The organism is Pseudomonas sp. FME51 (genome assembly GCF_014897305.1).
Genome location: NZ_JABUYN010000001.1, coordinates 1 through 230,686 on the forward strand (window position 1 = coordinate 1; position 230,686 = coordinate 230,686).

Here is a 230,686-nt window from a genome sequence, read left to right on the forward strand (position 1 = left end):
CTCCTAGCGACTCATTCATTTGTCGCCTAGCTACATCTTGAATTATTTAGAGTATAGAGAGTTAGTTATAGAGAAAGAAAAAAAGAGAAATGAAAAGCAAAAGGGAAGAATAAGAGAAGATGAATAAGTGATGGAGAGGGCTAAATAAAAAAGAGCAGGATAATTTCTACTCTTTAAATTGATTGCTACTCATTTTGTTGATGAGAGAATTATTTTTCTTGTTCTTTTAATGCAGAGACCATTTGAATTTTACATGCGGCAACAATTTGTGTTAGGCCTTCTTGAAATTCAGCACGAGAGCCAATTTCAGCTTTTGCATCACGTAAAGAATTAACAACTTCGATGGTGCCTTCAGTAAATTGTGCTTCAGTTGCTTCTAATTTTGCAAAATCAAATTTCTTTGCATTTAATGATGCGACAGCTTCTTTTGCAATTTTCTCAGCAGGTTCTTTAGTGTCATAAGCTTTGATTGAGATATCTTTAAACGTATCGCAGTAGTCGTCTGCCATTTTAGTTGGGTTAGCAAATGCAACAGCAGGTAATAACAGCAGAGATAAGAGAAGTGGTTTCATTATAAAGCCTCATGGTTTATTTTTTAGTGCGTACGGATTGAGTGTAACATACAAACACTAATGACGATAAATCAGAATAAGTGTAAAAATATAAATAATTAATATTATTAACCTTAATAAGCGCGATCTTATTGTTCTTATTGTCTTTAAAGATAATAATCTAGAGTTCTACAACCTAATAACGTCGAATAATATGCAATAAAGAGAACGTCTTTTAAGAAAGAATATTAGGATTTATCTTTATTTACATTTTATGATACTTATATTTATTTGCATTAAAAATGAGAAAATAAAAGTTTAAATATAAAAATAAGAATATAAAATAGCAAAGCTATATTTTATTAACATTTAAATAACTTTAATGTATTGTATTATATAGGTTATTTTATAATCATTATGTATATGATAGTGTATTTTTTATTTTTATAGATTTGAACTGATTAACATTAAAAATACTTAACAAAAAGAGTGTTCTATACCTTTCATACAATGAAAATAGTGTGTCAGAGAAAAAATTATCATTAATACGACAAGAAAATAATTTAATGAGGAAAATGAAAAGAAGAGAAAAAAATCCCCTCTATAAGGGTAGAGGGGTAGCTAAATGAATAAAGAATGGTTTATTTCGAGATTGAGTATATAGAAATTTAAAACTAAATTTTGTTTATTTGTGCAGCACAAAAAGTTTAGAAAATAGATTGAAAATATGTGCTAGTACTCAATATCAAAAATCAATTAATTATTGACGGTAAGCTGTCTTAATTTGGCTAATTGTATTGCGGAATGTCTCAGCGTGTTTTTCGTCATCAACTTCATTAATAGCACGTTCAATATTTAAAATAATACGGCCAGCATCGGCTTGACCTAATGCCTTTAACATATAAGTGACTAAGGTTTTTAGGCATGCCACTTCTTCGGCTAAGGTCTCAACATCTGCTTGTGTTTTAAATTTCTCGTTCATTATCTACTTTCCTTTGTCTTTAATTACGTATCATATCAAATTAGGTCAATAGAATAGCAAAGTCTTGGTGAGGTATGAATAGCTATAACTAAAGCATTTTATAAGATTGAAATTGTTAGTATAACAATTAGACAAATAATACGCCGTCCCGTTTATTCGTTGAAATCACGCTATACTTTAAAGATTGAGTGTAACAGAGCATGGAAAATCCATCACGATTAGCAATAAGAAAAAATGCAGGAAATGGTGAAGGAAAAAGTAAGATGAAAAAAGAACAACTATTATATGCAATAACGCAATATCCTGCACTTTGTCAGCGTAAAACGGGAAATACACATAAAGGAACGTTTGGTACATTAGGCGTTATTGGGAGTGCCGAGGGAATGAGCGGCGCTATTGTATTAGCAGGAAAAAGTGCATTAAAAGCAGGGTGTGGAAAAGTATTTCTTGGTTTTGCACAATCGCAATTACCTCTTCCTTTTATTGATAGCGCGCCAGAATTAATGCTAAAAACAGCATTTGCATTGATCAATCAGCAAGCGATTTCCGCATGGGCAATCGGCTGTGGTTTAGGATTATCGACAGACTCTGAATGTATTTTATCAACGATTTTAGCACAACGTATTGACGATAAACCTTATGTTTTTGATGCCGATGCATTGGTACTGATGGCGAAATTAAAATCCCCCATATCGCTTAATCAATACTGTGTGCTAACGCCACATCCCAAAGAAGCGGCTATTTTACTTAATTGCACATTGCGAGATATTCAAAATGATCGAGAAGGTTCAGCGAAAGAAATTGCAACGCTTTACCATTGTTGGGCCATTATAAAAGGGCAAAATACGGTTATTACTTCTCCAACTGGGGAGATAACAATCAATACAACAGGTAATAGCGGTTTATCAACGGCAGGAAGTGGTGATGTATTAACGGGTGTTATGGGGAGTTTTTTAGCGCAAGGAATGACGATGTCAGATGCGGTAAAAAGTGCTGTTTGGATACATGGGATGGCGGCTGATATTTTAGTTGAAAAGGGTATTGGGCCAATAGGATTAACGGCATCAGAATTAATTGATACTATCCGCAATATTCGTAACCAACTCCACTCATTAACATAGCGACACAATATACACTATTTTGAATAAGATCTTTTACTTTTTAGCTTAACGTATTAATAATTAAAGTAGGTTTATAATGAGATTCGGCGTTTTTAGTTAATTCACTCACAGTAATCTTTAGGTTATTGCGATAGGATTAAGGCAAATGGAGAGTTGAGAGGAGTTATTATGTATAAAACGATTTTAGTGCCTATTGATATTGTTGAAGAAGAGTTAACCAGTAAAGCGGTACGACATGCTGTGTATTTAGCAAAAGAAACCGGAGCTAATTTACATTTAATTCATGTTCTTCCTATCTCTTCGGCAATCATTAATGCTTATTCACTGGGTTATCCAGAAATTAAAGACAAAGCGACGGTGAAAGCAGAAAATGATATGCAAATGTTGGTAGATTCGGTGGATTTACCTGCTGAAAAGGTCGCTTATACGGTTACTTTTGGCTCACCGCGTGATGAAATTTTAGTAACAGCAAAAGAGATCCAATCAGATTTAATTGTGATTGGTTCACGCCGACCGAATATCAGTACTCACCTATTAGGCTCAACAGCCGCGGGTGTGGTTCGTTATGCTGAAATTTCAGTTTTAGTTGTTCGTTAAGCTATTCATTAATATGCTATGAGTTTTCCTCGTAGCATATTTTTTACTTTTTTTTGCGTAGTTTATCTTATTTATTCAATAAGCAGTTGATTGAGTAAACAGTCTATAGAGTGAATAAGAATGGAAAAATTTACCCAAGAACTTTTAAGGCTCGATCATTTTATTCTACGCATCTTACGCTATTATGTAATTGGCTCTATTTTCTTTTTTTTAGGGTTATTACCTGGTGTATTAGGGTTTTATTTAATTGAAGGACATAGTTTTATGGAGTCCTCGTTAAATGCAATATCCATGTTAAGTGGGCAACCAGTAGAGCCAGCACCTGCAACCCCAACAGGGCGCTTTTTTATTGCGATTTATGGATTATTTCTTCAGTGTGTTTTTATTTTATCAATTGGGTTAGTTGTGACACCTTTTATTCATCGACAATTGCATAAATGGCATCTTGAGGAAGATTAAATAAGCAAGCTGTGGGTTTAACGCTACAATAATAAACAGACAATAATCTGATAATGAGGAGTTGCTATGTACAAGACAATTCTAGTACCTGTTGATATTTCAGAAGATGAGTTAACCACTAAAGCGTTACAACACGCTGTTTATATTGCTAAATTAGAAGGCGCAAAACTGCATCTTTTCCATGCTATTCCTGATATTTCACGTTTCTCTATTAGCTATAGCTACCATTATGACATGCTAAGTTCTTTTGCAAATAAAGCACTAGAGCGTGTACAAGAACAACTGCAAGAATTAGCTGATAGTATTGATTTGCCTAATGAGCAAGTTGAGTATTCTGCTGTTTTTGGATCTGCAAGAGATAAAGTTTTAGAGCTGGCTGAAAAAATTAATGCTGATTTGATTGTGATTGGCTCACGCCGTCCAAGTATTTCAACACATCTATTAGGTTCAAATGCATCAGGTATTGTTGCTTATGCAAAACAATCTGTATTAGTTGTCCGCTAAAATTTCTCATAAAAGTAAAAAAATAGCTAAAGCCCCTAAGTTATTTAGGGGCTTTTTCACCTTGGTTTATAAAAAATTATTTATCATTTCGGATATACATTTTCATCTCAATACTAGATAAAAAAAGATAGATAGGGCGCAATTGTTTATTAATGCGGTTTTTATGTAAACATAAGGAACTTCATTGATTGAGAATGATAGGCATTCTAAAGTGGAGCTTGTTATTTTTTAATGAGAGATAAGTGTTATGTTGAATAACCAAAATTTTATTGTCATGGATGTTGAGAAATTTCCTGTTATTACCATGAAAATATTTCCAGAAACGCTGGATGATGCCAATAACTGGACTTCTGAAATGGATGTTGTACTAAGTGAAAAACAAAAATTTGTATTGATTTACCCATCCATTAATAAAAAAGAGAAAGAGCATAAAAAAGAAGATATGGACGGTATGAAAGCCGTAAGGCGTTGGCTAAAAGAGGGTAAGGCACTGCTTAGTGAAAATTGTGCTGGTATGATAATGACAGCAGATCCACAAAAAAATGATAAAGAGCAACTGGTGCAACTCTCGACTGTTATTTCTGCTGTTTACGGTGTTCCCGTATTTGTTGCAGAAACGCTGGATGAATCGTATGTTAAAGCTAATGAATTGGTTGAGTAATTAACTTCTACGATAAAATGACGTAATACATTATTTTGGGCGCCAAATACGTTGTCGCCTTTATTATTTTATATATTATTTAACTGTTTTTTCTAAAAAAAGCAGATTTTACTAATAAGTGAGTGAGTAAACAAAAATTGATCTACCTACAGCCTTAAATATTTTATTTGTTCATAATAGTCTTGAAAGATGATAGAGCGAAAAACAGACTATGCTGATAAACTTTATATTAGCAATAGCTCGTTTTTGATTAAAACTAAGGCATGGTATGGACAATGAGATAATGGCTGACTGCTCAGCCATTTCACAAGATAAACAGCGTGAAATTACCAAATTATGTATTCAAACTGCCTTGTTGTTATTGCAACATGGTGCAGAAAGTATGCTAGTTGAGCAACTTTCAACCCGTCTCGGTTTAGCGTTAGGTGTACATCAAGTTGAAAGTGCAATTTCTGCTAATGCAGTGGTATTAACAACGATCGTTAATGGGCATTGTCAAACATCCACACGAAAGATTGTTGATCGTGGTATTAATATGCATGTTGTGACAGAAGTTCAGCATATTGTGATTTTGGTGGAGCATCACCTCGCGGATATTCACGAAGCAAGAAAGCGCTTTGAACATATAAAACCATTACGTTACCCACGTTGGGCGATTATTTTTATGGTTGCCTTATCTTGCGGTTGTTTCTCAAAATTAAATGGGGGCAATTGGGATGGTTTTTTAGTCTCTTCTATTGGCGGTGGATTAGGGATGTTTGTACGACAAGCATTAACGCATCGTCAAATAAATCCATTAATTAATTTCTGTATTACCGCTTTTGTTGCTACGTCTGTTTCAGGTTTATTATTAAAACTTTCCTACTTTCAAACAACCGCAACTATTTCAATGGCCGCCAGTGTCTTATTGCTTGTTCCCGGATTTCCTTTAATTAATGCGGTTGCTGATATGTTTAAAGGGCATGTTAATACAGGATTAGCCCGTTGGGCGATGGCAACAATGTTGACGTTAGCGACGTGTTTAGGGGTTATTTTAGCGATGGCGGTATGGGAGTTAAGAGATTGGGCATAATAACGATTATCCTTACCCTTATTGAAGACATGATTTTAGCAGCTATTCCAGCAGTGGGTTTTGCAATGGTATTTAATGTCCCTTTGCGGGCACTAAAATATTGTGCGTTATTAGGGGCAATAGGGCATGGTTCACGCACAATCTTAATGATGAGTGGAATGAACATTGAATGGGCCAGTTTCTGTGCTGCCATTTTAGTGGGCTGTATTGGTATTCAATGGTCACGCTGGTGGCTTGCACATCCTAAAGTCTTTACTGTTGCGGCGGTTATTCCTATGTTTCCTGGGATTAATGCTTATATCGCGATGATCTCGGTGGTGAAGTTAACACAAATTGGCTATAGCGAGGAGATTTTTGAAGCTTTAGTTACGAACTTCCTTAAAGCTTCATTTATTGTCGGAGCGCTTTCTATCGGGCTATCCTTGCCGGGATTATGGTTATATCGCAAGCGTCCGAGTGTATAATTGTTTACATGGCGTGTTGTAGTGAATTTAATGTAATATCTAGTTCGTTTTTGTCAGAAATAATAATCTGGATCCGTAATTTATTTTCAGACTCCAAACTTGCATGCGCTTTAACATCTTCGTTATTCGCATGCTTTTTTGTTATTTCAACTAATTCATCCATTAAATTCAGCATATTCTCATTCATTTTTTTAATCTCTCTAAATCAGTGATGGACAAACCATAGCAAATCCCGTTTACGTTAATGTGGAGAATAACGGCTTTTTCTATCACCATTCACGCTTATTGTTTTATTTTTCATATAAAAAATAGTAAGAAAGATTGCCCAAAATAAATCAAAAAAAGGTAATATTAGATAAAATAAAAATAAGATTATCAGTTGGTTATTAAAGATAATTTTTATTTGGTTTAATAAAATAAAGCGTAAGGCAGATACCACTTTGAGAAAAATATTACACTATACCGCGGTTGTGTTGAGTTTATTTATTATTACATTACATGTTCAAGCACAAGCCCCTACAAATTTCACGAAAGCGAAAGAGATAGCAAAAGAACGTATTTATTATGATCAAAATCAAAAATCACAAGGAACGATTTATTGTGGTTGTGATTGGGAATGGGTAGGTAAATCGGGAGGGCGTGTTGATTTAGCCAGTTGCGGATATCAAGTGAGAACGCAACAAACAAGAGCAGCGCGTATTGAATGGGAGCATATTGTTCCCGCATGGGTGTTTGGGCATCAGCGTCAATGTTGGCAAAATGGAGGTCGAACTCAATGTGTAAAAAGCGATCCTATTTTTGGCAAAATCGAAGCAGACTTACATAATTTAGCGCCCTCTATTGGTGAAGTTAACGGTGATCGTAGCAATTTTAGCTTTGGACAATTACCTGCACAAGCACCTTATCAATATGGGCAATGTCGCAGCCGTGTCGATTTTGCTTCGCGTACGTTTGAGCCACGCAATGAAGTGAAAGGCCAAGTCGCCAGGGTCTATTTCTATTTACATGACCGCTATAATCTCTCGATGTCACGTCAGCAACAACAATTATTAATGGCTTGGGATAATGCCTATCCACCAACGGCATGGGAAAAAGAGCGTGATAATCGTATAGCACGTGTTGTTGGTTATCATAATCCCTTTGTTACAGGCGAAATGAAATGGCAATTAGGGCATAAAAATAGCGGAATCGGATTATCTGCATCAAATACTACGCCAGTAACTAAAGCTAAAGTTGAAACACCAAAGCAAACTAGCGCAGTACAGCCCGTAGATATTAAAGGCAATATTAATAGCAAGATTTATCATTTTGCCCATTGTTCGGGTTATAAAACCATGTCAGATAAAAATGCGGTCTATTTCAAAACAGAAAATGAAGCCACGAAAGCGGGCTATCGTTTAGCCAACAATTGTAAACAACCTTAGTTTTTTGACTAACGAGTAACTACATCCACCGACGAACGTGGCGACAATATTGTTGCCACGCTTGTGGAAATAATTCACTTAATATTTTTTCTTCACGTACGATGGTATAGCGGTCAGTAATCAAGAAGAAGGCAATCGCAGCACCTAAAAATCCCCAATTACCAAAAATAAAAAATAATCCAATACTGATATCTAAAAATCCTAAATACATTGGGTTACGGCTAATTTTATAAGGGCCGCTGGTGACTAATTCTTTAGGTATATGATTTGGATTCGGGGAGGTTTTCTGTTTAATAAAAAAGGAGAGACAATAAAAAAGCCAGATCCCAGATGTGGTGACGGTGAGTAAACCTAAATAGAAAAAGAAACCCATCTTTAGCGTACCTGAATGAAGCTCAAAACCAATAAATGGAATAAGATTCAGTAGTAACCAATAAACAAAGGGTAATCGTAAGAAATTCATTTATTTCCCCTTAAATAATGTGCATTGTTAGATTAATATTCACTTTGTCTTGTTATCAACTTCAATCATATTGAAAATATTTTTATTTTGTCATTATACTGTCACAAAGCTTCGTTAATTTTCACTCTAACTCCATGATGGGGAATATGAATGACAGAAGCAACGGAAATATCACGTTACCCACAGAAAACCGGCAACAATCGCTCATTGATAGTTAATGTTCAGAATTGTGACCGGTTTTTTTGTTTTCTACAGTTAGATAAAGTCTAAAGGGGACTTATAGATAAGTAACAGGGATACAAATAAGAGATATCGATGACTTTTTGAAGACTAACAAGGGTAAATACCATTATGAGTAGACAAAAAGCAGCAACACGTTTACGCCGAGAAAATAAACGCACTTCACGTAAAGAACAACGTAACGGAGCACATCGAGATAATGTTATGGTTTTACCAGGATTTGGCGATATCAATACCATAGGTATGGCGAGAGAAAAGCGTGATGAAAGAGTACTTTCTCCTCGCAATGAAATACAACGCCAATATATGAATGCCATTAAACATCAAAATCTTATTTTTGCGACAGGAGAAGCCGGATGCGGCAAAACGTTTTTGAGTACTGCAATGGCGGCTGATGCCTTAATTAATAAAGAAATAGAACGGATTATTGTTACGCGGCCTGTTTTACAAGCAGATGAAGATTTAGGTTTTTTACCGGGAGATATTGCAGAGAAATTTGCACCTTACTTTCGTCCTGTTTACGATGTATTAGTCAAACGTTTAGGCGCTTCATTCTTACAATATTGTTTACGCCCCGAAATCGGTAAAGTCGAAATAGCGCCTTTTGCCTATATGCGAGGGCGTACCTTTGAAAATGCATTTGTTATTTTAGATGAAGCGCAAAACGTTACTGTAAATCAAATGAAATTATTTCTAACCAGAATGGGGGAAAATGTCACTGTTGTTGTGAATGGAGATATTACACAGTGTGATTTACCTTCTAGTGTGCATTCTGGATTAGCTGATGCGCTTGCTCGATTTGAAGCCAATAATCGAGTGGGTGTGATTAAGTTTATGCAAGAAGATTGTGTCCGTTCTACATTATGCCAGCATGTACTCGCTGCTTATAATGACTAAGAGAATGTAGGAATTTCTGTATAAATAAAAAAGGCTGCATATTATTGAGGGAGTTAATATGCAGCCTGTATAGCCAACGTTTAATCTTTAATTTATCACTTAACTTACATCTTCATTATCCATAACATGATGACGTTCAGCATGATAGCCTTCTTCATCATAACCAAAGCGCCAGTAAGGAATGGCATAAATCAAACTGCGATCATAACCATTATCACGGCGAATATGGCGTCTTAATGCGCGAATAATTTTATCTTCACCGGCAATCCAAAATGCAACATCTTCAGCGGGTAATTTCCACGACATAAATTCATTGATTAAGTGTTGAGTCTGTTCTTCAACAGAGCCAATCAACCAAATAATGTCTAAGCCATTAGGGTGTTTAATTTCTTGGCGATGTGCTTCATTTTCTACACGTATAACAACTTTACCTTGAACATCGGGTTTCATGGTTTCAATTAAAGCCATTAGTGCGGGTAATGAGCTTGGATCTGCGGCCATATAATAATGTGAAGCTGGTGCTAATAAGGGATCTGGACCACCTGGATTCGTGATACCAATATAATCACCTTCTTTAGCATTTAACGCAAAATGAATAGCAGGGCCGGCATCATCATGAACAGCAAATTCAATATCTAGCTCTTTTTGCTCAGGACGAATTGCACGAACACTATAAGTACGAACAATCGATCTTGGTTCGCCTTCAGGCCATTTGGGCCCTTTTTCAGAAAATCCAGGTACAGTGGGTTTAACTTGACCTTCTAAAGGCAAAAATATTTTCAGATGTGCGCCAGCCGTATCTGCTGGGTAAGTATCTAAATCATCACTGGTAAAAGTGATGCAGCGCATTCCTGGTGTAACGTCAGTAATACGTTTCACTTGAACTAGACGAGGAGGCGCGGGTTTATAAATGTTTTTTTCTTGAGGTGTATTTGGATTACTCACGTTTTTTTACCTGACTCATTTAATTGTTTTATCGATGTAGATATTATCATTTTCAATTAATAATGATAGTCATTATCAACACTAACATTGATTTAGTAAAGTGAAGTGAAGTCTTTACTCATCATTGTGTGATTGAGTTCAAACTCTCAAAAAAGAAAAAACTTAAAAATCAGTATAATAAAGAGAATTAACAGGTGGTAATGTCATGTTGATACTTAAATAGACAGTATTAGATAAGTGAACCACAAAAAAATAAAATAGAACAGTGGGAAAATAACAGAGAAGGGGAAATTAAAAGAGAAAAAATAGGATTAAAAAAAGAGAGGGAGTCATAAAGAAAAAACGGAATAAATACAGTGAGTAAACTGATAAAATAGGGTACTCACTGTATATCATATTATATCAACAGTAGATTAAGCTTTAGGATCTGGGCCAAATCTGTTGTCGCCTTTAGTTCCTTCAAGGCACATAAAGACAAAAACGATTAATCCACCAACAAATGGGATAAAGGCAAGTAAGAACATCCAACCTGATTTATCTTGATCGTGGAAACGGCGAATAGTGACCGCAAGGCTAGGCACAATAATTGCTAAAGAATAAATACCTAGAATAATACTGATAATTGAACCTAATCCGCCCATTTCACCTGTATTCATGTCTATTGATGAAAACATGATTGCATACAGGATAGTAATAATGATGGTGTTTATCAGTGTAAACATCCAATATTCTTTTCTGCGAGCGCGTCCAGAAAAGTTAGCGTAATTATTTTTAATAACTTCTAAATACCAATTCATGACTTCATCCTTAAATTTAGTAGCAACAAAATGTAAGCCTAGTTTAGGTCATCTTTCTTAGCAATTAAGATAATTCTAAATTATCAAAATATGTATATTGGAAAGATATTAGCGTCTACCACACAATATTTAATAAGGAGATGGACTCAATTTTTTAGTTAATCATATGGGTAACATCTAAATGAGACACTAACATGTCTTTATAAAATAATACTGATATGAACCTCTAGGCGGCGGTATCATAATTACTTTAGTAATCTAATTCAACACCCATTCTATTTTATTTTTAGAGAGGATGACTTTTTATAGGATTGTTTATATCTTTAATTATTGCATTAAATGAATAAAAAAGAGTTTATCACTTATCGTTAATCAAAAATGATGTATTTGTGATTATTTTATCAAGGAGTTTGGTTTAAATTTAGTTAATCATAGAAAAGTAAAAGTATTTATTTCTATCATTCTTTTATGTAAGCATAAATCAATCACTATAAGATGAGATATTAAAAGTACACTCTCTAATAAGTGTTACATCAAATGTAACAACACATCGGTTATAGCGTAATAAAAGGATTGTTATCATTAAATATAAAAAGGGCTGAAAATAATCTCAGCCCTTTTTCCGCTTTTATAGCTCGCCATATCGTGCGGTGCTATTTTATTGTATTGCTGTGTATGCTTTGCTTTTACTTCACTTTCATTCCTGCAAGCGTCATTAAAAACCGGAAAAGAGAAGAAACTGCAAATAAGGCTAAAACACTACAAAACCAAATAGTAATTAGCCAGCCCCATTTTTTTAATAATGAGGGTTTGCTTTGTATTTGTGGATCAGTGATAACCTTCTTCATAATTGGTTTTTCCTCTGAAAACGTAGTAACTCCAGAATGTATAGACAAGAATAATTGGAATAATAAATAGGGCACCAACAAGCATAAATCCTTGGCTTTCTGGTGGTGCAGATGCTTCTACAAAACTCACGGCAGGCGGAATAATATTAGGCCAAATACTGATACCTAATCCGGCAAAACCTAATAAAATTAAGGCCAGTGCACCAAAGAAAGGCAGATAGTGTCCTTGTTTTTTTACTGAGCGCAAAATCAACCAAGTGCTGTACAACACCAAAAGAGGAACAGGTAAAAAGAAGAATAGGTTAGGTAAAGAGAACCAACGTTCAGCAATGGTAGGTTGTGCTAACGGTGTCCATGCACTCACAACCGCAATAACAGCAAGCATGACCAATGTTAGAGGTTTAGCAACTTTATACAGGCTTTGTTGTAAATGGCCTTCAGTTTTCATAATCAACCAGCCACACCCTAATAATGAATAGGCGATAACTAAGCCAAAACCGCAAAAGAGTGCAAAGGGAGATAACCAATCAAAATAGCTGCCTGCAAACGTGCGATTCACAACCGGTAAACCTTGAACAACACTCCCAACGACAATGCCTTGTGTAAAAGTGGCTAGAATAGAACCAAAGATAAAGGCTTTATCCCAAAATCCTTTGTGATTGTCATCGGCTTTAAAACGAAATTCGAAAGCGACACCACGAAAAATTAGTGCAACAAGCATTAAGGTTAATGGCATTGCTAATGCGTCAAGAATAACGGCGTAAGCAAGTGGAAAAGCACCAAATAATGCTGCACCACCCAAAACTAACCATGTTTCATTACCGTCCCACACGGGGGCAACGGTATTCATCATTAAGTCACGATCTTGGTTACTTTTAATGAAAGGATAAAGCATACCTATTCCAAGATCGAAACCATCCATAACAATGTACATTAATGTACTAAATACAATGATGATGAACCAAATGACTGGCAAATCAATTCCCATGATGCACCTCCGGTGTACCTTTGCGGATCAGTCTTAACATATAGGCATATCCAATACCGAACACGGAGCCATAAACTACAAAGAAGACCAGCAAGCTTATACTCATGTGCATCTCGCCATGAGCAGATACGGCATCTCGTGTTCGCTGAATGCCATAAACAACCCAAGGTTGACGTCCTACTTCGGTGGTAAACCAACCGGCAAGAATAGCGATAAGTCCTGAAGGTGCCATTAAGAAAGTTAAGCGTAAGAAAGCTTTAGATTCATAAAGTTTATTCTTATAACGTAACCATGTTCCCCAAACGCCGACTAAAATCATTAACATGCCAAGGCCAACCATAATGCGGAATGACCAGAAAACAATGAGTGAGTTAGGTCTGTCTTCTTTAGGAAATTCTTTTAGTGCTGGAACTTGTTTTTCTAAGCTATGAGTAAGGATCATGCTGCCAAGATAAGGGATCTCTATTTTATATTTCGTCTCTTCAGCATCCATATCAGGCATACCAAAAAGAATTAAAGGGGTGGCTTCACCGGGTTTATTTTCCCAATGGCCTTCAATGGCTGCAATTTTAGCAGGTTGATGTTTTAAGGTATTTAAACCATGAACATCCCCAATGAGTGCTTGAATTGGTGCTAGAATTAAGATCATCCACAACGACATTGAAAGCATCTTTTTCATTGCTGATGTCTTATTACCTTTCAGTAAATGCCATGCTGCAGAGGCGGCAATAAAGAAAGCGGAAGCAAGGAACGCAGCAACCCCCATATGGGCAAGGCGATAAGGAAAAGAGGGATTAAAAATGACGGCAATCCAGTCTACCGGCACCACTTGATTGTTAATAATTTCAAACCCTTGTGGGGTCTGCATCCAGCTATTTGAAGCCAAGATCCAAAAAGTAGACATTAAGGTGCCTAATGCCACCATGCAGGTTGCAAAAAAGTGGAGTTTTTCGCCCACTTTATTCCAACCAAATAGCATGACACCTAAGAACCCAGCTTCTAAGAAAAAGGCGGTGAGGACTTCATAAGTTAGTAAAGGGCCTGTAATGGAGCCCGCAAAGTCAGAGAAAAAGCTCCAGTTGGTTCCGAATTGGTAAGCCATGACCAAACCAGAGACCACGCCCATAGCAAAGTTAACAGCGAATATTTTTGACCAAAAATGAAATAACGCTAAATAATCCTTATTGCGCGTTTTTAACCATAAACCTTCCAATACAGCTAAGAAGCTAGCCAGTCCGATAGTAATTGCGGGGAAGATAATATGGAAAGAAACTGTGAACGCAAATTGGATACGCGCCAAATCAAAGGCACTTAACCCAAGCATAAAAACCTCGTTTTATTGATATATAAATGTAAATTGCAGGTAAATCGTGTGGATTAGTAGACCATATGACAGTAAGCTATAATAGTGACAATAAGTTTAAAAATGACTATAACAGTTTTGAGGTGAACAGTTTTATATGACTCGATATGAACAGCTTGCAGCGCAAATACGCCAACAGATTGAAGATAATATCTGGCAATCGGGCGACCGTTTACCTTCATTACGGGATACGGTGAAACAATCAGGTTTAAGTTTAATGACAGTTTTACAATCGTATCAGTTATTAGAAAGCCAAGGGTGGATAACGGCGCGACCACAATCGGGTTATTACGTTGCGCATCGTAACACGCGTTTTGGTCAAGTGACGGCCAGTAAAGGGCTGCACATGAGTGAAAATGTAGAAATCAGCACTTCTATTTTTAATGTACTTCAAGCATGTAAAGATCCCGATATTATTCCTTTTGGTTCGGCATTTCCTGATCCAAGTTTATTTATTCAGCCTAAATTGAGTAGTGCATTAGCGTCAGCAGCAAGACATTTAGCGCCTCAAAGTTCCGTCATTAATTTGCCACCAGGGAATGAAAAGTTACGCCGTAACATTGCGCAACGTTATGCTTTACAAGGTATTCATGTCTCTCCTGATGAAATTGTCATCACTGCGGGTGCAATGGAGTCATTAAGTTTTAGCTTGCAAGCAGTTACTGAGCCGGGCGATTGGGTCGTTATTGAATCCCCTGCATTTTATGGCGCATTACAAGCTATTGAACGTTTACGTTTAAAAGCGATTGCGATCAGAACAGATCCCGTGACAGGGATTTGTTTAGATGAACTTGAAAAAGTAGTTGAGCAGTATGATATTAAAGCCTGTTGGTTAATGAGCCATTGCCAAAATCCATTAGGTGGAACAATACCTGATGAAAATAAAGTTAAGCTGGTGGATATATTAGCGAAAAAGCAGATAACCCTTATTGAAGATGATGTGTATGGTGAGTTGTATAACAGCCAGAAAGCACCAATGCCAGTAAAAGGTTTTGATAAAACGAATAGCGTATTACATTGTGCTTCGTTTTCTAAATGTCTTGCACCAGGATTTCGCGTTGGTTGGGTTGCAGCTGGAAAACATGCAACAAAAATACAGCAGCTACAGATGATGAGCACGGTATCAGCCAGTATGCCAACGCAACAAGCGATTGCCGATTATTTATCGCAAGGCGGTTATGACACGCATCTTCGTCGTTTAAGATTATTGTTAGAACAAAGACGTTATCGCATGTTGCAAGCTATACAAACTCATCTACCTGAAGATGTGAAAGTTAATATTCCAATTGGCGGTTATTTTTTATGGCTAGAATTTGAATCTGAATTCGATGCTAATAAACTTTATCACTTTGCTTTGGAAAGGGGCGTCAGTATTGCACCGGGATCAATGTTTTCTACCAGTTCCCAATTTAACCATGCCTTTCGTTTAAATTCCTCCTTTCAGTGGAATAGTCGGACAGAAAAAGGAATGGAAATTATCGGTGAAGGATGCAGAAAATTACGGCGTAAATAGCAGATGTTAGCGCACATTTTTAAAAGTTAGCTATTGATTTATGAACGGTAATCTCCAATGATTAAATCTTAACCTCATTATCAGACTAACTAGCCAGATATTGCAGGAGGATACAATGAAGCTACGTTGTTTTGATCAGCAAGAGTTACCGTTTATTCAATGGAATAATCAAAAAGGCACAACACAAGAAATCGTTTGTTGGCCTGTTAGTAAAGACTTTTCATGGCGTGCGTGTCTAACCTCGATTGAAGATAATGGCTCATTAGGGCAGTTTCCTGATATTGATCGGCAAATGGTATTATTAGAAGGTAATGGTCTTAATTTAAATAGCCCAGGATTTTTAAGTCATTCTGTCACAAACACTTATCAATCCTTTGATTTTTCAGGTGATATACATGTTAAATCTGAATTAATTAAAGGTGGCGTAAAATGTTTAAATATTATGGTTCGTAGAACATGTTGGAAAGCCGAAACAACGCTAGTGACACAACCACGAATATTGCCAAGTTCTCATGCAGGCTTAATTTATGTGACGAAAGGTGAATGGACATTAACGGGTGCAACTTGCCAGCGTTTATCGAAAGGACAGGGAGCTTGGTGGTTACCGGATATTCGTGAAGGCGAAATAAGACCATTAACTGCCAATTGCCAATTATTATGGGCAGATATTCGACCACTAAAATAAGGGCACTTTTGTGGTCAAATACTGACTAGAATAATTAATAGTGTTTAGGATTATGGCTAATTTAAAGCCAGATTAACGGCAGCAAAGGTGAGTAATCCACCTGCAATACCCTCATTATAACGACGGCGTTTATCACTCAATCCACCTTTTAAGCCAATATACGCAAAAAAGGTACCAAGAAGACCATAAATAATTAAGCAAGTCGTGATAAATATCGCAGATAACAGTAATGATTGTGTTGCTACATCATTATGATTATCAATAAAGTTTGGTAAAATAGCGAGATAAACTAATAAACCTTTAGGATTAAGAAAACTGGTTAAAAAACCTTTACGAAATAACGATGAGATTTTTGTGGCATCAAGGACTAATTGTCCTTTTTTGCAGGCAGATATTAACATTTTAACGGCAAGATAACTGATATAGGCAACACCAACCCATTTAAGTAAATGAAATAAAAGGGGGGATGTTGATACTAAAGTAGCAAGCCCTAATGCACTCAGTACTGCATGGGTTAAATAGCCAGAAATGACGCCTGCATTCGCAATCCACGCTGATTTCATTCCCCCTGATAGCCCTTGGGATGAAATAAAAAGGATATCAGGGCCAGGTGTACATATAAGCGGTAGTACAGTCAGTGCGAATAATAATAAAGTGTTAAATTCCATCTTTTCACCTGATAGAGATAGATTGAGGAAAACATCGTTTTTGCTGTGAAATCTAGCGGAAAGATTATATGATGATTCCGAAAAAATCGGGTTGCTTTGTTGCTAACAAAAAGAATTAATTGGCAATAAAATTCCACAAATAGAATTAAGGTTAATCTTTGATGTCAATAAAATTAGATAAGATAGATAAACATATTTTACAGGTTCTTCAACGTGATGGTAAAATCCAGAACATTGAGCTGGCAAAAGAGGTTGGACTTTCACCTTCTCCTTGTCTTCGTCGAGTGCGTTTACTTGAAGAGTCAGGTGTGATCACGCGCTATGTTGCTGTATTAGATGGCAGTAAGATTGATGCAGGGTTATCTTTATTTGCCAGGATCTGGTTTAGAGCTCAGGATGCTGACACTATCGAGGAATTTGTAAAGGCTATCAAAGTATTACCTGAAGTTGTTGAATGCCATTTAATGGCTGGCGAGTGTGATGCGTTAATTCGTATAGTGACAAAAGATTTAGCAACCTATCGCCGTTTTCATGCTGACTATTTAACACAAATTCCTAGTATTCAAAGTATAAAAACGGAAGTGCCAATGGAGACGGTTAAAGTCAGTTTTTCTTTACCGCTTTAATTAAAGGGTAAATATTTTATTTACAATGATTTAACACACATCACATAACTGAATTAAAGTAAAACGATAATAAAAAATAAAAAAAGCTGAGACAAATAAAATTGTACTCAGCTTTTTTATTGTTACTTGTAATTATAAAACTTGTTATTAATGCTTTGTTAATGATGAAGTAAAAGACTTTGTCACGATTTCCGTGGCTTTCACAATAATATCCTTACGATATTTAGCATTCTGATCTTGTTGGGTAAAATAGACGACTAAAACTAATGGCGCATGATCTTCTGGCCAAATAACAGCAATATCATTAGTTGTACCATAATCGCCACTGCCTGTTTTATCGCCGACAATCCAGTGTGTTGGCAAACCTGCTTTAATACTTTGGTTCCCTGTAGTGTTACCTTTTAACCACGTGACGAGTTGTTGGCGTTGAGATTGTCCTAACGCATCACCTAGCGTTAACGTTTGTAGGCTTTTTGCCATTGCAATTGGAGAGGTGGTATCACGAGGATCGCCGTGAATGGCTGTATTTAATTCAGGTTCTTTGCGATCTAAGCGATAGGTAACATCATTAATTGAGCGTGCAAATTCAGTCACTTTTGCAGGGCTACCTAAATAGTCTATTATTTTATTCATCGCTGTATTATCACTGTATTGCAAGGTCGCAGCACTTAATTGAGCCAGTGTCATTCCTGTTGCTAAATGTTTTTCTGTAATAGGGCTGTAAGCGACCAAATCAGATTTTGTTATTACGATATTTTTATCAAGTAATCCAGCTTGTTTTTCACTCTCTTTTAAAACCGCCGCAACAGCCATGACTTTACTGGTACTTGCCATTGCAAAGCGCTCATCACCACGGTAGGTAATGAGTGAATTGTTTTCAGTATTAATTAAGGCAATCCCTAAACGGCCTTGGCTATTTTTTTCAAGCACACTTAATTGTTCTTCAATAGTACTATTTGTTTTAGCCCATAGCAGAGGAGAAGCAAATAGAGATATTAATGAAACTACGATCACGGCGGTCTGACGAAATGTTATTTTAAACATATAAATTGATGCTCATATTAATTTAGTAAAGAAAATCTCAATATAAATAGTCAGTTATTGTATAAATAAAAAGCTGTATATTTATCATCTGCAATATCCTATTTAATTAGTTTATTGACAATCGATAATAAATCGCCTTAGCTTATAGAAAATCTAATGGCTAAGAATATTATGCGAACACATCTTCCTCTTAATGCACTACGCGCTTTTGAAGCATCAGCAAGGCACCTTAATTTTACCAAAGCAGCATTAGAGCTTTATGTTACTCAAGGTGCGGTCAGTCAGCAGGTAAGAATGCTAGAAGAGCGTCTTGGGGTGATACTTTTTAAGCGCTTACCCCGTGGCCTAGAGATGACAGATGATGCACATATTTTATTTTCTGTATTAACAACGGCTTTTAGCAACATTGAACGTGTATTTAAGCAATTTGAACGGGGTGAGTACCGTGATGTTGTTTCAATTGCCACTGTAGGGACATTTGCCGTGGGTTGGTTATTACCCCGATTGGCTGAATTTAAACAACAATATCCAAGAATAGAAGTGAATTTAAGAACAAATAATAATGTGGTTAATTTGGCAACAGAAGGGCTTGATTTTGCCATTCGATTTGGCGAAGGGCTGTGGCCACTAACTCACAATAAGGCGTTATTTTCAGCGCCATTAACGGTGTTATGCTCACCAAAAACAGCCGTACGTTTACAATATCCATCTGATTTAATAAATGAAAATTTATATCGTTCTTATCGAGAAGATGAATGGCTGCAATGGTTTGAAAAAGCAAATATGGCCCCAATAAAAGTAACAGGCTCTATTTTTGATTCTTCACGTTTAATGGTCGAAAGCGCGATTTATGAAGGCGGCGTTGCATTAGCGCCCGCAAAGATGTTTTCAAGAGAAATTGAACGTGGTCAGTTAGTGCAACCGTTTAAAATAGACGTTGAAATAGGGAAATATTGGTTAACATCTTTAAAATCAAAGCCAATGACAGCATCAATGGAAATATTTCAGCAGTGGTTAATGGGGGAAGCATTAAAAGAGAGTTAGATTGAAGTGAAAATAAAAAGCACTGATTAACGCCAGTGCTATTATTTAATTTTTAATAAAGATGTTTTTTAATCGTTACAATAAAAAATGTTCTCTGACTATTTCACGGCCTATTTCAATTGAAGCGGTTGCTGCCGGAGAGGGAGCATTACACACATGCAATGAGCGTTTGCCTTTGACAAAATGGAAATCATCGACGAGTTTACCGTCATTGGTTAAAGCCTGAGCACGAACACCTGCGGGACCAGGATGAATATCGGCTTCACGTAAATCAGGGATTAATTTCTGTGCATTTTGAGTAAAGAGTTTACGTGAATATGAGCGACGAAGCTCTGCCAATCCTTCACCTAAATAATTTCCAGCAATTTTCCAAAATCCTTTGTAAGTGAGAACTTCAGCGAGATCTTTTAAGTTAATATCGCTTTTTTTATAGCCCTCACGCTTAAACGCTAATACTGCGTTAGGCCCAACATCACGGTGTCCGTTATACATACGTGTAAAATGGACACCTAAAAACGGAAAATCAGGGTTAGGAACAGGATAAATAAGGTGATTGACTAAGTGGTTTTTATTGGCATTAAGCATAAAGTATTCGCCACGGAATGGAACTATCTTCATGCCTGTATCATAACCTGCCATTTTAGCAATACGGTCGCTAAATAATCCTGCACAATTAATCAACCACCTACCTGTAAATTGGTTGTTAGATGTCGTTACTGTTACATGTTCATCTGTTTCATTAATAGCTGTTACCGTTTGACCAAACGTAAATTCACCGCCACGAGATTGAATAATTTCAACGTGTTTTGCTGCAATTTCAGAGTAATTCACAATACCTGCATCAGGAACTAATAATGCAGCAATGCCATTAACATAAGGTTCTCTGGCTTTCAGTTCACTTTCGGTCATTTTGATCACTTCAAGCCCATTATCAATGCCACGTTGATAAATGTTTTCTAACGCATTTAGCTCTTTTTCATTAGTCGCGACAATCACTTTGCCACAACGATCGTAATAAAGATTGTGTTGTTGGCAAAACGCATAAGTGGTGATATTGCCTTGTTTTGCTAGCCTTGCTTTAAGGCTCCCAGGTGTGTAATAAATACCTGAATGAACAACATTACTATTATGTCCACTTTGATGAACCGCAGGGCCAGATTCTTTATCAATCACCAATAATTTAAGCTCAGGCTGGCTTTCTTGTAGCGCACTTGCAACGCCTAATCCGACTAATCCCGCCCCGATGATAATTACGTCATAAGTCATAGTCTTATCCACTTTACAAATAGAGAGTTAACGTTTTTTTTGCTGTAAGCGTTTTAATTTTCCACGTACATTCGTCAAATGAAGTCGCATTTTGTGGCTTGTTTCATCGTGATCTTGTTGGCGAATCGCCTCAACAATAGCGTCGTGTTCTGCGATAACGCGCTTTGTTTCAGCATCCCGACCTTTGTTCTGGCTTAATGAATACATTAATACACCCAGATAAAGCTCATGTAAGTTATCTAAGATCCTAACAAAAAAAGGATTATGAGAAGCGACCATAATCGCGCGATGGAACTGATAATCTTCTTCATGACCAATATTTTTATTTTGCTGAGTTGCTAGAATAAAAGCTTGATGTGCATTTTCAATCGCAAGTAATTCTTCAGGTGTACGACGTAAAGCGGCAATTGCTGCCGCTTCATGTTCAATGACCTCACGCATTTCAAGCAGCGAATCTATTTCTTGAGGACGAGCAATCTCCATAACAATAGGTTCATATTTACTGAGTATCGAATGGTCTATAACGCATCGACCACCACCTTGGCGTGAAGTAACAATTCCGCTGGCTTCCAATACACCTAATGCTTCTCTGATGGGGACTCGACTGACACCAAAGGCGTCAGCGAGTACGTTTTCAGAGGGTAACTTTTCCCCTACAGGGTACGTTCCGTTATGAATATTTTTCTTAATCTGCTCAAGAATTTGATGCGATGCTTTTTGGCGTGAGATCTTTTGTATCATCTAGTTTTCCCCTGACACATGTCCCATATGGGCGAGTTGTTTTTTAGACCGTAACATGTGGAATGCACCCGTTAATATGATCAAACTTACGCCCAGAAGGTCGGTATATAATCCGGGTTTAATCATTAAAATTGCGGCGGCTGCAAAAGCAATACGTTCAAACCATGTTGTTTTTACAATCCAGAAATTTGCTGTTGCAATACTCAGTGCATAAATTCCGATTAATGCAGTAATAATCATTAATCCAATAGAGAATACACCTAAATTATCACCTTGCATCAATAAAGCAGGGTTATAAACCAGAATAAATGGAATGATAAAACCGGGAAGTGCTAAACGTACAGCATCCCACGATGTTTGCATTGGGTCCGCTCGTGCAATACTGGCTGCTGTATAACTGGCTAATGCAACAGGTGGCGTAATATTGGATAATGCACCAAACCAAAATACAAAAAAATGGGCAGCTAAAGGCATAACTCCCGCTTTAATTAAGATAGGTGACACTGTAACGGCAACGACGATATATAAAGCGGTTGAAGGTAAACCCATACTTAAAACAATGCACACCAGCATAACAACTAATAAGATCATCCATAATGTATTATCCGTCATTGAGACAATGTTAAAGGCCAATGTCGCACCAATACCTGTCATCGTCACGACACAGATGATGACCCCAATTGCCGCACACGCCACGGTGACTTGAACTGAACCACGTGCCGCTTCTGCTAACGCCTCAGCGACTTTTTTTAAGGTCATACGAACTGTTTTATCGGGTGTTATCCAGCTGGCGACAATAATAGTTAGAATACCTAAAAATCCAGCATAAATAGGGGTTTTACCGACTAATAAAGTGCCAATAACAATGACCAGTGGTAATAATAATAAACCACGCGCTTTTAATACTGCTTTAACTTGTGGGATATTCTCTTTGCTTAATCCTTTTAACCCTTGCTTTTTGGCTTCAATATCAATAGCCATAATTAATGCAGCGTAATACAGCAGTGCAGGAATAATGGCGGCAATGACGATGGTGGTATACGAAATCCCTAAAAAGCCCGCCATAATGAATGCGGCAGCACCCATTATTGGAGGCATAATCATTCCACCGGTTGATGCTGTTGCTTCGACGGCACCTGCAAAACGGGGAGTTAGCCCAATACTTTTCATTAAGGGGATCGTAAATGTTCCTGTGGTTGCTACGTTAGCGACGGCGCTTCCACTTAAAGAGCCTGTCAATGCAGAGGAAATAACTGCAACTTGCGCAGGACCACCGCGACGACGTCCTGCGATAGCAAGGGCTAAATCATTAAATAATGCAGTGGCACCACTCACACTTAAGAAAGAACCAAAAAGAATAAAGACCACAATAGCGGTTGATGCGGTTGAAAGAGTAATTCCAAAAATGCCTTCACTGGTCATAAATAAACGGTATAACAACCGTTCTACGGAAAATCCGGCATGACCGAAAATACCCATAAAATATTGACCAAATAAAGCATAAATAATGGCGAAAGTTGCAAGTCCTGGAATGAAATAACCCGTCGTTCTTCTTGCAGCTTCAAAAAGGACAATAATACCCAATATCGCCATAACATAATCTGTGGTATTTGGAATACTCTTTCTCACTACATGAAGATCGACATAATTTAAGAAAAAATAACCATAACTAACTAATGTTAAAATAATAAAAAGATAATCCCATCCATTAAATTTTGGCGTTGAAAAACGCTTAGAGAATGGGAATAGAATAAACCCTAAAATTAAAATACCACTCAGGAATATAGTATTACGATAAAATTCTTGGGTATTTGATAACGCGTTAGAATAAATGGCATAAAGCGAGATTAATATTGCAAGGGTTGTGGTCATTTTCAGGTAGATACCTGCAAGTTGGCGACTGCCAGAACTTGCCTCTTTATCTAATGCGGGTGGCTCTACCGGAGTTAGATGGTCATTATTAGTCATAACTCACTCCTATTATTTATTATTAGTCTGCGTTTGAGCTTCTGGTGGAATAAGATAATCAGGGATCTCTAATCCAATCTCTTGGTAATAGCGGTAGGCCCCTAGGTGTAGTGGCACAGAAACACCTTTTAATGCATTTTCTGTGGTGATGTATTTAGCTGCACTATGAACTTGATGAACCTCGGGAAGATTTTCAAACATTGATTTAGTGAGTTCATACACTAAATCATTATCAATACTGGTTGTGGTCATTAAGATATTGGGTTGAGCAATAGTATTGACCCTTTCGGTTTGACGAGGATATGTGTTCGCGGGTATTTCAAAGCGAAACCAAGAATTTGCTACATTATTGATGTCATCCAGTTGCTTATCTGTGACTTCTAATAATGTTGCACTGACACCACTGGCATACATATCGGTGACTGCCGAAGCTGGAACACCTGCAGGCAATGCTCCGCCATCTAAGCGTCCATCTCGCATAGCAGAAACAGTATCGCCATACCCTAAATATTCAGGGGTGATCTCTTTTTTGGTTAAATTAACGCCTTTAAGAATAATGATTGTAGATTGCTCAGTACCACTGGCCTGTGGGCCAACAGAAAAGCGTGTAGATCGAATATCGTCTAATGTGCTTGTCTTAATTTTGTTATTCATTAAAACAAAGTGTTCAACATTAGGCCATAACATAGAAATTGAACGCAGCTCTTTTACTGGTTTACCTTCAAAGTTGCGTACACCGTCGTAAGCTTCTACGGCTAAAAGACTTTGTAAAATAGAAAGTTGAGCTTCATTTTTCTGCATCAAGTAAATATTTTCTATTGATCCCGCAGAGGATTGTCCAGTAACTTGAACGCCTCTATCCTTAAGGTGTGTACTCCATACATTCGCTAATCCAACCCCCATCGGATAATACGTTCCTCCTGTTGAGGCTGTTGCTACAGAGAGAAATTGTTTATTCGCATTCTCCTTTTTGCCAGCTATTGCTAATGAGATAACAGCAATAACAGCAACAATACCGATGGCAAGCTTTGTTTTTCTTATTCTCATGATGTTGTTCCTGTACATAAAAACGCAGGTGAATGTTTCACATCAACTTGTATACAACATGACAAGTTTTATAGAAATACAAGATGTTAAAAAATTGTGAGGTGACATGGTGAAATTAAAACAAGAAGATAACAAAGTGTGATCGGCATAATAATTATGCGATTTTTAATCATAATTAGGGTGATATGCACGAAATGCAAAAGAAAATATCAGTAATTTACTAAATAAATAACAAAATAAGCTAAAAAATAGCCAATTTATCGATAATAAAAAATAAAATGAAAAAATGGGTGGTTAGGCAATATTTAAATAATATTGCTGAGTAAAAAGAAAGTAGGGTATTTTTTACATTAAGTGAATGGCTAAAAGGATGTATTAATGAGAATGCTTACAAAACAATGGAAAGCACACCTGTCGCAATTAAAACAAACATAGCCGACCAAACTAAGGCAGAAATAGTACTGGTAATATAAATACCACGCGCCGGTAATTTTAATAAGCCCGCACTAAAAGGAGTTAAATAGCGAAATACAGCTAAAAATCGAGAAATAAACAGAATATAGTGAGTTTTATTTTTTAATAATTGTTGAACTCGATTAATTTTTGATTGATAACGCTTAACCCATGCGTTAAGGCGAGGAAAGTGGTAAATAGAACGACCTAATTCATAGCTAACAATTGAACCTAGTAAAGCCCCACAGCTGGTGGCTAACCAAAGAAATATTGGAGAATAAAAGGGTAAACAAGCGCCAAAAATAAAGATAAGCATTAAGGATGCCGGGGGTAAAAAAGAAGAGATCCCTATAGTCGATTTTCCCGCAGTAATTAAGATAATAGACAAGAATAATGTAATAGGTGATAAATGGCCCAATGAGTCTAATAAGGTGTGAATGATTTCCATTTTATTCTCTCCAGCAATAAAATAAACAACAGCGAACACGAATAATAGGTAGGCCTTAAGATTATTATGAATTAATTTTATGATTTTTATTCATTTCAACTAGCATTTTAGCCCATTCTATTGGGTTATTTTTAATGGGAAGTTTTAGTTTTTGGCTTAATGAGTATAACGTAGGTGCGGGGATATCAGAAAGAGATTGTAATGTTGAATTCATTAGTACTTTTTCAGGAGAATCATCAGCAATTAATTTGCCTGATGATAAATGAATAACACGCTCAAAATGACGAGCAGTAAAATCAAGATCATGACTAATAGCAAGGACCGTTGTCCCTAATTTTTTTTGTACATGAAGCCAGTGTTCAAAACAAGACAGCCAATGGGCATCAAAATCACGTGTTGGCTCATCAAGCAGTAATATTTTTGGTGACAAAATACTTAGACTTGCCACAGCAACCATTCTTCGTTGACCTGCATGCAAATCTAACGGATGAACATCAATAACCTCACTTAAGCCACAAAGCGCTAATGTTTCATCTAAACGTTTTTTTATTTCGGCTTTAGGAAACTGGCGCTGTTTTAGGCCAAATGTGATCTCTTTTTCAACGGTATTATGAAAAATTTGTCGTTCAGGTTCTTGAAATAAAACACCGATATAGTGTGCCCGTTGTTGTGCTTTCATCTGGGATAGCGGGGTGTTATTTAAATTGACTTCACCTTCATTTGGCGTTAATAACCCTGCGATTAAACGTAATAAGGTTGATTTACCTGCGCCATTATCCCCCACTAGGGTTATCCATTCTCCTTGATTTAACGTCAAGGATAACTGAGCAATACAAGGTGGAACATCATCGCTCCAACGATAAGTCACTTTATCAAGTTGTAGCATAAAATTCCTTAAAAGCTTTAAGTAAGGCTTTATCATTATTTACAATATTTTTATTCCAATGATGATTTTCAATTAACCAATGTAACGCTTGCCATGAATCAGGTGCATTAATTGTTGAAAATAAGAAAGGGAAAATAGAGTCTAAGGTACCTGCTGCTTTCATTTTCCCTGCTTCTAACAATAAAAATTGTTCACTTAGCATCATTGCAGGTAATAAATTACGTTCAAGGATCACCACACTACAGTTATGCTCTTTAGCATAATGTTTTATGCGTAGTTGTAATTGCTGTGTTGCATTAGGTGTTAAACGGCTAAAGGCTTCATCAAGCAATAGTAATTTAGGGTGCATAGCAAGCGCACTAGCAATGACGATACGCTGTGCTTCACCGCCTGAAAGAGTTGCAGGGTGGCGAAAACGTAAACTGTCGCATTGTGTTAACGTCAGAGCCTCTTTTACTCGAAATCGAATTTCATTGGCACTTAAGCCTAAATTTTCAGGGCCAAAGGCAATTTCTTGTTCTACGGTAAACGCACACCCTGAAAGTTGTAATTGAGGCGATTGTTGAACGAGTTGGCGACCAGGAGCGAGTGATACTAAGCGATTTTTATCTAGTTCAGTATTTTGTACAATTCCCAAGCCTTGCACAGTGCCTGTTAATATATCAGGAAACCAGCCCGCTAATAATTGAGCAAGAAGGCTTTTACCACTCCCATTTCCCCCAAGGATAACAAGCCACTCCCCTTGTTTTAATTGGAGATCAATAGGCCCAAGGATGGGGTGATCGTCGCCTTTAGGGGTAAAACTAAATTGTTGAAGATTTACCACCATAGCCAAAAACCTCCTTCAATCAAGATAAGCAGCCCAATAGAGTAACGGAGTATTTTTTGAAGTGATGTATCGATAGGGGGATATAGCGTTGTTCGTTTTGCAATAATACGAAAACCCCTCATATCTAATGCTGCACTGCGAATGGTTAAATCACTTAATATATGGCTAATAAGAGGCAGAATAATGGCGGGTAACGTAGTTAAACGTTGCCAAAATGAGCCATCAAGAGGAACGCCTCGTGCTAATTGTGCCTCTCTTATATTGTGTAATTGTTGGCGTAATTGTTCTACTAGCAATAAAGGCCCCGCTAATAAATAGGAAAGGCTCATCGGTAAACGGCTTGCAAATAGCGCTCTAATGAAGTGTTCTGTCGAGGTATATTGTAGCCACAATTGTGCACCACATATTATGGCTAATAATCTTAACCATAAAGCTATTGCCATGGCTTGTTTACTTTTATCTAACGGTGATCCCGTTAACCAATAAGCCAACCAGCCACTATGGACTAACCATAATCCTATTGCCATAGGGATCATTAGCCATGCAATAAAACGCCAACGCCAGCGAGAGGCTTTCCAAATCAATAAGCTAATAAAAGTGCCACTGCTGATTATCAGCAGTGGCAAGCTTAATGATAAAAAAAGCACACTGGCACTTAACCAAAGCCATAATGCCAATGAGGTAAAGGGATGCATGTTAGCGAACCTTGGCGATCGCTGGAAAATTACGTTGTGTTCGTTGAGGTAATTGACGCACTAATAGCCAGGCAATAATCGCAGACAATATTTTATCAGCAAGATTTGCACCTAATACAGTAATGGCAACAGATTCGATTAAACCTTCACCAATAGCATGAAAATAAGCGACAAAGAAATCAGCGCCACTGCCTGTTGCGCCACCAAATAAATAAGTTCGAATAGGCACAGCAACAATCATTAATGCTAATGTAATAATAACACCAGAACCAATGACTCTGATTAAAGAACGAAAGCCACCTGCTCGAGCCAATAAACCTGCACTTAATCCTATCATCATGGCAACAGGAGCAAATGCGGCTGCCATCGGGCCACTAATTAATCCCCATAATAGATTGGTTAATAATCCAGTCAATAATGCGACCCATGGGCCACCTAATAATGCGCAAATAAGCGTACCAATAGAATCTAAAAAGATAGGAAGTTTGACCATTGAGGTGATTTGACCACCGATCATATTTATTGCAATAGAAACAACAATAAGCACGAGTGTACGACTCGAAATCAGAGGAGTTGTAGACATAGTTTAAAAACCTTAGCAAAAAGAATTGTTATTATTGGTTTTATTATTTTGCATAAATAGCGATTTTTTATAAAAAACTATTTACGCGGCGTGATGACCAACTCTTCATAACCAGAGTGTTTACAAGGCTGACGGCTAAAAGTCACTTGCTCTAACTCACCAATAACGAGCTCTAGCGTTGTGCGCACTGTACAACCTGGCATCATATGTCCACCACACATTAATCCATTTTCATCTGAAACTGCTAAATGCAAATGCTCACCTTGGTCATCTAATGTTCCAATCAGTGAAACAATTTCAAATTTACCTGTAAGATAGCGATTTTCTTCGCGTCCTGCAAAACGTAATACCACATCTGTTAAACTCCCCACACAACCTGCAATAAATGCTGATTTCAGGTTTTGTTCCTTCATTATTTGTCGTAATGCCATAATGACATCTTCATTAGGGAGAAGGCGTAGAGCAATAAATCGAGCATGAGAAGAAAGTAATGAGATATGAGACATATGTATTTTATCCTAAATATCAATATAACAGGAGGAACGGCATCATCTATCAAAATAGCTAATTTGATAAGTGAAAATTAGCATTAATGAGTATCAACAAAGTGTAAAAGTCATTTTTGTTATTATTCATGGAAAAGCGTTGATAGGGAATAGACAGTAAGTATTTTAAGCAAAAAAGTGTTAATGATGTAAAAATTACCCAATGATAAATTTATCCTTAATTTATCAAGAGGGTAAAGAAGGTATTCAAAAAGATGTCGCAAAAGCACAAGAGTATGAAAAACGTATTAGTATTGATTTATCTAACCCAGAATTAGAATTGTACGAAATAGTGACAAGAACTCGTGAGGGAAGAAATTATGATCTTAGTCGTTTAATGAAACAAGAAGATAATGATAAGAAACTACTTGAACTAGCAAGGTTTTACTCTTATGAAGATCGCCAAAAAAGTTTTGTTTATGCAGAAAAAGCGTATAATTTAGGAAATAAAAAAGCGAGTGAATACCTTTATAAATATTATATGGAGAATATTTGTGAAGATAAAGATAATATCAATAAAGTAGCGAATTACTTTAAAAAATGGATAGAAACAGAAAAACCTCGTAGTAACGAATTTACCTATAATAGCACTATAACTATTGCTGATTATTATTTAGAAGCACCTTGTTTAGTTGAGAAAGATTTAGATAAAGCAATTGAGTGGTATCAATTATCTTTAGATTATCCATTTGGTATAGATAGTCGTATATACACTGAATTAAATAAAATGTACTCCAATGGGCTGGATAACGTAAATCAGGATCCTGCAGTAAATATGTATATTTCTACTTTAAAAAATCATAATGACTATATTGTAGAGATGAATATTCGATTAGGAAAAATGAATTTTGCAGAGCCTTCTTTTTCAAAACTCTATGAAGTTTATCTGTTAAAAGGTGATGTGAAAAATACTTATTATTACGGTTTATTACTGAATGTCGATGTCAATAATGTCGCTATGTTTTATTCTTTGTCAGAGAGTGAGCGTAAAAGTATTGAAGCTCGTGTCGCTGAATATTTAAGTCAAAATAAACAGTAGCGCTCTATTAGAAAGCCCCCAGTAGTATTTTATATTATTGGGGGCTTTTATGTGATTAGTTTAGAATACACTAAATAATCAGATTATAATCAATATGTTCCATTAATTTAGCGTTATCTCGATAATCGACAGGAATAGCAAGAACCGCAGGGCCATCAACGGCCATTGCTTCATGTAAAACAGTACGTAATTGAGATGCACACTCAACAGAAAACCCTTTAGCGCCAAAGGATTCAGCGTAACGTTTAAAATCAATTGCTCCAAATTTTACGCCAGAATAACGGTCATATTTTTTTTGCTCTTGCATTTCTACCATATTATAAGCGTTATCCACCCAGATAATATGCAAGATATTGGTATTTAAACGAACCGCAGTTTCTAACTCCATGGACGATTGCATAAAGCCACCATCACCAGAAACAGAAATAATTTTATCAGAAGGCCGAACAAAAGAAGCGCCAATTCCCCAAGGCAATGCAACACCCATGGTTTGTTGTCCATTAGAAATTAACATTTGTCTTGCCCTAAAACTATAAAGATAACGAGCAAGCCAAATATGAAAGCTTCCCATATCAATACAGAGTGTTACATCGTTATCAATAATATTTTGCATCTCATGAATAATAGTTAAAGGGTGAATAGGAGAACCATGTCGAAAATAACTATTTTGTTGCAGAATTTCTCTTTGGCGACGAATTTTTTCTAAAACCTGTCGAGTATTATTTGAGAGTATAATTTGAGATGTGGCTTGTTTAGCAAAATGCTGAGTTAAATTATCAATTGTTAATTTGATATTACCTGTTAATTCTAAATCAGGGCAGTAAGCTAAATCAATCTCAGCTGGAATTTCATCAACATGAATAATATTGGCATTATTATGATTCCATAATGACGGCTCATATTCGATAGGGCTATAACCTAAAGTAATGACTAAATCTGCATGAGAAAGTAATTTATCACCCGGTTGATTATTAAACAAACCAATACGACCAGCAAATAAAGGAAAATGGCGTTGAGCGATTGCTCCTGCTGATTGATAAGTGCCTACAATTGGGAGCGGACAAATATCAAGTAGCTTTTGTAATGCTAATGCATTTTCAGGGTAACTCGCCTGTAGCCCTAATAAAATAACAGGGCTTTTAGCATTCTGCAGTAATTTAACGGCCTCTTGGATAGCCTCATTATTTGCGCTACCAATATTGGATTTTGATTTAGGCACTAATATTGGACTATTAACTTCGTTATTTAAAATATCCATGGGGAAAGTTAAAAAAGCCGAGCCTGGTCTTCCTGATTCTGCATGACGAAAGGCGTTAGCCATAGTTTCAGAGATTGATTTTGAGGAATCAATTTCGGCACAAAATTTAGTGATAGGATTAAACATGGTAACGGTATCCATGCTTTGATGAACCAGTTTTAATCTATCTGAGGATTTTACTGATCCTCCCAATGCAACTAAGGGATCGCCTTCAGACGTTGCTGTTGCTATGCCTGTCGCAAGATTAGAGCATCCCGGCCCTGATGTTGCGATAGCCACACCCGCTTTACCCGTTAAACGACCAACCGCTGCAGCCATAAAGGCCGCATTAGCCTCATGACGAACCACCACTGTTTTAATAGTTGAATCGAGAAGAGAATCAAATACACGATCTATTTTTGCACCCGGAATACCAAACACTTGTTTAATGCCATGTTGTTCTAATTGTTTGACAACTAAATCTGCACCACATTTCCAATGAGGAGTATTCATATAACCTTCTTTGATTTTGCAAGTGAATAAAAAATGAGATTAAGAATAAAGTTAGTGATTTTTGGAATTAATTTTCGGCTTGTTCTATTGCTTGATGGAGATTGTCTGGCATTAAATTAGCTTGTAAAAAAGCGGATTGGCTGGGTAAATCAATGGTAAGGCGGGAAATTATACCGATTTGTAAGGTGCCTTGTTTTAAATAATAATCAAGGACGTGACCACCGCCTTGACGTTGTTGATTAATATAATGTTCATGAAACCCTGCAACATTTATTCCTTGAGTAAATTGTGGGGATCGAAAACCTGCAATAGTCCCTGTTTCATTGTGAAAGGTGAAAGTAGGCTGATTTTCGATAGCTTCTAACATTGGGCGATAGGGAGGCTCTTGACGAGGAACTGTGCGTGTTTTAACTAATTCAAATTCGCCTTCAATTCTGATTGCACAAAATAGATTGTCGGAAGGAACATACTGATTAATGACATGGTGTATTTCTTTTTGCGATGCACCATAAGAAAAGTGATGTTCAATATCACAATTAAAAAATGTCATTACAGCAAAAGGGGATTTTTGAGAATGTAATACCTTACGTGCGTTACCATCAGAGCGTAATTGAAAAACATTATTGTCGAATGCAACTAGCTCGCCATCAAGTTGTTCAAAAGTTCCTAAACCAAAATCACCGTGCTTTAATAAATCAGCAATAGTGACATCGCTGTCATATACACCTGCAATTAAGCTACTCATTAATGAATTTTGATAAATAGTATATTCAGGATGATTGTTAATATAATTATTTAAGTTGGTTATTATTTTCTGTCCATATTGGCTACTATTATTTTCATTCTTTTTGATGTCACTATTATCTCGCACATTAGGTTGAAAATTATTATTCATGGTAAAGCCATTCCTTTATTTAATAAGTAACAATCATTAATCGATTATCCAATTAAGTATTATCCCAATTTATAAGTATTTCAAATGTTTTAATTGTTATTGAATAGTGTATGATAGTTGTGTATTTAATAATTAACTGAATGTTATTTTTTATACTTAGAATTAAATAATTTAACTTAGTTATTTATACTTATCAATAACTGGTTGTGACACTCGTTATGGGTATAATTTTATTGAGTTTATCTTTATTTCTCCAAGGCTATTAAAGGTGATTTTTATACACCCTTGATCATTTTTATTAATATAAGATATATTTGGATATGGTTTGCAAAATTAAAATTACGAGTAAACATTTTAATATAGAAAATATTTTTTTATATCATTATTTTTCACATTACTATTAAATAACATCAGATGTTTAATAGAAAAATAATTATAAATATTATTTTTCTAGTATAGAATTGGCTAATTATTATTTTTATTTTTTATAATATTAATAAATATCTCTAGTATAATTTTAAGTTAATTATAAAAAAGCCTTATGAAAACATAAGGCTTTTAGAAAATAGCGAATATTTTATTTAATCTTACACATTAAATAAGAAGTTCATTACATCGCCGTCTTGAACGATATATTCTTTACCTTCTGCACGCATTTTACCAGCTTCTTTCGCGCCTTGTTCACCACCGTACGTGATAAAATCGTTATAAGCGATAGTTTGAGCACGGATAAAACCTTTTTCAAAGTCAGTGTGGATTTTGCCTGCGGCTTGTGGTGCGGTTGCACCCACAGGGATTGTCCATGCACGAACTTCTTTTACACCGGCAGTGAAGTAAGTTTGTAAGTTCAGTAATGAATAACCTGCACGAATAACACGATTTAAGCCTGGTTCTTCAATGCCTAAATCTTGCATAAACTCTTCACGTTCAGCATCTTCTAGCTCAGCAATATCTGATTCAATTGCAGCACAAACAGGGACAACAACGGAGCCTTCTGCTTCTGCAATTTTACGTACAGTTTCAAGATATGGATTATTTTCAAAACCATCTTCATTAACGTTTGCAATATACATTGTTGGCTTTAACGTTAAGAAACTTAAATAACGAATAGTCGCTTTTTCTTCTTCCGTTAAGTCCAGAGAACGTAACATGCTGGCATTTTCTAAGTGTGGTAAGCATTTTTCTAATACTTCCATCTCAGCTTTAGCAATTTTATCGCCACCTTTTGCTTTTTTCTGATTACGGTGCATTGCACGCTCACACGTATCTAAGTCAGAAAGGGCTAATTCAGTATTGATGATTTCGATATCGTCAGCAGGATCAACTTTACCTGAAACGTGAATGATATTGTCATTTTCAAAACAACGAACGACATGGCCAATTGCTTCAGTTTCACGAATATTCGTTAGGAATTGGTTACCTAAACCTTCACCTTTAGAGGCACCTTTTACTAAACCCGCGATATCAACAAATTCCATTGTTGTGGGTAAAATACGCTGTGGTTTAACAATTTCAGCCAGCTTATCTAAGCGAGGATCAGGCATTGGAACAACACCTGTGTTTGGTTCAATAGTACAGAATGGGAAGTTGGCTGCCTCAATACCGGCCTTAGTTAAGGCATTAAACAGTGTAGATTTTCCTACGTTAGGCAGACCGACGATACCACATTTAAATCCCATAAACGTTCACCTTGTCACATAAAAACAACAGGAGGGAGTGTTCCTGTTGTGTGCTGTTAAAAAAATTTGGCGCCATTATAGAACAAATCCCTGTTTGATTAAATCATCAGGGATTAATAGCACAAAAGAAGAGGGGAACTAGGCCCTCAGAATAATGAAAATTGTTTAATTTATTAACACAACAATTACGCTTTAAAGCTATGTAAGCGATTTATTGCTTTTTCATAACCATCACGCATTAAAATATCTGTACACGAAAGGGCTTCATCAATAGCGTCATCAATTAATTTTTGTTCACTCATTGGTGGTTTGCCTAATACAAAGCCAACAACTTTATTTTTATCACCAGGATGACCAATACCAATACGTAAACGATAAAAATTTGGGTTATTCGCAAATTTACTTTGAATGTCTTTTAATCCGTTATGACCGCCATTACCACCACCTAATTTCATTTTGGCAACACCAGGAGGTAAATCAAGTTCATCGTGCGCCACTAAAATTTCATCAAGCTCAATACGATAGAAATTAGCCATCGCCTGCACGGCTTTACCACTTAAGTTCATAAAGGTGGTCGGGACTAATAATCGAACATCATTACCATTCAAATTAATGCGTGCGGTGTAACCAAAGAATTTACTCTCTTCTTTTAGAGATTGTTGATGACGTTGAGCCAATAAATCTACATACCAAGCACCCGCATTATGACGAGTCTGGGCATAATCTGCACCGGGGTTTGCTAACCCGACGATAAGTTTAATTTTACTCACAATAGCCTTTCATTGTTATCGTCTAAAAAGAAAGCCCATAGTTTACCTGTCTACGCGCCGAAGCACAAAATAGATTGCATTGAACGTTTTTAGAAGCCATTAGTGAACGAAATGTTGACGTTTTGATTTAACAAAAAGAGCGAAAGCGTTAAAAATAACGTTATTTTCTTTTTAAAAGAAATAAAAACACATTTTTTGTGAAGATTTGTCAGTGAATTTCAGAACGATGTGATCGCTTCGACAATACCTTCTTAGTATTTATGGCTATAATAACTGCAATGAATAAAAGGTTATTCGAAGTGTTTTGGTGTTGAATCGTCAGATGACGCGCTTGTGGAGGTGTAACATGAAATATAAACATGCATTTGCGGTTGGTAATTTATGTATGGCTACGGGGATGGTTGTGATGCTCAGTAGCTTGGGTTATACACTTTTTAGCCATATCTTCCCATTAGGACTTCCTGAATTTTTAGCCGATATCTCTTTAATGGGGATCTTTATTGGTGCTCTAGTTTGGTTAGCGGGCGCCCGTATTGGTGGTAGAGAAACAATAGCAGAAAGGTATTGGTGGTTACGTAATCATGATGAACGTTATCGTCGCCATGATAATCATCGTTATCCATAATGTTGTTATTATAAATAAATATCAGAATAGATAAAATAAAAATAATAACGGAATTTAAAATAAACTGATATTACGTGAATAACTGTTGTCATTATGCATTGTAATACACACCTATAAACCCGTTTATATTTTGTGACGGGTTTTTTATTCACTAAAATTTAATCTCTCAATAAAATTAAATGACAAAAAACCCGCTACAGCAAATGCTATAGCGGGTTTAGTTATCTCAAATTGCAATGAGTGTTTATAACAAATTAATGTTCAAACATTGCAGAGATTGACTCTTCATTACTAATACGGCGAATGGCTTCAGCCAACATGCCTGAAAGCGTCAATGAACGGACTTTATTTAATGCTTTGATTTCTGCTGACAATGGAATTGTATCGCAAACAATCACTTCATCAATAACAGAGCTTTTGATGTTCTCAACAGCATTACCAGAGAAGATTGGGTGAGTTGCATAAGCAAATACACGTTTAGCACCACGTTCTTTCAGTGCTTCAGCCGCTTTACATAATGTACCACCTGTGTCGATCATATCGTCAACAAGGATACAGTCGCGATTCGCAACATCACCAATAATATGCATAACTTGAGAAACGTTAGCACGAGGGCGACGTTTATCAATGATAGCCATATCGGTGTCATTTAGCAGTTTTGCGATAGCACGAGCGCGAACAACACCGCCAATATCTGGAGAAACAACAATAGGGTTGTCCAAATCTTTTTGAAGCATATCTTCTAAAAGAATTGGGCTGCCGAAGACATTGTCAACCGGTACATCAAAGAACCCTTGGATTTGTTCTGCGTGTAAGTCGCAGGTTAAAACGCGGTCTACGCCTACACTAGATAAGAAATCCGCAACAACTTTTGCCGTAATAGGAACACGGGCTGAACGAACACGGCGATCCTGACGGGCATAACCGAAGTAAGGAATAACAGCAGTGATACGACCAGCGGAAGCTCGACGTAATGCGTCAACCATGACCACTAATTCCATTAAATTATCATTAGTAGGTGCACAGGTTGATTGAATGATAAATACATCACCACCACGTACGTTTTCGTTGATTTGCACACTGACTTCACCGTCGCTAAAACGACCTACAGCCGCGTCTCCTAGGCTAGTGTAGAGTCGGTTGGCAACACGTTGAGCCAGTTCCGGGGTTGCGTTACCAGCAAAAAGCTTCATATCGGGCACGAGAAAAACCTCAGGCTTGCGTCCAGAGAGAGATATTGTTGACCTGTAAAGAACGTGTTTATGAACATAGGGTTTGTAAACATCATCTTACGGGTGCAATAACACAGGTATCCTTGAGCGGAATAAATGCAGAGGAGAAATGTTGACGCCTTGCGCTACAAATCCATGCACCCACTCAGGGGCGTTAATTAACACTTCACTAGCGGCAACTTGTGATTCGAACTCACCGAACACACAGGCACCTGTCCCAGTTAAGCGTGACGGAGCATATTCTAACAGCCACGAAAGCAGATATTCAACCTCACGAAAACGTTTTCTTGCGATCATTTCACAGTCATTCTCGAACGGAGCCTTTAATAATGCGCCAAGAGAGCGAATAGGAGAATTACGTTTTAATTCTGGATCTGTGAAGATTGTCGGTGTTGGAATGGAAATTCCGGGGTGTGCAACTAAATACCATTGCTCTTTCGGGTCAGCAAAGGTCAAAATTTCACCAACACCTTCGGCGAACGCTGCATGACCTTTTACAAAAACGGGAACATCAGCGCCTAAACTCATCCCTAATTCGGCTAAGGTTTCATCACTTAGACCCGCCTGCCAATGGTAATTAAGTGCAATGAGTGTCGTTGCGGCGTTCGATGAACCTCCACCTAAGCCACCTCCCATTGGGAGCTTTTTATCAACACGAATATCTGCGCCGTAAAATTGCAAAGCAATATTATGTTGTTGGCAATAATCACGCAGTAATTTAGCAGCTTTAATAATTAAATTATCTTCATCTTTTACACCCTCTATAGGCGTTAAGATAGTTAATTGAGTATCATCACGAGGTGTAATGGTTAATGTATCGCCATAATCTAAAAATTGAAATAGGGTTTGCAGATTGTGATAACCATCGGGACGCTTTCCCGTAATATAGAGAAAAAGGTTTAATTTGGCAGGAGATGGCCAATTTAGTGTCATTGCTGTATATCCCAATTATCCATTTTTAATTTGATAATGCGTTCACCTTGTTTTAACTCGAGGCGTTGTGGCAAGTTGGGAGTCGTGCTTGAATCATAAGCTTGATAAGTGACGACCCATTCACCTTCAGGTGCAGGTAGGGTGACCGATTTTAATAAATGATTTGCATCTAACTCGAAATCAGTTGCATCTCCGGGTAAACCTACCAGCCATGCTCGTAAATTTTTTAGTGGAATAACCATTCCTGTGAGCTGATAGATCATTTCAGCAGGGTTATCGCTATAATATTTTTGACCTTTATTATCCGTAACTTCAATCACACCAGGCATAACATTTAAATCAAGTTCTGTGGTGCCTAATGGATTGGTTAACAATAAACGATAACGCTCATCTGCTTTGTCTTGCCAATAGAAACGGGCATAGGTTTTGCTGGTATCTTCCATATAAGCAAAAGCGCCTCGCGTTTCATATTGTGAAATATTCTTTAATACTTGTTGGCGAGCTTGCCATTGAACATCATTATCAGAAGCTGAACCCTGCGTTTTTATCTGATTTAGATTACAGGCACTCAGCAATAGCGCCGTTAGCGGGATGAGGCGCAGGAGATGTTTAGTTGAAAAAAAGCGTGAACGCATAGCTGAGACATTCCTTTAATTCGTTATTAGTTGAAAAAAAGAGTATCATAAACCTTATGATTTAACGATATTTCGTTAAATTGTGTATAGAAATCCCCTATCACTCAAGTAAGCTCTTTTATTGAATCTGTTCATCAAGTAGAATGGCGGAAATAAAGAGTCCATACTAAATGCGCTGTTTTAGGTTTACACTAAGTCAAGTCGCGAGGCAGTATTTATTCATAACTCGATATAGTTGATATGACGTTATTAGCATTAGGTATTAATCATAAAACAGCCCCCGTTGCTTTACGTGAGAAAGTCTCTTTTTCTCCCGATACCATGGGTGATGCCTTAAATAACCTCTTACAGCAACCCGCTGTCAGAGGCGGTGTTGTGCTGTCTACCTGTAACCGTACTGAGCTCTATCTTAGTATGGAAGACAAAGAAAATAGCCATGAGCAATTGATCCGCTGGTTATGTCAATATCACCAAATAGAGCCAAATGAACTGCAAAGCAGTATTTATTGGCATCAAGATAATCAAGCTGTTAGCCATTTAATGCGAGTGGCAAGCGGTTTGGACTCTTTGGTATTAGGTGAGCCTCAAATTTTAGGGCAAGTAAAAAAAGCCTTTGCCGATTCTCAAAATTACGACTCGCTCTCTTCAGAGCTGGAACGTTTGTTTCAGAAATCTTTTTCAGTTGCGAAAAGAGTGAGAACAGAAACACAAATCGGTGCCAATGCGGTTTCTGTCGCTTTTGCAGCATGTACCTTAGCGCGTCAAATCTTTGAATCGTTATCCTCTCTGACCATTTTATTAGTGGGAGCAGGTGAGACGATAGAGTTAGTGGCTCGTCACTTACGTGAACATCAAGTCAAAAAAATCATTATTGCTAACCGTACTAAAGAGCGTGCTCAGCGTTTAGCGAGTGAAGTTGATGCGGAGGTCATTACGTTATCTGAGATTGATGAATGCCTAGCACAAGCTGATATTGTCATTAGTTCTACCGCAAGTCCTTTACCCATTATTGGGAAAGGAATGGTTGAAAGGGCGCTTAAAAAACGTCGTAATCAACCCATGTTGCTGGTGGATATTGCAGTACCTCGTGATATTGAGCAGGATGTTGAAAAGCTGAATAACGTCTATCTTTATAGCGTTGATGATTTAGAAGCAATTATTCAACATAATCGTGAACAGCGCCAAGCGGCTGCTGTTCAGGCTGAACATATTGTCCAACAAGAAAGTGGACAATTTATGGATTGGCTGCGTGCTCAAGGTGCTGTTGGCGCAATTCGAGAATATCGAGACAGCGCAGAGACGTTACGTGCAGAAATGACAGAAAAAGCCATCACGTTGATACAAAATGGAGCTGATGCGGAAAAAGTCATTCAACAGCTCTCTCATCAATTGATGAATCGTCTTATTCACACACCAACGAAATCTCTTCAACAGGCCGCCAGTGATGGTGATATCGAACGCCTGAATCTATTACGTGAAAGTTTGGGTATTACCCATAATTAACTTTGTCTAACAGGATCTTAATCTACGAATGAAGCCTTCTATTGTCGCTAAGTTGGAAGCTCTACAAGAGCGTTATGAAGAAATTCAGGCACTTCTGTCAGAAGCCGATGTGATTGCCTCTCAGGAGCGTTTTCGTGCGCTTTCAAAAGAATACTCTCAATTAACCGACGTCACGGCTTGTTTTAGTCAATGGCGAAAAGTGCAAGACGACATCGAAGCAGCAGAAATGATGCTTGATGATCCTGAAATGAAAGAGATGGCGCAAGAAGAGCTGAAAGAAGCACAAACATTAAATGATAATTTAGAGCAACAGCTACAAGTACTGTTATTGCCTAAAGATCCTGATGATGAATTTAACTGTTTTCTTGAAATTCGTGCAGGAACAGGAGGCGATGAAGCTGCGCTATTTGCGGGTGACTTATTCCGCATGTATAGCCGTTATGCAGAATCGCGACGCTGGCGTATTGAAGTCATGAATGCGAACGAAGGTGAGCATGGTGGCTATAAAGAGGTCATTGCAAAAGTAATTGGTGATGGTGCCTATGGGGTATTGAAGTTTGAATCCGGTGGCCACCGTGTTCAGCGCGTACCTGAAACAGAATCTCAAGGTCGTATTCATACCTCGGCTTGTACGGTTGCGGTATTAGCTGAAGTGCCAGAAGCCGAATTACCTGACATTAGCCCAAGTGATTTGCGTATTGATACATTTCGTTCATCGGGTGCCGGTGGTCAGCACGTTAATACCACCGATTCGGCAATTCGTATTACGCATATTCCAACAGGGATTGTGGTGGAGTGTCAGGATGAACGTTCACAACATAAAAATAAAGCGAAAGCAATGTCTGTATTAGGGGCGCGTATTCGTGCAGCTGAAATGCAAAAGCGTCATGAAGCTGAGGCTTCTGAGCGTCGCAACTTATTAGGCTCAGGCGATCGTTCTGATCGTATACGGACGTATAACTTTCCACAAGGTCGCGTCACAGATCACCGGATTAACCTCACATTTTATCGCTTAGATGAAGTGATGGAAGGAAAGTTAGATCCACTTATTCAACCTATTGTCACTGAATACCAAGCAGATCAGCTTTCTGCACTTTCTGAGTTAAATTAATGAATTATGAACAATGGCTGCATCAAGCAGCCTTGCAATTAATTGAAAGTGATAGTCCTAAACGAGATGCTGAAATTATTCTTGGGCATGTAACACAACGTGCCCGAACGTATTTAATTGCTTTTAATGAAACGTTACTTTCACAAGATGAGTTAGCGCAATTATCACAATTACTCGCTCGGCGTATTAAAGGCGAGCCTATCGCCTATTTAGTGGGCGAAAGAGAGTTTTGGTCACTGCCTTTAAAAGTCTCACCAACCACATTAATTCCCCGCCCTGATACTGAATGCCTTGTTGAGCAAGCGTTAGAAAAACTTCCCACAGTACCAACAAATATTCTTGATTTGGGTACAGGAACAGGTGCAATAGCCCTAGCTATGGCATCAGAACGTCCTGATTGCCATATTATCGGCGTGGACTTTCAAACTGAGGCAGTTGCGCTAGCCCAAGAGAATGCGACCCACTTAGCATTAAACAACACTGAATTTATGGAAAGTTGTTGGTTTAGTTCACTCTCAGGGTATCAATTTGGTATGATAATTAGTAATCCTCCTTACATAGATGAAAATGATGAGCATATTCATCAAGGAGATGTTCGTTTTGAACCTTTAACCGCATTAGTTTCTGGTAAAAATGGTTTTGCTGATATCGAAATTATCATTGAAACTGCACGTCAGTTTTTAACTGATAAAGGCTGGGTATTACTAGAACACGGCTGGCAGCAAGGTGAAGGTGTACGCAAAATTTTTACTGATAAGGGTTACTGCTGTGTGGAAACTTTCCGTGATTATGGCGGTAATGAGCGAGTGACAGTAGGTCGTTGGAATTATGATAGAAACCATAGCTGATTACGAATTTAATAAAGCCCCTTTAGTAAAGGGCATGATCCTTATCTCTCAGGCCATTCGACCTGATTTTCCGACTCCTTCGGTGAGTTATCAGCTAGCTCAATTAGTTGAGCAAGCAGAAGCTGAAATTCCCCAGCAAGGAAACACCAAAGAGAAAATAGAAGCCTTGTTAAAACTGTTTTATAAACAGTGGCATTTTAGTGGTGCGAGTGGCAAATATTGCCTTTCTGATACTCTATGGTTAGATAAAGTATTGGCGACCCACATAGGTTCTCCTGTCTCACTGGGGTCGATTCTTATTTATATTGCACAAGCCTTAAACCTACCATTAGCGCCTGTTATTTATCCTACACAACTCATTATTAGAATAGATATTCCTAATGAACAAACGCTATTTTTAAACCCAATAAATGGTGAATATTTATCACAACATACCCTAGAAATTTGGTTAAAAGGGAATGTAGGAAATAATGCTGTGTTATTAGACGCTGATTTAGAAGAATCAGAATACAGCTCCATTATTCGTAAGCTTTTAGATACGTTGAAAGTTTCTTTAATGGAAGAAAAAAATATGGAGCAAGCATTAAAAGCAAGTGAAACTGTTTTAATGTTTGATCCCGAAGATCCTTATGAGATAAGAGATCGCGGGCTGATTTTTGCTCAGTTAGAGTGTCATCATGTGGCTATTTCTGACTTAAACTATTTTGTTGAGCAATGCCCAGAAGATCCCATTTCAGAGATGATCAAAATTCAAATTCATTCGATAGAACAGCATGCTATTGTTCTACATTAAAAATTTAAATACGTACTATTAAAATAGTATTTACAAACAGTATAGGAATAAATATGCAACATAAAGTGGTGAATATTGGTGATATCAAGGTAGCAAATGATCTACCCTTTGTGCTTTTTGGTGGCATGAATGTATTAGAATCGCGCGATTTAGCCATGCGTATTTGTGAACACTACGTCACTGTTACTCAAAAGCTGAATATTCCTTATGTATTTAAAGCTTCTTTTGATAAAGCAAACCGTTCTTCTATCCACTCTTATCGTGGTCCTGGTTTAGAAGAAGGAATGAAAATTTTCCAAGAGTTAAAAGAGACTTTTGGCGTTAAAATTATTACAGATGTTCATGAAGCCTCACAAGCACAGCCAGTATCAGAAGTGGTTGATGTGATTCAATTACCGGCATTTTTAGCACGTCAAACAGATCTTGTTGAAGCAATGGCGAAAACAGGTGCTGTGATCAACGTAAAAAAACCTCAGTTTGTTAGTCCTGGTCAAATGGGGAATATCGTTGATAAGTTTAAAGAAGGCGGCAATGACCAAGTTATTCTATGTGATCGTGGGAGTAACTTTGGTTACGATAACTTGGTTGTTGATATGCTAGGTTTCCATGTCATGATGCAGGCTTCTCAAGGCGCCCCCGTTATTTTTGACGTAACACATTCACTGCAATGCCGTGACCCGTTTGGTGCTGCATCGGGTGGGCGCCGTGCACAAGTTGCAGAGTTAGCGCGAGCAGGTATGGCAGTGGGTCTTGCAGGCTTATTTCTGGAAGCTCATCCAGATCCAGAAAATGCACGTTGTGACGGCCCATCTGCATTACCACTTGCTAAGTTAGAGCCATTCTTAGCTCAAATTAAAGCAATTGATGATGTGGTAAAAAACTTTCCTGAGTTAGATACCAGCAAATAAATTACGTTATGCAACTGCATACAGTCGTGAATATGTTCGGCGCTGATCTTCAGCGCCGTTATCACGAAAAAATTCATAAAATCACCCTCCATGGCGGTTTCAATTGTCCTAATCGAGATGGCACATTAGGGCGTGGTGGCTGCACTTTTTGTAATGTCTCTTCGTTTGCAAATGAGCAAACACAATTCAGTTCTATTGAAGAACAAATCACACAACAAGCTAAACGTATTGATCGTGCTCGCCGTTATCTGGCCTATTTTCAAGCCTATACCAGTACTTATGCAGAAGTAGAGTATTTGCGAATAATGTACGAAACGGCATTATTACAAGCGAATATTGTGGGATTGTGCGTCGGAACACGCCCTGATTGCGTGCCTGTTAGCGTATTGGATTTATTACAAGGCTACCATGACCAAGGTTATGAAGTGTGGTTAGAATTAGGGTTACAAACTGCGCATAATAAAATACTTAAACATATTAACCGTGGACATGATTTTCAGTGCTACCAAGCGACGACACGCGAAGCCCGTCGTCGAGGTTTAAAAGTGTGTACGCACCTTATTGTAGGATTACCCCGAGAAGACCATTTACTTAATATGCAAACCTTAACGCGTGTTGTCGAAACAGGTACTGATGGGCTTAAATTACACCCTTTGCATATTGTTGAAGGCAGTACGATAGCGAAAGCATGGAAAGCAGGGCGTATTAACGCATTGACACAAGAGCAATATGTGTATACCGCGGGTGAGATGATCCGATATACACCTCCTGACATTATTTATCATCGCGTAAGCGCCAGTGCCAGAAAACCGACTTTATTAGCCCCTGAATGGTGTGAAAATCACTGGCTGGGAATGAATGCACTTTATCAAGATTTATTAAAAAAGGGTGTGCAAGGAAGTGGGATAAATAAACCATTTCAATCTTATTTAAATAAGTAATTTGGTTTTGATGACTCATTAAAAGTTTATTTAAATTTGATTTGTATTTTTTTGAATTAAAAATTATTTGGATTTCAGCCTTTAATCATTAATAAATAAGTGATTAAAGGCTGAGTTATTCTCGGGTATTTTAGAAAGCTATTACTGAATTAACTCCAAATCATCCAATGCTTTTTGTAATGAAGGATAAAAATTCAGTTCTCCTTCAATGGGAGTGACTCGCGCTCTTGCTAAGGTTTTTAAAGGTTGAAAAGGAATATCACAAACAATTACATGCGTGTCATGTTTTACATCAGTCACAAAATGTTGGAATGCATGTAAGCCCCCAGCATCTAAGACTGGCACGGCATCCCACTGCATAATAACGGTCTTATAACCCTTACTACGCTCACGTAATTCATTAAAAATACGCTCTGCCGCAGCAAAGAATAATGGGCCATTAATACGCACAACTAATAATTGTTTATCATCATCGGTATAAGGGGATTCGGTTATTTTGGTCATATTCGCGATACGACGCATAAATAATAATGAAGCCAATACAATACCGATAGTAATTGCAATCACCATATCAAAGAGAACGGTGAGCGATAAACATAATACTAAGACAATAATATCGTCTTTAGGGGCGTGACGAATAAGGTCAATAACTTTACGCGCTTCACTCATATTCCATGCAACAATTAATAACAATGCTGACATCGCTGCTAAAGGTAGATAAGAAAGAAAGGGCGCTAATACAAGTAAGGTGAGTAATACTAATAATGAGTGAACAATAGCAGAAACCGGTGATGTCGCACCTGCACGCACGTTAGCCGCTGAACGAGCAATTGCTGCTGTGGCAGTAATACCACCAAAGAAGGGGGCGACAATATTACCGACACCTTGACCCACTAATTCACCATTAGAGTGGTGCTTTTTACCTGTCATACCATCAAGAACAACTGCACATAATAGCGATTCAATTGCTCCCAACATTGCCATTGAGAAAGCTGCTGGTAATAAAGCAGAAACAGTACTCCAATTTAATTCCAAAGAAGCACCAGTGCTTGGTAAATTCCAAGGTAAGACAAACTGAGGCAGAATGGGCGGAATGCCTTGCCCGGTAGAACCATTTGGAAGCATATAACTAAATTGAGAGCCAATAGTCGCAACATCATGACCTAATAAATTAACAACACCCATTACTGCAGTACCCGCAATTAAAGCGGGCAAATGGCCAGGTAAACGCAAATTCAATTTAGGCCAATATATTAAAACAAATAGGGTTGTCAGGCCTATAAGTGTATCACCAAGATGAATTGTAGGTAATGCTGCACCCAAGGCAATAATTTTATCAATATAGGTTTCTGGCACATGTGCCATTTCAAGACCGAAAAAGTCTTTTATTTGCATGGTGGCTATAGTGATGGCAATCCCTGAGGTAAACCCGAGTGTGACAGAAACAGGTATATACTCAATGAGCTTGCCAAAGCGAGCCAATCCCATAACGACTAAAATGATACCAGACATTAGCGTAGCGATTAGCAAACCACTTAAGCCAAATTGTTGCGAGACAGGATAAAGTATGACGACAAATGCGGCGGTGGGGCCTGAAACACTGTAGCGAGAGCCACCAGAAACAGCAATGACTATACCGGCAATAGCTGCGGTATAAAGACCGTATTGCGGAGGAACACCGCTACCTATTGCCAATGCCATAGCTAAAGGTATCGCGATAATTCCGACGGTGATCCCTGCAATAATATCTTTTAATAAACGCGCAAAAGAGTAAGGCTCTTTTACACATGCATCAATAAATGCACTAAAGGGGCGAACCCGGTTAACTTTATGAGTTTTCATTTAGGCTTAAACCAAAATAAGAAGTCAGATGCCGAATAACGGCGATAAGGAAAAGAGAGAATATCGCTTTTATTCGCTGATAATAATGTGATACATCAAATTATTAATGTATATCTTAAAGCTTAGTGAAAATTAAATCAATTAAACTAATAAGTTAAGGTAAAGAGATAATACAATGTATCTTATTGTATTTATTCTGTTGCCTACATGAAAATAAAGTTTAAATTTATTTTTAAATTATAAAAAGCGTTTTATTTTAGAATAAATGTCGTTTATTCATAAAAAGAAAAATTTAAAGATAATAAAAAGTCCTTTTATCATAAAAATACGATAGGGTTAAATAACAATGACATAACTTATAATAATGCTTTAAAAATCAATTATCAGATTTTGTTGAAATATTAGAAATTATTAAATAAAACGATTAAGCAAAAATAAAATAAAGCGAATGTTGTATACTTATGAAAATGGCATCGAAAAATGAAATAAAGTTGGCTCTGTATGATAGAAAGGATAACAAGATTAAGGAATGTGTATTTTTCGAATAAAAAAATAGAGCCTCGTTAAAAAACGAGGCTCTATCTTAGAATATGGCGGTGAGAGAGGGGTTCGAACCCTCGATACGTTGCCGTATACACACTTTCCAGGCGTGCTCCTTCAGCCACTCGGACACCTCACCATATTGTTGTTGGAGATATGCTTAACATCTCTCAACGGGGCGCTACTATAGGGAAAACGAGCATAAGCGTCAACTGCTAAATGCGTTTTTCTTTTAACTTTAGTATCAAGCAGTCAAATAAAAAACAATATGCACAAATGCTAGACAAATTATGCAGTAAACCAATGTGAATGTGGATGACTGTATTGAAAATAGAATTAAGTTTTTCGTTAACTGGTTAACATTCTCAACATTTTTATTAACAACTTATTCAAAGAGACTTGAAATCAGAACGTAACCCTCGCACCCTATGGTAAAAATGCTGGAGGAAGGCAAAATGAATATAATTTATTATCATCCTTTTTTTGATGCAGAGACATGGATTAATGGTATGAAGGCGCGTCTGCCTAATGCCAATATACGGACTTGGAAACCTGGCGATAATGAACCCGCAGATTATGCCATGGTCTGGCTTCCTCCCTATGAGATGTTAGCAAGCCGTAGCCACCTTAAAGGTATTTTTGCCTTAGGGGCCGGTGTTGATGCCATTTTAAAACAAGAGCAACAAAAACCGGGTACCTTACCAACAGGCGTACCCGTTATGCGTTTAGAAGACACCGGAATGGGACTTCAAATGCAAGAATATGCGATTGCTAAAGTGATGTATTACTTCCGCCGTATGGATGACTATAAACGTCAACAATCACAACGGTTATGGAAGCAACTGCCTTCCCACTCTTATAATAACTTTGTTATCGGTGTTTTAGGAGCAGGGGCCTTAGGGGGAAGTGTTGCGACTAAGCTCGCAGAACTGGGTTTTAATGTTCGTTGCTGGAGTCGTAGTAAAAAACAGATTAAAAATGTTGAAAGTTTTTATGGTAAAGAGCAGCTCAGTGATTTTCTAAAAGAGTGTAATCTACTGATTAATTTATTGCCTTATACACCAGAGACACATGGTATCTTGAATTTTTCCCTCTTTGAACAACTTAAGCCCTCTTCTTATTTAATTAATCTTGCACGTGGTGCTCATTTAGTTGATCAAGATTTATTAGAAGCAATAGAACAAGGACATATTGCTGATGCGACTTTGGATGTTTTTGCTCAAGAACCTTTAGCGGGAATGCATCCATTTTGGACGCATCCTCGCGTTTCTATTACGCCACATATTGCCGCTTTTACAATTCCAAATATTGCAATGGATACTATTGTTGAGAATATTCAACGAATTGAAAAAGGGGAGGCCCCTTTTGGTGTAGTCGATATGAGTAGTGGTTATTAAATATCTAGTATTCATATTCATATTTTAATTTTAGAAAATAGGCGATAATTTTTAGATTATTGCCTATTTTTTTATCATTACTTTCAAATAATATCACTTTTATTTTTTTTTATATAATGTAATAAAAATCTGGTTGTAAACAGATATCTCTTATCGTTTATCTTATTAATTATTACCTCATGCTTTCAATATGATGAGGTATACAATGATTAATGAAGTAAAAACTACAGTCAACAAATTAACGCCTATCGGTATTTTTAATGGGCGGAAAGAAAAAAATAAAGTAATATCTGTTGATAATAGTGATATTAAATACACTAAAAATAGTGATAAACAAAAAAAAGAAAAGTATTTTAGCTTAAATAGTGCTAATAATTATGTATACTTAGGTTCAACTAATATGCCCTTGCTTAATAATATGGGTGTCACACTTTCAGATGATGGGGACTTAATATTAATAAAGGGAAAAACACACGATTTGTTTACTGGATTATATCAAAAGTATATGAAGGGTGGGTTTAAATATAATGTTTTTAATATAGATTCTAAAAATAGTAATAACATTAAATTTAAAGAGCTTTATGTTAATTCAGAAGGCTTTTTAATTGGAAATAAAAGAACTAAAAATGAATTGGATAATGTAGAAGGAAATAATTGTGAACTCTATAAAATAAAATTCAAACAAATTGAAAAAGAATATAATTTAAACGATGACACATCAAATAATGTTGATAGTAAATTTATTGTTGAGTATGAAAAGTATATAGTTGAAGAGCACTTAAAACAAGATTTATCAAGTATTAATAATGTTATTGAATTGAAGGAGAATAATGTATTAAAAGTAAATAGAAAAGGGTTGGATATTATAATGGAAATTAAAGATAACCAGCTTTTTACAACAGGATTACCCGCTACACTAGAGTCTTATAATGATGAAGTTGACAGTAATGCTATCATTAAAAAGCATAAAGTTAAGCTTCCATTAAAAGAAACAGATAAAATATTAGCAATTAAACCAATATTAAATCAGATTCAACTCGTTGTTGATAAAGGTAATAAAATAAAAATATATTACCTTGATCCTTTAAATATTTTTGCTATTAAGAATTATCAATATGAAGTGACTCGTTTAAAACAGGAGCCTCCTTTATCTTTCTATTCAATGATTGGTGAAAATAATTATAAAAATTATCATTCAGGACAACCTTTTTCTACTCAAACAATTGGAAATTTTAGTAGCCAACATATTCCTTTTTTTTCTTCTATCATTGATAATGCTAGGGTCCATATTGATAAGGCAAAACAACAGTATGCATTAAAAAAATATACTGCAATGGCGGTAAATATAGCTAAAAGTATTGATCCTGGATTTAGGGGGTTATTCTCTAATATTAAAGCATTAATAAATTCATCAATATTACCTCATAAAAATAAAAATATAGCTTTATATGGAGTAAGAAAAAATATAAGTAAAGATTATGCTGTGCTTAATAAAGTTATTAAAGGGATAAATAATGGAAAAACACAAGGTGAAATTATTTATTCTTTAGTCAATGAATTAAAAGAACAAGAGCGTATTATCATTAACCATGCCAATGATATCCGTGCATTCTTTGGTATCAATGCTTTCTATTTACCAGGTAATATTGGCGTAAATGCTTTTGTATTAGCTCATTATGCAAAAACACACTCCTTGATGCTTTCAAAAAATGAAAAAGAGGAAGTTATATTTTCATTTATTAATACGATGAATACAGATATCACTGCTGGTTTATCAGCAGGTGTTGGGGGATTTAATCAACGATGGAAGAATAACAATATTGATTATGGCGTTGTAACTCCTATAATGGCAAGCACATTACTTAATGTAAATTATGATAAGCAATCTAATTTTTCATTTAAAATTGGTTTAGAGAATGTTAGTGAATTTATTAATCAAGGGCTCGATATCTCAGAAGATCTGCTTAAATATAATTCAACATTGGAAGGAAATGAAAAATTAACACTTTTATTTGGAAATGAAATAAGGAGTGAAATGAGTTTTAATGTTGATGTCAGTGTTAACCCCAATACCGGGGTTACTATTCCTAGAAATGCAATAGGTGCCAATATAGTATTGAATTTTCTTAAGCTTGATTTAAATATAAATAAATTTATTGGTTATGGTGAGATAGAAAGTAAGACATCAGACAAAAATATTAATCTTAATTTTTTTGATCTTGGTTTTGAATTTTATCGAGACTTAAAATTTACACCATCCACAACAAGTTCTACTAATAGTATCCAATGGTATCCTTTAGCTACAATTAAAAACTTTGAGATAATGGCACAGAAAAAAATTAATTCTTTATTCAATATGGTTATTTTTGATAGTAGAAATAAACAAGATAAAAAAGAATTTGAAAAAAATAAAAAAGAGCTAAAAGGAATATATAAACGAGTACTTAAAATAAATAAATTATTTGATACATACCCTAATCAATATGATGTTTCTAATAAAATTAATAAACTGGATGATATTAGCTTAGCGTTGTCATCTGATAAGAAATCAAAAAATAAGCTCAGTTATAGACTAAGTGAAACGAAATTTGATTTTATAAATCAGATTATCAAAAAACCGATAAGTTTAGTTAGTGAAAATAAAAAAATAAAACAATTTTTATTAGATTTAAAAGAGAGAAAAGAAACGCTTTCTTCACAAGAGAAAGATAATATGAATGAAAAATTTAAACCTTATGTAATTTCTAAATATAAATTAGATCATAAAAGTGTGGATATTTATATTAAGAATAAAATAAAAATTAAAAATATTCTTGAAGAAGTTAAAAATAATGAAAATATCACCCTTTATGATATAAAAAATAAATTGGATGAGTTATATAATGAATGTAAAAAAGAATTAGATAAAATTGAGTATCAGCTTGATTCTGTAGAGGTTATGTCTGTAAGTGAATTAGCAGAGAAAACAAAGTCGTTACCTCTGTTTTTTTTACGTTTAGGAAGCAGAAAAACAATTATTCATCATCAAGTAAAAGGAGAAATTAAATTTTTCTATGATAAGAATAAAGAACAACTAGAAAACATATCAGCTAAGTATTATTTTTAAATTAATCATTTGTTTTTCTTATGAGTTTGGTGGGTTTAGTCGTAAGTGACTCTTATAAAAAGATATTTTATATAAAATTTATTTGTGAACCTTAAAAGATAAAATTTTATTTATCTTGTTATTTTTTACTTTTATAGTATTTATCTCTGATAAATTGCTATTATCGAAAAGATAAATTTATTATATTGTAATTTTACTTAACTTGGTGATATAAAGTAGTTTCCCATGTTTATCAGACAGTATACTTAATGAATATAGCAGAACTTCTTGAGCAAATTGCAGAGAAAGGATGGTGTGTGTGGGATAATTTCCTCACGCCAGAGGCTGTTCAGCAACTACGTGCTTGTTTTGGCGATAATGCACAGCAAGCCCGTATTGGCCGTCATGAGAATAGACAAGCAGAAACAACAATACGTAGCGATAAAATAAGTTGGTTAGAACCTGAAATGGGAATGCCTGTCCAACATTATTTAATGCAAATGGAATCTATTCAACGTGCTGTTAATCGTGAGTTTTTTTTAGGCCTTTTTGAATATGAAGCGCATTTTGCGTGTTATGAGAAAGGGGCTTTTTATAAAAAACATCTTGATGCTTTTAAGGAAAATATCACTCGACGCCTCACTACGGTGTTATATCTTAATGAGGATTGGACAAAAGAAGATGGTGGAGAATTAGTGATTTATGATTTAGACGATAATCCACTTGCGACAGTTGCTCCCAAAGGAGGGCGCTTAGTTGTTTTTCTTTCTGAACAATTCCCTCATGAAGTGCTTCCTACTTATAAAGAGAGGATCAGTATTGCAGGATGGTTTCGTGTAAATGGTGTAAGAGATAATTTTCTTGATATCGCAAGTTAACTAATACAATAAAAATGCTGTTGTCATAAAAGAGTTTTAATGTCGTTATGATAAAACTGTTTTAAAAGATAAGTGGCATGGGATTAGGCGCGTTTCTTATATTAAGTAATAGACTTAATGATAAGAGCGCGCTTTTTCTGTTTTAAGAGATTAAATACCGTAAAATTTATATTAATAATAAAGAGTAAATGAAGAAAAAAAGTTGATTTTCTTACTATTAGACGCACAATAATGCGAAACTTTATAGGAAAAGAATACAATGAATGAATTTTCAATCGTTTGCCGGCTTTTAGGTTCATTATTTCAACGTGACCCAAGTGATCCTATTTTAGCGCCTATTATTAAAATGATTGGTGAAGGGAAACTAAGTCAATTATGGCCATTAGAACAAGATGAGCTATTTAATACATTAAAAGAGAGTGTAAAAGATTTAGCGATAGTTAAAGCAGATTATCAATCACTTTTTGGTCATGAAACACCCGCCGTTTCTATTTATGCTCATGATTATGAAGAAATTAAAGAAGAAGATGTTCGTCAATTTTTAGTGGCAAGAGGCATGCCGGTAACGGAAAGTGCAACGGATAGCTTTGGTGCTTTATTGCTTGCAGCCTCATGGCTTGAAGATAATTCAACCGAGGATGAAGTTTTAGCTCAAATACAATTATTTGATGAATACTTATTACCTTGGGCAGGTACATTTTTAGGTAAGGTTGAAGCTCACGCAACCAGCCATTTTTATCGTACATTGGCAGCAATTTCACGTGGTGCGTTATCTGCATTACGAGAAGAGCTTTCAGATGATGAAGAAGGTGAAGATACCGATACAGAGTGATGCAATATTTTCTTTGTTAAAGTATTTTACGACTCATAAAAAAGGCAAACCATTAGGTTTGCCTTTCTCAGTAATGACGATAAATATTTTTAATCAACTCGTGTAACTATTAGAGTTGGATGACGAATTTACCCGGTTTAACCTCAATTCCTTTAGCCAGCTTAAACGCAGCAGCTTGAGCACTGTTTTTTTCAGGGTTTAGTACATAAACAGGATGGTTATCAAAGTAAGTTGTGATTGTTGTATCTAGGTAAGGTTTTAGTGCCACAATCACAGCATCCATTTTTTCAGGTGATACTTTATAGCTATCAATAGCCATTGATTTTATGTAGATGGCCCCTTTATCGGCTTGGTAAAAAGGCTGACCTGATAATGTAAGATCAATCTTTGCACTCGTTTTACCAAAAAATGAATTAATATTCAGGTCGGCTGTACCAGAAAGATTAATTTTACCCGGCTCACTACGACCAATCTGTATTGAAAGATTGCTTAATTTAATATCAGCAGATACAACATCATCTTCTCCAATATGTTTTTGAAGATTTATTTTCTGGCTAATATAGTCATTAATAAGGTTTTCACTCACATCAAATTGTTTTAGCTGATCACAGCCTGTGGCCAAACAGGTTAATACTAATGTGATTGTTAGAAAAATAGCTTTCATAAACACTCCTTGATCATTGATAAGTAAGAGTTTACCTGATAACTAAGGAGTAAGCATGGCTGATTCTATTTTTTTACGATTAAATTGGCGATGCAGTGCGTAAAGTGTTATTAACCCGACTGTTCCTAACAAAAACCAAGGCAATTCTGGCATATCAAATTGTTTGCCTAAATCATACATCCATCCACCACCTGTATAGCCAATGACACCACCAAAAGCTAATCCTAAGCGACTAAATCCCATGTAACTACCACGAGCGCGAGGATCGGCAAGTGATGCACTTAAGGTTTCACGGGCTGGCTCTGCAGTAATGGTGCCAAGGTAAAATAAGCCAATAATCAAGAAAATACCTTGTAATGAATGGATCATTCCAACAGGAAACATACTGATACTCATCAAAAATAAGCCAGCCATTAAACGCTGTTCTAACTTAAAACGCTTTTCACTCCAGCGTGCAATTGGGTACAGCAAGGTTAAAGAGAGCAGCGCTTCAATAGCATACATCCATTTTACTGCTGTAGGTGTACCTGCAATATCATTGACGATGATAGGAAACATCAACATGACTTGAACGGATAAGACAAAATAGCCAGTGAGCGTTAAAACATAGCGGACAAAACGCTTATCCAGTATTACGCGGTTTAAACCTTCTTTAATCGGGGTTCTAGTTGTTGATATCCGGTAAGCAGGTAATAACCAAGCATTAAATAAGGCGGCTATAACAAAGACGCCAGCACCTACCCAGCACACTAAATGAAAATCATACAGTAATAACCAACTGCCGATAAGTGCACCAATAACAGCTCCCGCACTATCTTGCATCAATAGCAAAGAATAAAAACGACCCCGCTCATAAGGACGCGTTAACTTAATAACCAGTGCAGTACGGGGAGGATCAAATAACGTGCCGCCTAATGCAGATAAAATGCAAGATAACCACAGTATCCACGGTTGATCTGCCATTGCCATTAAAGCAAAACCTAACGCACGTAATAACATCCCCGTTATTATCATGGGTTTTGCACCAAAACGGTCTGCAATCGCGCCGCCAAAAATACCAAGGCCTTGCTGTACGAGCTGTCTAAGACCTAATGCAAAACCAACAACAACACCAGCCCAACCTAATTGTTCGACGAAACGAATAGATATAAGTGGAAAAACAACGAAAAAACCTAAGACAACTAACATATTGTCAACTAGGAGAAAGTATTTACCCAAAGTACGGGCTTGTGTTACCAGGGCCATTACTCACCATCAATTAGTAAATAATTTAAATAAAATAAGGGGGGAATGAAATAATTTATTTCTTCGTCTATTCTGTCTTTTATTATGTGTAATTCCTAGTAAATTAAAGATGATATTTTTTTATTAAGGTTAGTGGCAGAATAAGAAGAGTTGCTTCAGAATTAGACTATTTATATCAAAGGATAATGGGATCGTAATGTTTGGCTATCGTGGTGGAATTCCTAAAATTCGTTTTGAAACGGAAAGAATGATAATTCGTTTAGCTTATGAAAGAGATGCTGAAAGGTTGGCTGATTATTATACATTAAATCGTCGTTTTTTAATTCCATGGGAACCATTAAGAGATAAAACACATTATTTACCTTCTGGTTGGGAACATCGTTTACAATTTATGAATGAGTTACATCGCCAAGAAAGTGCTTTTCATTTTTTGTTGTTAACGCCTAAAGAAGATGAAATTATTGGTGTGGCAAATTATAGCAATGTCATGCGTGGCGCTTTTAATGCCTGCTTTTTAGGGTATTCTGTGGGTGAGAAATGGCAAGGTAAAGGCTATATGTCTGAAGCATTAACAGAGACACTCCGTTATATGCAACGTCAACAAGGTATGCACCGTATTATGGCAAATTATATGCCTCATAATTTACGCAGTGGCAATTTATTAGCTAAACATGGTTTTGAGCGAGAAGGTTATGCAAAAAATTATCTACAAATTAATCAAGAGTGGCGAGATCATGTGCTAACCGCGTTGACAACACGAACTTATGTTAAACGTTAATCCTTATTATTGAAAATAAAGCACTGTTTATAATAAGATTGAACATGTTCTTATAACAGTGCTTTTAGTTACCTTTTAATCGATCTTTTTCAACATATAATACCAATGTTGAATGTGAAAAATAGAGAGTGTTAAGCGTGATGACTCTTCTCTTTCAATATTAAATCCATTCTTTTTATATAAATAAAGCGCACCCTCATGATTAACATCTACATAAAGTGATAAATACGCTTTTTTCAGTATGTTTTGGCTATATTGGGTTATCCATTGAAGTATTGCATAAGCAATGCCATGCCCTTGGTAGGATGATAAAACAGCAATATGTGCTAAATAAACTTCATTATCATTTGGCGTGTAGTCAAATAAAGAAAAGAAAATTTTTTGCTTAATATACTGTGTAATACCAAAGCGCCAATAATAAAAAAATGGCGTTTTTATAAAGGAATTTAAAGTAAAATTAGCTTCTTTTATCACTAAACAAAAGGTAGCAATTATTTTCTCATTGTCAGTAACAACAAATTGTTGGCTATTCTTTTTACAGGCGAGTGTATTCCATATAGCTTCTAATTGCTGACGTTGCTTAGGAATAGTGCTATCAATATTAAAAGCGTGTAATTTAAAACAAAATGCTTGTGCAAATAATTGAATAATTTCAGGAATATCTGAAGGTGTTGCAAGACGAAGCTTATAGTGTTCATGAAATAATTGCATGATATCGTTACTCTGCAATAATAGGGTTAACTTTTAGACTGTTTGGTCTATCTTTTTTATAGACTAATCAGTCTAATTTATTTTGTCCAGAGATTTTTAACCGATATGAATAAGACCGTGACAGAAAAACAGAAAGCGAAAATGAAGCATATTATTGATGCCGCGATACGTTGCTTTGCTGTAAAAGGTTTTCACTCCACTTCAACAGCAGAAATCTGCCGTGAAGCAAGTATGAGCCCAGGAAATGTATTCCATTATTTTCCTAATAAAAATGCCATTATTGAAGCTATTGCAGTAGAAGATGCGCAACTCTTTGATGATATTTTTTGTCGTTATGAAGCCCAAGAAGAGAGTATTCAAGCAATTATTCATGTAATGAAGGAAATCATAGAGCTCTATAATCATCCGCAATATGCACGTATCAGCATTGAGATTTTTGCTGAAGCTTCACGTAATGCGAGCATTCACGAAATTTTTATTGAAAATGAAAGAAACAATAAACAACGTTTGATTGCAATGCTAGAGAGCGGTATTAAAAAAGAGCAAATTGATCCGACGTTAGAACCAGAGAAAATTGCGGCTTGGCTATTAGTCATTGCGGATGGCTCAATGGGAAGAAATCTTATCGACCCTGAGTTTAATGAAAGTGAGAACCAAAATATGCTGGAATTAATGTTGAGAAAGATATTGGCTAGGCCATAAATAACATGTGTTTTTCTCTTATTGGAATTAGCTAAACGTCAGTTGAAACTGCTTATTTTTAGCCAATTGAGGATTGATTTTTCGATGTTAGAGACGGAGTATAGTCCCTTTCTTTTTATTCCATTCAACAAAAATTAGAATGACTTTATGAATTTACTTAAATCACTTGCCGCTGTGAGCTCCATGACTATGTTTTCACGAGTCTTAGGGTTCATTCGTGATGCAATCATTGCGCGTATTTTTGGCGCAGGTATGGCAACCGATGCTTTTTTTGTTGCGTTTAAATTACCAAATTTACTTCGCCGTATTTTTGCTGAGGGTGCATTTTCACAGGCATTTGTTCCTATCTTAGCGGAATACAAAAATCAACAAGGGGATGAAGCAACTCGCACTTTTATTGCTTATGTGTCGGGAATGTTGACACTGATCCTTGCCGTTGTCACCGTGATCGGCATTGTGGCTGCACCTTGGGTAATTTATGTTACTGCACCCGGTTTTAGTAGTTCACCTGATAAATTTCAATTGACGACAGATTTATTACGGGTCACCTTTCCTTATATTTTTCTTATTTCTTTAGCTTCATTAACAGGCTCAATTCTTAATACGTGGAATCGTTTTTCTGTTCCTGCATTTGCACCAACACTGCTTAATGTCAGCATGATCTTTTTTGCTCTTGTCGTTGCGCCTTATTGTAATCCACCAATTATGGCATTAGCGTGGGCCGTGGTTGCGGGAGGTGTGTTACAACTGGCGTATCAATTACCGCATTTGAAGAAAATTGGTATGCTGGTATTACCCCGGGTTTCATTTAAAAATAGTGGAGTATGGCGAGTTCTTAAATTAATGGGGCCGGCCATTTTGGGGGTTTCTGTTAGTCAAATATCATTGATTATCAATACGATTTTTGCTTCTTTCTTAGTTTCAGGCTCTGTTTCTTGGATGTATTACGCAGACCGACTTATGGAATTACCTACCGGTGTATTAGGTGTGGCATTAGGCACTATTTTATTACCATCATTATCTAAAAGTTTTGCCAGTGGTAATACGCAAGAGTATAGAAAACTGATGGATTGGGGACTAAGATTGTGCTTCTTATTAGCATTACCTTGTACCATTGGTTTAGCAGTATTGTCTGGTCCTTTAACTGTTTCTTTATTTCAATATGGTAACTTCAATGCACATGATGCATTAATGACACAACAAGCGTTAATAGCTTACTGTGTTGGGTTGATGGGACTTATTATTATTAAAATCTTAGCTCCCGGTTTTTATTCTCGTCAGGATATTAAAACGCCCGTAAAAATAGCCATTGCAACACTTATCCTTACGCAACTTATGAATCTAGCATTTGTGGGTAGCTTACAGCATGTCGGTCTTGCGCTTTCTATAGGTATTGCGGCTTGTTTCAATGCATCAATGTTGTTCTGGCAAATTCGTAAGAAAGATATCTATCAACCTTTAGCGGGGTGGCCTGTATTTTTGTTAAAACTGACGATTGCACTTGTGGTCATGGGAGCAGTTTTAGTCGGAATGTTATGGATAATGCCAAGTTGGGATGTTGGCAGTATGCTAATGCGGATCTTACGTCTGTTATTGGTTGTTGTAGCGGGAGCGGGTAGCTATTTTGTTGCTTTATATGCGTTAGGTTTTAGACCACGCCATTTTTCGTTACGCGCTTTATAGTTTATGGTACAGACTCCTTGCTACGGTGTTAAGCGCGAGGAGTCTTAAACCAATAATGTTTTTGTTAGCATCACTTCGGTTATCTAGATCCTTCCTCTATTTTTAGACTATTTATAATGCCACTCAGATCACATTTTTAGCATTTAATTCAGCCCGCCATATTTATTGCATTGAGAGAAAAAAACAAAAAATAGGCTGGGGAGAATTTTACTAGATTCTTTTTTTATTAAATTTTTTTTCCAATCATTGAACGATTCATACAGTTTTTCGGCATTTTAATATGACTTTTATCTGTTATTGATAAATAAATCTAAACATTAAACATGCCGAATATCTTTAGATAATTTGTCTACTAAAGGTGTGGTTTTACATAAAGTAAAAAAATAGACGCTATATTCTAAACACTTATGGTTTGATAAATTATCTTTTTTTAGATAAACTCTCTGGTGTTGTCTAGGTTTAAAAAATGACACATCTGTTAAATATTTCTTACTTAATGATGATATATTACAAATATTTCAAAATATTGCAGTATATTTTAAAATATTTGATTTTTTTGATTTAAAACATATTATTATTTCTTTATTCAGGTAGATTAACCGTGACTGTAAAGTTATTTGCTTGTTATCGTTCAGTACTACTGAAAGTAATCATATCTATTTTGTCTGCGCTTCAAATAGGTAAATACGATTGCTGGGGATAAGCAGTGAACAATAAGTCGTGTAAATAATGAAAATAATATTGAATCTATTATTAATGGGTAATTAGGTTACTGAGAATTCAGTATGGTACACTAATTATTACTTTCATTTGTTCCGTCTTTGTTTTCTGTTTTTCCCTCTCTTTTCAAATCCTTCGCAATATTTCTCACTTTTTTCATTAATAGCTCAATAACTCAAATATTTCTTCATTTGTTCGCTATACTCAAAGCAGTTGTAAACTATTAGATATTTCTAGTTTGAAGACTACTAAACAATCATTCGATGATTTTTAGTAAAAATAAAAATAAAAGAGTGTCAAGGAGCTACTATGAAAAAAGCAATTATCATTTCTGTATCATTAGCTACGCTATTTCTTGCAGGTTGTACGGCGGACGGAAAAATTAATACCTCAAAATTAACACCAGTTAACTGTGTTGGTGTATTTGACAAGACTAATGAGAAGCTGTCATTCACAGCTAAAGATGTCAATGACCGCCTTTATAGCCCAAGCAAACCAATAGATAGTGTTGATGGCTGGATTGAGGCGAAAGATATCAGAGGGCTATTGTGTCAGGATGTTATAACTGCTAACGAAGATTAATGATTAAGTAGCATTGGACGTTGAATTGGAGTGAGCAATTGAAGTGGTTCTCTCGTTATATTGAATAAATTAATAAAAAAACCGATGGTTAAATTGCCATCGGTTTTTTTGTCACTGTTATTTGATAATAGGGAAAAATTACATTCTATCGACCGTTTCAATACCTAATGTATCTAAACCTTGCTTTAACGTTCTCGCTGTTAAACGAGCCAGTTTTAAACGGCTTTGGCGAGTATTTTCATCTTCAGCGGATAAGATAGGGCAGTTTTCATAAAAACCAGAGAAAGATTGTGCTAGATCGTAAAGATAAGCGCACATCACATGAGGTGTGCCATCTCGTGCAACCTGCATAATAGTCTCATCAAATTGTACTAAACGTAATGCTAATTGTTTTTCATGAGATTGAGTTAATGCAATAGGCTGTGTTAATGAGTTTTCATCAATGTCAGCACGTTTAAAGATTGAAGCAACGCGTGTATAGGCATATTGCATATAAGGCGCAGTATTACCTTCAAAACTTAACATTAGATCCCAATCAAAGATGTAATCTGTTGTACGGTTTTTAGATAAATCAGCATATTTAACCGCACCGATACCGACAACTCGAGCAACATTATTTAATTCTTCTTCATCCATATCAGGATTTTTTTCAAGAATTAAGTTACGAGCTCTATCATAAGCTTCATCAAGTAAATCGGTTAAACGAACTGTACCACCAGAACGTGTTTTAAATGGGCGACCATCTTTACCTAGCATCATGCCAAACATATGATGCTCAAGTGACATTGATTCAGGAATATAACCAGCTTTACGTACAATCGTCCACGCTTGCATTAAATGCTGATGCTGGCGAGAGTCGATATAATAAAGAACACGATCAGCATGTAGGTTTTCATGACGATATTTCGCACAAGCAATATCGGTTGTTGTATAAAGGTAGCCACCGTCTTTTTTCTGAACGATAACACCCATTGGTTCGCCTTCCTTATTTTTATACTCATCAAGGAAAACAACGGTTGCACCTTCACTTTCTACAGCAAGGCCTTTCGCTTTTAGGTCAGCAACAATACCAGGTAACATCGGGTTATAAAGACTTTCACCCATAATGTCATCTTCAGTCAAAGTGACATTAAGGCGTTGATAAGTGACTTGGTTTTGTTGCATGGTGATATCAACGAGTTTACGCCACATGGTACGGCAATATTCATCACCACCTTGCAGTTTTACAACGTAGTTACGGGCACGCTCTGCAAATACGTCATCTTCGTCATAGCATTTTTTAGCTTCGCGATAAAACTCTTCGAGATCCGATAACGCCATATCTGCGGCATTTTCGTTTTGTTTTTTTTCTAAATACGCAATCAACATACCAAATTGCGTTCCCCAATCACCTAGGTGATTAGCTCGAATAATATTATGGCCTAAGAAAGATAAAGTACGTGCACTCGCATCACCGATAATGGTGGAACGTAAGTGACCCACATGCATTTGTTTCGCAACATTCGGCGATGAATAGTCGATAACAATAGTTTGAGGTGCGACTGGGGTAACATTCAAATGTTCATCAGCTAATGCATTATCAGCTTGTTTAGCTATCCATTCTTGGGTTAGAAAAATATTGATAAAACCAGGGCCTGCGATTTCAACTTTATCTGCAATATCGGTAATATCGAGCTTTTCCAGAATTTTTTCTGCGAGTTGTCGGGGTGGGATCCCCATTTTTTTTGCAGCTCCCATGACACCATTTGCCTGATAGTCACCAAATTGTACTTTAGCTGACTGACGGACAAGAGGTTCGCTATCAGCGGGTGCGCCAGCAGCACACATTGCCACACTGATTTTTTCTGAAAGAAAAGCCTGAATATTCACCGGGTTACCTTAAATTATTGAGAAAATAAAACCTGAAGACAGATGCCTGCCAAGTTTATTATAAAGAATTGGGATTAACCTTGAATTTATAACATATTCCAGCTAGGACATGCTACTATCTGAGCCTTATCTTTAAGGTTTTTTCTCTGTTTTTCATTAAGGTTGCTCAAAATGGCGTTATTTTCTTCAATACCTCAATTAAATGATTTAAATCGTGAACTTCCATTCTTTGAAGAAAATATGATGCAATTTGCTAATAGTATAGGTTTAGATTTAACACGGTACTCTACCGATCATGTATCGTTACGTTGTCACAATTTAGAGTTGGCAACGCAATGGCAAATAGGGCTAAGTCAATGTGGAAAGTGTATTTCTGATAATGTCATTAATGGGCGACCTATTTACCTATTTCAGTTAGATACGCCATTAATGATTTTAAATCAGCCTATCTCTATTATTGAATTGCCATTTCCAACACATAAAACATACGAATACCAAGGTTGGGAACATATAGAACAAGTTATTTCCATTGAACCTACTGAATTAGTGAATAAAGTGATGTCATTTTTACCTCAACCTTTACCAGAGGGAATTGGTTTAAAAATCAGTGAGCCTAAAGGGGAAAAAGAGCGTTTGCCTAATCCGACGGTTGCTATTTCTAATGGAAAAGTCACTGTGAAGTATCATCCTTATTCGTTACTTGAAATCGTAGAAAGTGAGTGTTGAGCGACATTTTCAGAAAATAGTTTGCTTGTGTCAGCACAAAATTCTGATGGTGGAATTGAATGAATAACGATATTCGACAACTATTGTTAGTAATCGCTAAGAAATGATATTTATTTTCTGATTACTTTCTGTATTAAGGATAAAGAGGGATGATATGGCTACGTTGGAGATTTGTTGTTTTGGCGCAGAATGTGCGTTGATAGCAGAACGAGCAGGCGCAGATAGAATTGAGCTGTGCACCAGCCCATCGGAAGGTGGCATTACGCCAAGCTTTGGGATGCTAAGACAAGTTAGGGATCTTGTTCGTATACCCGTTCATCCCATTGTACGCCCTCGTGGTGGTGACTTTTGTTATACACAAGCTGATTTTTCAGCAATGAAAAATGACATTAGTCTTATCCGCGATATGGGGTTTTCGGGTGCTGTTGTGGGTCTTTTAAATGAAGAAGGGCATATTGATCTCCCTAAAATGGAAATCTTAATGGAACTTGCTGGCCCATTAGCGATTACTTTTCATCGTGCTTTTGATATGTGTATTAATCCGCTATTGGCATTAGAACAGCTTACTCAATTAGGCGTTTCTCGTATTTTAACGTCAGGGCAACAGGCAAATGCGGAGCTTGGCTTATCTTTATTACGAACATTAAATGAAAAAACGAAAGGCCCCATCATTATGGCGGGTGCTGGTGTAAGACTAAGTAATATCCAAAAATTCTTAGATGTAGGCTTAAAAGAAATTCACAGTTCCGCAGGGAAAGTCGCCCCCTCAACTATGGTTTATCGTAAAGCTGGGGTAACCATGAGCTCAGACAGTGAAGTCGATGAGTTTACTCATTACTGTGTTGATGAAGATACGGTTGAAGCAATGAAAGATATTATGAGCATTCATGCACCTTTAGCGTCTTAAATTTAATAAAATAAGCTTGAGCTAAAGATTCGAAGACTGCGCCAAAAAAGCGCAGTCTTACGTTCTGGTGAGTTAAATTCTTACTCTCTATTAATAGAACATCATTAGTTTTTATGTCCTTTATTCTTCCAAATATATTGCAATAAATCTGTATTGTATTTACTCAATATCTTCTAATAATAATGTATGTGTTATACCGCAACGCTCAACAAAGGCTTCATCGTGAGAAATTAATAATAATGTGCCTTGATATTCGATTAGCAAATTTTCTAACAGTTGTTTAGACTCAATATCAAGATGATTATCGGGTTCATCAAGCAATAATACCGCAGGGGGCGTTGGGCTGTGGGTTAATGCTAATAATGTCGCTTTTAATTGTTCACCACCACTTAATTTTTCAAGGGGAAGCAAAGATTTATCGCCTCTGATCCTTAACATACCAAGGCGTGTTCGCCATTGTTCGATAGAAATAGCGGGTTGATATTGGTGTAAAGCGTGAGCAACGGGTAATGTTTTATCAAGTAGAGCAAGATGTTGATCGAGGTAACAGTAATCCTGATTAAGACGAAACTCTCCTGATAATGGTGTGAGTTTTTGGATCAAACATTTTAATAATGTTGATTTCCCACCCCCATTTTTACCTTTAATATGCCAATGTTCATTACCGTAAGCGGAAAATGAAATAGGGCGTTGGTAACCATACGGTAGTTGAAGATTATCAACAAACACATTTAAACGATGGCCTTCACTTTGATAATTCAAGGTGATTTTTTGTTGATGGATATGCGATTTTTCCTCATCCACATTCTGTTTTTGGGATTGCATATCTTCGATAACACGCTGATGCCGTTTAGCAACGGCAGATTGACGTTGTTCTGCTCGATTTTTTTGCATATCAAGCAAAAGTAAGCATTGAGAGCCACTTTGTCTGATAGACTCGCCTTGTCGTTTGCGCTGTGTTGCCTTTTGTAATGTGGCTTGTTGTTGACGTTTCTCATTTTTTATTTGGCTATTTAATCGTTCACTAGCGGCCTCTAAAGAGGCAGTTTCTGCCTCTTTCTGCATTTCATATAAGGCATAATTCCCCCCATATTCAGATAAGCCCTTTTCACTTAATTCTAAAATAGCATCCATATAAGTGAGCAAGTTACGATTATGACTCACGATCAACGATCCTGCTTTGTGTTGTGCTAATTGTTTCACCAGCCATTGCTGCCCTTGGTAATCAAGATGATTATCAGGTTCATCTAACAGAAGAAAACTATCTTCACATAAAAAGGCATGGCAAAGTGCCAAACGTGTTTGTTCACCACCACTAAGATGTGCAATAGGTGTCTCAAGTGCGACAGGAAGTTGTGCGGAATTTAATAAATTTTGCCAAGTAACGGGGAGTTGCCATTTATCATCAAGCAACTCAATATCTTCCAGTGTTGCAATGCCAGCATCAACACGTTTGAATGCTTGATGGATCTCATTAATACCTAAAGCTTCAGCAAGTGTATTACCTTGTAATCGTGTTAATTGATCAACGTGAACAAAGGGTCTGTTCCAATTAATTTGCCCTGAAGTTGGTAATATTTTTTGTGCTAATAATCTTAAGAGCACCGACTTTCCTTTACCATTATGACCAATTAAGGCATTTCGCTGACATGCGAGTGAACGAGTTAAAGGGGGAAAAAGGGCTTCTTGATTAAATTCGATATTAAGTTGTGAAAAGTGACAGGCTATTGCCATCGTGAGACCTCCTATGAGAAATAGGTGGCAGACAGCCGAGATCTTTTTTAGATACGACGAAATAAACTATTGTCTGCCAGTAACAGAAAATGAATACCAATGCGGTATTTGAAATAATTTTCTGGCAGAATTTAGTTCATCGTGGGGAAGTCCCTTCTTAAATGTAAATGGAGTAATAACGAGCGTATTAAAACATGAATAAATAAGAACAACAAGCGTTGAATAACGCTATCTGCGATTGCGTATTTTGATTTTTAGCATCATGCGTTTATAAATTGGTAATAGATTAATATAGGTAATACAAGCTAAAGGAATACTATAAAATAGGGTGCCGTAAGCCATGCCTACATGAGGAACATTAAAATAATCACTGTGTTGCGGAATTAAATAGAGATAATCAATTTCATTTAAATATTGTGGTGTTAATCCACCATAAGGCACTAAAAATTGAAAAATAAGTACAGAGAAAAGGCATAACATAAAATTAATAACTAATAGTGCAGAATAGAGTAGGTTTTTTCCCATTTCTTCTTTTGTTTTTACTTGGTAACCACTAATTATACGATTGGCGATGATCACAGCGTAAAGCCAAATAATTAAATTTTCATCACCCATAATCATACTATTGATAATTAAAGCAAAAATACTATAAATTGGGATGAGTGCAAAAATAAATTTAGTGCGTGCAAATGCAGCCATAAATACGCCAGAATGCACAAGAATAAATTCAAATAAAAATAAAACCGTAAGATTATAAATGGTTTGAACAGAAAAACGCTCAGGGAGCCACCAAACAGTAATAATAAAAGCGACGTATAAAATCTGTGTGGCATAATCAAATAATGAGAAAAAAAGTTGAATGCCACGTTGTAATGGCGTTAATGGTAGCGCTTTTACCGATGTTGTTTCTTCTATAAAGGATGAAAAAAGAGGATCATTATATTGTTGGCATTTATTTTTTTGTAAAAGAGACTGTTGCTTCTTTTGAGTTATTTTCTTTTGATTAGCCGCTTTGTTTTTTGATGTATTTGCCATAATTTTTCTTTAAACGCTTATCAGAGAGTAAAAATAGAGTTAAAGATAATTTTAATAAGAAAGTAACGACGATATTATGGAAAAAGGGATATTAAATAAATTGATATCCCTTTTAAATAAAATAAAAACTTAAGGCTTAGTTGCAATTAATATTGCACGTTTAGGGGCAGGATAGCCTTCAACTGTTTTTGTTTTATCATTCACATCTAAGAAGGCATCTAATGAATCCGTTACCATCCAATCTGTTTTACGTTGCTCATCAAGTGAAGTTGTGTTTTCATCGACAATGCGGACATCGTTAAAACCACATTTTTCTAGCCACACTTTTAGCATTTTCGCTGATGGAATAAAGTACACATTACGCATTTGTGCATAACGTTCACCTGGGATCAAACATTGGAATTCATCACCATCAATGACGAGGCTTTCTAAGACTAATTCGCCTCCAGAAACCAGTTGGTTTTTTAATTGCCATAAATGATCAAGTGGTGAACGACGATGATAAAGTACACCCATAGAAAAAACGGTATCAAAGGCATGTAAATCGGGCATTTGTTCAATACCAATAGGAATTAAATGCGCGCGCTGGTCGTTACCTAATAATTTTCTGACGGCTTCAAATTGGCATAAAAAAAGCTGAGTGGGGTCAATTCCCACAACAAATTCAGCGCCTTCCCCTAACATTCGCCACATGTGATAACCGCTACCACAACCCACATCTAGTACTAAACGGCCTTCAAGTGGTGAAAGGTGAGGCAATACTCGATCCCATTTCCAATCTGAACGCCATTCTGTGTCAATATCAACACCATAAAGGGAAAAAGGACCTTTTCGCCATGGCATTAATGATTTTAAAATATTATTTAAACCAAGTTGTTCTCCCGCACTTAATGCCGGGGTGCTATTGGCGATAACGCCTTTTTTTAAATCAAGTTCAGAGGGCGTGATTTCGGGCAAGTTTTCTAGCATTCTTTCCCATGATGCAAAATGACCATGTAATGCATAAGAACGCCATTGTGTAAGTTGAGCGGGTAAGGTTTCTAACCAATGAAATAAGCGCTCATCTTGCGCAATATGTTGATAAAAAGAGCCGAAATTAATCATTAGTTATTGCCTTTAATCGCTAAAAGAGAGCCGAAATTAAAACATTGGAACCAAACTTCTGCATGTGAAAAACCGGCACTATGTAAGCGAGTTTTATGCATTTCAACAGAGTCTGTTAGCATGACATTTTCTAGCATGCTACGTTTTTGACTGATTTCTAATTCACTGTAACCATTAGCACGCTTAAAATCATGGTGCATATTAAACAGTAGTTCACCAATCTCTTTATCTTCAAAACTAAATTTTTCAGAAAGGACTAACACTCCACCCGGATTAAGACCTTGGTAGATTTTATTTAATAATGTTTGGCGATCATGTGGTTCTAAAAATTGTAGGGTGAAATTAAGCACCACCATTGAGGCGTTGTTAATCTCGATATCAAGAATATCCCCTTCAATAATATCAACGGGTGTTTCCGCTTTATAGGCATCAATATGGCGCTGACAACGTTCTACCATAGCGGGTGAATTATCAATGCCAATAATTTTGCAACCTGCAACATTAATATTACGGCGCATAGAAAGGGTAGCCGCACCTAAAGAACAGCCTAAATCATAGATTTGGCTATTAGGTGTAACAAAGCGACCAGCAAGCATTCCAATCATAGAAATGATATTAGAGTAACCCGGTACTGAGCGTTTTATCATATCTGGGAACACTTCAGCGACTTTTTCATCAAAGCGCCAGTCACCAAGGTTAGCAATAGGTGTCGCAAATAAGCTGTCTTGTTGTGATGATTTTGAGTTCGACATAACTAAAATAGGTTTAAGGAATAAAAGAAGTGAGCATTCTACCAGAAGCGACGGTGCTCACAAAGTTGCATTATTTAGAAAGAAATTGGAAAAAATAAATAAACCTTTTTGATACCTTGCCGTTATTAGAGACAACAGCAAGGATGTCGGTTTTGATCATGGATGATCATGTTATTCCCACGAGGACTTAATAATAAAAGGAAAAGATTTGTATCCAAGGAAGGAAATAAATATTAGCAATGATCATCAATACCATTGATAAGTAAGTGGCGGCCATGCCTGAACGACGCCAACGAAGTTCGCGGTGTTTTAATCCATAAGAGTGTAAGAAGCGACCTGCGATTAAAATTGAGCCACAGATGTGTACCATCCAAACAAAAGCACCATTCATTTCCATAACCAGCAGTAAGATCATGGAAATAGGAATATATTCTACCGCATTGCCATGAACGCGGATGGCTGTTTGTAATTCATAAAAACCACCATCACCATAAGCAACCCGATATTGTGTTCTGAGTTTTACAACATTGAAGGACAGTTTAATCAATAATAGTGCGCCCAGTACGATATAAAGCGAGCTAACCATCTTTTCTCCATTGCCAAAGCCAAAAAACGGCGAATTTAATGATAAACCTCAAAGCGACTTCTGTCGCTATAAATAATTATTATTAATTAATTGTTTGGGGATTAGCAAATCCTTGAAAAGATGTATCATATAAACTAGGTCTATACTCTTATCTCCATGAAGAATTTTCGTTATAATGTCTGCCTTTTTTTTGACACTACTCGAAAAAGACTATTGCCAAAATTTCCGCAGCAGAAAGCACAACAAGCTGAGTAAAAGGATATTGTATGCGTACTAATTATTGTGGGCAGTTGAATAGTGCCCATGTGGGCCAAAAAGTGACTCTTTGTGGTTGGGTTAACCGTCGCCGTGACTTAGGTGGGCTTATCTTTATTGATATGCGAGATCGCGAAGGTATTGTTCAAGTCTTCTTTGACCCAGAGCAGAAAGAGGCATTTTCTCAGGCAGCAGAACTGCGTAATGAATTTTGTATTCAAGTCACAGGAACAGTACGCGCTCGTCCTGATAGCCAAGTTAACAAGAATATGGCAACAGGTGAAATTGAGTTAGCGGCAGAATCTCTGTCTATTTTTAACCGTTCAGAGCCATTACCGTTAGATAGCAATCAAACAAATACGGAAGAGCGTCGTTTAACCTATCGTTATTTAGACCTGCGTCGCCCTGAAATGTCAGATCGCTTAAAAACTCGTGCCAAGATCACAAGTTTTGTTCGTCGTTTTATGGATGGTGAAGGTTTCCTTGATGTTGAAACCCCAATGCTAACCAAAGCGACACCAGAAGGCGCGCGTGACTATTTAGTTCCAAGCCGTGTGCATAAAGGTAAATTTTATGCATTACCACAATCACCACAGTTGTTTAAACAACTGTTAATGATGTCTGGTATTGACCGTTATTATCAAATCGTAAAATGCTTCCGTGATGAAGACTTACGTGCTGATCGCCAACCTGAATTTACACAAATCGATGTTGAAACCTCTTTCATGAGTGCAGACCAAGTGCGCGAAGTGATGGAGCGTATGATCCATGCTTTATGGTTAGATATTCTAAATGTTGATTTAGGCGCGTTCCCTGTGATGACCTTTGCGGAAGCAATGCGTCGCTATGGTTCAGATAAGCCTGATTTACGTAACCCAATGGAACTCAAAGACATCGCTGATTTAGTTAAAGATGTTGAGTTCAGTGTGTTTGCACAAGCTGCAAATGATGAGAATGGCCGTGTTATCGCACTGCGTGTACCTGGTGGCGCATCATTAACCCGTAAGAATATCGATGAATATACACAGTTTGTCGGCATTTATGGTGCGAAAGGCCTTGCGTGGATGAAAGTCAACGAAAGTGCAAAAGGTATTGAAGGTGTACAAAGCCCAATTGCTAAATTCCTAACGAACGAGGTTGTTAATCGTATTTTAGAAACAACGGGCGCAGCAGACGGTGATTTAATCTTCTTTGGTGCGGGTCGTAAAGGCACAATGAGTGATGCAATGGGTGCGTTGCGTTTGAAAGTCGGACGTGATCTTGAACTGACAGACTTAAGCGCATGGAAACCATTGTGGGTTATCGACTTCCCAATGTTTGAAGAAGATGAAGATACCGGTGGCTTAAGTGCAATGCACCATCCATTTACGTCACCAAAAGACTTATCACCTGTTGAGTTGACCGCACATCCAGTGGGTGCAGTGGCGAATGCGTATGATATGGTCATTAACGGTTATGAAGTGGGTGGTGGTTCGGTACGTATTCACCGTAATGAAATGCAACAAGCGGTGTTTAGCATTTTAGGTATTTCGCCAGATGAGCAACAAGAGAAATTTGGTTTCTTATTAGATGCACTAAAATTTGGTACGCCACCACATGCCGGTTTAGCTTTTGGTTTAGACCGTTTAGTGATGTTGTTAACGGGAACGGATAACATTCGTGATGTTATTGCTTTCCCTAAAACAACTGCGGCTGCATGCTTAATGACTAATGCACCAAGCTTTGCTAATGCCGATTCTTTAAAAGAGTTAGCGATTGCAGTGACTCAAAAAGAAGTTAGCGAAGATAAAGAGTAAATGATGAAATATAAGCGCCCGATATCCGTTTTAGTTGTTATTTATGCAAAGGAAACCAAACGGGTGCTTATGCTGAAGCGTCGAGATGATCCTGATTTCTGGCAATCAGTGACGGGCAGTATAGAAGAGGGGGAAACCCCTTTTCAAACCGCATTGCGCGAAGTGCAAGAAGAGATTGGAATTGATATCATAAAAGAAAGTCTTGAGCTGGTGGATTGTCATCGCTCAATTATTTTTGAGATTTTTGCACATTTTCGGCATCGTTATGCACCTGATGTGACACATTGTCAGGAACATTGGTTTACGTTAGCACTGCCCGCAGAGCGAGATATAGCGCTAACTGAACATTCACAATACCAATGGCTAGACGCGTCACAGGCGGCAAAATTAACAAAATCCGCCAGTAATCAGCAAGCAATTGAAGAATTTGTTATTTAATGATTAGACCACGTTTGGAGATATTTTCATGGCAGGTCATAGTAAATGGGCCAATACAAAACACCGTAAAGCAGCGCAAGATGCGAAACGCGGTAAAATTTTCACTAAAATCATCCGTGAATTAGTTACAGCAGCACGTTTAGGGGGGGGCGATCCTGCAACTAACCCACGTTTACGTGCGGCAATTGATAAAGCATTATCAAACAACATGACTCGAGACACCTTAAATCGTGCAATTGCACGCGGTGTGGGTAGTGATGAAAATGATAATATGGAAACTATCATCTATGAAGGCTATGGCCCAGCGGGTACGGCAGTGATGGTAGAGTGCTTAAGTGATAATCGTAACCGTACTGTTTCCGATGTTCGTCATGCATTTACCAAAACAGGGGGTAACTTAGGAACAGACGGTTCAGTTTCTTACCTGTTTACCAAAAAAGGCGTGATTTCTTACGCACCCGGTGTTGATGAAGATGCTGTTATGGAAGCTGCGTTAGAAGCAGGTGCTGATGACGTTGAAACTTATGATGACGGCGCTATCGATGTTTATACTACGCCAGAATCGTTTGGTGAAGTTAAAGATGCAATGGATGCTGCGGGTTTTGTGGCTGAATCAGCTGAAGTTTCGATGATCCCATCCACGAAAGCGGAACTTGATATTGAAACTGCACCAAAATTACTGCGTCTTATCGATATGTTAGAAGACAGTGATGATGTACAAGAAGTATATCACAACGGTGATATCTCGGATGAAGTTGCAAAACAACTGGAAGATATCCTGTAATCGTTCTAACGATTATCGAAAATAACAGTGTTCAATTCTGTTATTAGAAAGTGCGAAGAGAAGAGCAAAGCAGGGTTTATTGCTCTTTTCTCTCGCCATCGACCATATCGGCAACAGGAAATGATATGGCTATCATTTTAGGTATAGACCCAGGCTCGCGTGTTACAGGTTATGGCGTAATTCGACAGCAAGGGCGACAGCTTATCTATTTGGGAAGTGGGTGTATTCGTACACAGGTTCCTGACCTTCCTAATCGACTTAAACGTATTTATGCAGGTGTCAGCGAAATTATCACGCAATTTTCGCCGGATGTCTTTGCTGTTGAACAAGTCTTTATGGCTAAAAATGCCGACTCTGCCTTAAAGCTGGGGCAAGCGCGAGGTGTGGCAATATTAGCGGCAGTAAATAACGATTTGCCCGTTTTTGAATATGCGGCTCGGCAAGTCAAACAAACTGTTGTGGGTACAGGCGCCGCTGATAAAAGCCAAGTACAGCATATGGTGCGATCAATATTAAAATTATCAGCGGCACCTCAATCAGATGCTGCCGATGCGTTGGCGATTGCGATTACCCATTGCCACTTTAACCAAAATTTATTACGCGTGGGTGATCCTCGTCTCGTTTTAGCACGCGGTCGATTAAGATAGGTCTTTATCTTGCTCATTGTCTTTGGTTTTTCACAAGCTGGATATACGTCCAGCTTTTTTTATGTTATAAACTTGACGTAATTATTTTTGCGGAGGCGTTAAGGTGATAGGTCGTATCAGAGGAATTATTCTTGAAAAACAGCCACCAGTGGTGCTGATCGAAGCAGGTAATGGTGTTGGATATGAAATTAATATGCCAATGACCTGTTTTTATGAATTGCCTGATATTGGCCAAGAAGCCATTATCTACACGCAATTTATTGTACGAGAAGATGCACAGTTACTTTATGGTTTTAACCAAAAACAAGAACGCGCACTTTTTCGTGAACTAATTAAAGTGAATGGCGTAGGGCCTAAATTAGCATTGGCGATTTTATCAGGCATGTCAGCTCGCCAATTTGTTACCGCCATTGAAAACGAAGCTATTTCATCATTAGTCAAATTACCGGGTGTTGGTAAGAAAACAGCCGAGCGTTTAGTGGTTGAAATGAAAGACCGCTTTAAAGGACTCAATGGTGATTTATTCGATCAAAACAGTGATATTGAATTGCCTGCAAGTACATCACCTAAAGCACCAACTACCGCAGATATTGAAGCAGAAGCATCATCAGCATTAATTGCATTAGGGTATAAACCGCAAGAAGCGGCTAAAATGATCAGTAAAGTAGCTAAACCGGGTGCGGATAGTGAAACGCTGATTAAAGAAGCTTTGCGTGCGGCTATTTAGGGGTAATACATTGTGATTGAAGCAGATCGCCTGATTTCAGCAGAAATTCAACAACCTGAAGAAGAAATGATTGATAGGGCCATTCGGCCTAAATCTCTTGCCGACTATGTAGGGCAACCTCAAGTTCGTGAGCAAATGGAGATTTTTATTCAGGCAGCTAAATTACGTCATGATGCTTTAGACCATTTACTTATTTTTGGACCTCCTGGGTTAGGTAAAACAACACTGGCTAATATTATTGCCCATGAAATGGGCGTTAATTTGCGTACGACATCAGGCCCTGTATTAGAGAAAGCCGGTGATTTAGCCGCAATGCTGACTAATCTTGAACCTCATGACGTGTTGTTTATTGATGAAATTCACCGTCTTTCCCCTGTTGTTGAAGAAATTCTTTACCCTGCCATGGAAGATTATCAACTTGATATCATGATTGGTGAAGGGCCTGCAGCACGCTCTATTAAAATTGATTTGCCACCTTTTACACTTGTTGGTGCAACCACAAGAGCCGGTTCATTGACATCCCCTTTACGTGATCGCTTTGGTATTGTTCAGCGCCTTGAATTTTATAATGTTGACGATCTACAACATATTGTTTCGCGTAGCGCCAACTTTATGGGGCTTGATATGACCACTGAAGGTGCTCGTCAAATTGCGATGCGATCACGAGGTACACCTCGTATTACTAACCGATTATTGCGCCGTGTACGAGACTTTGCTCAAGTGAAAGGGAATGGCGCTATTGATGAAGACACTGCATCTAAGGCTCTTGATATGTTGAATGTTGATGCGGCAGGTTTTGATTATTTAGACCGCAAATTACTCTTTGCAATTATTGATAAATTTATGGGTGGCCCTGTAGGGCTTGATAATCTTGCCGCAGCGATCGGCGAAGAACGTGAAACCATTGAAGATGTATTAGAGCCTTATCTTATTCAACAAGGGTTTATTCAACGTACGCCAAGAGGCCGTATTGCAACGAGCCATGCCTATCGTCATTTTAATCGTATCGTAAAAGATTAAGCCTACGTTCTATAATTTATAATAAACAGATAAAAATAACCCTTGATGGCGTAATCACCTCAAGGGTTATTTTTGTATTAAGGCGTAATTTACCCAAATTATTGTTTAGCAGGAGCAAATAGACTCAAGATAAATAAACAGCTAGCCGCCAATACAACTGAAGGGCCAGCTGGGGTATCGTAAAGTGCTGAGAAGGTTAATCCCCCTGTAATTGCAAACATACCAACCACAATTGCAATAATCGCCATTTGTTCAGGTGAGCGGGCAAAGCGGCGAGCTGTCGCTGCGGGAATAATTAGCAGAGAAGTAATAATCAACGCGCCCACAAATTTCATTGCTAACCCAATGGTTAATGCGGTGATCATCATTAATTTCAAGCGTTCACGTTGAATATTAACACCATCAACAAAAGCCATATCTTGATTAATAGTCATAGAAAGCAATGGACGCCATGAACGAATAATTACAAATAAGACAATGACGACGCCAATAAAAATACTGATAACATCTTGGTAGTTAACCGAAAGTAAGTCACCAAATAAATATGCCATAAGATCAACGCGAACATTGGACATTAAACTGACAACGACAAGCCCTAAAGAAAGGGCGCTGTGTGCCATGATCCCTAATAGGGTATCAACAGACAGTTGTGGTTTTAGTTCTAACCATACTAATAAAATGGCTAACAGCAGGGTGACAATGATAACAGCATAGAAAGGTTCGATATTAAAGAGCAACCCGAAAGCTACCCCAAGTAATGAGGCATGCGCTAATGTATCGCCAAAATAAGACATACGACGCCAAACGACAAAAGAACCTAAAGGGCCTGCCGCTGTTGCTAAGAGCATACCCGCAATCCAGCCTGGTAATAGCAACTCAATCATGACGGCACTCCTTACTGTGTTGATGATGATGACGATAAATACCGAGTTGCTCAGCACCACGACTACCAAACATAGCAATAAATTCCGGATGAGAAGAAACTACATCAGGCGTACCGGAACAGCAAATATGACCATTTAAACAGAGGACTTCATCTGTTTTTGCCATCACCAAATGAAGATCATGGGAAACCATTAAAATGGCACAGCCTAACTCATGGCGAAGTTGATTAATTAAATCATAAAGAGCAAGTTGACCATTGACATCAACACCTTGAGTTGGTTCATCTAACACTAAAAGTTGAGGGCGATTAAGTAATGCCCTTGCTAACAATACACGTTGAGATTCACCGCCAGAAAGTTTCTGCATAGGCTGATGAATTAATTTAGCCGCATTTACTCGCTCTAAGGCAGGAAGAATATCTTTATCTTGCACACCCGGTTTTAGTGTCATAAAGCGTTTAACTGTTAATGGCATTGTGGGATCGAGATAAAGCTTTTGGGGTACATAGCCAACCCGTAGCCCGTGTTGACGTTCTACTTTTCCTGAGGTTGGATTTAATAAACCAAGCACCAAACGGATAACCGTAGATTTACCTGCACCATTGGGGCCAAGTAAGGTGAGAATACGGCCTGCATTTAAATCAAAAGAGATATCTTTTAAAATTTCTCTTTGACCAAAAGAAACACAAACCGATTTTAAACAAATCAAGTCAGACATAAAATTAGCACTTGCAGAATCATTGAAACGTTATAATATAACATTTCCAATGATGATTCACGAGAATTCTTCCAATGTTACATAAAAACAACAAATTTGCGCATCGTTTTTTATTGAAATCATTTTTAGCGACAGCGATGATAACCACATTCAGTGCTTCAGTTCAGGCAGATGTGGTCGCTTCTATTCGGCCTATTGGTTTTATCGCAGCGGCTATTGCAGATGGAGTGACACCAACAGACGTTTTATTGCCAGATGGCGCTTCTCCACATGATTATGCGTTAAAACCCTCTGATTTGAAAAAGATCACCTCTGCCGATCTGATGGTATGGGTCGGGCCTGATATGGAAGTGTTTTTAGATAGGCCATTAAACAGACTTACTGACAATCATAAGTTGGCTTTAGCGGAAACTGACGAAATAAAGTCACTTTTATTAAAAGAGGGGGATGACAATGTGTATAAATATGAGGAAAATCACGAACATCATTCTCACGGTGATTATAATATGCACATCTGGTTATCACCAGAGATTGCGTTGTCGTCTGCAAAACTGATCCATGAAAGGTTAATTGCACTTTATCCAGATAAAAAAGCACTTCTGGACGTAAACCTAAGTAAATTCAGCGAACAACTCAAGCAAACTGATAAGAATCTTGTTAATATTCTGTCGCCTGCTAGAAGTAAGGGTTATTTTGTCTTTCATGATGCTTATGGCTACTTCGAAAACCATTATAATTTAAAGCCATTAGGTCACTTTACGATCAATCCTGAAATACAACCAGGCGCACAGAAATTACATCAAATACGAACACAGTTGGTTGAGCAAAAAGCAACCTGCATTTTTGCTGAGCCACAATTTAGGCCGACGGTAATAGAGACAGTGGCGAAAGGCACTGGGGTTAAAATGGGTGTATTAGACCCCCTAGGAAGTGGGATTGCTCTAACTCAAGAGAGCTATGTGAAATTCCTTACTCAACTAGCTAACCAATATGCGAGCTGCCTGAATGAAACACAATAAGGAATTAAGAACGTGCAGCAGAAGAAATCCATTGCACAGGTATACTTAAGTTTACCACTCCCACATAAAATTATGCTTGGTTCGTTAACTGCAGCAACATTGGCCGTCGCAATTTGGCGGCCTGTGGTACTTCAAAATGAGCAAGGCCGTGAAGTTCCTGTCAGTATTCAAATGCCACTCGTTAATCAAGGTGAAAATACGGATGACATTATCACTGACAGTAGCGATCAACTGACTACTGAAGGCTTGGTCGATGCTGATGATGGCACTGATACGAGCACTGCAGTTGCACAAGTTCCTCATACTTATATTGTTTCTAGTGGTGATTCATTAAGTTCAATACTGACTCAGTTTGGTATCGATTCTGCTGATATTGCAACTATCTCTAATCAAAATAAAGATCTCAGAAACCTAAAAATAGGGCAACCTATTAGCTGGGAACTTGATGATAATGGGTTATTGCAAGAATTAAGTTGGGGTGTTTCTCGCCGTGAAACCCGCGTTTATACCCGCACAGAAACAGGTTTTAAAGAATCAAAAGAATTCCAAAAAGGGGAATGGAAAAACAGTGTGACCACAGGTGTTATTCGTGGCAGTTTTTCTGTTAGTGCAACAAATGCTGGATTAACCAATTCTGAAGCACGCGCAGTTACCAAAGCATTACAATGGCAAGTTGATTTTAAAAAATTACAAAGCGGTGATCAATTTGCAGCACTGTTTTCTCGTGAAGTGCTTGATGGTCGTACCGAACAAAGTGAGTTAATCGGTGTGCGCTTACGTAGCGCGGGCAAAGATTACTATGCTTTCCTTGCTGAGGATGGTCGTTTCTATGACAGCCAAGCTGGGGGATTAGAGCGCGGTTTTATGCGTTTTCCAACGGTAAAACAGTTTAGAGTTTCATCTCAATTTAACCCCCGTCGTATTAACCCTGTTACAGGACGTTTAGCTGCTCATAAAGGTGTCGATTTTGCCATGCCAGTAGGGACTCCAGTATTAGCAACAGGGGATGGCGAAGTGATTGTGGCAAAATACAGTGGCGCGGCTGGTAACTTTATCGCGATTCGCCATGGTAGCCAATACACCACACGCTATATGCATTTACGTCAGTTATTGGTAAAGCCAGGGCAACGTGTTAAACGTGGTGACAGAATAGCCTTATCAGGCAATACAGGACGTTCTACAGGGCCTCATTTACACTATGAGATGTGGATCAACCAACAAGCTGTTAATCCATTAACGGCAACATTACCTCGTGCTGACGGTTTAACAGGCAAAGATAAGCAAGAATACTTAGCTAAAGTCAAAGAAATCAAGCCTCAATTAGTGCTAGCCGATTGACAGTAAACACGAATTTAAAGACATAAAAGCGGATGATTGATATCATCCGCTTTTGTTTTAACGTTTTTTACGCCTATTAGGGGTGTCAGTTCAGAGAGTTATCTGATGAATAAAGAAAAAGATACAGATAGCAAAGCGGGTTATGTGCCCACTTTCCACCGTGCGTATTTGCATCCTCGTCACTGGGGAACATGGTTAGGTGCAGGTGTTTTAAGTGCATTGGCTTATATGCCAGTCAAATGGCGTGATCCATTTCTTGCTTCTATTGGTCGTTTTGTTGGGCGTAAAGCGAAAAGCGCAAGACGTCGTGCAGATATCAACTTAAGATACTGTTTCCCTCAGTGGGATAAAACACAACGTGAAAGTGTACTTGATGGCATGTTTGAAATTGCACCCCAATCTTTTGCCATGTTAGCTGAACTTTGCTTAAGAGGGCCTGACCGCATATTAAAACGGACAAACTGGCAGGGCTTAGAGATTATTGAACGTTTTAAAGAACAAGGCCGTAATGTCATTTTTATGGTGCCCCATGGTTGGGCTGTTGATATTCCTGCAATGCTATTAGCAGCAAAAGGCCAGCAAATGGCGGCCATGTTCCATCACCAAAAAGATCCTGTTGCTGATTATTTATGGAATAAAGCACGACATCATTTTGATGGACGATTGCATTCACGCGAAGCAGGCATTAAGCCATTTATTTCTTCTGTACGACAAGGCTTTTGGGGATATTATTTACCCGATCAAGATCACGGTGCTGAGCATAGCCAATTTGTCGATTTTTTTGGCACCTATAAAGCGACATTACCTGCCATTGGGCGTTTAATGAAAGTATGCCGAGCGGCTATTGTGCCTTTATTTCCAGTGTATTGTCATAAAACACATCAATTGACTATTATTATTCGTGAGCCAATGGATGATATTGAAGGTAAAGATGATGCTTACATTGCACGCAGAATGAATGAAGAGCTAGAAGCGTTAGTCACGCCAACGCCAGAACAATATACGTGGATCTTAAAATTATTGAAAACACGTAAAGAGGGTGAAATAGAGCCTTACGCGCGTGAGAATATCTTGGATTAGTCAGCGATAAATTGATAAGCCGATATAAAAAACGGGCACTTAATTAAGTGCCCGTTTTGCTATTAACATTTACAAAAATAGCTTATTCAACAGTCAGAATACGACAGGTGTTGGTACTGCCTACTGTGCCCATTTGGTCACCTTGAGTCACTAACACTAAATCACCAGACACTAAGAAACCTTTATCACGTAAACGCCCAATCGCTTCATTAGCGGCTGCGATGCCATCCGTGTGAGTGCTGCAAAAAACAGGTGTCACACCACGGTAAAGTGCAGTTTGGTTGAGTGTTTTCTCATGACGAGACATAGAGAAAATAGGTAAACCCGTGCTAATGCGAGACATCATGCGTGCTGTACGCCCTGATTCTGTCATAGCGATAATCGCATTAACACCTTTCATATGGTTGGCTGCATACATGGTGGACATTGCAATAGCTTCTTCCACAGTATCAAACACCATATCTAAGCGGTGTTTAGAGATATTGGCGGCTGGCATTTTCTCAGCGCCTAAACAGACTTGAGCCATTGAAGCAACTGTTTCAGCTGGATACTGGCCTGCTGCGGTTTCTGCTGAAAGCATAACGGCATCCGTACCATCTAATACGGCGTTAGCTACGTCCATAACCTCTGCACGTGTTGGCATTGGGTTTGTTATCATTGACTCCATCATTTGAGTTGCAGTGATAACGACACGATTAAGCTGGCGAGCACGGCGAATAAGTTTTTTCTGGACACCAACAAGCTCTGGATCACCAATTTCAACGCCTAAGTCACCACGAGCGACCATCACGACATCAGAAGCAAGAATGATTTCATCGATAATTTCATCATTAGCAACCGCTTCGGCACGCTCGACTTTAGATACGATTTGACATTCACAGCCCGCATCGCGTGCTAAACGGCGAGCAAGGTTTAGATCTTCACCTGTTCTTGGGAATGAGACCGCTAGATAATCAACGCCAATTTTTGCTGCTGTAATAATATCTTGCTTATCTTTTTCGGTTAACGCATCAGCAGAGAGACCTCCGCCTAATTTATTAATACCTTTATTATTGGATAAAGGGCCACCCACAGTGACTTCAGTAAAAACTTTTAGTCCGTCAACTTTGAGTACTTTTAATTGAACGCGACCATCATCAAGCAGTAAAATATCACCCGGAACAACATCGGCAGGCAAACCTTTATAATCAATACCGACTTGAGTTTGATTACCTTCGCCTTTTTCTAAATTGGCATCAAGTAAGAATTTATCACCGACATTTAGGAAAACTTTTCCGTCTTTAAACGTAGAAACACGGATTTTAGGGCCTTGTAAATCCCCAAGAATAGCAACATGGCGACCAAGTTTTGCTGCAATTTCACGCGTACGATTAGCGCGAGCAAGATGATCTTCCGCAGAACCATGAGAGAAATTTAATCGAACAACGTTTGCGCCAGCAATAATAATTTTTTCTAAGTTATTATCACGATCTGTTGCTGGGCCTAAGGTGGTAACAATTTTTGTTCTTCTGAGCCGTCTGGACATGTATTACTCCGTTGACCTTGAACGAAAGGTGTTGGCTATTGGATAAAATAGGGAAAAGGCAATATTTTATCCAATATGTTAAGTGAAACGCTTCAAGCTAATTGTAACATACACTACTGTTTTCATTATATGCGAGAGTTAGCTCGCAGATATGCTACCATTTTTCAAAAAGTTATCTAGTCAAGGGCACAATAGGAAGTGTGACAATACTAACAGAATAATTAAAAACGATTACTTATCAAACCGTGAATCACGTAATGCTTCTTTGACGCGCTTCAAGTTATCTCTGAATTTAGGACCTCGGCGTAAAATAAATCCTGTCGCAAGAACATCAATGACGGTGAGTTGTGCAAGGCGGGAAATCATCGGCATGTAAATATCAGTATCTTCGGGGACGTCGAGTAAGATTGATAAGGTCGCTTCAGATGCTAACAACGAACCCGGAGTTGTTATCGCAATAACCGCAGCATCATTTTCGCGTGCGATTTTAGCTATTTCGACTAAATTTTTAGTACGCCCAGTATGTGAGATAATCACCACTACATCACCATCTGTACTATTGATACAACTCATTCTTTGCATCACTACATCATCAAAATAAGTCACCGGAATATTAAAACGAGAAAACTTATTCATGGCATCGTGAGCCACTGCAGCAGATGCACCTAAGCCGAAGAAAGAGATTTTTTTTGCTTGTGTTAAAATATCAACCGCGCGATTAATGACAGCGATATCAATATTATTTTTAGCATTTTCTAATCCTGCCATGGCGGATTCAAAAATTTTATTGGTATAAGAAGAAACAGTATCAGAATCATCGATATTACGATTTACATAAGGTGTGCCATTGGCAATGCTTTGTGCTAATTGTAATTTAAAATCAGGAAATCCTTTTGTTGCCATACGACGGCAAAAACGATTAACAGTGGGTTCGCTGACATCAGCTGTTTTCGCCATCAAGGCAATACTAGAGTGGATAACAGTTTGTGGTGCAGTTAAAACAGCCTCTGCCACTTTTTTTTCTGATTTACTCAAGATGTCCAGATTAGACTGAACCCTTTCCAATATATTCATCAAATATACAGATCCTTGGCTTTGCCAATTTCAATAAAAGGAGAAATCTATAACGGTTTTATGAAAATATACTACGCATAGAACAAGGCTTGCAGTGTAAACCATCGGTAAACAGGGCTTTTTTCGTTAAAGTATGACGTGTGTCTAACTTTCAAAGCTGAAAACAAGAAACAAAACTGTTGTAAAGTTACAAGAAAGAATAAAACACTAGACATAAAATGAAGCATTACAATATGTGTGATAAGTTAGAGACTAAAATGTGCGAGCGTATTTACTGAATACACCCAAAAGAGTACATTAACACAAAATTCTGTAACAAAATTACAAAATCTCATCATGAGGAGACGTACTATGGCAGCGATATCGACTGCTCAGGCCTGTGATCTGGTTATCTTCGGCACGAAAGGGGATCTCGCGCGCCGTAAGCTTATTCCATCATTATATCAATTGGAAAAAGCAGGGTATATTCACCCTGACTCTCGTATTATTGGCGTTGGTCGTGCCGACTGGGATGCTGAGGCCTATAAAAATGTTGCCCATGAAGCGCTACAAACCTTTTTAAAAGAAGAAATCAATCCTGAAATTTGGCAGCGTTTAAGTGATCGCTTAGATTTTTGTAATCTTGATGTTAATGAAACAGACCATTTCATTGAGCTATCAAAGCACCTAAAACAAGACAAATTACCCGCTATTTATTACTTTGCAATGCCACCAAGTACCTTTAGTGCTATGTGCAAGGGCTTAGGTCATGCAAAATTAAATAAAGAACCTAACCGTGTCGTGATGGAAAAACCATTAGGCACAGATTTAGCATCTTCAGTTTCTATTAATGATAGTGTGGCGAAATACTTTAAAGAGAGTCAAATTTATCGTATCGACCACTATTTAGGCAAAGAAACAGTTTTAAATTTATTAGCATTGCGTTTTGCTAACTCCCTATTTGTTAACAATTGGGACAATAAAACGATTGATCATGTCCAAATTACCGTTGCTGAAGAAGTCGGTATTGAAGGACGTTGGGGATATTTTGATCAAGCAGGGCAAATGCGCGATATGGTGCAAAATCACCTGTTACAAATTTTGACCATGATTGCGATGTCGCCACCGGCTGATTTGACTGCTGACAGTATTCGCCAAGAGAAAGTGAAAGTATTACGTTCATTGCGCCGTATTGATAATACGAATATTCGTGAGAAAACGGTTCGTGGGCAATATACAGGTGGTTTTGTACAAGGTAAAAAAGTACCGGGTTATCTTGATGAAGAGGGTGCCAATAAAGCCAGTCATACAGAAACCTTTGTAGCCATCCGCGCTGATATTGATAACTGGCGTTGGGCTGGCGTTCCGTTCTATTTAAGAACAGGTAAGCGTCTACCAAGCAAATGTTCTGAAGTCGTCGTTTATTTTAAAAAACCAGCATTAAATATCTTTAGTGAGACATATCAAGAGTTGCCACAAAATAAGCTGACGATCCGTTTACAGCCAGATGAAGGCATTGATATCGAAGTACTGAATAAAGCACCAGGTCTTGATCATAAACATCGTTTACAAACGACAAAGCTGGACTTAAGTTTCTCTGAAACATTCAATCAAACACATTTAGCGGATGCTTACGAACGTTTATTGTTAGAAGCTATGCGTGGTATTCAAGCCTTGTTCGTACGTCGCGATGAAGTAGAAGAGGCATGGAAATGGGTTGATTCAATTATCAATGCATGGGAATGTGATAATGAATTACCTAAACCATATCAAGCAGGCACATGGGGCCCAGTAGCTTCTGTTGCTATGATCACTCGCGATGGTCGTTCTTGGAATGAAATTGAATAATTAATGTCGATTATTTATTCTCATGAGAAAACACCCAGTTATGCTGGGTGTTTTTGTCTCAACTAAATATCTTTAAGCATAATTACAGCAATTTAGATGAATAAAACTACTGAAGTATCGTAAAACTACTGATTAACTATGCAATCTGATTTTAGTTAGAAACTAAAACTTAAACAAAACCAATCAATTAACTAAAAAATTTTTCTTCAAAAGCATTGCTTTAAATAATTTGGCGTGATAGAAATATCATGTAATATTTAACCATCTTATATGAGGATTCGGAGTATATCGTGCGGATGGTCTGTGCGATGAAAGAATAAACAATCATGACTAGCGCCAAAAGCGTCAAAGTTAAACGTTCTACCTATAAGTTATTCCTCTCTGCTATTTTATCCAGCGAACACTACTGGTGTGGCGCATTATAGAAATCTCTCACCTTAATTCCTGACGCAATCAGGAAATGACGTTGCCTTAACGTTCGGCTTTTATTGCCGCCAGAAAGACTATCTACCTCTTCTCTATCTTCTGCGCAAGAAACGTTTTGGCGTATTTCGAATGTGTATGAGAGATGAAAAAATGATTTATTGGATATTTTTAGCATTAGCTATTGTTTGTGAAGTTATCGGTACTTTATCGATGAAGTACGCCAGTGTAAGTGGTGGTTACACCGGTATGATAGTGATGTGGTTTATGATTGCCACTTCCTATATCTTTTTAGCCATTGCCGTTAAAAAAGTGGCATTAGGTGTAGCATATGCACTGTGGGAAGGTATTGGAATTGTCATTATTACGACATTTAGTGTTCTGTGGTTTGGTGAATCACTTTCACCATTAAAATTAGGTGGTCTAGCGATGTTAATTGCTGGGATCACGCTCATCAAATCAGGGACTAAAAAATCGGCAGTTGCGAAGAAAACAACCGAGTCGGTGAAAAGTATTGCAGGTAAAGCCAAGCACGTTGCGAGTGCCGTAAAAGGAGCGAATAAGCCAATTCCTGCCAATATCAAGGAGGCTTAATTATGTTAGCTCAATTTGAATGGTGGCATGGTGCGTTTCTAATACTGGCGGTTGTGCTTGAAATCGTAGCGAATATATTCTTAAAAATGTCTAACGGCTTTAGCCGAATGAAATTAGGAATATTATCACTAGTTTGTGTGTTAGGTGCCTTTAGTGCGCTGGCAATGGCAGTCAAAGGGATAGAGCTTTCAGTTGCTTATGCACTTTGGGGAGCATTCGGTATTATTGCAACTATCGCCGCCGGTTGGATTTTATTTAATCAGAGACTCAATTATAAAGGATGGGGTGGAATTATATTATTACTGGTTGGTATGGTAATGATTAAATTTGCCTAAATCTACTTAATGTAATGAATAAGTAAAGCAATAAGATTAATATCACAGTAAAATTAGAAAACAACAAAGGGCCGAGTTTTTCTGAACTCAGCCCTTTGTTTTATACTTAAGATATTATTGTTCTATTTTTTGAGTCAAAATTGTGTTTCTGATATCAGTTAAATAAAGTGAAATTAAATATATTTAATATAAAATATATTTAACTATTTTTTCTTTAAAATATGATTGCTTGAGATTATCGGAAAATGACAATGAAACTGAAATATATCGCTTTATGCTTACCTTTATTATTAACAGCGTGTGGTGAAAAAACGGAACCTATTGGCTGTTCTTCAGATGTAACACAAATTTCCCTTATTGAGGCATTGAAAAAAACAACATTAGAAGAAATCTCTCGCCAGACAAGTCATTATTCTGATGTCACAAATCAATTAAAACGGACAACATTAGAAGAAATTAGTTTTAATGTGTCTGAAATAATGACTAAAGCGAATGACCCTAATAGTACGATGAAATCATGTTCTGCAATGGTGTCAATGACCATACCTGCCAATAATTATGAAACATTACATGATTATTATCGTACTGAATTCAATAGTAATCTTGATAAAACCCTTGAAACCTTATCATTAGAGCAAAATGCGAATACTTTCTCTGCGAGAATAGATTATAGTGCTCAACCAACCGATGATAATAAAACAGTATTTGTCAATATTGCCTCAAAAAATAGTATTTCAAATGGTGCTGCGTTTGTTTCTACGTTATCTATAGTCAAACCGATTAAAGAACAACAAAGAATATTGCAACAACAGCAAGAACAAGAGTTACAAAAGAAACAAGAAGAACTTCGCCAACAGCAAGAATTAAATCGTCAAAAACAATTATTAGATCAACAAGCAGAACAAGAATCACAACGTCAGCAGGCGTTAGAACAACAAGAAGTTCGTCGTCAAAGACAAGCCTTGCAACAAGAAGAGCAAGAAATACCACAACTTTCACTTTCTCAAGCAAAACAAGATTTTCTTTCTGCAGATGCTGAATTAAATAATAGATGGCAAAGTTTAAGTAGTGAACAAAGAAAAGCTTTATTATTAGGTCAACGCCAGTGGATAAAAAATAAAGATCTTATTTGTGGGAAAGTGACGTCTCAAGGTAGTGATGCTGAATTGGCAAAGATATATAATTGTCATGCGGAAACAATAAAAAATAGAATTCCTGATTTGAAATAAATTTCATAAATAAAAATTTAGCACCTAAAGTATAGGTGCTAAATAAAGCTTATTTACATTGCCGCAATAATTTTAATTTCAACTTTATATTCAGGGTGCATTAATTGTGCTTGTACAGTACAACGAACAGGGGCGCTGCCTTTAGCAACCCAAGCATCCCATGCTTTATTCATGCCCTCAAAATCGGCTTTATCTGCTAAAAAAAGTGTAGCATCAAGAATTTTCGTTTTATCAGAACCCACTCGTTGTAATAAAACATCAATTGCCGCTAATGTATCTGCTGTTTGTTCAATAATATCGCCTGATAAATTTTCGGGTACTGCAGTGTAATAGATAGTGTCATTATGAATAACAGCTTCAGACCAGCGATCTTCAGGGTCGATACGTTTAATTGTCATTGAGTTCTCCTTTGTATTAACGGCATAGGTGGTACTTTTAGTTATCCACTGGCATAATTTACGTCTTATTTTATAAAAAGAGTATGCCTGTGTCAGACGATTTTGCAGAAAACGGGATTTTAACCCGAACGATCCCTGGATTTCATCCCCGTGAAGCTCAACGACAAATGGCGAAATCAATAACGGATATTATTGACAAGCAGGGCGTACTTATCGCGGAAGCAGGAACGGGAACAGGGAAAACCTATGCCTATCTTGTACCCGCGTTGCGTTCAGGTAAAAAAACCATTATCTCAACAGGCTCTAAAGCCTTACAAGATCAATTATATAGCCGTGATCTCCCCACGATTATTGAAGCGATTAATTATGAAGGTAACACAGCCTTATTGAAAGGGCGTTCTAACTATCTCTGCTTGGAACGACTTGATCAACAAATGCTTAGCGGTGGTGATCTTGACGCTGAAGTCTTATCTGATGTGATGTACGTGCGTCAATGGTCAACACAAACCGAAGATGGTGATGTTAGCCGCTGTCATAGTGTTGCTGAAGATAGCCGAGTTTGGCCTTTAGTGACGAGCACTAACGATAACTGTTTAGGCAGTGATTGTCCTCGTTATAAAGAGTGTTATGTTTTAAGTGCACGTAAAAAGGCAATGGATGCGGATATTGTTGTTGTGAATCACCATTTATTTATGGCGGATACCGTTGTTAAAGACACGGGCTTTGGTGAGTTAATCCCTGAAGCAGAAATCATGATCTTTGATGAGGCTCACCAAATTCCTGATATTGCCAGTCATTACTTTGGTCAGCAACTGACCAGTAGGCAGCTTTTTGATCTTGCAAGAGATATGACGATTGCTTATCGCACAGAAGTAAGAGATCAAGTTCAGTTACAAAAAAGTGCTGATAGATTAATGCAAATGGTGATGGATTTTCGCCTAGTGCTAGGTGAAACAGGCTATCGAGGAAACTTACGTGAGCTATTGCAAGGTGGCGAAACAAAACGTTTTCTTACGTTACTGGATGATGCCTTAGAATTGAGTTATGACGTAATGAAACTCTCATTAGGGCGAAGCCAATTACTTGATAGTGCTTTTGAACGTGCTACCGTTTATCGCAATCGCTTAAAACGCCTAATTGATACTACAATACCTGGCTATAGTTATTGGTTTGAAAGCTATGGTCGTCATTTTTTATTAGCCATTACACCTCTCTCTGTTGCTGATAAATTTCGTGAATTGATTAAAGCACATAAAAGTAGTTGGGTATTTACTTCAGCAACACTCTCTGTGAATGAGAAAATGTCTTATTACACAGATAGGCTGGGTTTAGAGAATGCTACAACACTGATTTTAAACAGTCCGTTTGATTATCAACATCAAACGTTATTATGTGTACCTCGTTATCTCCCCCCGTTAAATCAATCCTATACTGCGAAGCGTCTCGCTGAAATGCTAACGCCAGTCATTCTAAAAAATAAAGGTCGCTGTTTCTTTCTTTGTACCTCGCATGCCATGATGCGCGGGCTTGCTGAAGAATTTAAAGCCAGTTTGCCGTTACCTGTATTAATGCAAGGTGAAATGAGTAAAACACAGTTACTGCAAAAATTTGTCTCATCTGGTAATGCACTTTTAGTTGCTACGCAAAGTTTTTGGGAAGGGGTCGATGTGCGTGGTGACGCACTGTCTTGTGTGATTATTGATAAGTTGCCGTTTACTGCCCCTGATGATCCATTACTAAGAGCACGTATCGAAGATTGTGAATTACGAGGTGGAGATGCTTTTCGAGATGTACAAATTCCGGATGCCGTTATTAGTCTAAAACAGGGTGTCGGACGATTAATCCGTGATGTACAGGATTACGGTGCGATTATAGTTTGTGATGATAGATTGGTTTCTCGCGCTTACGGCGAAGTTTTTTTAAGTAGTTTACCGCCGTCACCACGTACTCGTTCACTTGAAAAAACAATGAAATTTTTGAGCCAACGCGCACCGCATGATGAAACACAAGAAATATCTGCGTCATAATAGCGATCGCACAGAATGTGTGTTTATTCTGTTGAACACTATTATGATATTATTCTTTCTCTTTTAATTATCGAATTTGCCGGAGTTATGGCGTGTCACTGCGAATTTTAGCAATTGATACTGCAACAGAATCTTGTTCAGTTGCAGTTTGGAATGAAGGTGTTGTTGCTTCACGTTTTGAAATCTCACCTCGTGAACATACACAAAAGATTTTACCTATGGTTAAAAATGCTTTACAGGAAGCAAATTTAACATTGCAATCATTAGATGCAATTGCGTTTGGGCGAGGACCTGGCAGTTTTACTGGGGTTCGTATTGGCGTAGGTATTGCACAAGGTATTGCGCTAGGTGCTGAATTACCTATGATAGGAATTTCATCACTTGCCACTATGGCCGAAGGCGTATTGAGAACAACGGGTATTAAACAGGTTCTTGTTGCAATAGATGCGCGTATGGGCGAAATTTATTGTGCACAATATCAGTGCGACGATGCAGGTGTATGGTCTGGTGAAGAAACGGAAGCCGTAATGAAACCAGAACAATTTGTAGACGTATTGCAATCAACCTCTGGGACTTGGGCAATTGCAGGTACAGGCTGGCAAGCCTACCCTGATTTAAAAGAAACGTTACCTTGTACGATTGTTGACACTGAAATTACGTTACCTGCAGCACAAGATATGTTACCCCTTGCCGTTACCGCTTGGCGTGAGGGCAAAGCAACAAAAGTTGAAGAGGCTGAACCGGTCTATTTACGTAATGAAGTCACGTGGAAAAAATTACCTGGGCGTGAATAGAGTGTGAGTATCTATTAGAATCCGAAGAGTGAGGCTATAATAGCACTATAGAGTAACGTCAATAATGACTTGCAATGAGGTGGTTTATGAACAGACAATTAAACTATCGTTTGGTAAGCAAAGCGCTATTTTTGTCTGGTGCGTTGCTTCTAGCCGGATGCGTCTCTATACCTGAGTCAATAAAAGGCACATCAGCTACACCCGTCACTGATCTAAATGGTGTTTTTGTGGCCCCAGAGCTTTATGTCGGTCAAGAAGGACGTTTTGGCGGACGTGTGATTGATGTTAAAAACCTTCAATCATCCACACAGCTAGAAATTGCGGTTATGCCTCTTTCTCAATACGATGCAGCACCTGAGTTACAGCAACCTTCTGTCGGTCGCCTCTATGCTAATGTCACGCATTTTTTAGATCCTACAGATTATAAAAATCAGTATGTAACCGTGGTCGGAACGATTAAAGGCGTCGAAAACGGCAAGGTAGGTGAAGCTAACTATCCATTTTTACGCATGGATGTAACAGGGATGAAACGCTGGACATTGACACAACAAGTTATTATGCCAGCACCTGTTATGACATGGGGTTACTATGGTGATGGTCCATATTGGGGTTATCATCATGGGTATGGTGGTTACGGTGGGTATCCTTACGGAACAGGTCAGGTTGTACCCATTTTAGAATAAAAAATGGGGTTTTGATTTAATGACGTTATAATATTTTATCTCCATTTGTTTGAATCGGTGTATAATTAAAACCTATAATATATTAGGTAACTATCTAATAGAGTTATTAAAGTTGAATAAAAATTAAGAGAGGGCGGTTTTTACCGCCTTCTTTTTTGTTAGCCTAAAAATAAAATATTTAGTGACACACTTCGCATCTTCACAACAGAAAATTGTTTGTGCTGGTAGGATGAGTTAATACTTTGTTAAAAATGAAACATAATATTAACCCGAGAAGTGCGATTAATCAGGAGTACTACTTTGGAAAAAGTCTGGCTTAAACGTTATCCGGCAGATGTTCCGGCTGAAATTGACCCGGACCGTTTTGCATCCCTTGCTGAGATGCTTGAAAACGCTGTCGCAAATTACGCAGATCAACCCGCCTTTATCAATATGGGCGAGGTCATGACTTATCGCAAACTTGAAGAGCGCAGCCGTGCTTTCGCCGCTTACTTGCAAAATGGTTTAGGGTTAAAAAAAGGCGATCGTGTTGCCTTAATGATGCCTAATTTATTGCAATATCCTATTGCGCTTTTCGGTATTCTTCGCGCAGGTATGGTTGTGATAAATGTGAACCCACTTTATACACCAAGAGAGCTCGAACATCAGCTAAATGACAGTGGCGCAAGTGCTATTGTTATTGTCTCTAACTTTGCGCATACACTCGAAAAAATCGTCTTTAATACCAGCATTAAACACGTTATTTTAACCCGAATGGGTGATCAGCTATCACGCCCAAAAGCAACCTTAGTTGATTTTGTTGTGAAGTATATCAAACGATTAGTGCCTAAATATAATTTGCCTGATGCTATTTCATTTCGTCGAGCAATGCATTTTGGTTATCGGATGCAATATATCAAACCGGAGATCACTGGGGGCGATTTAGCATTCTTACAATATACTGGGGGTACAACAGGAATTGCTAAGGGGGCTATGTTAACGCATCGTAATATGTTGGCAAATCTTGAACAAGCCAAAGCCGCTTATGTGCCCGCCTTAAATGTAGGTAAAGAGCTGGTGGTAACTGCATTACCGCTGTATCACGTTTTTGCTTTAACCGTTAACTGTCTGTTGTTTATTGAAGTCGGGGGTAAAAACCTACTGATCACTAACCCTCGTGATGTTAAAGGTACGATTAAGGAATTATCACGTTACCCTGTCACGGCAATTACAGGTGTGAATACCTTATTCAATGCATGGCTACAAAATCCAGAGTTTCGCCAGCTTGATTTTTCTAAACTTAATCTTTCTGTCGGCGGCGGTATGCCTGTACAACGCAGCGTAGCTGAAGAGTGGGAAGCATTAACCGGCAAACATTTGTTAGAAGGTTATGGGCTAACAGAATGTTCTCCTCTGGTCACTGGAAATCCGTATAATCTAAAAAAATACAGTGGCAGTATTGGATTACCCGTACCTTCAACGGACGTCAAGTTTATGGATGATGAAGGTAATGAGGTTGACCGTACTGTAGGCGGCGAAATGTGGGTTCGTGGACCTCAGGTCATGAAGGGGTATTGGAACCGTCCTGATGCAACTGATGAGGTTTTACATGATGGTTGGGTTGCGACGGGTGATATTGCGACAATGGATGACGAAGGCTTTATTCGTATCATTGATCGTAAAAAAGATATGATTTTAGTGTCAGGTTTTAACGTCTATCCCAATGAGGTTGAAGAGGTCGTTACAGCACACCCTAAAGTTTTAGAATCCGCGGCAATTGGTGTACCGAGTAAAAATTCAGGTGAGACAGTTAAAATTTTTATCGTGAAAAAAGATCCTTCATTGACAGAAGATGAAGTGAAAACTCACTGCCGTCGCTATTTAACAGGTTATAAAGTTCCCAAGATTATTGAGTTTCGTGATGAGTTGCCAAAGTCAAATGTGGGTAAAATTTTACGCAGAGAGTTAAGAAATGAAGAAAAACAGTTGAAAACATCAACTGAATCTTGATACAACACTCAATAACCTTTTTCAATTTCGCCGGTTTACACCGGCGTTTTTGTGATTACACAAAAAGTCATTAGACATAAAAACAAGAGAAACCTGTTTTGAATTATCAATTGATTACGACAGACACTGCATTAGATATCGCCTGTAAAGCCGCATCACTGGCTTCACAAATCGCCTTAGATACAGAGTTTGTCCGCATACGCACCTATTACCCACATCTTGGTTTAATCCAGATGTATGATGGTCAACAGATCTCTCTTATTGATCCGCTTGCAATCACTGATTGGACTCCTTTTGTTGAGTTATTAATGAACCCAAATATCATGAAATATCTCCATGCGGGGAGTGAAGATATTGAAGTGTTCTCACATCAATTTGGTTGTGTCCCAACACCAATGATAGACACTCAAGTTGTTGCCGCCTTTTTGGGATATCCTATTTCTTGTGGTTTCGCAACATTAGTTGAGATATATGAAAATATCGCATTAGATAAAAGTGAATCTCGAACAGATTGGTTAGCGCGCCCATTAACTGAAAGACAGTGTCAATATGCCAGTGGTGATGTTTTCTATTTACTTCCATTAGCTAAAAAATTAATTACAGAAGCCGAAGATGCTGGTTATATGGATGCGATTGCTGATGAATGCGAAATGATTGCAGAACGTCGCCAAGAGACAGTTATACCTGAGCTTGCTTACCGTGAAATTAGTAATGCTTGGCAATTAAAAGGCCAACATTTAGCCTGTTTACAAATGCTTGCACAATGGCGCTTAAATCAAGCTAAAGCCCGTGATATGGCATTAAACTTTGTTGTAAGAGAAGAGCATTTATGGGCTGTTGCACGTTATCTTCCTTCTTCATTAGCCGAATTAGATGCCTTGTCGCTATCGGGACAAGAAATTCGTTGTCATGGACGCCGCTTACTCGATTTTGTTGCTAAAGCTAAAGAAGTAAAAGATGAAGATTGTCCTAAGCCGATTAGCAATATAATTGAACAACCTAATTATAAAAAAGCGTTTAAAGCCATCAAAACGGTTATTCAAGAAATCAGTGAAGGTCAGCGTTATAATCCTGAACTATTAGCCTCAAGAAGACAAATTAATCAGCTACTGAGTATTCACTGGAAAATAAAGGAAGGGCAACCCGAACTTATTTCACGCTGGCGTAAAGCATTATTAGAAGAAAAAGTGACTGAAATCTTGGCTGAATATCCTTAGTTTTATTAATTATCTAATACCCGAAATTAAATAGGAGTCTCTTTAGAGGCTCTTTTTTTACACGCAAAAAAATCGCCTATAAAAAATAGGTGAGATTAGAAAGGGGATGAAATAGATTAAGGGTAAAAATAAACGTTATTACAGAATAAAAGAGCTCCTTTGACTTATCACCAATGATTAAAATAGCAACGAGATATAGCGCTATTTGCGCATTCAGGTCTTTCGTATTTGTATATAATTAAACACAGAGCCAATCAAATTAGTTATAGTTCATGGCTGGCTCTGTGAATAATGACTGATATAAAGTGTCAATGTGATTTACTTTGTCGGTTCTTCGTTTTCAGGTAAAGTCACATTGAGTTCTAATACAGAGATATCGTCCCCTTTTTGTTCAAATTGAACAGAAAGCATCTCTGGATCTATCTGTACATATTTACAGATAACAGCTAATAAATCTCTTTTCATATCAGGTAAATAAGCAGGCTCACTATCACCACGGCGACGTTCTGCTACGATAATTTGTAGACGCTCCTTGGCAATATTAGCTGTCGATTTTTTACGCGACAGGAAAAAATCTAGTAAAGCCATCTTTTACCCCCCAAAAAGGCGTTTCAGAAAGCCTTTTTTCTCTTCTTCAATAAAACGGAATGGATGTTCTTCACCTAACAAACGATTTACGGTATCTGAATAGGCTTTACCTGCATCAGATTCGCTATCTAAAATAACAGGTTCACCTTGGTTAGATGAACGTAAAACAGATTGATCTTCGGGAATAACACCCAAAAGTGGAATGCATAGAATTTCAAGGACATCTTCCATACTTAACATATCACCACGGCTTACACGGCCGGGATTATAACGTGTTAATAAAAGATGTTCTTTTATTGGGTCTTGACCACGTTCAGCTCGACGTGACTTAGAGGCAAGAATGCCTAAAATACGGTCGGAGTCACGTACAGATGAAACTTCAGGGTTTGTTGTGATAACTGCTTCATCTGCAAAATAAAGGGCCATTAATGCACCGCTTTCAATACCCGCAGGCGAATCACAAATAATAAAATCAAATCCCATTTGATCGAGTTCATCTAATACTTTCTCTACACCTTCACGGGTAAGAGCGTCTTTATCTCGTGTTTGTGATGCAGGGAGAATAAATAGATTTTCTGTGCGCTTATCTTTAATTAATGCTTGATTTAAAGAGGCATCGCCCTGAATAACGTTAACAAAATCATAAACAACTCTACGTTCACAACCCATGATAAGGTCTAAATTACGTAACCCAATATCAAAGTCGATAACAACCGTCTTATGACCTTTTTGAGCGAGGCCGGTAGAAATGGCCGCGCTGGAAGTTGTTTTACCAACCCCACCTTTACCTGACGTAACAACAATAATGCGTGCCATGGAGTGATTCCTTGTCGATGCTCTAAATTAAGTTCTCGATTGTTAATTCATTCTCTTGCAAACTAAGTTGTACAGGCTGACCAACAAAGTCTGTAGGAATTTGGTCGCTTAGCCAATATTGACCAGCAATGGAAACAAGTTCAGCAGACAGATGTGTACAAAAAATATGGCTTTCTTTATCACCCGATGCACCAGCAAGCACACGTCCACGTAACACACCGTAGATATGCACATTGCCATCAGCAATCAATTCAGCGCCAGCACTCACATTACTAATTACAACTAAATCGCTATTTTGAGCATAAATGCGCTGACCCGAACGTACAGGGGTATGGATGATTTTTGTTCTTTGGCGCACAACTGTCGGTGCTTCATCCGTTTTATCGGTATTTTCCTGAGCGGTTGGCTTAACTATTTTACCTTCATTTAAGATAGGTAACTGTGCGGCAATTATCGCTTCTTTCTGTTGCGCGTCTGAACTACCACTAATTCCCACGACTCGTAAGCCAGCATCTTCTACAATTCGCCTCAGTTTTTTAAAATCAATATTTTCATCTGCCAAGGCAGAGACATTGATAACTACAGGCGCATTTTTCAGAAATTGAGGCGCTTGTGCAATTTTTTCTGAAATCGCCTGACGAATAACCTTCGGTGTTCCATCATTTAAATGGAGTACTGAAAGGGTAAAATTACTGCCTTTTAACTCAATGGGCGTATTTGACATCTATCTGACTCAGTAAATTTTTTATAATCTGGCACAAAAAACCAGAGACGATATTACGAAAGTATATAAGCATGTTATATTTACTAAAATATTCAGGCAAGTCGCTTATTTTAATAATTAGAGTTTAATGAAAATGATTTGTGCAATTTACCGTAGTACCAAACGTGATCAAACTTATTTATACATCGAAAAAAAGGATGATTTCTCTCGAATTCCAGCCGAATTATTACAAAGTTTTGGCGAGCCTCAATTTGCAATGTTGCTAAACCTCGCGGATAGACAGCGTTTAGCGCATGCTGACATTGAAAAAGTCAAAAAAACGTTAGTTGAACAGGGTTTTTACTTACAAGTACCACCCCCTGTCGAAAGTCTGTTAAATGTTTATTTAGATGAATTAAAAAAATCAGAAAAAACTGAATAAATCATCGAGATAAAAGGAGCATAAATGTTCAAATATTCGTTCATCGCTGTGATTGTTTCTGGATTAATGTTATCTGCATGCACTAATAGCCAGCAAAAATTGGCGGAAAGACAAATTAAAGTCCCAGACTCAACCATACTTGAAACACAAAAAACGCCTCGATGGAAACAAGTGGATGTTTCATCATTAGAACAAGCCTTTCCTAAAGACACTCGTATCCCTGCACAATTTCCGGCATATGTTGATGCATTGAAATTGAAAGCCGCTCAATTAGGGTATAAGCAAGAAACAATAGATTTTGCTTTTTCAGAAGCACATTTTATTGAACGAGTGATTAAATCAGACCGAAATCAACCGGAAAAGAAAATCACACTTGATGTTTACCTTCCCCGTATTGTCACTAATGGACGCTTAAATCAAGGGGCTACGCTATATCAAGAAAATCAAGAAACCCTAACGAAAATTAGCAATAAATATGGTGTGCCAGCAAGCTATATTGTTGCTTTATGGGGACTCGAAAGTGGTTTTGGCAAAGTGCAGGGAAAAGAAGATGTTGTCTCTGCCCTTGCAACGTTAGCATTTGAAGGCCGCCGAGAAGAACTATTTTCACGTCAATTAATGGCAGCGCTTGAAATTATTGAAGAAGGATATTTACCTCAAGGACAACGCCTGAAAGGTTCTTGGGCAGGTGCGATGGGACAGACTCAGTTTATGCCTTCTTCTTTTCTCACTTACGCTGCAGATGGCAATGGTGACGGGAAAATCGACATTTGGAACACGCGTGAAGATGCTTTTGCTTCTGCGGCTAATTATCTCGCCACAGAAGGCTGGAAAAGTGGACTTCCTTGGGGAGAACAGGTTACTTTATCGGTAGATTTTAACCAGCAGCTTGAAGGTATTAAGGCCGAGCAACAAAAAACAGTGGCTCAATGGAAAGTATTAGGTGTTCAATTACCTGTAAATAGCGTATTGAGTGATGATATGCCTGTATGGCTAATAATCCCCGATGATGATTTGCACAGAAGCTATTTAGTGACACAGAACTTCCGCACGATAATGCATTGGAACAGTTCTTATTTCTTTGCCCTTAGCATTGTCACAATGGCTGATGGCGTTGCTAATAAAATAAATACACTGCCTAACGCGGGTTAGTCGCATTGCAGTGAAAAAAACACAGCAATTTACCTAAAAGGAACACATTATGTATCAACATCGTGATTGGGAAGGTGCATTACTTGATTTCCCTGTCAGTAAAGTCATTTGCGTTGGTAGTAACTATGCAAATCATATTAAAGAGATGGGATCTGTTCGCTCGGAAGAACCCGTCATTTTCATCAAACCAGAAACTGCTATGTGTGATATCCGTCAACCGATTGCTATTCCTAAAGATATGGGTGCGGTTCATCACGAAATCGAATTAGCCGTATTAATTGGTCAGCCACTTAAGCAAGCGAATGAAGATAGGGTTGATCGTGCAATTGCAGGTTTCGGTATTGGTCTTGATCTTACTTTACGTGATTTACAAGGTAAATTGAAAAAAGCAGGACAGCCGTGGGAAAAAAGTAAAGCGTTTGATGGCTCTGCACCATTATCCGGTTTTATTCCTGTTAATTCATTTGGTGACCCGCAAAACGCAGATTTAATGTTACGTGTTAATGACGAGATTCGTCAGCAGGGCAACAGTCGTGATATGCTTACCCCTGTTTTACCCCTTATCAGCTATATGTCTCGCTTTTTTACCCTACGTCCAGGTGATGTGATTTTAACGGGAACACCTGAAGGTGTGGGTCCTCTAGAATCTGGTGACATGTTGGTATTAAGTGTTAATGAGCATCAGCTGACAACGCGGGTTATTTAATTCGTATCAGATGAGCAATAAGGTAATAACGTAGAGATGACACAGGCTTTTTGGCAGACTAAAACACTAGATGAAATGAGTGATGATGAGTGGGAGTCACTCTGTGACGGGTGTGGGCAATGTTGTTTACACAAGTTAATGGATGATGATACTGACGAGATATATTTTACTAATGTCGCGTGTAATCAACTCAATATTAAAACCTGCCAATGCAGTAATTATGAAGATCGTTTTCGTTATGAGCCAGATTGTATCAAGCTTACAAGGCATAATTTACCAACATTTGAGTGGTTGCCAATGACATGTGCATATCGTTTGTTAGCAGAAGGCAAACCGTTGCAAAATTGGCATCCTCTTATTGCGGGTAATAAGGCTAAAATGCACCAAGGTAATATTTCTGTAAGGTATATTGCGGTGCCAGAAACGGAAGTTGAAGATTGGGAAGATCACATTCTTAATCGTCCAAAAGGACGTGGTTAATTAGAACCAAATTATTTTCCCTATCTAATCATTAAAAGCCCTTTTCAGGGCTTTTGTCTATTTAAAGCCTAATTACGTTGGTTCCGAACAGTGCTGCTTGTCCACCAACACTCACGCGGCTAATTTTTTGTGCGTGTGAATCAATAATCACTTCAAGTAACGATGAGCATCCCATTGCCCGCCCTTGTTCAAATAAGAAATGCGTTTCATTAGGAAAAACATAATTAACTAAATAGCAGCCTAATGCCCCGCTAGAGCTTCCTGTGGCAGATTCTTCATTTATGCCGTAAAGTGGCGCAAAGTTCCGGCAGTGAGCCGTAATAGTGGCCTCATGACTCAATTCAAACACGTGAAAACCAATAGTATTGAATTCACGACTTAGATTGGCAATCGCATCAAAGTTGGGTTGTAAAGTATCTAGCGAGCCTGATTGCACAGGAACAAGGATATCGTGTAAGCCTGTTGAAATAATCGTAATAGGCAAGCCAGTTTCTTCAATAACATTACGTTGTACACCAAGCGCTGTGGCAACATCATCAATGTTTGGGCCTTGTCGCATAATAGGGAGAGTTTGCTCCATAATAATACTTTGTGGGCTCACTGCGACGTTTAGAATACCCGCCTTTGTTTTTTGCGTGTAATTACCTGCGCTAATGATATTAAGTGAAGCCATAGTAAAAAAAACGGCTAATGTTGCGTGACCACAAAAATCGACTTCACCTTCTGAGGTGAAAAAATCCACTTTAAAATCAGTTTGCTCACCCGCATAAACAAAAGCTGTTTCAGAAAATCCCACTTGGCGTGCAATCTCTATTTTTTGTGTATCACTTAAATTAGGTGCGTTAAGAACGACGCCTGCAGGATTTCCACCCAAAGTATTTCGGGTAAAAGCGTTCACAAGGTGCACTGTTATTTCGTGTTTTGTATTGTTTTGCATCTTTGTTCTCATGTTTGGTTTTATTAATCACTGTAATAAAGTCATTATTTACGCAGGCATACTAATACTAATACTAATAATAAAAAGGTCACTAGAGACGTGACCTTTTTATTTGTCTATTTGATTAATTATTAATGACTATCAAAGTTAATCAGTTGATGACGTTGATTGAAAAATTTCTTATAGGTTAAATAGCAAGCAATAATTGTTGAAATACTTGCTGTCGCCATCAACATAAAAGTCACCATAATTTGATATTTAACCGCTTGTAGCGGGTCAACGCCAGCAAAAATAAGCCCTGACATCATACCTGGTAAACTCACTATACCGACCGTTTTTGCTGCATCAACTGTTGGAATTAATGAGGATTTAATACTATCTCTGATAATACTCATAGAAGCTAATTTAGGTGTAGCACCGAGACTTAACATCTCTTGTAGTTGCTGTTGCTGACTTTGAAAACGTTGCCCTAAATGATTATAACAAAGTCCTGTCGCTATCATTGCATTACCTGCAATCATTCCAGTTATAGGGATAATCTGAATAGGGGTAAATGCAATAGAGCTAGTGAGTAATAAAATCGTTAAGGTTAATAATGCCCCAGTTGTAATAGCGGTAAAAGAGATCAGAAAAATATCTTTAACATATTTACTGCGTTTTTTGGCATTATGCGCCGCGTTATAGCAGATAAATAGCACCATCAAGAAGGTGAGAATAAAATGGTCAACATGGAATATATAGGTTAAGACATAGCCAACGATTAAAAGTTGGATAATGGCTCTGGCGGTACTCCAAATAATATCTTTTTCTAAAGAAAGTTTTTCTTTACGGCTAATAAGAATGGCCACAAGAACTAATAAAAGAGAGAAAATAAGAGATTCATTACTTATCGTATGTTCGTTCATAATATTATGTTCGCTCATAACAAAGGGGTGACTGATAAAGAAATAAAAAATCTAAGCATCATGATGAGAGGGTAATTGGATCACATCATCAGCATGTTTGATTTCATTTTGATCGTGAGTGACCCATAAAACGGCTAGTTTTTGCTCTTTTACATAGTGGTGAATAATATCATTCACTTTTGTTTTATTATCTTCATCTAATGCGCTGGTTATCTCATCGAGTAATAAAATTTTTGGCATAAATTGTAAATTTCTTATTAATGAAATTCGTTGTTTTTCACCGCCCGAAAGCTCATTTATTCCTTTTTCCATAATAGATGATGGCAAGCCGAAATAATCTAAATCCTGTGTAAGTTTTTTATTATCCACAGAAACTTTTCGTAAGAAATAAGGAAATTTAAGATTGTCGTAAACGGTTTCACCAAACAGCATTGGTGTTTGTGTACAGTAAGACACTTGTTGGCGGTATTCTTCGGGTAAGAGCGTTAAATAATCTTTATTTTCAAAGAAAATGGAACCGCTGGTGGGTGATAAGAGAGACGAAATAAGTTTAAGTAAGGTGCTCTTACCACAGCCTGAGGGGCCTGTGATAAGTTTAAATTCAGAAGGTTGAAGTTGAACGTTGATATCATTAAGGATAGTTTTATTGTTGATTCGATAGCCTATATTATTAAGGCGTAAAAGTGCCGTTGTGTTTTCCATTCTTATCCCAAATTTAGAAGAGAGAATAACTATTATTATATAGAAATAACGATATAAAGATCCTGCTTTAAATCAGCTAGTAAGCTATTTTATTACCTTCTAAGTATAGGTGAATAAAAAAATGAATGAATAAAAAACCACCCTAATTTTAAGTAATAAAAATAAATTAGTTAAAATATTTATCTGTTTTTTATCAGTAAATTATTTTTCATTTCGAGTATACCACTGATGTATATCGCTGATTATTTGGTTTGTCAGGCGCTCACCTTGTTCATTATAAAATCCATGGTCTAATTTATCGTATGTTATAAATTTCACATTAGTCTGAGTAATGTTTTGACTTAGTTGGCGAAAAGAATCTACATTTACGTTCGTGTCATTGAGAGTTTGAATAATTAGAACGGGCGTGTGTTGATTGCTTTGAATGACTTTAAGTAAATCGACAGCAAAAAATTGTTGCCACCATATTTTACTGTGCTCGCTTATAAATTGTTCACCATCAATTTGGTTGTTTTTTATTGCATCAGCAAATTGCTGAAAACTATTTAGTGCATCTTCAACATGTTCTTTAGGCGTAGTATGGCGAATATTATAAAGTACATCATCAAGAAAAAAACGACCTCCACCATTTAATGCAATAGCCGCTTTAATATCATTGCGCTTAGCCACGACTAAATGCACCATTGTTGCACCTTCACTTCCACCAATTAAAATAATATTTGGATACTGTGAAGATAATTTATCTAAAACTACGCCATAATCTTCTGCTCTTTGAGAGGGATTATCATGAAGCATATAGCTTTTAGGGCAATCGGTACGTTCACCTTCATAGCGTGAATAAGGCAATTGGGCTGTAATTCCGTATTTTTCTACCATTAAAATATCACTGTTAGGCAGCCATTGACCAAACGTTTCTTGGATAAATGCGTTATTTTTAATGCTATTACAATCAGAACCTTGCATTAATACTAATAATATTTGATTTTTTTCAGCACGTTTATCTAAATAATAATGTATTTTACTTCCATCTTGGCGAGATAAGATATGCGTTGAAATATCAGCATAACTTGTGAAAGAAGACAATAAAAAAGTAGAAAGTAAAGCAAGGGATGAAATGCGCATGGTAACCTTATTAATTTTTATAGAGATACATAATAGGTGATTTAAATTAAGTATAACTTTTTAAATGAGTACAGTTTCTTATAAAAATAAAGGATAAAAAGCCTGAAATATTCAGGCTATCTAGTACAGTTATCAGTGAATTGGAACGAAATAATCTATTTCCAAGGTTCTTGGTAGTTCCATTAAATCGACGTCAGTTTCTATACTGATATATTTTTCAATATCAGCACCTAAACGGCGACATAACCCTAATGCAGGTAGTGTATAAAAATAGATTTTTATCGCAAATTGTTTATATTCTTCTAGTGTGCCTTTAAATTGAAATCTAACATAGCGCCCTGATTCTATTGTTTTCTTTCTAAAACCACTGGTTTTTGTAAAGTGATTTAAGCTATTCAAACCAATTTCATAGTCAATTTGGATTTTATTTTTGCGTAATGTATTTGGCTGATATGAAATAAGCACCGTACTTTCTGTAAAGTTTTTATCAGTATACAACAGAAAATCATTCCAGAATTGATGACGAATATCTTCATGTAATTTACCAATATCCTCGATAGAACAAAAATATTGGTACTGCATACCATAAACATAACTTTCTGGCAGTTCCATAATTTGAGGAATAGGTAAGTCTGTGACATCAAAATTAATCGGTGGTTGAAAGTTATCTCCACAAAGATTATCAAGCTTACGATATTCAGTGGGTGTGACGCCGAATGTTGCTTTAAAACGACGAGTGAAAGATTGTTGAGAATCAAACTGATAACGCAATGCCACTGTAAGAATAGGTAATTTAGTTAATCGTAATTCTGTCGCCGCTTTTGTTAAGCGTCGCCCACGAATATATGAAGCCAATGTTAAACCAGTTGCTTGCTTAAATACTCGCTGTAAATGCCATTTTGTATAACCCGATTTAATTGCAACATCATCAAGTAGCAACGGTTTTTCCAGATTTACCTCAATCCAGAGAAGAAGCTCTTTGATAATGTCTATATTAAATGCGGATAAGGTATTAGAGGGAGCAAACCCATTGTACGGAGATGACATGATAATTTCCTGAAAATATTTTGTTCAGTTTACACAAAACTGATACCCATATATTATTACATACTTATGGTATGTTTTAAGGGTTTTATCATGAAAATAAAATCACGGCAACAAGAGAATTCAGAGCAAACACGCACTGCACTACGTGAAGCTGCACAAGAACTATTTATAAATCAAAACTATTGTGATGTTTCTGTCGATGAAATATCACGTCATGCAAGAGTCACTAAAGGGGCGTTTTATCATCACTTTAGTAATAAGAAGGCATTGTTAAAAGAGTGCTATCTTTTTCAAGTTGATAAAGTAGTAGAAAAACTCATTAAAATTCCCCCTTATGATGATAAGTGGCAAGAACTTGAGGCTATTTTTAGTTTTTGCGTTGATCATATCTATCAACATAAAGATACGCTTATTCCGTTACAAGAAATTATTTCAGTGTTAGGTTGGAAGGAGTGGGATGAAATTGATGCACAAATTCTTATTCCTCGAATTAAAGCTTGTGTAGAGACTCTGTATTCTAAACAAGAAATTTGCACTTATTCTCCTGATATAGTCGTTAATTTAATTTATGGTTTTGTCACACATATTGCGATTAACTTAAAAAATGAAGCAACATTACCTGAAAATGCGTGTAAGGATTTTAAAACAATATTTTCTGATTTTTTAATGGGTATAAAACAAGCATCAATAAATGCAAAAGTGAGTATATAGCACAAAAAATATGACAACTTGATGTACATTGAAACCTAATGAGTAAGACATAAGGAGAATGATGTTATGACAATTGAAGTCCCTAAAAGCCATTTCACTGCAACAGGTATTGTATTTAATGAACAAGGAAAATTTCTTTTACATTTACACCCAAAAATAGGATGTTGGCTACCACCAGGTGGGCATATAGAAGAAAATGAAGAACCACAAAATGCGGTATTAAGGGAAATAGAAGAAGAAACAGGTCTATTGTGTGAGTGTCTTTGTTATCAACCTGAATTTAGCCTTAACCTAGCTAACAATGAAGTTATTGAGCTTGTAAAACCCCTCGCCATATTAAAAGAACCTATCCATGATAAAAAACAAGGATTTCATTATCACATCGATATGATTTATCTTTGTAAGCCGTTAAAAAACAGCCAATTAACAAATAAATCTTTCCAATGGTTTTCTTTAGATGAAATTAAAATAATAGAAACACCACTGAATGTGATAAGACTTATTGAACTAACCGAAGCATTACTAATAAAAGAAAATATTTAGGTTTCTTAATAAAACTAAATTAATCTTAATAAATGGATAAGAAGGGCAGTTTTAAGAAACTGTCTTGTTTTTATCGGAAATAAATGATTATCAATCTTTGGTTGGAATTAATATTGTAATTAAATAAATTAATGTTAATAGGTGTATATACTTAATAAAGCGATTAAATATAATTAAATGAAAAACTGTAAAAACTAAAAAATAATTAATAAATTATCTTTTTATGAGTAAAATCAGCATCACCGCAGGATATTATAGAGATAATTTACATCTATATAGATAAAACAATCGTTTATTTTGTAAATGAAAAATGCTTTTCACTGCGCTCTAAAGTTTTCCCTCATTATTACCGACATTATAAGCAAAGGCAGATCTTACTTGCTTTTATATTCTAATGAATAAATTTTAGCCTTATTTTTATTGACACCAGGGGATCTACTCTTTGCTAGTGAAAGAGTGCATTTCGATATCTTACAAATGTGCAGATAAAAAATTCTGTATATTTTGATGGAATATGACCATGTTTAAAAATATCAGTATAGAAAAGACCGTTAAGGTCATGCTGGCCATTTTATTTGCGTTGATTATGAGTATTATCTATTTTAGTTATGATGCTTCCAGTCGCTCTTATAATAATTTCGTTTCATCAAATAGCCTAAGCCAGCAAATGCTACTTATGGGCAAAGCTCGATATCAAATGGCCGTGATCAGGGCAAATATTAATGGTTTAGATGGGCAACTGAGGGTGAACGAAAAACCATCTGCAAAATATTTTCATCAAACAGCCGAATACATTGAAATTACACGTGAAGAAATTCACCGCTGGGCAGACGCTGAAAAGCTGACGATGGAAGGGCGTGAATTGGCAGATGATATGACAAAACGCTTTGATGAATTACTTGATATCTTTACTGGTGCACTAGAAAGATTACGCCGAGGTGAACTCACAACACATTCTGCCAGTGTGAAAATGGATGAGTTAAACGACATTACCATGCAATATTATGCTGTTGCGAATGGTATCGAAAATAGCTATATCGATATTGCTAAAATATCTCAAGAACGTTTGATGATAGTGTCAATTACGACGGGTATTATCGTTATCCTGTTATTTATCTTTATATTACGTTGGTTCTCTCATACGTTTATTGGCAATATCAAGATACTCATCAATATCTTTAGTAAGATGAGTCAAGGTGATTTAAGCATGCGAGTAGAAGATCACGGTAATAATGAGTTTGGTCAATTATTCAATGAAATGAATAAGATGAAAAATTCATTAAGCCATATGATTTCTTCTGTTAAAAATGCGGTTAATACTATCAGCGTAAGTGCTAGTGAGATTGCGACAGGAAATACAGATTTATCGTCTCGAACGGAAGAGCAAGCCAGTGCACTGCAAGAAACGGTAGCTAGCATGGAACAAATTAAAACAACCGTTGAGAAAAATGCGGATAACTCTCGTGAAGCAAGCAAATTAGCACTAACAGCAACAGCATCTGCTCAAAACGGCGAAAATGTGATGGATAGCGTGGTAGAAACCATGTCTTCAATCTCTGAAAGCGCGAAGAAAATTGCAGACATCAATGACATTATTAACAGCATCGCCAATCAAACGAATATTCTGTCATTGAATGCGGCAGTTGAAGCGGCAAGAGCAGGTGAGCAAGGTAGAGGATTTACTGTTGTGGCATCTGAAGTGCGCAGTTTAGCGAGTCGTAGTGCGGAAGCTGCGAAAGAGATCAATGATTTGATCACACACTCTGTTAATAAAGTACATGTTGGCTCTCAGCAAGTGGCTCAAGCGGGTCGTTCGATGTCAGAGATCGTTACAACTATTAATCAAGTAAATGATTTTATGCAACAGATCGCCCTGGCTTCTAATGAACAGAGTATGGGGATTAATCAAATCGCATTAGCTGTTAGTGAAATGGATACCGTAACCCAGCAAAATGCGGCATTGGTTGAAGAATCAGCCACAATTACAGCCAATATGGATGATGAAGCACACCAATTAGCTAAATTAGTGTCACAATTTAAAGTGGATGAAGATAAAGACGTTTTTTCACGCTTTGATGGAATAAAAGGCACAGAAGATACCGATATGCAAGCGAAGTAAGCATCACTTATCTTATTGAAAAATTAGCCCCCTTGGCTTATATCATCGCGAAGGGGGCTTTTTATTACATTAATTCTGAATGTTTAAACTATGCTTTTATTTGATTAATAGATGTATTACTAGAGGCAATATCTTTAATATTGTGCAGTGTTGTCTCACTAATACTGATTAATGCTTCTTCTGTTAAGAAAGCTTGATGGCCAGTAAATAATACATTATGACAAGATGAAAGGCGGCGGAAAATATCATCTTGAATAACGTCATTGGATTTATCTTCGAAGAACAGGTCTCGTTCATTTTCATAAACGTCCATGCCTAATGCGCCAATTTTTCCTTGTTTTAGGGCATTAATTGCAGCCGCTGAGTCAATTAAAGCGCCGCGGCTAGTATTAATGATCATCACACCATCTTTCATTTGAGCAAACGCATTTTCATTTAATAAATGATGATTGTCTGCCGTTAATGGGCAATGTAATGAGATAACATGTGAGTTTGCATATAACGTTGCCAGATCAACATATTCAGCACCCAAATCAAGTACGGCTTGGTTTGGATACGGATCATACGCAAGCAGTTTCATACCAAAACCTTTTAATATGCGTAAAGTTGCTAATCCAATTTTACCTGTGCCTATAATACCAGCAGTGCGATTATGCATATTAAAGCCGGTCAGGCCTTCTAATGAAAAATTGGCATCACGAGTACGTTGATAAGCCCTGTGTATGCGACGATTTAAAGAGAGCATCATCCCAACAGCGTGTTCTGCAATAGCTTCTGGCGAATAAGCAGGAACACGAACAACCGTAATACCGAGTTCAGCCGCTGCGTCTAAATCAACGTTGTTAAATCCCGCACAACGTAATGCAAGAATACGAATGTTAAGGCTAGCCAGTTCTTGTAAAACAGGGCGGCTTGCATCGTCATTGACGAAAATACAAACCGCGTCAGCACCAACAGCATTTTTTGCAGTTTGTTCTGTTAAATTAAAATCGAAATATTCAATATCATAATGATATCCATTATGCTGATTGACCCATTCCATGTGCTTACGATCATAATGTTTAGTACTATAGGAAACGATTTTCATCCAGTTTTCTCTACTCTCGATTAAATTTTTGTTCAGGGACTGGAAAAACAAGAATTATCCAGCCCCAATATGAAAGGAATTAATATTATCATTATAAACAATTTAATGAGGTAAGTGGATGATTGAGATTTGTTTAAAAGGAATATGATGTGTTGTTAAGAAAAACAATCAGATGGACAGGGACAATACTACTAGGTGTTGGTGTCATTGGCACGACATTATGGGTGTCTATTCCTCGTTGGTTACCTGTTGTTGTGAAATATTATTTACCTGAAGGTGTGTCTCTCTCACTATCACAACCGCAACTACAAATCACGGGATTTTCTCTTGAGAACATCGCATTAAAAACAGATCGTTGTACTTTAGCAAGCCTTAATAACGTTGTTTTTTCTTATCAAAAAAATCAACTTGATAAACTCCAATTTAATAGCCAACAATTTGCTATCGATGAATCCTGTTTTTCAACAATGCCTTCTAGTAAGCAGAAAGAGACAGCAACAGTACCTATTGACATAAATTCGGTATTAACATCGATACCTTCTTTATCCGTCAATATAGAAAATGTACTCTTAAAAGAAAATACGCGCTATCAAGGTGCGTTACAGCTAAAAACACAAAATAATGGACGGCTCGTGACGTATCAAGGAGAAAATGCTCAACTTGGTATTTTTATTAGAGATAACCAGTGGCTTGATATTAAACAGTTTAAAGTGAATTTGCCTGATGATAACAATATCGAATTGGCTGCCGAAATAGCGCTTCCTCTAGATATAGCGTCATTACCTGAAAAAGGTACCATCGATGCAACGCTATTAACTTCTCACTATGAACATCCGTTAGTTTTTATTCTTGAATGGGTTGGACACTCTGGCACTATTTCAGTTGCTGAACAAGGCGGAGGCCATGCATTGGCTTTATTACCTTGGACAGTCACACCTGAAAATATCGTTATTGAGCAAGGCCGTTGGGAATGGTTTGGATTAGACCAACCCTTGCGCGGAGGCGTCAATATTAATATTGCGCAGTGGCAAAAAGGCCTGACTGATTTAAGATTAATGGCACGATTAAATGTAATGACAGAAGGTAGTGCAGGAAAAGGGAACTTAGTTATTTCAATTCCTGAAACCACCGTCAATTGGCTAGATGCACAAATTCCTATTCAAATTACGGGCGTTGTTAATAAAGAACTTATGCAGGCCAGCGCGCAATTACCCGTTAAAGTCACTGGTGCGTTGACAGATCCTACGGTTGAATTTCAATCAGGTTCATTACTTCGGTTTAAAGGACCATTAACGGAAACCCTCACTATAAAAGATGCCCGGCTCCCCCTAGCGGGAACGACATTTTCATCAAAAGGATTTAATGGTCGTTTAAATGCGATAGTCGTTGCCCAAGACAGTATTTGGGGAGATTACCGCCTTCATTTCCAAGGTAAGGCACTTGATTTTTTACCTGATAATGGCACTTGGCAATGGCGTTATTGGGGGGAAGGTAATTTATTACCTTTGAAAGCGCAGTGGGATATTGCAGGAACGGGTTATTGGGCTGATAAATTGATTAGCTTTGAAAAACTCAATACCGGATTTGATGTTTTAAAATATCAACATACTGTAATGACGGCACCTCGCTTATCTTTACTCAGCCCATTTCGTTGGATAAGGGATGAGAAAAAGCCCGCATTTGATGGAAAGCTGAAATTAACCAGTCAACGTGTTGATTTTCCTGCGGGGGGATTTTTAGATAAGACAGAATTTATTGCAACAGTAAAAGGTGAGTCACCTTTTAATTTTAATGTTAAAGGTGAATTAAGTGCTAAACCCAATATAGGACCTATTGCAATAAATACACGTTGGGATGGTGCTAGGCTAAGAGGCCAAATGCGTTGGCCTTCACAGCCAATAAATGTTTTTCAATCTTTATTACCCTTAGATTTAGGCATTACTCTTGATAAAGGTGAGTTATATACACAAGCTGATTTTTCTATTGCACCTGATCAAGGGCTTATTGCAGGGGGGCATCTTGTTGTTAAACAAGGCAGTATGTGGCTTAAAGAGGGAGTTTTAGAAGGATTAGATTTTATATTGCCTTGGCGTTTAAACAGTGATGAATGGCAATTAGGTGTTAAACAACCTATTCAATTACGAATAAAACGCATTAATAATCTTTTTGAAATGACAGATATTACAGCAGACCTTCAAGGTTTTTATCCAGCAACTGAAAATAAGCCATTGGTTTTATCCAACGTTAATGTGGCAATGCTTGATGGAACTATTTCATTAGCTAAACTTGCTATTCCACAGCATGATGCAGCGATTATTTCTCTTGATAATATTCAATTAAGCTATCTATTTACTCTGCTAAAAGTGACGCAGTTTGCAGCATCAGGCAAAGTCAGTGGTGAATTTCCCTTTTTTATCAGTAATAATCAATGGATTATTAAAGATGGATGGCTGGCAAATTCATCTTATTTAACACTACGACTTGATAAAGACTTTGTTGATTCAATTGATGACAGTAACATGTCTGCGGGCATTGCTATGGCGTGGTTACGTTATTTAGAAATTAGTCGCTCTTGGACGCGTGTTAATTTAAGCAATCTAGGGGAGTTGGTCTTAGAGGCTGAAATTCATGGAACGAATCCTTTAGAAGATAAACGACGACAAGTTAATTTAAACTATCGGCACGAAGAAAATGTCTTTCAATTATGGCGAAGTTTACGATTTGGCTCGCGATTGGAAGAGTGGTTAGAAAAAAGCCTATCAGATTTAGGGAGTGAGTCAGAGTGAAATCTTTATTTTTTTTAAAAAAAGCATTTTTGTTAATGGCGTTGATGATAGGAATATCAACGTTAACAGGATGTATTCGGCTAGAAGTTGCGACACCGGATAAACCTATAAATATAAATATGAATGTAAAAATTGAACATGAGATTAATGTAAAAATAGACAGACAAGTTGACGATCTCTTAAAAAACAACAGCGCCATTTTTTAAAGGATAAATGATGAATTATAAAAAATATCTCTTAAGTTTTGCGCTAATGTTGGCTTTAGCAAGTACAAGTGCTACCGCGTTAACATTGGATGAAGCACGAGCGCAGGGGCTGGTGGGTGAAACATTTGGTGGCTACATTGAGCTTGTGCAAACGAATAATAAACAGGCTCAACAGCTTGTTGATGAAATAAATCAAGCAAGAAGGGCTAAATATGCTGAAATTGCTAAAACTAATCAGGTGACACCTGAATCAGTTGCTCGGCTTGCGGGTGAAAAGTTAGTCGCAAGAGCCAATGAAGGTGAGTTTGTAAAAGGAATTAATGGAAGATGGGTAAAAAAATAGTTAAATCTAAAATAGATATTGAGTGACTATCTTGTAATTTCAAAAACAATCCCTCTATTTATAGAGAGATTGTTTTTTATATCTTCAATTAATTATTATTCATTAAAAATAACAACATCATCATTTATCATTATAACGAAATGAATATTTGATTGTATATAACCGGGATCAGGTGACATATCATCTTTTTTTACATAGTTAACTTGAAAATAAAATTCAGCTGTTCCATCAACTAGACTCTCAATGAATTCATTTTCTTTATTAAGATTTATAGGTCTTTCTTCAATATCATATAATAATTGAAATGCAATATTAGAACTAGCTTCACTGCCTATAATATTATTTTTTAAGTAACCTGTAGCATTATCAATACTTGAGTTTTCGATTTTTAAACGAACATCGCCATAACTTTTAGAGCAATCTTTTATTATAATCAAAATAATATGATTTTCGGTATCTGATAATGTTCCTGCATCATAGGATGAAAAATCGTTGCCATTAATAGACATGTTATCATTAATGTTTTCATGGATATAATCAATGTCACAACTTAATGGAATATCGTGATCACCACGCCTTGCTGTAGAGGGTAATGAAAACGAAAATAACAGTAAAATAATCATTAAATAGTGTATGTGTTTTTTGTTTTTCATGTTTATCTTAATGTATTTATAATCATATTAGTTAAAGACATTTAATTTCTTTTTTTATTAATATGTTCTCTTTTTCATTACTGTTTATGCTGTAATTAAATTGACATTGATTATCCTCTCCCCATTTTATCTGTACTGTTCCATTTTCAGAAAGACCAGCAAGAAAAATAATATTATTATCTGTAACTAGTCCCTGTGTGATAATATTTTTTTCTTTATCAAATACGGTTACTCTTGAAGCAAAAGGAAGAGGAGTTGTTGATTTAAATATAACACGATAACCTATTTTTACTGGGAAAATGACTTTTGATATTGCACCTAGTGTTGGAATGGTACTTTTACTATAATATTCAGCTTCAGCAAATTGAGGTAATGTCGTTGCGTCTAATTTAATGGTATTTATTCGATATGGGGTTATATTATTTAAAATTAGATTACCAAAATTATCTGTCTCTTCTTTCGATGAAAATGATGTTTTGATACCAGAAATGCCTTGGGTATTAATTAATGTAAATGTTTTACCTAAGCGAGGAGCCAAAGTAATACCATCAGAATGAAAAACAATCCCACCATTAATAGAAAGATTAAGATTATAATCATCTTTCATTTTATTTACATTAAATGTATAAAACTGATAATTATTTTGATAACGTACATTGGTCGAAAAACGATTGGGTTTTATTTTAGCATTATGAGTATACTGATAATTTACCGAATAGCCTAAATTATTATTAAGTAGTCCCCCTCCAATATTTGTACTATTTACGTAATCTTTTCTTCCTGGTTGAAAATTTGTTTGATTATTAAACCAATGATAGTGGCTATTATTGCTTCCTAATGAAATCTGAAAATTAATTGAGATAAAATGATCTAAAGTGTATTTTTCTTTTTTTAAATCATACTTAAAGTTATAATTTATTCTATTTGTTGAAGATGAAAAAGAGGTACCAAATTCAGAGGTTTTAGATGTATTGTTATATGTTTTTTCATGATAATTAAAAGAAAGATAACCTAATTCATTAATACGCTGCGATAAAGAGAATGAATAGCTTTTTCTAATTCTGTTTTCGGGTGAGAAAATATCTAGATAATGATAAGAAGATAGTTCAGAAGTGAAGTAAGAGTCTGTTATTAAAATGTTTTTTTGATAACGAAATTGATATTTTAATTTGTTGTTATTTTTATTTTTTTCATAACTTATATTGGTTGCTAAACCTCCCAATATACCTAAATCTAGTGATAAACCAGATAAATAATTTAAATGACTATCACATTTCTTTATCGCGCTATATGAGGTTATTTTTTGGCTAAGACCATATGAAAATTCACTTAAAATAAAAATAGAATTTTCTTTATGATTATTACTTGATAATGTACCAGAAATTAAATTATATTGATAACTCCCTTTATTTAGTTGATTGTGAAGAGAAGTAAAGTAATGTGTCGAAATTTTTATTCTTCCATCCGATTCTATTATTTCTAAAGTGAGTTTTTCACCTCCTAATGTAGGTAATGAGTTTAAAAGGAAAGGGCCAGGAGGAACTCTAGTTTCATAGATAATTTTATCACCTTGTTTTACGAGAAGTTGAGCTTGAGTATCTGCTATTCCTTCTATAATAGGTTTATTTGCATAAAGAGTATTATTTGAAACTAAGTTATTGGATATTAATTGAAAGCCAATAATTTTCTCGGTTGGTAATATTCGAGTTGTGGGTGAAAATTTTCCTCCATAGAAAAGAGAAGAAAAAGAGTTAATTTGTCGATAGGTATACATTGATGAAAGTGTATATTTATAATATTTATTATTCCAATAAACACCATTTTGGCTGCGTATACGCCAAGCGCTTAGATTAAGACCTGTATAAAAATTAAATTTTTGTTCACTTATGTTTTTTTGATAATATCTAATCGAGTATGAATACTGACTAAATAATGCAGTGATCCCATTATCCCAATTTTGCTTAGCAGTAATATGGTTTTCTTTTTTTATTAATGCTTTTTGTGGAATGATTAAATTTAATTTTTGATTGGAAAAATTATACTTAAAATCGATTGAGTAATCACTTAAAAGTATTAAGTCTTGATTATCTTTTTTTATTTTATAAAAATCAGTATTAATGCCAAGAAAAATAAAATCATCTATAGGAATGTAGGGGGTTAATTTGTTTTCTATATTTTTAAAATAAAGTGGTTTTGCCATTTCTTTTCTATTATTTATATAGATAGTGACGTGATAAATTCCTTCTGGATTTTTATTTTCAAGTAATGATTTGATGGTTACATCATCAATGTTAGAAAGTGAATGAGCATAAATAGAGAGAGAGTTATCTTGGGATTTAGTGTCTCTACCATAAATGGTCATTAAAATAAAAAATACTATTTTTATTTTTTTAGACTTAATTCTCATTAATGACAGCCTTTTCTATTGCATTTATTTCCATATTATATTGATTATATGTTTTCCAATTAACAATTCCATTTTCTTGAATTGTTTTTTTTGTATTGTATTTTTTAAATGGAGGGATTGTTTTACTTTTATCGATGAATAATTTCCCATTATAAGAAATTTTAAGTAGAGTGATAAAATAAGGTGTGGGATTGTTTATAATAAATTCATTATTCTTGTTTTTTAAAAATTCAATTTCTTTATAAGCTTTGTTTGCATTTTTCTCTATAGAAATGGGCCTATATATTAAGTTGTAGACTGAGTTTATGGAAATATGTAATAAATTTTTATTGCTATCTGAATTGGATAGAATTGGGGTTTTTTTAATATTTACTCTATATATTGTCTCTTTATCTTTAGCTATAGTTTCGTCAGTTTTAAATATTTTTAAAGAAAACTGTTCATTTTTTTCTATTTTAAATAGAGGTGGTGTGATCATAAAAGGAGGTTCATTACTATTTTCCTCATCATAAGGTGAAATCCAACTTTGGATAAAATAATCATTATCTGTTTTGTTTTTTATTTCAATGATTTCTTTATTGTTGCTTTCAATAAAGATAAATTTATCCTTGTTTATTTCTATTGAAGAATAACTAAAAGTAGAGAGTGGGATATATATTAATGATGCAATGAATTTTATTTTTTTAATCATATTATTTAAATATAAAAATTGTAAGTTTTAAAACAAAGCTGGTTTTACAGCTTTGTTAATTAAGTTTTTAATCTGTAGAAACGTCACTGTAAATGACATCAAAAGTTAAAGTAGATGATACTAGGCCTGGTGTTGCATCTTCACCATTAGGTTTCATATAGTTAACGTTGAATAAAAATTGTGCATCGTTATTTTCTTTATTTACAGTTAATTTAAATGCTTCAGGTCTTTCATTATCTAAGCTAATTATTTTTTTATCAGCATCAAAAATAGCAATATCGACATTACTGCCACCTTTGGATAAGTTTTTTAAAAGTCGTTTATTTTGTTTTGGTATTTGTAATTGAAGAGCATTAATATTTTCACTACAGTTATCAAATTTAATTAAAAGTGGTTGAGCTTGCGCTTTAGCAATATGATCATCACCAAAATTACTCGCTTGAACAGGAGGTAATACAACAGCTTGTATTTCATTTAATTGACATCTTGGATTTGGTGTAACAACACCATTAATTGTAATTGTACCTATATTTTTTCTGTATATTCAACCGCATGTGATTGAGTAGATAAAAACACCGTAGATAGAATAAATAGTGAGAGTATATTTTTCTTCATTTAAAATTCCATTTATTGAATTAATAAAATTGTTTAATTATCAAGTTTTTCCTTTGAACGGTTGAATTTTATTCATTTGTTTTTTATAAATCAAATAGGTTTTAATTTAATTTTTTCATTCTTAAAATGAATAAGAAATAAACAATAAATATTATCTTATTTAATTGTTGATGTTGATTTATTAATTTGAAATTTTCGATAATATTAGATTTTTACTCTTTCAGTGTTTTTAAATTATAAATTAAATAGGTGTTTTTTATAAAAGGAAAAATGATTCTAATACAAGATTAAAATTAGATATAAAAAAAGCACCTAAATTAAGTGCTTTTGAAAAGAGAAATTAATTATTATTTTACAGTAATATTTTTTGTACTAATTACACTATCAATTTCTTTTTGTGCTTGTCGGTGAGATTGCTGTGCGTGTTCTTCACCAAAGGCTATACCCTCAGCCATAATAAACTGTACATTATTAATACCAATAAAAGCTAAAAATTGTTTTAGAAAAGGAACGATAAGATCAGAAGGTTGGTCTTTATGAATGCCACCACGGCTAGTTAATACAATAGCCTGTTTATTTTCAAGTAAACCAACAGCACCCGCTTCAGTATATTTAAATGTTTCACCCGCACGAGCGATAAAATCAATATAATGTTTTAATTGGGCAGAAATTGAAAAATTGTACATTGGTGCAGCAATAACAATTATATCATGTACTTTTAATTCACTAATTAACTCATCTGATAATACTCTGGCGGCTTTCTGTTCATCAGATAACATTGCTGTTTCTTTACCAAAGGCAAATAATGTTGTTTGGTCTAAAACAGGTACTGGATTTTTAGCAAGATCACGTACTGTAATTAGGTCATCTTTATGGTTATTCTGCCAGTTTTCAATCAAGTAATCCGTCATTTTATTACTGTGTGAATAGCTATCTAAAATGCTGGTTTTTAGTACAAGGATCTTTTTCATTATTTTCTCTTGATTTATAACATGTTCTATTTGATTAAATTTATTTGCTAACAGTAGTTTACTCTATTCTTAAAACATCACACCTCAATCCTTTGAATATGCTATTCAAAATTATTGATTATATGAAATTATATAATAATAATTTTAATCAAGCCTTTATGTGCCAATAGCCTGTTGTGATATCATACAGGCATTAGTTTTGATTAAAAATAACCTCAAAAAGGATAATAAAAGGTGACATTATCATCTGCTATGCTCTATCAAGAAATAGAGCAATTATCGTTGCGGGAGCAGCAACGATTAAGAAAACGTCTACGTGGCGTCGCTAAAATCAGCAATGAAGAGTCTAAACAAGCGGTATTAAGTTCAATTAAACAAGATATTACGACCGCACAACAGATGATAATTCGTCGCAAAGCAAATTGTCCTGAAATATCATACCCAGAAAATCTCCCTGTTAGCCAAAAGAAAGACGCTATTTATAATGCAATAAAAGATAATCAAGTGGTTATTATTGCAGGTGAAACGGGTTCGGGTAAGACAACACAGATCCCTAAAATTTGTCTTGAATTAGGGCGTGGAATTAAAGGCTATATTGGTCATACTCAACCTCGGCGACTAGCTGCGCGTTCTGTTGCTGAACGTATTGCTCATGAGTTAAAGAGTACGCTAGGAGAATCTGTAGGTTATAAGGTTCGTTTTAGCGATCATGTTGGTGATAATACACTCGTTAAGTTAATGACAGATGGGATTTTATTAGCGGAATTACAGCAAGATAAACTGTTACTACAATATGACACGATTATTATTGATGAAGCCCATGAACGTAGTTTAAATATCGATTTTATTCTTGGCTATTTAAAACAGTTATTACCTCAACGCCCTGATTTAAAAATTATTATCACTTCTGCAACTATTGATCCGGAACGCTTTTCCAAACACTTTAATCAAGCGCCTATTATTGAAGTCTCAGGGCGAACTTATCCTGTTGACGTGAGATATCGACCTATTGGTGGTGATGAACTTGATAGTGATAAAGATATGACCGATGGCATTATCGATGCCATTGATGAGTTAGGTAGAGAAAGTGCAGGTGATATACTGATTTTTATGAGCGGTGAGCGAGAAATTCGTGATACTGCTGATGCATTGAATAAATTGCAACTTCGTCACACAGAAGTATTACCTCTATTTGCTCGTTTATCTAATAGTGAGCAAAATCGAATTTTTCATCCTCATAGCGGTAGACGTATCATTTTAGCGACTAACGTTGCTGAAACTTCGTTAACTGTGCCCGGCATTAAATACGTTATTGATACGGGTTTTGCGCGTGTTAGCCGATATAGTTATCGCACTAAAGTACAACGATTACCTATCGAACCTATTTCTCAAGCTTCAGCTAATCAAAGAAAAGGGCGTTGTGGCCGTGTTTCTGATGGTATTTGTATTCGACTTTATTCAGAAGATGATTTTATTTCTCGATCTGAATTTACGGATCCTGAAATATTAAGAACCAACCTTGCATCCGTTATTTTGCAAATGACATCAATAGGGTTAGGTGATATAGGTGCTTTTCCCTTTGTACAACCGCCCGATAAACGTAATATTCAAGATGGTGTGCGTTTATTAGAAGAATTGGGCGCATTACAAGAAGGAACAGACAATAAGGGGGCTTATCGGTTAACCCCAATGGGAAAACAACTTGCACAACTTCCTATTGACCCTCGTTTAGCCAGAATGGTACTTGAAGCGCGTAAATATGGTGCTGTAAAAGAGCTAATGGTAATTACCTCAGCGCTTTCAATACAAGATCCTCGTGAAAGACCGATGGATAAACAACAAGCTTCTGATGAAAAACATCGGCGTTTCCAAGATAAGGACTCAGATTTCTTATCTTTTTTAAATATGTGGGATTATTTAAAAACGCAGCAAAAAGAGTTAAGTCACTCTCAATTTAGAAAATTGTGTCGTCAAGAATTTTTAAACTTTATGCGGATCAGAGAATGGCAGGATGTTTATACTCAATTACGACAAGTCGTTAAAGAATTAGGTTTTCCAGTTAATAGTGAACCGGCAGATTTTAGAAGTGTTCATGTTGCGTTATTAAGTGGTCTGTTATCTCATATCGGGCAAAAGGATGCTGATAAACAAGAATTTACAGGTGCAAGAAATGCCCGTTTTTCTATTTATCCAGGTTCTGGTTTATTTAAAAAACCACCTAAGTGGACAATGGTCGCTGAGTTAGTTGAAACATCTCGTTTATGGGGAAGAATTGCCGCTAAAGTTGAGCCTGAATGGATTGAACCTATCGCTGAACATTTAGTGAAACACCACTATAGCGAACCTCATTGGTCAAAAGCGCAAGGCGCTGTAATGGCTAATGAAAAAGTAACGTTATATGGTTTACCTATCGTTGCTTCACGTGCCATTAATTATAGCCAAATCGATCCTCTTTTATGTCGAGAGCTCTTTATTCGTCATGCATTAGTGGAAGGCGATTGGCAAACTCGTCACGCATTTTTCCGAGAAAATTTAAAATTACGTACTGAAGTTGAAGAGCTAGAACACAAATCTCGTCGTCGCGATATTCTTGTCGATGATGAAACAATGTTTACCTTCTATGACCAACGTATACCTCAGGATGTGGTGTCTTCTCGTCATTTTGATAAGTGGTGGAAAGAAGCACAAAAAGCATCACCTGATCTGCTGAACTTTGAAAAAAGCATGCTTATCAAAGATGATGCTAAACGTGTTAGCGCATTAGACTATCCAAATTATTGGCAACAAGATAATTTAAAATTACGCTTAACTTATCAATTTGAACCCGGTACTGCGGCTGATGGTGTGACGGTTCACATTCCATTACCGATTTTAAATCAGGTAAAAGATGAAGGTTTTGATTGGCAAATCCCGGGGATCCGTCATGATTTAATTGTGGCCTTAATTAAGTCATTACCAAAACCGATCCGTCGTAATTTTGTACCTGCACCCAATTATGCATCTGCTTTTTTAGAGCGAGTTCCTCAAGTTGAAGGTGATTTGCTCGATAGACTTGAAAAAGAGCTACGCCGTATGACGGGGGTGACGGTTGAAAGAGAGAGTTGGCAGCTTGACCAAGTTGCGGAACATTTGAAAATGACATTCCGTGTTATTGGCGATAAAAATAAAATGCTGGCAGAAAGTAAAAATCTCAATCAATTAAAAGAGAATTTAAAGGAAAAAGTACAAGAGACATTATCTGCCGTTGCTGATGATGGGATTGAGCAACAAGATTTACATATTTGGAGTTTTGGTGATTTACCACAGCGCTATGAACAAAAACGTGGTGGTTATTCAGTGAAAGCTTATCCCGCTCTTGTTGATGAAAAGAACAGCGTAGGTATTAAGCTTTTTGAAACAGAATCTGAACAGCAAACATCAATGTGGGAAGGTGTAAGACGGTTATTATTATTAAATATCCCATCACCGATTAAATACTTACATGAAAAACTCCCTAATAAAGCTAAATTAGGTCTTTACTTTAATCCTTATGGCAAAGTACTGGATTTAATTGATGATTGTATCGCTTGTGGAATTGATAAACTGATGGCGTCTTATGGCGGTTTAATTTGGAAAGAAGATGAATATCAAAAACTGCAAGAATATGTTAGAGCAGAACTAAACGATGCTGTAGTTGAAATAGCCAAACAAGTTGAAGCCATTTTGACGCAAGTATTTGCTATTAATAAACGTTTAAAAGGGCGGGTTGATATTAGCGTTGCATTCGCATTATCTGATATTAAAGCTCAACTTAATCAGTTAGTTTTCCCTGGCTTTGTGACTTCACACGGATGGAAGCGTCTTGCTGATATTCCTCGTTATTTAAGTGCAATTGAAAAACGAATGGAAAAATTAGCGATTGATCCTAATCGCGATCGCGCTCAAATGAGCCGAGTTGAAAATGTTATTCAACAGTGGCAACAGTGGTTAGGTAAACTAACTGAGAAACAAAAGCAGCAAGAAGAAGTGCAAAATATTCGTTGGATGATAGAGGAGCTTAGAGTCAGCCTGTTTGCTCAACAGATAGGAACACCGTATCCAATATCGGATAAACGTATTTTGCAAGCAATGGAACACGTTAATTTTAACTAATTTGCCATGCGTTTCCTAAATAAAGCCCATAACAAAATGATTTTTATGGGCTTTTCTATTGATTAGGCCATTAATATTAACGCATTTTATTAGTTACAACATACTATGATTGCTAATTATTAGCCACCTAACCATTTGTGTTTTAAAAAATAGCTTAATAGAGAAAAATTGATTTTGAATCTAAGGTAATACTCAATTTAATGCTGAAGAGAAGAGAGAAGAGAGAAGAGAGAAGAGACTCTATTTTAGTGAGCCTCTTCTCTTCGATTAATAAATAGCTAAGTAACCTAATGCAGGAATAGCACTAAATAAAACAAGCGATAACAGAATTTTTTCACCCATCAATAGCGGCTTTTTATCTTTATATTGTTTACGAGTGTATAAAAACATTAAGATCCCTGGTGCATAAAGTACAACGGACAGTAATAAATTAATGATACCAGAGGCATAAAGTAACCATAAACCATATAAGCTTGCAGGGATTGCAATCAGTAACAATCCACGACTACTACGTGCAATCGCAACCTTAAATAAAAAGGCACCCACCAAGAAATAAGGAACAAGGATCATTTCTGATGCGATAGTCAGTAATGTATTGTAGTTACTTCCGGTTAGCCAAATTAAAACTAAAGAAAATTGAACGGCAATGTTAGTAAACCATAATGAGGAAGATGGGGCATCATTCTTATTTTGTTTACCCAGTTGTCGAGGAAAAGAATGGTGTAATGCTGCAATATAAGGAACTTCTGCAGCCATAATCGTCCAGCTTAAATAGGCGCCACAAACAGAGAGAATAAGCCCAGCTGCAATAATTATCTCACCCATGTTACCAATAAGTTGAACCAGTAATGGTGCCATTGATGGATTTTTCATTGCCGCTAATTCAGCTTGGCTGACTAATCCTTGTGATAATAAAGTCACCAGAATATAAATAATAAGTGCAATAACAACAGCAAGCACAGTAGCTAAACCGACATCACGGCGGTTTTTGGCTCTAGCTGAAACGACAACTGCACCCTCAATACCAATGAATACCCATAGCGTAATCAGCATGGTATTTTTGACTTGATCCCAAACGGGAACTCCCATATTTATACCTTGAAAATCAAGAGTAAATATATCCATATTGAAAGCGAGCAGAGCAACAATAACAAATAAACCTAAAGGAATTAGCTTTGCCATTGTTGCCATTAAATTAATACTGGCGGCAGTTTGAACACCACGTAAGATAAGAAAATGGACAACCCAAAGTAAGATTGATTCTCCAATTAAGGCTTGCCATGTGTTTCCATCACCAAAGATAATATTTTCAGAGGTATCTGTAAAAAAACTAAGTGCTGCAAAAACAATAACAAGATAAGAAACGTTAGCAACGACAGCACAAACCCAGTAACCCCACGCTGAACAGAAACCAATTAACTCACCAAATCCTTCTTTTGCGTAAGTGAAAATGCCCCCATCAAGATCAGGTCGAAGACGCGAGAGGAGCAATAAAGATGTAGCAAGAAAAAGGATCCCAATACCTGTTATCACCCAACCGATAATCAGTGCGGCAGGGCTGGCAACTTCTGCCATATTTTGAGGCAAACTGAATACACCAGCACCAACCATTGAGCTTAACACTAATGCGGTAAGTGATATTAAGCCAAGTTTCTTATTCAAAGATAATTACCTGCGTGATTAAAATTGTAAATAAATAGCGTATTTTCTTATTTTTTGGTCAATAAATAGAATAAATATGAATATCTTAAATTTAAACAAAGAGAAAAACACTAAAAAACAGCGAGATTTTACGTAGAGTTAACTTGGTTGTCTATGCATTAAATCATAAAAATTATTCACTTTTTATAGAATAATGTTTGATTGATTAAATTTTAAGTAAAAAAAAACCTTGCATTAGCAAGGTTTTTATCAATTAGGAAAATTTTATTATTTAAATAGGTCTGCTGTAATAGTAACGGTACCACCGTCACTTTGCCATTCATTAGTGATATGGTAATACTTAGCACCTTTTGCGGCTGCACGTTTAGCAACCTGATAAGAAATTTCTGGTGAGTTTACAAAATAGCCACTGAATGTAATGGTATCAAAAGGATCCATTAATGCGGCTGCTGCCTTGTTAACTTCTTGAATTTCAGTACCATTAGGCAATGTAACAGTGTAACGACCACTTGCACCCGAAGTTTGTGTATCAGCAAATGTGCCTACGCTTCTATCAAAATCAGTGTTTGATGCAAGACCTGGTTTTTCAACTTTATTGGCAGCAACTCCGCCTTCAGCAATAAGTGCGCGACCCGCATCAGAGTCATAAGGGACAACAGCTTCGGGTGCTTGAATAGCGCGTTTAGGTGCATCTTTTTTGTAGATATAAGCAGTAACTTCTTGGTTACCACCATCGTTTGTCGATACATTACGAACAATAAAGAATGACGCTGCACCTTTTTTAGCGGCTGCTTTTGCAATTGCATCGTTAATATCAGGGGTTGTTGGGAAGTAACCACGAATAGAAACAGTATCAAATGGCTGTAACAGAATAGCTTCAGGTTTTGGTAATTCAGTTACGCCATGGAAAACACGGTAGCTTTCTTCTTCTGCTTTTGGTGCATCTTTATGGTATAGATCAGCAGTAACGCTCATGTTGCCACTATCACTGATATCATCTAGACCTTGGATATAGAAACTATCAGCACCGACTTTATCAGCACGACGTGACACCGCATCTGCGGCTTCATAAATCGCGTTAAAACGACCGATAACTGTGATTCTTTCAAATGGTTTTAGTTCTGCAGCTTGTTCTGGAGTCAGTTCCTGAGCAGCCTGCGCAACAGTGATATTAGTTAAAGACAACATCGCTGCTGCGATGACTGAGGTTTTCAGCTTCATACAAAATCCTTCCGCCTTGCGCAATTAATATTGGTCATGTGCTGAACGTAGTGGTTTATCACATAGGGATTAATTATTACATGTAATAATAGCATTTGTCGCATTATTTTATTTAGCGAATCGCCACAGAGCTAAATGACCAGTATATGTTACCAGATATTTACCCGAATATAGTGAATAATTCATAAATATGCCTTTTCGACTAAAATGATCCAATTAAGTTCAATTTTAGCTTTACACTGATATAGATTATTGGTTTTATTTTCAGTAGGTTATTAGAGCTCCGTTTTATGGCATGCATATAATTATTTTTAACATTTTTTTTGCATGATGATGATGTTAACGGAAAAGTTTTAACAGGTCACATATGGATAAGAAGGGAAAATTATGCGAATTGGTATACCCAAAGAGCGACTTTCTAATGAAACAAGGGTTGCAGCAACACCAGCTACGGTGACTCAGCTCATAAAATTAGGATTTACAGTCGCAATTGAAAATGGTGCTGGTATTGCCTCAAGCTTTGAAGATAAAGCTTATCAAGAGGCTGGTGCTGAGATCCTTGATCTTCAAAATGTTTGGCAATCAGACATTATTTTGAAGGTGAATGCACCGCTGGATGATGAAATAGCGTTGCTACAAGAAGGTGCGACATTAGTAAGTTTTATTTGGCCGGCACAAAATGCGGCGTTGCTTGAAAAACTAGCTGAAAAGAACATTAACGTTATGGCAATGGATAGTGTGCCTCGTATTTCTCGTGCACAATCTCTTGATGCGTTAAGTTCAATGGCAAATATTGCTGGGTATCGTGCTGTTGTGGAAGCTGCTCATGAATTTGGCCGATTCTTTACAGGGCAAATTACCGCTGCGGGTAAAGTTCCACCAGCTAAAGTCATGGTCATTGGTGCGGGTGTTGCAGGCCTTGCAGCAATTGGTGCAGCAGGAAGCCTTGGTGCGATTGTTCGAGCATTTGATACACGCCCTGAAGTGAAAGAACAAGTTCAAAGTATGGGCGCTGAATTCCTTGAACTTGATTTTAAAGAAGAAGCAGGCAGTGGTGATGGCTATGCAAAAGTGATGTCTAAAGCATTTATTGATGCTGAAATGGCCTTGTTTGCAGAGCAAGCAAAAGATGTTGATATCATTATTACAACCGCATTAATTCCTGGAAAACCAGCACCTCGTTTAATTACGAAAGAAATGGTTGATTCAATGAAGTCAGGCAGTGTTGTTGTTGATCTTGCTGCTCAAAATGGCGGTAACTGTGAATACACTGTACCTAACAAAGTCTTTACGACAGAGCATGGTGTAAAAATCATTGGTTATACCGATCTTGCTGCTCGCTTGCCGGCACAGTCATCTCAACTTTATGGTACCAACTTAGTTAACTTATTGAAATTACTCTGTAAAGAAAAAGACGGTAATATTAATATTGATTTTGATGATGTTGTTATTCGTGGAGTGACAGTTATTCGTGCGGGTGAAGTGACATGGCCAGCACCCCCCATTCAAGTTTCAGTACAACCTAAGGCGACACCCGCTGCAAAACCACAAGAAAAACCCGTTGCTAAACCTATTTCACCTTGGAAGAAATACGGTTTATTAGCAATTGCTTTCTTATTATTTGCGTGGCTTGCTAATGTCGCACCGAAAGAGTTTTTATCTCATTTTACGGTATTCGCACTTTCTTGTGTTGTGGGTTATTACGTTGTTTGGAATGTTAGCCACTCATTACATACACCACTAATGTCAGTTACAAATGCAATTTCAGGCATTATCGTTGTCGGCGCTTTACTTCAAATTGGTAGTGGTGGCTGGGTTAGTCTGTTTTCATTTGTCGCAATATTAATTGCGAGCATTAATATTTTTGGTGGATTTACTGTTACTCAACGTATGTTGAAAATGTTCCGTAAAGGATAAGGGAGACAATTATGTCCAGCGGAGTTGTTACAGCGGCATATATTGTCGCCGCGATATTATTTATTTTCAGCCTTGCCGGTTTATCAAAGCATGAAACCTCTAAACAAGGTAACTACTTTGGTATTGCTGGGATGGCAATTGCATTATTCGCTACCATTTTTGGGCCTTATGCGGGTAATGTAGGGTGGATTATTATCGCAATGGTAATCGGTGCCGTTATTGGTATTCGTTTAGCTAAAAAAGTCGAAATGACTCAAATGCCCGAATTGGTTGCTATCTTACATAGTTTTGTAGGTTTAGCGGCTGTTTTAGTGGGTTTTAACAGTTACCTTGACCATAATACAGCCATGGATCCTGTGATGGTGAATATTCACCTAACAGAAGTCTTTTTAGGGATCTTCATTGGTGCGGTTACTTTCACAGGTTCTATTGTCGCTTATGGCAAATTAAGTGGAAAAATGTCATCAAAACCGATGATGTTACCTAATCGCCATAAATTAAATCTAGCTGCGTTAGTTGTTTCTTTCTTATTGATGGTTTGGTTTGTTAAAACTGACAGTGTTGGCTTACAAGTTTTCTTAATCATCATAATGACTGTAATTGCCTTGGCATTCGGTTGGCATTTGGTTGCATCAATTGGTGGTGCGGATATGCCAGTTGTTGTTTCGATGCTGAACTCTTACTCTGGATGGGCCGCGGCTGCTGCGGGCTTTATGTTAAGCAATGACCTGTTAATTGTAACGGGTGCATTAGTAGGTTCTTCAGGTGCTATCCTTTCTTATATTATGTGTAAGGCGATGAACCGCTCCTTTTTTAGCGTAATTGCAGGGGGCTTTGGTACAGATGGCTCTGCATCAACGGAAGAAGGTGAGATGGGAGAATATCGCGAAACAACGGCTGAAGAAGTTGCTGATATGCTGAAAAATTCGACTTCAGTCATTATCACGCCAGGTTATGGATTAGCTGTCGCTCAAGCACAATATCCAGTGCATGATATTACTGAGAAATTACGCCAACGTGGTATTAAAGTGCGTTTTGGTATTCACCCTGTTGCAGGTCGCTTACCAGGACATATGAATGTATTGTTAGCTGAGGCGAAAGTCCCTTATGACGTCGTATTAGAAATGGATGAAATCAATGATGATTTTTCTGACACTGATACCGTTCTTGTTATAGGCGCCAACGATACGGTAAACCCAGCAGCACAAGATGATCCGAATAGTCCTATTGCAGGTATGCCAGTATTAGAAGTGTGGAAAGCACAGAACGTTATTGTATTTAAGCGCTCAATGAATACAGGGTATGCAGGGGTTCAAAATCCACTGTTCTTTAAAGAGAACACGCAAATGCTGTTTGGCGATGCTAAAGCCAGTGTGGATGCAATTTTAAAATCGTTGTAATACAAATAAATAGTGAAATAGTAAAAGCCAGTCATTTTTGACTGGCTTTTTTATCATTGACTAAAAATTTATTCGTGATCACTATCAACAGTAATAGGACAGGTAAAACCATCTGGTTTGATTGCTAATAAATCACATTTAATATGATCAATCAGTTGTTCTGCAGTATTTCCTAAGAAAGCGGCAGAAAGGCCAGTTCTTCCCAATATACCTAGAACAACAATACCTGCATTTAATTCTTCACAAACTTGAGGAATAACTTGTTCTGGTAATCCTTCTTTAACGTGAGTTTTCTCTTCAGGGATGCTGAACTTCTGGCGAAGTTCTTTCATCGCAATAAGGTGCTGACCACGCAACGCTTTGTTATAAAGATTAGGATCAAAATCAGGTAGCTCAATTGCAATATTAATCGGAGCAACAGGATAAGCACTGAGTAGATGAACATCAGGGTCTTTTTGTATGCGATGAGATAAATCAGTTGTTAATTCAATGAGTTTTAGATTGAGGGCATCATGATAAGACTCTTCATTCGATAAATTAGCCGCGACAACAATAGCGCCATATTCAGGCCACTCTTTATCTTTGACCATCCAAACGGGACACGGGCATTTTCTGAGTAATTGCCAATCAAGAGGGGTGAAAATGAGTGATCCTAATTTATCATGTTGGTGAGCCATTTTTATTAATAAGTCATGTTGATGAGCAACGACTTCTTCAATAATGGCTTCATAAGGGCGATTATGCCAAATGACTTTAATGTCAATCTCGATGCCAGCTTCAAGATAATAGCGAGCTTGCTGTTTGATCCACGCGGTTTTTTGACTAATAACACCTTTACGCATTGCATTACGTTCATCGGGAGATAAAAGGGTTGTCATGTCATAAGAGAGATCATAAACAGGTAGAAAAGCTTTTATCCGCCCACCATTACGCTGAACGATATAGACAGCACGGCGAAGTGCTGGTTGGTCATCTTGGCTAGGATCAATGACAACGAGAAGGTTCTGATATTTTTCCATTGTAATATCCTCTTTAGGGCTGGATTTATCCATCTACAATTTAAAGATAACCCAAGAAGATAAAATGCAATAGCATAAAATAGAAAACGGGGCACAAATTTGTGTGCCCCGTTATAAAATGAGTCTACGAAATGTAACGGATTAAACTTCGGCTGATGAAGGAAGCTTACCTGCGAGTTCACTTAATAGTGTGCTATCTTCAATAGTAATATATTTGCCTTTAACGCTTAACATACCACTTTTTTGGAAACGGCCAAGTAAACGGCTAATCGTTTCAACGGTTAAGCCCAAGTAATTCCCAATATCACCACGAGTCATGGTTAAACGGAATTCACGGGGTGAAAAACCACGCTGTGCAAAACGACGAGAGAGGTTATAAATAAAAGCGGCTAGGCGTTCTTCTGCATTCTTTTTCGATAGCAGTAAGATCATCTCTTGGTCACCTTTGATTTCACCACTCATTAGGCGCATCATTTGTTGACGTAAGTTAGGCATTTTGCCTGATAGATCATCCAACGTTTCAAATGGAATTTCACAAACCATTGATGTTTCTAAAGCTTGTGCAAAACTTGGGTGTTCAGTATTAATAATGGCGTCAAATCCAACCAAATCACCCGCAAGATGAAATCCTGTTATTTGCTCGTCGCCTTCTTCCGTAATGGTATAACTTTTAATTGTACCGGAACGTATGGCATAAAGTGATTTCAGCTCATCACCTGCTTTAAACAAGGTTTGACCTTTTTGGATGGGCTTTTTACGCTCGATAATATTATCGAGTTGATCAAGCTCATGCTCGTTTAAAGTAAACGGGATGCAGAGCTGGCTAATACTGCAATCCTGACAATGGATTGCACAACCGCCAGATTGGATTCGGCGAACGACGCGTTTTTCTGGGATCATAAGCTTGCTCATTACAAATAAAAATATTGATATGCGTCAATTTTAACACATATTGCAGTAATTGGTAAGGGGAATAACGATACGTGTAGAAATAATTCTGAATGTAACAAAACATAAATCTTGATAAAAACGATGTTTTGTTTAAAGGCATATTTAGAACAATTTGCGCTAACCCTATACTCAATTGGTATATTATTCGATTTTCTAACGAAGTTATAGTGCTATTACTAAATTATCCTCGTCAAAAGCCAAAAATGAAGGTGCGCTTCAATATTTTCTATCTTTATATTGACTTTTTATTTACGGCTTTACCATAAATCCGTGTTTTTTATGCATAACTCTTTATTTTATTAACAAAAAATAAGTAAAGTTAACTAGATGTATTTTTGATACAACTTAATGCTAACTTGAATTAGCTTTTCCTTATAAAAAGTGGGGGATCTGCAAAGAAGTGCTAAAAATTGAAACATTCTATTACCTATTGAGTGATATTGATGTACATCAATGAGGGTTTACCGCTATATCTTATCATTTTTACTGATGAAAGTGGTTATGTGAGAATGATAAGTCAATGAAAAAAATAGAAAAAAGTGAAGAAAACAAAGGGATGATGTCTTTAAGTCGTCGCCACTTTGTTCAAACCAGTGCCGCATTAGTCACCGTGCCTTTTTTCGCACGAAATGCACACGCAAATGCTGATAAAAGTTTACCCATTGTAAAAGTAGATGGGGAACCTGCTACTGTTGTGACCACGTGTAGTACATTTGACTGTGGTGGGAAGTGTGATATTCGTGCCCATATAAAAGAAGGTATTGTCACTCGTATTACCACAAGACCTGATAATGAATTAGATGAAGCGATGCCTATTATGAGGGCTTGTGTACGTGGCAGAGGCTATCGTAAATTTTCGTATCATGCAGACAGACTGAAATACCCGATGAAAAGGGTAGGCAAACGTGGTGAAGGTAAGTTTGAACGCATTTCATGGGACGAGGCGACAACGCTTATTGCAGAAAATGTGACTCGTTTAACTGAAAAACATGGTGCAGCAAGTCGTTTCTTAACCGTGAGTACCGCCGTAACTGGGGGGATCTTCTCTGGTGATACCATGATGAAGAAACTCTTTAATTTAACCGGAGGTTATCTTCCTTATTATCATTCAGTTAGTTTGGGTAATACTGTAAAGGTGACACCTTATACTTATGGTATTGCTAAAACGGGTAGCTCACTTGATACTCTTGAAGATACACCACTAGTTATTTTATGGGGTCATAACCCTAATGAGACCATCTTTGGACACACAAACCATTATTTTCAAAAAATGAAAAATAAGGGTACTAAGTTTATTGTGGTCGATCCTCGTTATTCTGATACTGCGCAATCTTTAGCTGATCAATGGATACCTCTCTTACCAACGACAGATAATGCCTTAATGGATGCAATGATGTATGTCATTGTTACTGAAAATCTTCATGATAAAGCTTTTATTGATAAGTATGTCGTGGGTTTTGATGAAGATCACATGCCTGAAGGTGTTCCTGCTAATGAATCTTTGGTTGCTTATTTAACGGGTAAAAAAGATGGCATAGAAAAAACCCCTGAATGGGCAGAAAAAATCACACGTGTACCCGCTAATACTATTCGTCAGTTAGCACGCGAATATGCAATGACTAAACCTGCTGCTCTAATTCAAGGTTGGGGACCTCAACGCCATATTTGTGGTGAACGGAGTGCGCGAGGATCATCATTATTGGCTGCAATCACGGGTAATGTGGGTAAAAAAGGCGCTTGGGCTGCGGGTTACGGTGGTATTGGTAATCGTCAATCTATGCGTGGACCTAATATTGGTAATAATCCAGTTAAAGCTAAGATTTCGATAATGAACTGGATGCAAGCTGTTGAAGATGCAAGTAAAGTTCGTGTTGAGGATGGGCTTGTTGATGCGGATAAACTTGATTCAAATATCAAGATGATCTTCTCTTTAGCGGGTAATTATTTAGTTAATCAAAACCCAGATGTGAATGCAGCCGCTAAATTACTAGAAGATGATTCAAAAGTAGAATTTATTGTTGTCAGCGATCTCTATTTATCACCTTCGGCAAAATATGCTGATTTAGTTTTACCTGAAACCAGTTTCTTAGAACGATGGAATATTGGTGACACATGGGGAACAGGTAATTATTTCTTACTTTCTGAAAAAGTGGTTGAACCTGCATTTGAACGACGTTCTGATTATGAATGGATAACAGAAGTTGCTGAAAAAATGGGTGTAAAAGAGGCTTTTACTGAAGGTCGTAGTGAAAAAGAGTGGATTGCTCACCTTGTTGATACTAATAAAGAGCGATTTAAAGACAGACCTGATTTTCCTAATTTTAATGAATTGCTCAAAACACGTCGTTACCTTTTCAAAGATGCTCCTTTTGTTGCTTTTGAGAAAAATATTAACGACCTTGAAAATAACCCATTCCCAACACCATCTGGCAAAATTGAGATATTCTCAAAACGTCTTTATGACATGAATAATCCTGATATTCCGGCACTATCTCATTATGTTCCTGCTATTGAAGGTCCAGAAGATAAATTAACGGAGACCTTCCCATTACAGATGTTGACATGGAAAGGAAAAAATAGAGCAAACTCAACACAGTACGCCAATCCATGGTTGCAGGAAGCGCAACGTCAAGAAGTATGGATAAACCCAATTGATGCTGAAAATAGAGGTATTAAAAACGGTGATATGGTGCGTGTTTATAATGATCGTGGAATAACTCAAATTCCTGCATTAGTAACACAACGCATTATTCCTGGTGTTGTTGGTTTACAAGCTGGGGCGTGGTGGACACCAGATGAAAAAGGAGTTGATCATGGCGGATGCCCTAATGTTTTAACATCGACACGAATGACGCCATTAGCACATGGTAACTCGCATTTAACTGTTCTCGTTGAGGTAGCCAAAGCATGAGTGACTTTAAAGAATATGCGGCAGTGAGCGATGAACAGCTCGGTTTCTTTATTGATTCCTCTCGTTGTTCTGGCTGTAAAGCATGCCAAGTAGCATGTAAAGATAAAAATAATTTAGAAGTTGGTCGTCGTTTTCGTCGTATTTATGAAGTAAAAGGCGGTGGCTTTGCGCCAACAGGGCAAGGTGGCTTAGTTAATAATGTTTTTGCTTATACATTAACTATTTCTTGCAACCACTGTGATTCTCCTGTTTGTGTACAGAATTGCCCAACAACTGCAATGCATAAACGTGAAGGTGATGGCATTGTTCGCGTAGATACCAGTAAATGTGTCGGTTGTGGTTATTGTGCTTGGTCGTGCCCTTATGGTGCACCGCAAATGAATGAAGACACAGGACAAATGTCAAAATGTGATTTTTGTATCGATTTATTATCAGAAGGCAAAAATCCAATTTGTGTAGATACATGCCCGTTAAATGCAATTAAGTTTGGAAAAATTAAAGATTTAAGAGCGAAATATGGACATTTAAGCCAAGTTCAAGGGTTACCTGATTTTACGATGACAAATCCGAATTTAGTTATCAAACCCCATACTGGTGCGATAAAGAAAGGAGGAGTTCAATCATGAATGAATGGCCATTAGTTGCTTTTACCTTATTTGTACAAAGTTCGGTTGGTGTGACGCTCTTCAGCGCACTCTATTTTTGCTGGTTAGAAAAAGAAATTGGTAACCAAAGAGCAACTATTGCAATACGTCCAGTAGTATTGACGGGTGCTATTTTAGGTTGTTTGGGGTTATTAGCTTCGACGTTACACATGGGATATCCATGGAATGCCTTTCATGCATTACGCCGTATTTCATCATCATGGTTGAGTCGTGAAATCATATTTGCTGCAGTTTATCTTGGGGCATTATGCCTCTATACCTTATTGGTATTGATAAAAGGGCATATGAACAAAACCATTTTGGCTATTATTGGTTTACTGGGTCTCATTGATATATTTTGTATGGCTTCACTTTATTACAACACGTCAATGCTGACATGGATGCATGCTAATACATACGCTATGTTTATGGGGGCTGTATTGTCAGCGGGTGCTGCGATAGCATTACTGATAACAGCATTACGAGTGAAAGCGTTTGTTAATGGTGAATTAGCAAAAAAAATGGTAATTAGTGCCCTAGTGGTGATTTTTCTTGCGGTTACTCTCCGTATGGCTATCCAGCCTTTCTATTTAGAATGGATGGCAGAGATCATATCAACAAATGATGCAATAACGTTCCCTCATACGCCAATCATTGCGTATAATGAAACATTCGGATTAAGAATATCTGCATGGGTGATGTCAATCCTTGGTATTTTAATGATGGGATACAGTGTATGGAATTACCGTAACGCTGTATTTACGTCAGGATTGCGTATGGTGTTAGCAAGCAGCGCAATAATATTGATTGCAGAAATTCTTAATCGTTTTGCATTCTTTATTGTTAAGTAGTGGAGTTGTGATGTATGAGGCGTTTTATTAAGGTGGATCTTCCTCCTGAACCTATTATTAATGATAAATGTGTTAGAAAACGCCTCAAACAAAGCCTATGTGATAGTTGCTCTAAAGTTTGCCCTGTGGGCGCTATCACTTTTGGGCACTTAGCTGTGGAAATAGACAATGAACGCTGTTTTCAATGTGGTAATTGTCTATTTACCTGCCCTGTTGACGCGATAGAAAATATCGCGCCTCATGAAAGAACATATCAAGACAATTATCTCGTCGTTAATCATGATGAACCATTAGCAAGTACAGAAGAGCTTTTAGTCTGGCACAGACAATATCAAATAAGAGGTATGAAAATTGCACAACCTCTTGTCGATAAATGGCTTCCTATTTTAGCAAGCCTAAATATTCAATTAAAAATCTTACAAGAACCTATTTGGCAATTAATTATTACCGAACCGACAGATATTGATAGTGGTCGCCGCTTTATGCTGTTTCGTCAAAAATTAGATGAAACGCCACTTAATAAAAATCAGGTTAAAACAGGATTGAATGCAAGAAAACAGCTTTATCCTGAAGATAGTTGGTTTCAAATTCAGTTAGATAAAGACAGCTGTATTCTTTGTTCTGCTTGCGCCAAAGTGTGTGATGAAGGTGCGATAGAACTCGAAAATAATATATTTATGCTCGATGAAAAACGCTGTACAGGTTGTATGAATTGCGAAGTCGTTTGTTTTCCTAAATCTATTTATGTTAGTGAACAAATCGCTAAAAATAGTGAACCTACCCATTATCATTATTATGATGCACATTGTGAAAAATGCCGCTTAGCTTTCTTATCATGGGAACCAGAAGCAACCTTGTGCCCGATTTGCATACAACATCAGAAGCAAGGTTGGCTATAATCCCCTTTAAAGATACTCATGTTATTTATTGGTTAATAGGCAAATACGCTGACTAAAATAGAGCGTGTTATGTTGAAAATGATTTTATTATCATGAAATTCCGATAGTGGCTAAATAGAATGGGAGAGCACAATGAAAACGACAGTTTTACCTGCCGATATGGTAGAGATTACCATTACAGAACCGGGAGGTATTGAAAAGCTACAACCTCAAAGGTCATCAATACCTTCGCTTCCCCCTCATTATCTATTAATTAAAGTCGCTGCTGCAGGTGTCAATCGTCCCGATATCTTTCAAAGACAAGGGAGTTACCCGCCACCAGCAGATGCTTCACCAATCCCTGGTCTTGAAGTGGCTGGAGAAGTTGTCGCATTAGGCGAAAACTGTACTCAGTGGCAATTAGGTGACAGAGTTTGCGCTTTAGTTGCAGGAGGGGGATATGCGCAATATTGTATTGCTCATGAAGATATCGTATTACCATCAATAAATTTAACGGATATTGAAGCTGCTGCATTACCCGAAAATTTGTTTACGGTATGGGCTAATTTATTTCAGTTAGGAAAACTAAAGCAAGGTGAATCTGTTCTTATTCACGGGGGAACATCGGGAATTGGTTCTACCGCTATTATGCTTGCTCATACTATAGGTGCAACGGTTTATACCACGGTAGGCTCTGATGAAAAAGCCACCGTTGCGCGTAATCTTGGCGCTGATTATGTTATCAATTATAAATCAACCGATTTTGCTAAAGAAATTCCTATGTTAACGAAAGGCAAAGGTGTTGATGTCGTGCTTGATATTATTGGTGGCGATTACATAGAAAAAAACTATCAAGTTGCGAGTAAATTTGGTCGTATTATACAAGTCGGTATGATGAAAGGGATGCCGAAAAATTTAAATATGATGCCAATGATGATTAAGCGGTTAGTTCATACCGGTTCAACAATGCGCTCCCGTTCAGTGGAAGAAAAAGCGCAAATTGCGCAAGAATTAAAACAACAAGTGTGGCCATGGATTGTTGAAGGAAAAATCAAACCGATAATTAATACCGTTTTTCCATTAATTGAAGTGGGCAAGGCTCACCAGTTAATGGAATCTGGTGATCTCATTGGTAAAGTGATGCTTGAAACATCGTCTTATAACATAAACAGGTAAAAGAAAGTGTAATATAAATTATTTAGTATAAAACAATTATATTATTTCTTTCTTTAGACACGAATATTCTGAAAAACACATGATGATTCAATCATGTGTTTTTTTATATATTGAAGTAAAAATTAATGAGTATTTAATTAAGATCTTTTTTTTTGAGTCGTGAATTTAATATCCATCCTTTTTAATGGACATTGGGCGATAGAAATATTCACTCATTCTAAATAGGGCGGGTTTAAATATTGGCCTCGGTAAAAGTATTACTATATTAGTAGAAATATAACTTAAATCAAAATTGATAATAAGATAAAGAAACTAATAAATAAAACTAAATCATTTATCATTAAAGTGTAAAAACGTTAGATGGAATTGAAAAAATCTTAACTGATATCAATAAAATAAAGAAGATTCTTACTCATCATGTAGTATATCATTTGAATAGAGATTAATTATTTACGATTTATAAACACAATTTTCATTAAAACAAATAACAAAAATTTATATATAGGTGCGATGATGGCAAATCACAAACAAACCTGTCTGAGTGCTACAGAGCGTGTATACCATATCCAAACCGTTGATACTCTTGCATGTTATCATCGAGAGATGGCAAAAATATTAATGAATAGTGAATATTCTTTTCCTAAAGCAAATAAGGTAAAAATAAACAGTAGTGACAATATAGACGTTAAAATAATAAGTAATACTATTGAAAAAAAAGCAGTAGATAATGCTTATGACTGTATTTTAGAGACTTTAAAACAGCAAAATAATTATAATCAATCAGATATTGAACCTTATTTCTCTCATCACCATTCCCAAGTGATGCAATTGGCTAAATTTGGCTACTTATCTGCTTTGGCCTATAACTCTGATAATGTTTTTAACCACCATTCACCTCTACAAAAACAACAAGAAAAAAAAATAACAGACGATCTCTGTAAGTTAATTGGTTTCTTGCCTGAGAATGCCTTTGGTCATATCACAACAAGCCATATTCTTGCTTGCTACGAAATATTGTGGGCACTGAGAAATTTAAAAACATTACCCATGGCGATAGCTCGCCATCCTAAATCTCGGGATTTAGTGGCAGATAAAAAAGCATTTGAGTTATTCAACATGTCTGTCACTGATATTCTAACCGTAAGTGAGCAACTCAATGAACGTGGTATTTTTGATGATGTCAGCTATTTAACTTGTCGTGGAACAGGAATGACCAAAACAATGCATTTAGGAAAATTGCTTGTACCTGTTTCTCGTTTTGAATTTTGGAAGAAAGCAATGGATATTCTTGGGTTAGGATATGACAACCTTATTGCATTGCCTATCGATGGAAACTTTAAAACTGATACTGAAAAAACGCGTAATATCGTTTTACGTTTAATTGAACAGGGTGAACCTATTCTTGGTGTCATTGGTATGTTAGGGTCACCATCTTATGGTTGTATTGATAAGCTAAAACCTCTTTTTGAATTACGAAAAGAGTGTGAGGAAAAATACAATAATTCTTTTTATATTCATATTGATGCGTCACAATTTGGATATATAAGAAGTTTGTTTCTTGACGATAATGACGAACTTATTCCTTATGAAATATTGTGTGAAAAACTAAAAACAGAAGCCTCGTTACTTGAGTTAACGCGAGAAGTGTATGATAGCATCGCGCTACTTCCCCTTGCAGATTCGGTTTCTTTTGAGCCTTTTCAAGCAGGTTTTTCGCCTTATCCTACCGGAGTAGTCTGTATTAAAGATGCGAGAATGAGTCGTTTTTTAACAAATCCACCCAAGTTATGCCCAGAGCAAGCTGATTTGGTGGCTGAAATTGATGGTATTCAATCTGCCCCAGCAGTCGCTTCAATGTGGAGTGTACATCAATTATATCCTTTTACTTTATCAGGGTATGGAAAGTATGTACGAATCCAATGGGAGACACGAATTAAACTTGAACAATTTTTTAATCAAGCTCCCGCATTTGAGGTAGAGGGTGAGTATTACTCTATTCACATTTTATCTGCATCAGACTTTAATAAATTGAATTTTGCGATTGTAAGAAAAGGAAATAAGTGCTTAAAAACACAAAATGACCTCAATAAATTGATACATGAAAACTTAGTTATAAAAAGTCATTACAGGCAAGATTTAAGTTTATTAACGCTTTGTGCTCGCAATAGTGATGATATTCCAGCTCAGTTTTGCAACGAATGCCATTTAGATAAAAATGAATGGGAAACAATCAAACATTTAACTTTATTGCAATTGACTATAAAAAGTACAGAAGAATGGTATGAGGAGCAAATTGAAGCAGGGTATCAATATATTAAAACAGTAGTGTTATCTGCGTTAAATAGATAATGATCTAAAGATTAGTATCGATATGATAAGCGAAAGAGTGGGGTAAGATCTTACTCTCTTCGCTTTTTTTTGTGCCATTTTTTAAGTTCATTGAGATAAAGGTGACATTGTCACGTAATGGCTTTATAAATATAGCTATAGTCTATTTTCTACATGTACTAGAGATTAATAATGATTGTTTTTATCCAGCTTGACTCTTTTTTATTTTCATTGATAGCACACAAAAGCAAGCTGGATAATGAGAATCATTCATAATAACACTCGTTTTGAAAATTTTTAATCATAAATAAATCAACTTGTTAATAAAAAAATCAATTCAGATATGTATTTAGATATATCTAAAACTTGATCATTTAGATATATCGGATTATTATGCACTACATAAATTCGATATATCTAAAACAATGAGGGAATATTTATGATGATTCGAGCATTAAACTCACTTTATCAACAGCGTGCTGAAAATGGCGAACAGGGTAGTCATGGACATGGTCACGGAAAAGGGCGTTGTGGCGGTAAAGGTAAACATAGCCAACACCAAGAACATCATGGTGAGCATTGTTGTCACGGTGAACATGGTCATGGACACGAAGGACATGGTGAATGCTGTCACGGTGAACATGGTCACGGACACGAAGGACATGGTGAATGCTGTCACGGTGAACATGGTCACGGACACGAAGGACACGGTGAATGCTGTCACGGTGAACATGGTCATGGACACGAAGGACATGGTGAATGCTGTCACGGTGAACATGGTCACGGACACGAAGGACATGGTGAATGCTGTCACGGTGAACATGGTCACGGACACGAAGGACACGGTGAATGCCGTCATGGTGAGCATGGTCATGGACACGAAGGTCACGGTGAATGCCGTCATGGTGAGCATGGTCACGGACACGAAGGTCACGGTGAATGCTGTCATGGTGGGCATGGTTCTGACGGACAAGGTAAGCAACGTGGTCGTGGATGTGGTAGCCGAGGAAAAGGTCAGGGTCGCCAATTAAGACGTATGTTTGATCATGGTGATTTACGTGTTCTTTTACTTAGCATGATTGCAAAAAAACCAAGTCATGGGTATGAAATTATTCGTGGTATAGATGAAGCCTCTTCAGGGTTATATGTCCCTAGCCCAGGAGTTATCTATCCAACGTTAACATTACTCGAAGAACAAGAGTTACTGGTTGCCAGTATCGCTGAAAAAGGCCGTAAAAATTACAGCATTACACCTGAAGGTACTGCATTTTTAGCAGAGCATCAGGAAATCGATGCCAATATTCAAAAAAAGCTTTCTTATGCGAGAGATTTATCTCAAAACGCAGGTGGTGTGTCTGAAGAAATTGAATCTGCTGTCGGTAAATTGAAAGCCGTATTACGCCACAAGTTAGTATTAAAAGAGCTCTCTGTGGAAAGAGCAGGACGTATTGCTTCTATTCTTAATGAAGCAGTTGAGAAAATTGAAGCTATCAATGAGGCATTGATCTCAGAGGAAAGGGAAGATGAATAAAACAGATACTCAACCACAAAATTCAAGAAAAAATAATGAAATAGAAAAAGAGGATTTAGAAAATAATCCAGCAGTAAAAGAACAAATTTGCCCAAAAATGCCAGTTTCTTACTTTCGTAGAGCATTACGCAAACCTGGCAGAATATGATAATGATGGACGGAGGTTATCAAGATATGGCCTCTGTCAATTTTTCCTCTATCTCAGATTCAAGCAATTCCACCTCCTTATTTACCGTCACAAAATGATTTCTTAATTAGAAAATCAATAATCCTGCTATAGAATTTTTTTTCTTATCTTTTTTATCTTATGCAGTTATCTCCTTATTTGTATGTAAAACGTCATTTTCTGATGACTGTTTGCATCATTTTTCTTAGGTTATTGTACTAATATCAAAAAAACCACAAATGACTATGGAAATGTTCCACAATAGTGATTACCTTATTTAAGTAAGTGACTCATTATAAATAATAGAAAATTTAAACCAGAGATATGCTGAATAACAATAAAATAAATATCGCATCAAAATAATAAATGTTTGTATGCACTTAAACGAGAATAAGCGCTTTAATTCAAACGAATACCTTACTGATAATACAAAAGTTTAATTGGTGTTTTTGATGGTAAGGTAACACAGATGTCGGTTTATTTATTGTTAGGAATAGAAATAATGATGCGAATAAGTGGTTGATATTTCAATTAAAAATATTACCACAATAAGAATAACAATACGTTAATCAATTAAAACTATCAGCTACTAAGTTGATAGTTATGTATTTGCCGTACCTGTTAAATTAACATTTGCTAACTTAGGAATATTCGAATGAAAGTAAAGGCATTATCTGTGGTGATAAGTTTAATACTTGCTACACCATTATGTGCTAACGCACAAACCGACATAAGTGCAATTGAGGCGCGACTAAATGCACTAGAACAGCGTGCGAACGCGGCTGAAGCAAGAGCGGCTGTAGCAGAGCAAAAAGCTGCTCGACTTGAACAACTCATTAATTCAAATAACACATCTCAAGAACGAAAAACAACAAATAATATTGCTCCTATCAATATGGAACAGCGTATTACTATATTAGAAAAGCAATCTGATGAAGCTCAAATCCAAGCAAATATTGCTCAAACTCAGCTTAAAGAAATTCAACAAAAACAGTTGATTCAGCTGACGAATACAAAAAACAAAGAAGGCGCTGGCTTTTTCTCAACCAATACAAATTGGGGGGATCTCAAATTGTATGGTGATGTTGAATATAATATTGATGCAGCAAGTAAGAAAGGACAATTAACATCAATGAGGATGATGCCCGGTAAGCAAAAAGATTTTGATGATAATGAAAAATGGTCGTTGAATGGGCGTATTTTAATTGGTATCGATGGTGAACGAGAATTAAAAAAGGGTAATTATGCTGGCTTCCGTGTACAACCAATGGCTGACATGACAGGCAAAATGAATCTTGATGATGCTGCTTTTTACTTTGGTCAGCGTGATAAATGGCAGTATAAAATTGGCCGCTATGAAGCTTATGATATGTTCCCTCTAAATCAAGATACGTTTGTTGAGTATTCAGGTAATACAGCAAATGATTTATATGGTGATGGTTTTGGTTATATTTATATGATGAAAGAAGGGCGTGGTCGTAGTAGTGATGGCGGTAGCATGATGGTTAACACGCATTATAATGACTGGTATTTTGAGCTGAATACGTTAGTTGAAGATGGAACTTCTGTTTTTAAAGAGGGGGAATATCACGGACGTAAACTCGATAATCGTAAAAATGTTATTTATATGCGACCTGTTGTGGCATGGCAAAAAGATAATTTGACGATTGCCGGAGCGATAGATGCGAACGTAATAAGCAAAGCTTATGGTTACGAAGATGAAAATGGAAAATTTCAAGATCAATCTCGCCGTACTGGTTATGGTCTAACGATAAAATGGGATACCTTAACAGATGATCCTATTAACGGCATTGTTGCTAATTTAAGTGCTGCTTATCTTGATGCTAAAGATGAAAATGATTTTTCAATTGGTAGTAATGTGTTGTGGCGTAAATTCCAATTGGGTTATATCTATGCACATAATGATATTAAATCATATGATGTGCTTGAGGATCCTGATAACGAAACCTATTTAACGCTTAATCCTGGTAAGTACAATATCAATACAGTATTTGCTTCTTATGAACTGCCTAATATTTTAGATATGGATAATTTTAAAACCTATTTAGGTGCATATTATTCACGAATAGATGGTAAAGACGATATTAACGTACATAGCAGTGATAAAGATCGTTACGGTGCCCGTATTCGCTTTAAGTATCTTTTTTAATTTTGATACCTTAAGTTAGGTATTAGTCACACATCTAAAGGCTTCAATTTTTAATGTGCTGTTATTAAATGTACTGTTATTAATTGAAGTCTTTACCTTTTTATATCTGTATAGCGATAAGTATGTAAAACCTCAAATACCTGATAAAAGAAAGGCTTTGACCAGTTTTTCAACCTGCCACTCTTTAATATCAGAAACTTGCCCATCACCAATCTCAACTAAGCGTAACTCTCCAACAGTGTTCCTAACTATATCTATGGAATAAAATGGCGTGTTTATCTGTTTCGCTACTTTTCTTACAAGTTCAGGAATTTCATTATCCGCAGAAAATATTTTCTTATTTAAAACAAAATATCTACGCTCACTATTATTAATAAATTCTTCAACTCGGCGAAGGCTGACGCCACCTTCAATATTTCCCCTAAATTGTGTAATTAGTTTTAATATTTCCCTAATCTCATCTGCATTTTTAGCGATAGAACCTCTCGTTGTCGTTAACGACTTTACATAATCTTTCACAAAATAAGCTGGCCATTGAAGCTGCTTAGTTAACTTTTCAAAATCTGTTTCTGCATTAACAATAACGGTTTCTGGTGTGAATTTTTTACAATATTCATACCAACCAGTTATATGGTGGTTACGAATATAATCTTCAGGTATTTCAAGCATTTTTCCGCCATGAATATCCACGGCATGGTATAACTGTTGATACTCATTTTTATTTAACATCCATCCTCGCCAAATAACGGGATGTTCTGATTTAAAAGGATGTGAAAACGTATATTTACCCAGTGCCATATCTTCTGATGAGAGTAACAAGCAATGAATGTTGAGTGCTTTGGCACAACGGTATTCTTGCTCAAAGGCCTCATCAGGTTTGCCAATTTTAGAATAATCATCAGGGTAAATTATTTGCATAAGTAATTCCTTTTAGTTCAATAAATTTAATGAAAGACATTTTAACGCTCTATTTAATGGTTTGAAACTTTTTCCTCTTAATTACATGTTCTCTTTTTTAAGTTGTGAGATCTCTCGATTTTTTGATCTTTTCTCAGCTAGATAACTGATTTTACTCGTGCCATAGTTTTATTTCCTGCCATAATCTGTTTAACAAATACAGACATAAAATAACGTATTTAAATACGATTAATATTAAGCAGGAAACAATTCAATGCCTTTCTATACACAAAACAGTTATTCAAATAATAAGACCTATAAGCAAAATAGAATAAAAACACTATTAATAGGTTTAACCTTAATTCCTTCATTTGTATTTGCTAATGAGCTTTTGCAATTGCCACAACAAGATCGCATTTCTTACTTTACGCAGGCTCAACAAGCTGGACTCACGGGTGTTGCTATTAAAACCAAGCCTGTATTAGCAAGGCTGGCTAAAGAAGGTGAAATCATCACAACCATTATTAAAGGTGAAGGTGTTGAAACTGTTTCAGAACCTGCAAAAACAGGGGATTGGGTAGTACAAAATATCTGCCCAGAGACAGGAAACGAAGAAATTTTAGTAAGAGAAGCTAAATTTGCTCAACGTTACAACAGAGCAGAGCAAAGTAAGATTAACGTAGACTCTTATTCTAGTGATTATCAGCCTTTTACCCCCAAAGGCGTTGAGATGAATTACTTTATCGTACCTGACTCTACACCTCCATTTGCAATGAAGGCACCTTGGGGAGAATTGCAACGTTTTCAGTCGGGCGATGCGGTTGTGCAATCCACAACGGATAAGCAAGATATTTACCGTATTCAAAAAGCGGCATTTGAGTGTACTTATACTGTTCTTAAACCAGCTAAAATAGCAAAATAATGTGTGCTAAATAATAATGCCGTCTGGTTATCAGATAGGTAATTCATAATGTTATAGATATAACAAAATTTATTATAACGATATTAAATAGAGATGCTGGTTAATAAAAAATAAAACTTACTTTCTTTTTGTATATTTGCGTTTATGGCTACATTTCGTTAACCTACCTCTATCAATTTCTTCAACTCATTAGGTAAAACCTATTAAACTGATAGCAGGAATGTATTAGCTATTCTCAACTGGAATAGATACATTAGTTCTCATACCAAACAGGAGGAAATACAATGTCTTTAATTAATACCCCAATCAAACCATTCAAAAACATGGCATTTAAAGACGGTCAATTCGTAGAAGTGACTGAGAAGGACGTCGAAGGTAAATGGAGCATTTTCTTCTTTTACCCTGCAGACTTCACGTTTGTGTGCCCAACTGAATTAGGCGACTTAGCTGATCATTATGCTGAGTTCCAAAAAATGGGCGTAGAAATTTATTCAGTTTCTACTGATACACATTTTACCCATAAAGCATGGCACAGTAGCTCAGAAACTATTGGTAAAATTAAATATGGCATGATTGGCGACCCAACTGGCGCATTAACGCGTAACTTCGAAAATATGCGTGAAAATGAAGGTCTAGCAGATCGCGGTACTTTCGTTGTTGACCCACAAGGTATTATTCAAGCAATCGAAGTCACTGCTGAAGGTATTGGTCGTGATGCATCAGACCTGTTGCGTAAAGTAAAAGCGGCGCAGTATGTAGCTAGCCATCCAGGCGAAGTTTGCCCAGCAAAATGGAAAGAAGGTGATGCTACTTTAGCTCCATCACTGGATTTAGTTGGCAAGATCTAAATAAGAATTAAGCCACTAAACAAGTTATTTATCGGGTGTTTCGGCACCCGATTTTATTGAGGGTGCAAAAATGTTAGATAATAATTTAAAAGCTCAATTGAAAGCTTATTTAGAACGATTAACCCAGCCGGTTGAGTTAGTCGCAACATTAGACGACAGCAAACATTCTGCTGATATCCAAGCGCTATTAAAAGAAATCGAACCATTATCCGATAAAGTCACTTATCGTGAAGATAATAACGCTGATGTGCGTAAACCATCTTTTCTTATTACTAACCCAGGAAAAGAAACTGGTGTTCGTTTTGCAGGTTCGCCATTAGGCCATGAATTTACTTCATTAGTTTTAGCATTACTGCAAACAGGTGGACACCCATCAAAAGAAGCACAAGAATTACTTGAACAAATTCGTCAGTTAGACGGTGAGTTTCATTTCGAAACCTATTATTCGCTCTCTTGTCATAACTGCCCAGATGTTGTTCAGGCATTAAACTTAATGGCGATTTTAAATCCGAAGATCACGCATACCGCGATTGATGGAGGCATGTTCCAAAATGAAATTCAGGAACGTAATATCATGGGCGTTCCTGCTGTTTTCTTAAATGGTAACGAGTTTGGTCAAGGCCGTATGACCTTAGCTGAAATCGTTAACAAAGTAGACAGCAATGCAGAAAAACGTACTGCAGAATTGTTAAACCAAAAAGATGCATTTGATGTGTTGATTGTGGGTAGTGGACCTGCGGGAGCTTCTGCCGCGGTTTATTCAGCACGTAAAGGTTTAAATACAGGTCTTATTGGTGAGCGTTTTGGTGGACAAGTTCTTGATACTGTTGATATTGAAAACTATATCTCTGTACCAAAAACAGAAGGTTCAAAATTGGCGGGGGCATTAAAAGCTCATGTTGATGATTACCAAGTTGATGTAATTGATAGCCAAACGGTAAGCCGTTTAATTCCGGGGGCATCAGTAGGGGAATTACACCAAATTGAAACGGCATCAGGTGCAATTTTAAAGACCCGTAGCTTAATTATTGCAACAGGTGCTCGCTGGAGAAATATGAATGTGCCCGGCGAAAATGAATACCGTACTCGTGGTGTAACTTATTGTCCACACTGCGATGGTCCGCTCTTTAAAGGCAAAAGAGTCGCCGTTATTGGTGGTGGTAACTCAGGGGTTGAAGCTGCGATTGACTTAGCGGGTCTCGTTGAACACGTAACAGTATTAGAATTTGCGCCAGAAATGAGAGCCGATGCGGTATTACAGAAAAAACTGCGTAGCTTAAGTAATGTAGACGTTATCTTAAATGCGCAAACTACAGAAGTGTATGGTGATGGTACTAAATTAACGGGTCTAAAATATAAAGATCGCACCAATGATTCTATGCATGATATTGCATTAGCAGGTATTTTCGTTCAAATCGGCTTATTACCTAATACACAGTGGTTAGAAGGCACTGTTGAGCGTAATAAGATGGGCGAAATTATTGTTGATGCTCGTGGTGAAACCAATATTAAAGGTGTTTTTGCCGCTGGTGACTGTACTACAGTACCTTATAAGCAAATTATTATTGCCGCGGGTGAAGGTGCTAAAGCCTCACTTAGCGCCTTTGATTACTTGATTCGCACGACTGCAAAATAAGTAAACTAGACTTAAAAATTAACTATTTTATATTGTAAAAAGCATCTCGGTTGAGATGCTTTTTTTCTGTCTCACACTTACCATTTGTCGAAAAACCTCTATTTATAAACCTCAAACAACCTATGCTATTATCTCGCCACTTAAATAATCTATAGGGAAGTTGATTGATATGAATATAAAAAATATGAGTTTTCGACAAATTGTTCCTGCACTTCTTTTTTCTTTGGCGAGTGTTAGCACTTTTTCTGTTAATGCAGATATCGAAGTCCGTGATGAAACCTTATATGAAGCACATCAGCGCTTTAAAACTCAAATTATAAACGACAGTTTTGATAATATTGATCCGCCTTGGGAAGCACCACCAGAAATATTCAATGTGATTAAATATCCCGCTAAACCAGGCGATATGTATGCTTATTTAACACCACCACCTACAAACAAAAAAATTAAATTGCCTGCCGTAATTTGGTTAAATGGAGGATATGGTGGAATTGGCGGTGATGATTATTTTTGGCAACCTAAACCTGTAAATAATGACCAAACAGGGGCTATCTTTCGTGATCCTAATATGGTGTTAATGATCCCCTCATTCCGAGGTGAAAATACCAATCCTGGCCGTTATGAAATGTTTTATGGTGAATTGGAAGACTTAGAATCAGCGAGAGAATATTTAGCATCACTGCCTTATATTGATTCAAAACGTATCTATGTAGTAGGGCACAGTACAGGGGGCACTCGAGCATTATTAGCAAGTGAATATAGTGATAAATTTAGAGCTGTTTTCTCCTTAGGCGGAATACCTGATCTTAAATTAAGAGCTGAAGGGAATATGATTGTTGAATTGCCTTTTGATATAAATAAGGAAGAAGAATTCAATGTTCGTTCTGTATATCGTTATATTAAATCGATAAAAACACCGACGTTTTATTTTGAAGGACGTGATTATTTCTGGAGCGAATTTAATGAATTGCGTGGTGTCGCAATGGTGCATGATATCCCATTAAAAATATACAATATTAAAAATGGTGATCATTTCAATATCATTGTGCCGGTCAGTAAATTAATTAAAGATAAAATATTGTTAGATATTGATACAACTAAAGAAAGTAATATTCGGTTCACTAATGAAGAGATTAAATGGATCAATAAACAGCTTAGGTAATTATTGATAACTTCATTTATCTAAAGTGGATTACTTTAATAATAAATCGCTCTTTTATTTAATTGATAAAAGAGCGGTTTTTTATTTAAAAATCAATGTAGTTTTAAAAATTAATATAGTTATCCTGAAAACTCATCACATAACTCTTGGAGCTTATTGACCATTCTCGCCATATGAAAACCATCGCACGTAGCATGATGTACTTGAATGGATATCGGTAATAAAAAATTGTCACCTTGCTGAGTATATTTTCCCATAGTAAAAATAGGCGGAAAATAATCTTTTACATTAGCTATATTTAAATTAAATCCGTCAAAATCAACCCATGGGATCATCGAGATACTGAAATGATTTTCAGGAAAGTTGGGTTTTGCGGATAGACTCAGATTATCGTTATATTTTTGATAATCACGATTATATCCTTGCAAAAAAGAATGCCAATCCTCAACGTACTCACTCCATAACTCAGAGAAAGTCTCCGTTTCAGGGTGAAAAATGGTGTACGCAGGGTTGATATAATTCCAAATAACTAGTTCATCATCCTTGATTGCCATTCTTGACTCAGGGTAGCTATTAACCGTTTTCGCAATCAAATAGATCATTGCAGGATAAAACCTAAGATTATTTTTAGCTAATACTGCCTTCAAGACAGTAATATCTATTTTAGTTGTTAAGCTAAATCCACACTGCAAGTTATGCCGATAATGTAAGAAATGTTCTTTTCTATTCCATTGTTCTAAATCGATTTTTTTATATTTCATTTTAAAGCCCTTCTTGTTAAGTAATAAAGTTGTTTTTAACGAAGAAGGGCAAAACGGGTTGTTTGAATAGGTAGCATAATAGCTCCTGTTATAAAAGATAATAAAACACATTATTACACTAATTATCAAATTTTGAAGGTATTTTTGTGCTGATACCAATTTATAATAGCATTGTTTTGGAGAAAGGTATTAAGTGTATTATGATAAAAAGCATAAAGATCACTGTTTGAAAATGAAGGGATTTATAATGCAAGCTAAACTTGCTTACCAATGGAAACAAAAAAGGCGGGGGCGACTCTCTTTCTTAGGTTTAGAAATTGCTTGGTCAATTTTCTTTTCTATTGCCGAGAATTTAGCCTATCGATGGTATATATCATTTTATCCTGAAGACGCTATCTCTATTTTTGAAAATACTTTTTACTACCAATTCTCTTTTACTCCTTATGGTTTAATTGAAATAGCATTTTTAATAATACAAATCTATATATTTACACTGATCCTATCGCAACGAGTGAGAGATATAGGTATAGGTTACCCTGTTATTATTTCGTTTATCTTTACTGCGAGTCCTATATTATTAATGCCATACTTACTCTTTAATGCACCAACCATGTTGATGGTGTTTTCTTTTGTTTTATTAATAGGTGGATTGGTTGCCTTACTTGCACCTTCTGCTTATAAAATCGATATCGATATTAATAAAGATCTAAAGAAAAATAATTAGCTAAAAAGTGAGTTGTGTAAAACGAGAAAAAGCATCGTTTAGATGCTTTTTCTGATCTAGCCGTATTACTTTTCATGCAATTAAGACAAAATCTCAATTACACCTTTTTGCCCATCAACTTTAACTTTCTGACCATTCTTTAAAATATTTAAGATATTACGAACTCCCATTACTGCGGGTAATCCCAATTCTCTTGCAGTAACTGCGCCGTGAGATAATGGCCCACCACTTTCTGTAATAATACCCGAAGCGCGATAAAAAAGAGCTGTCCAAGCCGGATTGGTTGTTCTTGCAACTAAAATGGCATTTTGTGGAAACTCTGCAAAATTCTCAGGGCCATGAACAAGATAAACATTACCTTCAATAATACCAGCGCTACCCGCTAACCCTTTGAATTTTTGATCATTGGTATTTATTTCATCAGCACTATCTTCGCCATAAATCCATTGTGGAGTCACAGATTTTGCTTTTAAATATCCGGCTTTGTTTTGATATATGTGATGGCGTAACTGATTCCAACTTGTTGGATTATCTGCAAGGATTGCTTTAGCTAAAGGTTGTTCATTAGCAAAATAAATATCCATAGGGCAGTCTAAAACACTACGAATAACGAGCCTTTCCCCTAATGCTTTTAATCCACGACGCATTGGTAATGCAAGCCGAGTGGTTTGATAATGCTCTAAGTCATCAAGTGCAGTATAAACACGTGCTAATCGAATGATCTCTTGTAAAAAAAAGCGTAACTCTTCAGGTGCATCAGAAATAAGTGAAAACTCAGTTTCTGACTGTAGAATTTTTTTACTTAATGGATCATCAATCTGTTTATCATCTGATAAATCGGCCATTGCCTTAATTTGAGCCAATACGATATGAGGAGCATCTAGCCAAGTTGGATGATAAGCATCAAAATCTAATTCTCGGTGACCGTGATTCGTTAAAAATAGAGTAAATTGCTGGTGAAAGTGGGGATCACACTGCGCAATTTCTTGCATAATATTTTCAGGAACACTCTGCTCAATACATGTTAATAAATTTGGATATTGGCGTGCATAACGAGAAAGCACCCAAAGTTCAGCATTGACTTGCCCCGTTTTAGTCTCAGACATCGCAATTAAGTTATCAAAAGCAGTATGTGCATATTTTTCTTCTTTAAAAAATAGCTTTAATAATGCCATTAACGCTGAGTAGAGTGAACGTTGAGTCAATGATATGGCAATATTAGGTAAGAAATAATCAGCACCTAACTTATTAATTTTTTGCACATAATCCCATAACTGCGATAAATTTTTATCTTGTAAAGGTTCATTCATTAATGCGCCAATTGAGATTAAATACTTATCTAAATCTCGCATCCAAGTAATGGGTAATTCTTGTACCCAACTAAATTTTTGAGCTATCTCAGGAAGTGATTTTAATAGGGTAGGTAAATCATTCATCATAGAGGTAGGAAGGCGGTTGCTGTACAAAGAAACGGCATTTTGATTGCCATAAATATAGTAATCTTGCATGCCAAACCACTTACCATTAAATGAAGGAAGCCCCATAAGATTAAGGCTAAAGTTTAATGATGAATGAAAACCTGCTTCACACATATCCCATGTTAACGGTGTGATGGGATTAGGAAATCGTTCGGCAGATTCTTCTCTTGTCCAAATTGGTGCAATTTGAGTCACATTCCTTGATTGTAAAAGCCATAATTTTCCATTATGAAATGCCCATTCAATATCTTGTGGGAAATCAAAATATTTTTCTGCTGAAATTGCGAGTTCAGCAACTTGTTTACACTGTTCGGGTGTTAATGAAGATATAGAGCGATTTTGGTGTTCAAGAGGTAAAATTTCAGTGCCATTTTCAGCCATAACAATAGCATTTATTTTTTCTGTTATTGTTTTACTTTTTAATGCTAAGTTTTTCCTTTCAATAATAAACTCGTCTATAGGATCTTCACCAGCAACAACTGTTTCTCCTAAACCAAAGGCCGAATTAATTAATACAGTAGAAAGAGAACCTTGAACAGGATCAACAGAAAAGGCAACACCTGCGGCTTCGTCTTTTTGAACATCAATCATTCTTTGCAATACAATGGCCATTGATGCTTGAGTATGTGGCAAATTTAAGTGCTGGCGATAGAACATGACGTGAGTGTGCCACAACGATGCATAACACTGACGAATAGCATCTAGTAAGTTAGGTAACGTTTTAATACCTAACAACGTATCATGCTGACCTGCAAAAGCAGCACCAGGCATATCTTCTAGTGTCCCTGATGATCTTACTGCTAAAGGGATATCAGTTAATTGGAGTTCATCTAACCTTAAATTCAGCGAATGCGTTAAATTATCTGGTATTGAGGCTTGTAAAATAAGATGGCGTATTTGCTGGCTTGTTATCTCAACTTCTTGATCTTTCTTTGATAGTAAACGATTAATTTCGGGGAGTAAGGGGGTAATAAATAATTGATATGCGTAGCAAGAAAGAATCAAACCATCGGGTACAGGGAGTGATTGAATGGTTTTGGCTAAACTAGCACCTTTGCCACCACTAATAGATACCTCAGTGGCGACAGGTTCGTTAATTTTATAAATGAGTTCCATATTCGACCTTATTATTTTTACATGTGATGTAAAGCACTGAGAATGCAAGTAATGCACCAACAATAACATCAATACCATAGTGATAATGCAAATAAACAGTTGCTAAAATTAACCCCATAAGAATCGGTGATAAGCAATAGGCTGTTCTTCGATAACCTGAAAAATAGAAAAATCCAACAATATAAATCGTGATCCCTGTATGTAATGAAGGAAACACATCCATTCCAGTAATGCCTTTATCAACGAGCTCAGTTAAAAATAACGTCATGGCACCAGAATAGACTGGGTAGACAAAATCAGAAGGGAATGAAATATAAGGGCCTGCGGCAGGAATAGAAAAATAACCGATAAAGCCAAAAAAATACATCAACATTAAACCTAAAAAATAGTTTTTAGTAAGTGCTTTATTTCGGCTAAAAAAGAAGAAAAGGGCGCAGCCAATAATCAAAAAATAGAAACTAAAATAGCAAAATGAAAGAAGCTCACTTAGCCAGCCTGATTGTAAAAAAATCGTCCACTCTGGCAAGCTTTTTCCAAACCATAGGGTTTTATCCAATTTATATAAAATATCATCAAAACCCGATTGGTATAAACCATAGCGAATAGATTTAAATAAAGGAAAAATAGTCCAACAAGTCACTAGTTGTAACAAACCGAGCCAATAAAATCGTGAATAAGATGTTACGTGTCGATCTTTATATCCAATGAAAATTAATAAAATCCATAAAAAGAAACCTAAAAAAACAGGTGTTAGCATCTCTGTCGCGTGAATCAGCCAACTTCCATAAGTTCCTAAAGCCCAAATGATAAAAAGTTGTATCGAAAATAGCTGGTTAAAAAGAATCTTTGCTTTTGGGCTTAGCATATTTCAGCGCCTTTTTTTCTTATTAAAATTATACCAATAAGGGCACAAATTAATCCTGTAGCAATAAACAGGGGCGAAAAAAATAGCAGAATGATCAAGATAGGTAACCAAATAGCTGTGGCTATGCAGCCTCCTAAGATCTTAAAAAAACTAACCGTATTACGAGCATCTGCAAAATGAGACGCAATAAATGATGATAATAATATAGGAAACAAAATAAACATGAATAAAAATGAAATATAGCGCCAAATTAGAATAGAATTTAAAGAATGGTTTTCTATTTTAGGATGGTCATTATTTGATTGATATAAAATATTTTGATAATCAATAAAGGATTTTGCATAGGAATCCCCAATTTTATTTTTATTAAAAGCATAGTCTGATGCTTTCTTAAAAATATCAATATTTGGACAATTAACAGAAATATTATTTAATGCAGTGGAAACTTCTTGATGAATGTTTTTTTCCCATTCTCTCGTTGAGGAATTATCTAATTGTGAAGTTATGTCAATATTTTTACCAATATAAACTTCCACTTTTGAACTAAATTTATCAGGGGCTATATAAAATAATCCAATAGGAATAATATCAAAAACAACTCCCTCACTGATCAACGTCCTAATAATTCTAGCTGCGCCTCTTTGATATGGTAATGGCTGGAAACCCCACTCACTACTGCCTTCCGGAAATAAGAGTAAATCACCGCCTGCCTTTATATGTGCAATTGCTGCATCAGAGGGGCTTGAAAATATATTTGCATTTACACCCAAACGTTGTCTATCCTTTTTTCTAACTACGGGAATACCCGTAAAGAACAACCTCATTAAAGGACTATGTAATAATTGAATTGACGCTAAGGCCTGGGCTTTAGGAAATGCTTTTAATGCAATGTAACCATCGAAAGCACTGTTCCGATGACTACATAGAATTAACTTTGGATGTGTATTTTCGGCTTGATATCTATTATGGTAAATAAGTGAAATTTTAGAGAAGTAGATTTCTCTAATTGAAGTTGAAATGAATTGATAATAAAAAGGAAGTGGAGAACCCGCAACAAAAGAGGCGTGATTTTTTATTGTTGAAGGTGATACTGGATTAGGCATAAGATTTCCTTACATTATTCCTTCTACAAAAACATAGCACGCTCTCAAAGGAAGTAACACTAAAAATTTAAAAATTTAAAAATGTATTATTAGAATAATTTATTTCACTAAATTGAGGCACTTAATTCTAATGAATAAGATGGAAATGAGTATGATTCAACTTAGGCTCGCTGAGCCACAAGAAGCAAAAAGATTGTGGCATTTACGAAATCAAGCACTACGCTTTGGTTGTGAGAATGTGTATTCATCAGATATTCTAGCTGCTTGGACTCCCGATGATATGCCCGATGGATATCGACAAGCTATTATTGATAATCCATTTTATGTGATTGATTATCAAAAATATAATATTCCTGTTGCTTCGGGTTTTTTAGATGTAAAAACTGGATTTGCTGAAGCAATTTTTACGCTTCCTGAATATATGGGGAAAGGATTCGCTGGATTAATTTTAAAGCAATTAAAACATGAAGCAGCAAAAAGAGGGCAATCAAGATTATTTTTGGATGCGACCCCTAATGCAGTATTATTTTATTTAAAACAAGGATTTAGAGCATTAGAAGAGAGAGAGTATTATTCTAGTTTAGCAAAAGCAAACTTGCACTGTTATCGTATGTATATTGATTTATAAAAGGAATTTACTTTTAAATAGACTTAAAATTTCTAATATACTAAAAATAAAAAAGCTGTTCTTAAAATGCGATATTCGTTTATTTTTACCATTTTTTGAATTAGCTTTTATATTAATAACATAAAATAGCAATCCCCTTGATGTTGCGATATTGTAAACTATCATGATATCTATGGGAATAAGTACTATGCAAAATGTGTTATTAACGTTATGGCCTCTATTTGCGTTAATTACGTTAGGTGCAGTTTTAAGAAGAAATAAAGCATTTGAACCTGCTTTTTGGGTAGGGGCTGAGAAGCTTAATTATTTTTTACTTTTTCCTGCATTATTGATCAACAGTCTAGCAAATGCACCATTGTCTGATCCTCAATTACCCCACCTTGCTGGGGCTATTTTTCTCGTTGTCATTATTGTTAGTGTTTTATGTGTTATTTTAAAAAAAATAACACACTGGTCTGCTGGACGCTTTGGCGCGATTGTTCAAGGAAATATTCGGTTTAATACTTATTTAGGTTTAGCGATTGTCGCCGATTTATTTGGTACTGAAGGTTTAGGGATCGCAGCACTTATATTGGCAACATTGGTTCCATTATCAAATGTAACTTCAGTACTTTGTTTAACCGCCGGGCAAAATGTAACATTACGTCAATTATTATTACCTATCATAAAAAATCCTCTAATTATCTCTTGTATCATTGGTATTATAATAAATCTATCAGGAGTCGGGTTTCCTTTTGGTAGCGACCAGTTTCTTAAATTATTAGCTGCAACGAGTTTACCTTTAGGGCTGATATGTATTGGTGCTGCATTACATATTTCAACCTTAAAAGCGGAAAGTAAAATGATCAGTATGAATACTCTGACACGTTTACTTATTGTGCCGATAATAGCATATAGCGTTGCTTATTTTTTAGCATTATCTCCATTGGTTATGATGCTCTTGGTTATTTTCTTTTCTATACCAACAGCACCAACATCTTATATTTTAACCAGACAATTAGGTGGAGATGCAGAGTTAATGGCAGGAATTATCACCTCTCAAACAATGCTTGCAGCAATTACTCTACCTATCATATTAAGTATCTTAGCAAGATAGTTAAATTATCATTAAAATAAAGGTGTTTTTTTTATATATATTTTTTAATTTAATATTATCCTTTTTCTAAAATTAAAGGGAAAGGGATAATGTATGAATGTAAAAATAAATGTAGGCGGCATGGAAATTACATCTCGTAAAATGGAGAAGATTAAAAATCTCTAGTGATGTATCAGATGCATTAACAATATGGGAGAAAATAAAAAAATTCTTTCATATTGGTAATGTGGAGGAAAAAGAAAAAATACTATGCTTGATTAAAGATGTTTTTTTTAATAAAGAATTAAATCTATATAAAAAAATAGAAAAATTTGAGAATATAAAAAATTTATCAAAAGATGATAATGCTAGAAATGAGTTTAAAATAAAAATAATAGATGATTATTTATGTTTATCTATTGGGGAGATTGGGTTCAGACATGTATTTACTAAAGAAGGAGATATGATAGAGCTGGAAAAAATAAAAAAAATACAAGAAGATTTTCTTCATACAAAATCAATTGAAAATGATGGTTTCGACAGCGATAAATTATTTGAATACATTATTTTAGCAATTATCAATGATAAGAATACTTATCATTTTGATGAGCATGGAATGTTAAATGTAGATCTTTTTGATAAAGAAAAGATAAAAACTAATGTGATGAATTCTATTCTTAATGAGATAAAAAATAAAATAAATACTGAGGTTGTCGATAAATCTATTTTTTATAGTGATAAAATAAAAAATATTGAAAAATGTATTGAAAAATTAGAAATAAATAGTAATCAATTTATGATGGAATTAAGTAATACATTTAAAACTGATGAAAAGCATATAAAAAATAGAAATAATGAACGTTCCTCTGTGCTTAATGAAATTACAAATACACTACAAAAAGACTTGTTAAGAATGGACTATCGTTTATTTGATCAACCGCTAGTTGATAGGAATACACTTAATTTAAAGATAAATGAAATCACTGAAAATAAAGGAAAAGAAAGAGAAAAAGAAATTGAAAGCCTAAAGCTAAATATGATGAATGAAAGTTTGGAGAAAATACAAAAAGTATTTGAAGATGTGCCTATTGATAAAAAAATAATTATTTATAATTTAATGTCTCAAGGGGTATTCCAAATAGTAAAAGATTCTTTTCATGGTATAGATCCTTTAATTTTATTAGGTATTTCTCCAATTAGAGGGAAATCTATCGTAATGATTAACAAAGATGAACATGACAATCTCACAATTACTGTATCTAATAAAAAAACATTAAATGATAAAGACGACTTAGGTGAAAAAAATGCTGAAAATTTTTTCTATAATTATATAAGTAAAGGATTAGAACCTTATACAAAAAATAAAGTTAATTTATTACATTTTTTATGTGATAACGCACCCAATAAACCATCTAATTTAAATGAGGTCTTAGATATACTAGATAAAAATAAAGTTTATTCAGACTTAGATCCATCTGAAAACCTTCCTCTTTTGGAAGAAGAAATACAGTTGGTTTTTACCTATCATGTAAAAGATAAAAGCATCAACGTAGAGCCACATAAAAGTTATTATGAGTATTCCTATCTAAATATTTAGCACTATGGCATAAGGAAGCTTCTTGCTATTATGATTATAAAATCAATAATAAGTAAGAGGCTCTTTTTATGTCACAACCTCATAATCTTGAAATTCAAACAGTTATTATCAAACTAAAACAGCAATACCAAAATGCAGTTAATGCATTACGTAGTGCAATTGTTGATTATGTGCAAGATGGAAAATTACCCGATGTAAAACAAAGAGCAGAAGGTTTATTTGCTTACCCCCAATTAACAATACATTGGCATGGTGAAATAAAAACAGAAGATAAAACGAGAGCTTACGGTCGTTTATCTAAGTCTGGTACTTATTCTACAACCATTACTAACCCCGCTTTATTTGAAAATTACTTATCAGAACAACTGCAACTTATTACTGATGCTTACCATGCTACTTTTGAAGTTAATGCATCAAAACAAGAAATACCATACCCTTTTGTAATTGATGGAACAGGGATTGGTTTTGATCGAAATATGAGTGCCTCTTTAGCTAAATATTTTCCCACTACGGATTTATCTAAAATTGGTGATGAAATTACGGATGGATTAATTTGCGATAGAGAGGTTTTACCGCTTTCGCATTTTGATGCATTGCGTACGGATTTTTCATTGGCACGCTTAAAGCATTATACCGGTACATTACCTGAAGACATTCAACCCTATATTTTATTTACTAACTATAATCGGTATGTTGATGAATTTGTTCGTTGGGCTTGCGAACAAGTCGCAGATAAAAATAGTCCATATTGTGCTCTTTCTTGTGCTGGCTTCCAGAAAATTACAGCAGAAACTGTTGACCCTGAAAAGTTAATATCTGACTTAACTTGGAAGAAGTATCAAATGCCTGCTTATCACTTAATAGCAAAAAAAGGGCCAGGCATAACACTTGTTAATATTGGTGTTGGTCCTTCAAATGCAAAAACAATTTGTGATCATTTAGCGGTTTTACGTCCTCATGTTTGGTTAATGATTGGTCATTGTGGTGGTTTACGTGAAAGCCAACAGCTTGGTGATTATGTTTTGGCTCATGCTTATTTACGTGATGATCATATTTTAGATGATGTATTACCACCCGATATTCCCATCCCAAATATTGCAGAAGTGCAACGCGCACTTTATGACGCAACGAAAATGATTAGTGGTAAACCGGGGCATGAAATAAAACAAAGATTAAGAACAGGAACTGTTGTTACAACTGATGATCGTAACTGGGAATTGCGTTTTTCTGTTTCAGCAAGACGATTTAATTTAAGTCGAGCGGTTGCTGTTGATATGGAAAGTGCAACTATTGCCGCACAAGGCTACCGTTTTCGTGTTCCTTATGGCACGTTATTATGTGTATCAGACAAACCGTTGCATGGTGAAATTAAATTACCGGGTCAGGCTAACCATTTTTATGAAGGTGCTGTATCAGAACATCTGCAAATTGGCATTCAAGCTATTGAGTTACTTAAACAAGAAGAAGGTAGTTTACATTCTCGTAAACTGAGAACATTTAATGAGCCACCTTTCAGATAAATTTTAGTAATAAGAAATCCCCAAATTTAAATAACCCAATAATTTGAGGTTAGTTTATAGTTGGGGATTTTTACTTAATATAAAAAAGAAATAGAGAATTATTGAATCCAAAATGGATCACTATTTTTATCTTGATGCCATTGATATTCAATTTGCCATGCTAATTTTTCGGCGACTTCGTGACTATGTCTATCTGCAATAAATCCTAAAGCCATATCTGTACCAGCAGAAACACCCGAAGAAGTATAGTATTTACCATCAATGCACCAACGAGACTTTTTTTGCCATAATACTTTGTCAGATTGAGAAATAACCCAATTCCATGCTCTTTTATTAGATGTTGCTTGTCTATTATCTAATAATCCTGTTTTAGCTAATAGGGCAGATCCCGTGCAAACGGTTAAACACCATTGTGATTTTTCAGCCAATGATTTTATTGTATTTATCATAAAATCATTATTAATTAAATTTCGAGTTCCTTGACCACCCGGAATAAGAATAACATCAGAATACGAGATAGACTGAGTTAAAATTTCAACACCTTGACTACTTTTAACTATGCCGCCATTTAATGAAATACATTGCATTTCAATATCATCGATACGACCAAATATTTCGATAGGGCCAAAAGCATCTAGTGTTTCAAAATTATCAAAAAGTAAGATATTTATTTTCATTATTTTTCCTTGCTATGTTTATAAGATATTAATCTTAACAAGTTATTTGAAAACAAAACTTAAAAACGTAAATGTCGAGCTGCTTTTCTTAGTCTATCATCTCCACGTCGATCATAACGTTGGGTCGTCATAATACTCGCATGTCCCATTGCATCTTTTACAGTAACAATATCTTCACCATTATCCAGCATTGCGGAAGCAAAGGTTCTTCGGAGATCATGAGGTGCAAATTTATCAATACCACTTTCTTGCTGTCGAGTTTCTAGAATATAGTAAATGGCTTGGTCGGTTATACGTTCATCGGTGACATCATCAAAACGACGAATTCGAGTAAAAAGGGGACCATCTTGCGATCCTCTTATTTCATCAATCCATAGCTGAACACGATCCCAAGTATCATCTGGCATATAAGACATTCGTTCTTTATTCCCTTTACCTCTAACAATAAAGGCCTGATCACGAAATTGAATATGTTCATAATTAATAGCGACTATTTCTGAACGGCGTAATCCACATCCTAATAGCACACTTAATATTGCAGCATCTCTTAAACCTTTTGACGAATTATCTTTTTCACAACTTCTAAATAATGCCCGAATTTCATTGCTTGTTAATGCGCGACCTTTGGGTAATCGGCTTCCTCTAACAGATTTAACTTGGCGGATATGCTGATAACTTTCAGTATCCATTTGTTTCATTGCCCAAGCTTCTAAAGCAACCCCTTTTAATGCGGCAAGATAAGTATTAATAGTGGCAGGGGCTTTATGGGCATCAGACAACATATCAATAATAGCTTGAATATGATGGCGACGAAGTGCACCCCATTGGCAGTTTTTAAGGGAAGAAAAACCAATCATTTTGGCAACGATCGTTAAAAATGATCCCATTGTTTGGCGGCTACGTTTAGAGCCTAAACTCATTAAATAGGCCAATGCAGGATTAGTATGAGAGGGTGAGGTGAATGTTGTATTAAGATCCAATAATGCTTGTTTTTCAGACAACACTAGCGATGTTTCAGGTGTTAAATCCTGATCGTCGTGGTGAAATTTCACTGTGATTTCCTTATTAAATCAACATAACCATGATGAATATTCTAACAGATCCAAAAAAGAAAAAAGCTACTTTTTCAAAGGATCATTTTAATAAGTAGAAAAGATCGTGTTTGTTTTATCGTCAATTAGCGGGTTAATTGAACGACATTGGTATAAATGGCAACCAAATTGACCTAATCCAAAATTAGGAATAAATTTCTTTCAGAAAAAATGCAGAGAATAGAAAGGAGAAAAGGTGATTAGTAGGGTATTCGTACCCAAGATCTTTGTCTTTTCTCTGTTTAAAAGTAATAGAGATAAAGAGGAAATTAGGTACGAATTAGAAAAATAATGGCTTAAATTTACTCTTTATAAATGGCAACAACGGGTTTTCCATCATTACCAATTGTGCCCCGATACATGCCTTCAGAATTAAAACTCATCGTGTAGTTACCTGATTTATCTAATACGATAACGCCACCACTGCCATCAATCGCTTTCACTTCATCAAGTGCATTTTGTGCGGCTTTTTCTAAAGGTAAATTCTGATATTTAACTTGAGCTGCAATATTGAAGGCTGTTAATGTACGGATAAACATTTCGCCAGAACCTGTTGCAGATACAGCAACGGTTTCATTATCGGCATAGTTTCCAGCACCAATAATAGGGGAGTCGCCTACTCTGCCATAACGTTTATTGGTCATTCCTCCGGTCGATGTTCCCGCGGCTAAATTACCCTGTTGATCTAGTGCAACTGCACCCACGGTGCCATATTTATAATCGTACATCATCGGGTCAATAAAAAGTGCTGCTGTTTTTCCATCATGATCTAAAACGACTTGTTCTTTTTCTATCGCCTTTTGGAGTTGTTGCCAGCGGTGCTCAGTTCTAAAATAAGAGGGGTCTACAATAGTCAATCCTTGCTCTTTAGCAAAAAGATCTGCGCCGTTTGAAACCATCATGACATGAGGGCTTTTTTCCATCACTGCAATGGCGGCATTGATGGGATTTTTAACTGTAGTCACGCCAGCAACAGCACCTGCTTTACGGGTTTTACCATCCATAATAGAGGCATCAAGTTCATTACGCCCGTCATGTGTAAAAACAGCCCCTTTTCCTGCATTGAATAGAGGAGAATCTTCCATAACATTAATAGATTTCTGAACTGCTTCTATACTAGTACCTCCACTGTTTAAAACCGCATATCCAGCATTTAAGGCTTCGGTCAGTTTTTCTTTATATTCTTTTTCTTGTTCAGGAGTAATTGTGTCTTTAGTGATTGTGCCCGCACCACCATGAATAACAAGACGAATAGGGGACTGAGTATTAGCAAAAGCAGAGGTGGCAAACAGAGTGCAAAGTGTCATTGTGGCGAGTTTATACTTTATATTATTCATATAACCCTTCTTATTTTCGATTCAAATTAATTTGATATTTTCATATATTCTCTTACCGCTTTGTTCCTAAATTCTAATTAACTGTATCAATTGACTGTAATAACCAATTGCAATAATCACTATATAAAAAGTTTAAGACATAAGTGGTCTGAACACTTGAATTTATTTCTGATTTATCGATCTCTGTCATAGAGTGACTTTTCTTCGATTTTTATTTTTCAGTATATTCAAATGATTATGTTTTTTAGGTGTATTTTTATATCAGAAATAAAAGCAATAAATAAATGATAAAATATTTAAAATAGGAGGGGGAAAATAGGTTTACTCTATTTATATAATAAATACAATCTGTTGCTGTTAAAATTCACATTATTCATTAATTAATGATTAGTTATTTTTTAAAGCAAATAAAAATATCTTTTTAATATTGATAAATAATTGATAACTATTTGTTATTATTTCGTTTGTATTTGAATGTAATAGAAAGGTGTTTTCTATATACAAATTGTGTGCTTCCTCGAATAATCAAAAAGGGATAATGGATTCTGTGATAAAAGTACTACATTAATTTGAGTTAAGGCTCTATTATAGTAACATAATATTTATAATTCATAAGGTTAGCTTTTTATATTTTTTATTTTTATAGCTTGCACGTTAGCTTTATTAATATAAATAGACTATTTTTAAATAGAGATAAAATAAAAAATTTAATCAGCTTTCACTATTTAACTATTTTCTGGCATACAGCAGATAAACACATTTTTGGTATTATTTTATGGCTAAAGGAAGGTTAAATAATTTATATGAAAAATCAAAAAAAGAGTCGTTTTTTTGTTTACGGTATTATTCTTATCGCGGTAATTGCCGCTGGTATTTTTTGGTGGAGATCTCAAGCACCTACACTTCCTTCAGGATTTGCTCAAAGTAATGGGAGAATTGAAGCAACAGAAATCGATATTTCAACAAAAAGCCCAGGAAGAATAGACTCTATCTTAGTTCAAGAAGGTGATTTCGTTAAAGCGGGTGAAGTGTTAGCTAACATGGATACCCGAACACTTAAAGAACAACTTCATGAAGTTCAAGCTCAATTAAACCAAGCCAAAAGTAGTGTTGTTACTGCTCAATCAGCATTGTCACAACGTAAAAGTGAGCAACTTGCCGCTCAGGCTGTAGTTCGTCAGCGTATTGCTGAACTTGATGCCGCACAAAAAAGGCTTAATCGTTCTCGCACATTAGTAAAAACTAATGCCATCTCTATTCAACAATTAGATGATGATATCGCAAGAACAGAAGGCGCAAGAGCGGCCGTTGAAGCTGCCAAAGCTCAAGAAACGGCAACTGTAGCTGCAATTGAATCTGCCAAAGCTGGTATTATTCAAGCGAATACGAAAGTTGATGCGGCAACCGCAACCGAAAGACGCATTATGGCTGAATTAGATGATAGTATTTTGAAAGCCCCCCGCAGTGGGCGCGTTCAATACCGAGTTGCAGAGCCAGGTGAAGTCCTCGGCGCTGGCGGGCGTGTATTAAATATGGTCGATCTTAGTGATGTATATATGACCTTCTTTTTACCAACAGAGGCAGCAGGTAAAGCTGCATTAGGAAGTGAGGTTCATATTATTTTAGATGCCGCACCTAATATAGTTATTCCTGCAAAAACAACTTATGTTGCTAGTGTTGCTCAATTTACACCTAAAACAGTTGAAACTGATAACGAAAGATTAAAATTGATGTTTCGTGTAAGAGCTCGTATTTCCCCTGAATTACTCGAAAAACACCTTGAATATGTCAAGACAGGATTACCTGGTCGTGCTTATATTCAATTAGATAAAAACCAATCTTGGCCTACTGATCTAGAGGTGAAATTACCACAATGAGTCAAATAATGAGAACGCAAAGTCATTCTCATATCATTGAATTGACTCATGTATCCCAACATTATGGCGATACCAAAGCGCTTGATGATGTGACATTGACTATCCCCGCAGGAAAAATGGTGGGACTAATTGGCCCCGACGGTGTAGGTAAATCCAGTTTAATTTCTCTTATCTCGGGGGCGAGAGAGATTCAAACAGGACAAGTGATTGTTTTAAACGGTGATATGAATGATGTTGAGCATCGAAGAGCTGTTTGTCCCCGTATTGCCTATATGCCGCAAGGGCTGGGTAAAAATCTTTATCACACACTGTCTGTTTTTGAAAATGTTGATTTCTTTGGTCGCTTATTTGGTCAATCAAAACAAGAGCGAGCTGAACGTATTAATGATTTACTTGAAAGTACAGGATTAGCTCCATTTCGTGATAGGCCTGCGGGTAAGCTTTCTGGAGGAATGAAACAAAAACTTGGTTTATGTTGTGCGTTAATTCACGATCCAGAATTGCTTATTCTTGATGAGCCTACAACAGGGGTTGACCCTTTATCACGCGCTCAATTTTGGGAGTTAATTAATCGGATACGTAAACGCCAAACAAATATGAGCGTGTTAGTTGCAACCGCTTATATGGAAGAGGCAGAGCGTTTTGATTGGCTTGTTGCCATGGATGCAGGAAAAGTATTGGCAACGGGTCATGCGGATGAATTAAAAACACAAACTCATACCGATGAATTAGAAGCTGCGTTTATTGAATTGTTACCCGAAGAAAAGAAAAAGAATCACCAAAAAGTCATCATTCCACCAAGAGATAAAAGTGACGATGATATTATCGCCATCGAAGCTCAAGATTTAACCATGCGTTTTGGTCAGTTTGTTGCCGTCGATCATGTCAGTTTTCGTATTCCGAAAGGTGAAATTTTTGGTTTTTTAGGATCAAACGGTTGCGGTAAATCAACCACAATGAAAATGCTAACCGGATTATTAGAAGCCAGTGAAGGGCGTGCTTGGTTATTTGGTCAAGAGGTTGATCCTAAAGATATCGAAACTCGCCGCCGAGTGGGTTATATGTCACAAGCTTTTTCGCTTTATAGTGAATTAACCGTTCGCCAAAATCTTGAATTACACGCCAAACTTTTTCATATTCCTGAAGAAGAAATTCCTCAACGTGTTAAAGAAATGAGTGAACGTTTTAATTTAACTGATGTTGAAGACGTGATGCCAGATGGTTTACCACTAGGTATTCGCCAACGTTTATCACTAGCCGTTGCCGTTATTCATAAACCTGAAATGTTGATATTGGATGAACCGACCTCGGGGGTTGACCCCATTGCGCGAGATATGTTCTGGAACTTGATGGTTGACCTTTCAAGACGTGACGGTGTCACTATTTTTATCTCCACACACTTTATGAATGAAGCTGCACGTTGTGACCGAATGTCATTAATGCATGCGGGTAAAGTACTGGTGACCGATACACCTTCAAATTTAGTCAAAAATAGTCAGTTTGATACACTTGAAGAAGTGTTTATTGATTACCTTAAAAAAGCATCAGGTGAGCAGGAAGCACCTGAACTGAATGAAAAAGCACTACAACTTCCAACATCTACTCATGACAGTGCAGAAAAAGCATTAAAGCAGCGATTTAGCTTACGGCGTTTGTTTAGCTATAGTATTCGTGAAGGTATGGAGCTACGTCGTGATCCGGTACGCCTTACTTTGGCTCTATTGGGAACAGTGATCCTAATGTTTATTATGGGCTATGGTATTAGTATGGATGTTGAAAATCTTCGTTTTGGTATTATGGATAGAGACCAAACGGGATTAAGCCAAGCATATAGCCAAAATCTTTCGGGTTCTCGTTACTTTATTGAAAAAGCCCCCATTACAGATTATGACCAGCTTGAACGTCGGCTTCGTAGTGGTGATATTACAGTTGCAATTGAAATCCCTCCTAATTTTGCTCGTGATGTTGCAAAGGGAAATACGGTAAAAATAGGTGTTTGGATAGATGGTGCCATGCCAAATCGTGCTGAAACAGTACGTGGCTATATTCAAGCAATGCATTTAACATGGATGCTTGACATGGCAATGCGACAACCTACAAATGTGGTTGATAAATTATCACCGATTAATATCGAAACACGTTATCGCTATAACCCAGATGTAAAAAGTTTACCTGCTATTGTACCTGCCGTTATCCCTCTGTTGTTAATGATGATCCCTGCCATGTTAAGTGCATTAAGTGTGGTACGTGAAAAAGAGCTGGGTTCTATTATCAACCTTTATGTTACACCAGTGACTAAAGCTGAGTTTTTATTAGGTAAACAATTTCCTTATATTTTATTGGGAATGTTTAACTTCTTTATGCTCTGTGCGCTTTCAGTCTTTGTATTTGGTGTTAGTTTTAAAGGCAGTATGCTCACACTTTCTTTAGGTGCATTGCTCTATATTACGATAGCAACGGGCATTGGGTTATTAATTTCTTGTTTTATGAAAAGTCAGATTGCCGCTATTTTTGGTACCTCCATTATTACCTTAATTCCTGCGACCCAGTTTTCTGGGATGATAGATCCCGTTTCATCACTTGAAGGTATTGGTAAATGGATAGGATACATTTATCCAACTTCTCACTTTTTAACGATCTCGAGAGGAACCTTCTCTAAAGGATTAAATCTTTTTGATTTGCCTTGGTCTTTTATTCCTTTGCTTATTACTATCCCAATTGTAATAGGGCTAAGTGTCTTTTTCTTGAAAAAGCAGGAGGCTTAAATGTGGCGTATAATTCAAAATGTGTTTAATTTGGGTGTAAAAGAGCTACGAAGCCTCTCACGTGATAAAGCGATGCTGGCATTAATTGTGTTTGCTTTTACCGTGTCTATTTATTCATCAGCAACCGTAACGCCTGGTTCATTACATAATGCTCCTATTGCAGTTGCAGATCAGGATAAATCACAGTTATCTGCACGTATTGTAAACAGTTTTTATATGCCTTATTTCTTACCACCGGCAGATATCACACCAGAGCAAATTGATGGTCTGTTAGATAGAGGAACTTATACTTTTGCACTAGATATTCCACCTAATTTTCAGCGTGACCTCTTAGCGGGTCGTAAGCCTGAAATACAAGTTAATATCGATGCAACACGAATGAGCCAAGCTTTTTTAGGGAATAGTTATATTCAAAACATCGTAATGGGAGAAGCGAAAACTTTTTTAGCCAAAAACAGAACGAACGATCCATTACCTGTTGATTTAGAAATAAGAATGAGTTTTAACCCAAATCTAACGCAATCTTGGTTTGGTTCCGTTATGGCAATTATCAATAATATTACGATGTTATCGATTGTATTAACGGGGGCTGCCTTAATACGAGAGCGCGAACATGGAACTATTGAACACTTGCTTGTGATGCCTGTAACCCCATTTGAAATTATGCTCTCTAAGATATGGTCAATGGGATTGGTTGTATTGTTGGCATCTGCAATGTCGCTCGTATTAGTTGTAAAATCGTTACTTCATGTGCCGATTGAAGGCTCAGTTTTACTGTTTATGTGCGGTGTTGCTTTAAGTTTATTTGCCACAACATCAATTGGTATTTTCTTAGGAACAATGGCGCGCTCAATGCCACAATTTGGTTTATTAATGATTATGGTATTACTGCCATTAAATATGTTATCTGGTGGGATGACATCACGAGAAAGCATGCCTCAGTTTGTACAAGATGTGATGCAGACAATGCCAACAACGCATTTCGTGAGTTTAGCTCAAGCTATTTTGTATCGAGGTGCAGATTTCTCGATTGTATGGCCCCAATTTATTACCTTAATTGTTATTGGTTCAGTATTTTTCTTGCTAGCATTATTACGTTTTAGAAAAACCATTTCAGCAATGGCCTAATAAATTTAGATATAAATCGATAAAACAACCCATTTTCTTCTATTATTAAACATAGAAGGAAGTGGGTTTTTTTATTAATCTAATTATTTCGATTTCCCATTACACTTAATAATTTACTTTCAATAAATAACATTTACCAAACAAAATTATATATTGATGATAATAAATTAAGTAAATCTAATTAATAAAGAATAATTGACTATGAAATGGTGGTTTTAATTGTTTTTATTGGCATATAAATAATGATTTAAATAAGGTTGAATTTATGAAAATAATAAAAATTTTAAAAAAAGTAACAAGAGAAAGAAAAGTTAATAAAGAAGAATATATTGGTATAGATATTATGGATATTAAACCGAACGGAGATAAATTATATTTACCTTACTCTGTAAACGCGTGGTATACCACGATACTTAATGAACCAATAACGATTATTCAACTTCCAACACCAATATCGGGTGCTCAGATTTTACTTCATATAACCCAAGGTTCAGGTGCAAATAAAATTACTTTTTTTAATGATGTTTTATGGCCTTTAGGCCGTAATCCTGTTTTGTCATGGAATAAGAATGCTATTGATATGATTCAGTTTATTGCACTTAACGGGAAATGGTTGGGGCGATTTATTGGTGGAGGTATGCATGTATCAGGATGAGAACTTAATGTCCGTTTATAATTTATTGTTTGGGCATCAATATTTTTTAGATAATAATACCGGATTAACCATTGATAGAAGCAAACAGCATTTTGTTTTTAATCCTGATAGTGTTTTATCAAATAATAGACATACCCTTGGATATACACGTTTAGAATCTCAACCTAATGGAGATGCAACAACAGAAGGGCAATCATTACAAATTTTAGGGTATCTTTACGTATATAAAGCAACGAAAGATAGTTATTGGTTAGATAAAGCAATTAGCTGTTTTGATGCTTATATTAAACATTTCTATCAGGGCCAAGCAATACCCGATCCTCCTCATGATAGATGGTTAAGTCAATGGATCATAAACGGCAAAGAACCGACTTTATCCAACTGGCCAATTAATTTTGATGAGCCTACAAATTCAGGATTCATTGATACTGAAATTATGTTTACCGATGGTATTTGCCAAATACCACACGGTGCCCCTTATTGGGGAGAGTACCTTGATATAGTGACACAAGCTTATCGAGGTAAATTGTCATATCCCAATATCAATGCCAGAGTTATTGGTCTTAATAAGGATGGAAGTATTAATTGGGGCCAAAAAGGTGAGTCTGTTAAATTAGCATGGTTGGTTGATTTGTATGGACGTAAAATTGATCATCAAGGCAATATTTTAGAAGAAAAAGCGGTTGAACCTAAAGGTTGTGTAAAAATGGTCTTACCGATTAATGGATTATGGAAATTATGCCATGCAAATATTCAGCCTGTAGAACAAGGTGGTTTTCTTATAAAACGAAATATGGCATGGCATAATCGACCGCTGAATATTCCTATTTTAGATAAGCAAAATTATGGGAATGCAGCAGATGCTGAAGAGTGGTTTTTAGAGGCAAGTTATACATTATGGAAAATAACCAACGAGCGCCATTATTGGTTAGTTTGGCGAAATTGTGCATTAATGTGTATGCGATATGCAAATATTGATTCTGATGATAAGTTTTTCCGACAATCGACAACTGAATTAACACCATTTACGGATGGGATCTCTTACGAATATCACTATCCTAAAAATTGTCATATTTCTTTTGATAGAGATAAACAGGGATTTATTAGAATTAAAACGGATAGAGATGCCTCAGTTACTTTAGAACAACAAAGTATTTCAAAGAAAATTGATAAAGACGCTAAAATAACAATTAATGTGGGAGGTGTAGATAAAAATAAAGAACCTTTAAAAGTCAGAATTAATATGGAAATTATTCCGCAGAGAAATAGTAATATTATACAAAACTGGTTTTTACCGCTTCCTGATACATCTTCCAATAATAATGTTATAAAGTATGAATTCAATGTAAGCTCACTTATTCAAAAAAATGAGAGTATTGAATACCTTACTGTTAATGATGTAGGGTACGTCAAACTTAGTGAGGATATTGAGACTTCATTTTATTTTGAAGATAATGTTATTGATGGTCGTTCGGCTGTTGTCCAACACATAGTAATAAAAGATGACAGTAAAATAATGATAGGGTTTTGGCTAACCAACCAAGGAAAGGCTATACCTACATCTTTTACATATAAATTAGATAAGAATCAATGGGAAATTATTATTTATGATGTGTCTCTTTGGCGTTGGTATTGGAAATTACCTATAACAGAAGGTAAGTGGTCTACGCTTCAATTAACATCTGAATCACTCATATTAACGACTTATCAGCCTTATCACTCAAATAACGAAACTAAGCCGAAGCATCCCACTCTACAAGCCGTATCCAGTATCACTTTAGCGGTAAATGATTTTGGATCAGACAATGATTCAGAAATTGTGTGGTATTGCTTTAACGATATACCCATTCGTTTTAACGATCTTGACGGTTGGACACATAAATTTTCAATAACCTTATCGGGTAATGAAAGTTTTGAAGGACTAATTGGTGATTGTGATATTAGTTATAATGACCTCAATAAACTTGCTTATACACCAGGTATTATTCCTTTTTCCAATAATTCCACAAAAGACTCATCCCAATTTGATTCATGGCGTGGATTACCTTATCCCGGTTATCAACATCCTTTTATATATATTCATGAAGATAACGCACAAACGCATTTAGAGAACATGTGCCAGTTTCTTTTTGATGCTCAAAAAGCTTATGAAGATAAATTTAAGGTAACAGGGCCGGTTGCAATGGCCTACGTATGGAACCGTTGGGATAATATTGAGTATGGTGAGGCCGATACTTTTATTTTTAATCATTGGGGGAGCGATGCATGGGCTGGTTATCAGCCACGAGCATTCGCGTCTGCGGCTAGAGCATGGTATGAACTAACCTCGAACCATAAAAAAGCCCCTGAAAACCTCATTCAATTTACCAATAATTGGGTTACCTATCTCATTAACTTTTTTGAAAAAGTCGGGGGGTTTCCGTGTGAGTTTCCTGCGGATTCCTTACCACCTGAAAATCGAAAATTTGTCGGTCATATGACAGGATTATGGCTATGTGGTCTTTGTTTTGCTGCAATGTCTGGATGTAAAAACAGTAAATTAGATTGGATTATTGAAAAATCGGTGACTGAACTTATTGAACACTATCAGGTTGTGTCTCCAACAAGCCCAATGAATGGCAGTTGGTCTCCTGCGGTAAGAATAGGCAGCGATAATGGCATGTTTTATGGATTCTGGTCAGGTGAAATTTTACGAGGATTAGGTATGTATATTTTATACAAGCAAGAAGTTGGTTAATTTATACCAACATCTAAATAGCCGTTATTACTTAATTTATTGGATGAAAAAGACGAGTTTTTAGAGATTATCAATATAGTTGGAATTATTTTCAGCAAAGGTACTTCTACTTCTATCTTGTTAGAAAATAATGATATTAAAAAAGGGATAATCGAAAAAATGATTAATTTAGGTGTTATCTAAAAGAATGTATTAGGTCAGTATGAATTTAGCCATTTTTTAAAGTGATACCATAATAACCAGCCGTTAAGGCTGGTTTATTTAATCAAGTTTATTTTGCGATTAACAAAATAACTGCTTTTCAGCAGGGATAACATTTAACTGCGATTGCCAGCTTTTTAGTGTTAATGTGGCCAGCATGGCTAAACCTTCGTAATAAGGGAATGCGCCTTGTAAAGACAGCTTCTCTAAATAGCGATAACCCCAAGGTAAAAGATGTTCTGCTAATAATTCATTGAGTTTTTCAGGGCGCGTTTCTGCAATCCAAGCCACCATCATCACCATTAAACCAAAGTGATCTTCAGGCTCATTTTGAGTTAACGCAATATCAATACCATTTTCTAGCATCCATTCACGTAAATCTAATGTTGAATTACCAAATAATACATTCTCATGATCAAGGTAAACAGAACCCCAAGGTGGCGCAGGTAATGCGTAAGGCCCTACAAATAAACGTTGATAAGCTTGCGCTAAAGTTTCTTCATTGAATGAGGTTTGTGAAAGTAGACTTGCAATACGTTGCTTTTCTTCATCGCTGCCATAAGGCCATTCTTCAACCCACTTTTGACTAGATAGTAGATCGACAATGTCACTTTTTTCAGTCGGTGCATAATAAAATGCTGCACCTAAAATACGGGCGGTGAGAGAAATGTCAGTAATAAGTTGTTGTTCCATAATATTTTTATAATCCGCTTAGATTTATTGTCTTTACTATATGCGATTTTCTATCTAAACATAATGACGAAGATTAAAAAAGAGTGATACCGCATTATAAAAGGAAAACCGCCATAACAGATAAAAAGTACATGCTTTTTACTATTACAGCGGTTTAAAGGATCAGTCTTTAATTAACCTACAACCGCCATACCGACAGTCATATGTAAACCATAGAACACACCGCGTCCGATAAATTCACCGGCAAACACAAAAATAAAGCCCAATGCTAATAAAGCAACAGATGGGTTATTTTTACGCAGAAGTGGTGTAATCCAGCAACTTAAGCCTAAAACTAAAGCCACTAATTTAATTCCCATTAACGCACCATAGTTAGGCACTAAATCCACTGCTTTTTGTACAGAGGTTTGAATAGAACCTAATTCAAAGCCTTGTGATGTTGCCACAATGGCACTCACAACAATCGCGATAACACTTAATAATGGTAATGCACTGACACAATTGAGGTTAAAACCTGCAATACGCAGTAAAAGTGCCGCTAAAATAGGGCCACCGATAAAGGCAGTTAATACAAAATTAAATGTGGTGTAGCTGTTATACCACGTTGGAACAGTATCAATTTGGTATACGCGAGATATTGCAGCAATAAATAACGCAGCCAATACCATAACTAGCGCGACGCATAATTTACCTAATGCAGCCGGCATCTTATTAAGCACAGCCAATAACCAGTAAATACCACCGAGCGCAAAGAAAATTGAACCGCTGGCAATTTCATTACTTAATGAAGAGTGGCCCAAACGAAGCAACGAATTAAAGGCACGTAATGGGGTGCCCATATGCATCATGGATAATAAAAAACCAATACCCATTAATGCCCAAAGACCAAACATGCTGTAATGTACTTTTCGGTTCATTTCGAGGGAAAGCTTACCCGAAAGGATAGCGCATCCCATAATAATAAAAGCGCCTGCGACACTTTGACCGATAACGGTAAAGAACATCAGTGGCCATTCATGCAATCCCACCATCTTACACCTCCTTTGGGTTTGCCAGATGACCAGTGGTATCACCCACAGGACGGCTATTGGCATTTAATTTAAGGACAATATTTGGCTTGGTATATTTAGCTGAAGGAAGTGGGGCGATTTCAGCTAAATCACCGTATTTTGCGCGTAATTCTTCAATTGGTGCCATATCTAATGCGCGCAGTGGGCAAGATTCGACACAAATTGGTTTTTTGCCTTCAGCAACCCGCTCATAGCAGCCGTCACACTTGGTCATATGACCTTTGACTTCATCAAATTGCGGTGCGCCATAAGGGCAAGCCATATGACAATAGCGGCAACCGATGCAAATCTCTTCATTCACGACAACAAAACCATCTTCGCGTTTGTGCATTGCACCACTTGGGCAAACTTTTGCACAAGCAGGATCATCACAGTGGTTACACGAAATTGATAAGTAATAAGCAAACACGTTTTGTGTATAAACGCCATCTTGCTCTGTCCAATCACCACCTGCATATTCATAAATACGGCGGAAATTAACTTCTGGGGATAAATTTTTAAAATCCTTGCACGCCAGTTCACAGGTTTTGCAGCCGGTGCAACGACTTGAATCAATATAAAAACCATATTGCGTTGACATAACCAGACTCCTTACGCCTTGACGACTTCAACAAGATTACTGTGAGAAGGATTACCCTTAGCAAGTGGCGAAGGGCGTTGTGTCGTTAACACGTTAATGCTACCTGCATGATCAATGCGGTTGCTATCTGGGTTATACCAAGCCCCTTCACTTAAGCCGACAACACCCGGTAAAATACGAGGTGTCACTTTTGCATTAATCCGAACTTCACCGCGATCGTTATAAATACGCACTAAATCGCCGTGTTTAATACCGCGCTTAGAGGCGTCTACCGGGTTTATCCACATTTCTTGTGGGCAGGATGCTTTTAAGACATCCACGTTGCCATAAGTAGAGTGAGTACGTGATTTATAGTGGAAACCGGTCATTTGTAATGGATATTTTTTCATTGCGGGGTCACCATAACTTTCAAACCCAGCAGAATAAACTGGCAGTGGATCAATCACATCGTCTGAGTCTAATTCCCATGTTGCTTTAATCTCAGCAAGTTGAGATGAATAAATTTCAATTTTGCCCGATGGTGTCGTTAATGGATTATTGTCAGGGTCTTCGCGGAATTTACGATAAGCAACGTGATGACCTTCAGGGTCACGTTTTTTGAAAATACCTTGAGCGCGGAACACTTCAAAAGTAGGAAGTTCAGGTACATTTTGACGAGATTGTTCATAAAGGTGACGTAGCCACTCTTCTTGAGTGCGGTTTTCAGTGAATTTTTCACCTACCCCCATACGTTTTGCTATTTCACTCGTCATTTCATAAATATTACGACTTTCAAAACGCGGTTTGATTGCTTGATCTGCAAAAATGACATATGCCATATTACCGGCAGATGCATCCATGCAGAAATCCATCTGCTCTGATGCAGTACAATCAGGCAGTAAGATATCGGCATATTTAGCAGATGAAGTCATATGGTTATCGATCACCACAATCATTTCGCATTTTTTATCGTCTTGCAAAATATCGTGAGTACGATTGATTTCAGAATGTTGGTTAACTAAACAGTTGCCTGCGTAGTTCCAGACCATTTTAATCGGTACGTCAAGTTTGTCTTTACCACGAATACCATCACGGGTTGCGGTCATTTCTGGGCCACGTAAAATGGCATCCGTCCACATAAACATTGAAATGCTGGTGGTAACAGGATTGGAGAAGGTTGGCATACGAACAAAAGGAATACTATAAGAGCCTTCACGAGCCCCAGTATTACCGCCGTTAATTCCCACATTACCGGTTAAAATAGAGAGCATCGCAATCGCACGAGAGGCTAATTCACCATTTGAACGGCGTTGAGGGCCCCAACCTTGGGTGATGTAAGCGGGTTTTGCTGACGCAATTTCACGCGCCAATTTCACAATACGTGAAGCAGGGATCCCTGTAATTTGTGCTGCCCATTCTGGCGTTTTGGGTTGACCGTCTGCGCCATCACCTAAAATATAGGCTTTATAGTGACCATTCTTTGGTGCACCTTCTGGCAGGGTAGTTTCATCATAACCTACGCAATATTTATCTAAGAAAGGCTTATCGACCAAGTCTTCTTTGATCATGACATACGCTAACGCATTGACTAATGCGGCATCTGTACCAGGACGAATAGGGATCCATTCGTCTTCACGGCCTGCACCCGTATCGGTATAGCGTGGATCGATGATAATCATTTTTGCATCAGATTTTTCACGCGCTTGCTCAACGTAATAGGTGACACCGCCACCACTCATACGTGTTTCGCCTGGATTATTACCAAACATCACGACAAGTTTGGTGTTTTCAATATCTGAAGGGCTATTACCATCTGCCCAACCACCATAGGTATAGTTTAAGCCAGCCGCGATTTGCGCCGTACTATAGTCACCATAGTGATTAAGATAACCACCACAACAATTCATTAAGCGAGCAATTAAGGTAGCACCGGGTGGCCAAGACTTAGTCATGGTGCCACCTAATGTGCCTGTACCATAATTTAGATAAATCGATTCATTACCATAATCTTTTATTAAACGTTTCATGGTATCTGAAATCGTATCAAACGCTTCTTCCCATGAAATACGTTCAAATTTACCTTCACCTCGTTTGCCAACACGTTTCATTGGATAACGTAAACGGTCTGGGTTGTAAACTCGGCGACGCATAGAACGACCCCGTAAACAGGCTCGAACTTGGTGTAATTCTTCGTAGATATCATTGCCGGTGTTGTCAGTTTCGACATATTTAATTTCACCATCAACCACATGCATACGTAATGGGCAACGACTCCCGCAGTTTACGGTACAGGCGCTCCATACCACTTTTTCACTATTTGTTGTTGATGTTGTTTCAGAGGCAACGGCTTGATTAAAAGGGAGCGATAATCCACCCGCGGTTATGGCTAAACCACCTGCCGCACCCGTTTTTACAAAATGGCGGCGAGATAAAGGGGTGGAAAGTAACGCCATCTCTTTGATGTTTTTCATACATTACTCACTTGATTATTTATATTTTTAAGAAAAAACAGAAGCTAACAAGCTTATAGAGAAATAATTATTGTTATTGTTGTTAAAAAATAAGCACTTTAACGTAGGTAATAAAACCCAACTGTTAATGTGGATACTACGTATTTTCTAAAAGTTGTAGTTGCTTTACATCAAAGAAAAGTGATTTATTACAAGCGTTACCAGTTTTTAAGGTCATCTTAAGTTTTTGTATTAGTTAAACTTAATCATTTGATTATTTTCTTTGTATAACTAAATATATAACGATTGATAAAGTGTTATAATGTTACTGATAACAACGAATAAGTAGAATAATAAGACACTATCCCTAAGATTTTATTGGATAATTCGCGAGTAAAATCAATATTCGTAATATTTTTTTCTAAACTATAATTATTTAACATAATGCTAATTTAATTAGCTAAACAATAATTTTGTTGTTTAGCTATTCCTTTATCCCCTCTTTTTTTATCATCAAAATATGATGGCTAAATCCTCTTTTTTGTCGTTTTGATCACAAATAAACTTGATTTATCCGTATTTTTATTGCCATTTCGGATAGGTTTTTATTTAATCAAATTATCAGCTAAACCGTTTTAGTTTTTTGGTTATCATTAATAATCGTTTATAAACAAAATAAGACTACAGAGGCTATGATGAATATTGAGAATATTGCTCGCCAGCTAGTGCCGTTATTGGGAGGTGCTGAAAACATTGCCAGTGCGGCGCATTGTGCTACCCGTTTAAGACTCGTTTTAGTCGATGACACGAAAGCAGACAAAGAGGCAATCAATAAATTAGAAGGTGTAAAAGGGTGTTTTAGTAATGCAGGGCAAATTCAGGTGATTTTTGGTACTGGCTTAGTCAATAAAGTGCATGCTGCCTTTATTGCTGCCGCGGGTATTGGTGAATCAAGTAAATCTGAAGCAGCAAATATTGCAGCGAAAAAACTTAATCCATTTCAACGAATAGCGAGACTACTTTCTAATATCTTTGTGCCTATTATTCCTGCAATTGTGGCGTCAGGTTTATTAATGGGACTACTCGGGTTAATGAAAACTAACCAGTGGGTAAGCGCTGATAATGCACTGTATATTATGCTAGAGATGTGTAGCTCAGCCGCCTTTATTATTCTCCCTATTTTAATTGGTTTTACAGCGGCAAAAGAGTTTGGTGGAAACCCTTATCTAGGTGCAACGTTGGGCGGAATTTTAACGCATCCTGCATTAACTAACGCATGGGGTGTGGCTGCGGGTTTTAACACCATGAACTTCTTTGGGTTAGAAGTGGCAATGATTGGTTATCAAGGGACGGTTTTTCCAGTCTTGCTTGCCGTTTGGTTTATGAGTGTATTGGAAAAACAATTACGTAAAGTTGTTCCTAATGCACTCGATTTAATTATCACGCCATTTTTAACCGTTATTATTTCGGGCTTTGTGGCGTTATTAGTCATAGGACCTGTTGGTCGCCTTTTAGGTGATGGTATTTCATTACTATTAAGCACCTTAATTACACAAGCGGGTTGGATAGCAGGGCTGATTTTTGGTGGCCTTTATTCTGTAATTGTTATTACGGGTATTCATCACAGTTTTCATGCTGTCGAAGCGGGTTTATTAGGTAACCCTAATATTGGGGTTAACTTTTTATTACCGATTTGGGCAATGGCGAATATTGCTCAAGGTGGTGCTTGTATTGCGGTTTGGTTTAAAACCAATGATGCGAAAATTAAAGCCATTACGATCCCTTCTGGTTTTTCTGCCATGTTAGGTATTACAGAAGCTGCCATTTTTGGGATTAATTTACGTTATGGAAAACCTTTTATTGCTGCATTGATTGGCGGTGCGGCGGGGGGGGCGTGGGTCGTTGGCTCGCATGTTTATATGACAGCCGTTGGATTAACGGCGATCCCTGGTATTGCGATTGTACAAGCTGGCTCGATCACCAATTATATTATTGGGTTGGTGATTGCCTTTGTCACTGCATTTGTTCTCTCTCTTTTACTAAAATATAAAGTGGAGTCTGCATAAATGAATAAAAATAAAGGGTTGTCTACGATCTTACAGGCGGTTATGCGTAATAGCGCTAACGTTATAAAAGATAAATATTATCCACGTTGGCATTTAGCGCCAGTAACAGGGTTATTAAATGATCCAAACGGATTTTGTTTTGATGGTGAATATTATCATCTGTTTTATCAGTGGAACCCTTTGTCTTGTGAACATAAACATAAATGTTGGGGCCATTGGCGTTCAAAAGATCTCATTAATTGGCAACATCAACCTATAGCTTTACTGCCCGATGAGTTTTATGACAAAGATGGTTGTTATTCTGGCAGTGCAGTGAGCAATAAAGGGCAGTTAACGCTCTGTTATACTGGCAATGTAAAATTTGAAAATGGCTCTCGCACAGCATGGCAATGTTTAGCTGTTGAAAATCAGCAAGGTGGTTTTGATAAATTAGGGCCTATTTTAGGGCTTCCTGAAGGTTATACAGGGCATGTACGTGATCCTAAAATTTGGCAATATAATGATGTCTGGTACATGGTATTAGGCGCACAAAACTTAGATAAACAGGGTAAAGTTTTACTCTATCGTGCATCTCACTTATATCAATGGCAATTAGTCAGCGAATTAGCAGGAAGCTATTTAGGCGGATTAGCTGATGCGGGTTATATGTGGGAATGCCCAGATCTCTTTGAACTAGGTGATCGCTTTATTTTATTAACCTGTCCCCAAGGTATAAAAAGAGAGCCACTACGATTTTTAAATTCGCATTCTAGTGCTTATTTAATAGGGGATTTTGATTATTCAACATTGCAATTTCAGCATGGTGATTTAATCGAACTAGATGCGGGGTTTGAGTTTTATGCACCTCAAACAACATTAGCCAATGGCAGACGTTTATTATTTGGTTGGATGGGCGTTCCTGATGGTGAAGAAATGTATCAGCCGACGATTGCAAATGGCTGGATACATCAAATGACCTGTCCTCGTGAATTACAAATAGTAGAAGGAGAGCTTTCTCAACAACCCATAAAAGAATTACAGCAACTCAGACAAAAGCCAACATATTGGCAAGGCCTTGCGGATAATGCTCCTGATATTAACGATTTTTCAATTGAGTTAGAGGTGCAACTATTTGGCTCTATTAACATCTGTTTTTCTGATACTCTTGCGTTAATTATTGAAAAAAACCAAGCGATATTAAAACGTCGCAGCTTAAAAAATGGGGAATGGCAGTCACGTTTTTGGTCTGGTGATATCAAACACCTTCAAATATTATGTGATAGTTCCAGTGTAGAGATTTTCTTTAATCACGGTATTGGTGTAATGAGCAGTCGTTTTTTTCCTTCAGAAAAACAAACAATCACGTTTTCAGGTAACGAGATGATTACGCTAACAACTTGGCAATTAAATGATGCATTGCCCAGTTGAATATGAACAGTTAAATAAAAGAATCTAAAACAATAAAATAACATCAGTTCAGCGAACGGATATTAAGTGGAATTACAGTGAAAAAACAAAAACGTACCACTATTACAGACATTGCAAAATTAGCAGGCGTTTCCAAAACAACGGCCAGTTTGGTATTAAATGGGCGTGGTAAAGAGATGCGAGTTTCTGATGATACGATCGCGCGAATTACGGCTATTGCGGAACAATATCAATATAAACCGAATATACATGCTCGTTCTTTACGAGATAATCGTAGTTATGCGTTAGGATTGGTTATTCCTGATATTACTAACTACGGTTTTGCTTCTGTGGCATACGAGTTAGAAATATTGTGTAGGGATGCGGGAATTCAGTTACTTATTTCATGCACTGATGAAAATGCCGCTCAAGAAACACTGGCAATAGAACACCTATTATCACGACAAATCGATGGTTTAATTGTAGCATCTTGTTTACAAAATGATTTTGAATATCAACGTTTAAGTCAGCAAATTCCGGTTGTGTTATTCGACCGTTATTTTGAAGGGACAACACTCCCTTTTGTTGTCACGGATTCAACAACTTCAACACAACAACTGATTGCAGAGATTGCTTCAGCAAAAGGAATGGATGAATGTTATTTTTTAGGGGGACAATCTACATTATCACCCACTAAAGATCGTCTTTTAGGCTTTACCAAAGGGCTTTCTCAAGCCAGTGTTGATTTAAAGTCAGAGTGGGTTATTCATGGGCATTATCACCCAAGTTCAGGATATGAAATGTTTGGCTCTTTATGTGCCTCTTTAGGTCGCCCACCAAAATTTGTTTTTACTTCGGCTTGTGGCTTATTAGAAGGGGTATTACGTTATTTAAGTCAAAATAAAATTATGCAAAATGAAGTCTATTTAGCCGGATTTGATGATCATTACCTTTATGATTCATTATCAATACCAATAGATTCTATCGCACAAAATAATCCTGAACTGGCCTTACACTGTTTCCGACTTATTATGGGATTAATTAATCAACAAAATTTAGAAATTCATCAAATTTTTGTTCCAGCAAAAATTCATCAACGACATGAGTAAGACTGAGCAATTTTATGCAATCATCAGTATAGTGTTTATGATACAAGCTGATGATTTTTACTGTTGATGGAGTCAATATTCAATGCGCCAAGAGCAGGCTAAACTTATCCACCTTCCTGAGCTAAATAGCCTTGCTTATCTGCAAGCTGAATATTTACACCAAACTTTCTCTCGCCATACCCATGAAGGCTTCTGTATTGGTGTCATTGATGATGGCGCACAGCAGTTTTATCGCACAGGAAGCGAACATATCGCTCCTAAAGGCGATATCATTATTGTTAATGCAGATGAAGTTCATACCGGCTCCTCTGCGGTTGAATCTGGTTGGGCTTATCAAGCTATTTATCCCACACCAGAATATCTGCAAACATTAACGCGTGATCTACAACAAGAGCAGGGTGCCACGCCTTGGTTTCCTGATGCTGTTATTCACGATCCTGGTTTAAGTCAGCAACTTTTATTACTTTTTTCATTACTGGAACAGCCTAATAATTATCTTTTAAAAGAATCGCTATTGCTTTCAACAATGGCAATGTTGATTTTGCGTTATAGCAAAACAAGAACCCAAGAAAAGCCCTTAAGTGCTATAGGGCAACGGTTACAGTGGGTGAGTGAATTAATGAATGACACACCCGAAAATGAATTTTCACTCAACACGTTAGCTGAAATGGTGAATTTAAGTCCATGGCACTTTTTACGTCAGTTTAAAAAAGAAATAGGTATGACCCCCCATGCTTGGCTTATTCAAGCCCGAATTCGTAAAGCAAGGCAGTTACTCTCTTTAGGTCATACACTTACTGATGTAACACAACGTTGTGGTTTTTCAGATCAAAGCCATTTCCATCGTCATTTTAAAAACGCTATTGGTGTTACACCGGGAAACTATTTAAAAGGGCTTCGATTATCTTCCTCTTTAAAATCCCCCTTGTTGTAATAAAAAATTAAAAGAGCAATTTTATACAATCCCATTTATATTTACTGACTGATAATCATTCCTCATAGAATTAATAGGCTAGAAGTGAAGACAAGCTAATGGGAAAAATTAAAAATAATAATGAAAAAGGGCAAGCAATGCGTGCTTTTGGTCTCGGTGCTTTACATGCAATGCCATTATGCCTTGCGGTGATCCCTTGGGGAATATTGGCCGGTTCAATGGCGGTTGATGCGGGATTAACCTTTGCGCAAAGTGTTGGGATGTCCGCCATTATTTTTGCTGGTGCAGCGCAATTAGTCACATTAGGGTTAGTTGTTTCTGGTGCAGGTATGTTGACAATTATTGTTTCCGTTTTTTTTATTACCGCACAACATCTTTTATATGGCTTAACCTTACGCCCTCATGTTGCTCATTTAAAATGGTATCAAAGGATCACCATCGGCTTTTTGCTTACAGATGAGCTTTTTGCGGTATCAATGCAACCTAAAATAAAACTAACGCCTGCTTATATGATAGGGGCAGGATTATGTTTTTATTTAGTGTGGGTCGCTGTCAGCATTGTGGGTATTATTATGGCAAGTCAAGTCTCTGATTTATCCCGTTACCACCTTGATTTTTCAATTGTTGCAACGCTATTGGCTATTGTTATTCCATTAATAAGAACATTTAGTACGTTAGTGGGTGTTGTTGTCTCTTTTTGCCTCTCTATTATTTTTAGTTGGTTAAATATAGAGGGTGGCGTAGTGATGGGTGGGCTAACAGGTATGTTTATCGCAGTTTGTGTTGCAAGAATAAGAGGAGAGCAAAAATGACATGGTCGTTATTATTAGTTCTAGCGCTAGTCATTTTTCTTTTACGCTATTTCTTTCTAGAACCCGCAGTACCCGTTAAATTACCGTCAGTGATCAGACAAGCATTAGGATATTCTGCACCTTGTTTATTAACGGCAATCTGTGCACCGATTGTACTGTTAGAAAAAGGCGAATTTAAAGGTATTATTGATAACCCTTATTTATGGGGCACCATATTGTGTGTGGGACTCGCATTGAAAATACGCAGTACATTAATGGTGGTTTTACTGACCTTGGTTGGTTTTTATCTGCTTAATGCCTTGTTAAACTAAATACCAAAGGTGATTTTATTTAACGTAATATTTACATTTAAAAATAATCACTTTTGCATTAATTTTACTCCTTATTTTATCAGCCGTCTTTGAACGGCTGATTCCACCTCTCTTTTCTGTATTACCATTCATTATCCGACTCGTTTCACCTCTCATTTTTAACGTATGCCAATTGATGTTGTGTTAAAAAAATGTGATCTAAATTGCTTCGATTTGGTTTTGCTTCTGCTTTTGGTTTTTTGTTTTGAATACCATCGCAGAATTATAGACTCGATCTCCTTATTCTCGTTATCAATGATACGGAGGCACTTTATATGTTTTCAGAAGAACGGCGACAGGAAATCTACACCATCATCAGGGAACAAAAAAAAGTTAAAGTGGCTCAGCTTGCGGAGAAATTCAGTGTCACATTGGAGACTATTCGCAGTGATTTGAAATTCCTTGAAGGAGAAGGGTTGATCAAACGTTGTCATGGTGGCGCCATACTAGGGAAACAAGAAATTAAAAAAATAAGTAAATTCAGTGATAGTTTTGATATTTCATGTTTATTGCACGACTTATTAATTGTTAGAGAACGTAAAGAGAGAAAGCCAGAAGGTAAAGTCTGTGTTTTAGGATCGTTTGTGGTGGATATTATCGCTAATGTCGAATCTTTTCCGAAAGTCGGTGAATTAGTTAATTCAAAAAGCAATTCGATAGGCCCTGGTGGTAAAGGAACAAATCAGGCAATGGCAGCAAGTTTTTCTGATGCTAAAGTCCATTTAATAATGAAAGTCGGTGAAGATCATTTTAGTAAATACGCTTATAAATATTTACAAGAAAGTGGTATTGATTCTTTCACTATTTTTCAAACAGAAACCGAGCCAACAGGCAGTTCGATTAGTTATTTAGCTGACAAAACACAAAATAATATTACAGCAACTTATTTAGGCGCAAATAATACCTTTTCTGATCAAGAGATTGATATTTCATTGCCTTATGTAAGTGAAGCCGATGTGTTATTACTCCAAGGTGAAATTAATATAGAAGCTAATATTAAAGCAGCCTTATTTGCTAAGTCGGTTAATAAAATCATCATACTGAATGTTGCACCTTATAACGAAAACCTAAAACAACTTTATTTATATCTTGATTTTATTACTTTAAATGCAAATCAAGCATCCCATTGGGCTGACATTGAAATAAACGATATTAATGATGCAAAGCAGGCTATCAGTATTATTTCCGGTGACGAAAGTAAGAAAGTGATTATTTATATGGATAAACTTGGTGTGGTTTATTTTGATGGCCGAGCCACATTCCATATTCCACCTATGCCATCGTTACGTGTAGACACAATGGCAGCAACAGATGCGTTTAACGGTGCATTTGCATCAAAGATAGCAGCAGGAGGCACAATGCATGAGAGTGTATTATTTGCCAGTGCTTTCCTCTCTGCATTTATAGAACAAAAAGGCGTAACAGCAATGCCTGTCCTTTCTCAAGTTCAGGCTCGCCTTAAATCAAGGCTTGAAGATATTCGGCCACAAATAATCTGCAATGAGAAAAGGTGCATATAATGAAAAAAACACTTCTGGCATTTACCCTATGCAGTTCCATTTTTACACTTCCGGCTTTCGCTCAATACCCCGAAAAACCGATTACTATCGTTGTTCCTTGGGCTGCTGGCGGTAATACCGATACTGTTGCACGTCTAGCAGCAAAAGGGCTACAAGAAGAATTAGGCGTTACTGTTAATGTGGTCAATAAAACAGGCGGGAGTGGTGTTGTGGGTCATGATGCCATTAAAAATGCAAAACCTGATGGCTATACACTAGGAATTGCAACGGTTGAAATTACCATGATGCATCATCAGGGAATGACCAATTTAACCTACCAAGATTACACACCTATTACACGCCTTGCTGTTATCTATGGTGGATTACAAGTTGGAAAATCATCACCATTTAAAAATGCACAGGAAATTATTGATTATGCGAAAGCAAATCCAGGTAAGTTAAAAGCATCAGGCAGTGGCTTAAATTCTATTTGGCATCTGAATACTATTGGTATGTTGCGTGCGGCTGGATTACCAGATAATGCTATTCGCTTTATTCCTTCTCAAGGTGCGAGTGCGGCATTACAAGAATTAGCATCAGGGGGTGTTGATATAGTGACATCTTCATTAGGTGAAGCCGACAGTATGGTAAAAGCGGGATTAGTAAAACATATGGCCATTATGTCCAATGAGAAATCTGCCTTTTACCCAGATGTCCCTTTATTCAAAGAAGCTACCGCTTATAATTGGGATCTGCAAGCGTGGAATATGTTAGTTGCTCCCAAAGGTCTTGATAAAGAAGTGCAAGATAAACTCACCGCAGCCATGAAAAAAGTATATGTTTCTGGTGAATTAGCCGAATTTGCAAATAAACAAGGCTTTGAAGTTATTGAATTATATGGCGATGATGCCACTCAATTTATGGCCAATGAAGATAAAAAGTTTGGCGAAATTATAAAGAAATAACTGAGGGAACGGCTGAGCAACAGCCGTTTTTATGCCTATGCTAAATCGTCATATACTATCATTCATATTTTGTTTCTTTGGTTTATTCCTTATTGTTTATAGTGCATATTCATTAGGCGATTTTAGTGAATATGGTGCCGCGTTTATGCCTTCTATTATTGGCGGTGGAATGATTATATTTTCATTAATAGATATATTTTCACGTAAACAAGAAAGTGATATTCCATTAGTAACATGGCATGAAATAAAATTCGTCTTATTAATTATCAGTATTATTCTTTTTTATGTACTTGCATCTGATTATTTAGGTTTTATTTTAACCGGATTAATTATTACCGCACCATTAATGATGAAATATGCAACAACAAAACCTATATACAGTTTTATTATTTCAGCAGGAGTGGTGTTAGGTGTGTATTATTTATTTACCGCTGTACTGTTAGTACCGCTACCTCAGCTATTTTCATAAATAGAGAACAACAGTATGGATATATTAATTAGCGCACTTGCTTATATTGATTACACAACAATACTTGTCGTTATTGGTGCTTGTTTATTTGGTCTGTTTGTTGGTGCTATTCCTGGGTTAACATCTACAATGGCTATTGCCTTAATGGTGCCATTTACTTTTTTTCTCGATCCTATTCCAGCCTTAGCTTTAATGATTTCCGTTGGAGCATCATCTATATTTGCAGGTGATATTCCTGGTGCTTTATTAAATATTCCAGGTACCCCTGCATCAGCAGCTTATACTAATGATGCACATTCTTTAGTAAAACAAGGCAAAACAAATCGTGTCTTGGGCATGTCATTAACCAGCTCTGTGATTGGTGGTGTCATTGGAACCATTATATTAGCTTCAACAGCACCGATATTGGCCGAGTTTGCTTTAAAATTTAGCTCTTACGAATATATGTGGTTATCTTTAATTGGTTTAAGCTGTGCAACAATTGTATCTGGCTCACATATTAGAAAAAGCTTATTAGCATTATTCTTTGGTATTGCATTAGCCACCATAGGTTATGATGAATTTACAGGGCAAGCCCGCTTTACTTTCGGTGAAGTATCTTTAATGCAGGGAGTCAGTTTTATTCCAGCAATGATAGGGCTATTTGCCATTTCTGGTGCGATTAAATATTACGTTGAACGTTGGAAAGAAAAGCAAATTACACTAACAGAAGTGAATGTGGAAAATAACTCTTACAATATCTTTAAAGGCGTGGGTGGTGTTGTTCGTCAACGTAAGGCCGGTATTTTCCGTAGCGGAATAATAGGAACATTAATTGGTGCTTTACCCGGTGCGGGAGCCGATATTGCAGCATGGATCTCTTATGCTGTTTCAAAAAAATTATCTAAAAAGCCAGAGAAATATGGCCATGGTTCTGAAGAAGGTATTGTTGATGCATCTGCCAGTAATAATGCCAGTTTAGCAGGAAGTTGGATACCATCTCTAGTCTTTGGTATTCCCGGTGATTCTGCGGCTGCAATTATTATCGGTGTATTGTATATGAAAGATATGCAACCGGGGCCAACGTTATTTTTATTTAATCCCGATAAATTGTATGCTGTCTTTATTATCTTTTTTATTGCTAATCTTATTTTACTGCCGATTGCGTTTATTGTTGTCAATTTATTGAAAAAGATTGTTGCTATCGATAATGCGATTATTTACCCAGCAATTATCCTATTTAGTATCGTTGGCTCATATGCAATCACAAATACGATGTCTTCTATTGTGGTTATGTTAATTATGGGGGTTATTGGCTATTTCCTTCAAGAACGAAAATTTCCTATATCGCCAATTATTTTAGGCATGATATTAGGGCCAATGTTAGAAAAGAATTTGCTCTCATCATTAATGAAATCTGACGGTGATTTGATTAGTTTTGTTAACAGACCTATATCGATGGTATTAGCCAGTGCATTTCTTCTCATTGTTATTATGCAAATTAGAGGTGCATTAAAAGCCAAATAAGGTATCTCGTTTTTATACCAAATAAATTAAATATAAAGATACTTTTTAAGTATCAGGGAAAGCTCATCTTAAATAAGCAAAATAACGTTTTTTTAAGGTGTTAGAAATCAGCAGATAAATAAAAATATCGGGTGATAAAATGAAAAAAATATTAAATAAGCCAGAAAATTATGTCGATGAAACATTAGCCGGTTTATGCCTTGCGCATAGCCATATTTATCGTCAACCACAGCCAAGATTAATTACTCGTTCAAACAAAACGGATAAACCGAAAGTGGGTATTGTCACAGGCGGTGGTTCAGGACATTTGCCAGTATTCACGGGATATGTCGGTGAAGGTTTATTAGATGCTGCCGCCGTGGGTGATGTTTTTGCTTCACCTTCAGCAGATTTAATGGCTGACGCTATTCGTGAAGCAAATAGTGGTTTAGGTGTATTGCTACTTTATGGCAATTACGGTGGTGATGTCATGAATTTCGATATGGCAACTGAAGCGGTTGATTTTGAAGATGATATTCGTTGCACAACTGTATTAGCCGCGGATGATGTCGCTTCAGCAAAACCCGAAGAGGCGCATAAACGCCGTGGTGTAGCTGGGATGATTTATGGTTTTAAAATGGCGGGCGCCAAAGCAGAAGAAGGTGCATCACTTGATGAAGTGACACGTATTGCTCAAAAAACCATGGAAAATACCCGGACGATTGGTTGTGCATTAACATCTTGTACTTTACCTGCGGTAGGACATCCTACCTTTGAAATTGGTGAAGATGAGATGGAAATGGGGATGGGCATTCACGGAGAGCCGGGAATTTGGCGTGATAAATTACGCAGTGCGGATGATATTGCACAAGAGATGTTTGAGCGTCTACAAGCAGAATTATCATTAAAAACAGGGGATAAAGTCTCTGTATTAGTGAACTCTTTAGGCGCAACGCCATTAGAAGAACTTTATATTCTGTACAAAAAAATTGCACAACTGATTAATAAAACAGGTGCGACTATTGTGCATCCATTGGTCGGTCGTTATGCCACATCTATGGAAATGACAGGGGCAAGCTTAACATTGTGTAAGTTAGATGATGAGCTAGAAGCCTTGATGAGTGCGCCAGCTCATTGTGCATTCTGGAGAGTATAACGATGAATATTACACTTGAAATGCTCAAACAAGCGGTTTTGCGTATCGCTATCGCTTGTGAGCAATCTCAAGCAATGCTGTGTGAAGCTGATAGTCGTTTAGGTGATGGTGATTTAGGGATCACCATGCAAAAAGGATGGCGACAAATTGCCGATGATGCACAAGATTGGCCTGACGATTTAAGTAAAGCTCTTTTTCAATGCAGTAAATCATTACAAAAAGCCTGCGCATCTTCTTTTGGTACATTGCAAGCGACCGCTTTTATGGCAATGGCAAAATATTGCAAAGAAAATCAACTGCAAGAAATAGCACCCTCCGACATTTCACCACTTTTAACGGTTGCGTATCAAAGCATGATGGCAAGAGGAAAAGGGGAGTTGGGGCAAAAATCGGTACTGGATATTATTTATCAATTATCTGAAACGTTAAAACCTGCTTTATCTCTATTGGAATTAAAAACAGCAGCCTTACAGAGTATTGATAATACGCTTAATGAATTTCGTCAAAAACCTAATTTATTAGGTCGAGCGCGTATGTTCCCAGAAAAATCAATTGGTTTAGATGATCCTGGCATGTTGGCAATTAAAGTTATTGTTAAAGCAATCTGATTTAATAAAGGTCTTAATATGAAAAAATTATTTGGCGTTACAGTGGCAATGGTTACTCCGTTTGATTCAAATGATCAAGTGGATATTAAAGCGTTATCTGCATTAACTAACATGCTAGTTAATAAAGGTGTTGATTGCCTCTATCCTTGTGGCACTACGGGAGAAATGTTACGTCTATCTGCTTTAGAACGTAAAAATGTTGCGAAAACCGTTGTTGAAACAGCAAATAAACGCTTACCTGTTTTTATTCATGTCGGTGCAATGACATTAACCGAAACTATTGAATTAGCGAAACACGCAGTTGATATTGGTGCTGATGGTATTGGCGTGGTGACGCCACAATTTTTTGGTGCAACAGACAGGGAATTAGAAAACTATTTTGTGACAGTAGCAAACAGTGTGCCGGATAATTTCCCTGTTTATCTGTATAATATTCCACAATGTGCGGCAAATAATATCAAGCCTGAATTAGCAGCAAAAGTACAACAACAATGTAAAAATGTGATTGGGATTAAATACAGTTTTGCTGATAACAATACAACATTAAGTTACCTTGCTGTTGCAGAGGGTTTTTCAGTTCTTCATGGTTACGACAAATTATTCTTAGGATTATTAGATGCAGGTTGTGATGGTACTGTTTCAGGCTGTGCTTGCGTATTCCCTGAGCCATTTGTGAATATGTATAAAGCCTATATTGCAGGTAACTATCAAGAAGCGAAACACTGGCAACAATTTTGTGTGAAATTTAGTGATGCACTTAAGTCTGGTGCGAATATGGCAATATTTAAATCAGCATTAACTATGCGTGGTTTAGAAGGTGGTCATATGCGTTTGCCACAACTTGATTTATTATCTGAGGAAAATCAACAATTAAAAGAAAATCTGACTCAATTATGTAAAGAAGCAGACATCACTTTTTCACTTAATTAACAATGAGTTAAATAAGCATCTCCGTTATTTTAATGGATCGGTTGTGTGTTGATCATTTTAAGCAGTATAGATTTTTCTATACTGCTTTTTTATCAGAATAAACATGAAATTTAAATGTGACTATTGTGCCAATAACTGACCATATTGTGCGATATCAACATTTCCCCCACTGATAATAATACCGACTTTTTTACCTTTTAATTTATCACCTAATTGAAGAGCGGCTGCTAAACTTAAGCATCCAGTTGGTTCTACAATAATTTTCATTCGCTGGGCGTAAAACTGCATAGCCGAAATTAATTCTTCATCTGTTGCAGTTAAAATAGCGTCCACATTATTACGAATAATCTCAAAGGTGTAATTGCCTAAATGCTGAGTTTGCGCACCATCTGCAATTGTTTTTGGGGTATCAATATGGATAATTTCGCCTTTACGTAATGACTGCTGCCCATCATTACCCGCTAAAGGTTCAACGCCAAATATTTGGCAATGAGGAGATAGTGCTTTGGTTGATAATAACGAACCAGAAAGCAAACCACCGCCACCCAATGGAACAAATAACCTATCTAATTCACCCACTTCGTCAAACAGCTCTTTTGCTGCAGTGCCTTGCCCCGCAATAATATGCGGGTGATCATAAGGCGGAATAAGCGTTAGCCCTTCTTTTTGTGCCAGCTGTTGACCTATTTCTTCCCGGTCTTCTGTATAGCGGTTATAGGTAATCACCCGACCACCATAACCTTTTGTCGCGTCCATTTTTGCTTTTGGAGCATCTTCAGGCATGATAATTGTGGCAGGAATACCTAATAATTTTGCTGATAATGCAATGGCTTGAGCATGGTTTCCCGATGAAAAAGTTACAACGCCGTTTTTACGCTGTTCTGCTGTAAATTGTGATAATGCATTCATTGCACCACGAAATTTAAACGCGCCCATTCGCTGAAAATTTTCACATTTAAAATAAAATTGTGCTCCTGTTAGTTCATTCAGAGTGCGAGAAGTTAAAACAGGGGTTTTATTCAAATAAGGCAGGATCCGTTGATGAGCTTCTGCAACATCTTTATAGGTAGGAATAGGTCGCTTATTCATAAGATTGTTCCTTGATCACAACGGCTTCAATTTCAATTTTACTCCCAAAATGGAGCTCTTTTACGCCCGCGACTAATCTTGCAGGTCTATGTTCGCCAATCCATTTTGCATATAGCTCATTAACAATAGGCCATTCATTAATATTTGTGACATAAACTTTAACTTGTGCGATATCGGTTTTTTGTGCATTTATTCCGACAAGACAAGCCGCTAAATTTTCAAGAACTTGTGTGATTTGAACTTCAACGGATTTATCTGCTAAGGGCTTACCTTGTTTATCTAAAGGCAATAGCCCTGAAATAAACGACATATTATTTGCTGTCACAACATGCGAGTAATGGCCACCTGGTGGTGATAGCGCTTCAATATTTTGTTGTATAAGATGACTGATCATTATCTTTCCTATTTCGCTTAAGTTAGACGTTATGTTTATCTATTTATACATAATGTCTAATGTTAGATCAATAGTATATTTACGTTTTATATTATTATTTTTTTAATAACGTTAAATTGGATAATTAATACATAAAAAAAGAGGCGTAAAATACACCTCTAATTTTTAGAAAAATATTATTAAATATAAAGCGTTAATAAGAACGACGAGTTATTTTCCAAGCCGTGTAAATCGCGATTAACGGCGCTAACGCTAAAAATAAGAATAGGGCAGAAGCCGATGATGAAAGCCCTTCAGGTGTACCACTATTAAAACCATTTAGGTTGACTATCATACCTGCAAATGCAGAACCTAATGCAGTTGCAAATAACTGAACAGTGGTAATAGAAGCTCCTGCAATATCTTTATCTTGTTCTGAGGCGGCTTGCAGTATGCGTGTTAATAGATGAGGCCATCCAAAACCTATGCCATAACCCACTAAGAATAAAGCGAATAATATAATAGAAAGGCTAACCGCATTTTCTGATTGCAACATTGGGTTTGGAATAACAAACGCTAACGCTAATAATCCTACAAAAACAATAATAGGGCCACTTAATATGCTAAAACGCATTTTAGCCCCTTGCCAACTGGCGCTAATCACTTCAGCTACAGTCCATCCTAATGCCATTAATGCACTCATATAACCTGACGCTAAAGGCGTTTGCATATGTAAGCTTTGTAGATAATAAGGAACAAAGATCTCACATGTCATGCCAATCGCTAATAACGAAATGGTAAGGTAAAGAAGGGCATGCAAAGAAAGGCCTTTAAATGTATTCGAAGGTAATAACCGAACAGAAAGCCGTTTTTCACACAAAATAAGTACACCAATTAAGCCAAATACCACCACGATACTCAGCAAATTAATTGTGAGTGATGAAGAAAGGCTACCGGATGAAATAAGCAGTACTGCAACAGTTAAAATAATCAGTTGAAGGTAAGGTAAATTTTGTGAGGTCGATTTCGGTGTATTATTTTCCCTTTTAGGTAAGATAAACCAAAGATAAACCCCATAAAGCACCATTACAGGTAACATAATACCAAAGGCATATCGCCAAGCATCTAATTGCGCAAAAATACCACCAATGGCAGGGCCAATTAATGTCGCAACGCCCCACATACCTGAAATTAATGCCATGGCTCTAGGCCATAAAGCTTGGTCGTAAACAATATTAACCATCGCATAGGAAAGAGCAAACAATAGCCCACCGCCTAGGCCTTGAACAAAACGACCGACCAGCATCACTTCCATTTTTGGGGCAACGGCACACAGCAAACTGCCTATAAAAAAGAGTACAGTGGCTGCTAAATAAGCGCCTTTAGCGTCTAATAAACTTAATAAGCGTGCTGATAACACAGAGCCAATAATAGAGGCAGCAACAAATAACGTGGTATTCCATGCGTATAATTCCATCCCACCAATATCGGTGACAACAGAAGGCAAAATAGTGGTTGCCATTAAAATATTAATTGCATGTATCACGACACCAAAAGAAAGTGCAAATGAAATTGCTCCATTTCTCCCTGAAAAAAGATCGCGCCACTGGCTATTATTAGTTGGGATCATTAGAAAAAATATCCTTCTTTTATTGCTATTCCGACATAGCTTCGTTAAATTACCAAGATAAATCTTGGATTAATAAATACTGAGACGCTTAATATGTCAAGAAAAAACTTGGAATATAATTACCCTGCGCAACGCAGTGTAGGTGATAAAATTTTATTTTTAATTAAAAAACATGGGCCTATGCAAGCAAATGATGTAGGGCAACGTCTTGGCACCAGCAGTGAAGCGGCAAGGCAACAATTTGTAAAACTCGCTAATGCGGGATTTGTTGAAGCAATAACAGAGCCAAAGGGTGTGGGGCGACCGATTCAATATTGGCATTTAACCGAATTAGGGCAAAAACAATTTCCTGACACACATGCTGAATTGACAGCACAGATATTGCTCACGATACGTGAAGAATTAGGTGAAGGTGCAATAGAAAAAATTATTCTTGCTCGAAAAAAACAGAGCTATGAACGCTATACGCAAGCGATAAGAGATGTGGATGAACTTACTGAGCGTTTAGATATCTTAGCCACATTACGTAGCCAAGAAGGTTATATGGCACACTGGCAACAGGTCAAAGATAACGAATATCTGTTTATTGAAGATCACTGTCCAATTTGCGCAGCCGCTAAAGTATGTCAGGGCTTTTGTAATAGTGAAAAAGAGTTATTTTCTGAAACGCTAGGCGTAGAACTACAGCGTGTTGAATATATTTTAGAAGGTGCTAGACGTTGTGCCTATCGAATTAAAATTTAATGTCTATATTCCTTTTGGGAATAAAGACAAAAACCGCGCAATTAAGCGCGGTTGGTGTTCTTTCCTTAGAAATTTAGCTTAACTTTTACAATGTAATCGCAGAAGCTTTCCAAATTCTTTGCATATATTCTGTCACCGCACGATCCGCAGAAAAATAGCCCATTTGGCAGATATTTAAGGCGGATTTTTTCAGCCATGCATCTTCATCTTGATAGAGAACATCGACATTATCTTGAGTATCAACATAACTACGGAAATCGGCAAGTACCTGATAATGGTCACCAAACTCGATTAAACTATCGAAAATTGATTTGTATTTATCAGGACAATCTTGATTGAAGAAGCCGTTTGCAATTTGATTCAGTACAGTGTGTAACTCAATATCTTCATCATAGTAACGACGAGGTGAATAACGTTGTCTTAGCTCAGCAACTTCTTGTGCATTATTGCCAAAGATAAACATATTATCAAATCCAACATGTTCACCAATTTCAATATTAGCACCATCCAGTGTCCCAATGGTTAATGCGCCATTTAGGGCAAATTTCATATTACCTGTACCTGAAGCCTCTGTACCCGCTAATGATATTTGCTCTGATAAATCGGCTGCTGGAATAATATGTTGCGCTAAGCTCACACCATAATTAGGAATAAAGATAACTTTTAGCTTATCTTTAATGCGGGGATCATTATTAATCGTCATTGCAATATCATTGATAAGATTGATAATTTTCTTCGCATTATAATATGCAGATGCTGCTTTACCGCCAAAAATAAACACACGAGGTACCCAGTTTTTTTCTGGATTTTCTAAAATGCGATTATAACGAGTGATAATGCCTAACACATTGAGAAGTTGGCGTTTATATTCGTGAATACGTTTAATTTGCACATCAAACAGCGCATCTGGATTGATATCAATATTTAAATCTTGCTTAATAATTTGTGCAAGATTTTGTTTGTTCACTCTTTTTGAGCCTTTTAATTGGTGTAAAAATGCTTTATTTTTCACCAATGGCATTAATTCACCCAGTTGCTCTAAATTAGTTCGCCACTGAGTTCCAATATGGCTATCAATTACTTGAGAAAGGGATGGGTTTGCTAATGCTAACCAACGACGAGGAGTGATCCCATTGGTAATGTTGCAGAACTTCTTAGGGTAGATCATTGCAAAATCAGCGAATAAGGATTGCACCATTAATTGGCTATGTAACTCAGAAACACCATTGACTTGATGACTAATAATCACAGCCAACCATGCCATACGAACATTGCGACCATTTTCTTCATCAATAATAGAAACACGACGTAATAAATCATTGTCGTTAGGATGCTGTTCCTTAACTTGTTTTAAGAATTTATCATTGATTTGGAAAATAATTTGTAAATGACGGGGGAGTGAGCGACCAATCATATCAACAGGCCACGTTTCTAATGCTTCCCCCATTAATGTATGGTTAGTGTATGAGAAAATGCAAATCGTTTGTTCCCAAGCTTCATCCCAACTAAATCCATGATTGTCGATAAGTTGACGCATCAATTCAGGAATTGCGAGAACAGGGTGAGTATCATTAAGATGAATAGCAATAAAGTCTTTTAGATTATCAAAGCGCTGATGCAGATGATAATGACGTTGCAAGATATCTTGAATAGAGGCACTGACTAAAAAGTATTCTTGCTGTAAACGTAACATTTTACCTGATAGGGTTGAATCATCAGGGTAAAGGATCCGAGAGATATTTTCAGAGCGATCTTTCGCCTCTGTTGCCTCAAGATATTCTCCTTTATTGAATTTACCCAAGTTAAATGCACTATTCGCTTTAGCTGACCATAATCTAATGGTATCTGTTGCTTGCGTGTTATAACCAGGGACAATAGAATCATAAGGTTGAGCCATCACATTCAAGGTATCAACCCAATAGCTTTTATCGCCTTCTTGTTGCAAGCGCCCACCAAAATCCACCTCAAATTGCAGGTCATGACGAGGAAACTCCCAAGGGTTACCTTTTTCAAGCCAGTTATCTGCAATTTCGTGTTGCTCACCATTTTGGATTTGTTGGCGAAACATGCCATATTCATAACGAATACCATACCCCGTAACGGGATAACCCAAGGTGGCACACGAATCAAGGAAACATGCCGCTAAACGACCCAAACCACCATTACCTAAACCAGGATCAGGTTCAAGTTCAATTTGCTTTTCAAGATCAAGACCTAGCTCTTTTAATGCGTCTTTAACTTCATGATAAACACCTAAAGAGAGCATCGCATTGGTTAAAAAACGACCCATTAAAAATTCCATCGAAATGTAATAAACCTGTTTTACTTTCGGTGAAAGTTCTGCTTTAGTCGATTTTAACCAACGTTCAACTAAACGGTCTCTAATCGCGTAAGAGGTTGCATTTAACCAATCTGTTTCTGTGGCATATTTAGGCGAAGTACCAACGATAAACATTAGCTTGTAAACAATAGAACGCTTTAATGATTCAACATCCTTATCAGGTGATAAATAATCAAACTCACATAACTTTTTCATTATAAATCTCTTTTTGTAATCCACTGGTCAAATAGACATCATGTCTATAAACGGTGATACAACGCAGCATACGTTTTGGCCGCAGTTTCCCAACTAAAAATAGTTTGATTCATGGCATCAGTTTGAACTTGTAGCCATTGTTTCGGCATGCCCCATAAGGTAAAAGCACGATTGATTGCAAAACGCAGATCATCTGATGTTGCTTCATGGAAAACAAAGCCCGTAGCTTGGTGATGAGCTAAATTTTCTAATGAGCAATCATTTACTGTGTCGGCTAATCCACCTGTGTGTCTAACTAAAGGAAGGGCGCCATATTTCAAGCCATACAACTGAGTTAATCCACAAGGCTCAAAACGGCTTGGCACCATGATGACATCCGCGCCAGCAATAACTTGATGTGAAAAACTTTCGTCATAACCAATATGAACAGCAACATGTTGAGGATATTGTTCTTGAGCGTGTAAAAATGCACTTTCAAGATGACTGTCACCTGTGCCTAATAGAATAAATTGACCACCTTGATCAACGATATCTGGCAACACGTCAATGACTAAATCGAGTCCTTTTTGTGCTGTTAAGCGACTTACAACAGCAAAAAGAGGTGCGCTATTATTGACAGGCAGGCCGCATTTTTTCTGTAATGCCGTTTTATTTTCTAGGCGTTTATTGAGGTTTTTAACATCATAACGACGTGCAATTAAACTGTCTGCTGCAGGGTTCCAAATTGCCTCATCAACACCATTTAATATGCCACTTAATCGTTGTTCTTCAGCACGTTGACGCAATAACCCCTCAATTCCATAGCCAAATTCATGCGTTGTGATCTCTTTGGCATACGTTGGGCTGACTGTCGTAATGTGATTTGCATAAAATAGACCGGCTTTTAAGAACGACATTTGCCCATAATATTCCAATCCATTAATTGAAAAACAGTAATCAGGTAATTCAAGTTGATGAAGATGATAAGGAGAAAACTCGCCTTTATAAGCTAAATTATGAACAGTAAAGACAGATTTAGCCGAGTAATGTTTCACAGCTAAATAAGCACAAGCAAGTCCTGCATGCCAATCATGAGCATGAACAATATCTGCACGCCATAAAGGATCTAACCCTGCAGATAATTCGCTAGCAACCCAACCTAATAGTGCAAAACGAAAAACATTATCACTATAAGCATGTTGGTATTCATCATGATAAGGACTGCCTGTACGCTGATAAAGATGTGGGGCATCAATCAGATAAATATCAATACCTTGATATTGACCATAAAGTAGAGAGATATTGCCAGCAAAAGTATCAATATTGGTGACTAATTTTAGTGAGTCAATATTGTCTTTAATCGCAGGAAACGCGGGTATAACAACCCGCGCATCTAAACCTATTTTTTTCTGAGCTAAAGGTAAAGATCCCATAACATCAGCTAATCCCCCTGTTTTCAGCAGAGGGAATAATTCCGAACAGCAGTGGAGAACATTCACGAAAAGGCCTCCTCACTTTGAGGTTTTGGCTCTGTCTTTGTTTCAGTAGGATTTTCTTTTTCTTGACGTGTTAATTGCTCAAGCATTTCTCTTGTGACCAGCACAATGCCTTCTTCTGTACGATGGAAGCGAGCGGCATCGTCTTCTGCATTCATGCCAATCACCGTACCTTCAGGAATAGTACAGCTACGCTCAACAATACAGCGTTTTAAGTAACAGTGATGGCTAACAGTTACATCCGGTAAAATGACCGAATCTTCAATATGGCAGAACGATTCAACACGAACCAGAGGGAATAAAATAGAAGAATAGAGCGTTGACCCATTGATAATACAGCCATCTGCAATCAACGAGTTCATCATTTGCCCGTGCTCACCATGGTTATCTTGTACAAATTTTGCAGGGGGAAGCGGAGTCATAAAGGTACGGATTGGCCAATCTTTCGCATACATATCCAGCTCAGGTGTCACAGACGCTAAATCTAAGTTTGCCGCCCAATACGCTTCAATGGTTCCTACATCACGCCAGTATGGCGGTACAGAAGGATCAGAACTCACACAAGAAAGCTCAAATGGGTGAGCTAATACATCACCGCGCTCTGTGATTTTAGGAATAATATCTTGGCCAAAATCGTGATGAGAATTAGGGTCACGGCTATCTTCTTCTAATAGATCAAAAAGATAATCTCTATCGACCACATAAATTCCCATGCTGGCTAATGAGTGATCAGGATCATCAGGAATACACGGTGGATTTGATGGTTTTTCTAAGAAATGAAGGACTCGGCGATTTTCATCAATGTCCATAATCCCAAATTGGAAGGCATCTTCTTTAGGAACACGAATACAAGCAACGGTGAATTTTGATTTGTTTTCAACGTGATCAAGTAACAAGCGAGCATAGTTCATTTTATAGATATGGTCACCGGCTAAAATCACCACGTATTTGGCTTTATAACTACGAAGAATATCAAGGTTCTGATATATCGCATCAGCCGTACCCATATACCAATGTTCCGTATTGCGGCGTTGTTGAGCAGGCAGTAAGTCAACAAATTCATTCATATCTTCGTTAAAGAATGACCAGCCACGTTGGATATGCTGAACTAAAGAGTGTGATTGATATTGGGTAATTACACCAATACGACGGATCCCAGAGTTAATACAGTTTGATAGCGTAAAGTCGATAATTCGAAATTTTCCGCCAAAGAAAACCGCCGGTTTTGCACGTTTTGCCGTCAATGCTTTTAAGCGTGTACCACGACCTCCCGCTAAAACGAGTGCAATTGCCTCTTTAGGAAGTTGTTGTGCCAACATTAATTTTTGGCCTTGTTCTGTTGTCATCATAGTTATAGCACTCCAATCAAATTACTTAACTTGGGAGGAAATATTGGGTAATTTTTCAGTAGAAGACTGAGTATAAAAAACGCTATTTCGCCAAAGGATGATACTGTTAGGTTGTACTTCACAATGTTGAGATTGTGTTGGGTGACAATGAGGCCAGCTAGCTGTATCAAGCAAGCAAGACCACGACCCTTGAGGTAAAGAAAAAACAGCACTGTTTCTTAACGGATTAATCATTAAGATCCATTGTTGTGCTAAAAGAAGTTGTAATGGTGAGGGCGGAAGTTGCTGCCAATCTTCATGACTCATAGTTTGAGCATTCTGATTAAGCCAAATAACATTTTGGCTATCTTCTTCCCACCATTTAAGCGAACTTAAAGGTGTAATTTGGTGACGTAATTCAATAAGGTGGCGAATGTAATCAGTTAAGTCATAAGGTTGTTGAAACCATTTAATCCAACTGACTTTATTATCCTGACAATAAGCGTTGTTATTACCATATTGCGTATTACCCACTTCATCACCGGCGAGTAAATGAGGTGTTCCTCTTGAAAGCAGTAAGGTTGCCAGCATATTTCGAGTCGCAAGCAATCTGTGTTGGCTTATTTTTTCGTTAACAATCAAACCTTCTTCACCAAAATTGACACTGTAATTGGTGTTATGCCCATCTAAGTTTGATTCTCCATTCTCCTCGTTATGTTTATGCTGATAACTCACTAAATCCCGCAGTGTAAAGCCATCATGGCTGGTTATCATATTGATACTTGAATAGGGGGGTCTGCCATTTTTATGGTACAGCTTTGCAGAGCCTGTAATATGGTCTGTAAATGCCGCAATAGAGACATCACGCCATAACCAAAAGCGACGCATAACATCGCGATAACCATCATTCCATTCTGTAAATGGCACAGGGAAGTTACCGACTTGATAGCCATCAGAACCTAAATCCCAAGGCTCGGCGATAAGCTTAATACGTGAAAGAAGGGGATCTTGACGAATGGCTGTTAGTAATGGGGATTGTGTCTCAAAATAAGGAACTCGACCAAGGCTTGTTGCTAGATCAAAACGAAAACCATCGATATGAAATTCGATAACCCAATAGCGTAGACAATCCATTACCCATTGAACCGTTTCTGGGCGACTTAAATTAAGCGTATTGCCACATCCTGTCCAATTTTGGGCTTTATTTTCATCGTTTAACCAATAATAACTTTTATTATCAATACCACGTTGAGAAACAATATAACCTTCAAATTGATCACTTAATTCCGCAGTGTGGTTAAAAACCACATCTAAAATCACTTCAATATTGGCTTTATGTAGACACCTTACTGCTTCTCGGAATTCATCCATAATATTCCGACCGGTATTGGAATAATATTGTGTTGATAAAGCAAAAGGCGCTAATACGTTATAACCCCAATAATTTTTTAATCCGATTTTATGAAGATGAGGCTCTGTTAAATGATATTGAACAGGCAATAATTCTAATGCTGTAATTCCCAATTTTTTTAAATGTGAAATAAAAGCAGGATGACCTAATGCAGCATACGTGCCCGCAATTTTTTCAGGTATTTCAGGGTGAAGTTTTGTGAGTCCTTTAACATGCCCTTCATAAATAATCGTTTCTGACCAAGGCGTATTTAAACGTTGATAAGTCCCTTTTTCTTTATAAGAGAGACAAAAGCATCTACTGTCATCGATAATAACCGCTTTAGGTGTTATGGCACTGTCATCATGTTCTAATGCGTTAAAAACCGGCGATGTATAAGGTAATGTGTTATCAACAATACCCGTCACTTGTTTTGCGTAAGGATCTAACAATAGTTGTTGTGGTTGATAGAACAATCCTTGTTCTGGGTTCCATTCGCCTTCTACACGATAACCATAATGCAAACCCGGCCCTGCACCGGGTAAGTATCCATGCCAAATAGAGCCGGTTTTTCCAGGTAACGGATAGCGGATTTCTTTGCCTGCTTTATCAAATAGGCAAAGAACGACTTTAGTGGCATTCTCACTAAATAACGTAAAATTAACACCATAACCGTCATAATGACTGCCCATAGGAAAAGGGCGACCATAATCTAAAGACATATTAATCCTTCAATCTTAAATACATCGTCGCAAGTGGTGGCAGCGTCAGTGACAATGAATGAGGCTTACCATTAAATACATTTGCGGTTGTTGCTATTTCACCTAAATTTCCCACATTACTTCCGTTGTAAAATTCAGAATCACTGTTTAGAACTTCCTGATATGCTCCTGCTTTATTAACGCCGACCACATAATTGTGGTGAACCACTGGGGTAAAATTGCTGATAACAATAATTTCATTGCCTTGTGCATCTTTACGGCAAAAAGCAAAGACAGAATTGTCATGATCATCAACGGTTAACCATTCAAAGCCTTCACGTTCGAAATCACATTCATAAAGCGGTGGATGAGCTTGATAAGAAAGATTTAGGTCACGTACAAAGTGTTGAACACCTTGATGTGGGCTATTGGGCGTTTCAAGAAGATGCCAATCTAAGCTATTGTCGTGGTTCCATTCACGCCATTGTGCAAACTCACATCCCATAAACAGCAGCTTTTTACCGGGGTAAGCCCACATAAAGCCTAAATAGGCACGTAAATTAGCAAATTTTTGCCAATCATCTCCTACCATTCGGCCAATTAATGACCCTTTGCCATGAACAAACTCATCATGTGAAAGAGGAAGAACAAAATTTTCGTTATAGGCATAGAGCATGCCAAAGGTCATTTGATTATGGTGGAATTTACGATAGATAGGATCACGTTGCATATACGCTAATGTGTCGTGCATCCAGCCCATATTCCATTTGTAATTAAAACCTAATCCACCATCATCAGGAGGCAACGTTACACCTGGAAAATCAGTAGACTCTTCGGCTATTGTGATAACACCTGGACAAGTAGTACCTAATAATTTATTCGTATGACGAATGAAATCAATCGCTTCTAAATTCTCACGGCCCCCGTGTTTATTGGGGATCCATTCGCCTTCTTTTCGGCTATAGTCACGATAAAGCATTGAAGCAACAGCATCAACGCGGAAACCATCAAGTGCAAAATGCTCATGCCAATACAATAAATTACCAGAAAGATAATTGAGTACTTCATTACGACCATAGTTATAAATCAAGGTATTCCAATCGGGGTGAAAGCCTTCACGCCTATCGGCATATTCGTAGAGAGAAGTCCCATCAAAATTGCGTAAACCATAATCATCTTCAGGAAAATGGCCAGGAACCCAATCTAAAATAACCTTGATTTCAGCCTGATGGGCGGCTTCAATAAAGTCGCGAAAGTCCATCGGTGAGCCAAAGCGACGAGTCGGAGAATATAACCCCAAAGGTTGATATCCCCATGAGCCATCGAAAGGGTGTTCATTAATAGGTAGTAGTTCTATATGCGTAAAACCCATCTCTTTAACATAGGGAATTAACTGTTCCGCTAATTCTCGATAACTTAGCCAACTGTTATCATCGGTATGACGACGCCATGAACCTAAATGCACTTCATAAATAGCAATAGGCGCATTTCGCTGATTCGCTTGCTGTCGCGATAATGGCATTGGTTTAATGGGAGGTAATGTATTGATGATGGATGCAGTTTCAGGTCGTATTTGTGTTTCAAAAGCATAAGGGTCTGCTTTTAATCGACGATCGCCATTAGCATCCAGAATAGAATATTTATAACAATCACCAAGATGTGCCTGTGGAATAAAAAGCTCCCAAATTCCACTTTCACGACGTAATCGCATCGGGAAGCGCCGTTCATCCCAGAAAGAAAAATCACCCACAACACTGACACTTTGCGCATTTGGTGCCCATACAGCAAAGGTAATTCCCTCTATATCCCCCAGTTTTGCAGGGTGTGCACCTAAACATTGATAAGGACGGGAATGATGACCTTGAGCTAAAAGCCAAATGTCCATTTCTTGCAGTAAAATGCCGAATTGATAAGGATCGTCAACAACGCCTTGTGCATTTTCCCAAGTCACATCTAAACAGTAACTAAAACGACGTTTACGTCGAGGGATAACACCACAGAAAAAACCACTTGGATGTTTACGCTCTAATGTCGCCACATTTCGGCCATTTTTTCTATCAATGACACTGACTGCGACTGCATCAGGTAAAAATGCACGGACTTCTAATCCTGCTGATGTTTCATGCATTCCAAGCAGTGCAAAAGGATCTGATTCATATCCATTAATTAGTTTTTCTATTGCTTTTTTCGTCACAGCTACAGACATCTTATCGTCCTTCGTTGCCAGCAAATAAATTAGTAAATTTTATATATAGATATCAGCATAGAACGTTAATTTAAGTTAAACAATAAGTGTTTATAACAGATTATTTAAAAGATAAATAATTAATATAGGTTAATATACCTATTTTCTGTTTTTATGATATTGAATCAAAAGCTATTTGTGGGTGCAGGCAGATGAAGATCACGAAATATAAAAACAGCACGAATAGCGTTTTTACTTACTCGTAAAAAGAAGAGTAACATTAGATAATTTTAATAAAACGTATAAGATTTAGTTTTAAAAAGTATAAGCAATAGGAGTAAAATCGCCATTATTATGAAAAATAATCACTTTTTTCATTAGTAAAATTAACTTTTTTGTTGAATAAGCCACTGTTCAAAATCGAGATGTGTTTTGGTTTTTTGTACACCCAGAGGTGTTAAGGCGTAATAATGAAGAGGCGCAATTTGAATATCAGGAAAGAGGATTTTTAAAGTGCCGTTATTAATTTCATTCGATAAAATTGAAATTGGACCAATACCGACACCTAATCCTTCAATAATGGCTTGAAGAGAAATATGAAAGTGATCAAAGCGATAGTGACGTAAAAATGAGCGTTGAGTGTTGAGCTGAGCCGCAATTAACCATTGTTGCCAATGACCGGGACGGGTAAGGGTATCAATAACGGGGCAATCAAAAACATCCTCAAATTTAGTGACGCTGTAACGATTTAATAACTTTTCAGAGGCAATTAGACAATGAATATCCTCTAAGAAAGCAATAGAGGAATACTCTTGTTGCTGTGGTTGAGGGCGAATAATTAAATCATCATGGCTGATTAAATGAAATCGCTCGCTATTTGCAGAAGCAATTTGAATATTGGCATTCGGATAGTGAAGATAAAAATCCTCCATTCTTGGAATAAGCCATTTTAAACATAGCGTTGTTGGAACACTGATATTTAAAATATCGTTTTTTCCCCCATTACCATAACGAAATCCAATATCATTGAGTTTATCAAATACGCCACTTAATTCTTGCGCCAATGTTAATGCGTAAGGAGTGGGTACACGACGTAAACCTTGCTTATTAAACAGTGTGACACCAAACCATTTTTCAATTACTTGAATATGACGACTAATTGCACCATGGGTGACACACAGTGTTTGCGCAGCTTCGGTGTAACTTTGGCTATGACAAGCGACTAAGAAAGCACGTAATGAAGGCAAGGGAGGAAGGTTTCTTATCATAATTTTCTCGTCATAGATTAGGCGGGCTTTCTGATTAAAACTCACAATACTGTGACATTTTATCACAGGTAAAAATAAAGAAGGCAGGTATGATACAGCGTCTTTAACATATTGAACTTAAAGGATGATAATGAGCTTTATCGCAGTCATTTTATTAGCCGTATTTTCAGGGGTGATAAGCGGAGTGGTCGGAACGGGATCTTCTATTTTACTTATTCCTGCTCTTACATATGTTTTTGGTGCAAAAGAAGCTGTACCCATTATGGCACTTGCTTCTGTGATGGGAAATTTATCTCGCATTTATTTATGGCGTCATAGTATACATTTTAAGCCACTATTTTATTACCTGTTACCAGGTATTCCTGCCGTTGTTTTAGGGGCCAATACACTATGGATAATGCCTGAAACATGGCTCAATGTTGGCATGGGTTTATTCTTTATTTTAATGATCCCAGTGATTCATTTATTACGTCAGTATCAAATTAAAATGAAAACTTACCAAGTTGTTATTGCGGGTGCTGTTATCGGCTATTTAACAGGCGTTGTTTTTTCAACAGGACCACTTACTATTCCTATATTTTCTGCATATGGTTTGACATTAGGGCCATTGCTTGCCACAGAAGCGGCCGCCTCATTTGTTATCTATCTGACTAAAGCGCTAACATTTAGCCAATTAGGCGCTATCAATAGCTTCATTTTAGTCAGTGGTGCGCTTGTTGGTTGCGGTTTAACGGTTGGAAATTACTTAGGCAAAAAGTTGGTATTAAAGCTAACGCCCAAATTATTTCAATGGCTGTTAGATACAATGTTACTTTTTGCAGGCGGTTCACTGCTGATTAATGGCGTTATTGCCTAATTAAAAGCTTAATTGCTGTGTTAATCACCTTTATTCATGGAGTAAGACGGTTAAATTAATTGCCATTACTTATCCTCTCAATCAGGTAAATAAGGCATTAATAACATTCGTGAAATATCGGCTAATGGCAGTAATTCATCCACGGTGGCGCCCGATCTGGCTCTTAATGAAAGAGAATGCAAAAGTGCCACTATACCTAATGCAACAACACGAATATCGACTTCCTTTTTTAATTCACCTGCGCTTAATGCTTCTTGCAAGGCATCAATAACTTGTTGTGTTTGTGCCTCAATAACCTGATTAAGCAAGGTTTTTATTGTAGGGTCTGCAATTTCAGTCACTGCTGTTGAAAGCACCATACATCCTGTTAACCCTTCCTTATCCGTATAAAAATGAATAGCTGAAACCAAATAGCGCTTCACCCTTTTTATAATTGTATCTTGGGGAGATTGCTTTTCTAATTCATGACGATAGCGAGTTGAAGCAATTTGATTAAAACGCTCAATTGCTTTTTCATATAATGCCGCTTTGTTACCAAAGGCGGCATAAAGGCTTGGCTTATTCATTTGAGTTTCGATGACTAAATCATCCATTGATGTTGCTGTAAATCCTTTTCGCCAAAATAATGCCATTACTTTTTCAAGTGCAGTATCGCTATCATAACGACGAGGGCGGCCTTTCTTTTGCATTTTGTACCAATTAGTAAGAAATTTGTTTACTCAGTATAAAACAAATGTCATTATTTTACTAACCAGTACAAAATAGGAAAATAAAATGAATCACAATGAAATGCTGTATGGAAAAAATATGCCTTCCATCATTAAGCTTGTTGAAGAGGGCCGAAAACAGCAACCTAAACCCTTAAAAATCGGTATTTTTGTCTGCCCTGGTTTTATGCCCATGGATATTAATGGCGCTCAATCAGTATTCACCATTGCAAGTGCAGAAATCTATTTTATTTGGAAAAAGAAAGAATTAGTTGAAGGTTATATTGGTTGGCCAACAATGCCGACTATGACTTTTGATGAGTGCCCTGACGATCTTGATGTATTAGTTGTAGGAATGGTGCCACCAGAAATAGTGGAAGATGAAGAGACTCTGGCATTCTTTGCTAGAATGGGCAATAAAACCCGTTATGTAATTGGTACTTGCTATGGATCATTAGTTTTAGGTGCGGCAGGTTTATTAAAAGGCAAAAGGGCAACCAGTAATTCGAATGTTGTTCCTATGTTACCTGATATGGGAGCCATAGCCGTAGGTGGAAGCGATGTAGTGATTGATGGCAATATTTATACTTCAGGGCCAGCAACTGGCTCTTTTGATGCCTCGTTATTAGTATTAGCGCAATTGTTAGGAACACCTTTTGCACAATTAGTTGAATTAGCAATTGAATATGATCCTCGTCCACCTTTTGGGACAGGCTCGCCAAGGCTAGCGGGTCCTGAAATGACAGCCATTTCACAAAGTTTGACCGCGAATTTAAATGCTCAATTTCATCAAGCTGCACTTAATGGCTATAAAAAGAGCCGTTAATCTAGAGTAATTAACGTTAGAATGGGGAAATAAATTAAAGTTTATCTAAACTGTTTTATTTCAAATTCGGAGAATTACAATGACAGAATACGAAAAAATGGTATCAGGCCATCTTTACCATGCCAGTAAAGATGATAGTTTAGAGCCACTTAGAGTAAAAGCGCGCGAAATTATTTATGATTTCAATATGACGCGTCCCTCTGAAATTGAAAAAAGAAAAGGCTATTTAAAACAGCTTTTAGGAAAAACAGGTGATAACTTCACAATTGAACCCCCATTTCATTGTGATTACGGCGAATTAATAGAAATTGGTGAGGCATTTTACGCTAATTTTAATTTAACTATTTTAGATTGTGCTTCTGTCAAAATAGGTCACCATGTGATGTGTGCGCCTAATGTGAGTATTTTAGCAGCAACACATCCTATTGATCCTGAAATACGGAGCAGTGAACTTGAATATGCATTACCCATTACAATTGGTAATTATGTTTGGCTTGGCGCAGGTTGTTTAGTTTTGCCTGGCGTAACAATCGGCGATAATTGCGTAATTGGTGCGGGCAGTGTCGTAACGAAGTCTATTCCAGCTAATTCTGTTGCAGTGGGTAATCCTTGTCGCGTGATAAGACAAGTTAGTGAAAAAGATAAAATAGAGGCTGAAAAAAGGCTTAGTGCTTAAATAGGTTTAAGCTGGGCTCAATAAATTAAAATAAATTGAGCCCAGCTATATGATTATTCTTTAATGAAACTGAGATAATTATAGAGTGATTTAAACCCAAATTTTCGGTACAGCGCTAAACCGTCCGCAGAGGCATCTAAGAAACAACGCTCTACGCCTTGCTCGCGGCAAAACTCTAAAACATGTTTAATCAAATGAGTCGCATAGCCATTACCCTGATAAGCGACATCTGTCCCAATATCATCAAAACGCGCTAAATTTTCATGCAACGTTAACGTTAATGAAGAGACGGGTTGATTTTCAACTAATAAAGCGTAATGAAAAATAGTTGCACCATTATCTAATGCTTTTTGGTGATAACGAATATATTCATTAACAATCGTATCATCACTGTCATCCCCTACAGGGAACGCCGTTTTTAATGGGTGAGCCCATTGCTCGAGGTTATGATTAGTTAAAATAATATCGCAAGGGTTATTTCTATAAGGGGGATACACGGCTTCTGATAATGTCAGATACATTGCTGTTGTCATACCATCACCGGTATAACCTGCATTTTTTATGATCTCTTCAAATTCAGGTAATAAAGATTCAGGTAAAACTAAAATATGGCCTTTTTTCTGTGAGGAGAAAAGGGTACTTGCTTGCTGGAACGAGCCTTCTGTTGCGCCTTGACGTAAATAAATGAAGTTAAAAATAGGCGCATCCATTGGTGTCATAAAGCAGTGTGTATGATCACCAATACGAATATTATTTTCGCAAATTTCTGACCAAAAGGCTTTTTCTACTATTTTAAATTCTTTATACAGTTGTGCATCCATAATGGTTCTCTAGCTAAATCGTGATAAGCGATAAGGAGTTAATCGAGGATTCGCTTTTTCGTCAATGAGTTCTTGTGCAACTAATTCACATAATAAAGGTGACAATGTCACGGCGGCGTGCATAGTAACAAGATATAGTCCCTGATAAGGAGATACTTCTCCAATAATTGGCATTTCATCTTTAGGCATGGGCCTTTCACCCACAATAACCTTTTTAATCGTTAGTTTACCTGTTTGCGTAAAATTATCATAAAAAGTCGCTTGTGCATGGGATGCAATGTGCTCAGGGTGATGTTCATCACTATTATCTATGTAATCTTCAGCCGCAATAATCTCATTTTGAGCAAAGGGACGTAACTCCATTTCTGGCGTTGAGATAATACAAGGCAAAAATGCGTTTTTTGCATCAGATGTTAACTTAAGTAAAATACTCGGTGATGCAGATAAAGGTAAATCAATATCTTTCTCTGCCAGCAGTGCCAAAGAACCCACACCTGCCGTTAAAATAACATGATCAGCCTGTATTTTTTCTTTTGTTGTTTCTACGCCAATAATGCGATGTTTATCTTGTAACAAACGTGTAACTTCGGTATTAGCATAATATTTCACGCCCATCTCTTGAGCTTGTTGTAATAACACGTTAATAGCGTGAAGGGGATCTACTGCACCTTCATCGCTCGCAAATGCAGCTAATTCTGGTGGTTGTGATAATTGAGGAACTTTATGAATAAGTTGTGCTTTATTTAATGTTTGAACATTAAAACCTGCTTGATGGTGTAATTGAATAAATTGTGCAGTTTCTTCATCAGAAGACATCCAACTTATTGCGCCAGACCAATCAATATTCAATTTTCCTTGTGTCTGTTTGTCCAGTATTCGCCAAGAATGAATCGCTTCAGAACGTAATTGTTGATAAGCATCAGGCCGTCCATAAGAGACATTTAACCAAGCAAAAGAAGCCTTGGTAGCACCGAGCCCAGCATCAGCTTTATCTAATAAGATAATCTGCATATTACTCATTTTCGCAAGATACCAAGCTTGCATTACTCCTACAATACCCGCACCAATAATAATAATTTTCTTTTGCGGTTGTCGAAATAACGATGAGGTATTTATGTCCATTTTATCCTCTTTAACAGCAATATACGGTAAGGCTGTTTTTTATACTAAAAGTAAAAAACAACATAGAATAATAGTTTTAATAAAAATAATCTTCTTTATCCTCTCACTTTTCGTGCTAATCAATAAAAATAACATTTAACAAAATTTGTTATTTTTCATGGAGATATTGAATGTTTTTATTCTGGCTTTCAAAATAATATTTAGAGTGAGATCACAAATAGAATAATAAACCATAACACAAAACAAACAATGGGACATTACATCTAAAGATCACTTAAATTCCAGTTTATAAGTTTGGTTTGAGAGGTAAATATGGTTTTTTTTACCGTTAATTTTTTAATTTCAGCATCGTACTATAACGCACACTCAAACCAGACTTTTAATCTAAAAACAATAAATAAAAAAGATTTACAAACTGCTTTTAATTAATAAAAGTAGAATAATTAACTTATTTTTATGCCATATGAAGATTATTGTTTTATAAAAATATTATTATGGATATGATAGCTCATATATTCAGCATGTTATTTTTTTAAAAAAGGCGTCGTATGTTAGAAAGTATCGGTATTTCAAATATTTGGACATACCTTTTAGGCGTTATTTTTATTACCTTAATTCCAGGTCCAAACTCGATTTTCGTCCTTACTTCCAGTGCGAAGCATGGGGTAAAAGGGGGGTATAAAGCCGCTCTTGGTGTTTTTACGGGTGATGCATTATTAATCTTTTTGGCATTTTTGGGGGTTGCTTCATTAGTCAAGACTTCACCCGTTTTCTTTATTGTTATTAAATATGCAGGTGCTCTTTATTTAACCTATTTAGGGTTGAAAACATTATACGCTACGTTTCAAAAGAAAAAAGAAACAGCGGAACAAGCATTAGAAGTGACCGAAAAAGCAAAGGAAGGCCTTTATGTTAAAGCACTGTTTTTAAGTATGCTTAACCCAAAGATGATCATTTTTTATGTCTCTTTCTTTATTCAGTTTATCGATCCTAAATATGAAAATGCAGGTATTCCATTTTTCGTATTAGGCGCAATTTTAGAGACATGCAGTATGCTGTATTTATCTATTCTTATTTTTGGTGGTGTGGCTATTACGAATAAAGTAAAACACAACAAGCGTTTAGCCTCATTATCAAATAGTTGTATTGGTGCAGTATTCTTACTTTTTGGTGCCAAACTTGCTTTAACAGCTTAGATTTAATTTTAAATATAAAAGCCACTTCACATCACTGTGTAGTGGCTTTTTTCTTGCCAAAATAATATTTTTATTATTTTATGACAACTTCTAATATAACGTGATAAGTATCTGTTTTAATAAATTTATTTATCTTCAAATCTGCTTGATCTAATAATCTTTCAAATTCATCGACTGTTCTTTCACCTGATTCAGGGAATCCACTCATACAAATCACATCCATATATTTCGCTGTGTCGGGTATATTTTTCTTAAAGATAACAGGTTCTATAATAAGAACTTTAGAATCTGGTTTCATTGCTTTTCTAAAGTTTTTAAAGAAAGTCACTGCACTTTGATCATCCCAATCATGAATAATGTATTTAATTAAATAAATATCTGATTCAGGGAAATCACCAAAAAGATCGCCTTCAATTAATTTCCATCGACTATCATCACCTAGTTCGACTAATCGAGTTCTTTCTAATACATGTTTGCGATCAAATAGCTGTCCTTTTAGCGTTGGATTGGTTTTTAATACTTCTAATAATAAGCCTCCTAAACCGCCAGCAATATCGGTAACGACTGTATTTTTAGGAAAGTCGTAATGTTTTACAATAAAGTGATTTTCTATTTTTGACAGTGAGTTCATTCCTACTTGAAAATCATGATCTTCACGAACATTATCTTTCCAATACTCATAGAAGGACATACCATAGAGGTTCTCAAAAGCAGGATTCCCCTTAAGAGATTCAACAACCTCCCCAACGGGTCTCCAAAATGTTTCATTGGTTAACATTAATATAGAGTCACGCAATGTATATTCATGATCACTTAGTAAAAAGTGTCCCGCAGGCGCAAGTGAATAATTTAAACCATCTGATTCATAAAAAATATTTTCAGATGCGAGGATCCTTAATATTCTATTTAATGCTAATGGTAATGTATTTGTTTCTTTAGCTAATTCATTTACATTTTTAGGACCCTCTTTAAGTAAGTCAGCCACTTTTAATAATGAGGCAGCTCTTAATGCGGCAGGAATAGTAAAAAGCATTGTTTTTTTCATTAAATCAATAGCAGCAGCTTTATTCTTGAAATTAACAGTATTATTTTCCATATTAAATCCTATTTTATTATTATTTAAATATTTATTTTGTTATTTTATTTATTATTTTAAATGGTGATATTATCATCTAAATTATTTTTCAAAATAAACATTATTAATTTATGGCAATAAATAATGTAATAGTTTATATAAACTATATTTACATTGATTTATAATTTAATAGTTAATGAGATTATTACATAATGTTTTTATAAAAAAATCAGCAAGACATTAAACCTATTACCGCGTTAATTTCACGCTATACTCTTTAAAATACTTTTTAGTTTAGTGAATTTATGTACTTTCAATATGATAAAAATAAATAAAAAAGAGAGAATACATGATAATATAATCAGCAAGTTATCAATATATTCAAGAGCAATATAATGTCATCTAATCCTACAGAAATCACTTTTTTTGAGCGCTTAATACCTTCAATTCTCGAAGAAAAAAAAGTCATTACCATTCGAGATGAAAATGAAAGTCATTATAAACCGGGCAGTGTGGTTGAATTATTTGCCAATGAGCACCGCACTTACTATGGAAAATTAAAAATTATCGCTGTATCGCCCTTAAAGTATGACGAGATTAATGAGTATCATGCACAACAAGAAGGTATGACACTTCCCGTATTAAAGGCATTAATTAAAGATATTTATCCAACAACGCAATCTTTATATCTTATTGAATATCAGTTGGTAAAATAAGAATAAATAAAAAAGGATCACACTGTGATCCTTTTTACTTAAACAAAATCTTATCTGTTTTAAATCAACTTAAGTGATTGTTTTAGATTGTTAATTTCTAATTTCCATTGAGCCTGCAAAGCAGGTTTTTGATGGTTAGTTTTACGTGCTAAATCAGCCTTTAACTTCTCTTCTAATTCGATTAGCTTAAACAGTTTTTCATCATCGTCATGATGTGAAACTAATGGGGCTGATGAAATATTCTGTAAATCAGATTTTTCATCCATTATCTGCGAGTTTGGTATTTCTTCTTTTGAAATAAGCTGATAAATAGTTTCAATATCATAATGTTCTGTTAAAACACCATTATGAATATACCAAAAACGATTACAGCTACTTTCGATCAATTCTCTATCATGGCTAACTAATAAAACACCACCAGGGAATTGACTAATTTGTTCAGACAATGCTTTTTTGCCGTCCATATCTATATGGTTAGTGGGTTCATCCAGCATTAACAATGAATATTTAGCCAAACTAAGACCCACAAATAGCAAACGAGCACGTTCACCACCACTTAACGTGCTTACTTTTTGCCCATGACGTATATAAACAAAGCCAGCACTAATCAGTGCCATTTTTCGTTGTTCATCCGTTAATAGGGCAAAGGGTTTTAATGCATCAGAAAGTGAATTACTATCAATTAATTGAGCAATTTTTTGATCGTAATATCCCAGTTCAACGCGAGGATGTAACCTTATTTCACTTTGTTTATTTGTTTCAACCGAGCTAAGTGACCAAATCATTTTTAATAATGATGACTTTCCTGTTCCATTAGCGCCAATTATTGCCACCCGATCACCACTTTTAATACGCTGAGTCTCGACTGTATATAAAACAGGGGCATTTTCTGCTGGAATAACAGACAGTTGATTGAGTTCACAAAGTCTATCAGCACGCAATGTTGTGCCAGAAAATTGCAATCTCCATTGATTTCCAGCGGTAATCTCGGTTTGTTCATCTTTTAAGCGAACAATATGTTTTTCCATCTGTTTTGCTTTACGAGATAAACTTTCATTGTCATAAACATGACCCCATGCTGCGAGTTGCTTCGCACTTTGGGCTATTCTATCAATCTCTTTTTGTTGTGCATCACGACGATGTTGTGCACTCATATCTTGCTCTTCTTGTGCAACTCTAGCTTGAGAGCAGGGTAAGCGAAAGATAGATAACGCTTTATCACGAATGATCCACGTACAATTTGTCACATTGTCTAATAACGTATTATCATGTGACACGAGAATAAAACTACCACGCCATTGTTTAAGAAACGTTTCTAACCATAAAATAGTTGGTAAATCGAGGTGATTACTCGGTTCATCTAATAACAATAAATCTGGTTCAATAATTAACGCTCTTGCTAATAATAAGCGAGTATGTTGACCTCCACTTAATTGCGAAACAAGCAAGTCTTTTTCGTGTAGCTTAAACCCCATTTCACTTAGCAATAATTCAGCTCGCCAACCTTCAGATAATCTTGAACCTGCAGGAAGTTTATGAAGAACCGCATTCATTAATGTCATTGACGATAACTCAGCGGGTAGATGCTGTTCTATATAAGCCATCACTGTTTGGTTAGCAATGGAAATAACACCTTCACTTGGTGCTAGTTGATGTGATAAAAGTTTTAATAATGTACTTTTACCGCAACCGTTATAACCAATTAAACCAATTTTCTCGCCTTTAATGAGTGCTAAAGAAATATCGTTTAATAATAAACCGTGGTTATTATGGAAAGACAGATTTTGTGTAGATAATAATGTGCTCATAGCTTACTCGTTCTTTAGGCGTAAAAACACCTTGGGTAATATCAAGCGATAACCCTGTAAGCTGAGGAGAGGTAATTGTTAACGTCGCTCAGGCAGGTTAACGCAGTAAAGTACTGTGAAAGCCTGAGCAGTGGCGATTACCAAAGAAGTGTGAGTATTCAATAAGATCACACAACAGCATAATTAGCCTCCTTTTTTTAAGTCAAAATATTAATCGGTAGCGTGATTCTATCAGTATAGCTTTCTCTCTTGCAATCTCAGCGATAAGTAAACCGTGGCTTTTCGTGTGAAAACCCGCTATTTAAGCGGGCTTAAGATGATAAAGTAGAGATGAGTAAAAATACTTATTTTCTTATTGGGGTATTATTGAGCAGTAATGGATAAATATTTTCGCATTTTAAGAGCAACGAATAAAATACCTATTGCAATGGCAATACCAACAATATTGGTGTTTTGCCAACCGATTAAATAAAAAGCAATTCCCCCAGTGATACTGCCTAATCCTCCTAGAAGGAAAATTAAGAAATCATTTGTACCTTGTACTTTTGCGCGTTCATGAGATAAATAAGTTTTAGACAATAAATTTGTGGAGCTAATTAAATTAAAATTCCATGAGATACCGATTAAAATAAAACTAATAAGATAATGATAAAAACTGTTACCTTGTAAATTAATACTTAATGCAATGATTAATAATAGTATCGCAGTGAAAAAGAAGATTTTAATTCCAAACCGATGTATAAGTTGCCCCGTAATAAAAGAGGGTGCAAACATACCTAAAATATGACATTGGAACACAAAAGCAATTGTGGCAAATTCAAAACCATTTTGTTTCATAGAAAGCGGAATGGCACCAACCATGTACACGACAATCCCATAGCCCAATGCGCTAACAATAGTCACTAAAAACAATAATGGCTGGCTATATAATTGATGATAACTTCTTGGTTTTTCCTCAAATGAGGTTTTTGTTTTTACACTCTTTTTCAGTGGGATTTTTAACAGTAATCCAAAAGCTAATATATAAATAACACTTAGTGCCATAAATGGCCCAATAAACGGATAATCTGTAAAAAATTGTCGTGTTGCAACGGCTAAAGTGGGTCCGATAATAGCAGCGACGATACCGCCACTCATGACTAAACCAATAGCTTTTGCATGCATATTGGTAGGTGTTTCTTCAAGTGCAGCAAAACGATATTGTTGTGCTGTACCAATGGCAATTCCTGTAAAATAAGTACCAAAAGAAAACAGCACTAAATTATGATAATAGATACCTGCAATAGATAATAATGCTCCAATTAGTCCACCTATATTACCAATAATAAAACCTGCTTTACGTGAGTATTTCAGCATAAAGTGAGCCATTGGAATAGTGGCTGAAATTATTCCAATATATTGGCTTAATAAAGGAACCGTTGAATAAATTGGATCTTTGGCCAATTGTTCACCAACAAGAACAGCAACAGAAAGCACTAATGCATTTCCTGTTGTGAAAAGAGCTAAAGAAAATGCCAACCACCATACTGATTTAGGCATAGAGATCTCCACTGATGCGATAACTAGATTAAAGAGATACGCATCTTACAACTTGAAGTTAACTTTAAGTCAATAGAGAAATAAAAATTATCTAGCTAATTGATATTCTGATGAATTACGAAGAAAGTGAGATGGTTGTTATTTTTTACTCGTTCTTTTTTTCAGGCTTAAGGCTAAGATCTTTTGGAAATGACTGCATTGAAAGTGATTCTCTTCGGGACATACTTGAATATGTTCTAATCCTTTTTTAAGACGTTTAAGTTCATTGATTTTATTATCAATCTCTTCAATTTTTAGATAAACAATATTTCTATCTATTGTCGGTATTCTTTGGTTGGCGCTAAGTTGTGCTATTTCATCTAGAGAAAACTGCGCTTCTTGCGCTAAAGTAATTAAAGCTAGGCGAGTTAGAATATCTCGGTGATAGACACGCTTAAGCCCTTTACGCCCGATCGAATTAATAAGTCCTTTTTTTTCATAATAACGAATCGCTGAAGAGGCGATACCCGTTGCTTTTACAACCTCGGTAATATCCATTTCAATCGGTTGCTTTACATCAGTCATGCTCTCTACCTTTACCTAATAGAATTGTTATCGTTATTGAGGCGTTATATCGTTAAAGAGTGATGTTTTAGCACTCTAAATCATAGAATTTCATCATTTTATCGTAATTTTTCACAGATAAGAACTATCACCCTACATTGGGGGTTTTTATCATGATATATTGCTACCTATTCGCTATAGCTGTCCTATAAAAGGTTAGAAAATGAGTAAATTAAGAGTCGCTATTATTTTTGGTGGTAAATCCACAGAACATCAAGTTTCATTACAATCAGCAAAAAATATTATTAATGAATTAGATCGAACGAAATTCGACCTTTGCTTAATCGGTATTAATGAACAAGGTCAGTGGCATGAATACTCAGAATCTGACTACCTACTCAATAGCGATAATCCTAAAACCATCTCATTAAGCAAACCTTTAAGAGCAGTTGCTATTATTCCGGGTAGTATAAAAAATCAATTTATTTCTCTTGAAGATGGTCAAGCACTGCCTCAAATTGATGTTGTATTCCCAATTGTCCATGGTGCATATGGTGAAGATGGTACATTGCAAGGCTTATTACACATGATTGATATGCCTTATGTTGGCCCAAATATCATGAGTTCAGCGGCTTGTATGGATAAAGATATTACTAAACGCCTTCTTGATGGCGCAGGATTAGCTGTTGCTCCGTTTATTACCATTATGGCGCACCAAATTAATGATATTCCTTATAATGAAATGGTTCGTCAATTAGGGCTTCCTTTATTTATTAAACCTGCAAACCTAGGTTCTTCTGTAGGAATTAGCAAAGTTAATAATGAAGAAGAGTTTAATGCGGCATTAGCAATGGCCTTTGAATACGACCTTAAAGTAATTGTTGAAAGTGCGATTGTAGGTCGTGAAATAGAATGCGCAGTTTTAGGAAATGAGGCTCCCGAAGTGAGTCCTTGTGGTGAAATCGTATTAAATGATGCGTTCTATGCCTATAACACAAAATATATTGATGATGATGGTGCTAAAGTCGTTGTTCCTGCAGAAATGAATGAAGACACTAGCTTACATATTCGCCAAGTGGCATTAAAAGCGTATCGTGTTCTTAATTGCTTAGGTATGGCTCGTGTTGATGTATTTTTAACACAAGATAACCGTGTTGTGATTAATGAAATAAATACACTACCTGGTTTTACCAATATCAGCATGTATCCAAAATTATGGCAAAGTGCAGGTTTAGGCTATCAATCATTAATTACTAAATTAATTGAGTTGGCACTCGATCACCATAAAAAGACGGCCATTTTAAAAACAAAGTGTGAGCTTTAATTAATATATAAAAAGTGAGGGCCTGATGAAAATTACACACCTTGACCATCTGGTATTAACTGTTGCTGATATTCAGATAACCTGTGATTTTTATCACCGTGTATTAGGCTTTAACGTGATTACGTTTAAAGAAGGGCGCAAAGCTCTCACTTTTGGTTTTCAAAAAATAAATCTTCATCAAGTGGGAAAAGAGTTTCTTCCCAAAGCGGCAAAACCAACCGCAGGTTCAGCTGATTTGTGTTTTCTAACACAAACGCCGTTATCAGAGATTATTGAGCATTTAAATCAACAGGGTATAAAAATAGAAGAAGGGCCTGTTCCTAGAACGGGAGCAACTGGTGCTATTATGTCTGTTTATTTGCGTGATCCTGATAATAATTTGCTCGAAGTTGCCAATTTAATTGAAGAGTAAAACACGCTAAATATGGTTATATGGTTATTTAGCGTGTTCTTTAGCTTTAAATGTTTGATTTTAATTAGGCATATTTTCTTGAGCCAGCAACACAAAAAATAACACCAATCGTGACAAGCAACATCAGTAAATTAACAGATTCATGAAGTAATACTGCGGCGAGTGCTAGTCCAAAGAATGGCTGCAATAACTGAAGTTGTCCCACAGCAGCAATCCCCCCTTGTGATAATCCTTTGTACCAAAATATAAAACCAATCAACATACTAAAAATTGAAACATAACCTAAACCAACCCACGCTGATGTGCTAATTATCGTTAATTGTTCAGGCATAAGAATAAAACTAAGAATAAGCATCGGCGGCAATGACACGATTAATGCCCAACAAATTACCTGCCATCCTCCTAAGGCTTTAGTTAATGTTGCACCTTCTGCATAACCTAAACCGCAAACAATTACGGATGCTATCATTAATAGATCTGCGCTGATCGACGATGCGCCTCCTTGAGAAAGCGCATATCCCATAACGAATAAGCTACCTAGAATAGAGAATAACCAAAAAATAGGACGCGGTTTTTCACCACCCCGTATTACTGCAAAAATGGCAGTAGATAATGGCAATAGGGCAAGAAACACTAGAGAGTGTGCTGATGTTATTTCTTGCAATGCAATGGCCGTTAATAGAGGAAAGCCCACGACAACACCTAATGATACAATGGTTAACGATATCCATTGTTTAAATGTGGGTAATTTCTCTTTATATAACAGCAACATTAATAGTGATAATAGGCCCGCAATACTTGCTCTTGCTGCGGTTAAAAATAAAGGCTCAAAGCCTAATACAGCGGCTTTTGTGGCAGGTAACGAACCACTAAAAATTAACATACCAATAAACCCATTTATCCAGCCATTATTTCGCTCTTTTTGTTGCACTTGTTGCATACGATATTCCATATTTAGTATGGTTAATTTTTATTTAAAACAACTAATTACATTTTTACTATAGCAACAAAAATATGAAATTTTATTGGTATAAAAAATGTGTATCGACGATGTAACTTGCTGAACTTCATCTTATGGAACACAATCATGACAATCAAATAATTGTCATGGATACAATTTCTATGGTTCAGCCTCGTTATAAATCTTTAGTGGATAAATTGGCGCATGAAATACGGATAGGAAAACTATTGCCTGGCATGCGGTTGCCAACACACCGACGTTTAGCCACAGAGCATAAAATGTCATTAGCAACAGCAAGTCGTGTTTATGCTGAGCTAGAAAATATGGGTTTAATTATCGGTGAAACAGGAAGAGGAACCTTTGTTCGTGAATTCTCATTACCAAGTAATTATGGAATAGAAAACCCTGCCGCCTCGGATATGTTAGATCTTAACTTTAATTACCCATCATTGCCTATTCAGGCTGAATTATTACGATCAGAGTTAAAAAGATTATCAACCTCAGGTGAAATTGAATCTTTGCTACGCTATCAGCCTCATGGTGGTAAATTGTATGATAAAGTGATTATCGGCCAATACCTAAAAAATAAACAGATAAGCGTTAATCCTGAAAATATTATTATTACCAATGGAGCACAACAAGGCATTGCTATTACACTTCTTGGTTTATTAAAACCAGGAGACGTTGTTGCTAGTGATGCGCTAAGTTATCCTGGTTTTAAATTAGCTGCTCTTGCTCATCATTTGGAAATATTGCCTATTCCTATTACACCATTAGGAACAGACTTAGACAAACTGGAAGAATTATGTAAAAAAAGGGCAATACGTGCATTTTATTGTATTCCCACACTGCATAATCCAATGGGATGGGTATTAACATTAAAACAACGACAGCAGTTAATTGCTTTGGCAAGAAAGTATTCTTTTTTTATCATTGAAGATGCTACTTATGCCTTCTTAGCTCAAAATACACCGCCACCTATTATCACGTTAGCTCCAGATATTACTTTCTATATTTCTGGCTTTTCTAAAAATGTTGCTTCAGGGCTAAGAGTTGGTTTTATTGTTGCACCCACAGATACTATTTCTGCTCTAGAACGAGCTATTAGAGTGACTACTTGGAATACGCCAGCATTAATGACATCGATTGTCTGCCAATGGATAAAAGAAGGTGTCGTTGAGAAATTAGAGTGTTTATTACGTAAAGATGCAAAAAAGAGACAAAAAATAGTCAGCGAGGTATTTGAAGGAATAACCTCAATTCGTCATCCCATGTCTTATTTTTTATGGATACCTCTGCCTGAAGAGGTTAGGGCAGATAAAATTGTGACGTCATTACATCAATTGCAAATATCTGTTGCAACCGCTGAACCGTATGCAACAACACCTTATATTCCCCACGCTATTCGTATTGCATTAGCATCGATTGAAATTGATTTACTACGTGATGCCTTAATAAAAATAAGAAACGTCATTGAATATCATATTGATTTATAATTATCGACATTCGAACACCTAAACCACTATTTCTGTTTAGGTGTTCGCGACTTTTATTTTGATAAAATATTGATATCTTCGCAGTTAAAATTAATGTACTCGGTGGATATGGAGGCGTCTTCAGTTATCCATGATGTTAATATACGTAAAGTATTAGGAGCATAACTCTCTCGACCTTGGTAAATAAAAAGCAGTTGTTTCCACCATGGCCATTGATTTTCCAATTGGTAATTAAAGAGTGGTGCTTTTAATAATCCATGTGAGGCATTAGGAAATAAGGCAACCGTTTTATCTGCATTAACACCTAATAATTTTTTATATAAACAGGCATTTTTAGGCGCATCAACATTAAGATCTAACTCACCAAACATCGCAAGAACTCGACCTTTCATATTAGGTAAATTTGGAGATGAATCACTCAAATAGTTTTGAATAACAAAATGAAAGCGATCATCAGACATATCTCCTTGAGCTGTAATATCGTGGCTACCATTAATACCAAATACACGATCATTTTGTTGCAGTTGTTCTACAACTTTTTGATTAATTTCGACATCATCGATATGGCTGGCTTTTAAACGAGTTTGATAATAATAAGCACCTTGATCACGCCAGTTAACTGCACCACCAATAATAACGGAAAAGTCAGGTTTAGAGTATGAAGCCGCAATAGGAATAACCCATCCAGCTTGCGAAAACCCGAAAAAACCGACTTTAATATGAGTATTAGCAAATTTATTTTGTATCAGTTGTAGCGCAATTTGTGCCTCATCCGCTCTATCTTGCATAGATTGAAGTAACCAATTTCCCTGGCTTTCACCTACACCTGCTTTATCCCATGTGTAAACACCAACACCAGCATCAATTAAGCTGTTAATTAATGGCAAATAACCACTATTAGAAAAACGATCTTGAGCGCCATCACCATGAACAAAAATAGCAATTGCTTTTATTTTGTTATCGATGGGTAAGATTAAAGTTCCAGATAGAGTGTCAGTCTTAGAAACAAAATTAACGGGTATTATCACTGATCCATGATTATCTAATTCAAAATCAGAATATTGACCACCGCTCATCATAATGATGAAAATAAGTACGATAACCCCTAAATAAAACCAAATTGATTTGAAACATTTTTTCATAGCTTGAAAGATCCACTCTTTGTAATAACCTCATGAGCACTTTGAATAAAATATTTTTGGTACTAATTATATAATATGCATTAATTAGACTGATTAGTCTAATTATTTATGTATGTATAATTAAAAGATGCTTAAATACAAACTGGTAAGAGGAGTAACGTGTTAAACCTAAACTGATTAGATAATTTGATAATAAAGACTAAATACAACAAAAATATAATAATAGAAAATAAGTTATAATTTCATTTAATATTTTTTTAAATGACACTTTTTGTTAAAGAAAAAAGATATTGAGTTATCATTTTTTAAAATTTATATTAAATAGCTATTTTCTCTAAACAAAATATCAGTATAATTACGCTAAATTAACCATAACTCTCTAAATTGGAGTGTCTTAAATAGAGTGCTTTTGTGCTGTCTTCATGTAATTGTCATATAAGAAATATTGCTAAAATGATAAAGAATTTACTTTATTTTTATCTTCTAAATGAAATATTAAAGGAATGGGATCAATATCTTTAGCGATATTTTCAATCAAAAAATGGACGGTGTGATGAAAAAACTTATCCTATTAAGTGCAATCTCTGGTGGTATATTATTTTGGTCTATACATTTACAAGCAGACAACTTTGATTGCCGAAATGCGGCAACGCAAACCGAAATTAATCAATGTGTATATCAAGATTTTCAAGAGAAAGATGAAGAACTTAGCCATATCTACGAGCAGTATTACACAAAATTAGATGGCAATAGAAAAGAACAATTAAAACAAGCACAGTTAGTTTGGGTTAATTTCAGAGATCTCTCTTGCCAGTATGAGGCAGACTATTACCAAGGTGGAAGTTTGGCGCCAATGGTATATAGCAGTTGTCTAAAAGATAAAACAAAAGAAAGAATTAGTGATCTTAAAAACTACATTGCTTTATATTAAATAAAAAATTAAACCTTAAAAGAAAATCAACATGAAACATCATTCTTTTTATAATAGTCGAATAAGTATAGTTATTGGTATGAGAATATTTTATGAATGAGATAATTGTAACTTTTGTATTATTTTGAAACATAAAATGCCTTGACTAATCATTGCTACAAAGTAGTCTGATGCGCAAGTAATAGGCAAAAAAAGAAGTGAATACAATGAATAAGATATTAAAACTTGGGCTAGGATTACTTTTTGTATCATTACCATTTTCGTCAACATCAGCAAATATTAGACTCGAATATGGAGTAAATCTTATCGATTTTGATGGTGATGGTGTTCCTGATGTTGTGGTTAAATCTCGGCGTCCATTAAATGACTTATCATCCGTTGATATGGTTACTGTTTATATCAAAGGGAGTGATCAAAAGGTTTATATTGTCCCATCCATATACGCTAACACCTGGAGTCTTTACAACAATAAGATTAAAGGTACAGATATCACCATTTCTGATTTCAAATTTATTGAGAAAAAAGATCGTGTTGTGTTATTAAGTGCTGAGAAAGTAGGAAATAACTTACAAAAACCCACTCCTATTCGTTTTTCTAGTTATGATATTTCAGAAAAGAAAAAGGGGGATGAAATTCAATTTAAATGGCAGTTTAACACTTATTGTGTCACTGAATTATCTTACCTAAGCGTTGAAGATGCGTATTCGGATGCTTGTATAAATAAAATTATTAATGAATAAATCGACAAGTTATTAACAAATACATCATATTATGATGTATCGTTTTTTTATTTTATAAAACAATAAATTGTGAAGATATAAAGAATATTTCTTCCTTTATATGCATTGAGTACTTGTATCATTTCTGGTTCCTTGTTATTAATCTATTGTTAGGATATTTCTTAATCAAAATGATATTAATGGTGCTGTTTTTATCTAGGTCGGTTTAAGAGGGAGATATGAAGGAAATTATTACAGGTTTACTTCTAGCCTCAATATCACTATTTACCGTCTCTTGCTCACAAGAAGATACGCATAAAGTAAAAGTGGCAATTAATACAGGGCCTGATCAGGTGATTTGGGATGAAGTTATTCGCTTAGCGAAGTTAACTGAAGGACTTGATGTCGAAGTTATTGCGTTTAATGATTATGTACTTCCTAATAAAGCATTAAATAATAAAGACGTTGATGCGAATGTATTTCAATCAATTCCTTATCTTCAAGCTCAAATGAAAGAGCATAATTATAATTTTCATATTGCGAGTAAAACCTTTATCTTCCCTTTAGCAGCATACTCAAAAAAAATCAGCGATATAAATGAGCTACAATCAGGTTCTGTCGTCGCAATTTCAAATGAAGCCAGTATGAAAGGGCGAGCACTTTTACTACTAGCAGAAAACCAACTTATCACACTCAATGATAATGTCGGTTTTACCCCCACATTAGATGATATTCGCTCTAATCCAAAAGAAATCACTTTTATTGAAATGGATACGCCCAAGCTGATCGATGCATTAAATGATCCCACTGTGACAATAGCCATTATTAACAACAACTTTTCTTCTCAAATTGGACTAATTGCAACACGTGACGGATTGATCCTAGAAAATAAAAATTCCCCTTATGCTAATGTTATCGTGACACGTGAAGATAACAAAAATGATGAAAATATAAAAAAACTTATTTCTGTTCTTCACTCAAGACAAATTGAGTTGAAATTTAAAGAAACCTACAAAGGTGATGCAGTCAAAGCGTGGTAAATTTCTTCACGTAAAGATAAAAGAGACATTTAATCCTTTTATCTTTACGTTTTCTCGCTGTCCATTTTCTTATTTTTGACCAGAATAATCTGCGTTTATTGAGAACAATATCCTAGGTTAAATATTGCTCAATGAATACAATCCTTTATTAAACATTATTCTTATTCATAAACACATTATGTTTATATAACTGCTAGTTTTTATTTTATATAAAACATTCTAACAACATGAATTTTTTTCAGTATGATACTGAATCCTCCATTAAACAGAAGAAATAAAAAAATGGCTGACTCTCAACTGAAAAAACAATATATCGGCGAACATAAACTCTCACCAGAAACACTTATGATGAGTTACGGATATGATCCATTACTTTCCGAAGGATCAGTAAAACCTCCTGTATTTTTAACCTCTACCTTTATTTTTAAAAGTGCTGAAGAAGGTAAAGCTTTCTTTGATACAGTCAGTGGTAGAAAACCATTACCTGAAGGTGAAAAAGCGGGTCTGGTTTATTCTCGTTTTAATCAACCTAATAGTGAAATTGTTGAAGACAGATTAGCCGTTTATGAAAACACGCAATCCTGTGTTTTATTTTCATCAGGTATGTCCGCAATTACAACGACATTGATGGCGTTAACTCAACCTGGCGATGTTATTTTACACTCACAGCCTCTTTATGGTGGAACTGAAACGTTAATTGCAAAAACACTCGCTAAATTTGGAATTCAAGCCACACCATTTACTGATGGATTAAACCTTGAACTGATTCAATCTCAGGCAAAAAAAGCAAGTGAGAAAGGGCGTGTAGCTGTTATTTTTGCAGAAACACCCGCAAATCCCACCAATTCATTAGTCGATATTGCCGCATTAAAAATAGTGGCTGACCAATTAGAGTTAGCTCAAGGATATCGCCCAATTATTGTTTGTGATAACACATTATTAGGCCCTGTTTATCAACACCCAATAGAACATGGGGCTGATATTTCGGTCTACTCTTTAACTAAATATGTGGGTGGTCATTCAGATCTAGTGGCTGGTGCGGCAATGGGCTCTCGTGAGCTTATTAATCAAATTCGGTTATTAAGAGGAGCAATAGGAACACAACTTGATCCTCATTCTTGCTGGATGTTAGGGCGTTCATTAGAAACATTGCAAATTAGAATGGAAAAAGCCAATCAGAATGCGTTATTAGTTGCACAATTTCTGCGTGACCATGAAAAAGTAAAATCAATCTATTACTTACCTTTTGCGGATAAAGCGTCATCTGAAGGCCAAGTCTTTGCCAAACAATGTACTGGCGCAGGTTCAACATTCTCTTTTGATATTGTTGGCGGAGAAAGTGAAGCTTTCCGTTTTCTTAACACAATGAAAATTTTCAAGCTTGCAGTAAGTCTGGGTGGAACAGAATCATTAGCGTGTCATCCTGGTTCGACAACGCATTCTGGTGTACCTATCGCATTACGACATAATATTGGTATTCAAGACACCACGATCCGTTTATCTATTGGTATAGAAAATCCACAAGATTTAATTGCTGATTTATCTCAAGCGTTAGCGAACGCTTAATTAATCGCTATTTTAATCAATATTGAAAAACACCAGATAGCACCCAAGCATCTGGTGTTTTTATTTTTATTGTGTTTGTTTTTGAATTTCAATCCATTCCGCTTTTGTTAAACGACAAATATTTTCAACTTTCACTGCATCTAAAAACTCTGCGTATTGTTCTTCAATAACGTGATGGAATTTAAATCCACATTTTTCTTGTGCTTTTTGTGATTTTTCATTATCAGCGAAATAACCACACCATAAATTATCTAATTCTAGTGTTTCAAAGCTATGCCGACAGATCTCTTTTACAGCCTCTGGTATTAAACCTTTACCCCAGAATGGAACACCAATCCAATAAGAGACTTCAGCATCATTATCTCCAATCGGGAAATTACTCTCATTTGCGAAAGATAATCCAATCAAGCCAATAGCCTGATCATCATTGATTAATGTAACGGCATAAACTTCGTCACGCATAAATATAGTACGAATAATTTCGGTACTTTCTTCAACACTCTTGTGTATTGGCCAACCTGCAATTGGGCCAACTCGTTCATCTTTTGCATACTGATACAAACTTGATGCATCAGAAAGCTTCCATGGGCGTAATATCAGTCTTTCTGTTTTTAATGTTTTCATTTCAATGACTTCTCTTTATTTTTAAATATTTTACAATTTATCTTACGTCTTTAAGATGTGTGTATTCTAAAGAAAAAAAATAAAAAACCGAATGTCATAAAAGAGGTAAAGTCGGTACTTTTGAAAACCAAATAAGAGGAAATGCTTGTTATTAAGTTCAATATCGTCAAATATAAAAACAGCAAACGGGCTTCATAAAAATTAAAAGAGGTTAATTGATTTATGCTAAGTCAAGTACTGTCACAACTTAATGCTTCATCTCAACATGCCATTATGGGTGAAAGTACGATGGCGAATGAAATAGGTTATCCTTTATCACTTTCCTATATTGTGGTTATGATTTGCTTAGAAGGGAATGCCATAATCAATATTGGTTTTAAAAAACAAGCAATTAAAATGAATGATATCCTTATTTTGGGCGATGATATGATAACGATATTGAGTCAAAAATCAGCAGATTTTCGTCTATTTTATTGCTTTTTAGATAAGCCTTTTGCATCAGAAATTGCGTATTCTCTTTCTAATACTTTATTTGCTTTTCTCCATGAAAATCCTGTTTGCCCCCCACAAAAAGAACACTATGAAGCCTTAAATAGATGGATTCAACAGCTAAAACATATTGATAGCCATTATTCTGAACACAGAAAATTAATGTTAAAAAACCACTTACAGAATCTCTTTTTTGCTATTACTGAATCAATACCTGCACATTTTTCTATCGCTAAAAAAGAATTCAGTCGTAAAGAAACACTTTGCTGGCAGTTTTGGGAGTTGATAGGAAAACATTGTTTAGAGCATAGGGAGGTGGCTTTTTATGCAAGTCAGCTTAATATTACACCGTTTTATTTATCGCAAATTACAAAGCAATTCTTTAATGATGCCCCTAAGACCTTGATTAATCGTCAGGTTACTCTTGAAATAAAAGCATTATTAATGCACACTTCGCTTTCGGTAAATGAGTTATCAGTAAAACTTCACTTTGATGATCCTTCTTATTTATGCCGATATTTTAAAAGAGAAACGGGGTATTCTTTATCAGGTTACCGTAAACAACATCAACGACAATAAGACAGATGATATTGTACTTATTGCTGAATTATTAACCAAAGGAGGAAGTTATTTTGAAAAAATATCACTATACAGACCGAGGGAAAATATTTTCTTAAGGTTGAGACTTTTATTACTTATTAAGAATTTACTATGATTTATTTTACTTCTGATACACATTTTTGCCATTCAAATATCCTCAATCTTTGTGATCGCCCATTTAACAGTGTTAGCCATATGAATGATACTTTAATTCATAATTGGAACGCTTACGTCTCTGATAATGACGAAATCTATATTTTAGGTGATTTTCTGTATCGAGGAACAGGACAAGATGCCAATCAAATTTTGCGTCGATTAAAAGGTAAAAAGTACCTTATCCGTGGAAATCACGACAAATTTCTGGACGATCCGGAATTTGATATATCTGCATTTGAATGGGTAAAAGATTATTTTGAGTTGGATTATAAAAAACGAAAAATTGTGATGTTTCATTATCCTATATTGGAATGGGCCGGTTTTTTCCGTGATTCTATTCATTTATATGGGCATGTTCATAATTCACAAAAAGATCCTTCACAACGTAAACGTTTAGATGTTTTAGGAAAAAATGCAATTAATGTCGGCGTTGATGTGAATGACTTTTTCCCCATAAGCATTGAAACCATACTAAAAATAACATCCAAATAATCTGATTAAGATATTGTTGTTATTTAATGCATTGTTAAATAACAATTTTATTTATTCGCCAGTGTTGACCAAAGTCATTTAATTGGCGAATAAACAATGAGCGAAACACAAATACGATAATTCTTTGTGATTAATTTCTGCTAATTTCAAAAGCATAAGAAAAAAGATCAACAACAAAGGTAATTATTGTGAGTAATGATCCGCGTCAAAATATCACAACAGATGCTAACCAAGCCGTTGCGTCTATGGCTTATCGCTTAAATGAAGTCATTGCTATTTATCCTATTACACCCAGCTCAACAATGGCTGAATATGCTGACCGATGGGCAGTCAACCATCAACCCAATCTTTGGGGAGATGTTCCTCGATTAATGGAAATGCAATCAGAAGGTGGGGCGATAGCCACCGTTCATGGCGCATTACAAACAGGGGCGCTAGCAACCACCTTTACATCATCTCAGGGATTATTACTGATGATCCCCTCGCTTTATAAAATAGCTGGCGAGTTAACACCTTTTGTATTACACGTTGCAGCACGTACTGTGGCAACGCACGCGCTGTCTATTTTTGGCGATCACTCAGATGTCATGGCAATACGGCAAACGGGGTGTGCGCTACTTTGTGCCAATAGTGTACAAGAAGCACAAGATTTTGCTGTGATTGCACAAATGGCAACGCTCAATAGTCGAATCCCTTTTGTTCATTTTTTTGATGGGTTTAGAACATCACATGAAATGAACAAAATTATTTCTATTTCTGATGATGAGCTAAAACAGCTTATTCCATATCAATCCATTGAAGCACATCGCCAGCGTGCGTTATCACCAGAATCGCCCGTAATCAGAGGCACATCAGCTAACCCAGACACTTATTTTCAAGCAAGAGAAGCATCAAATTCTTGGTATAACAGTGGTTATCAGCATGTTGAAGAGGCTATGAGTTTATTTGGAAAAGTCACTGGGCGGACTTATCAACCATTTGAATACTATGGGCACTCTCGAGCAACACGTATTATTGTTTTGATGGGATCAGCCGCAGGCCCTTGTAAAGAAGTGATTGATATACTCAATGCACAAGGTGAAAAACTCGGCTTACTTTGTGTGCATCTTTATCGGCCATTCTCAGCACGCCATTTTCTTGATGCAATTCCAAACTCGGTTGAATCTATTGCTGTACTTGATAGAACAAAAGAGCCTGGCGCACAAGCAGAGCCGCTTTATCTTGATGTTATTACTGCATTAGCCGAAGCCTATCATCAAGGGGAGCGTGAAACATTACCGCTGACTATTTCTGGTCGTTATGGGTTGTCCTCAAAAGAATTTGATCCTGATTGTGTGATGGCGGTATTGAGAGAATTACAGCAGCCTAGCCCCAAACGTCGCTTCACTGTTGGTATTTATGATGATGTAACACATTTATCACTACTGCCCGTTGATGCCCAATTACCCGTTCGACATCAACTTAGCGCATTATTTTATGGATTAGGCAGCGACGGATCTGTCTCAGCAACTAAAAATAATATCAATATTATCGGTAATAATACGCCGTTATATGCACAAGGTTATTTTGTTTATGACTCTAAAAAAGCAGGGGGATTAACCGTTTCGCATTTAAGAGTCAGCCAAGAGCCGATAAATTCAACATACCTTATTAAACAAGCTGATTTTATTGGTTGTCATCAATGGCAATTTATCGATAAATATCAAGTTGTTGAAAAATTAAAACTGGGCGGTATTTTACTTTTAAATACACCCTATTCAGCACAAACGGTTTGGGCTAAATTACCCCAAGAAGTACAAGCATTACTGATTGAAAAAGAAGCACGTGTATATGTGATTAATGCATATAAAATTGCACGCGAATGTCAATTAGGTGCACGTATTAATACCATTATGCAAACGGCATTTTTCCATTTAACCGCTCTTTTCCCAGCAGAAGAAATAAACGATTATCTGCATAAGACTATTATTAAAAGTTATCAAAGCAAAGGTGATGCATTAGTCAACGCGAATTTAATGGCAATATCACAAACCTTATCCGCATTAGCGCGCGTTCCTATAGGAACAGTTTTAGCTGAAAGCCCTTATAAATCGCCTATTGTGGCTGATAATGCCCCTGATTTTGTCAAAACCGTCACTGCAATGATGATGGCGGGATTAGGTGATAGTTTACCAGTTTCGGCTTTCCCTCCGGATGGCACTTGGCCAACTGGGACTACGCAATGGGAAAAACGAAATATCGCGGAATTCATTCCGGTTTGGAAACCGTCATTATGTACACAATGTAACTATTGCGTTGCAGCATGCCCTCATGCGGCTATTCGCGCTAAAGTGGCCAAATCCGAACAATTAGAAAATGCCCCCATAACACTCGAAAAATTACCTGTAAAATCACGTGAAATGAGAGGGTTAGAGTATGTACTGCAAGTTGCACCAGAGGATTGCACCGGCTGCAACCTATGTTATGAAGTTTGCCCAGCAAAAGATAGACAAGATCCAAGTATTAGAGCCATTAATATGGTTGAAAAATTGAGTGTATTAGAACAAGAAAAACAAAATTTTGCTTTCTTTAATCAATTACCTGATTTACATCCCTCCGAATTAGAAAAAATTGATATCAGAACTTCACAATTAATCACACCATTATTTGAATATTCAGGCGCATGTTCTGGATGCGGGGAAACTGCTTATATCAAATTATTGACCCAGCTTTATGGCGATGAACTATTAATTGCAAATGCGACAGGTTGCTCATCTATTTATGGCGGGAATCTTCCAACGACACCTTATACTACAAATAGAGAAGGTAGAGGCCCTGCTTGGGCTAACT

General features: G+C 36.5%; 204 protein-coding genes, 1 tRNA gene and 4 pseudogenes (1 of these 209 cut by a window edge). 115 read left to right on the top strand and 94 right to left on the bottom strand.

The features are described from left to right. Positions 1 to 209: 209 nt before the first annotated feature. Positions 210 to 572 carry a hypothetical protein gene (locus tag INT39_RS00005; RefSeq protein ID WP_193016472.1) on the bottom strand — a complete coding sequence of 121 codons (363 nt, stop codon included), beginning with the start codon at positions 570 to 572 and terminating at the stop codon, positions 210 to 212. 739 nt (positions 573 to 1,311) lie between these two features. Continuing rightward, positions 1,312 to 1,533 (bottom strand): DUF2594 family protein, encoded by a 222-nt coding sequence (locus INT39_RS00010; protein ID WP_193016473.1) that lies wholly within the window; start codon positions 1,531 to 1,533, stop codon positions 1,312 to 1,314. A gap of 200 nt (positions 1,534 to 1,733) precedes the next feature. Between INT39_RS00010 and INT39_RS00015 the strand changes: the two genes are divergently transcribed. From INT39_RS00015 to INT39_RS00045, 7 genes are all read left to right on the top strand, one after another. Next, positions 1,734 to 2,654 (top strand): NAD(P)H-hydrate dehydratase, encoded by a 921-nt coding sequence (locus INT39_RS00015; RefSeq protein WP_226894092.1) that lies wholly within the window; start codon positions 1,734 to 1,736, stop codon positions 2,652 to 2,654. A 168-nt stretch (positions 2,655 to 2,822) separates the two neighbouring features. Continuing rightward, positions 2,823 to 3,251: a universal stress protein gene (locus INT39_RS00020; protein ID WP_193016474.1), complete on the top strand. Its 429-nt coding sequence runs from the start codon at positions 2,823 to 2,825 to the stop codon at positions 3,249 to 3,251. Between the two features lie 120 nt (positions 3,252 to 3,371). After that, positions 3,372 to 3,710 carry a hypothetical protein gene (locus INT39_RS00025; RefSeq protein WP_075674296.1) on the top strand — a complete coding sequence of 113 codons (339 nt, stop codon included), beginning with the start codon at positions 3,372 to 3,374 and terminating at the stop codon, positions 3,708 to 3,710. A 66-nt stretch (positions 3,711 to 3,776) separates the two neighbouring features. Next, positions 3,777 to 4,214 carry a universal stress protein gene (locus INT39_RS00030; protein WP_193016475.1) on the top strand — a complete coding sequence of 146 codons (438 nt, stop codon included), beginning with the start codon at positions 3,777 to 3,779 and terminating at the stop codon, positions 4,212 to 4,214. Between the two features lie 247 nt (positions 4,215 to 4,461). Next, on the top strand, positions 4,462 to 4,875 hold the full coding sequence (locus INT39_RS00035) for a hypothetical protein (RefSeq protein ID WP_193016476.1): 414 nt from the start codon (positions 4,462 to 4,464) through the stop codon (positions 4,873 to 4,875). A gap of 283 nt (positions 4,876 to 5,158) precedes the next feature. Then, a complete protein-coding gene (locus INT39_RS00040) occupies positions 5,159 to 5,947 on the top strand; it encodes a threonine/serine ThrE exporter family protein (protein WP_226944447.1) in 789 nt (262 codons plus the stop codon). Continuing rightward, complete coding sequence (locus INT39_RS00045) at positions 5,938 to 6,411, top strand: threonine/serine exporter (RefSeq protein ID WP_193016478.1); 474 nt, start codon at positions 5,938 to 5,940, stop codon at positions 6,409 to 6,411. The genes INT39_RS00040 and INT39_RS00045 overlap by 10 nt, the downstream gene beginning before the upstream one ends. Before the next feature lie 4 nt (positions 6,412 to 6,415). Here the strand turns inward: INT39_RS00045 and INT39_RS00050 are convergent, their stop codons facing one another. Next, positions 6,416 to 6,598 carry a hypothetical protein gene (locus tag INT39_RS00050; protein ID WP_036912881.1) on the bottom strand — a complete coding sequence of 61 codons (183 nt, stop codon included), beginning with the start codon at positions 6,596 to 6,598 and terminating at the stop codon, positions 6,416 to 6,418. A 253-nt stretch (positions 6,599 to 6,851) separates the two neighbouring features. On the opposite strand from INT39_RS00050, the gene INT39_RS00055 reads away from it, so the two are divergent. Continuing rightward, positions 6,852 to 7,835 (top strand): endonuclease, encoded by a 984-nt coding sequence (locus INT39_RS00055; protein ID WP_226894093.1) that lies wholly within the window; start codon positions 6,852 to 6,854, stop codon positions 7,833 to 7,835. A gap of 19 nt (positions 7,836 to 7,854) precedes the next feature. Here the strand turns inward: INT39_RS00055 and INT39_RS00060 are convergent, their stop codons facing one another. Next, positions 7,855 to 8,298 carry a methyltransferase family protein gene (locus tag INT39_RS00060; RefSeq protein WP_193016479.1) on the bottom strand — a complete coding sequence of 148 codons (444 nt, stop codon included), beginning with the start codon at positions 8,296 to 8,298 and terminating at the stop codon, positions 7,855 to 7,857. Between the two features lie 351 nt (positions 8,299 to 8,649). Here INT39_RS00060 and phoH point away from each other — a divergent pair, with 351 nt between their 5' ends. Next, entirely contained in the window at positions 8,650 to 9,435 is a 786-nt protein-coding gene (gene phoH / locus INT39_RS00065) for a phosphate starvation-inducible protein PhoH (RefSeq protein WP_193016480.1), read from the top strand. 99 nt (positions 9,436 to 9,534) lie between these two features. Here phoH and INT39_RS00070 read toward each other — a convergent pair whose 3' ends face one another. From INT39_RS00070 to INT39_RS00090, 5 genes and pseudogenes are all read right to left on the bottom strand, one after another. Continuing rightward, positions 9,535 to 10,380 (bottom strand): siderophore-interacting protein, encoded by an 846-nt coding sequence (locus INT39_RS00070; protein ID WP_193016481.1) that lies wholly within the window; start codon positions 10,378 to 10,380, stop codon positions 9,535 to 9,537. Positions 10,381 to 10,793: 413 nt separating this feature from the next. After that, positions 10,794 to 11,177 (bottom strand): DUF805 domain-containing protein, encoded by a 384-nt coding sequence (locus tag INT39_RS00075; RefSeq protein ID WP_193016482.1) that lies wholly within the window; start codon positions 11,175 to 11,177, stop codon positions 10,794 to 10,796. Positions 11,178 to 11,863: 686 nt separating this feature from the next. Further along, on the bottom strand, positions 11,864 to 12,025 hold the full coding sequence (locus INT39_RS00080) for a DUF2474 domain-containing protein (protein ID WP_109372179.1): 162 nt from the start codon (positions 12,023 to 12,025) through the stop codon (positions 11,864 to 11,866). Next, on the bottom strand, positions 12,006 to 13,013 hold the full coding sequence (gene cydB / locus INT39_RS00085; RefSeq protein WP_193016483.1) for a cytochrome d ubiquinol oxidase subunit II: 1,008 nt from the start codon (positions 13,011 to 13,013) through the stop codon (positions 12,006 to 12,008). Before cydB ends, INT39_RS00080 begins: the two co-directional genes overlap by 20 nt. Beyond that, a pseudogene (locus INT39_RS00090) lies at positions 13,009 to 14,337 on the bottom strand (cytochrome ubiquinol oxidase subunit I); the annotation flags it as partial. The gene cydB and the pseudogene INT39_RS00090, both read right to left, overlap by 5 nt. A 136-nt stretch (positions 14,338 to 14,473) precedes the next feature. Here INT39_RS00090 and INT39_RS00095 point away from each other — a divergent pair. Both INT39_RS00095 and INT39_RS00100 read left to right on the top strand, forming a co-directional pair. Then, positions 14,474 to 15,889, top strand: coding sequence for a PLP-dependent aminotransferase family protein (locus INT39_RS00095; protein WP_193016485.1), 1,416 nt, complete (start codon positions 14,474 to 14,476; stop codon positions 15,887 to 15,889). A 115-nt stretch (positions 15,890 to 16,004) separates the two neighbouring features. Then, a complete protein-coding gene (locus tag INT39_RS00100; RefSeq protein ID WP_193016486.1) occupies positions 16,005 to 16,574 on the top strand; it encodes a HutD family protein in 570 nt (189 codons plus the stop codon). 56 nt (positions 16,575 to 16,630) lie between these two features. On the opposite strand, the gene INT39_RS00105 is transcribed toward INT39_RS00100, so the two are convergent. Then, complete coding sequence (locus INT39_RS00105) at positions 16,631 to 17,242, bottom strand: LysE family translocator (protein ID WP_193016487.1); 612 nt, start codon at positions 17,240 to 17,242, stop codon at positions 16,631 to 16,633. A gap of 161 nt (positions 17,243 to 17,403) precedes the next feature. On the opposite strand from INT39_RS00105, the gene INT39_RS00110 reads away from it, so the two are divergent. Beyond that, the gene (locus INT39_RS00110; protein WP_193016488.1) at positions 17,404 to 17,868 is read left to right on the top strand and encodes an Lrp/AsnC family transcriptional regulator; all 465 of its coding nucleotides are present in this window, start codon (positions 17,404 to 17,406) and stop codon (positions 17,866 to 17,868) included. A gap of 147 nt (positions 17,869 to 18,015) precedes the next feature. On the opposite strand, the gene bla is transcribed toward INT39_RS00110, so the two are convergent. Next, on the bottom strand, positions 18,016 to 18,912 hold the full coding sequence (bla, locus tag INT39_RS00115; protein WP_193016489.1) for a class A beta-lactamase: 897 nt from the start codon (positions 18,910 to 18,912) through the stop codon (positions 18,016 to 18,018). A gap of 168 nt (positions 18,913 to 19,080) precedes the next feature. Between bla and INT39_RS00120 the strand changes: the two genes are divergently transcribed. Beyond that, positions 19,081 to 19,956, top strand: coding sequence for a LysR family transcriptional regulator (locus tag INT39_RS00120; RefSeq protein ID WP_319021314.1), 876 nt, complete (start codon positions 19,081 to 19,083; stop codon positions 19,954 to 19,956). A 75-nt stretch (positions 19,957 to 20,031) separates the two neighbouring features. Here the strand turns inward: INT39_RS00120 and lhgO are convergent, their stop codons facing one another. From lhgO to INT39_RS00170, 10 genes are all read right to left on the bottom strand, one after another. Further along, the gene (gene lhgO / locus INT39_RS00125) at positions 20,032 to 21,222 is read right to left on the bottom strand and encodes an L-2-hydroxyglutarate oxidase (protein WP_226894094.1); all 1,191 of its coding nucleotides are present in this window, start codon (positions 21,220 to 21,222) and stop codon (positions 20,032 to 20,034) included. Positions 21,223 to 21,249: 27 nt separating this feature from the next. Continuing rightward, on the bottom strand, positions 21,250 to 21,963 hold the full coding sequence (locus INT39_RS00130) for a FadR/GntR family transcriptional regulator (RefSeq protein ID WP_193016492.1): 714 nt from the start codon (positions 21,961 to 21,963) through the stop codon (positions 21,250 to 21,252). Next, a complete protein-coding gene (locus INT39_RS00135) occupies positions 21,964 to 23,931 on the bottom strand; it encodes a TRAP transporter permease (RefSeq protein ID WP_193016493.1) in 1,968 nt (655 codons plus the stop codon). 12 nt (positions 23,932 to 23,943) lie between these two features. Further along, positions 23,944 to 24,978, bottom strand: a complete 1,035-nt coding sequence (locus INT39_RS00140; RefSeq protein ID WP_193016494.1) for a TAXI family TRAP transporter solute-binding subunit — start codon at positions 24,976 to 24,978, stop codon at positions 23,944 to 23,946. 388 nt (positions 24,979 to 25,366) lie between these two features. Beyond that, entirely contained in the window at positions 25,367 to 25,879 is a 513-nt protein-coding gene (locus INT39_RS00145; protein ID WP_193016495.1) for a DedA family protein, read from the bottom strand. Positions 25,880 to 25,943: 64 nt separating this feature from the next. Next, positions 25,944 to 26,765, bottom strand: a complete 822-nt coding sequence (locus INT39_RS00150) for an energy-coupling factor ABC transporter ATP-binding protein (RefSeq protein WP_193016496.1) — start codon at positions 26,763 to 26,765, stop codon at positions 25,944 to 25,946. Further along, complete coding sequence (locus tag INT39_RS00155) at positions 26,752 to 27,594, bottom strand: energy-coupling factor ABC transporter ATP-binding protein (protein ID WP_193016497.1); 843 nt, start codon at positions 27,592 to 27,594, stop codon at positions 26,752 to 26,754. The genes INT39_RS00150 and INT39_RS00155 overlap by 14 nt, the downstream gene beginning before the upstream one ends. Beyond that, positions 27,585 to 28,289 carry an energy-coupling factor transporter transmembrane component T gene (locus tag INT39_RS00160; RefSeq protein ID WP_193016498.1) on the bottom strand — a complete coding sequence of 235 codons (705 nt, stop codon included), beginning with the start codon at positions 28,287 to 28,289 and terminating at the stop codon, positions 27,585 to 27,587. The genes INT39_RS00155 and INT39_RS00160 overlap by 10 nt, the downstream gene beginning before the upstream one ends. 1 nt (position 28,290) lies before the next feature. After that, entirely contained in the window at positions 28,291 to 28,872 is a 582-nt protein-coding gene (locus tag INT39_RS00165) for an ECF transporter S component (RefSeq protein ID WP_193016499.1), read from the bottom strand. 77 nt (positions 28,873 to 28,949) lie between these two features. After that, positions 28,950 to 29,378, bottom strand: coding sequence for a PPC domain-containing DNA-binding protein (locus INT39_RS00170; protein WP_193016500.1), 429 nt, complete (start codon positions 29,376 to 29,378; stop codon positions 28,950 to 28,952). Positions 29,379 to 29,580: 202 nt separating this feature from the next. Between INT39_RS00170 and INT39_RS00175 the strand changes: the two genes are divergently transcribed. Next, positions 29,581 to 30,456, top strand: a complete 876-nt coding sequence (locus tag INT39_RS00175; RefSeq protein ID WP_193016501.1) for a hypothetical protein — start codon at positions 29,581 to 29,583, stop codon at positions 30,454 to 30,456. A gap of 70 nt (positions 30,457 to 30,526) precedes the next feature. Here INT39_RS00175 and alsS read toward each other — a convergent pair whose 3' ends face one another. From alsS to pth, 4 genes are all read right to left on the bottom strand, one after another. Then, complete coding sequence (alsS, locus tag INT39_RS00180) at positions 30,527 to 32,206, bottom strand: acetolactate synthase AlsS (RefSeq protein WP_193016502.1); 1,680 nt, start codon at positions 32,204 to 32,206, stop codon at positions 30,527 to 30,529. Between the two features lie 67 nt (positions 32,207 to 32,273). Further along, positions 32,274 to 33,101 carry an acetolactate decarboxylase gene (gene budA, locus INT39_RS00185; RefSeq protein ID WP_193016503.1) on the bottom strand — a complete coding sequence of 276 codons (828 nt, stop codon included), beginning with the start codon at positions 33,099 to 33,101 and terminating at the stop codon, positions 32,274 to 32,276. Between the two features lie 587 nt (positions 33,102 to 33,688). Then, positions 33,689 to 34,780: a redox-regulated ATPase YchF gene (gene ychF / locus INT39_RS00190; protein ID WP_193016504.1), complete on the bottom strand. Its 1,092-nt coding sequence runs from the start codon at positions 34,778 to 34,780 to the stop codon at positions 33,689 to 33,691. A 185-nt stretch (positions 34,781 to 34,965) separates the two neighbouring features. Then, positions 34,966 to 35,550, bottom strand: coding sequence for an aminoacyl-tRNA hydrolase (pth, locus tag INT39_RS00195; RefSeq protein ID WP_193016505.1), 585 nt, complete (start codon positions 35,548 to 35,550; stop codon positions 34,966 to 34,968). Positions 35,551 to 35,896: 346 nt separating this feature from the next. Between pth and ychH the strand changes: the two genes are divergently transcribed. Continuing rightward, on the top strand, positions 35,897 to 36,175 hold the full coding sequence (gene ychH / locus INT39_RS00200; protein WP_193016506.1) for a stress-induced protein YchH: 279 nt from the start codon (positions 35,897 to 35,899) through the stop codon (positions 36,173 to 36,175). 254 nt (positions 36,176 to 36,429) lie between these two features. Here the strand turns inward: ychH and prs are convergent, their stop codons facing one another. From prs to lolB, 3 genes are all read right to left on the bottom strand, one after another. After that, a complete protein-coding gene (prs, locus tag INT39_RS00205; protein WP_226894097.1) occupies positions 36,430 to 37,368 on the bottom strand; it encodes a ribose-phosphate diphosphokinase in 939 nt (312 codons plus the stop codon). A gap of 96 nt (positions 37,369 to 37,464) precedes the next feature. Beyond that, positions 37,465 to 38,340 carry a 4-(cytidine 5'-diphospho)-2-C-methyl-D-erythritol kinase gene (gene ispE / locus INT39_RS00210; RefSeq protein ID WP_193016508.1) on the bottom strand — a complete coding sequence of 292 codons (876 nt, stop codon included), beginning with the start codon at positions 38,338 to 38,340 and terminating at the stop codon, positions 37,465 to 37,467. Next, a complete protein-coding gene (gene lolB, locus INT39_RS00215; protein ID WP_193016509.1) occupies positions 38,337 to 38,975 on the bottom strand; it encodes a lipoprotein insertase outer membrane protein LolB in 639 nt (212 codons plus the stop codon). Before lolB ends, ispE begins: the two co-directional genes overlap by 4 nt. A 240-nt stretch (positions 38,976 to 39,215) precedes the next feature. Here lolB and hemA point away from each other — a divergent pair, with 240 nt between their 5' ends. From hemA to INT39_RS00245, 6 genes are read left to right on the top strand one after another with little or no spacing between them, the layout of a single operon-like run. Further along, positions 39,216 to 40,478 carry a glutamyl-tRNA reductase gene (gene hemA / locus INT39_RS00220; protein WP_193016510.1) on the top strand — a complete coding sequence of 421 codons (1,263 nt, stop codon included), beginning with the start codon at positions 39,216 to 39,218 and terminating at the stop codon, positions 40,476 to 40,478. 28 nt (positions 40,479 to 40,506) lie between these two features. Next, positions 40,507 to 41,589 (top strand): peptide chain release factor 1, encoded by a 1,083-nt coding sequence (prfA, locus tag INT39_RS00225; protein WP_193016511.1) that lies wholly within the window; start codon positions 40,507 to 40,509, stop codon positions 41,587 to 41,589. Beyond that, positions 41,589 to 42,437: a peptide chain release factor N(5)-glutamine methyltransferase gene (prmC, locus tag INT39_RS00230; RefSeq protein WP_193016512.1), complete on the top strand. Its 849-nt coding sequence runs from the start codon at positions 41,589 to 41,591 to the stop codon at positions 42,435 to 42,437. The genes prfA and prmC overlap by 1 nt, the downstream gene beginning before the upstream one ends. Beyond that, the gene (gene sirB1, locus INT39_RS00235) at positions 42,418 to 43,230 is read left to right on the top strand and encodes an invasion regulator SirB1 (protein WP_226894095.1); all 813 of its coding nucleotides are present in this window, start codon (positions 42,418 to 42,420) and stop codon (positions 43,228 to 43,230) included. Before prmC ends, sirB1 begins: the two co-directional genes overlap by 20 nt. 53 nt (positions 43,231 to 43,283) lie before the next feature. Next, entirely contained in the window at positions 43,284 to 44,138 is an 855-nt protein-coding gene (gene kdsA / locus INT39_RS00240; RefSeq protein ID WP_193016513.1) for a 3-deoxy-8-phosphooctulonate synthase, read from the top strand. 32 nt (positions 44,139 to 44,170) lie between these two features. Beyond that, positions 44,171 to 45,079 carry a TIGR01212 family radical SAM protein gene (locus INT39_RS00245; RefSeq protein ID WP_226944499.1) on the top strand — a complete coding sequence of 303 codons (909 nt, stop codon included), beginning with the start codon at positions 44,171 to 44,173 and terminating at the stop codon, positions 45,077 to 45,079. A gap of 141 nt (positions 45,080 to 45,220) precedes the next feature. On the opposite strand, the gene dauA is transcribed toward INT39_RS00245, so the two are convergent. Next, positions 45,221 to 46,921 (bottom strand): C4-dicarboxylic acid transporter DauA, encoded by a 1,701-nt coding sequence (gene dauA / locus INT39_RS00250; protein ID WP_193016515.1) that lies wholly within the window; start codon positions 46,919 to 46,921, stop codon positions 45,221 to 45,223. A 591-nt stretch (positions 46,922 to 47,512) separates the two neighbouring features. Next, a tRNA-Ser gene (locus tag INT39_RS00255) sits at positions 47,513 to 47,600 on the bottom strand. A gap of 316 nt (positions 47,601 to 47,916) precedes the next feature. Here INT39_RS00255 and ghrA point away from each other — a divergent pair. The 4 genes from ghrA (at position 47,917) to INT39_RS00275 (ending at position 53,653) form a co-directional block, all read left to right on the top strand. After that, on the top strand, positions 47,917 to 48,858 hold the full coding sequence (ghrA, locus tag INT39_RS00260) for a glyoxylate/hydroxypyruvate reductase GhrA (protein ID WP_193016516.1): 942 nt from the start codon (positions 47,917 to 47,919) through the stop codon (positions 48,856 to 48,858). 205 nt (positions 48,859 to 49,063) lie between these two features. Next, complete coding sequence (locus INT39_RS00265) at positions 49,064 to 51,964, top strand: hypothetical protein (protein WP_193016517.1); 2,901 nt, start codon at positions 49,064 to 49,066, stop codon at positions 51,962 to 51,964. A gap of 248 nt (positions 51,965 to 52,212) precedes the next feature. Then, complete coding sequence (locus INT39_RS00270; RefSeq protein ID WP_193016518.1) at positions 52,213 to 52,821, top strand: 2OG-Fe(II) oxygenase; 609 nt, start codon at positions 52,213 to 52,215, stop codon at positions 52,819 to 52,821. A gap of 259 nt (positions 52,822 to 53,080) precedes the next feature. Further along, positions 53,081 to 53,653, top strand: a complete 573-nt coding sequence (locus INT39_RS00275; RefSeq protein ID WP_193016519.1) for a molecular chaperone — start codon at positions 53,081 to 53,083, stop codon at positions 53,651 to 53,653. Between the two features lie 109 nt (positions 53,654 to 53,762). Here the strand turns inward: INT39_RS00275 and INT39_RS00280 are convergent, their stop codons facing one another. Both INT39_RS00280 and mdtH read right to left on the bottom strand, forming a co-directional pair. After that, entirely contained in the window at positions 53,763 to 54,317 is a 555-nt protein-coding gene (locus INT39_RS00280; protein WP_193016520.1) for a lipoprotein, read from the bottom strand. 42 nt (positions 54,318 to 54,359) lie between these two features. Beyond that, complete coding sequence (gene mdtH / locus INT39_RS00285) at positions 54,360 to 55,562, bottom strand: multidrug efflux MFS transporter MdtH (protein WP_193016521.1); 1,203 nt, start codon at positions 55,560 to 55,562, stop codon at positions 54,360 to 54,362. A 196-nt stretch (positions 55,563 to 55,758) separates the two neighbouring features. On the opposite strand from mdtH, the gene rimJ reads away from it, so the two are divergent. Further along, positions 55,759 to 56,340, top strand: coding sequence for a ribosomal protein S5-alanine N-acetyltransferase (gene rimJ, locus INT39_RS00290; protein ID WP_193016522.1), 582 nt, complete (start codon positions 55,759 to 55,761; stop codon positions 56,338 to 56,340). 75 nt (positions 56,341 to 56,415) lie between these two features. Here rimJ and INT39_RS00295 read toward each other — a convergent pair whose 3' ends face one another. Beyond that, positions 56,416 to 57,051, bottom strand: coding sequence for a GNAT family N-acetyltransferase (locus INT39_RS00295; protein ID WP_193016523.1), 636 nt, complete (start codon positions 57,049 to 57,051; stop codon positions 56,416 to 56,418). A gap of 105 nt (positions 57,052 to 57,156) precedes the next feature. On the opposite strand from INT39_RS00295, the gene INT39_RS00300 reads away from it, so the two are divergent. The 3 genes from INT39_RS00300 (at position 57,157) to INT39_RS00310 (ending at position 60,738) form a co-directional block, all read left to right on the top strand. Continuing rightward, on the top strand, positions 57,157 to 57,753 hold the full coding sequence (locus tag INT39_RS00300; RefSeq protein WP_193016524.1) for a TetR/AcrR family transcriptional regulator: 597 nt from the start codon (positions 57,157 to 57,159) through the stop codon (positions 57,751 to 57,753). A 147-nt stretch (positions 57,754 to 57,900) separates the two neighbouring features. After that, positions 57,901 to 59,436 carry a murein biosynthesis integral membrane protein MurJ gene (gene murJ / locus INT39_RS00305; protein ID WP_193016525.1) on the top strand — a complete coding sequence of 512 codons (1,536 nt, stop codon included), beginning with the start codon at positions 57,901 to 57,903 and terminating at the stop codon, positions 59,434 to 59,436. A 1,029-nt stretch (positions 59,437 to 60,465) separates the two neighbouring features. Further along, positions 60,466 to 60,738 (top strand): hypothetical protein, encoded by a 273-nt coding sequence (locus INT39_RS00310; RefSeq protein ID WP_193016526.1) that lies wholly within the window; start codon positions 60,466 to 60,468, stop codon positions 60,736 to 60,738. Positions 60,739 to 60,876: 138 nt separating this feature from the next. On the opposite strand, the gene argS is transcribed toward INT39_RS00310, so the two are convergent. After that, complete coding sequence (argS, locus tag INT39_RS00315; protein ID WP_193016527.1) at positions 60,877 to 62,607, bottom strand: arginine--tRNA ligase; 1,731 nt, start codon at positions 62,605 to 62,607, stop codon at positions 60,877 to 60,879. A gap of 171 nt (positions 62,608 to 62,778) precedes the next feature. Here argS and INT39_RS00320 point away from each other — a divergent pair, with 171 nt between their 5' ends. Together INT39_RS00320 and cutC are read left to right on the top strand one after the other, a co-directional pair. Continuing rightward, entirely contained in the window at positions 62,779 to 63,333 is a 555-nt protein-coding gene (locus INT39_RS00320; protein WP_193016528.1) for a VOC family protein, read from the top strand. Positions 63,334 to 63,487: 154 nt separating this feature from the next. Further along, positions 63,488 to 64,240 (top strand): copper homeostasis protein CutC, encoded by a 753-nt coding sequence (cutC, locus tag INT39_RS00325; RefSeq protein WP_193016529.1) that lies wholly within the window; start codon positions 63,488 to 63,490, stop codon positions 64,238 to 64,240. 159 nt (positions 64,241 to 64,399) lie between these two features. Here the strand turns inward: cutC and INT39_RS00330 are convergent, their stop codons facing one another. The 5 genes from INT39_RS00330 to INT39_RS00350 all read right to left on the bottom strand — a co-directional run bounded on the left by INT39_RS00330 (position 64,400) and on the right by INT39_RS00350 (position 69,451). Next, the gene (locus INT39_RS00330) at positions 64,400 to 65,974 is read right to left on the bottom strand and encodes an ATP-binding cassette domain-containing protein (RefSeq protein WP_193016530.1); all 1,575 of its coding nucleotides are present in this window, start codon (positions 65,972 to 65,974) and stop codon (positions 64,400 to 64,402) included. Positions 65,975 to 66,202: 228 nt separating this feature from the next. Further along, positions 66,203 to 67,009, bottom strand: a complete 807-nt coding sequence (locus INT39_RS00335) for a hypothetical protein (protein WP_193016531.1) — start codon at positions 67,007 to 67,009, stop codon at positions 66,203 to 66,205. 129 nt (positions 67,010 to 67,138) lie between these two features. Further along, positions 67,139 to 68,113, bottom strand: a complete 975-nt coding sequence (gene cmoB, locus INT39_RS00340) for a tRNA 5-methoxyuridine(34)/uridine 5-oxyacetic acid(34) synthase CmoB (RefSeq protein WP_193016532.1) — start codon at positions 68,111 to 68,113, stop codon at positions 67,139 to 67,141. Next, on the bottom strand, positions 68,113 to 68,865 hold the full coding sequence (gene cmoA, locus INT39_RS00345; protein WP_193016533.1) for a carboxy-S-adenosyl-L-methionine synthase CmoA: 753 nt from the start codon (positions 68,863 to 68,865) through the stop codon (positions 68,113 to 68,115). The genes cmoB and cmoA overlap by 1 nt, the downstream gene beginning before the upstream one ends. Before the next feature lie 187 nt (positions 68,866 to 69,052). Next, positions 69,053 to 69,451: an MAPEG family protein gene (locus INT39_RS00350; protein ID WP_193016534.1), complete on the bottom strand. Its 399-nt coding sequence runs from the start codon at positions 69,449 to 69,451 to the stop codon at positions 69,053 to 69,055. Positions 69,452 to 69,717: 266 nt separating this feature from the next. On the opposite strand from INT39_RS00350, the gene aspS reads away from it, so the two are divergent. From aspS to ruvB, 6 genes and pseudogenes are all read left to right on the top strand, one after another. Then, positions 69,718 to 71,502: an aspartate--tRNA ligase gene (gene aspS / locus INT39_RS00355; RefSeq protein WP_193016535.1), complete on the top strand. Its 1,785-nt coding sequence runs from the start codon at positions 69,718 to 69,720 to the stop codon at positions 71,500 to 71,502. Between the two features lie 3 nt (positions 71,503 to 71,505). Beyond that, positions 71,506 to 71,940, top strand: a complete 435-nt coding sequence (gene nudB / locus INT39_RS00360; RefSeq protein WP_193016536.1) for a dihydroneopterin triphosphate diphosphatase — start codon at positions 71,506 to 71,508, stop codon at positions 71,938 to 71,940. Between the two features lie 28 nt (positions 71,941 to 71,968). After that, the gene (locus INT39_RS00365) at positions 71,969 to 72,724 is read left to right on the top strand and encodes a YebC/PmpR family DNA-binding transcriptional regulator (protein ID WP_193016537.1); all 756 of its coding nucleotides are present in this window, start codon (positions 71,969 to 71,971) and stop codon (positions 72,722 to 72,724) included. A gap of 125 nt (positions 72,725 to 72,849) precedes the next feature. Further along, positions 72,850 to 73,371 (top strand): crossover junction endodeoxyribonuclease RuvC, encoded by a 522-nt coding sequence (gene ruvC, locus INT39_RS00370; protein WP_193016538.1) that lies wholly within the window; start codon positions 72,850 to 72,852, stop codon positions 73,369 to 73,371. A gap of 103 nt (positions 73,372 to 73,474) precedes the next feature. After that, positions 73,475 to 74,098, top strand: coding sequence for a Holliday junction branch migration protein RuvA (ruvA, locus tag INT39_RS00375; protein ID WP_193016539.1), 624 nt, complete (start codon positions 73,475 to 73,477; stop codon positions 74,096 to 74,098). A gap of 12 nt (positions 74,099 to 74,110) precedes the next feature. Then, positions 74,111 to 75,097: pseudogene (gene ruvB / locus INT39_RS00380) on the top strand (Holliday junction branch migration DNA helicase RuvB); the annotation flags it as partial. A 119-nt stretch (positions 75,098 to 75,216) separates the two neighbouring features. On the opposite strand, the gene znuB reads toward ruvB, so the two are convergent. Beyond that, positions 75,217 to 76,002, bottom strand: a complete 786-nt coding sequence (gene znuB / locus INT39_RS00385) for a zinc ABC transporter permease subunit ZnuB (protein ID WP_193016541.1) — start codon at positions 76,000 to 76,002, stop codon at positions 75,217 to 75,219. Beyond that, positions 75,995 to 76,720, bottom strand: a complete 726-nt coding sequence (gene znuC / locus INT39_RS00390; RefSeq protein WP_193016542.1) for a zinc ABC transporter ATP-binding protein ZnuC — start codon at positions 76,718 to 76,720, stop codon at positions 75,995 to 75,997. Before znuC ends, znuB begins: the two co-directional genes overlap by 8 nt. 74 nt (positions 76,721 to 76,794) lie before the next feature. Here znuC and znuA point away from each other — a divergent pair, with 74 nt between their 5' ends. The 3 genes from znuA to lpxM all read left to right on the top strand — a co-directional run bounded on the left by znuA (position 76,795) and on the right by lpxM (position 80,157). After that, a complete protein-coding gene (znuA, locus tag INT39_RS00395) occupies positions 76,795 to 77,739 on the top strand; it encodes a zinc ABC transporter substrate-binding protein ZnuA (protein WP_193016543.1) in 945 nt (314 codons plus the stop codon). Between the two features lie 12 nt (positions 77,740 to 77,751). Further along, entirely contained in the window at positions 77,752 to 79,077 is a 1,326-nt protein-coding gene (mepM, locus tag INT39_RS00400; protein ID WP_193016544.1) for a murein DD-endopeptidase MepM, read from the top strand. 105 nt (positions 79,078 to 79,182) lie between these two features. Beyond that, positions 79,183 to 80,157 (top strand): lauroyl-Kdo(2)-lipid IV(A) myristoyltransferase, encoded by a 975-nt coding sequence (gene lpxM, locus INT39_RS00405; protein ID WP_193016545.1) that lies wholly within the window; start codon positions 79,183 to 79,185, stop codon positions 80,155 to 80,157. An 82-nt stretch (positions 80,158 to 80,239) separates the two neighbouring features. On the opposite strand, the gene pyk is transcribed toward lpxM, so the two are convergent. Then, complete coding sequence (pyk, locus tag INT39_RS00410; RefSeq protein WP_193016546.1) at positions 80,240 to 81,682, bottom strand: pyruvate kinase; 1,443 nt, start codon at positions 81,680 to 81,682, stop codon at positions 80,240 to 80,242. Positions 81,683 to 81,913: 231 nt separating this feature from the next. Further along, the gene (locus INT39_RS00415; RefSeq protein WP_193016547.1) at positions 81,914 to 82,756 is read right to left on the bottom strand and encodes a MurR/RpiR family transcriptional regulator; all 843 of its coding nucleotides are present in this window, start codon (positions 82,754 to 82,756) and stop codon (positions 81,914 to 81,916) included. Between the two features lie 351 nt (positions 82,757 to 83,107). Between INT39_RS00415 and zwf the strand changes: the two genes are divergently transcribed. From zwf to INT39_RS00435, 4 genes and pseudogenes are all read left to right on the top strand, one after another. After that, a complete protein-coding gene (gene zwf, locus INT39_RS00420; protein WP_193016548.1) occupies positions 83,108 to 84,583 on the top strand; it encodes a glucose-6-phosphate dehydrogenase in 1,476 nt (491 codons plus the stop codon). Between the two features lie 576 nt (positions 84,584 to 85,159). Further along, positions 85,160 to 85,495: pseudogene (gene mdtJ, locus INT39_RS00425) on the top strand (multidrug/spermidine efflux SMR transporter subunit MdtJ); the annotation flags it as partial. Between the two features lie 107 nt (positions 85,496 to 85,602). After that, on the top strand, positions 85,603 to 85,935 hold the full coding sequence (mdtI, locus tag INT39_RS00430) for a multidrug/spermidine efflux SMR transporter subunit MdtI (RefSeq protein WP_193016550.1): 333 nt from the start codon (positions 85,603 to 85,605) through the stop codon (positions 85,933 to 85,935). A gap of 251 nt (positions 85,936 to 86,186) precedes the next feature. Then, entirely contained in the window at positions 86,187 to 87,164 is a 978-nt protein-coding gene (locus INT39_RS00435) for a lysozyme inhibitor LprI family protein (protein ID WP_193016551.1), read from the top strand. Between the two features lie 53 nt (positions 87,165 to 87,217). On the opposite strand, the gene INT39_RS00440 is transcribed toward INT39_RS00435, so the two are convergent. Continuing rightward, a complete protein-coding gene (locus INT39_RS00440) occupies positions 87,218 to 87,562 on the bottom strand; it encodes a RidA family protein (protein WP_193016552.1) in 345 nt (114 codons plus the stop codon). 89 nt (positions 87,563 to 87,651) lie between these two features. Between INT39_RS00440 and INT39_RS00445 the strand changes: the two genes are divergently transcribed. From INT39_RS00445 to rnd, 5 genes are all read left to right on the top strand, one after another. Then, positions 87,652 to 89,589: an ATP-dependent DNA helicase gene (locus tag INT39_RS00445; RefSeq protein WP_319021302.1), complete on the top strand. Its 1,938-nt coding sequence runs from the start codon at positions 87,652 to 87,654 to the stop codon at positions 89,587 to 89,589. 92 nt (positions 89,590 to 89,681) lie between these two features. Then, entirely contained in the window at positions 89,682 to 90,383 is a 702-nt protein-coding gene (tsaB, locus tag INT39_RS00450; protein WP_193016554.1) for a tRNA (adenosine(37)-N6)-threonylcarbamoyltransferase complex dimerization subunit type 1 TsaB, read from the top strand. A gap of 86 nt (positions 90,384 to 90,469) precedes the next feature. Then, the gene (locus INT39_RS00455; RefSeq protein ID WP_193016555.1) at positions 90,470 to 91,066 is read left to right on the top strand and encodes a Slp family lipoprotein; all 597 of its coding nucleotides are present in this window, start codon (positions 90,470 to 90,472) and stop codon (positions 91,064 to 91,066) included. Positions 91,067 to 91,366: 300 nt separating this feature from the next. After that, positions 91,367 to 93,055, top strand: a complete 1,689-nt coding sequence (gene fadD / locus INT39_RS00460; RefSeq protein WP_193016556.1) for a long-chain-fatty-acid--CoA ligase FadD — start codon at positions 91,367 to 91,369, stop codon at positions 93,053 to 93,055. Between the two features lie 98 nt (positions 93,056 to 93,153). After that, positions 93,154 to 94,272, top strand: coding sequence for a ribonuclease D (gene rnd / locus INT39_RS00465; RefSeq protein WP_193016557.1), 1,119 nt, complete (start codon positions 93,154 to 93,156; stop codon positions 94,270 to 94,272). Between the two features lie 318 nt (positions 94,273 to 94,590). Here the strand turns inward: rnd and minE are convergent, their stop codons facing one another. Genes minE through minC form a run of 3 tightly spaced genes read right to left on the bottom strand, consistent with a single transcriptional unit; the run spans position 94,591 to position 96,400 of the window. Next, the gene (gene minE, locus INT39_RS00470) at positions 94,591 to 94,860 is read right to left on the bottom strand and encodes a cell division topological specificity factor MinE (RefSeq protein ID WP_193016558.1); all 270 of its coding nucleotides are present in this window, start codon (positions 94,858 to 94,860) and stop codon (positions 94,591 to 94,593) included. A gap of 3 nt (positions 94,861 to 94,863) precedes the next feature. Further along, on the bottom strand, positions 94,864 to 95,676 hold the full coding sequence (minD, locus tag INT39_RS00475; RefSeq protein ID WP_193016559.1) for a septum site-determining protein MinD: 813 nt from the start codon (positions 95,674 to 95,676) through the stop codon (positions 94,864 to 94,866). A 22-nt stretch (positions 95,677 to 95,698) separates the two neighbouring features. Continuing rightward, positions 95,699 to 96,400: a septum site-determining protein MinC gene (gene minC / locus INT39_RS00480; protein WP_193016560.1), complete on the bottom strand. Its 702-nt coding sequence runs from the start codon at positions 96,398 to 96,400 to the stop codon at positions 95,699 to 95,701. A 127-nt stretch (positions 96,401 to 96,527) separates the two neighbouring features. Between minC and INT39_RS00485 the strand changes: the two genes are divergently transcribed. From INT39_RS00485 to INT39_RS00500, 4 genes are read left to right on the top strand one after another with little or no spacing between them, the layout of a single operon-like run. Beyond that, positions 96,528 to 96,821, top strand: a complete 294-nt coding sequence (locus tag INT39_RS00485) for a YcgL domain-containing protein (protein ID WP_226944449.1) — start codon at positions 96,528 to 96,530, stop codon at positions 96,819 to 96,821. Between the two features lie 24 nt (positions 96,822 to 96,845). After that, on the top strand, positions 96,846 to 97,973 hold the full coding sequence (locus tag INT39_RS00490; protein ID WP_193016562.1) for a lytic transglycosylase domain-containing protein: 1,128 nt from the start codon (positions 96,846 to 96,848) through the stop codon (positions 97,971 to 97,973). Positions 97,974 to 98,022: 49 nt separating this feature from the next. Next, positions 98,023 to 98,679 (top strand): fumarylacetoacetate hydrolase family protein, encoded by a 657-nt coding sequence (locus INT39_RS00495; protein ID WP_193016563.1) that lies wholly within the window; start codon positions 98,023 to 98,025, stop codon positions 98,677 to 98,679. Between the two features lie 36 nt (positions 98,680 to 98,715). Further along, positions 98,716 to 99,159: a YcgN family cysteine cluster protein gene (locus INT39_RS00500; RefSeq protein WP_193016564.1), complete on the top strand. Its 444-nt coding sequence runs from the start codon at positions 98,716 to 98,718 to the stop codon at positions 99,157 to 99,159. A 61-nt stretch (positions 99,160 to 99,220) separates the two neighbouring features. Here INT39_RS00500 and INT39_RS00505 read toward each other — a convergent pair whose 3' ends face one another. The 5 genes from INT39_RS00505 to INT39_RS22760 form a co-directional block, all read right to left on the bottom strand. Continuing rightward, the gene (locus tag INT39_RS00505) at positions 99,221 to 100,096 is read right to left on the bottom strand and encodes a PhzF family phenazine biosynthesis protein (RefSeq protein ID WP_226944451.1); all 876 of its coding nucleotides are present in this window, start codon (positions 100,094 to 100,096) and stop codon (positions 99,221 to 99,223) included. Between the two features lie 131 nt (positions 100,097 to 100,227). Continuing rightward, on the bottom strand, positions 100,228 to 101,001 hold the full coding sequence (gene fetB / locus INT39_RS00510; protein WP_193016566.1) for an iron efflux ABC transporter permease subunit FetB: 774 nt from the start codon (positions 100,999 to 101,001) through the stop codon (positions 100,228 to 100,230). A 51-nt stretch (positions 101,002 to 101,052) separates the two neighbouring features. Beyond that, positions 101,053 to 101,703, bottom strand: a complete 651-nt coding sequence (fetA, locus tag INT39_RS00515) for an iron efflux ABC transporter ATP-binding subunit FetA (RefSeq protein ID WP_193016567.1) — start codon at positions 101,701 to 101,703, stop codon at positions 101,053 to 101,055. A 201-nt stretch (positions 101,704 to 101,904) separates the two neighbouring features. Then, positions 101,905 to 102,825, bottom strand: coding sequence for an acyl-CoA thioester hydrolase/BAAT C-terminal domain-containing protein (locus INT39_RS00520; protein ID WP_193016568.1), 921 nt, complete (start codon positions 102,823 to 102,825; stop codon positions 101,905 to 101,907). Between the two features lie 132 nt (positions 102,826 to 102,957). Beyond that, complete coding sequence (locus INT39_RS22760) at positions 102,958 to 103,872, bottom strand: helix-turn-helix domain-containing protein (protein WP_193016569.1); 915 nt, start codon at positions 103,870 to 103,872, stop codon at positions 102,958 to 102,960. 90 nt (positions 103,873 to 103,962) lie between these two features. On the opposite strand from INT39_RS22760, the gene INT39_RS00530 reads away from it, so the two are divergent. The 4 genes and pseudogenes from INT39_RS00530 to INT39_RS22895 all read left to right on the top strand — a co-directional run bounded on the left by INT39_RS00530 (position 103,963) and on the right by INT39_RS22895 (position 107,245). Beyond that, positions 103,963 to 104,583 carry a TetR family transcriptional regulator gene (locus INT39_RS00530; protein WP_193016570.1) on the top strand — a complete coding sequence of 207 codons (621 nt, stop codon included), beginning with the start codon at positions 103,963 to 103,965 and terminating at the stop codon, positions 104,581 to 104,583. A gap of 66 nt (positions 104,584 to 104,649) precedes the next feature. After that, on the top strand, positions 104,650 to 105,126 hold the full coding sequence (locus INT39_RS00535) for an NUDIX hydrolase (RefSeq protein WP_193016571.1): 477 nt from the start codon (positions 104,650 to 104,652) through the stop codon (positions 105,124 to 105,126). A 1,069-nt stretch (positions 105,127 to 106,195) separates the two neighbouring features. After that, positions 106,196 to 106,399: pseudogene (locus INT39_RS22890) on the top strand (HAMP domain-containing protein); the annotation flags it as partial. Positions 106,400 to 106,414: 15 nt separating this feature from the next. Continuing rightward, a complete protein-coding gene (locus INT39_RS22895) occupies positions 106,415 to 107,245 on the top strand; it encodes a methyl-accepting chemotaxis protein (RefSeq protein ID WP_413468896.1) in 831 nt (276 codons plus the stop codon). A gap of 88 nt (positions 107,246 to 107,333) precedes the next feature. On the opposite strand, the gene INT39_RS00545 is transcribed toward INT39_RS22895, so the two are convergent. Beyond that, complete coding sequence (locus INT39_RS00545) at positions 107,334 to 108,332, bottom strand: 2-hydroxyacid dehydrogenase (protein ID WP_193016573.1); 999 nt, start codon at positions 108,330 to 108,332, stop codon at positions 107,334 to 107,336. 149 nt (positions 108,333 to 108,481) lie between these two features. On the opposite strand from INT39_RS00545, the gene INT39_RS00550 reads away from it, so the two are divergent. From INT39_RS00550 to INT39_RS00560, 3 genes are read left to right on the top strand one after another with little or no spacing between them, the layout of a single operon-like run. After that, a complete protein-coding gene (locus INT39_RS00550; RefSeq protein WP_193016574.1) occupies positions 108,482 to 111,118 on the top strand; it encodes a YdbH family protein in 2,637 nt (878 codons plus the stop codon). Next, positions 111,115 to 111,324, top strand: coding sequence for a YnbE family lipoprotein (locus INT39_RS00555; RefSeq protein ID WP_319021304.1), 210 nt, complete (start codon positions 111,115 to 111,117; stop codon positions 111,322 to 111,324). Before INT39_RS00550 ends, INT39_RS00555 begins: the two co-directional genes overlap by 4 nt. A 10-nt stretch (positions 111,325 to 111,334) precedes the next feature. Next, the gene (locus tag INT39_RS00560; RefSeq protein WP_193016575.1) at positions 111,335 to 111,667 is read left to right on the top strand and encodes a YdbL family protein; all 333 of its coding nucleotides are present in this window, start codon (positions 111,335 to 111,337) and stop codon (positions 111,665 to 111,667) included. Positions 111,668 to 111,762: 95 nt separating this feature from the next. On the opposite strand, the gene INT39_RS00565 is transcribed toward INT39_RS00560, so the two are convergent. The 5 genes from INT39_RS00565 to INT39_RS00585 all read right to left on the bottom strand — a co-directional run bounded on the left by INT39_RS00565 (position 111,763) and on the right by INT39_RS00585 (position 117,004). Beyond that, the gene (locus INT39_RS00565; RefSeq protein ID WP_193016576.1) at positions 111,763 to 112,320 is read right to left on the bottom strand and encodes a fimbrial protein; all 558 of its coding nucleotides are present in this window, start codon (positions 112,318 to 112,320) and stop codon (positions 111,763 to 111,765) included. Positions 112,321 to 112,351: 31 nt separating this feature from the next. Then, positions 112,352 to 114,727: a fimbria/pilus outer membrane usher protein gene (locus INT39_RS00570; RefSeq protein ID WP_193016577.1), complete on the bottom strand. Its 2,376-nt coding sequence runs from the start codon at positions 114,725 to 114,727 to the stop codon at positions 112,352 to 112,354. Further along, a complete protein-coding gene (locus INT39_RS00575) occupies positions 114,717 to 115,418 on the bottom strand; it encodes a molecular chaperone (RefSeq protein WP_193016578.1) in 702 nt (233 codons plus the stop codon). The genes INT39_RS00570 and INT39_RS00575 overlap by 11 nt, the downstream gene beginning before the upstream one ends. 67 nt (positions 115,419 to 115,485) lie before the next feature. Further along, positions 115,486 to 115,962, bottom strand: coding sequence for a fimbrial protein (locus INT39_RS22900; protein ID WP_193016596.1), 477 nt, complete (start codon positions 115,960 to 115,962; stop codon positions 115,486 to 115,488). Positions 115,963 to 116,380: 418 nt separating this feature from the next. After that, entirely contained in the window at positions 116,381 to 117,004 is a 624-nt protein-coding gene (locus INT39_RS00585) for an FMN-dependent NADH-azoreductase (protein ID WP_193016579.1), read from the bottom strand. Positions 117,005 to 117,238: 234 nt separating this feature from the next. Between INT39_RS00585 and hrpA the strand changes: the two genes are divergently transcribed. Then, complete coding sequence (hrpA, locus tag INT39_RS00590) at positions 117,239 to 121,135, top strand: ATP-dependent RNA helicase HrpA (protein WP_193016580.1); 3,897 nt, start codon at positions 117,239 to 117,241, stop codon at positions 121,133 to 121,135. 267 nt (positions 121,136 to 121,402) lie between these two features. Here the strand turns inward: hrpA and INT39_RS00595 are convergent, their stop codons facing one another. After that, positions 121,403 to 122,797, bottom strand: coding sequence for a basic amino acid/polyamine antiporter (locus INT39_RS00595; RefSeq protein WP_193016581.1), 1,395 nt, complete (start codon positions 122,795 to 122,797; stop codon positions 121,403 to 121,405). A 267-nt stretch (positions 122,798 to 123,064) separates the two neighbouring features. After that, complete coding sequence (gene ydgH, locus INT39_RS00600) at positions 123,065 to 124,018, bottom strand: DUF1471 family protein YdgH (RefSeq protein WP_193016582.1); 954 nt, start codon at positions 124,016 to 124,018, stop codon at positions 123,065 to 123,067. Positions 124,019 to 124,405: 387 nt separating this feature from the next. Between ydgH and pntA the strand changes: the two genes are divergently transcribed. Further along, positions 124,406 to 125,935, top strand: a complete 1,530-nt coding sequence (gene pntA, locus INT39_RS00605; RefSeq protein WP_193016583.1) for a Re/Si-specific NAD(P)(+) transhydrogenase subunit alpha — start codon at positions 124,406 to 124,408, stop codon at positions 125,933 to 125,935. 11 nt (positions 125,936 to 125,946) lie between these two features. Then, positions 125,947 to 127,335, top strand: a complete 1,389-nt coding sequence (gene pntB / locus INT39_RS00610; protein ID WP_193016584.1) for a Re/Si-specific NAD(P)(+) transhydrogenase subunit beta — start codon at positions 125,947 to 125,949, stop codon at positions 127,333 to 127,335. 68 nt (positions 127,336 to 127,403) lie between these two features. Here the strand turns inward: pntB and uspE are convergent, their stop codons facing one another. Then, positions 127,404 to 128,354 carry a universal stress protein UspE gene (gene uspE / locus INT39_RS00615; RefSeq protein WP_193016585.1) on the bottom strand — a complete coding sequence of 317 codons (951 nt, stop codon included), beginning with the start codon at positions 128,352 to 128,354 and terminating at the stop codon, positions 127,404 to 127,406. Positions 128,355 to 128,495: 141 nt separating this feature from the next. Beyond that, complete coding sequence (locus INT39_RS00620; RefSeq protein ID WP_036936742.1) at positions 128,496 to 129,254, bottom strand: FNR family transcription factor; 759 nt, start codon at positions 129,252 to 129,254, stop codon at positions 128,496 to 128,498. A gap of 571 nt (positions 129,255 to 129,825) precedes the next feature. Here INT39_RS00620 and INT39_RS00625 point away from each other — a divergent pair. The 6 genes from INT39_RS00625 (at position 129,826) to INT39_RS00650 (ending at position 138,114) form a co-directional block, all read left to right on the top strand. Further along, positions 129,826 to 132,216 carry a DMSO/selenate family reductase complex A subunit gene (locus INT39_RS00625; RefSeq protein WP_193016586.1) on the top strand — a complete coding sequence of 797 codons (2,391 nt, stop codon included), beginning with the start codon at positions 129,826 to 129,828 and terminating at the stop codon, positions 132,214 to 132,216. Beyond that, positions 132,213 to 132,842: a DMSO/selenate family reductase complex B subunit gene (locus INT39_RS00630; RefSeq protein WP_193016587.1), complete on the top strand. Its 630-nt coding sequence runs from the start codon at positions 132,213 to 132,215 to the stop codon at positions 132,840 to 132,842. The genes INT39_RS00625 and INT39_RS00630 overlap by 4 nt, the downstream gene beginning before the upstream one ends. Further along, positions 132,839 to 133,711 (top strand): dimethyl sulfoxide reductase anchor subunit family protein, encoded by an 873-nt coding sequence (locus INT39_RS00635; RefSeq protein WP_193016588.1) that lies wholly within the window; start codon positions 132,839 to 132,841, stop codon positions 133,709 to 133,711. Before INT39_RS00630 ends, INT39_RS00635 begins: the two co-directional genes overlap by 4 nt. Positions 133,712 to 133,725: 14 nt before the next feature. Then, positions 133,726 to 134,610: a 4Fe-4S binding protein gene (locus INT39_RS00640; RefSeq protein WP_193016589.1), complete on the top strand. Its 885-nt coding sequence runs from the start codon at positions 133,726 to 133,728 to the stop codon at positions 134,608 to 134,610. A gap of 132 nt (positions 134,611 to 134,742) precedes the next feature. Next, on the top strand, positions 134,743 to 135,765 hold the full coding sequence (locus tag INT39_RS00645) for an NAD(P)H-quinone oxidoreductase (RefSeq protein WP_193016590.1): 1,023 nt from the start codon (positions 134,743 to 134,745) through the stop codon (positions 135,763 to 135,765). 513 nt (positions 135,766 to 136,278) lie between these two features. Continuing rightward, positions 136,279 to 138,114, top strand: coding sequence for a pyridoxal-dependent decarboxylase (locus INT39_RS00650; protein ID WP_193016591.1), 1,836 nt, complete (start codon positions 136,279 to 136,281; stop codon positions 138,112 to 138,114). A 439-nt stretch (positions 138,115 to 138,553) separates the two neighbouring features. Here the strand turns inward: INT39_RS00650 and INT39_RS22405 are convergent, their stop codons facing one another. Continuing rightward, positions 138,554 to 139,042, bottom strand: a complete 489-nt coding sequence (locus INT39_RS22405) for a hypothetical protein (RefSeq protein WP_226944453.1) — start codon at positions 139,040 to 139,042, stop codon at positions 138,554 to 138,556. A gap of 87 nt (positions 139,043 to 139,129) precedes the next feature. Here INT39_RS22405 and INT39_RS22410 point away from each other — a divergent pair, with 87 nt between their 5' ends. From INT39_RS22410 to INT39_RS00665, 3 genes are all read left to right on the top strand, one after another. Further along, the gene (locus tag INT39_RS22410) at positions 139,130 to 139,624 is read left to right on the top strand and encodes a PadR family transcriptional regulator (RefSeq protein ID WP_226944454.1); all 495 of its coding nucleotides are present in this window, start codon (positions 139,130 to 139,132) and stop codon (positions 139,622 to 139,624) included. Next, on the top strand, positions 139,617 to 139,772 hold the full coding sequence (locus tag INT39_RS00660; protein ID WP_193015282.1) for a hypothetical protein: 156 nt from the start codon (positions 139,617 to 139,619) through the stop codon (positions 139,770 to 139,772). Before INT39_RS22410 ends, INT39_RS00660 begins: the two co-directional genes overlap by 8 nt. Before the next feature lie 673 nt (positions 139,773 to 140,445). Continuing rightward, entirely contained in the window at positions 140,446 to 141,960 is a 1,515-nt protein-coding gene (locus INT39_RS00665) for a carbohydrate porin (protein WP_193015283.1), read from the top strand. 132 nt (positions 141,961 to 142,092) lie between these two features. On the opposite strand, the gene INT39_RS00670 is transcribed toward INT39_RS00665, so the two are convergent. Next, positions 142,093 to 142,878 carry an ATP-grasp domain-containing protein gene (locus INT39_RS00670; RefSeq protein ID WP_193015284.1) on the bottom strand — a complete coding sequence of 262 codons (786 nt, stop codon included), beginning with the start codon at positions 142,876 to 142,878 and terminating at the stop codon, positions 142,093 to 142,095. Positions 142,879 to 143,131: 253 nt separating this feature from the next. On the opposite strand from INT39_RS00670, the gene INT39_RS00675 reads away from it, so the two are divergent. From INT39_RS00675 to INT39_RS00690, 4 genes are all read left to right on the top strand, one after another. After that, positions 143,132 to 143,779, top strand: a complete 648-nt coding sequence (locus INT39_RS00675; protein WP_226893999.1) for a hypothetical protein — start codon at positions 143,132 to 143,134, stop codon at positions 143,777 to 143,779. A gap of 284 nt (positions 143,780 to 144,063) precedes the next feature. After that, positions 144,064 to 144,627: an alkyl hydroperoxide reductase subunit C gene (ahpC, locus tag INT39_RS00680; protein ID WP_193015285.1), complete on the top strand. Its 564-nt coding sequence runs from the start codon at positions 144,064 to 144,066 to the stop codon at positions 144,625 to 144,627. 70 nt (positions 144,628 to 144,697) lie between these two features. Further along, positions 144,698 to 146,263 (top strand): alkyl hydroperoxide reductase subunit F, encoded by a 1,566-nt coding sequence (ahpF, locus tag INT39_RS00685; RefSeq protein WP_193015286.1) that lies wholly within the window; start codon positions 144,698 to 144,700, stop codon positions 146,261 to 146,263. A 169-nt stretch (positions 146,264 to 146,432) separates the two neighbouring features. Beyond that, entirely contained in the window at positions 146,433 to 147,425 is a 993-nt protein-coding gene (locus tag INT39_RS00690; RefSeq protein ID WP_193015287.1) for an alpha/beta hydrolase family protein, read from the top strand. Positions 147,426 to 147,544: 119 nt separating this feature from the next. On the opposite strand, the gene catA is transcribed toward INT39_RS00690, so the two are convergent. Continuing rightward, positions 147,545 to 148,186, bottom strand: coding sequence for a type A chloramphenicol O-acetyltransferase (catA, locus tag INT39_RS00695; RefSeq protein WP_193015288.1), 642 nt, complete (start codon positions 148,184 to 148,186; stop codon positions 147,545 to 147,547). 247 nt (positions 148,187 to 148,433) lie between these two features. Between catA and INT39_RS00700 the strand changes: the two genes are divergently transcribed. Continuing rightward, complete coding sequence (locus INT39_RS00700) at positions 148,434 to 148,910, top strand: hypothetical protein (protein WP_193015289.1); 477 nt, start codon at positions 148,434 to 148,436, stop codon at positions 148,908 to 148,910. An 80-nt stretch (positions 148,911 to 148,990) separates the two neighbouring features. Here the strand turns inward: INT39_RS00700 and INT39_RS00705 are convergent, their stop codons facing one another. From INT39_RS00705 to INT39_RS00715, 3 genes are read right to left on the bottom strand one after another with little or no spacing between them, the layout of a single operon-like run. After that, a complete protein-coding gene (locus INT39_RS00705; RefSeq protein WP_193015290.1) occupies positions 148,991 to 151,504 on the bottom strand; it encodes a PEP/pyruvate-binding domain-containing protein in 2,514 nt (837 codons plus the stop codon). Further along, the gene (locus INT39_RS00710; protein ID WP_193015291.1) at positions 151,488 to 152,369 is read right to left on the bottom strand and encodes a phosphatase PAP2 family protein; all 882 of its coding nucleotides are present in this window, start codon (positions 152,367 to 152,369) and stop codon (positions 151,488 to 151,490) included. Before INT39_RS00710 ends, INT39_RS00705 begins: the two co-directional genes overlap by 17 nt. After that, positions 152,363 to 153,472 carry a 1-acyl-sn-glycerol-3-phosphate acyltransferase gene (locus INT39_RS00715; RefSeq protein ID WP_193015292.1) on the bottom strand — a complete coding sequence of 370 codons (1,110 nt, stop codon included), beginning with the start codon at positions 153,470 to 153,472 and terminating at the stop codon, positions 152,363 to 152,365. Before INT39_RS00715 ends, INT39_RS00710 begins: the two co-directional genes overlap by 7 nt. Positions 153,473 to 153,602: 130 nt before the next feature. On the opposite strand from INT39_RS00715, the gene INT39_RS00720 reads away from it, so the two are divergent. The 4 genes from INT39_RS00720 to INT39_RS00735 all read left to right on the top strand — a co-directional run bounded on the left by INT39_RS00720 (position 153,603) and on the right by INT39_RS00735 (position 158,292). Continuing rightward, positions 153,603 to 154,100: a GNAT family N-acetyltransferase gene (locus INT39_RS00720; RefSeq protein WP_226944456.1), complete on the top strand. Its 498-nt coding sequence runs from the start codon at positions 153,603 to 153,605 to the stop codon at positions 154,098 to 154,100. A 187-nt stretch (positions 154,101 to 154,287) separates the two neighbouring features. After that, positions 154,288 to 155,196 (top strand): AEC family transporter, encoded by a 909-nt coding sequence (locus tag INT39_RS00725; RefSeq protein ID WP_193015293.1) that lies wholly within the window; start codon positions 154,288 to 154,290, stop codon positions 155,194 to 155,196. A gap of 253 nt (positions 155,197 to 155,449) precedes the next feature. Further along, the gene (locus tag INT39_RS00730; protein WP_193072064.1) at positions 155,450 to 156,772 is read left to right on the top strand and encodes a hypothetical protein; all 1,323 of its coding nucleotides are present in this window, start codon (positions 155,450 to 155,452) and stop codon (positions 156,770 to 156,772) included. 68 nt (positions 156,773 to 156,840) lie between these two features. Then, complete coding sequence (locus INT39_RS00735; RefSeq protein ID WP_193015295.1) at positions 156,841 to 158,292, top strand: AMP nucleosidase; 1,452 nt, start codon at positions 156,841 to 156,843, stop codon at positions 158,290 to 158,292. A gap of 98 nt (positions 158,293 to 158,390) precedes the next feature. Here INT39_RS00735 and INT39_RS00740 read toward each other — a convergent pair whose 3' ends face one another. From INT39_RS00740 to INT39_RS00750, 3 genes are all read right to left on the bottom strand, one after another. Continuing rightward, the gene (locus INT39_RS00740; protein ID WP_193015296.1) at positions 158,391 to 158,969 is read right to left on the bottom strand and encodes a DJ-1/PfpI family protein; all 579 of its coding nucleotides are present in this window, start codon (positions 158,967 to 158,969) and stop codon (positions 158,391 to 158,393) included. 59 nt (positions 158,970 to 159,028) lie between these two features. Continuing rightward, complete coding sequence (locus INT39_RS00745) at positions 159,029 to 160,021, bottom strand: tyrosine-type recombinase/integrase (RefSeq protein WP_193015297.1); 993 nt, start codon at positions 160,019 to 160,021, stop codon at positions 159,029 to 159,031. A 341-nt stretch (positions 160,022 to 160,362) separates the two neighbouring features. Further along, on the bottom strand, positions 160,363 to 161,397 hold the full coding sequence (locus tag INT39_RS00750) for an isoaspartyl peptidase/L-asparaginase family protein (RefSeq protein WP_193015298.1): 1,035 nt from the start codon (positions 161,395 to 161,397) through the stop codon (positions 160,363 to 160,365). A gap of 803 nt (positions 161,398 to 162,200) precedes the next feature. On the opposite strand from INT39_RS00750, the gene INT39_RS00755 reads away from it, so the two are divergent. From INT39_RS00755 to INT39_RS00775, 5 genes are all read left to right on the top strand, one after another. After that, positions 162,201 to 163,274: an HlyD family secretion protein gene (locus INT39_RS00755; RefSeq protein ID WP_193015299.1), complete on the top strand. Its 1,074-nt coding sequence runs from the start codon at positions 162,201 to 162,203 to the stop codon at positions 163,272 to 163,274. Positions 163,275 to 163,282: 8 nt separating this feature from the next. Beyond that, entirely contained in the window at positions 163,283 to 166,039 is a 2,757-nt protein-coding gene (rbbA, locus tag INT39_RS00760) for a ribosome-associated ATPase/putative transporter RbbA (protein WP_193015462.1), read from the top strand. Next, positions 166,040 to 167,167, top strand: coding sequence for an ABC transporter permease (locus INT39_RS00765; RefSeq protein ID WP_193015300.1), 1,128 nt, complete (start codon positions 166,040 to 166,042; stop codon positions 167,165 to 167,167). It begins immediately after the preceding gene. A 265-nt stretch (positions 167,168 to 167,432) separates the two neighbouring features. Then, positions 167,433 to 167,822, top strand: a complete 390-nt coding sequence (locus tag INT39_RS00770) for a hypothetical protein (RefSeq protein ID WP_193015301.1) — start codon at positions 167,433 to 167,435, stop codon at positions 167,820 to 167,822. Further along, positions 167,809 to 170,559 carry a phage tail protein gene (locus INT39_RS00775; protein WP_193015302.1) on the top strand — a complete coding sequence of 917 codons (2,751 nt, stop codon included), beginning with the start codon at positions 167,809 to 167,811 and terminating at the stop codon, positions 170,557 to 170,559. The genes INT39_RS00770 and INT39_RS00775 overlap by 14 nt, the downstream gene beginning before the upstream one ends. A gap of 282 nt (positions 170,560 to 170,841) precedes the next feature. On the opposite strand, the gene dmsD is transcribed toward INT39_RS00775, so the two are convergent. From dmsD to dmsA, 4 genes are all read right to left on the bottom strand, one after another. Next, a complete protein-coding gene (gene dmsD, locus INT39_RS00780; protein ID WP_193015303.1) occupies positions 170,842 to 171,453 on the bottom strand; it encodes a Tat proofreading chaperone DmsD in 612 nt (203 codons plus the stop codon). A gap of 173 nt (positions 171,454 to 171,626) precedes the next feature. After that, positions 171,627 to 172,484 (bottom strand): DmsC/YnfH family molybdoenzyme membrane anchor subunit, encoded by an 858-nt coding sequence (locus INT39_RS00785; protein ID WP_193015304.1) that lies wholly within the window; start codon positions 172,482 to 172,484, stop codon positions 171,627 to 171,629. 1 nt (position 172,485) lies between these two features. Next, on the bottom strand, positions 172,486 to 173,103 hold the full coding sequence (locus INT39_RS00790; RefSeq protein ID WP_193015305.1) for a DMSO/selenate family reductase complex B subunit: 618 nt from the start codon (positions 173,101 to 173,103) through the stop codon (positions 172,486 to 172,488). A gap of 11 nt (positions 173,104 to 173,114) precedes the next feature. Continuing rightward, complete coding sequence (gene dmsA / locus INT39_RS00795; RefSeq protein WP_193015306.1) at positions 173,115 to 175,553, bottom strand: dimethylsulfoxide reductase subunit A; 2,439 nt, start codon at positions 175,551 to 175,553, stop codon at positions 173,115 to 173,117. A gap of 674 nt (positions 175,554 to 176,227) precedes the next feature. Between dmsA and INT39_RS00800 the strand changes: the two genes are divergently transcribed. The 13 genes from INT39_RS00800 to INT39_RS00860 all read left to right on the top strand — a co-directional run bounded on the left by INT39_RS00800 (position 176,228) and on the right by INT39_RS00860 (position 189,301). Further along, a complete protein-coding gene (locus INT39_RS00800) occupies positions 176,228 to 177,598 on the top strand; it encodes a sucrose-specific PTS transporter subunit IIBC (protein WP_193015307.1) in 1,371 nt (456 codons plus the stop codon). Then, positions 177,599 to 179,005: a sucrose-6-phosphate hydrolase gene (locus INT39_RS00805; protein WP_193015308.1), complete on the top strand. Its 1,407-nt coding sequence runs from the start codon at positions 177,599 to 177,601 to the stop codon at positions 179,003 to 179,005. 77 nt (positions 179,006 to 179,082) lie between these two features. Continuing rightward, the gene (locus tag INT39_RS00810) at positions 179,083 to 180,093 is read left to right on the top strand and encodes a LacI family DNA-binding transcriptional regulator (protein WP_193015309.1); all 1,011 of its coding nucleotides are present in this window, start codon (positions 179,083 to 179,085) and stop codon (positions 180,091 to 180,093) included. An 82-nt stretch (positions 180,094 to 180,175) separates the two neighbouring features. Further along, on the top strand, positions 180,176 to 181,027 hold the full coding sequence (locus INT39_RS00815; protein ID WP_109408170.1) for an AraC family transcriptional regulator: 852 nt from the start codon (positions 180,176 to 180,178) through the stop codon (positions 181,025 to 181,027). A gap of 98 nt (positions 181,028 to 181,125) precedes the next feature. Then, positions 181,126 to 181,839 (top strand): AzlC family ABC transporter permease, encoded by a 714-nt coding sequence (locus INT39_RS00820; RefSeq protein ID WP_226894000.1) that lies wholly within the window; start codon positions 181,126 to 181,128, stop codon positions 181,837 to 181,839. Then, positions 181,836 to 182,150, top strand: coding sequence for an AzlD domain-containing protein (locus INT39_RS00825; protein WP_193015310.1), 315 nt, complete (start codon positions 181,836 to 181,838; stop codon positions 182,148 to 182,150). Before INT39_RS00820 ends, INT39_RS00825 begins: the two co-directional genes overlap by 4 nt. Positions 182,151 to 182,464: 314 nt before the next feature. Next, entirely contained in the window at positions 182,465 to 183,709 is a 1,245-nt protein-coding gene (locus INT39_RS00830) for a PfkB family carbohydrate kinase (protein ID WP_193015311.1), read from the top strand. Next, positions 183,709 to 184,653, top strand: coding sequence for a tripartite tricarboxylate transporter substrate binding protein (locus INT39_RS00835; RefSeq protein ID WP_193015312.1), 945 nt, complete (start codon positions 183,709 to 183,711; stop codon positions 184,651 to 184,653). The genes INT39_RS00830 and INT39_RS00835 overlap by 1 nt, the downstream gene beginning before the upstream one ends. 37 nt (positions 184,654 to 184,690) lie before the next feature. Beyond that, positions 184,691 to 185,122: a tripartite tricarboxylate transporter TctB family protein gene (locus tag INT39_RS00840; RefSeq protein WP_226944508.1), complete on the top strand. Its 432-nt coding sequence runs from the start codon at positions 184,691 to 184,693 to the stop codon at positions 185,120 to 185,122. A 15-nt stretch (positions 185,123 to 185,137) separates the two neighbouring features. After that, positions 185,138 to 186,628: a tripartite tricarboxylate transporter permease gene (locus INT39_RS00845; RefSeq protein ID WP_193015314.1), complete on the top strand. Its 1,491-nt coding sequence runs from the start codon at positions 185,138 to 185,140 to the stop codon at positions 186,626 to 186,628. A 139-nt stretch (positions 186,629 to 186,767) separates the two neighbouring features. Continuing rightward, complete coding sequence (locus tag INT39_RS00850) at positions 186,768 to 187,763, top strand: dihydroxyacetone kinase subunit DhaK (RefSeq protein ID WP_193015315.1); 996 nt, start codon at positions 186,768 to 186,770, stop codon at positions 187,761 to 187,763. 2 nt (positions 187,764 to 187,765) lie between these two features. Continuing rightward, positions 187,766 to 188,371, top strand: coding sequence for a dihydroxyacetone kinase subunit L (locus INT39_RS00855; RefSeq protein WP_226894001.1), 606 nt, complete (start codon positions 187,766 to 187,768; stop codon positions 188,369 to 188,371). An 18-nt stretch (positions 188,372 to 188,389) separates the two neighbouring features. Beyond that, entirely contained in the window at positions 188,390 to 189,301 is a 912-nt protein-coding gene (locus tag INT39_RS00860) for a dihydrodipicolinate synthase family protein (protein WP_193015316.1), read from the top strand. A 120-nt stretch (positions 189,302 to 189,421) separates the two neighbouring features. On the opposite strand, the gene INT39_RS00865 is transcribed toward INT39_RS00860, so the two are convergent. The 3 genes from INT39_RS00865 to INT39_RS00875 all read right to left on the bottom strand — a co-directional run bounded on the left by INT39_RS00865 (position 189,422) and on the right by INT39_RS00875 (position 192,393). Continuing rightward, a complete protein-coding gene (locus INT39_RS00865) occupies positions 189,422 to 190,390 on the bottom strand; it encodes a threo-3-hydroxy-L-aspartate ammonia-lyase (protein ID WP_193015317.1) in 969 nt (322 codons plus the stop codon). Next, positions 190,383 to 190,784, bottom strand: coding sequence for a RidA family protein (locus INT39_RS00870; RefSeq protein ID WP_193015318.1), 402 nt, complete (start codon positions 190,782 to 190,784; stop codon positions 190,383 to 190,385). The genes INT39_RS00865 and INT39_RS00870 overlap by 8 nt, the downstream gene beginning before the upstream one ends. Before the next feature lie 193 nt (positions 190,785 to 190,977). Further along, positions 190,978 to 192,393, bottom strand: coding sequence for an MFS transporter (locus tag INT39_RS00875; protein WP_193015319.1), 1,416 nt, complete (start codon positions 192,391 to 192,393; stop codon positions 190,978 to 190,980). 93 nt (positions 192,394 to 192,486) lie between these two features. On the opposite strand from INT39_RS00875, the gene INT39_RS00880 reads away from it, so the two are divergent. Continuing rightward, positions 192,487 to 193,137, top strand: coding sequence for a helix-turn-helix transcriptional regulator (locus INT39_RS00880; protein WP_193015320.1), 651 nt, complete (start codon positions 192,487 to 192,489; stop codon positions 193,135 to 193,137). Positions 193,138 to 193,222: 85 nt separating this feature from the next. Here the strand turns inward: INT39_RS00880 and glgP are convergent, their stop codons facing one another. From glgP to INT39_RS00910, 6 genes are all read right to left on the bottom strand, one after another. Next, positions 193,223 to 195,673, bottom strand: a complete 2,451-nt coding sequence (gene glgP, locus INT39_RS00885) for a glycogen/starch/alpha-glucan family phosphorylase (protein WP_193015321.1) — start codon at positions 195,671 to 195,673, stop codon at positions 193,223 to 193,225. 44 nt (positions 195,674 to 195,717) lie between these two features. After that, the gene (glgA, locus tag INT39_RS00890) at positions 195,718 to 197,151 is read right to left on the bottom strand and encodes a glycogen synthase GlgA (protein ID WP_193015322.1); all 1,434 of its coding nucleotides are present in this window, start codon (positions 197,149 to 197,151) and stop codon (positions 195,718 to 195,720) included. After that, positions 197,148 to 198,497 (bottom strand): glucose-1-phosphate adenylyltransferase, encoded by a 1,350-nt coding sequence (gene glgC / locus INT39_RS00895; protein ID WP_193015323.1) that lies wholly within the window; start codon positions 198,495 to 198,497, stop codon positions 197,148 to 197,150. Before glgC ends, glgA begins: the two co-directional genes overlap by 4 nt. A gap of 21 nt (positions 198,498 to 198,518) precedes the next feature. Next, positions 198,519 to 200,588 (bottom strand): glycogen debranching protein GlgX, encoded by a 2,070-nt coding sequence (gene glgX, locus INT39_RS00900; protein ID WP_193015324.1) that lies wholly within the window; start codon positions 200,586 to 200,588, stop codon positions 198,519 to 198,521. Position 200,589: 1 nt separating this feature from the next. Then, on the bottom strand, positions 200,590 to 202,773 hold the full coding sequence (gene glgB, locus INT39_RS00905; protein WP_193015325.1) for a 1,4-alpha-glucan branching protein GlgB: 2,184 nt from the start codon (positions 202,771 to 202,773) through the stop codon (positions 200,590 to 200,592). 365 nt (positions 202,774 to 203,138) lie between these two features. Then, complete coding sequence (locus tag INT39_RS00910; RefSeq protein WP_193015326.1) at positions 203,139 to 204,020, bottom strand: LysR substrate-binding domain-containing protein; 882 nt, start codon at positions 204,018 to 204,020, stop codon at positions 203,139 to 203,141. A 130-nt stretch (positions 204,021 to 204,150) separates the two neighbouring features. Here INT39_RS00910 and INT39_RS00915 point away from each other — a divergent pair, with 130 nt between their 5' ends. Then, on the top strand, positions 204,151 to 204,876 hold the full coding sequence (locus INT39_RS00915) for a sulfite exporter TauE/SafE family protein (protein ID WP_193015327.1): 726 nt from the start codon (positions 204,151 to 204,153) through the stop codon (positions 204,874 to 204,876). A 77-nt stretch (positions 204,877 to 204,953) separates the two neighbouring features. On the opposite strand, the gene INT39_RS00920 is transcribed toward INT39_RS00915, so the two are convergent. Beyond that, positions 204,954 to 205,565, bottom strand: a complete 612-nt coding sequence (locus INT39_RS00920) for a TetR/AcrR family transcriptional regulator (RefSeq protein ID WP_193015328.1) — start codon at positions 205,563 to 205,565, stop codon at positions 204,954 to 204,956. Positions 205,566 to 205,650: 85 nt separating this feature from the next. Here INT39_RS00920 and INT39_RS00925 point away from each other — a divergent pair, with 85 nt between their 5' ends. Both INT39_RS00925 and INT39_RS00930 read left to right on the top strand, forming a co-directional pair. Beyond that, entirely contained in the window at positions 205,651 to 206,409 is a 759-nt protein-coding gene (locus INT39_RS00925; protein ID WP_193015329.1) for a DJ-1/PfpI family protein, read from the top strand. 79 nt (positions 206,410 to 206,488) lie between these two features. Continuing rightward, positions 206,489 to 207,085, top strand: a complete 597-nt coding sequence (locus tag INT39_RS00930; protein WP_193015330.1) for a sugar O-acetyltransferase — start codon at positions 206,489 to 206,491, stop codon at positions 207,083 to 207,085. A 53-nt stretch (positions 207,086 to 207,138) separates the two neighbouring features. Here INT39_RS00930 and INT39_RS00935 read toward each other — a convergent pair whose 3' ends face one another. After that, positions 207,139 to 207,906, bottom strand: a complete 768-nt coding sequence (locus INT39_RS00935) for a GNAT family N-acetyltransferase (protein ID WP_193015331.1) — start codon at positions 207,904 to 207,906, stop codon at positions 207,139 to 207,141. A 9-nt stretch (positions 207,907 to 207,915) separates the two neighbouring features. Continuing rightward, the gene (locus tag INT39_RS00940) at positions 207,916 to 209,028 is read right to left on the bottom strand and encodes an NAD(P)/FAD-dependent oxidoreductase (protein WP_193015332.1); all 1,113 of its coding nucleotides are present in this window, start codon (positions 209,026 to 209,028) and stop codon (positions 207,916 to 207,918) included. 548 nt (positions 209,029 to 209,576) lie between these two features. On the opposite strand from INT39_RS00940, the gene leuE reads away from it, so the two are divergent. Continuing rightward, entirely contained in the window at positions 209,577 to 210,224 is a 648-nt protein-coding gene (gene leuE / locus INT39_RS00945) for a leucine efflux protein LeuE (protein WP_193015333.1), read from the top strand. 73 nt (positions 210,225 to 210,297) lie between these two features. Here the strand turns inward: leuE and INT39_RS00950 are convergent, their stop codons facing one another. Continuing rightward, complete coding sequence (locus tag INT39_RS00950; protein WP_226894003.1) at positions 210,298 to 211,320, bottom strand: methyltransferase; 1,023 nt, start codon at positions 211,318 to 211,320, stop codon at positions 210,298 to 210,300. 374 nt (positions 211,321 to 211,694) lie between these two features. Between INT39_RS00950 and yqfB the strand changes: the two genes are divergently transcribed. After that, positions 211,695 to 212,015 (top strand): N(4)-acetylcytidine aminohydrolase, encoded by a 321-nt coding sequence (yqfB, locus tag INT39_RS00955; RefSeq protein ID WP_193015334.1) that lies wholly within the window; start codon positions 211,695 to 211,697, stop codon positions 212,013 to 212,015. Positions 212,016 to 212,074: 59 nt separating this feature from the next. On the opposite strand, the gene INT39_RS00960 is transcribed toward yqfB, so the two are convergent. The 3 genes from INT39_RS00960 to INT39_RS00970 all read right to left on the bottom strand — a co-directional run bounded on the left by INT39_RS00960 (position 212,075) and on the right by INT39_RS00970 (position 215,926). Continuing rightward, a complete protein-coding gene (locus tag INT39_RS00960; protein ID WP_193015335.1) occupies positions 212,075 to 213,823 on the bottom strand; it encodes an ABC-F family ATP-binding cassette domain-containing protein in 1,749 nt (582 codons plus the stop codon). 363 nt (positions 213,824 to 214,186) lie between these two features. After that, positions 214,187 to 215,362: an MFS transporter gene (locus INT39_RS00965; protein WP_193015336.1), complete on the bottom strand. Its 1,176-nt coding sequence runs from the start codon at positions 215,360 to 215,362 to the stop codon at positions 214,187 to 214,189. A gap of 138 nt (positions 215,363 to 215,500) precedes the next feature. Beyond that, positions 215,501 to 215,926, bottom strand: a complete 426-nt coding sequence (locus INT39_RS00970) for a MerR family transcriptional regulator (protein WP_193015337.1) — start codon at positions 215,924 to 215,926, stop codon at positions 215,501 to 215,503. Between the two features lie 202 nt (positions 215,927 to 216,128). Here INT39_RS00970 and ddlA point away from each other — a divergent pair, with 202 nt between their 5' ends. Beyond that, positions 216,129 to 217,229: a D-alanine--D-alanine ligase gene (gene ddlA / locus INT39_RS00975; RefSeq protein WP_193015338.1), complete on the top strand. Its 1,101-nt coding sequence runs from the start codon at positions 216,129 to 216,131 to the stop codon at positions 217,227 to 217,229. Positions 217,230 to 217,254: 25 nt separating this feature from the next. Next, positions 217,255 to 217,641, top strand: coding sequence for a VOC family protein (locus INT39_RS00980; protein WP_193015339.1), 387 nt, complete (start codon positions 217,255 to 217,257; stop codon positions 217,639 to 217,641). Positions 217,642 to 217,705: 64 nt separating this feature from the next. Here INT39_RS00980 and INT39_RS00985 read toward each other — a convergent pair whose 3' ends face one another. After that, the gene (locus INT39_RS00985; RefSeq protein WP_226894004.1) at positions 217,706 to 218,581 is read right to left on the bottom strand and encodes a DMT family transporter; all 876 of its coding nucleotides are present in this window, start codon (positions 218,579 to 218,581) and stop codon (positions 217,706 to 217,708) included. A gap of 182 nt (positions 218,582 to 218,763) precedes the next feature. Between INT39_RS00985 and INT39_RS00990 the strand changes: the two genes are divergently transcribed. Then, entirely contained in the window at positions 218,764 to 220,098 is a 1,335-nt protein-coding gene (locus INT39_RS00990; protein WP_193015466.1) for a PLP-dependent aminotransferase family protein, read from the top strand. Positions 220,099 to 220,151: 53 nt separating this feature from the next. Here INT39_RS00990 and INT39_RS00995 read toward each other — a convergent pair whose 3' ends face one another. Continuing rightward, on the bottom strand, positions 220,152 to 221,240 hold the full coding sequence (locus INT39_RS00995; protein WP_193015341.1) for an alpha/beta hydrolase family protein: 1,089 nt from the start codon (positions 221,238 to 221,240) through the stop codon (positions 220,152 to 220,154). A gap of 553 nt (positions 221,241 to 221,793) precedes the next feature. Here INT39_RS00995 and INT39_RS01000 point away from each other — a divergent pair. The 4 genes from INT39_RS01000 to INT39_RS01015 all read left to right on the top strand — a co-directional run bounded on the left by INT39_RS01000 (position 221,794) and on the right by INT39_RS01015 (position 225,496). Continuing rightward, on the top strand, positions 221,794 to 222,171 hold the full coding sequence (locus INT39_RS01000; protein WP_226894006.1) for a lysozyme inhibitor LprI family protein: 378 nt from the start codon (positions 221,794 to 221,796) through the stop codon (positions 222,169 to 222,171). Positions 222,172 to 222,377: 206 nt separating this feature from the next. Further along, positions 222,378 to 222,911: a carbapenem self-resistance protein CarG family protein gene (locus tag INT39_RS01005; protein ID WP_193015343.1), complete on the top strand. Its 534-nt coding sequence runs from the start codon at positions 222,378 to 222,380 to the stop codon at positions 222,909 to 222,911. 218 nt (positions 222,912 to 223,129) lie between these two features. Then, entirely contained in the window at positions 223,130 to 223,930 is an 801-nt protein-coding gene (locus tag INT39_RS01010; RefSeq protein WP_193015344.1) for a MetQ/NlpA family lipoprotein, read from the top strand. Between the two features lie 282 nt (positions 223,931 to 224,212). After that, positions 224,213 to 225,496 (top strand): cystathionine gamma-synthase family protein, encoded by a 1,284-nt coding sequence (locus tag INT39_RS01015; RefSeq protein ID WP_193015345.1) that lies wholly within the window; start codon positions 224,213 to 224,215, stop codon positions 225,494 to 225,496. Positions 225,497 to 225,562: 66 nt separating this feature from the next. On the opposite strand, the gene INT39_RS01020 is transcribed toward INT39_RS01015, so the two are convergent. Continuing rightward, the gene (locus INT39_RS01020; protein ID WP_193015346.1) at positions 225,563 to 226,120 is read right to left on the bottom strand and encodes a GNAT family N-acetyltransferase; all 558 of its coding nucleotides are present in this window, start codon (positions 226,118 to 226,120) and stop codon (positions 225,563 to 225,565) included. Positions 226,121 to 226,342: 222 nt separating this feature from the next. On the opposite strand from INT39_RS01020, the gene INT39_RS01025 reads away from it, so the two are divergent. From INT39_RS01025 to nifJ, 3 genes are all read left to right on the top strand, one after another. Continuing rightward, complete coding sequence (locus INT39_RS01025) at positions 226,343 to 227,188, top strand: helix-turn-helix domain-containing protein (RefSeq protein ID WP_193015347.1); 846 nt, start codon at positions 226,343 to 226,345, stop codon at positions 227,186 to 227,188. Between the two features lie 132 nt (positions 227,189 to 227,320). Beyond that, entirely contained in the window at positions 227,321 to 227,857 is a 537-nt protein-coding gene (locus INT39_RS01030; protein WP_193015348.1) for a metallophosphoesterase, read from the top strand. Between the two features lie 188 nt (positions 227,858 to 228,045). Continuing rightward, positions 228,046 to 230,686: the 5' portion of a pyruvate:ferredoxin (flavodoxin) oxidoreductase gene (gene nifJ, locus INT39_RS01035; protein ID WP_193015349.1), read on the top strand. It continues 914 nt past the right edge of the window; only the first 2,641 of its 3,555 coding nucleotides appear in the window; the start codon lies at positions 228,046 to 228,048; its stop codon lies off the right edge, out of view.

Bases quoted from the DNA above. Each gene is read 5' to 3' on its own strand.
- INT39_RS00740 (WP_193015296.1), bottom strand. From the start codon at position 158,969: ATGAAAATAAATATCTTACTTTTTGATAATTTTGAAACACTAGATGCT.
- INT39_RS00790 (WP_193015305.1), bottom strand. From the start codon at position 173,103: ATGTCAACGCAATATGGTTTTTATATTGATTCAAGTCGTTGCACCGGC.
- pntB (WP_193016584.1), top strand. From the start codon at position 125,947: ATGTCCAGCGGAGTTGTTACAGCGGCATATATTGTCGCCGCGATATTA.
- INT39_RS00930 (WP_193015330.1), top strand. From the start codon at position 206,489: ATGACAGAATACGAAAAAATGGTATCAGGCCATCTTTACCATGCCAGT.
- INT39_RS00630 (WP_193016587.1), top strand. From the start codon at position 132,213: ATGAGTGACTTTAAAGAATATGCGGCAGTGAGCGATGAACAGCTCGGT.
- INT39_RS00820 (WP_226894000.1), top strand. From the start codon at position 181,126: ATGGGAAAAATTAAAAATAATAATGAAAAAGGGCAAGCAATGCGTGCT.
- INT39_RS00805 (WP_193015308.1), top strand. From the start codon at position 177,599: ATGAATAAAAATAAAGGGTTGTCTACGATCTTACAGGCGGTTATGCGT.
- INT39_RS00950 (WP_226894003.1), bottom strand. From the start codon at position 211,320: ATGGAAAATAATACTGTTAATTTCAAGAATAAAGCTGCTGCTATTGAT.
- INT39_RS00505 (WP_226944451.1), bottom strand. From the start codon at position 100,096: ATGCAAAACAATACAAAACACGAAATAACAGTGCACCTTGTGAACGCT.
- minC (WP_193016560.1), bottom strand. From the start codon at position 96,400: ATGTCAAATACGCCCATTGAGTTAAAAGGCAGTAATTTTACCCTTTCA.
- glgX (WP_193015324.1), bottom strand. From the start codon at position 200,588: ATGTCTTTAGATTATGGTCGCCCTTTTCCTATGGGCAGTCATTATGAC.
- glgP (WP_193015321.1), bottom strand. From the start codon at position 195,673: ATGAAAAAGTTATGTGAGTTTGATTATTTATCACCTGATAAGGATGTT.
- INT39_RS00440 (WP_193016552.1), bottom strand. From the start codon at position 87,562: ATGACAATTAAACGTATCGACCCTGAAGATCGCTGGTCTGAAGCTGTT.
- INT39_RS00030 (WP_193016475.1), top strand. From the start codon at position 3,777: ATGTACAAGACAATTCTAGTACCTGTTGATATTTCAGAAGATGAGTTA.
- nudB (WP_193016536.1), top strand. From the start codon at position 71,506: ATGAAATATAAGCGCCCGATATCCGTTTTAGTTGTTATTTATGCAAAG.
- INT39_RS00330 (WP_193016530.1), bottom strand. From the start codon at position 65,974: ATGGCAATAGCCTGTCACTTTTCACAACTTAATATCGAATTTAATCAA.
- ruvC (WP_193016538.1), top strand. From the start codon at position 72,850: ATGGCTATCATTTTAGGTATAGACCCAGGCTCGCGTGTTACAGGTTAT.
- INT39_RS00075 (WP_193016482.1), bottom strand. From the start codon at position 11,177: ATGAATTGGTATTTAGAAGTTATTAAAAATAATTACGCTAACTTTTCT.
- ydgH (WP_193016582.1), bottom strand. From the start codon at position 124,018: ATGAAGCTGAAAACCTCAGTCATCGCAGCAGCGATGTTGTCTTTAACT.
- INT39_RS00690 (WP_193015287.1), top strand. From the start codon at position 146,433: ATGAATATAAAAAATATGAGTTTTCGACAAATTGTTCCTGCACTTCTT.
- INT39_RS00040 (WP_226944447.1), top strand. From the start codon at position 5,159: ATGGCTGACTGCTCAGCCATTTCACAAGATAAACAGCGTGAAATTACC.
- znuA (WP_193016543.1), top strand. From the start codon at position 76,795: ATGTTACATAAAAACAACAAATTTGCGCATCGTTTTTTATTGAAATCA.
- glgC (WP_193015323.1), bottom strand. From the start codon at position 198,497: ATGATGACAACAGAACAAGGCCAAAAATTAATGTTGGCACAACAACTT.
- INT39_RS00150 (WP_193016496.1), bottom strand. From the start codon at position 26,765: ATGCTACAACTTGATAAAGTGACTTATCGTTGGAGCGATGATGTTCCA.
- ahpC (WP_193015285.1), top strand. From the start codon at position 144,064: ATGTCTTTAATTAATACCCCAATCAAACCATTCAAAAACATGGCATTT.
- INT39_RS00500 (WP_193016564.1), top strand. From the start codon at position 98,716: ATGACACAGGCTTTTTGGCAGACTAAAACACTAGATGAAATGAGTGAT.
- INT39_RS00750 (WP_193015298.1), bottom strand. From the start codon at position 161,397: ATGAATAATATAAAGTATAAACTCGCCACAATGACACTTTGCACTCTG.
- INT39_RS00980 (WP_193015339.1), top strand. From the start codon at position 217,255: ATGAAAATTACACACCTTGACCATCTGGTATTAACTGTTGCTGATATT.
- INT39_RS00910 (WP_193015326.1), bottom strand. From the start codon at position 204,020: ATGATAAGAAACCTTCCTCCCTTGCCTTCATTACGTGCTTTCTTAGTC.
- INT39_RS00585 (WP_193016579.1), bottom strand. From the start codon at position 117,004: ATGAAAAAGATCCTTGTACTAAAAACCAGCATTTTAGATAGCTATTCA.
- INT39_RS00535 (WP_193016571.1), top strand. From the start codon at position 104,650: ATGACAATTGAAGTCCCTAAAAGCCATTTCACTGCAACAGGTATTGTA.
- cydB (WP_193016483.1), bottom strand. From the start codon at position 13,013: ATGGGAATTGATTTGCCAGTCATTTGGTTCATCATCATTGTATTTAGT.
- catA (WP_193015288.1), bottom strand. From the start codon at position 148,186: ATGAAATATAAAAAAATCGATTTAGAACAATGGAATAGAAAAGAACAT.
- INT39_RS00050 (WP_036912881.1), bottom strand. From the start codon at position 6,598: ATGAATGAGAATATGCTGAATTTAATGGATGAATTAGTTGAAATAACA.
- INT39_RS00940 (WP_193015332.1), bottom strand. From the start codon at position 209,028: ATGGACATAAATACCTCATCGTTATTTCGACAACCGCAAAAGAAAATT.
- INT39_RS00715 (WP_193015292.1), bottom strand. From the start codon at position 153,472: ATGCCTAATCCAGTATCACCTTCAACAATAAAAAATCACGCCTCTTTT.
- INT39_RS00110 (WP_193016488.1), top strand. From the start codon at position 17,404: ATGTCAATAAAATTAGATAAGATAGATAAACATATTTTACAGGTTCTT.
- pntA (WP_193016583.1), top strand. From the start codon at position 124,406: ATGCGAATTGGTATACCCAAAGAGCGACTTTCTAATGAAACAAGGGTT.
- uspE (WP_193016585.1), bottom strand. From the start codon at position 128,354: ATGGAAAAATATCAGAACCTTCTCGTTGTCATTGATCCTAGCCAAGAT.
- INT39_RS00415 (WP_193016547.1), bottom strand. From the start codon at position 82,756: ATGAATATATTGGAAAGGGTTCAGTCTAATCTGGACATCTTGAGTAAA.
- INT39_RS00575 (WP_193016578.1), bottom strand. From the start codon at position 115,418: ATGATTAAAAAAATAAAATTCATTGCATCATTAATATATATCCCACTC.
- INT39_RS00140 (WP_193016494.1), bottom strand. From the start codon at position 24,978: ATGAGAATAAGAAAAACAAAGCTTGCCATCGGTATTGTTGCTGTTATT.
- glgB (WP_193015325.1), bottom strand. From the start codon at position 202,773: ATGTCTGTAGCTGTGACGAAAAAAGCAATAGAAAAACTAATTAATGGA.
- INT39_RS00280 (WP_193016520.1), bottom strand. From the start codon at position 54,317: ATGAAAGCTATTTTTCTAACAATCACATTAGTATTAACCTGTTTGGCC.
- lhgO (WP_226894094.1), bottom strand. From the start codon at position 21,222: ATGACTTATGACGTAATTATCATCGGGGCGGGATTAGTCGGATTAGGC.
- INT39_RS00775 (WP_193015302.1), top strand. From the start codon at position 167,809: ATGTATCAGGATGAGAACTTAATGTCCGTTTATAATTTATTGTTTGGG.
- kdsA (WP_193016513.1), top strand. From the start codon at position 43,284: ATGCAACATAAAGTGGTGAATATTGGTGATATCAAGGTAGCAAATGAT.
- INT39_RS00175 (WP_193016501.1), top strand. From the start codon at position 29,581: ATGATAAATTTATCCTTAATTTATCAAGAGGGTAAAGAAGGTATTCAA.
- INT39_RS00640 (WP_193016589.1), top strand. From the start codon at position 133,726: ATGAGGCGTTTTATTAAGGTGGATCTTCCTCCTGAACCTATTATTAAT.
- mdtH (WP_193016521.1), bottom strand. From the start codon at position 55,562: ATGGCCCTGGTAACACAAGCCCGTACTTTGGGTAAATACTTTCTCCTA.
- INT39_RS00005 (WP_193016472.1), bottom strand. From the start codon at position 572: ATGAAACCACTTCTCTTATCTCTGCTGTTATTACCTGCTGTTGCATTT.
- INT39_RS01010 (WP_193015344.1), top strand. From the start codon at position 223,130: ATGAAGGAAATTATTACAGGTTTACTTCTAGCCTCAATATCACTATTT.
- INT39_RS00035 (WP_193016476.1), top strand. From the start codon at position 4,462: ATGTTGAATAACCAAAATTTTATTGTCATGGATGTTGAGAAATTTCCT.
- INT39_RS00095 (WP_193016485.1), top strand. From the start codon at position 14,474: ATGACTCGATATGAACAGCTTGCAGCGCAAATACGCCAACAGATTGAA.
- INT39_RS00960 (WP_193015335.1), bottom strand. From the start codon at position 213,823: ATGAGCACATTATTATCTACACAAAATCTGTCTTTCCATAATAACCAC.
- budA (WP_193016503.1), bottom strand. From the start codon at position 33,101: ATGAATAATAATTTTCAACCTAATGTGCGAGATAATAGTGACATCAAA.
- yqfB (WP_193015334.1), top strand. From the start codon at position 211,695: ATGTCATCTAATCCTACAGAAATCACTTTTTTTGAGCGCTTAATACCT.
- INT39_RS00855 (WP_226894001.1), top strand. From the start codon at position 187,766: ATGAATATTACACTTGAAATGCTCAAACAAGCGGTTTTGCGTATCGCT.
- INT39_RS00920 (WP_193015328.1), bottom strand. From the start codon at position 205,565: ATGCAAAAGAAAGGCCGCCCTCGTCGTTATGATAGCGATACTGCACTT.
- sirB1 (WP_226894095.1), top strand. From the start codon at position 42,418: ATGATAGAAACCATAGCTGATTACGAATTTAATAAAGCCCCTTTAGTA.
- INT39_RS00990 (WP_193015466.1), top strand. From the start codon at position 218,764: ATGGTTCAGCCTCGTTATAAATCTTTAGTGGATAAATTGGCGCATGAA.
- INT39_RS00965 (WP_193015336.1), bottom strand. From the start codon at position 215,362: ATGCCTAAATCAGTATGGTGGTTGGCATTTTCTTTAGCTCTTTTCACA.
- INT39_RS22895 (WP_413468896.1), top strand. From the start codon at position 106,415: ATGATTTCTTCTGTTAAAAATGCGGTTAATACTATCAGCGTAAGTGCT.
- INT39_RS00985 (WP_226894004.1), bottom strand. From the start codon at position 218,581: ATGCAACAAGTGCAACAAAAAGAGCGAAATAATGGCTGGATAAATGGG.
- INT39_RS00350 (WP_193016534.1), bottom strand. From the start codon at position 69,451: ATGGTTAGCTCGCTTTATATCGTACTGGGCGCACTATTATTGATTAAA.
- INT39_RS22760 (WP_193016569.1), bottom strand. From the start codon at position 103,872: ATGTCATCTCCGTACAATGGGTTTGCTCCCTCTAATACCTTATCCGCA.
- INT39_RS00650 (WP_193016591.1), top strand. From the start codon at position 136,279: ATGGCAAATCACAAACAAACCTGTCTGAGTGCTACAGAGCGTGTATAC.
- INT39_RS00010 (WP_193016473.1), bottom strand. From the start codon at position 1,533: ATGAACGAGAAATTTAAAACACAAGCAGATGTTGAGACCTTAGCCGAA.
- zwf (WP_193016548.1), top strand. From the start codon at position 83,108: ATGGCAGCGATATCGACTGCTCAGGCCTGTGATCTGGTTATCTTCGGC.
- INT39_RS00670 (WP_193015284.1), bottom strand. From the start codon at position 142,878: ATGCAAATAATTTACCCTGATGATTATTCTAAAATTGGCAAACCTGAT.
- murJ (WP_193016525.1), top strand. From the start codon at position 57,901: ATGAATTTACTTAAATCACTTGCCGCTGTGAGCTCCATGACTATGTTT.
- cutC (WP_193016529.1), top strand. From the start codon at position 63,488: ATGGCTACGTTGGAGATTTGTTGTTTTGGCGCAGAATGTGCGTTGATA.
- INT39_RS00495 (WP_193016563.1), top strand. From the start codon at position 98,023: ATGTATCAACATCGTGATTGGGAAGGTGCATTACTTGATTTCCCTGTC.
- INT39_RS00300 (WP_193016524.1), top strand. From the start codon at position 57,157: ATGAATAAGACCGTGACAGAAAAACAGAAAGCGAAAATGAAGCATATT.
- INT39_RS00705 (WP_193015290.1), bottom strand. From the start codon at position 151,504: ATGGAACTCATTTATAAAATTAACGAACCTGTCGCCACTGAGGTATCT.
- INT39_RS00850 (WP_193015315.1), top strand. From the start codon at position 186,768: ATGAAAAAAATATTAAATAAGCCAGAAAATTATGTCGATGAAACATTA.
- INT39_RS00265 (WP_193016517.1), top strand. From the start codon at position 49,064: ATGATTAATGAAGTAAAAACTACAGTCAACAAATTAACGCCTATCGGT.
- INT39_RS00825 (WP_193015310.1), top strand. From the start codon at position 181,836: ATGACATGGTCGTTATTATTAGTTCTAGCGCTAGTCATTTTTCTTTTA.
- ispE (WP_193016508.1), bottom strand. From the start codon at position 38,340: ATGACACTAAATTGGCCATCTCCTGCCAAATTAAACCTTTTTCTCTAT.
- INT39_RS00635 (WP_193016588.1), top strand. From the start codon at position 132,839: ATGAATGAATGGCCATTAGTTGCTTTTACCTTATTTGTACAAAGTTCG.
- INT39_RS00170 (WP_193016500.1), bottom strand. From the start codon at position 29,378: ATGTCTCATATCTCATTACTTTCTTCTCATGCTCGATTTATTGCTCTA.
- lolB (WP_193016509.1), bottom strand. From the start codon at position 38,975: ATGCGTTCACGCTTTTTTTCAACTAAACATCTCCTGCGCCTCATCCCG.
- INT39_RS22410 (WP_226944454.1), top strand. From the start codon at position 139,130: ATGTTTGATCATGGTGATTTACGTGTTCTTTTACTTAGCATGATTGCA.
- znuB (WP_193016541.1), bottom strand. From the start codon at position 76,002: ATGATTGAGTTGCTATTACCAGGCTGGATTGCGGGTATGCTCTTAGCA.
- INT39_RS00130 (WP_193016492.1), bottom strand. From the start codon at position 21,963: ATGATACAAAAGATCTCACGCCAAAAAGCATCGCATCAAATTCTTGAG.
- INT39_RS00995 (WP_193015341.1), bottom strand. From the start codon at position 221,240: ATGAAAAAATGTTTCAAATCAATTTGGTTTTATTTAGGGGTTATCGTA.
- dmsD (WP_193015303.1), bottom strand. From the start codon at position 171,453: ATGGAACAACAACTTATTACTGACATTTCTCTCACCGCCCGTATTTTA.
- INT39_RS00545 (WP_193016573.1), bottom strand. From the start codon at position 108,332: ATGAAAATCGTTTCCTATAGTACTAAACATTATGATCGTAAGCACATG.
- INT39_RS00720 (WP_226944456.1), top strand. From the start codon at position 153,603: ATGAATAAGATGGAAATGAGTATGATTCAACTTAGGCTCGCTGAGCCA.
- INT39_RS00880 (WP_193015320.1), top strand. From the start codon at position 192,487: ATGTCAAGAAAAAACTTGGAATATAATTACCCTGCGCAACGCAGTGTA.
- INT39_RS01020 (WP_193015346.1), bottom strand. From the start codon at position 226,120: ATGAAAACATTAAAAACAGAAAGACTGATATTACGCCCATGGAAGCTT.
- hemA (WP_193016510.1), top strand. From the start codon at position 39,216: ATGACGTTATTAGCATTAGGTATTAATCATAAAACAGCCCCCGTTGCT.
- lpxM (WP_193016545.1), top strand. From the start codon at position 79,183: ATGAATAAAGAAAAAGATACAGATAGCAAAGCGGGTTATGTGCCCACT.
- INT39_RS00320 (WP_193016528.1), top strand. From the start codon at position 62,779: ATGGCGTTATTTTCTTCAATACCTCAATTAAATGATTTAAATCGTGAA.
- bla (WP_193016489.1), bottom strand. From the start codon at position 18,912: ATGTTTAAAATAACATTTCGTCAGACCGCCGTGATCGTAGTTTCATTA.
- INT39_RS00310 (WP_193016526.1), top strand. From the start codon at position 60,466: ATGAAAAAAGCAATTATCATTTCTGTATCATTAGCTACGCTATTTCTT.
- INT39_RS01015 (WP_193015345.1), top strand. From the start codon at position 224,213: ATGGCTGACTCTCAACTGAAAAAACAATATATCGGCGAACATAAACTC.
- INT39_RS00455 (WP_193016555.1), top strand. From the start codon at position 90,470: ATGAACAGACAATTAAACTATCGTTTGGTAAGCAAAGCGCTATTTTTG.
- INT39_RS00270 (WP_193016518.1), top strand. From the start codon at position 52,213: ATGAATATAGCAGAACTTCTTGAGCAAATTGCAGAGAAAGGATGGTGT.
- INT39_RS00080 (WP_109372179.1), bottom strand. From the start codon at position 12,025: ATGAAGAAGGTTATCACTGATCCACAAATACAAAGCAAACCCTCATTA.
- INT39_RS00785 (WP_193015304.1), bottom strand. From the start codon at position 172,484: ATGGTGGGATTGCATGAATGGCCACTGATGTTCTTTACCGTTATCGGT.
- INT39_RS00770 (WP_193015301.1), top strand. From the start codon at position 167,433: ATGAAAATAATAAAAATTTTAAAAAAAGTAACAAGAGAAAGAAAAGTT.
- INT39_RS00665 (WP_193015283.1), top strand. From the start codon at position 140,446: ATGAAAGTAAAGGCATTATCTGTGGTGATAAGTTTAATACTTGCTACA.
- dmsA (WP_193015306.1), bottom strand. From the start codon at position 175,553: ATGAAAAACATCAAAGAGATGGCGTTACTTTCCACCCCTTTATCTCGC.
- INT39_RS01005 (WP_193015343.1), top strand. From the start codon at position 222,378: ATGAATAAGATATTAAAACTTGGGCTAGGATTACTTTTTGTATCATTA.
- prmC (WP_193016512.1), top strand. From the start codon at position 41,589: ATGAATTATGAACAATGGCTGCATCAAGCAGCCTTGCAATTAATTGAA.
- INT39_RS00020 (WP_193016474.1), top strand. From the start codon at position 2,823: ATGTATAAAACGATTTTAGTGCCTATTGATATTGTTGAAGAAGAGTTA.
- INT39_RS00735 (WP_193015295.1), top strand. From the start codon at position 156,841: ATGTCACAACCTCATAATCTTGAAATTCAAACAGTTATTATCAAACTA.
- rbbA (WP_193015462.1), top strand. From the start codon at position 163,283: ATGAGAACGCAAAGTCATTCTCATATCATTGAATTGACTCATGTATCC.
- INT39_RS00105 (WP_193016487.1), bottom strand. From the start codon at position 17,242: ATGGAATTTAACACTTTATTATTATTCGCACTGACTGTACTACCGCTT.
- leuE (WP_193015333.1), top strand. From the start codon at position 209,577: ATGTTAGAAAGTATCGGTATTTCAAATATTTGGACATACCTTTTAGGC.
- INT39_RS00335 (WP_193016531.1), bottom strand. From the start codon at position 67,009: ATGGCAAATACATCAAAAAACAAAGCGGCTAATCAAAAGAAAATAACT.
- INT39_RS00865 (WP_193015317.1), bottom strand. From the start codon at position 190,390: ATGAATAAGCGACCTATTCCTACCTATAAAGATGTTGCAGAAGCTCAT.
- INT39_RS00860 (WP_193015316.1), top strand. From the start codon at position 188,390: ATGAAAAAATTATTTGGCGTTACAGTGGCAATGGTTACTCCGTTTGAT.
- cmoB (WP_193016532.1), bottom strand. From the start codon at position 68,113: ATGATTAATTTCGGCTCTTTTTATCAACATATTGCGCAAGATGAGCGC.
- ychH (WP_193016506.1), top strand. From the start codon at position 35,897: ATGAAATATAAACATGCATTTGCGGTTGGTAATTTATGTATGGCTACG.
- ghrA (WP_193016516.1), top strand. From the start codon at position 47,917: ATGAATATAATTTATTATCATCCTTTTTTTGATGCAGAGACATGGATT.
- INT39_RS00530 (WP_193016570.1), top strand. From the start codon at position 103,963: ATGAAAATAAAATCACGGCAACAAGAGAATTCAGAGCAAACACGCACT.
- INT39_RS00755 (WP_193015299.1), top strand. From the start codon at position 162,201: ATGAAAAATCAAAAAAAGAGTCGTTTTTTTGTTTACGGTATTATTCTT.
- minD (WP_193016559.1), bottom strand. From the start codon at position 95,676: ATGGCACGCATTATTGTTGTTACGTCAGGTAAAGGTGGGGTTGGTAAA.
- INT39_RS00710 (WP_193015291.1), bottom strand. From the start codon at position 152,369: ATGCTAAGCCCAAAAGCAAAGATTCTTTTTAACCAGCTATTTTCGATA.
- INT39_RS00295 (WP_193016523.1), bottom strand. From the start codon at position 57,051: ATGCAATTATTTCATGAACACTATAAGCTTCGTCTTGCAACACCTTCA.
- INT39_RS00970 (WP_193015337.1), bottom strand. From the start codon at position 215,926: ATGACTGATGTAAAGCAACCGATTGAAATGGATATTACCGAGGTTGTA.
- fetB (WP_193016566.1), bottom strand. From the start codon at position 101,001: ATGAACGAACATACGATAAGTAATGAATCTCTTATTTTCTCTCTTTTA.
- INT39_RS00160 (WP_193016498.1), bottom strand. From the start codon at position 28,289: ATGCATCCCTTTACCTCATTGGCATTATGGCTTTGGTTAAGTGCCAGT.
- INT39_RS00935 (WP_193015331.1), bottom strand. From the start codon at position 207,906: ATGGATGCACAACTGTATAAAGAATTTAAAATAGTAGAAAAAGCCTTT.
- INT39_RS00725 (WP_193015293.1), top strand. From the start codon at position 154,288: ATGCAAAATGTGTTATTAACGTTATGGCCTCTATTTGCGTTAATTACG.
- INT39_RS00485 (WP_226944449.1), top strand. From the start codon at position 96,528: ATGAAAATGATTTGTGCAATTTACCGTAGTACCAAACGTGATCAAACT.
- INT39_RS00870 (WP_193015318.1), bottom strand. From the start codon at position 190,784: ATGATCAGTCATCTTATACAACAAAATATTGAAGCGCTATCACCACCA.
- INT39_RS00875 (WP_193015319.1), bottom strand. From the start codon at position 192,393: ATGATCCCAACTAATAATAGCCAGTGGCGCGATCTTTTTTCAGGGAGA.
- INT39_RS00700 (WP_193015289.1), top strand. From the start codon at position 148,434: ATGCAAGCTAAACTTGCTTACCAATGGAAACAAAAAAGGCGGGGGCGA.
- aspS (WP_193016535.1), top strand. From the start codon at position 69,718: ATGCGTACTAATTATTGTGGGCAGTTGAATAGTGCCCATGTGGGCCAA.
- INT39_RS01000 (WP_226894006.1), top strand. From the start codon at position 221,794: ATGAAAAAACTTATCCTATTAAGTGCAATCTCTGGTGGTATATTATTT.
- INT39_RS00435 (WP_193016551.1), top strand. From the start codon at position 86,187: ATGAAACTGAAATATATCGCTTTATGCTTACCTTTATTATTAACAGCG.
- INT39_RS00660 (WP_193015282.1), top strand. From the start codon at position 139,617: ATGAATAAAACAGATACTCAACCACAAAATTCAAGAAAAAATAATGAA.
- pyk (WP_193016546.1), bottom strand. From the start codon at position 81,682: ATGTCCAGACGGCTCAGAAGAACAAAAATTGTTACCACCTTAGGCCCA.
- cmoA (WP_193016533.1), bottom strand. From the start codon at position 68,865: ATGTCGAACTCAAAATCATCACAACAAGACAGCTTATTTGCGACACCT.
- prfA (WP_193016511.1), top strand. From the start codon at position 40,507: ATGAAGCCTTCTATTGTCGCTAAGTTGGAAGCTCTACAAGAGCGTTAT.
- INT39_RS00245 (WP_226944499.1), top strand. From the start codon at position 44,171: ATGTTCGGCGCTGATCTTCAGCGCCGTTATCACGAAAAAATTCATAAA.
- INT39_RS00830 (WP_193015311.1), top strand. From the start codon at position 182,465: ATGTTTTCAGAAGAACGGCGACAGGAAATCTACACCATCATCAGGGAA.
- INT39_RS00135 (WP_193016493.1), bottom strand. From the start codon at position 23,931: ATGACTAATAATGACCATCTAACTCCGGTAGAGCCACCCGCATTAGAT.
- INT39_RS00925 (WP_193015329.1), top strand. From the start codon at position 205,651: ATGAATCACAATGAAATGCTGTATGGAAAAAATATGCCTTCCATCATT.
- INT39_RS01030 (WP_193015348.1), top strand. From the start codon at position 227,321: ATGATTTATTTTACTTCTGATACACATTTTTGCCATTCAAATATCCTC.
- minE (WP_193016558.1), bottom strand. From the start codon at position 94,860: ATGGCTTTACTAGATTTTTTCCTGTCGCGTAAAAAATCGACAGCTAAT.
- fetA (WP_193016567.1), bottom strand. From the start codon at position 101,703: ATGGAAAACACAACGGCACTTTTACGCCTTAATAATATAGGCTATCGA.
- INT39_RS22405 (WP_226944453.1), bottom strand. From the start codon at position 139,042: ATGACAGCATTCACCGTGACCTTCGTGTCCGTGACCATGCTCACCATG.
- prs (WP_226894097.1), bottom strand. From the start codon at position 37,368: ATGAAGCTTTTTGCTGGTAACGCAACCCCGGAACTGGCTCAACGTGTT.
- INT39_RS00560 (WP_193016575.1), top strand. From the start codon at position 111,335: ATGAATTATAAAAAATATCTCTTAAGTTTTGCGCTAATGTTGGCTTTA.
- INT39_RS00835 (WP_193015312.1), top strand. From the start codon at position 183,709: ATGAAAAAAACACTTCTGGCATTTACCCTATGCAGTTCCATTTTTACA.
- phoH (WP_193016480.1), top strand. From the start codon at position 8,650: ATGAGTAGACAAAAAGCAGCAACACGTTTACGCCGAGAAAATAAACGC.
- dauA (WP_193016515.1), bottom strand. From the start codon at position 46,921: ATGAAAACTCATAAAGTTAACCGGGTTCGCCCCTTTAGTGCATTTATT.
- INT39_RS00275 (WP_193016519.1), top strand. From the start codon at position 53,081: ATGAATGAATTTTCAATCGTTTGCCGGCTTTTAGGTTCATTATTTCAA.
- INT39_RS00845 (WP_193015314.1), top strand. From the start codon at position 185,138: ATGGATATATTAATTAGCGCACTTGCTTATATTGATTACACAACAATA.
- INT39_RS00520 (WP_193016568.1), bottom strand. From the start codon at position 102,825: ATGCGCATTTCATCCCTTGCTTTACTTTCTACTTTTTTATTGTCTTCT.
- INT39_RS00025 (WP_075674296.1), top strand. From the start codon at position 3,372: ATGGAAAAATTTACCCAAGAACTTTTAAGGCTCGATCATTTTATTCTA.
- znuC (WP_193016542.1), bottom strand. From the start codon at position 76,720: ATGTCTGACTTGATTTGTTTAAAATCGGTTTGTGTTTCTTTTGGTCAA.
- INT39_RS00490 (WP_193016562.1), top strand. From the start codon at position 96,846: ATGTTCAAATATTCGTTCATCGCTGTGATTGTTTCTGGATTAATGTTA.
- ahpF (WP_193015286.1), top strand. From the start codon at position 144,698: ATGTTAGATAATAATTTAAAAGCTCAATTGAAAGCTTATTTAGAACGA.
- rimJ (WP_193016522.1), top strand. From the start codon at position 55,759: ATGTTTGGCTATCGTGGTGGAATTCCTAAAATTCGTTTTGAAACGGAA.
- mdtI (WP_193016550.1), top strand. From the start codon at position 85,603: ATGTTAGCTCAATTTGAATGGTGGCATGGTGCGTTTCTAATACTGGCG.
- INT39_RS00915 (WP_193015327.1), top strand. From the start codon at position 204,151: ATGAGCTTTATCGCAGTCATTTTATTAGCCGTATTTTCAGGGGTGATA.
- INT39_RS00565 (WP_193016576.1), bottom strand. From the start codon at position 112,320: ATGAAAAACAAAAAACACATACACTATTTAATGATTATTTTACTGTTA.
- INT39_RS00620 (WP_036936742.1), bottom strand. From the start codon at position 129,254: ATGATCCCAGAAAAACGCGTCGTTCGCCGAATCCAATCTGGCGGTTGT.
- INT39_RS01025 (WP_193015347.1), top strand. From the start codon at position 226,343: ATGCTAAGTCAAGTACTGTCACAACTTAATGCTTCATCTCAACATGCC.
- INT39_RS00100 (WP_193016486.1), top strand. From the start codon at position 16,005: ATGAAGCTACGTTGTTTTGATCAGCAAGAGTTACCGTTTATTCAATGG.
- INT39_RS00840 (WP_226944508.1), top strand. From the start codon at position 184,691: ATGCTAAATCGTCATATACTATCATTCATATTTTGTTTCTTTGGTTTA.
- INT39_RS00060 (WP_193016479.1), bottom strand. From the start codon at position 8,298: ATGAATTTCTTACGATTACCCTTTGTTTATTGGTTACTACTGAATCTT.
- ddlA (WP_193015338.1), top strand. From the start codon at position 216,129: ATGAGTAAATTAAGAGTCGCTATTATTTTTGGTGGTAAATCCACAGAA.
- INT39_RS00365 (WP_193016537.1), top strand. From the start codon at position 71,969: ATGGCAGGTCATAGTAAATGGGCCAATACAAAACACCGTAAAGCAGCG.
- INT39_RS00645 (WP_193016590.1), top strand. From the start codon at position 134,743: ATGAAAACGACAGTTTTACCTGCCGATATGGTAGAGATTACCATTACA.
- INT39_RS00625 (WP_193016586.1), top strand. From the start codon at position 129,826: ATGAAAAAAATAGAAAAAAGTGAAGAAAACAAAGGGATGATGTCTTTA.
- INT39_RS00145 (WP_193016495.1), bottom strand. From the start codon at position 25,879: ATGGAAATCATTCACACCTTATTAGACTCATTGGGCCATTTATCACCT.
- INT39_RS00165 (WP_193016499.1), bottom strand. From the start codon at position 28,872: ATGTCTACAACTCCTCTGATTTCGAGTCGTACACTCGTGCTTATTGTT.
- INT39_RS00155 (WP_193016497.1), bottom strand. From the start codon at position 27,594: ATGGTGGTAAATCTTCAACAATTTAGTTTTACCCCTAAAGGCGACGAT.
- INT39_RS00815 (WP_109408170.1), top strand. From the start codon at position 180,176: ATGCGCCAAGAGCAGGCTAAACTTATCCACCTTCCTGAGCTAAATAGC.
- ychF (WP_193016504.1), bottom strand. From the start codon at position 34,780: ATGGGATTTAAATGTGGTATCGTCGGTCTGCCTAACGTAGGAAAATCT.
- INT39_RS00800 (WP_193015307.1), top strand. From the start codon at position 176,228: ATGAATATTGAGAATATTGCTCGCCAGCTAGTGCCGTTATTGGGAGGT.
- INT39_RS00570 (WP_193016577.1), bottom strand. From the start codon at position 114,727: ATGAGAATTAAGTCTAAAAAAATAAAAATAGTATTTTTTATTTTAATG.
- INT39_RS00675 (WP_226893999.1), top strand. From the start codon at position 143,132: ATGCCTTTCTATACACAAAACAGTTATTCAAATAATAAGACCTATAAG.
- INT39_RS00015 (WP_226894092.1), top strand. From the start codon at position 1,734: ATGGAAAATCCATCACGATTAGCAATAAGAAAAAATGCAGGAAATGGT.
- alsS (WP_193016502.1), bottom strand. From the start codon at position 32,206: ATGAATACTCCTCATTGGAAATGTGGTGCAGATTTAGTTGTCAAACAA.
- INT39_RS00765 (WP_193015300.1), top strand. From the start codon at position 166,040: ATGTGGCGTATAATTCAAAATGTGTTTAATTTGGGTGTAAAAGAGCTA.